The sequence below is a fragment of the Rhodococcus sp. 05-340-2 genome (assembly GCF_002258915.1).
In the GTDB taxonomy this organism is placed as follows: Bacteria; Actinomycetota; Actinomycetes; order Mycobacteriales; family Mycobacteriaceae; genus Rhodococcoides.
This window is the reverse complement of sequence record NZ_NOYU01000010.1, coordinates 401,938-631,244: the sequence shown is the minus strand read 5'-3', so window position 1 is coordinate 631,244 and position 229,307 is coordinate 401,938. Positions and strand designations below refer to the sequence as shown.

Annotated in this window: 226 protein-coding genes, 6 tRNA genes and 2 riboswitches (2 of these 234 only partly in view); of the genes, 114 read left to right on the top strand and 118 right to left on the bottom strand. The window is 65.1% G+C overall.

The window, feature by feature from the left end; all coding sequences use genetic code 11:
- The 7 genes from CH271_RS07285 to CH271_RS07255 form a co-directional block, all read right to left on the bottom strand.
- Window positions 1–606, bottom strand: the 5' portion of a protein-coding gene (locus CH271_RS07285; protein ID WP_256986298.1) for an acyltransferase. It extends 39 nt beyond the left edge of the window; 606 of the gene's 645 nt are visible here — the first part of the coding sequence; the start codon lies at window positions 604–606; its stop codon lies beyond the left edge, outside the window.
- Window positions 603–1,445, bottom strand: coding sequence for a glycosyltransferase family 2 protein (locus CH271_RS07280; RefSeq protein WP_052047768.1), 843 nt, complete (start codon window positions 1,443–1,445; stop codon window positions 603–605). The genes CH271_RS07285 and CH271_RS07280 overlap by 4 nt, the downstream gene beginning before the upstream one ends.
- 351 nt (window positions 1,446–1,796) lie before the next feature.
- Window positions 1,797–1,869: transfer RNA gene (locus CH271_RS07275), tRNA-Ala, on the bottom strand.
- Between the two features lie 55 nt (window positions 1,870–1,924).
- Window positions 1,925–2,794 carry a divisome protein SepX/GlpR gene (gene sepX / locus CH271_RS07270; protein WP_037191973.1) on the bottom strand — a complete coding sequence of 290 codons (870 nt, stop codon included), beginning with the start codon at window positions 2,792–2,794 and terminating at the stop codon, window positions 1,925–1,927.
- A 150-nt stretch (window positions 2,795–2,944) separates the two neighbouring features.
- Complete coding sequence (locus CH271_RS07265; protein ID WP_037191969.1) at window positions 2,945–3,592, bottom strand: GNAT family N-acetyltransferase; 648 nt, start codon at window positions 3,590–3,592, stop codon at window positions 2,945–2,947.
- A 72-nt stretch (window positions 3,593–3,664) separates the two neighbouring features.
- Window positions 3,665–4,924, bottom strand: coding sequence for a molybdotransferase-like divisome protein Glp (glp, locus tag CH271_RS07260; RefSeq protein WP_032395737.1), 1,260 nt, complete (start codon window positions 4,922–4,924; stop codon window positions 3,665–3,667).
- Window positions 4,925–4,957: 33 nt separating this feature from the next.
- On the bottom strand, window positions 4,958–5,911 hold the full coding sequence (locus CH271_RS07255) for a UTP--glucose-1-phosphate uridylyltransferase (RefSeq protein WP_094633121.1): 954 nt from the start codon (window positions 5,909–5,911) through the stop codon (window positions 4,958–4,960).
- Window positions 5,912–6,018: 107 nt separating this feature from the next.
- Here CH271_RS07255 and CH271_RS07250 point away from each other — a divergent pair, with 107 nt between their 5' ends.
- The 4 genes from CH271_RS07250 (at window position 6,019) to mscL (ending at window position 8,382) form a co-directional block, all read left to right on the top strand.
- Window positions 6,019–6,615 carry a 5-formyltetrahydrofolate cyclo-ligase gene (locus CH271_RS07250; RefSeq protein WP_094633120.1) on the top strand — a complete coding sequence of 199 codons (597 nt, stop codon included), beginning with the start codon at window positions 6,019–6,021 and terminating at the stop codon, window positions 6,613–6,615.
- Window positions 6,616–6,768: 153 nt separating this feature from the next.
- On the top strand, window positions 6,769–7,113 hold the full coding sequence (locus tag CH271_RS07245; RefSeq protein ID WP_037192233.1) for an FmdB family zinc ribbon protein: 345 nt from the start codon (window positions 6,769–6,771) through the stop codon (window positions 7,111–7,113).
- A gap of 89 nt (window positions 7,114–7,202) precedes the next feature.
- On the top strand, window positions 7,203–7,865 hold the full coding sequence (locus CH271_RS07240; RefSeq protein ID WP_094633119.1) for an SAF domain-containing protein: 663 nt from the start codon (window positions 7,203–7,205) through the stop codon (window positions 7,863–7,865).
- Window positions 7,866–7,908: 43 nt separating this feature from the next.
- Window positions 7,909–8,382 (top strand): large conductance mechanosensitive channel protein MscL, encoded by a 474-nt coding sequence (gene mscL, locus CH271_RS07235; protein ID WP_037191966.1) that lies wholly within the window; start codon window positions 7,909–7,911, stop codon window positions 8,380–8,382.
- A gap of 99 nt (window positions 8,383–8,481) precedes the next feature.
- On the opposite strand, the gene CH271_RS07230 is transcribed toward mscL, so the two are convergent.
- From CH271_RS07230 to CH271_RS07185, 10 genes are all read right to left on the bottom strand, one after another.
- On the bottom strand, window positions 8,482–9,213 hold the full coding sequence (locus tag CH271_RS07230) for an MspA family porin (RefSeq protein WP_252341884.1): 732 nt from the start codon (window positions 9,211–9,213) through the stop codon (window positions 8,482–8,484).
- 62 nt (window positions 9,214–9,275) lie between these two features.
- The gene (locus tag CH271_RS07225) at window positions 9,276–9,944 is read right to left on the bottom strand and encodes an MspA family porin (protein ID WP_094633220.1); all 669 of its coding nucleotides are present in this window, start codon (window positions 9,942–9,944) and stop codon (window positions 9,276–9,278) included.
- Window positions 9,945–10,342: 398 nt separating this feature from the next.
- A complete protein-coding gene (locus CH271_RS07220; RefSeq protein WP_094633219.1) occupies window positions 10,343–10,771 on the bottom strand; it encodes a hypothetical protein in 429 nt (142 codons plus the stop codon).
- Between the two features lie 172 nt (window positions 10,772–10,943).
- Entirely contained in the window at window positions 10,944–11,618 is a 675-nt protein-coding gene (locus CH271_RS07215) for an MspA family porin (protein ID WP_094633118.1), read from the bottom strand.
- A gap of 560 nt (window positions 11,619–12,178) precedes the next feature.
- Entirely contained in the window at window positions 12,179–12,382 is a 204-nt protein-coding gene (locus CH271_RS07210; RefSeq protein WP_037191960.1) for a hypothetical protein, read from the bottom strand.
- Between the two features lie 8 nt (window positions 12,383–12,390).
- Window positions 12,391–12,888, bottom strand: coding sequence for a MogA/MoaB family molybdenum cofactor biosynthesis protein (locus tag CH271_RS07205; RefSeq protein ID WP_037191958.1), 498 nt, complete (start codon window positions 12,886–12,888; stop codon window positions 12,391–12,393).
- An 89-nt stretch (window positions 12,889–12,977) separates the two neighbouring features.
- Window positions 12,978–14,522: a S1C family serine protease gene (locus tag CH271_RS07200; protein ID WP_094633117.1), complete on the bottom strand. Its 1,545-nt coding sequence runs from the start codon at window positions 14,520–14,522 to the stop codon at window positions 12,978–12,980.
- A 101-nt stretch (window positions 14,523–14,623) separates the two neighbouring features.
- Window positions 14,624–16,075 (bottom strand): HAMP domain-containing sensor histidine kinase, encoded by a 1,452-nt coding sequence (locus CH271_RS07195; protein ID WP_094633116.1) that lies wholly within the window; start codon window positions 16,073–16,075, stop codon window positions 14,624–14,626.
- A complete protein-coding gene (locus tag CH271_RS07190; protein ID WP_032395747.1) occupies window positions 16,075–16,761 on the bottom strand; it encodes a response regulator transcription factor in 687 nt (228 codons plus the stop codon). Before CH271_RS07190 ends, CH271_RS07195 begins: the two co-directional genes overlap by 1 nt.
- A gap of 65 nt (window positions 16,762–16,826) precedes the next feature.
- Window positions 16,827–17,441: a trimeric intracellular cation channel family protein gene (locus tag CH271_RS07185; RefSeq protein ID WP_094633115.1), complete on the bottom strand. Its 615-nt coding sequence runs from the start codon at window positions 17,439–17,441 to the stop codon at window positions 16,827–16,829.
- 31 nt (window positions 17,442–17,472) lie between these two features.
- Between CH271_RS07185 and CH271_RS07180 the strand changes: the two genes are divergently transcribed.
- The gene (locus tag CH271_RS07180) at window positions 17,473–17,844 is read left to right on the top strand and encodes a PASTA domain-containing protein (protein ID WP_170945720.1); all 372 of its coding nucleotides are present in this window, start codon (window positions 17,473–17,475) and stop codon (window positions 17,842–17,844) included.
- A gap of 112 nt (window positions 17,845–17,956) precedes the next feature.
- Entirely contained in the window at window positions 17,957–18,973 is a 1,017-nt protein-coding gene (locus CH271_RS07175; protein ID WP_037192223.1) for a magnesium and cobalt transport protein CorA, read from the top strand.
- 17 nt (window positions 18,974–18,990) lie between these two features.
- Here the strand turns inward: CH271_RS07175 and CH271_RS07170 are convergent, their stop codons facing one another.
- The 6 genes from CH271_RS07170 to mrf form a co-directional block, all read right to left on the bottom strand.
- Window positions 18,991–20,709 (bottom strand): metallophosphoesterase, encoded by a 1,719-nt coding sequence (locus CH271_RS07170; protein WP_094633113.1) that lies wholly within the window; start codon window positions 20,707–20,709, stop codon window positions 18,991–18,993.
- A 163-nt stretch (window positions 20,710–20,872) separates the two neighbouring features.
- Complete coding sequence (locus CH271_RS07165) at window positions 20,873–22,054, bottom strand: RtcB family protein (protein ID WP_094633218.1); 1,182 nt, start codon at window positions 22,052–22,054, stop codon at window positions 20,873–20,875.
- A 320-nt stretch (window positions 22,055–22,374) separates the two neighbouring features.
- The gene (locus CH271_RS07160; protein WP_037191946.1) at window positions 22,375–23,436 is read right to left on the bottom strand and encodes a VIT1/CCC1 transporter family protein; all 1,062 of its coding nucleotides are present in this window, start codon (window positions 23,434–23,436) and stop codon (window positions 22,375–22,377) included.
- A gap of 25 nt (window positions 23,437–23,461) precedes the next feature.
- Entirely contained in the window at window positions 23,462–23,629 is a 168-nt protein-coding gene (gene rpmF, locus CH271_RS07155; RefSeq protein ID WP_032388658.1) for a 50S ribosomal protein L32, read from the bottom strand.
- Window positions 23,630–23,632: 3 nt separating this feature from the next.
- Window positions 23,633–23,893, bottom strand: coding sequence for a type B 50S ribosomal protein L31 (locus CH271_RS07150; protein ID WP_037191944.1), 261 nt, complete (start codon window positions 23,891–23,893; stop codon window positions 23,633–23,635).
- Window positions 23,890–25,122, bottom strand: a complete 1,233-nt coding sequence (gene mrf, locus CH271_RS07145; protein ID WP_094633217.1) for a ribosome hibernation factor-recruiting GTPase MRF — start codon at window positions 25,120–25,122, stop codon at window positions 23,890–23,892. The genes CH271_RS07150 and mrf overlap by 4 nt, the downstream gene beginning before the upstream one ends.
- 138 nt (window positions 25,123–25,260) lie before the next feature.
- On the opposite strand from mrf, the gene rpmB reads away from it, so the two are divergent.
- From rpmB to CH271_RS07110, 7 genes are all read left to right on the top strand, one after another.
- Complete coding sequence (gene rpmB, locus CH271_RS07140; RefSeq protein ID WP_032404320.1) at window positions 25,261–25,497, top strand: 50S ribosomal protein L28; 237 nt, start codon at window positions 25,261–25,263, stop codon at window positions 25,495–25,497.
- Complete coding sequence (gene rpmG / locus CH271_RS07135) at window positions 25,494–25,664, top strand: 50S ribosomal protein L33 (protein WP_170944568.1); 171 nt, start codon at window positions 25,494–25,496, stop codon at window positions 25,662–25,664. The genes rpmB and rpmG overlap by 4 nt, the downstream gene beginning before the upstream one ends.
- Before the next feature lie 2 nt (window positions 25,665–25,666).
- Complete coding sequence (gene rpsN / locus CH271_RS07130) at window positions 25,667–25,972, top strand: 30S ribosomal protein S14 (protein WP_037191942.1); 306 nt, start codon at window positions 25,667–25,669, stop codon at window positions 25,970–25,972.
- Between the two features lie 14 nt (window positions 25,973–25,986).
- Window positions 25,987–26,241 carry a 30S ribosomal protein S18 gene (gene rpsR / locus CH271_RS07125; protein WP_008719028.1) on the top strand — a complete coding sequence of 85 codons (255 nt, stop codon included), beginning with the start codon at window positions 25,987–25,989 and terminating at the stop codon, window positions 26,239–26,241.
- Window positions 26,242–26,327: 86 nt separating this feature from the next.
- Complete coding sequence (locus CH271_RS07120) at window positions 26,328–27,254, top strand: AEC family transporter (protein ID WP_037191940.1); 927 nt, start codon at window positions 26,328–26,330, stop codon at window positions 27,252–27,254.
- A gap of 46 nt (window positions 27,255–27,300) precedes the next feature.
- Window positions 27,301–27,765, top strand: a complete 465-nt coding sequence (locus CH271_RS07115) for a hypothetical protein (RefSeq protein WP_037191938.1) — start codon at window positions 27,301–27,303, stop codon at window positions 27,763–27,765.
- A 25-nt stretch (window positions 27,766–27,790) separates the two neighbouring features.
- Window positions 27,791–28,363 (top strand): DUF1707 SHOCT-like domain-containing protein, encoded by a 573-nt coding sequence (locus CH271_RS07110; protein WP_037191936.1) that lies wholly within the window; start codon window positions 27,791–27,793, stop codon window positions 28,361–28,363.
- A gap of 1 nt (window position 28,364) precedes the next feature.
- Here the strand turns inward: CH271_RS07110 and CH271_RS07105 are convergent, their stop codons facing one another.
- The 9 genes from CH271_RS07105 to CH271_RS07065 form a co-directional block, all read right to left on the bottom strand.
- Window positions 28,365–30,311: a vWA domain-containing protein gene (locus tag CH271_RS07105; RefSeq protein WP_094633112.1), complete on the bottom strand. Its 1,947-nt coding sequence runs from the start codon at window positions 30,309–30,311 to the stop codon at window positions 28,365–28,367.
- Window positions 30,311–31,696, bottom strand: a complete 1,386-nt coding sequence (locus CH271_RS07100) for a sigma 54-interacting transcriptional regulator (RefSeq protein ID WP_094633111.1) — start codon at window positions 31,694–31,696, stop codon at window positions 30,311–30,313. The genes CH271_RS07105 and CH271_RS07100 overlap by 1 nt, the downstream gene beginning before the upstream one ends.
- 116 nt (window positions 31,697–31,812) lie before the next feature.
- A complete protein-coding gene (locus tag CH271_RS28715; RefSeq protein WP_094633110.1) occupies window positions 31,813–32,682 on the bottom strand; it encodes an endonuclease domain-containing protein in 870 nt (289 codons plus the stop codon).
- Window positions 32,683–32,832: 150 nt separating this feature from the next.
- Window positions 32,833–34,389, bottom strand: a complete 1,557-nt coding sequence (gene purH, locus CH271_RS07090) for a bifunctional phosphoribosylaminoimidazolecarboxamide formyltransferase/IMP cyclohydrolase (protein ID WP_037191926.1) — start codon at window positions 34,387–34,389, stop codon at window positions 32,833–32,835.
- Entirely contained in the window at window positions 34,386–35,000 is a 615-nt protein-coding gene (gene purN, locus CH271_RS07085; RefSeq protein WP_094633109.1) for a phosphoribosylglycinamide formyltransferase, read from the bottom strand. The genes purH and purN overlap by 4 nt, the downstream gene beginning before the upstream one ends.
- 80 nt (window positions 35,001–35,080) lie before the next feature.
- Window positions 35,081–36,526, bottom strand: a complete 1,446-nt coding sequence (locus CH271_RS07080) for a cell division protein PerM (RefSeq protein ID WP_094633108.1) — start codon at window positions 36,524–36,526, stop codon at window positions 35,081–35,083.
- 75 nt (window positions 36,527–36,601) lie between these two features.
- Window positions 36,602–37,783, bottom strand: a complete 1,182-nt coding sequence (locus CH271_RS07075; RefSeq protein WP_141216941.1) for a DUF5336 domain-containing protein — start codon at window positions 37,781–37,783, stop codon at window positions 36,602–36,604.
- A 95-nt stretch (window positions 37,784–37,878) separates the two neighbouring features.
- Window positions 37,879–39,003 (bottom strand): dimethylsulfone monooxygenase SfnG, encoded by a 1,125-nt coding sequence (gene sfnG / locus CH271_RS07070; protein ID WP_094633106.1) that lies wholly within the window; start codon window positions 39,001–39,003, stop codon window positions 37,879–37,881.
- A 23-nt stretch (window positions 39,004–39,026) separates the two neighbouring features.
- The gene (locus CH271_RS07065; protein WP_170945721.1) at window positions 39,027–40,250 is read right to left on the bottom strand and encodes an acyl-CoA dehydrogenase family protein; all 1,224 of its coding nucleotides are present in this window, start codon (window positions 40,248–40,250) and stop codon (window positions 39,027–39,029) included.
- Between the two features lie 210 nt (window positions 40,251–40,460).
- On the opposite strand from CH271_RS07065, the gene CH271_RS07060 reads away from it, so the two are divergent.
- Window positions 40,461–40,979 carry a hypothetical protein gene (locus tag CH271_RS07060; RefSeq protein WP_094633105.1) on the top strand — a complete coding sequence of 173 codons (519 nt, stop codon included), beginning with the start codon at window positions 40,461–40,463 and terminating at the stop codon, window positions 40,977–40,979.
- Between the two features lie 7 nt (window positions 40,980–40,986).
- Entirely contained in the window at window positions 40,987–41,997 is a 1,011-nt protein-coding gene (locus tag CH271_RS07055; protein ID WP_094633104.1) for a hypothetical protein, read from the top strand.
- A gap of 72 nt (window positions 41,998–42,069) precedes the next feature.
- Here CH271_RS07055 and CH271_RS07050 read toward each other — a convergent pair whose 3' ends face one another.
- Complete coding sequence (locus CH271_RS07050) at window positions 42,070–42,543, bottom strand: hypothetical protein (protein ID WP_094633103.1); 474 nt, start codon at window positions 42,541–42,543, stop codon at window positions 42,070–42,072.
- A 73-nt stretch (window positions 42,544–42,616) separates the two neighbouring features.
- On the opposite strand from CH271_RS07050, the gene CH271_RS07045 reads away from it, so the two are divergent.
- Complete coding sequence (locus CH271_RS07045) at window positions 42,617–42,931, top strand: hypothetical protein (RefSeq protein ID WP_094633102.1); 315 nt, start codon at window positions 42,617–42,619, stop codon at window positions 42,929–42,931.
- A 7-nt stretch (window positions 42,932–42,938) separates the two neighbouring features.
- Here the strand turns inward: CH271_RS07045 and CH271_RS07040 are convergent, their stop codons facing one another.
- The 4 genes from CH271_RS07040 to CH271_RS07025 form a co-directional block, all read right to left on the bottom strand.
- Window positions 42,939–43,286 (bottom strand): DUF2200 domain-containing protein, encoded by a 348-nt coding sequence (locus tag CH271_RS07040; protein ID WP_170945729.1) that lies wholly within the window; start codon window positions 43,284–43,286, stop codon window positions 42,939–42,941.
- 130 nt (window positions 43,287–43,416) lie between these two features.
- Window positions 43,417–44,328: a succinate--CoA ligase subunit alpha gene (gene sucD / locus CH271_RS07035; RefSeq protein ID WP_027496015.1), complete on the bottom strand. Its 912-nt coding sequence runs from the start codon at window positions 44,326–44,328 to the stop codon at window positions 43,417–43,419.
- Between the two features lie 8 nt (window positions 44,329–44,336).
- Window positions 44,337–45,500, bottom strand: a complete 1,164-nt coding sequence (sucC, locus tag CH271_RS07030) for an ADP-forming succinate--CoA ligase subunit beta (RefSeq protein ID WP_032377331.1) — start codon at window positions 45,498–45,500, stop codon at window positions 44,337–44,339.
- A gap of 146 nt (window positions 45,501–45,646) precedes the next feature.
- A complete protein-coding gene (locus CH271_RS07025; protein WP_094633101.1) occupies window positions 45,647–47,512 on the bottom strand; it encodes a hypothetical protein in 1,866 nt (621 codons plus the stop codon).
- Window positions 47,513–47,751: 239 nt separating this feature from the next.
- On the opposite strand from CH271_RS07025, the gene CH271_RS07020 reads away from it, so the two are divergent.
- On the top strand, window positions 47,752–48,786 hold the full coding sequence (locus CH271_RS07020; RefSeq protein WP_094633100.1) for a M23 family metallopeptidase: 1,035 nt from the start codon (window positions 47,752–47,754) through the stop codon (window positions 48,784–48,786).
- Between the two features lie 69 nt (window positions 48,787–48,855).
- On the opposite strand, the gene CH271_RS07015 is transcribed toward CH271_RS07020, so the two are convergent.
- Window positions 48,856–51,336: a UvrD-helicase domain-containing protein gene (locus CH271_RS07015; protein WP_094633099.1), complete on the bottom strand. Its 2,481-nt coding sequence runs from the start codon at window positions 51,334–51,336 to the stop codon at window positions 48,856–48,858.
- A 296-nt stretch (window positions 51,337–51,632) separates the two neighbouring features.
- On the opposite strand from CH271_RS07015, the gene CH271_RS07010 reads away from it, so the two are divergent.
- Entirely contained in the window at window positions 51,633–51,923 is a 291-nt protein-coding gene (locus CH271_RS07010; RefSeq protein WP_037192205.1) for a chorismate mutase, read from the top strand.
- Between the two features lie 45 nt (window positions 51,924–51,968).
- Here CH271_RS07010 and CH271_RS07005 read toward each other — a convergent pair whose 3' ends face one another.
- On the bottom strand, window positions 51,969–53,420 hold the full coding sequence (locus tag CH271_RS07005) for an NAD-dependent succinate-semialdehyde dehydrogenase (protein WP_094633215.1): 1,452 nt from the start codon (window positions 53,418–53,420) through the stop codon (window positions 51,969–51,971).
- An 82-nt stretch (window positions 53,421–53,502) separates the two neighbouring features.
- On the opposite strand from CH271_RS07005, the gene pgi reads away from it, so the two are divergent.
- Both pgi and CH271_RS06995 read left to right on the top strand, forming a co-directional pair.
- The gene (gene pgi / locus CH271_RS07000) at window positions 53,503–55,152 is read left to right on the top strand and encodes a glucose-6-phosphate isomerase (protein ID WP_094633214.1); all 1,650 of its coding nucleotides are present in this window, start codon (window positions 53,503–53,505) and stop codon (window positions 55,150–55,152) included.
- A 129-nt stretch (window positions 55,153–55,281) separates the two neighbouring features.
- On the top strand, window positions 55,282–56,250 hold the full coding sequence (locus tag CH271_RS06995; RefSeq protein WP_094633098.1) for a type IV toxin-antitoxin system AbiEi family antitoxin domain-containing protein: 969 nt from the start codon (window positions 55,282–55,284) through the stop codon (window positions 56,248–56,250).
- A gap of 72 nt (window positions 56,251–56,322) precedes the next feature.
- Here CH271_RS06995 and CH271_RS06990 read toward each other — a convergent pair whose 3' ends face one another.
- A complete protein-coding gene (locus CH271_RS06990; RefSeq protein ID WP_094633097.1) occupies window positions 56,323–57,939 on the bottom strand; it encodes an acyl-CoA dehydrogenase family protein in 1,617 nt (538 codons plus the stop codon).
- A complete protein-coding gene (locus CH271_RS06985; protein WP_032404341.1) occupies window positions 57,926–58,528 on the bottom strand; it encodes a TetR/AcrR family transcriptional regulator in 603 nt (200 codons plus the stop codon). The genes CH271_RS06990 and CH271_RS06985 overlap by 14 nt, the downstream gene beginning before the upstream one ends.
- 62 nt (window positions 58,529–58,590) lie before the next feature.
- Here CH271_RS06985 and CH271_RS06980 point away from each other — a divergent pair, with 62 nt between their 5' ends.
- From CH271_RS06980 to CH271_RS06970, 3 genes are read left to right on the top strand one after another with little or no spacing between them, the layout of a single operon-like run.
- Window positions 58,591–59,355, top strand: coding sequence for a crotonase/enoyl-CoA hydratase family protein (locus tag CH271_RS06980; protein WP_037191901.1), 765 nt, complete (start codon window positions 58,591–58,593; stop codon window positions 59,353–59,355).
- Window positions 59,352–60,599 (top strand): hypothetical protein, encoded by a 1,248-nt coding sequence (locus CH271_RS06975; RefSeq protein ID WP_094633096.1) that lies wholly within the window; start codon window positions 59,352–59,354, stop codon window positions 60,597–60,599. Before CH271_RS06980 ends, CH271_RS06975 begins: the two co-directional genes overlap by 4 nt.
- 16 nt (window positions 60,600–60,615) lie before the next feature.
- A complete protein-coding gene (locus CH271_RS06970) occupies window positions 60,616–60,861 on the top strand; it encodes a DUF2630 family protein (protein ID WP_037191897.1) in 246 nt (81 codons plus the stop codon).
- 14 nt (window positions 60,862–60,875) lie between these two features.
- Here CH271_RS06970 and CH271_RS06965 read toward each other — a convergent pair whose 3' ends face one another.
- Window positions 60,876–61,634 (bottom strand): SDR family oxidoreductase, encoded by a 759-nt coding sequence (locus CH271_RS06965; protein ID WP_094633095.1) that lies wholly within the window; start codon window positions 61,632–61,634, stop codon window positions 60,876–60,878.
- Window positions 61,635–61,663: 29 nt separating this feature from the next.
- Here CH271_RS06965 and CH271_RS06960 point away from each other — a divergent pair, with 29 nt between their 5' ends.
- Window positions 61,664–63,106 (top strand): dihydrolipoyl dehydrogenase family protein, encoded by a 1,443-nt coding sequence (locus CH271_RS06960; protein ID WP_094633094.1) that lies wholly within the window; start codon window positions 61,664–61,666, stop codon window positions 63,104–63,106.
- Here CH271_RS06960 and CH271_RS06955 read toward each other — a convergent pair.
- Window positions 63,100–64,506, bottom strand: coding sequence for an APC family permease (locus CH271_RS06955; RefSeq protein WP_094633093.1), 1,407 nt, complete (start codon window positions 64,504–64,506; stop codon window positions 63,100–63,102). The genes CH271_RS06960 and CH271_RS06955 overlap by 7 nt on opposite strands.
- 38 nt (window positions 64,507–64,544) lie before the next feature.
- Between CH271_RS06955 and CH271_RS06950 the strand changes: the two genes are divergently transcribed.
- Both CH271_RS06950 and CH271_RS06945 read left to right on the top strand, forming a co-directional pair.
- Window positions 64,545–65,138, top strand: coding sequence for a TMEM175 family protein (locus CH271_RS06950; protein WP_094633092.1), 594 nt, complete (start codon window positions 64,545–64,547; stop codon window positions 65,136–65,138).
- A gap of 9 nt (window positions 65,139–65,147) precedes the next feature.
- Complete coding sequence (locus tag CH271_RS06945) at window positions 65,148–65,924, top strand: IclR family transcriptional regulator (RefSeq protein ID WP_037191884.1); 777 nt, start codon at window positions 65,148–65,150, stop codon at window positions 65,922–65,924.
- Here the strand turns inward: CH271_RS06945 and CH271_RS06940 are convergent.
- The 5 genes from CH271_RS06940 to CH271_RS06920 all read right to left on the bottom strand — a co-directional run bounded on the left by CH271_RS06940 (window position 65,912) and on the right by CH271_RS06920 (window position 71,179).
- Complete coding sequence (locus CH271_RS06940; protein WP_094633091.1) at window positions 65,912–66,901, bottom strand: 2-hydroxyacid dehydrogenase; 990 nt, start codon at window positions 66,899–66,901, stop codon at window positions 65,912–65,914. The two genes, CH271_RS06945 and CH271_RS06940, sit on opposite strands and share 13 nt — an antisense overlap.
- Window positions 66,898–67,821, bottom strand: coding sequence for a hydroxymethylglutaryl-CoA lyase (locus CH271_RS06935; protein ID WP_094633090.1), 924 nt, complete (start codon window positions 67,819–67,821; stop codon window positions 66,898–66,900). Before CH271_RS06935 ends, CH271_RS06940 begins: the two co-directional genes overlap by 4 nt.
- Window positions 67,822–69,042 carry a CaiB/BaiF CoA transferase family protein gene (locus CH271_RS06930; protein ID WP_256986297.1) on the bottom strand — a complete coding sequence of 407 codons (1,221 nt, stop codon included), beginning with the start codon at window positions 69,040–69,042 and terminating at the stop codon, window positions 67,822–67,824. It lies immediately after the preceding gene.
- Between the two features lie 32 nt (window positions 69,043–69,074).
- On the bottom strand, window positions 69,075–70,466 hold the full coding sequence (locus CH271_RS06925) for a GntP family permease (protein WP_094633213.1): 1,392 nt from the start codon (window positions 70,464–70,466) through the stop codon (window positions 69,075–69,077).
- 152 nt (window positions 70,467–70,618) lie between these two features.
- Window positions 70,619–71,179 (bottom strand): molybdenum cofactor biosysynthesis protein, encoded by a 561-nt coding sequence (locus tag CH271_RS06920; RefSeq protein ID WP_094633088.1) that lies wholly within the window; start codon window positions 71,177–71,179, stop codon window positions 70,619–70,621.
- 74 nt (window positions 71,180–71,253) lie between these two features.
- Here CH271_RS06920 and CH271_RS06915 point away from each other — a divergent pair, with 74 nt between their 5' ends.
- The gene (locus tag CH271_RS06915; RefSeq protein WP_094633087.1) at window positions 71,254–72,798 is read left to right on the top strand and encodes a carboxylesterase/lipase family protein; all 1,545 of its coding nucleotides are present in this window, start codon (window positions 71,254–71,256) and stop codon (window positions 72,796–72,798) included.
- Here CH271_RS06915 and CH271_RS06910 read toward each other — a convergent pair.
- Window positions 72,791–73,657 (bottom strand): DNA-formamidopyrimidine glycosylase family protein, encoded by an 867-nt coding sequence (locus CH271_RS06910; RefSeq protein ID WP_094633086.1) that lies wholly within the window; start codon window positions 73,655–73,657, stop codon window positions 72,791–72,793. The genes CH271_RS06915 and CH271_RS06910 overlap by 8 nt on opposite strands.
- 29 nt (window positions 73,658–73,686) lie before the next feature.
- Here CH271_RS06910 and CH271_RS06905 point away from each other — a divergent pair, with 29 nt between their 5' ends.
- The 3 genes from CH271_RS06905 to CH271_RS06895 are packed head-to-tail and all read left to right on the top strand — an operon-like array spanning window position 73,687 to window position 75,374.
- The gene (locus CH271_RS06905) at window positions 73,687–74,487 is read left to right on the top strand and encodes a thymidylate synthase (RefSeq protein ID WP_094633212.1); all 801 of its coding nucleotides are present in this window, start codon (window positions 73,687–73,689) and stop codon (window positions 74,485–74,487) included.
- Window positions 74,484–74,993 (top strand): dihydrofolate reductase, encoded by a 510-nt coding sequence (locus CH271_RS06900; protein WP_094633085.1) that lies wholly within the window; start codon window positions 74,484–74,486, stop codon window positions 74,991–74,993. Before CH271_RS06905 ends, CH271_RS06900 begins: the two co-directional genes overlap by 4 nt.
- A 54-nt stretch (window positions 74,994–75,047) precedes the next feature.
- Window positions 75,048–75,374 (top strand): cupin domain-containing protein, encoded by a 327-nt coding sequence (locus CH271_RS06895; RefSeq protein WP_068050089.1) that lies wholly within the window; start codon window positions 75,048–75,050, stop codon window positions 75,372–75,374.
- Here CH271_RS06895 and CH271_RS06890 read toward each other — a convergent pair.
- Both CH271_RS06890 and CH271_RS06885 read right to left on the bottom strand, forming a co-directional pair.
- The gene (locus tag CH271_RS06890) at window positions 75,367–76,227 is read right to left on the bottom strand and encodes a universal stress protein (RefSeq protein WP_094633084.1); all 861 of its coding nucleotides are present in this window, start codon (window positions 76,225–76,227) and stop codon (window positions 75,367–75,369) included. The genes CH271_RS06895 and CH271_RS06890 overlap by 8 nt on opposite strands.
- Window positions 76,228–76,382: 155 nt before the next feature.
- Window positions 76,383–77,288, bottom strand: coding sequence for an acyl-ACP desaturase (locus CH271_RS06885; RefSeq protein WP_094633083.1), 906 nt, complete (start codon window positions 77,286–77,288; stop codon window positions 76,383–76,385).
- Window positions 77,289–77,623: 335 nt separating this feature from the next.
- On the opposite strand from CH271_RS06885, the gene CH271_RS06880 reads away from it, so the two are divergent.
- From CH271_RS06880 to CH271_RS06840, 9 genes are all read left to right on the top strand, one after another.
- Window positions 77,624–78,856, top strand: coding sequence for a PucR family transcriptional regulator (locus CH271_RS06880; RefSeq protein WP_094633082.1), 1,233 nt, complete (start codon window positions 77,624–77,626; stop codon window positions 78,854–78,856).
- A gap of 75 nt (window positions 78,857–78,931) precedes the next feature.
- Window positions 78,932–79,642: an ABC transporter ATP-binding protein gene (locus CH271_RS06875; RefSeq protein ID WP_170945723.1), complete on the top strand. Its 711-nt coding sequence runs from the start codon at window positions 78,932–78,934 to the stop codon at window positions 79,640–79,642.
- A 50-nt stretch (window positions 79,643–79,692) separates the two neighbouring features.
- Window positions 79,693–82,110, top strand: a complete 2,418-nt coding sequence (locus CH271_RS06870) for an ABC transporter permease (RefSeq protein WP_143546012.1) — start codon at window positions 79,693–79,695, stop codon at window positions 82,108–82,110.
- A gap of 158 nt (window positions 82,111–82,268) precedes the next feature.
- Window positions 82,269–82,895, top strand: a complete 627-nt coding sequence (locus tag CH271_RS06865) for an isochorismatase family protein (protein WP_179274595.1) — start codon at window positions 82,269–82,271, stop codon at window positions 82,893–82,895.
- Window positions 82,896–83,010: 115 nt separating this feature from the next.
- Window positions 83,011–83,086, top strand: a tRNA-Arg gene (locus CH271_RS06860).
- A gap of 102 nt (window positions 83,087–83,188) precedes the next feature.
- Window positions 83,189–84,532, top strand: coding sequence for an HNH endonuclease (locus CH271_RS06855; protein ID WP_256986295.1), 1,344 nt, complete (start codon window positions 83,189–83,191; stop codon window positions 84,530–84,532).
- Window positions 84,533–84,776: 244 nt separating this feature from the next.
- Window positions 84,777–86,180: a DEAD/DEAH box helicase gene (locus CH271_RS06850; protein WP_094633078.1), complete on the top strand. Its 1,404-nt coding sequence runs from the start codon at window positions 84,777–84,779 to the stop codon at window positions 86,178–86,180.
- A gap of 23 nt (window positions 86,181–86,203) precedes the next feature.
- A complete protein-coding gene (locus CH271_RS06845) occupies window positions 86,204–88,234 on the top strand; it encodes a DUF2232 domain-containing protein (protein WP_218828498.1) in 2,031 nt (676 codons plus the stop codon).
- Window positions 88,231–88,968 carry an energy-coupling factor transporter transmembrane component T family protein gene (locus tag CH271_RS06840; protein ID WP_094633077.1) on the top strand — a complete coding sequence of 246 codons (738 nt, stop codon included), beginning with the start codon at window positions 88,231–88,233 and terminating at the stop codon, window positions 88,966–88,968. Before CH271_RS06845 ends, CH271_RS06840 begins: the two co-directional genes overlap by 4 nt.
- 1 nt (window position 88,969) lies before the next feature.
- On the opposite strand, the gene CH271_RS06835 is transcribed toward CH271_RS06840, so the two are convergent.
- The 6 genes from CH271_RS06835 to CH271_RS06810 all read right to left on the bottom strand — a co-directional run bounded on the left by CH271_RS06835 (window position 88,970) and on the right by CH271_RS06810 (window position 96,784).
- Entirely contained in the window at window positions 88,970–90,622 is a 1,653-nt protein-coding gene (locus CH271_RS06835) for a VWA domain-containing protein (RefSeq protein WP_094633076.1), read from the bottom strand.
- Window positions 90,623–90,719: 97 nt separating this feature from the next.
- Window positions 90,720–92,351, bottom strand: coding sequence for a VWA domain-containing protein (locus CH271_RS06830; protein ID WP_037191824.1), 1,632 nt, complete (start codon window positions 92,349–92,351; stop codon window positions 90,720–90,722).
- Window positions 92,352–92,371: 20 nt separating this feature from the next.
- Window positions 92,372–92,803 carry a type II toxin-antitoxin system Rv0910 family toxin gene (locus CH271_RS06825; RefSeq protein WP_094633075.1) on the bottom strand — a complete coding sequence of 144 codons (432 nt, stop codon included), beginning with the start codon at window positions 92,801–92,803 and terminating at the stop codon, window positions 92,372–92,374.
- Window positions 92,804–92,884: 81 nt separating this feature from the next.
- The gene (locus CH271_RS06820; protein ID WP_094633074.1) at window positions 92,885–94,516 is read right to left on the bottom strand and encodes a solute symporter family protein; all 1,632 of its coding nucleotides are present in this window, start codon (window positions 94,514–94,516) and stop codon (window positions 92,885–92,887) included.
- Complete coding sequence (locus CH271_RS06815) at window positions 94,513–94,812, bottom strand: DUF485 domain-containing protein (RefSeq protein ID WP_037192167.1); 300 nt, start codon at window positions 94,810–94,812, stop codon at window positions 94,513–94,515. The genes CH271_RS06820 and CH271_RS06815 overlap by 4 nt, the downstream gene beginning before the upstream one ends.
- A gap of 229 nt (window positions 94,813–95,041) precedes the next feature.
- A complete protein-coding gene (locus CH271_RS06810; RefSeq protein WP_037191818.1) occupies window positions 95,042–96,784 on the bottom strand; it encodes a sodium/solute symporter in 1,743 nt (580 codons plus the stop codon).
- Between the two features lie 74 nt (window positions 96,785–96,858).
- On the opposite strand from CH271_RS06810, the gene CH271_RS06805 reads away from it, so the two are divergent.
- Window positions 96,859–97,461 carry a GAP family protein gene (locus tag CH271_RS06805; RefSeq protein WP_094633073.1) on the top strand — a complete coding sequence of 201 codons (603 nt, stop codon included), beginning with the start codon at window positions 96,859–96,861 and terminating at the stop codon, window positions 97,459–97,461.
- A gap of 12 nt (window positions 97,462–97,473) precedes the next feature.
- On the opposite strand, the gene CH271_RS06800 is transcribed toward CH271_RS06805, so the two are convergent.
- The 8 genes from CH271_RS06800 to CH271_RS06765 form a co-directional block, all read right to left on the bottom strand.
- Window positions 97,474–97,779: a hypothetical protein gene (locus CH271_RS06800; RefSeq protein ID WP_371828448.1), complete on the bottom strand. Its 306-nt coding sequence runs from the start codon at window positions 97,777–97,779 to the stop codon at window positions 97,474–97,476.
- Between the two features lie 67 nt (window positions 97,780–97,846).
- Entirely contained in the window at window positions 97,847–98,641 is a 795-nt protein-coding gene (locus CH271_RS06795) for a LytR/AlgR family response regulator transcription factor (protein ID WP_037191809.1), read from the bottom strand.
- The gene (locus CH271_RS06790; RefSeq protein WP_037192165.1) at window positions 98,638–99,810 is read right to left on the bottom strand and encodes a sensor histidine kinase; all 1,173 of its coding nucleotides are present in this window, start codon (window positions 99,808–99,810) and stop codon (window positions 98,638–98,640) included. The genes CH271_RS06795 and CH271_RS06790 overlap by 4 nt, the downstream gene beginning before the upstream one ends.
- Complete coding sequence (locus CH271_RS06785) at window positions 99,807–100,988, bottom strand: alpha/beta hydrolase family protein (RefSeq protein WP_094633072.1); 1,182 nt, start codon at window positions 100,986–100,988, stop codon at window positions 99,807–99,809. Before CH271_RS06785 ends, CH271_RS06790 begins: the two co-directional genes overlap by 4 nt.
- A 13-nt stretch (window positions 100,989–101,001) precedes the next feature.
- On the bottom strand, window positions 101,002–102,630 hold the full coding sequence (locus tag CH271_RS06780; RefSeq protein WP_037191805.1) for a Na+/H+ antiporter: 1,629 nt from the start codon (window positions 102,628–102,630) through the stop codon (window positions 101,002–101,004).
- A gap of 77 nt (window positions 102,631–102,707) precedes the next feature.
- Window positions 102,708–102,896: an antitoxin gene (locus CH271_RS06775; RefSeq protein ID WP_037191803.1), complete on the bottom strand. Its 189-nt coding sequence runs from the start codon at window positions 102,894–102,896 to the stop codon at window positions 102,708–102,710.
- A gap of 42 nt (window positions 102,897–102,938) precedes the next feature.
- A complete protein-coding gene (locus CH271_RS06770; protein ID WP_094633071.1) occupies window positions 102,939–105,335 on the bottom strand; it encodes an HAD-IC family P-type ATPase in 2,397 nt (798 codons plus the stop codon).
- Between the two features lie 24 nt (window positions 105,336–105,359).
- Window positions 105,360–106,475, bottom strand: coding sequence for an MBL fold metallo-hydrolase (locus CH271_RS06765; protein WP_082323719.1), 1,116 nt, complete (start codon window positions 106,473–106,475; stop codon window positions 105,360–105,362).
- Between the two features lie 94 nt (window positions 106,476–106,569).
- Here CH271_RS06765 and htpG point away from each other — a divergent pair, with 94 nt between their 5' ends.
- Window positions 106,570–108,507 carry a molecular chaperone HtpG gene (gene htpG, locus CH271_RS06760; protein ID WP_037191799.1) on the top strand — a complete coding sequence of 646 codons (1,938 nt, stop codon included), beginning with the start codon at window positions 106,570–106,572 and terminating at the stop codon, window positions 108,505–108,507.
- Window positions 108,508–108,600: 93 nt separating this feature from the next.
- Entirely contained in the window at window positions 108,601–109,404 is an 804-nt protein-coding gene (locus tag CH271_RS06755; RefSeq protein ID WP_094633210.1) for a crotonase/enoyl-CoA hydratase family protein, read from the top strand.
- Between the two features lie 63 nt (window positions 109,405–109,467).
- Here CH271_RS06755 and CH271_RS06750 read toward each other — a convergent pair whose 3' ends face one another.
- Together CH271_RS06750 and shbA are read right to left on the bottom strand one after the other, a co-directional pair.
- A complete protein-coding gene (locus CH271_RS06750; RefSeq protein ID WP_037191797.1) occupies window positions 109,468–111,114 on the bottom strand; it encodes a purine-cytosine permease family protein in 1,647 nt (548 codons plus the stop codon).
- A gap of 115 nt (window positions 111,115–111,229) precedes the next feature.
- Window positions 111,230–111,811 (bottom strand): RNA polymerase sigma factor ShbA, encoded by a 582-nt coding sequence (gene shbA, locus CH271_RS06745; RefSeq protein WP_037191795.1) that lies wholly within the window; start codon window positions 111,809–111,811, stop codon window positions 111,230–111,232.
- A 201-nt stretch (window positions 111,812–112,012) separates the two neighbouring features.
- Here shbA and CH271_RS06740 point away from each other — a divergent pair, with 201 nt between their 5' ends.
- Entirely contained in the window at window positions 112,013–112,972 is a 960-nt protein-coding gene (locus tag CH271_RS06740; RefSeq protein ID WP_094633070.1) for an alpha/beta fold hydrolase, read from the top strand.
- A 69-nt stretch (window positions 112,973–113,041) separates the two neighbouring features.
- Here the strand turns inward: CH271_RS06740 and CH271_RS06735 are convergent, their stop codons facing one another.
- The 3 genes from CH271_RS06735 to CH271_RS06725 all read right to left on the bottom strand — a co-directional run bounded on the left by CH271_RS06735 (window position 113,042) and on the right by CH271_RS06725 (window position 115,971).
- Entirely contained in the window at window positions 113,042–113,716 is a 675-nt protein-coding gene (locus CH271_RS06735; protein ID WP_037191791.1) for a hypothetical protein, read from the bottom strand.
- 192 nt (window positions 113,717–113,908) lie between these two features.
- The gene (locus CH271_RS06730; protein WP_094633069.1) at window positions 113,909–115,243 is read right to left on the bottom strand and encodes an ammonium transporter; all 1,335 of its coding nucleotides are present in this window, start codon (window positions 115,241–115,243) and stop codon (window positions 113,909–113,911) included.
- A complete protein-coding gene (locus CH271_RS06725; protein ID WP_037191787.1) occupies window positions 115,240–115,971 on the bottom strand; it encodes an enoyl-CoA hydratase in 732 nt (243 codons plus the stop codon). The genes CH271_RS06730 and CH271_RS06725 overlap by 4 nt, the downstream gene beginning before the upstream one ends.
- 62 nt (window positions 115,972–116,033) lie before the next feature.
- Between CH271_RS06725 and CH271_RS06720 the strand changes: the two genes are divergently transcribed.
- Complete coding sequence (locus CH271_RS06720; protein ID WP_094633068.1) at window positions 116,034–117,101, top strand: flavin-containing monooxygenase; 1,068 nt, start codon at window positions 116,034–116,036, stop codon at window positions 117,099–117,101.
- Here the strand turns inward: CH271_RS06720 and CH271_RS06715 are convergent.
- Together CH271_RS06715 and CH271_RS06710 are read right to left on the bottom strand one after the other, a co-directional pair.
- Entirely contained in the window at window positions 117,098–117,919 is an 822-nt protein-coding gene (locus CH271_RS06715; protein WP_094633067.1) for a uroporphyrinogen-III synthase, read from the bottom strand. The two genes, CH271_RS06720 and CH271_RS06715, sit on opposite strands and share 4 nt — an antisense overlap.
- Before the next feature lie 41 nt (window positions 117,920–117,960).
- Entirely contained in the window at window positions 117,961–118,809 is an 849-nt protein-coding gene (locus tag CH271_RS06710) for an aldo/keto reductase (RefSeq protein ID WP_037191781.1), read from the bottom strand.
- Window positions 118,810–118,863: 54 nt separating this feature from the next.
- On the opposite strand from CH271_RS06710, the gene CH271_RS06705 reads away from it, so the two are divergent.
- Window positions 118,864–120,495 carry an ABC-F family ATP-binding cassette domain-containing protein gene (locus CH271_RS06705; protein ID WP_094633066.1) on the top strand — a complete coding sequence of 544 codons (1,632 nt, stop codon included), beginning with the start codon at window positions 118,864–118,866 and terminating at the stop codon, window positions 120,493–120,495.
- A gap of 58 nt (window positions 120,496–120,553) precedes the next feature.
- On the opposite strand, the gene CH271_RS06700 is transcribed toward CH271_RS06705, so the two are convergent.
- Window positions 120,554–121,384, bottom strand: coding sequence for an alpha/beta fold hydrolase (locus CH271_RS06700; RefSeq protein ID WP_094633065.1), 831 nt, complete (start codon window positions 121,382–121,384; stop codon window positions 120,554–120,556).
- A gap of 81 nt (window positions 121,385–121,465) precedes the next feature.
- Here CH271_RS06700 and CH271_RS06695 point away from each other — a divergent pair, with 81 nt between their 5' ends.
- The 6 genes from CH271_RS06695 to CH271_RS06670 all read left to right on the top strand — a co-directional run bounded on the left by CH271_RS06695 (window position 121,466) and on the right by CH271_RS06670 (window position 126,406).
- Complete coding sequence (locus tag CH271_RS06695) at window positions 121,466–121,921, top strand: MarR family winged helix-turn-helix transcriptional regulator (RefSeq protein WP_094633209.1); 456 nt, start codon at window positions 121,466–121,468, stop codon at window positions 121,919–121,921.
- A 64-nt stretch (window positions 121,922–121,985) separates the two neighbouring features.
- Window positions 121,986–122,258, top strand: coding sequence for a helix-turn-helix transcriptional regulator (locus tag CH271_RS06690; RefSeq protein WP_008719231.1), 273 nt, complete (start codon window positions 121,986–121,988; stop codon window positions 122,256–122,258).
- Window positions 122,255–122,806: a hypothetical protein gene (locus tag CH271_RS06685; RefSeq protein WP_037191775.1), complete on the top strand. Its 552-nt coding sequence runs from the start codon at window positions 122,255–122,257 to the stop codon at window positions 122,804–122,806. The genes CH271_RS06690 and CH271_RS06685 overlap by 4 nt, the downstream gene beginning before the upstream one ends.
- Before the next feature lie 16 nt (window positions 122,807–122,822).
- Window positions 122,823–123,716, top strand: coding sequence for an ABC transporter ATP-binding protein (locus tag CH271_RS06680; RefSeq protein ID WP_094633064.1), 894 nt, complete (start codon window positions 122,823–122,825; stop codon window positions 123,714–123,716).
- A complete protein-coding gene (locus CH271_RS06675; RefSeq protein WP_094633063.1) occupies window positions 123,713–124,912 on the top strand; it encodes an ABC transporter permease in 1,200 nt (399 codons plus the stop codon). The genes CH271_RS06680 and CH271_RS06675 overlap by 4 nt, the downstream gene beginning before the upstream one ends.
- Before the next feature lie 9 nt (window positions 124,913–124,921).
- Complete coding sequence (locus tag CH271_RS06670; protein WP_094633062.1) at window positions 124,922–126,406, top strand: carboxyl transferase domain-containing protein; 1,485 nt, start codon at window positions 124,922–124,924, stop codon at window positions 126,404–126,406.
- Between the two features lie 70 nt (window positions 126,407–126,476).
- Here the strand turns inward: CH271_RS06670 and CH271_RS28710 are convergent, their stop codons facing one another.
- Complete coding sequence (locus CH271_RS28710) at window positions 126,477–126,875, bottom strand: hypothetical protein (RefSeq protein ID WP_179274594.1); 399 nt, start codon at window positions 126,873–126,875, stop codon at window positions 126,477–126,479.
- A 130-nt stretch (window positions 126,876–127,005) separates the two neighbouring features.
- On the opposite strand from CH271_RS28710, the gene CH271_RS06660 reads away from it, so the two are divergent.
- The 6 genes from CH271_RS06660 (at window position 127,006) to CH271_RS06635 (ending at window position 133,032) form a co-directional block, all read left to right on the top strand.
- Window positions 127,006–127,677, top strand: coding sequence for a methyltransferase domain-containing protein (locus tag CH271_RS06660; protein ID WP_252341889.1), 672 nt, complete (start codon window positions 127,006–127,008; stop codon window positions 127,675–127,677).
- On the top strand, window positions 127,674–128,276 hold the full coding sequence (locus tag CH271_RS06655; RefSeq protein ID WP_256986294.1) for a TetR/AcrR family transcriptional regulator: 603 nt from the start codon (window positions 127,674–127,676) through the stop codon (window positions 128,274–128,276). Before CH271_RS06660 ends, CH271_RS06655 begins: the two co-directional genes overlap by 4 nt.
- 101 nt (window positions 128,277–128,377) lie before the next feature.
- The gene (locus CH271_RS06650) at window positions 128,378–129,625 is read left to right on the top strand and encodes a molybdopterin-dependent oxidoreductase (protein ID WP_094633207.1); all 1,248 of its coding nucleotides are present in this window, start codon (window positions 128,378–128,380) and stop codon (window positions 129,623–129,625) included.
- Window positions 129,622–130,074 (top strand): hypothetical protein, encoded by a 453-nt coding sequence (locus CH271_RS06645; RefSeq protein ID WP_094633061.1) that lies wholly within the window; start codon window positions 129,622–129,624, stop codon window positions 130,072–130,074. Before CH271_RS06650 ends, CH271_RS06645 begins: the two co-directional genes overlap by 4 nt.
- 125 nt (window positions 130,075–130,199) lie before the next feature.
- Window positions 130,200–132,056: a propionyl-CoA synthetase gene (locus tag CH271_RS06640; RefSeq protein WP_094633060.1), complete on the top strand. Its 1,857-nt coding sequence runs from the start codon at window positions 130,200–130,202 to the stop codon at window positions 132,054–132,056.
- 73 nt (window positions 132,057–132,129) lie between these two features.
- Window positions 132,130–133,032 carry a DMT family transporter gene (locus tag CH271_RS06635; RefSeq protein ID WP_094633059.1) on the top strand — a complete coding sequence of 301 codons (903 nt, stop codon included), beginning with the start codon at window positions 132,130–132,132 and terminating at the stop codon, window positions 133,030–133,032.
- A gap of 19 nt (window positions 133,033–133,051) precedes the next feature.
- Here the strand turns inward: CH271_RS06635 and CH271_RS06630 are convergent, their stop codons facing one another.
- Window positions 133,052–134,380, bottom strand: a complete 1,329-nt coding sequence (locus tag CH271_RS06630) for a cryptochrome/photolyase family protein (protein ID WP_094633206.1) — start codon at window positions 134,378–134,380, stop codon at window positions 133,052–133,054.
- A 139-nt stretch (window positions 134,381–134,519) separates the two neighbouring features.
- On the opposite strand from CH271_RS06630, the gene CH271_RS06625 reads away from it, so the two are divergent.
- From CH271_RS06625 to CH271_RS06610, 4 genes are all read left to right on the top strand, one after another.
- On the top strand, window positions 134,520–134,726 hold the full coding sequence (locus CH271_RS06625) for a hypothetical protein (protein WP_037191758.1): 207 nt from the start codon (window positions 134,520–134,522) through the stop codon (window positions 134,724–134,726).
- Window positions 134,727–134,736: 10 nt separating this feature from the next.
- On the top strand, window positions 134,737–135,465 hold the full coding sequence (locus CH271_RS06620; RefSeq protein ID WP_094633058.1) for a response regulator transcription factor: 729 nt from the start codon (window positions 134,737–134,739) through the stop codon (window positions 135,463–135,465).
- A complete protein-coding gene (locus tag CH271_RS06615; RefSeq protein WP_170945727.1) occupies window positions 135,462–136,763 on the top strand; it encodes a sensor histidine kinase in 1,302 nt (433 codons plus the stop codon). Before CH271_RS06620 ends, CH271_RS06615 begins: the two co-directional genes overlap by 4 nt.
- Before the next feature lie 62 nt (window positions 136,764–136,825).
- Window positions 136,826–137,863, top strand: coding sequence for an isopenicillin N synthase family dioxygenase (locus tag CH271_RS06610; protein WP_037191754.1), 1,038 nt, complete (start codon window positions 136,826–136,828; stop codon window positions 137,861–137,863).
- Here CH271_RS06610 and CH271_RS06605 read toward each other — a convergent pair.
- Window positions 137,856–138,215 (bottom strand): FKBP-type peptidyl-prolyl cis-trans isomerase, encoded by a 360-nt coding sequence (locus tag CH271_RS06605; protein ID WP_032377394.1) that lies wholly within the window; start codon window positions 138,213–138,215, stop codon window positions 137,856–137,858. The genes CH271_RS06610 and CH271_RS06605 overlap by 8 nt on opposite strands.
- Before the next feature lie 85 nt (window positions 138,216–138,300).
- Window positions 138,301–138,975 carry a DUF2848 domain-containing protein gene (locus CH271_RS06600; RefSeq protein WP_037191752.1) on the bottom strand — a complete coding sequence of 225 codons (675 nt, stop codon included), beginning with the start codon at window positions 138,973–138,975 and terminating at the stop codon, window positions 138,301–138,303.
- A 130-nt stretch (window positions 138,976–139,105) separates the two neighbouring features.
- Between CH271_RS06600 and CH271_RS06595 the strand changes: the two genes are divergently transcribed.
- Complete coding sequence (locus CH271_RS06595; protein ID WP_094633057.1) at window positions 139,106–140,455, top strand: MFS transporter; 1,350 nt, start codon at window positions 139,106–139,108, stop codon at window positions 140,453–140,455.
- Here CH271_RS06595 and CH271_RS06590 read toward each other — a convergent pair.
- A complete protein-coding gene (locus CH271_RS06590) occupies window positions 140,427–141,068 on the bottom strand; it encodes a GntR family transcriptional regulator (protein WP_094633056.1) in 642 nt (213 codons plus the stop codon). The genes CH271_RS06595 and CH271_RS06590 overlap by 29 nt on opposite strands.
- A 46-nt stretch (window positions 141,069–141,114) precedes the next feature.
- Here CH271_RS06590 and CH271_RS06585 point away from each other — a divergent pair, with 46 nt between their 5' ends.
- The 4 genes from CH271_RS06585 (at window position 141,115) to CH271_RS06570 (ending at window position 145,642) form a co-directional block, all read left to right on the top strand.
- On the top strand, window positions 141,115–141,912 hold the full coding sequence (locus tag CH271_RS06585; protein WP_094633055.1) for a carbon-nitrogen hydrolase family protein: 798 nt from the start codon (window positions 141,115–141,117) through the stop codon (window positions 141,910–141,912).
- Between the two features lie 150 nt (window positions 141,913–142,062).
- Window positions 142,063–143,544 carry a flavin monoamine oxidase family protein gene (locus tag CH271_RS06580; RefSeq protein WP_094633054.1) on the top strand — a complete coding sequence of 494 codons (1,482 nt, stop codon included), beginning with the start codon at window positions 142,063–142,065 and terminating at the stop codon, window positions 143,542–143,544.
- Window positions 143,545–143,681: 137 nt separating this feature from the next.
- Entirely contained in the window at window positions 143,682–144,221 is a 540-nt protein-coding gene (locus tag CH271_RS06575; RefSeq protein WP_141216947.1) for a hypothetical protein, read from the top strand.
- Between the two features lie 23 nt (window positions 144,222–144,244).
- Complete coding sequence (locus CH271_RS06570) at window positions 144,245–145,642, top strand: hypothetical protein (protein ID WP_094633052.1); 1,398 nt, start codon at window positions 144,245–144,247, stop codon at window positions 145,640–145,642.
- Window positions 145,643–145,813: 171 nt separating this feature from the next.
- Here CH271_RS06570 and CH271_RS06565 read toward each other — a convergent pair whose 3' ends face one another.
- The 5 genes from CH271_RS06565 to pdxH all read right to left on the bottom strand — a co-directional run bounded on the left by CH271_RS06565 (window position 145,814) and on the right by pdxH (window position 150,970).
- Window positions 145,814–147,112: a citrate synthase gene (locus CH271_RS06565; protein ID WP_094633051.1), complete on the bottom strand. Its 1,299-nt coding sequence runs from the start codon at window positions 147,110–147,112 to the stop codon at window positions 145,814–145,816.
- A gap of 70 nt (window positions 147,113–147,182) precedes the next feature.
- A complete protein-coding gene (locus tag CH271_RS06560; protein WP_037191725.1) occupies window positions 147,183–148,154 on the bottom strand; it encodes a carbohydrate kinase family protein in 972 nt (323 codons plus the stop codon).
- Entirely contained in the window at window positions 148,151–149,080 is a 930-nt protein-coding gene (locus CH271_RS06555) for an aldose 1-epimerase family protein (protein WP_094633050.1), read from the bottom strand. Before CH271_RS06555 ends, CH271_RS06560 begins: the two co-directional genes overlap by 4 nt.
- Window positions 149,064–150,356, bottom strand: a complete 1,293-nt coding sequence (locus tag CH271_RS06550; protein ID WP_082323705.1) for an MFS transporter — start codon at window positions 150,354–150,356, stop codon at window positions 149,064–149,066. Before CH271_RS06550 ends, CH271_RS06555 begins: the two co-directional genes overlap by 17 nt.
- A complete protein-coding gene (pdxH, locus tag CH271_RS06545; protein ID WP_037192139.1) occupies window positions 150,353–150,970 on the bottom strand; it encodes a pyridoxamine 5'-phosphate oxidase in 618 nt (205 codons plus the stop codon). Before pdxH ends, CH271_RS06550 begins: the two co-directional genes overlap by 4 nt.
- A gap of 135 nt (window positions 150,971–151,105) precedes the next feature.
- Between pdxH and CH271_RS06540 the strand changes: the two genes are divergently transcribed.
- The 5 genes from CH271_RS06540 (at window position 151,106) to CH271_RS06520 (ending at window position 156,047) form a co-directional block, all read left to right on the top strand.
- Window positions 151,106–152,224: a citrate synthase 2 gene (locus tag CH271_RS06540; protein WP_094633049.1), complete on the top strand. Its 1,119-nt coding sequence runs from the start codon at window positions 151,106–151,108 to the stop codon at window positions 152,222–152,224.
- A gap of 69 nt (window positions 152,225–152,293) precedes the next feature.
- Window positions 152,294–153,415: a phosphoserine transaminase gene (serC, locus tag CH271_RS06535; RefSeq protein WP_094633048.1), complete on the top strand. Its 1,122-nt coding sequence runs from the start codon at window positions 152,294–152,296 to the stop codon at window positions 153,413–153,415.
- 91 nt (window positions 153,416–153,506) lie between these two features.
- Window positions 153,507–154,178 carry a rhomboid-like protein gene (locus CH271_RS06530; RefSeq protein ID WP_094633047.1) on the top strand — a complete coding sequence of 224 codons (672 nt, stop codon included), beginning with the start codon at window positions 153,507–153,509 and terminating at the stop codon, window positions 154,176–154,178.
- 112 nt (window positions 154,179–154,290) lie between these two features.
- Window positions 154,291–155,193 carry a septation protein SepH gene (gene sepH / locus CH271_RS06525; RefSeq protein ID WP_094633046.1) on the top strand — a complete coding sequence of 301 codons (903 nt, stop codon included), beginning with the start codon at window positions 154,291–154,293 and terminating at the stop codon, window positions 155,191–155,193.
- 83 nt (window positions 155,194–155,276) lie between these two features.
- A complete protein-coding gene (locus tag CH271_RS06520) occupies window positions 155,277–156,047 on the top strand; it encodes a DUF6928 family protein (protein ID WP_441347076.1) in 771 nt (256 codons plus the stop codon).
- Window positions 156,048–156,161: 114 nt separating this feature from the next.
- Here the strand turns inward: CH271_RS06520 and CH271_RS06515 are convergent, their stop codons facing one another.
- Window positions 156,162–156,431, bottom strand: a complete 270-nt coding sequence (locus tag CH271_RS06515; RefSeq protein ID WP_094633045.1) for a DUF2537 domain-containing protein — start codon at window positions 156,429–156,431, stop codon at window positions 156,162–156,164.
- Window positions 156,428–157,231, bottom strand: a complete 804-nt coding sequence (locus CH271_RS06510) for a TrmH family RNA methyltransferase (protein WP_037187398.1) — start codon at window positions 157,229–157,231, stop codon at window positions 156,428–156,430. Before CH271_RS06510 ends, CH271_RS06515 begins: the two co-directional genes overlap by 4 nt.
- Window positions 157,232–157,348: 117 nt before the next feature.
- On the opposite strand from CH271_RS06510, the gene CH271_RS06505 reads away from it, so the two are divergent.
- Complete coding sequence (locus CH271_RS06505) at window positions 157,349–158,548, top strand: GNAT family N-acetyltransferase (RefSeq protein ID WP_037187401.1); 1,200 nt, start codon at window positions 157,349–157,351, stop codon at window positions 158,546–158,548.
- On the opposite strand, the gene CH271_RS06500 is transcribed toward CH271_RS06505, so the two are convergent.
- The gene (locus CH271_RS06500; protein WP_179274800.1) at window positions 158,545–159,858 is read right to left on the bottom strand and encodes an MFS transporter; all 1,314 of its coding nucleotides are present in this window, start codon (window positions 159,856–159,858) and stop codon (window positions 158,545–158,547) included. The two genes, CH271_RS06505 and CH271_RS06500, sit on opposite strands and share 4 nt — an antisense overlap.
- Window positions 159,859–160,002: 144 nt before the next feature.
- Between CH271_RS06500 and CH271_RS06495 the strand changes: the two genes are divergently transcribed.
- The 5 genes from CH271_RS06495 to CH271_RS06475 are packed head-to-tail and all read left to right on the top strand — an operon-like array spanning window position 160,003 to window position 163,737.
- Complete coding sequence (locus CH271_RS06495; protein ID WP_176460708.1) at window positions 160,003–160,230, top strand: hypothetical protein; 228 nt, start codon at window positions 160,003–160,005, stop codon at window positions 160,228–160,230.
- Entirely contained in the window at window positions 160,227–161,162 is a 936-nt protein-coding gene (locus CH271_RS06490) for an ABC transporter ATP-binding protein (RefSeq protein WP_094633043.1), read from the top strand. Before CH271_RS06495 ends, CH271_RS06490 begins: the two co-directional genes overlap by 4 nt.
- On the top strand, window positions 161,159–161,932 hold the full coding sequence (locus CH271_RS06485; protein ID WP_094633042.1) for an ABC transporter permease: 774 nt from the start codon (window positions 161,159–161,161) through the stop codon (window positions 161,930–161,932). The genes CH271_RS06490 and CH271_RS06485 overlap by 4 nt, the downstream gene beginning before the upstream one ends.
- A 39-nt stretch (window positions 161,933–161,971) precedes the next feature.
- Entirely contained in the window at window positions 161,972–163,135 is a 1,164-nt protein-coding gene (locus tag CH271_RS06480) for a sensor histidine kinase (protein WP_094633041.1), read from the top strand.
- The gene (locus CH271_RS06475; protein ID WP_037187407.1) at window positions 163,132–163,737 is read left to right on the top strand and encodes a response regulator transcription factor; all 606 of its coding nucleotides are present in this window, start codon (window positions 163,132–163,134) and stop codon (window positions 163,735–163,737) included. Before CH271_RS06480 ends, CH271_RS06475 begins: the two co-directional genes overlap by 4 nt.
- A 7-nt stretch (window positions 163,738–163,744) precedes the next feature.
- Here CH271_RS06475 and CH271_RS06470 read toward each other — a convergent pair whose 3' ends face one another.
- From CH271_RS06470 to CH271_RS06460, 3 genes are read right to left on the bottom strand one after another with little or no spacing between them, the layout of a single operon-like run.
- Entirely contained in the window at window positions 163,745–165,016 is a 1,272-nt protein-coding gene (locus CH271_RS06470) for an MFS transporter (RefSeq protein ID WP_037187409.1), read from the bottom strand.
- 57 nt (window positions 165,017–165,073) lie between these two features.
- Window positions 165,074–165,520, bottom strand: coding sequence for a MarR family winged helix-turn-helix transcriptional regulator (locus CH271_RS06465; protein ID WP_094633040.1), 447 nt, complete (start codon window positions 165,518–165,520; stop codon window positions 165,074–165,076).
- Window positions 165,521–165,554: 34 nt separating this feature from the next.
- Window positions 165,555–167,006: an NCS2 family permease gene (locus CH271_RS06460; RefSeq protein WP_037187411.1), complete on the bottom strand. Its 1,452-nt coding sequence runs from the start codon at window positions 167,004–167,006 to the stop codon at window positions 165,555–165,557.
- 59 nt (window positions 167,007–167,065) lie between these two features.
- Between CH271_RS06460 and CH271_RS06455 the strand changes: the two genes are divergently transcribed.
- Window positions 167,066–167,305, top strand: a complete 240-nt coding sequence (locus CH271_RS06455) for a DUF2530 domain-containing protein (RefSeq protein WP_037187412.1) — start codon at window positions 167,066–167,068, stop codon at window positions 167,303–167,305.
- 141 nt (window positions 167,306–167,446) lie between these two features.
- Window positions 167,447–167,590: a hypothetical protein gene (locus tag CH271_RS28705; RefSeq protein ID WP_155289340.1), complete on the top strand. Its 144-nt coding sequence runs from the start codon at window positions 167,447–167,449 to the stop codon at window positions 167,588–167,590.
- Here CH271_RS28705 and CH271_RS06450 read toward each other — a convergent pair.
- From CH271_RS06450 to CH271_RS06440, 3 genes are read right to left on the bottom strand one after another with little or no spacing between them, the layout of a single operon-like run.
- Complete coding sequence (locus tag CH271_RS06450) at window positions 167,559–168,110, bottom strand: phosphatase PAP2 family protein (RefSeq protein WP_179274801.1); 552 nt, start codon at window positions 168,108–168,110, stop codon at window positions 167,559–167,561. The genes CH271_RS28705 and CH271_RS06450 overlap by 32 nt on opposite strands.
- Window positions 168,100–170,820, bottom strand: a complete 2,721-nt coding sequence (locus CH271_RS06445) for a sacsin N-terminal ATP-binding-like domain-containing protein (RefSeq protein WP_256986293.1) — start codon at window positions 170,818–170,820, stop codon at window positions 168,100–168,102. The genes CH271_RS06450 and CH271_RS06445 overlap by 11 nt, the downstream gene beginning before the upstream one ends.
- A 23-nt stretch (window positions 170,821–170,843) precedes the next feature.
- Complete coding sequence (locus CH271_RS06440) at window positions 170,844–171,824, bottom strand: DUF3027 domain-containing protein (protein WP_441347148.1); 981 nt, start codon at window positions 171,822–171,824, stop codon at window positions 170,844–170,846.
- Window positions 171,825–171,883: 59 nt separating this feature from the next.
- Between CH271_RS06440 and CH271_RS06435 the strand changes: the two genes are divergently transcribed.
- From CH271_RS06435 to CH271_RS06425, 3 genes are read left to right on the top strand one after another with little or no spacing between them, the layout of a single operon-like run.
- Window positions 171,884–172,714, top strand: coding sequence for a glutaminyl-peptide cyclotransferase (locus CH271_RS06435; RefSeq protein WP_373453599.1), 831 nt, complete (start codon window positions 171,884–171,886; stop codon window positions 172,712–172,714).
- Window positions 172,715–172,718: 4 nt separating this feature from the next.
- Window positions 172,719–174,479 carry an MFS transporter gene (locus tag CH271_RS06430; protein ID WP_179274802.1) on the top strand — a complete coding sequence of 587 codons (1,761 nt, stop codon included), beginning with the start codon at window positions 172,719–172,721 and terminating at the stop codon, window positions 174,477–174,479.
- Window positions 174,476–174,988: a DUF2771 domain-containing protein gene (locus CH271_RS06425; RefSeq protein ID WP_094633036.1), complete on the top strand. Its 513-nt coding sequence runs from the start codon at window positions 174,476–174,478 to the stop codon at window positions 174,986–174,988. Before CH271_RS06430 ends, CH271_RS06425 begins: the two co-directional genes overlap by 4 nt.
- 12 nt (window positions 174,989–175,000) lie before the next feature.
- On the opposite strand, the gene CH271_RS06420 is transcribed toward CH271_RS06425, so the two are convergent.
- A complete protein-coding gene (locus tag CH271_RS06420) occupies window positions 175,001–175,417 on the bottom strand; it encodes a cold-shock protein (protein WP_170945744.1) in 417 nt (138 codons plus the stop codon).
- 198 nt (window positions 175,418–175,615) lie between these two features.
- Here CH271_RS06420 and CH271_RS06415 point away from each other — a divergent pair, with 198 nt between their 5' ends.
- The 3 genes from CH271_RS06415 to CH271_RS06405 all read left to right on the top strand — a co-directional run bounded on the left by CH271_RS06415 (window position 175,616) and on the right by CH271_RS06405 (window position 177,308).
- Window positions 175,616–175,834: a hypothetical protein gene (locus tag CH271_RS06415; RefSeq protein ID WP_094633202.1), complete on the top strand. Its 219-nt coding sequence runs from the start codon at window positions 175,616–175,618 to the stop codon at window positions 175,832–175,834.
- 2 nt (window positions 175,835–175,836) lie between these two features.
- Window positions 175,837–176,211 (top strand): YccF domain-containing protein, encoded by a 375-nt coding sequence (locus tag CH271_RS06410; protein WP_037187421.1) that lies wholly within the window; start codon window positions 175,837–175,839, stop codon window positions 176,209–176,211.
- Window positions 176,212–176,487: 276 nt separating this feature from the next.
- Window positions 176,488–176,688, top strand: a riboswitch (cyclic di-AMP (ydaO/yuaA leader).
- An 8-nt stretch (window positions 176,689–176,696) separates the two neighbouring features.
- Window positions 176,697–177,308 carry a transglycosylase family protein gene (locus CH271_RS06405; RefSeq protein WP_037187423.1) on the top strand — a complete coding sequence of 204 codons (612 nt, stop codon included), beginning with the start codon at window positions 176,697–176,699 and terminating at the stop codon, window positions 177,306–177,308.
- A 77-nt stretch (window positions 177,309–177,385) separates the two neighbouring features.
- Here the strand turns inward: CH271_RS06405 and CH271_RS06400 are convergent, their stop codons facing one another.
- Window positions 177,386–177,574: a hypothetical protein gene (locus CH271_RS06400; RefSeq protein WP_008719333.1), complete on the bottom strand. Its 189-nt coding sequence runs from the start codon at window positions 177,572–177,574 to the stop codon at window positions 177,386–177,388.
- A 61-nt stretch (window positions 177,575–177,635) separates the two neighbouring features.
- Here CH271_RS06400 and CH271_RS06395 point away from each other — a divergent pair, with 61 nt between their 5' ends.
- The 3 genes from CH271_RS06395 to CH271_RS06385 all read left to right on the top strand — a co-directional run bounded on the left by CH271_RS06395 (window position 177,636) and on the right by CH271_RS06385 (window position 182,380).
- Window positions 177,636–179,927, top strand: a complete 2,292-nt coding sequence (locus CH271_RS06395; protein ID WP_094633035.1) for a helicase-associated domain-containing protein — start codon at window positions 177,636–177,638, stop codon at window positions 179,925–179,927.
- Between the two features lie 89 nt (window positions 179,928–180,016).
- On the top strand, window positions 180,017–181,672 hold the full coding sequence (locus CH271_RS06390) for a DNA repair helicase XPB (RefSeq protein WP_037187427.1): 1,656 nt from the start codon (window positions 180,017–180,019) through the stop codon (window positions 181,670–181,672).
- 39 nt (window positions 181,673–181,711) lie between these two features.
- Window positions 181,712–182,380 (top strand): DUF3239 domain-containing protein, encoded by a 669-nt coding sequence (locus CH271_RS06385; protein ID WP_094633034.1) that lies wholly within the window; start codon window positions 181,712–181,714, stop codon window positions 182,378–182,380.
- Between the two features lie 16 nt (window positions 182,381–182,396).
- On the opposite strand, the gene CH271_RS06380 is transcribed toward CH271_RS06385, so the two are convergent.
- Window positions 182,397–183,383 (bottom strand): LLM class F420-dependent oxidoreductase, encoded by a 987-nt coding sequence (locus tag CH271_RS06380; protein ID WP_094633033.1) that lies wholly within the window; start codon window positions 183,381–183,383, stop codon window positions 182,397–182,399.
- A gap of 62 nt (window positions 183,384–183,445) precedes the next feature.
- Here CH271_RS06380 and CH271_RS06375 point away from each other — a divergent pair, with 62 nt between their 5' ends.
- On the top strand, window positions 183,446–184,618 hold the full coding sequence (locus CH271_RS06375) for a pyridoxal phosphate-dependent aminotransferase (RefSeq protein WP_094633201.1): 1,173 nt from the start codon (window positions 183,446–183,448) through the stop codon (window positions 184,616–184,618).
- Complete coding sequence (locus tag CH271_RS06370; protein WP_037187437.1) at window positions 184,615–185,640, top strand: AraC family transcriptional regulator; 1,026 nt, start codon at window positions 184,615–184,617, stop codon at window positions 185,638–185,640. Before CH271_RS06375 ends, CH271_RS06370 begins: the two co-directional genes overlap by 4 nt.
- Here CH271_RS06370 and CH271_RS06365 read toward each other — a convergent pair.
- Complete coding sequence (locus CH271_RS06365; protein WP_037187439.1) at window positions 185,633–186,058, bottom strand: VOC family protein; 426 nt, start codon at window positions 186,056–186,058, stop codon at window positions 185,633–185,635. The genes CH271_RS06370 and CH271_RS06365 overlap by 8 nt on opposite strands.
- A 59-nt stretch (window positions 186,059–186,117) precedes the next feature.
- On the opposite strand from CH271_RS06365, the gene CH271_RS06360 reads away from it, so the two are divergent.
- Complete coding sequence (locus CH271_RS06360) at window positions 186,118–186,738, top strand: alpha-ketoglutarate-dependent dioxygenase AlkB (protein ID WP_094633200.1); 621 nt, start codon at window positions 186,118–186,120, stop codon at window positions 186,736–186,738.
- 11 nt (window positions 186,739–186,749) lie between these two features.
- Here CH271_RS06360 and CH271_RS06355 read toward each other — a convergent pair whose 3' ends face one another.
- Window positions 186,750–187,838 carry a 3-deoxy-7-phosphoheptulonate synthase gene (locus CH271_RS06355; RefSeq protein ID WP_094633199.1) on the bottom strand — a complete coding sequence of 363 codons (1,089 nt, stop codon included), beginning with the start codon at window positions 187,836–187,838 and terminating at the stop codon, window positions 186,750–186,752.
- Between the two features lie 257 nt (window positions 187,839–188,095).
- Window positions 188,096–188,291, top strand: a riboswitch (cobalamin riboswitch).
- 130 nt (window positions 188,292–188,421) lie between these two features.
- On the opposite strand from CH271_RS06355, the gene metE reads away from it, so the two are divergent.
- The 6 genes from metE to CH271_RS06325 all read left to right on the top strand — a co-directional run bounded on the left by metE (window position 188,422) and on the right by CH271_RS06325 (window position 194,819).
- Entirely contained in the window at window positions 188,422–190,677 is a 2,256-nt protein-coding gene (gene metE, locus CH271_RS06350) for a 5-methyltetrahydropteroyltriglutamate--homocysteine S-methyltransferase (protein ID WP_094633032.1), read from the top strand.
- Between the two features lie 107 nt (window positions 190,678–190,784).
- Complete coding sequence (locus CH271_RS06345) at window positions 190,785–191,828, top strand: ABC transporter substrate-binding protein (RefSeq protein ID WP_094633031.1); 1,044 nt, start codon at window positions 190,785–190,787, stop codon at window positions 191,826–191,828.
- 96 nt (window positions 191,829–191,924) lie between these two features.
- Window positions 191,925–192,383, top strand: coding sequence for a MarR family winged helix-turn-helix transcriptional regulator (locus tag CH271_RS06340; RefSeq protein ID WP_037187447.1), 459 nt, complete (start codon window positions 191,925–191,927; stop codon window positions 192,381–192,383).
- On the top strand, window positions 192,380–192,805 hold the full coding sequence (locus tag CH271_RS06335) for an organic hydroperoxide resistance protein (protein ID WP_094633030.1): 426 nt from the start codon (window positions 192,380–192,382) through the stop codon (window positions 192,803–192,805). The genes CH271_RS06340 and CH271_RS06335 overlap by 4 nt, the downstream gene beginning before the upstream one ends.
- 11 nt (window positions 192,806–192,816) lie before the next feature.
- Entirely contained in the window at window positions 192,817–193,812 is a 996-nt protein-coding gene (locus tag CH271_RS06330) for an NADP-dependent oxidoreductase (RefSeq protein WP_094633029.1), read from the top strand.
- 89 nt (window positions 193,813–193,901) lie between these two features.
- Window positions 193,902–194,819, top strand: a complete 918-nt coding sequence (locus CH271_RS06325; protein WP_094633028.1) for a pseudouridine synthase — start codon at window positions 193,902–193,904, stop codon at window positions 194,817–194,819.
- Here the strand turns inward: CH271_RS06325 and CH271_RS06320 are convergent.
- Window positions 194,746–195,873, bottom strand: a complete 1,128-nt coding sequence (locus CH271_RS06320; protein WP_256986292.1) for a hypothetical protein — start codon at window positions 195,871–195,873, stop codon at window positions 194,746–194,748. The two genes, CH271_RS06325 and CH271_RS06320, sit on opposite strands and share 74 nt — an antisense overlap.
- Window positions 195,874–195,971: 98 nt before the next feature.
- Between CH271_RS06320 and CH271_RS06315 the strand changes: the two genes are divergently transcribed.
- On the top strand, window positions 195,972–196,556 hold the full coding sequence (locus CH271_RS06315; RefSeq protein WP_094633027.1) for a helix-turn-helix domain-containing protein: 585 nt from the start codon (window positions 195,972–195,974) through the stop codon (window positions 196,554–196,556).
- Window positions 196,557–196,646: 90 nt separating this feature from the next.
- The gene (locus CH271_RS06310) at window positions 196,647–196,946 is read left to right on the top strand and encodes an ANTAR domain-containing protein (RefSeq protein WP_037187457.1); all 300 of its coding nucleotides are present in this window, start codon (window positions 196,647–196,649) and stop codon (window positions 196,944–196,946) included.
- A gap of 12 nt (window positions 196,947–196,958) precedes the next feature.
- Here CH271_RS06310 and CH271_RS29090 read toward each other — a convergent pair whose 3' ends face one another.
- From CH271_RS29090 to CH271_RS06280, 6 genes are all read right to left on the bottom strand, one after another.
- Window positions 196,959–197,261 carry a hypothetical protein gene (locus CH271_RS29090; RefSeq protein ID WP_037187459.1) on the bottom strand — a complete coding sequence of 101 codons (303 nt, stop codon included), beginning with the start codon at window positions 197,259–197,261 and terminating at the stop codon, window positions 196,959–196,961.
- An 84-nt stretch (window positions 197,262–197,345) separates the two neighbouring features.
- Window positions 197,346–197,921 carry a DUF6584 family protein gene (locus CH271_RS06300; RefSeq protein WP_094633026.1) on the bottom strand — a complete coding sequence of 192 codons (576 nt, stop codon included), beginning with the start codon at window positions 197,919–197,921 and terminating at the stop codon, window positions 197,346–197,348.
- An 84-nt stretch (window positions 197,922–198,005) separates the two neighbouring features.
- Window positions 198,006–198,082 (bottom strand) — tRNA-Phe (locus CH271_RS06295).
- A gap of 56 nt (window positions 198,083–198,138) precedes the next feature.
- Window positions 198,139–198,212: transfer RNA gene (locus tag CH271_RS06290), tRNA-Asp, on the bottom strand.
- Window positions 198,213–198,337: 125 nt separating this feature from the next.
- Window positions 198,338–198,410: transfer RNA gene (locus CH271_RS06285), tRNA-Glu, on the bottom strand.
- A gap of 79 nt (window positions 198,411–198,489) precedes the next feature.
- Entirely contained in the window at window positions 198,490–199,158 is a 669-nt protein-coding gene (locus CH271_RS06280; RefSeq protein WP_037187463.1) for a TetR/AcrR family transcriptional regulator, read from the bottom strand.
- 652 nt (window positions 199,159–199,810) lie between these two features.
- Between CH271_RS06280 and CH271_RS06275 the strand changes: the two genes are divergently transcribed.
- From CH271_RS06275 to phoU, 6 genes are all read left to right on the top strand, one after another.
- Window positions 199,811–201,064 (top strand): lipase family protein, encoded by a 1,254-nt coding sequence (locus CH271_RS06275; protein ID WP_094633025.1) that lies wholly within the window; start codon window positions 199,811–199,813, stop codon window positions 201,062–201,064.
- A 67-nt stretch (window positions 201,065–201,131) separates the two neighbouring features.
- Window positions 201,132–201,207, top strand: a tRNA-Lys gene (locus CH271_RS06270).
- A gap of 272 nt (window positions 201,208–201,479) precedes the next feature.
- Entirely contained in the window at window positions 201,480–202,436 is a 957-nt protein-coding gene (locus CH271_RS06265) for an acyl-ACP desaturase (RefSeq protein WP_094633024.1), read from the top strand.
- A gap of 124 nt (window positions 202,437–202,560) precedes the next feature.
- Window positions 202,561–203,700, top strand: a complete 1,140-nt coding sequence (dusB, locus tag CH271_RS06260; RefSeq protein WP_037194624.1) for a tRNA dihydrouridine synthase DusB — start codon at window positions 202,561–202,563, stop codon at window positions 203,698–203,700.
- A 118-nt stretch (window positions 203,701–203,818) separates the two neighbouring features.
- On the top strand, window positions 203,819–205,759 hold the full coding sequence (locus CH271_RS06255; RefSeq protein WP_037194622.1) for an LCP family protein: 1,941 nt from the start codon (window positions 203,819–203,821) through the stop codon (window positions 205,757–205,759).
- A gap of 66 nt (window positions 205,760–205,825) precedes the next feature.
- The gene (gene phoU, locus CH271_RS06250) at window positions 205,826–206,500 is read left to right on the top strand and encodes a phosphate signaling complex protein PhoU (RefSeq protein ID WP_037194620.1); all 675 of its coding nucleotides are present in this window, start codon (window positions 205,826–205,828) and stop codon (window positions 206,498–206,500) included.
- Window positions 206,501–206,624: 124 nt separating this feature from the next.
- Here phoU and pstB read toward each other — a convergent pair whose 3' ends face one another.
- From pstB to CH271_RS06220, 6 genes are all read right to left on the bottom strand, one after another.
- Window positions 206,625–207,401, bottom strand: coding sequence for a phosphate ABC transporter ATP-binding protein PstB (pstB, locus tag CH271_RS06245; protein ID WP_037194618.1), 777 nt, complete (start codon window positions 207,399–207,401; stop codon window positions 206,625–206,627).
- Window positions 207,402–207,438: 37 nt separating this feature from the next.
- The gene (gene pstA / locus CH271_RS06240) at window positions 207,439–208,347 is read right to left on the bottom strand and encodes a phosphate ABC transporter permease PstA (RefSeq protein WP_037194616.1); all 909 of its coding nucleotides are present in this window, start codon (window positions 208,345–208,347) and stop codon (window positions 207,439–207,441) included.
- 3 nt (window positions 208,348–208,350) lie between these two features.
- Window positions 208,351–209,388 (bottom strand): phosphate ABC transporter permease subunit PstC, encoded by a 1,038-nt coding sequence (gene pstC / locus CH271_RS06235; RefSeq protein WP_094633023.1) that lies wholly within the window; start codon window positions 209,386–209,388, stop codon window positions 208,351–208,353.
- Window positions 209,389–209,475: 87 nt separating this feature from the next.
- Complete coding sequence (pstS, locus tag CH271_RS06230; RefSeq protein WP_037194613.1) at window positions 209,476–210,576, bottom strand: phosphate ABC transporter substrate-binding protein PstS; 1,101 nt, start codon at window positions 210,574–210,576, stop codon at window positions 209,476–209,478.
- 203 nt (window positions 210,577–210,779) lie between these two features.
- Window positions 210,780–211,685, bottom strand: a complete 906-nt coding sequence (mshD, locus tag CH271_RS06225) for a mycothiol synthase (RefSeq protein WP_094633022.1) — start codon at window positions 211,683–211,685, stop codon at window positions 210,780–210,782.
- Window positions 211,686–212,447, bottom strand: coding sequence for a winged helix-turn-helix transcriptional regulator (locus CH271_RS06220; RefSeq protein ID WP_037194609.1), 762 nt, complete (start codon window positions 212,445–212,447; stop codon window positions 211,686–211,688).
- Window positions 212,448–212,577: 130 nt separating this feature from the next.
- On the opposite strand from CH271_RS06220, the gene CH271_RS06215 reads away from it, so the two are divergent.
- From CH271_RS06215 to CH271_RS06195, 5 genes are all read left to right on the top strand, one after another.
- The gene (locus tag CH271_RS06215; RefSeq protein WP_037194774.1) at window positions 212,578–213,357 is read left to right on the top strand and encodes an LmeA family phospholipid-binding protein; all 780 of its coding nucleotides are present in this window, start codon (window positions 212,578–212,580) and stop codon (window positions 213,355–213,357) included.
- Window positions 213,354–213,773 carry a thioredoxin family protein gene (locus CH271_RS06210; protein WP_037194605.1) on the top strand — a complete coding sequence of 140 codons (420 nt, stop codon included), beginning with the start codon at window positions 213,354–213,356 and terminating at the stop codon, window positions 213,771–213,773. Before CH271_RS06215 ends, CH271_RS06210 begins: the two co-directional genes overlap by 4 nt.
- A gap of 253 nt (window positions 213,774–214,026) precedes the next feature.
- On the top strand, window positions 214,027–214,503 hold the full coding sequence (locus CH271_RS06205; protein ID WP_094633021.1) for a DUF4395 domain-containing protein: 477 nt from the start codon (window positions 214,027–214,029) through the stop codon (window positions 214,501–214,503).
- Between the two features lie 38 nt (window positions 214,504–214,541).
- Window positions 214,542–215,378: a sulfurtransferase gene (locus CH271_RS06200; protein ID WP_037194603.1), complete on the top strand. Its 837-nt coding sequence runs from the start codon at window positions 214,542–214,544 to the stop codon at window positions 215,376–215,378.
- A 1-nt stretch (window position 215,379) separates the two neighbouring features.
- A complete protein-coding gene (locus CH271_RS06195; protein WP_037194601.1) occupies window positions 215,380–215,685 on the top strand; it encodes a DUF1416 domain-containing protein in 306 nt (101 codons plus the stop codon).
- 80 nt (window positions 215,686–215,765) lie between these two features.
- Here the strand turns inward: CH271_RS06195 and CH271_RS06190 are convergent, their stop codons facing one another.
- On the bottom strand, window positions 215,766–217,283 hold the full coding sequence (locus CH271_RS06190) for a cutinase family protein (protein WP_094633020.1): 1,518 nt from the start codon (window positions 217,281–217,283) through the stop codon (window positions 215,766–215,768).
- 405 nt (window positions 217,284–217,688) lie between these two features.
- On the opposite strand from CH271_RS06190, the gene CH271_RS06185 reads away from it, so the two are divergent.
- Complete coding sequence (locus CH271_RS06185) at window positions 217,689–218,309, top strand: FABP family protein (protein WP_170945745.1); 621 nt, start codon at window positions 217,689–217,691, stop codon at window positions 218,307–218,309.
- A gap of 195 nt (window positions 218,310–218,504) precedes the next feature.
- Here CH271_RS06185 and CH271_RS06180 read toward each other — a convergent pair whose 3' ends face one another.
- The 6 genes from CH271_RS06180 to CH271_RS06155 form a co-directional block, all read right to left on the bottom strand.
- Window positions 218,505–220,091: an ATP-binding cassette domain-containing protein gene (locus CH271_RS06180; RefSeq protein WP_094633019.1), complete on the bottom strand. Its 1,587-nt coding sequence runs from the start codon at window positions 220,089–220,091 to the stop codon at window positions 218,505–218,507.
- The gene (cydD, locus tag CH271_RS06175; protein ID WP_094633018.1) at window positions 220,084–221,772 is read right to left on the bottom strand and encodes a thiol reductant ABC exporter subunit CydD; all 1,689 of its coding nucleotides are present in this window, start codon (window positions 221,770–221,772) and stop codon (window positions 220,084–220,086) included. Before cydD ends, CH271_RS06180 begins: the two co-directional genes overlap by 8 nt.
- Window positions 221,769–222,806: a cytochrome d ubiquinol oxidase subunit II gene (cydB, locus tag CH271_RS06170; protein ID WP_094633017.1), complete on the bottom strand. Its 1,038-nt coding sequence runs from the start codon at window positions 222,804–222,806 to the stop codon at window positions 221,769–221,771. The genes cydD and cydB overlap by 4 nt, the downstream gene beginning before the upstream one ends.
- Before the next feature lie 10 nt (window positions 222,807–222,816).
- Window positions 222,817–224,304 (bottom strand): cytochrome ubiquinol oxidase subunit I, encoded by a 1,488-nt coding sequence (locus tag CH271_RS06165; RefSeq protein ID WP_037194591.1) that lies wholly within the window; start codon window positions 224,302–224,304, stop codon window positions 222,817–222,819.
- 131 nt (window positions 224,305–224,435) lie between these two features.
- On the bottom strand, window positions 224,436–225,302 hold the full coding sequence (locus CH271_RS06160) for an aminodeoxychorismate lyase (RefSeq protein ID WP_037194589.1): 867 nt from the start codon (window positions 225,300–225,302) through the stop codon (window positions 224,436–224,438).
- 34 nt (window positions 225,303–225,336) lie between these two features.
- Entirely contained in the window at window positions 225,337–226,635 is a 1,299-nt protein-coding gene (locus CH271_RS06155) for a dicarboxylate/amino acid:cation symporter (RefSeq protein ID WP_037194587.1), read from the bottom strand.
- A gap of 110 nt (window positions 226,636–226,745) precedes the next feature.
- Here CH271_RS06155 and ygfZ point away from each other — a divergent pair, with 110 nt between their 5' ends.
- From ygfZ to CH271_RS06140, 3 genes are all read left to right on the top strand, one after another.
- Window positions 226,746–227,867 (top strand): CAF17-like 4Fe-4S cluster assembly/insertion protein YgfZ, encoded by a 1,122-nt coding sequence (ygfZ, locus tag CH271_RS06150; RefSeq protein ID WP_094633198.1) that lies wholly within the window; start codon window positions 226,746–226,748, stop codon window positions 227,865–227,867.
- Window positions 227,864–228,499, top strand: a complete 636-nt coding sequence (locus tag CH271_RS06145) for an MOSC domain-containing protein (RefSeq protein WP_094633016.1) — start codon at window positions 227,864–227,866, stop codon at window positions 228,497–228,499. Before ygfZ ends, CH271_RS06145 begins: the two co-directional genes overlap by 4 nt.
- A gap of 283 nt (window positions 228,500–228,782) precedes the next feature.
- A complete protein-coding gene (locus CH271_RS06140; RefSeq protein ID WP_008719426.1) occupies window positions 228,783–228,977 on the top strand; it encodes a DUF3073 domain-containing protein in 195 nt (64 codons plus the stop codon).
- A gap of 73 nt (window positions 228,978–229,050) precedes the next feature.
- Here CH271_RS06140 and purM read toward each other — a convergent pair whose 3' ends face one another.
- Window positions 229,051–229,307: the 3' portion of a phosphoribosylformylglycinamidine cyclo-ligase gene (gene purM, locus CH271_RS06135; protein WP_032376541.1), read on the bottom strand. It continues 844 nt past the right edge of the window; the window shows 257 of its 1,101 coding nt (coding positions 845–1,101); the start codon falls outside the window, past its right edge; its stop codon occupies window positions 229,051–229,053.

Sequence of the window (229,307 nt, the reverse complement as noted above, 5' to 3'; positions counted from 1 at the left end):
TGCCTCCCGGTCACGAAAATCGGCGTTGTCCCCGATCCATTGCTCCGCTGCGGGAAGGTCGTTCAACTCTCGGCGACGACGCGCCGGAGAGCCGACGTACACACCGTCCGGTTCACAATCTCGCGTCACCAGCGAGTTCGCTCCGATGATGCATCCGGCACCGATGTGTACGCCCGGCATCACGACGACGCCGGACCCGATCCACGCCCCCGGACCGATCACCACCGACTCTCCCCGCAATGCGCCTGCGCGGTGACCCGACGGGCCGGTCTCGTGAGTACTGGTGAGAATGCGAACGTGATCCGCGATGAAGACATGATCCCCGATCACGATGTCGGCAACGGTGTCGAAGTAGCAGCCGAAGTTCACGAACACGCCGGTGCCCAACCGAACCGATGCCTGTCCTTGAATCATCGAACCGCCGTACATCAGGCACGGACCGGTTGTCCGCAGCCCCGCGGGCCGCATGACCGATGCGCGCAGCACAGCAGGCAGGAACGGCACATTCGCCAACGAGACGAAGGTCGCCTGACGCATCTGAGCCAGGGCCCAGCGGACGTCCGACGGGCTACGCATCCAGTCGCGGACACGCGCGCCGGCCGTCACGCGGCGGCTCGCATCCGTTCGTCGGACTCGGCACGATCGTCGACCGGCAATGCCCGGCACGGTACGGCTGCGAACAGTCGTGAGATCGGCCACCGCAGTGTGTGCATCAGCCAGTCCATGGCCACGATGCGACCGAGCTTGCGCGACGCGAGACCGTGCGCCTGGTACGAGCGGTAGCCCGCCAACGCATAGTGGACGTACTTCGCCGGCGATGTCGTCGCGCGCCGACCGGACACCGCGGCCTTCATCCACCCGTTCTGAGCAACAGGCAGACGCTCGGCGGCCAGGCACAGGCACAGGTCGATGTCTTCGTGCACGCAGGTTCGCTCACTGACCGCACCGCGAACCGCACGCCAGGCGGATGCGCGGATCGCGAAGTTGTTGCCCGATACCGCGAGGGCCGAGCGCACCGACGGCTCACGTCGTTCGGCGCGCGAGTGCATCCACGCCAGCGGTCGAGCCCAGGGAGATTCGTACAGAAACGTTCGGCCGCCGGTAGCGGCGACGGAGGAATGCTCGTCGAAGAAATCGACGATCGAGCGCGCCCACCCGGGTCGAACACGGGTATCGGCGTCGATTCGACCGATGATCGACGAGTCCACCAGGTCGAATCCGGTGTTGCGAGCATGGACCACGCCGCGATTGGGCTCGTGCACCAACACGACCTTGTTCGTCACCGCGCGAATGTTGTTCACCAGCTCGAGCGTGCCGTCGGTCGACCCGTTGTCCACGACGACGATGCTGTCGATAGCGTCGCCCTGATCGAGCAGCAGCGTCAAGCATTCGCCCAGATGGTCGACCTCATCGAGTACCGGAATTACCACACTGAGAGTGTTCATTTCGATCCCCTGACAAATTTCGACATTTCAATTCTGCACAGCAACGGCTTCGAACCTACGACATGTTCCGGTAATTGCCTAAAGATGTCCCCATTGCATATCCGCAGCTCACCGCCCTGAAAGATTCTGCAAGTCGGGTCGCGCCGCCCCAAGCAATCGAATCGAAGGTTTCGCGCGGCAATTCTGCAATCGGGGTTTATCGAGTCGCATCTTCTGGAATCGAATCCCGAACCGACCACCTAGTTCGGTCGATACAAATGCATTCAGAATTCACTTCGCGGTCACACTCGTCCCGCCGTTGCCGGACAACGAAAAAACCGCCACTCGGGTGAGTGACGGTCTTCGTGTGGGTGGAGCTGAGGGGAATCGAACCCCTGACCTTCTCGATGCGAACGAGACGCGCTACCAACTGCGCCACAGCCCCTTTGCCGTCGTGCCGACCGGCTGGGTAACTCTAGCAAAGCCGTTTCCGGCGTTGCCTACGCGCCCTGGGCTCTGCGCATGTCCCGGTCCTCGTCACGACGAGCCTGGAACGGCTCCTCGTAGTGATCGAGATGCTCGAATTCGGGATCCTCGTCGTCGATCTCGAGTACCACCGCGCCGGGGCGACGCAGACGTTGCGGGACGAGCTCGAGCTCGTCGTCGGTTTCCGACTCCACGCCGAGACGGGATCGACCCATCCGGGTGAGCCGACGCCTGCGCACCTCTTCCTCGATCTGCACCTGACGACGCAGGTAGTACAGGTAACCGGCCAGGACGGCGACGGACAGTCCACACAGCCACCAGATCGTCGGGGAGACGATGAAGGCCAGGGCCGCGGTGGTGATCGCCGCGAACACGAGCCCGAGAACTGCGCGCTGCCGAAATGCGTAGCGCGCGGCCCGGGCAATTGCGTCGGCCTCGGGATCGAAGCCGCCGCGACCGCGTCGGCGAGGAACGAAATCGTCGTCGACGACACCGGGTTCGTGCGCGGGCGAACTTCCACGCGGTGCATCCGTGTCCGGTGCCTCGCGATCGAGGTCGCTGTCTGCTGCGTGAGTGTCCATCGGGTCCTCCGCGGTACCGGGTAGATCGGGTGAGTCTGGACGAACAGTCGCAATCGTGGGGCCGAAGATCTCGCGGGCCGGCGCGGAGACTCGCAGGTCGTCCTCCGGTCGCCAGTCGGGATCACTGCGGTGGCCGGTCGCGGGGCCGCGCTGCTTTCGCTTCGTGCCACCCCGATGCAGCACGCGTGTGGCGAGCGCAGCGTCCGTCGTCTGCATGATCTGCGGACGCTTGGTCATCAGCATGGGCAGAAGAACGAAGAGCCAGACGGCCACGAGACCGATCCAGATGATCGAGTTCGGCATCGGCGTTGTTCTCCTCCCTTTCGGCGACGGCGACAGTGAAAGACGTTCTCAGGCTATGCGGAAGACGAACGAGAACCATGCAGACGCGCCGACCTGAATTACACTCCTGTCACTTTGACAACACGAGTGCCCGTGCCGCAGCAGCGGAAATCACGCCCACGCAGCCCGACCCGCGCGAACCAACCGATCGACGACGGTTCCCTGCACCTCACCCGAGGTGATCGCGACGAGCTTGTGATCACGCCATTCGCCGTCGACGTCGAGGTACTTGTAGAGCAGTCCTTCTTCGCGAAAACCGACGTTGCGCAGAACTGCCTGACTGGCAAGGTTCTCCGGTCGCACCGTCGCTTCGACACGATGGAGTCCGACGGGACCGAAGCAGTGATCGAGCCCGAGTGCCAGAGCCGCGGTCGCCACACCCTTGCCGTTGACCTCCTTGGACACCCAGTACCCGATCCACGCCGATCGGAGTGCTCCCCGCACGATGTTGCCGGTGGTGATCTGACCACAGAATTCGCCGTCGACCTCGATCACCAACGGCAGCATGTGTCCCTTGCGGGCCTCGGACTTGAGTCCCGAACACAGGCTGGGCCACGAGGAGATGTGATGGCGTGAGTTCCAGCTGCCTTCCCCGCTGGGTTCCCACGGTTCGAGGTGGGCGCGATCCGCTGTGCGGATCCGACTCCAGGCGGCCGCGTCGCGCATCCGTACCGGCCGCACGGTGACGGTTCCGCCGGCCACTCTCACTGGACCCAATTTCGCCGGCCAACCTGGGTGGCTCGACCACGTTCGCGGCATCCGTCGATGTTATGCGCTACGCGCAGTGGCGTGTTTATGCGCCCTCCGCGGCACTCGAACATGCCACTGGTGTCAGCCTCGTTGAGCGAGGAACGAGACCTTCACTTCTTCGCCGGTTCGGATTTCGGTGACCTCGGGATCGATGACGACCAGGCAGTTCGCCTCGGCGAGTGTCGCGAGCAGATGCGAGGACGATCCGGGTGCGCCGCCCAGTGCCTGAACCAGGTATTCGCCGGTTCCCTCGTCGCGCATGAGCTGGCCGCGAAGGAATCCCTTACGGTCCTCGATCGAGGTGATCGGCGCGACGGTTCGTGCGGTGACGGTCCGACGCATCGGCTGCCGTCGGCCCAGAGCGATACGAATCAGCGGACGCACCATGACCTCGAACACCACGAGCGCGCTGACGGGGTTGGCCGGCAACAGAAAGGTGGGTACTTCGTCGCGTCCGAGTTGACCGAAGCCCTGGACGGATCCGGGGTGCATGGCAACTCGCTCCACTTCCATGTCACCGAGCTCGCCGAGCGCCTCACGCACACCGTCCGATGCGCCGCCGCCCACTGCTCCGGCGATGACCACGATCTCGGATCGAATCAGCTGACCCTCGACCACCTCGCGCAGTCGCTTGGGATCGGTGCTGACGATCCCGACGCGGTTGACGTCGGCTCCGGCGTCGCGTGCTGCGGCGGCCAGCGCATAGGAGTTGACGTCGTACACCTGACCGGGCCCCGGGGTCCGGTCGGTGTCGACCAATTCGCCGCCCACGGAGATCACCGACAGCCGCGGCCGCGGATGCACCAGCACCTTGTCGCGCCCGACGGCTGCGAGCAGTCCGACCTGAGCTGCGCCGATGATCGTGCCTGCGCGAACCGCCACGTCACCGGGCTGCACGTCGTCGCCGATCTTTCGGACGTAGTCGCCCGAGCGCACCGGACGGAACACCTTGACGCGGGCGCGACCGCTGTCCGTTCGATCCAGCGGCAACACCGCGTCGGCCAGCGTGGGCAGCGGCGCGCCGGTGTCGACTCGCACTGCCTGACGCGGTTGCAGCCGGATGGGTTGACGCGACCCGGCGGACACCTCGCCGACGACGGGAAGCGTCAGATCGATGCGTTCGTCGTCCTCGTTGCGCAGGTCGGTGCCCGCGGCCGCCACATCGACGCTCCGTACCGCGTAGCCGTCGATCGCTGCCTGGTCGAAACCGGGAAGGGGACGCTCGGTGACCACTTCCTCTGCACACAGCAGGCCCTGTGCTTCCGAGATGGCGACCCGAACAGGCCGTGGAGCCACCGCCGCGGCGGTCACCCTGGTCTGCTGATCTTCGACCGAGCGCATCTGGCCCTTCCTCTATGGCATCGACCCGCGATGCTATTCGTACGTGGTCAGTTCCGGCGCCCAGCTGTCGCTCAAGCGTTCGTTCAGCCATTCGCGCAGCGCTGGGCCGTAGTCGTCACGTTGTAGAGCAAAGTCAACCGCAGCGCGCAGGTATCCCCCGGGATTTCCGAGGTCGTGTCTCGATCCGCGGTGCACCACCACGTGCACGGGATGGCCTTCTTCGATGAGCAACGCAATGGCGTCGGTGAGCTGAAGCTCACCGCCCGCACCGGGCTCGATCCGTCGCAGAGCGTCGAATATCGCGCGGTCGAGCAGGTAGCGGCCCGCCGCAGCAAGGTTGGACGGGGCGTCCTCCTGCTTGGGCTTTTCGACCATACCGGTGACCTTGAGGACGTTCGGGTTGACCGCGTCGGGCACGATCTCGACGGAGAAGACGCCGTAGGAGGAGACTTTGTCGTCGGGGACCTCGATGGCGCACAGCACCGAGCCACCGCGCTTGGCGCGCACGCGGGCCATGACGTCGAGCACACCGCGGGGCATCACCAGATCGTCGGGAAGCAGAACGGCAACGGAATCCTCGTCGTCGTCGAGGACTTCCTCGGCGCAGGCGACGGCATGCCCGAGTCCGAGCGGCTCGTGCTGAATGACCGACTGGACGTCGAGCAGACCGGGGGCGACCCGAACCTTCTCGAGCATCTCCAGCTTGCCGCTGGCTTCGAGCTTGTTCTCGAGGACGAGGTCCTCGACGAAGTGGGCGACGACGCCGTCCTTGCCCGGGGACGTGACGATCACGAGTCGCTGCGCGCCGGAATCTGCGGCTTCGCCTGCGACGAGCTCGATACCGGGAGTGTCGACCACCGGAAGCAGTTCTTTCGGAACGGTTTTCGTGGCCGGCAGGAACCGGGTACCCATGCCCGCTGCGGGAACGATGGCCGTGCGGAAGTGCACGGGCGTGGCGGCGGTCGTCGCTGTAACGGCTTCTGTCATGGTGCTCACCCTATCCATGGTTTCTGGTGATCTGCTCGCCGTGTGCTGCGTTTTACCCCCGAGTGCATATCGTTGAACGACGGCACAGGAAGGGAGGACGAATCGTTGTGAGCGTTCCCGAATTCACGGAGAACACGTCCAAGGATCGATGGCGGAAGCATGTTCTCGCCGAACGCCGACTGCTCGACGGTGCGCAACGCGCAATGGAATCCTCTGCACTCTGTCACGTCCTCGGCGAATTGGCGGCCGAACACCCGGTCGTGGCGGCATACGTTCCCGTCGGCCGGGAGCCCGGTTCCATCGAGATGCTCGACGCGATGGCCGCGGCCGGGTCGACCGTGCTGCTTCCGAGTGCGCACGAGCCCGGGCCGTTGCGCTGGGCTCGGTACGACGGACGCGAATCGTTGGTGACGGCCCCGTTCGGTTTGTTGGAACCATCGGGACCGACGCTCGATCCCGAGGCAGTGTCGGCGTGCACTCTGGTGCTGATCCCGGCGCTGGCCGTGGACCGGAGCGGAACCAGGTTGGGCCGAGGCGCGGGCTTCTACGACCGCACCCTCGACCTGTGCAGACCCGACGCCGTGCTGGTCGCGGTGGTGCGCGAGAGCGAAGTGGTCGATCGTCTACCCGCCGAGCCGCACGACCGACGGGTGACGCACGTGCTCACCGCGGGCGGCGGGCTCGTACGCTTGGGTACGGAATAACGCTAGGATTCGATTCGTTGGCACTCCTGACTGTAGAGTGCTAATGCTCTCCCCAGTTTCGACAGTTTCGACGAACAGACAAGACACCGGCGGTGTTCGGCCTCGGCCAGCAGAGTGGCGAATTTCCTCGGTGACCAGCGCGGAGGAAACACGATGCCCACTTACTCATACGCATGCACCGAGTGCGACAACCGCTTCGACATCGTTCAGTCCTTCACCGACGACACACTGACGGTGTGCCCCGCGTGCTCGGGCAAGCTTCGCAAGCTGTTCAACTCCGTCGGCATCGTCTTCAAGGGCAGTGGCTTCTACCGCACCGACAGCCGGGGTGGCTCGGGTACCGCCAGCGAAGGCGCGAGCGAGAAGAAGTCCGATGCTGCGGCCGCGAAATCGGACAGCAAGACCGACTCGAAGCCCGCCGAGAAGAAATCCTCGGATTCGTCGTCGTCGAGCAGCACCTCGTCGTCGTCGACCACGAAAGCTGCTGCCAGCCAGTAGCTTTCAGCTTCATCCACAGGCCGGGCCGTTATCCACAGCCCGGCCTTTTCGGTGCCCGAACCGGCACGGCCGCCGATAGCGTTTTCGCCATGGCTGCCGGCAAGAATCGACTCGACTCGACGCTGCTCGATCGCATCACCCTGCGTCCGGCGTGGGTCGGATCCACCACATTCAGACGGATCGCGGCCGGCGTGCTGGTCGCGGTCGCACTGGTGCTGTTCCTCGACGACGCTGCCGGCGACGACCGAGTCCGGGTGATCACCGCCGGACGCGACCTGACACCCGGCACCGTACTGACGCCGGCCGACGTCGTGGTTGCCGAGTGGGACCGGGCGAACGTCCCCGAGGGCGCACTCACCGAATCCGAAGCCGTGGAGGGCCAGACACTCACCGGACCCGTCCGAGCGGGCGAATTGCTCACCGACGTACGGCTACTCGGATCTCGGACCGCCACGACGGCTCTGGGGACCGAGGCCCGCGTCGTACCGGTGCATCTCGCCGACGCCGCGGTGACCGACCTGCTGCGGGAAGGCGACCGCGTCGACGTGTTGACGGTCGAGTCCCAGGAGGACCCGAACGCGGTGCCCGCAGCGCGGGTGCTGGCGTCGGGAGCGATGGTCGTGCTCGTGTCCGCCGACGCCGGTCGCAATCGGCAGCGCGACCGCGTCGTACTACTGGCTCTACCGACGAACGACGCGACGACAGTGGCAGCTGCCTCGTTGGTCAGCGCGCTCACGGTCACCCTGCACTAACGTTTCTCGAGACAGAACAAACCGAACGTTGGGAGAAGGGCTCATGCTGAAGGGCTTCAAGGACTTTCTACTGCGCGGCAATGTCGTGGACCTCGCAGTTGCCGTGGTCGTCGGCGCGGCATTCACGGCGATCGTCACCGCATTCACGACGAACGTCATCAATCCCCTCGTCGCTGCCCTCGGTGGCAGCAACGAATACGGATTCGGGTTTCAGATCACGTCGTCGCCGGAATCGTTCGTCAACGTCGGCGCAGTCATCACCGCGATCATCAATTTCGTCATCATCGCGGCGGTCGTCTACTTCGTACTCATTCTCCCGGTGAACACCGCGAAGAAGCGCTTCGTCAGCCAGCCGGAGAAGGAACTGAGCGACGTCGACGTGCTGGTACAGATTCGCGACATCCTCGCAGGGGGAACCGCGGCCGGACAGAAGCTTTCGACCGCAGCCGACACCACGGGCGGTAGCGGCGAGGCAATGGACGCAGCCCCGGATCTCGGTAAGCATTCCAAGGACTGACACCGGCCTGCCTTCGACGAATGAATGCGCCATTCACGCTGTCTGACAGCGTGAATGGCGCATTCATTCGTTACGGGGTGCCGAATTTCGGCGGTGGCATCAACCGATGCTGAACGGCTGTCCCCACAGGGTGGTGGACGCCGTGACGGCATCGTTCTCGATGGTGACCTTCACGTACGAACGGGCCTCTGCGTAACCGGCGCATCCAGCGACGCTCAGGGTTTCGTCGGCGTAGGTGTAGCCGCCGCCGTTACCGTCGAACGAGAAGTCGTTCGATACCTCGGTCGCGACCGTGACGCCGTCGATCTCGGCGGACTTCTCGTCGGCCACGAGCTTGACGTCGTTGAACTGGCCGGGGGCGAGATTCAGCTCGACGCCTGCACCGATGTCGTAGGTGTTCGGCTGAGTGCGGTTGATCGTCAGTGAGCTCAGGTCGCCCGGCTCCAGGCCGATGGTGTTGCCCTGGCCGAAGGACGCGTTTCCGTCGGCACCGATCGCGGCGCTGAAATCCACCTGGCAGCCGACCAGGAAGCCCGGCTCGATGGATCCGCCACTGGCATTGGACGTCTCGACGGTGTAGTTACCGGTGACCCACACGTTGCGCTGGGTGGGCGTGGCACCCATCGACGGCGAGATCAGCGCACTCTGGCCGAATCCCTTGACGGTGACGGTGGTTCCGTCGATCAACGTCTTGCTGATCTCGTTGTCCTGCAGTGGAACGAAGGTGTCGGCGTTGGCCGCTCCGGCGGACAGGAACCCGATGGCGACGGCGCCGACGGCTCCCGCTGCAGCGATCTGGAATCCACGCCGCATGGTGGTGGTGTTCTGCATAGATACCCCTTTTGGGAAAGTGAAACGCGCTCTAGGCGAGGGTGAGTGAAGTGGTGGGATGTTCAGCCGAGGCTGAACGGCTGGCCGTAGAGCGTGCCCTTGTAGCGGTAGTTGCCGGTGAGTTCGAGTGTGGTGTACGAGCGAGCCTGCGCGTAGCCGCCGCAGTTCTCGACGGAGATTCCGACGTCCTGGTACTGGATTGCGGTGAACGGGCCCTTGACGTCCTTGCTGCCGAGCTCGACCTGCGCCACTTCCTTGTCCTTGATGGGGACGTTGACTCCGACGCCGCCCTCGAACTTGTTGGTGGTCTCGCCTTCTCCGCCGATGAGGAACGGGATGGGGAACAGCGTGATGATGTTGGTGTTGCCACCTTCGATACCGAAGCCCGCGTTCATGTCCAGGCTCAGATCGTCCATGTCGAGCTGGCAACCGACGAGGTAGCCGGTCTTCAGAGTTCCGGTCACGCCCTCGGGAACGTCGGCGGTAGCGGTGCCGGTGACCCAGCCGTTTCGGTTGAGAGGATTGTTCGCGATCGCGGGCGAGATGACAGCCGATTCGTCGACGTGCGAGATCTTGTACGGCCCCGCAACCTTCTCACCGTTCGGCAATGGAACGAACGTATCGGCGTTGGCTGCGCCGACCGAGAGCATTCCGATGGCAACGGCCGACGCCGCGCTCACTGCTGCGATTCGACTTACCTTGCGCAGCACGGAGTGACGAATATTGTTCATGATTCCCCTCATATGACCGGCCGATGCCCCGTCCGACGGCCGGACCGATCGGGAGACATCTTTTCTCGCAGAAGAATACTGTACAAATCGGCACGAAGCATCCACAACGGACGCAATACCGATGCATGTTTCGGCAGCTCACAGATACTTTCCCTGCTTGCGCTACCCAAACAGCGCCTGCGCTCGCAACCTGGCGTCCGTACTCGAATCGATCGCTCGAATTGTGCTGACACAAAGCAAGGAAAAGACACCCGAAATGCACAATGCATGCAACAAAACGAATCGAGTACCGACGTCGGCATGATCCGACGATCTTTTCCACACACCATTCGTTCGACCGACACGACGATGCCCTGCAATCCGTGGATTGCAGGGCATCGTCGACTATTTTCCTCGAACTAGAACTTCAACAGCGGAAACTCGTCGAGCGTGACGACGGTGCCATCCGCTTCACACGCCGAGGCAACGGCATTCGAATTGTCGACGAATTTCTGGCCGGATTCACTGTCCGGCTCGGACAGCTCGAGCGAATCGCTGGGCAGATCGGCCACCAGGGTCGTCAGAGCATTCTTGACCTCGCCTGTCGCCTGCTCCGACTGAGTGGCGAATTCACTCAGCGACGCGGCCTTGTCCGCGGTCCACTTCTCGACACCGGCTTGATCGGTGGGAACGGCTTCGACGGTGGCGACAAAGGCATTGTGCGACGTCGCAAAGGCCGTGCAGGTATCGGCATTCTCCCCCGATGCTGCATCCGAGGATTCGCTACTGCAGCCGGCCAGAAGTAGAAATGCCGCGCAGGCGGCGGCAGAGAGGGCTTTCGTTTTCATTGTCGGTCCCCCGGACCCCTTCTCGCAGGCAGTACCGAGGCACTGTCCTGCGGTGTCGATTCGTTCGGTTCTGCTGGTACACAGCAATCAGGCCCGCCCGGGATACCCGGGCGGGCCCAATCGATTTCGGCTAGGTCAGCCGAAGGTGCTGCTGTTGATCAACCGATCGAGATCAGTTGAAGGTCCACGGGACGCCGTACGTGACAGCAACGTCACCGGTGGAGCTGGTGACGGAGACGTACGGACGAACGCGGACGTTACCGAGGATGCCGGTAGCGGTGCCGTGAGCGTTCGCGATCTGGATGGTGCCCGAAGCACCTTCGGCGTCGCCCTCGGTGCCCTGGACGTTGCCCGAAGCAGCAGTCGCGTCGACGATGCCGGGTCCGGGAGCGATCTCGGTCTCGAAGCCGAGCGACGGAACGATGCTTCCGATGTCGGCACTGACCGAGCCATCCGAGCTGATGCTCGGCTCGATGGTAGGTGTGGAGTACGAGAACGTGATCTTGCCACCGAGGCTGGCCGGGTAGCCGACCTGGTAGCCGATGGCGACGGTGCCCTCGAAGTCGTCGGCGTCGGGACCGGTGACGGTCCAGCCTGCGACACCGTTGGCGAACCACTCACGGGTGAGCGGGTTGCCGTCGAGCGGCGAGACGCTGTTGATGAAGGTGTCGGACAGCGAGACGGTGATGACGTTGCCGTTGGCATCGACGACCGTGTTGGTGCTGTCCACTGCAGCGGACGCGGTTCCGGTACCGAGTACCAGACCGACGACCGACGCGCCGGCGACAACCGCAGCGCTCATGGACTTGAGTCCCCGGCTACGCCGCGACTTCTGGATCTCCGTCATTTATTCCTCATCATGTTCAGTCCCAGCACGGTGTCGCACAGGGAAGCTTGTGGCTTTCACCCTCGAACTGGATCGCCTGCATCAGTGCAGACGGGCCCGAGCCGGATGCGACCGTTTCGGCCTCATCCTGTTGTTCAGTTCCGAGATGAAGGGCGCGGTACCGGTTGGTCCCACGCCCTCCCTTGGAAGCTGAGGGGAACATTAGAGGAGATGCCGGATCGTGACAATCCCTACGTTTGCGACCGGAATGTTGCCGCGGCGTGATGTGTTTCCGCCGCGTGAACAAGTTTCACATCGATGTTAGCGATAACCCGCGTCACAGCATCTCTCGCGAGGGCCGAACCGTTACAGATGCCGCACACGCGTACACCGCCCTTGATGTGGGACAACTCCGCGCCGGGCATGCCCCGATCGACCGGTTCGCCCGTTCTGCACCACACTCGACTCGGCCCGTTTCGGGCGTCACGGGTGGGTCTACTGCCGAGTAGCTCGCTAACGGCAGGTAAACGAGTAACTAACAGACCTGTCATTCCGGCCCGATAAATGTGTCGTGGATCACATCAGAAGTAATGAGGTGGTCGCTGTTGCTTCAACCATTCGTCCGAGGATGGGCCGCCGGATTCGGTGCCTGCACCGTCTCCTCGCTCGTCTCCGGTCGTCTCCGGCAGAACCTCGCCGAAGATGCGAGCGAGCCGGGCCCGTTCTGCTCGGGCCCGGCTCGCATCGTCTTCGGCCGATCGATCGTCGTTCGGCTCGTTGCTCATCGGTATCGCTATGCGTCCAATCCGGACAGCTCGGCGATGACCTGACTCGCCAGTGGCGTCAGCGTTGCCATCCCGTCGCGAATCGCAGCCCGCGACGAGGCCAGATTCACCACCAGGGTGCTTCCGGACACCCCGACCAGCCCACGGGACAGACCTGCGTCCAGCGAACCGGCCGCGAGTCCCGACGATCGCAGAGCCTCGCTGATACCCGGAATCTCGCGGTCGAGCACCTCCGCGGTGACGTCCGGGGTGACGTCGCGCGGCGAGACGCCGGTGCCACCGATGGAGACCACCAGATCGACACCGCCGATCACCGCAGTGTTGAGTGCGTTCCGCACGTCCACTTCGTCCGCCGTCACGGCGACGACGCCATCGACGAGGAAACCTGCCTCGGTCAGCAGTTCCGTGACGAGCGGGCCCTTCGAGTCCTTCTCGGTACTGTGCGCTGTTCGGTCGTCCACGATGACGACCAACGCGCGCCCTGCCAGTGGTGCGTCGAGTTCCATACCGCTCACCGTAGTAGTAAGGCCTCCACCCGGCTCACGCTGTGCATAAATCGTTGCAACCGTCCCGTGCCTGCCCGCTTCCCGCAACATCAGCGACCGCCCGGGAACGACGGGACCTGGAACGGCAGTTGCTGTTCCTGCTGTTGCGTCTGAGTCTGCTGCTGGGCCGCAGCAGGCTCGGCGGTACCGAGCGTCACAGTCGCCGTCTTCTCGCTGCCGCCGTCGGTGTAGGTGACGGTGACGGAATCACCCGGAGCGTGCGAGCGCACTGCCGCGATCAACGCGTCGCCGCTCGCGACGATGCGATCGTCGAGCTTGGTGATCACCGCGCCTTTGGGGATGCCTGCCGATGCCGCCGGGCCTCCCTCGGTGACCTCGACGACGGTTGCGCCGTTGGCGTCGTCCTGCGACGGCACCTGCACCCCGATCATGGCCTGGGTGGCCTTGCCGGTGGTGGTCAGCTCGTCGGCGATGCGTTTCGCCTGATCCACCGGGATGGCGAACCCGAGCCCGATCGATCCGCTCTGGGCTCCGGATCCCTCGCTGCCGCCGAGAGTGGCGATCGCGGTGTTGATTCCGATCAGCTGTCCGTCGGTGTTGACGAGCGCACCTCCGGAGTTGCCCGGGTTGATCGCAGCGTCGGTCTGGATGGCGTCGATCACCGAGTTCTGATTGCCGGACTCACCCGACGTGGAGACCGGCCGGTTGAGCGAGGACACGATGCCGGTGGTGACGGTGCCCGCCAAGCCGAGCGGGGAGCCGATCGCGACAACCTGCTGACCCACTTCGAGGTTCGACGACGATCCGAGTTCGATCGGCGTGAGGTTCGTCTTGCCCTCGGCCTTGATGACGGCCATGTCCGAGACCGAGTCGGCACCGACGATCGTCGCGTCGGCGACCGAGCCGTCGGCGAATGCGACGGTGAGTTTGCCGTTGGCACCCGCGCCCGTCGCGACGTGGTTGTTGGTGAGGATCAAGCCGTCGCTGCTGAGAATGACGCCCGAGCCCTCACCTTCCTCCTGCGAACCCTTCACCTGAATCTGCACGACGCTCGGCAGCACCTTGTTCGCCACCGCCTGAACCGAGCCGTCGGGGAAGTTGGCGGCAGGCTGAGCAGCGGTGACCGTGGAGTTCAACGAGTTGGTCACTCCTCCACCGTTGCCGTTGGCGTTGTTGGTGGCGATGGCACCGACTGCGCCGCCGATTCCGCCACCGACCAGAACGAGTGCGATGGCACCGGCCACCAGCGCCGAACGACCCGGGCGGGTCTTGACCGCACCCGGAGCAGAGTTCGATTGCGGCGCAACGTGTTGCGGCTGGGCGTGGGTGTGCTGGGCGGTCTGCGGGTCGCCCTGCTGACCGTACGGCCCGTAGCCGGGCTGATACGGCCCCTGCCCGTAGCCGGCGTACTGCTGCGGGTACCCCTGCTGCGGGGGCTGCGCCCCTGCGTTGTGGGGTGGAGTCTGCTGGGACAGGAACTGCTGCGTCGGGTGCTGGTGAGTGGAATCCTGCTGAGGCGAATGCTGCTGGGCCGAGTAGTTCTGTTCGTCGCCGCGCGAAGCCCGGTCCGACGGATGCTGCTCGCCGCCGGCACCCTGTCCGGTCTGTTCGGATTCGTTACGGTCGTCGCTCATCGTTGCTGCTTCCTTCAGTAGAGACCTCGTCGTAGAGGTCCGCCCGCCTTCTTGCTACTCACTGTGCAGGGCGGTACTGAGAGAGCGCTGAGATCCGGCTATCAGTTTGCCGAGAGTGTCCCGGGATCGGGAGCACCTTCGCCGGGCAACACGATTCGTATCAGCGCGCCGCCCCGCTCGGACACCTCGACCCCGATGGTCCCGCCGTGCTTGACGACCACCTGTCGCACGATGGCAAGTCCCAGACCGGATCCGGGCATCGAACGCGACGCCGTCGAGCGATAGAAGCGCTCGAACACCAGCTCGCGATCCTCCTCGGGAATACCGGGCCCAGCGTCGTCCACCGTCAGCTCCAGCAGACCATCGCCGATCTGCCGCATCGCGATTCGAACCTCACCACCGCTCGGACTCCATTTGGCCGCGTTGTCGAGCACATTCAGCACGGCCCGCGAGAGTCCCGCTTGATCGCCGTAGACGAACCACGGCATCAACGTCGCATCGAAGTCGATTTCGTTGCGACGGCGGCGTGCTCGCTCGAGACTGCGTTCGACTGCGTCGGCCAGGTCGACTCGCTCGAACACCGTCTCCGGTGCATCCTCTCGCGCGAGATCGACCAAATCGCCCACCAGAGTGGACAATTCCTGAATCTGCGCCACCACGTCGGTCCGCAGCTCGGCCATGTCCTCGTCCGGGATGGACGGCGCTCCGGGGCGTCCCGCCGCGATCAGCAACTCCATGTTGGTCCGCAGCGAGGTCAACGGGGTCCGAAGCTCGTGGCCCGCATCGGCGACCAATCTGCTCTGCCTGCCACGAGATTCGGCCAGTGCGCGGAGCATGGTGTTGAAACTCTCGGTCAGACGTGCCAATTCGTCGTCACCGGTCACCGGGATCGGCGTCAGGTCATCGGTGCGTGCCACCCGTTCCGCTGCTGCCGTCAGTCGGGCGATCGGGCGTAAACCGGTGCGTCCCACGGCCATACCTGCTCCGGCCGCCAGTAGCACTCCGCAGGCACCGACGATCAACAGCACCCACGCCAGACGGTCGAGCACTTCCCCGGTCGGCAGCAGTCTCTGTGCGACGACGAGGGTGCTGCCGTCCTCGGTGCGCAGTGCGAGCACCCGCTGATCGTCGAGCGTGCGCAGCGACGATTCCTGTTCCCCTCTCACGACAGCGAGTTCGGCATCGCCGATCGGCACCTTGGGCCCGGGAGGGTTGTAGCTGGACATGTCCGGATAGATCAGCGCCACGCTCACATCGGTGCTGTACAGCGTGGCTCCGGCCACGAAGCGTGGGTCATAGGACACCAGACTGGACTCAGCCAAAGCCGAGGCACGAGAACGCAATTGAGTGTCCACATCGCCGTACAGTGCTCGCGAGACCACCGTGTACGCGGCAATGGCCATGACCGCCACCGCAATTGCGACCACGGAGGCCGCGAGCAACGTCACCCGCCACCGCAGCGACACCGACCGGGTCAGGGGCATCGGTGGTCGCATCGCCGTCGGCGAGGAGCCGACACCGTCGGCCGACTTGCGCCCGAACGACGCGACCATCACGGGGGCGTCTCGCGCAGGACGTACCCCACACCGCGAACGGTGTGGATCAGCCGCGACTCCCCCTCCGCCTCGGTCTTGCGCCGCAGGTACCCGACGTACACCTCGAGCGCGTTGCCCGACGTCGGGAAGTCGTAACCCCAGACCTCCTCGAGGATGCGACTTCTGGTGAGCACTCGGCGCGGATTGGTCATCAGCATCTCGAGCAACGAGAATTCGGTCCGGGTGAGGCTGATCGAGCGTTCGGCGCGCGAGACCTCACGGGTGACCGGGTCCAACGAGAGGTCCGCGAACGTCATGGTCTCCGAGTCGATGCCCGCTTCCATCGCGGTACGACGAAGCAACGCGCGCAAGCGAGCCAGCAGCTCCTCGAGCGCGAACGGCTTGGGCAGATAATCGTCGGCACCGGCATCGAGGCCGGCGACGCGCTCGGACACCGAGTCCCGTGCCGTCAACACCAGAATCGGCAGGTCGTCACCGACACTGCGCAATCGACGACACACTTCGAGGCCGTCGAGGCGAGGCATCATCACGTCGAGAACCAGGGCGTCGGGACGCGCCGCAGCCACCTGCTCGAGCGCGTCGAGCCCGTCGACCGCCAGGTCCACGGTGTACCCGTTGAACGTCAGCGACCTGCGCAGCGACTCACGCACCGCTCGATCGTCGTCGACCACCAATATCCGCATCCGTACAGTTTGTCCTGGTCGACTGAGATATGTCTGAGAGGGGTACCTACTCCACCTGCGGCGGGCTAATGCGTCGGCAGATTGCGGGCCAGCGGCAGATTCCATTTCCGCCACAGCGCGAGCAGACGCAACCCCGTCGCGAGCACTGTTCCGACCACCAGACCCACGTTCTCCGGCAGCATCAGAGAATCGGCCAACACGACGGCCGTCGCACCGAGCAACGCGGGGAGGGCATACAGGTCCCGGTGCAGCAGCAGAGGGACCTCATTGACCAGCACGTCCCGAATAACACCGCCGGCCACCGCCGTCGTCGTTCCGATCAGAGCTCCCGCCAACGCGCTACCACCGGAAGCCAGAGCGATCGTCGCACCGGTCGAGGCGAACAGTCCCATCCCGAACGCGTCGAGCACCAGCACTCCGCGTCGCACCTTGCCCATCTGTCGGTGCGCAACGAACACCACCAGCGAGGCGAGAAAGCCGACGGTGAGATTCGGCCACGTGTCCAGAGACGTCGGCGGGTGGATGCCGAGCAGCAGATCACGAATGATGCCGCCGCCGATGCCCGTCGTGATTCCGACGACGCACACCCCGAACAGATCCAGCCGGCGGTGCACTCCGACCAACGCGCCCGAGGCCGCGAAGACCGCGATACCGATGAGTCCGAGCACGTCGAGAAGCATCGGAACAGCATGTCACGGGGCTGACAGGGGTTTGACAGCAACATCCGACCGCTGCCACAGCATCGGCGAGCAACCTCGAGACATCACCGATCACGACACCGAGGAGCACATCATGCGCAGTGGATTCAAGAAGTCGATCGCAGCCGTCGCAGCTGCCGCCGCACTCACGCTGGGCGGTGGAGCCGTCGCCAACGCGTCGACCACCGACAACCTGATCAAGATCCCGGACGTGTACGACATGACAGCGACCGCTGCCGAACAGACCCTGGAGGATCTGGGATTCACGACCGTCAACATCAAGGGATCCGACACCGACGGAACCGCAATCGGAACCAATTACCAGAAGGGCGTCGAGGTCGACAAGAACGCCGCAATTCTCGTGATCACCGGGACCGTTCGTTAGCTCGGCCCCACGGCCCCGTCGTCGTCGACGGCGGCTGGGCTGTCGGCGTTGTCGTCACAGGCGATAGTCTCGGTGCGCAGCAGAATTTCGCAGAACCGAGGTGAACGAACAAGTGCCGATCATCGACAATGCCGTCTACGTCGACGGGAAACGTACTGCCAATCCCGAGAGTCTCGATATCACCTTCGAGGTCATGCGTGAGCGGCACGGAATGGCGTGGATCGGGCTGTACCGACCTGAGGTCGCCGAAATCATGGCTGTGGCAGACGAGTTCGGTCTACACCGCCTCGCCGTCGAGGATGCCATCGCAGCCCACCAGCGGCCGAAACTGGAACGGTATTCCGAGCAGTTGTTCGTCGTTCTCCGACCCGCTCGATACGTCGACGAGACCGAAAAGGTCGAATTCGGCGAGCTGCACATCTTTCTCGGTCCGGATTTCGTCGTCACCATCCGCCATGCCGAATCACCCGACCTGGCGATGGTGCGAAAGCGCCTAGAAGGATCTCCCGAACTGATCGAACTCGGTCCCGAGGCGATTCTCTACGGCATCCTCGATCAAGTGGTCGACGAGTACGTCCCGGTGGTGACCGGACTGCAGAACGACATCGACGAGATCGAGGATCAGCTGTTCACCGGCGATCCGTCGGTCTCGCGTCGTATCTATTCACTTCTGCGTGAAGTGTCCGAATTCGATCGTGCTGCAAAGCCACTCGTCGAGATGATCGAATCGCTCAAGCGAGGGTCGGACAAGTACAACGTCGACGTGGAATTGCAGCGATACCTGCGCGACGTGCACGATCACGCGATCCGCGTCTCCGACCGCATCGAGTCCTTCCGGGCCAACCTGCAGAATGCGTTGACCGTGCACTCGACAATCGTCGCGCAGCAGCAGAACGAGGAAATGCGCAACATGACCGAGGCCAGCCTGGAGCAGAACGAACAGGTCAAGCGCATCTCGTCATGGGGTGCAATTCTTTTCGCACCCTCCCTGATCGCCGCCATCTACGGCATGAACTTCGACGACATGCCGGAATTGAAGTGGCAACTCGGCTATCCGATGGCACTGATCGCCATGTTGATCTGCTCGACCGCACTGTTCGTGGTGTTCAAGCGTCAGAAGTGGTTGTAGTGCGCTCCGCGCAGTGACTAGGACGAACCGAACCTCGGACCGATCGGGATGTCGCGGGTGAAGGTCAACCTGTCGAACTCGTTGCCGTATTCGTCGATGGCGCCGATCGTCATTCGACTGGCGGTGATGCCCGGAATGCCCGGCACCACATCGACTCTGACGAACGAGTAGTTCAAGAATCGCACTCTCGACCAGGCGATGGACTCGGCCGACTTGGTGCCGTCCGGTGCCCACACGTAGCTGTTGGGAACTGCCGTGTCGGGCAACTCGTTGCCGCGGTAGCTCACGCCCTCGCCGTCCTGGAACGTGTATCGCGGACGACCACCACCGCCGACGGTGTAATACACGGTGCCGTCGGTCTTTCCGTCGACCGTGGCGTTGTCACCGGCGACCCGCGTCGCGCGATTGCCACGGATCGGATCGGTGCGCTCGAAGACGTGATTGTGGGCCTGGAGCACTACATCCACCTCGTACTTGTCGAACAGCGCAACCCAGGCGTCGCGCACGCCCCCGTCGCTCGCATGCGTGGACGTCGTCGAGTACGCGCAGTGATGGAAGAAGCAGACGATGAAGTCGATGTTCGGATCGGCACGGTACCTCGCCAATGTCTGCTCCACCCAGGTGTTCTGGGCTCCACCGCTGTACCCGGTATTGGCCTTGATCTCGTAGCTGACGTCGTTCGCGTCGAGCGAGAGAACGGCCGTGTTGCCGTACACGAACGAATACGCCGACGGGCAGCCCTTCGGCCCGTTGCTCGGCTGATCGAGACGCGCCGCGTGGCCACCGTATCCGTTGGGGCTGTACAGCGCTTCCATGTCGTGGTTGCCGGTGGCGAACAACCACGGCGCGGTCGATGCGCTGGCTTCGATCGCCTGAAAATAGCCGTCCCAGACGAACGGGTTGAACTTGTCGAACCCCTTCGGCGGCGTCTGGCCGTGCTTGGCGAACTGCGGCGGCAGACCGGCACCGGACGGGTCGGCGTACGCGATATCACCGGCGAGGATGTGGAAGTCCGGGTGCGAGGCCTCGATCTGCCGATTGATGTTGCGCGCATGCTTGACCGACGGTTCGTTGTCCGCCTTGTAGTACTGGTCGTCGTAGTCGCCGGCGACCAGACCCGCTGGCTGCGAGGGGGTTTCGTCGACACCCTGATCGCCCATCATCGTGAACCGAAACGGTGCGATGCGGCCGGACGGTAGCGCCGGAGACGCGCTGCGGATATCGCTCACGAAGCCGTCGGCGGTGCGCCAGCGGTAGTAGTGCGGCAACTTCGGCGTCAGATTGTCGACGGGCACATGCACGTAGTACTGCTCCGCCGACAGAATCCCGCCGTCGGTCTGCGGTACCTGACTGATCAGATTGCGTACCTCGGCCGACGTCGTCGCACCGAGGGCGGGCGTGGGGCCGTGGTCGAGAAAGACGCCGGTCAGCCCGGGGTTCCGAGAGAGCTGAGCCGAGAACCGCAGCTGCGTCGCCGGATCGTTTCCGAACCCCATATGCCTACCGGCCACCGCCAGCGGAGCGTCCTGCGCATAGGCGGTGCGCGCGAACACCGAATTCCCGACGCCTACCGCGGCTGCCGTCGCGGCGGCTCCCACCAGGAAGTTTCGACGACTGACCGGGTGCCGCCGCAGAAACGAACGATGCCAATCATGCTGCTCGGCCATTGTCATGTTCTCGGCGAGCGTGCCCGGGATTCCGGTCGCGACGGTCTCGCCTGCGGGATTGAGCGTCATCAGTCGATCGTGGCGGTGACGCCCGCTCTATCCGTTAACCAAGCGAAGCAGTTGAGTGAACAGCACGAGAACACCGATGCACAACGGGACGAACGCGGACAATCCCGTCGTGCACGGAATTTCGTCGCCCACTACGAAATTCCACGCACGACGGGAGGTGAACTCAGGTCCCCTTGACGTTGAGGATCTGCCGCAACTCGTGCTCGATGCTCACCAGGTCTCGTGCGTCCTCCATCACGACATCGATCGGCTTGTAGGCGTCGGGAATCTCGTCGATGAAGTCTGCACTGTCGCGAAACTCGATCCCCTTCATCCGCTCCTGCAGGTTCTCGTGGGTGAACCGCTTCCTGGCCTCGGTCCGAGAGAACTGCCGACCGGCACCGTGAGGAGCCGAGCACAGGCCGGCCTTGGAACCCTTGCCGACGACCACGTACGAGCGCGTTCCCATCGAGCCCGGAATGATCGCCTTGACACCCTCGTGTGCGTCCACTGCACCTTTACGGGTAAGCCACACGTCCTTGTGCGCGTGCGTTTCCTTCACCGTGTAGTTGTGATGGCAATTGATCCGCTCGACCTCGCGATGGTCGTCGGTTCCCATCCACTCGGCGAACACCGCACCGAACCGGTCCATCATCTCGGCACGGTTCAGGTACGCGAACCGCTGTGCCCACTTCAGGTCTCGGATGTACTTCCCGAATTCGGGTGAGCTCTCGGGCAGGTACGCCAAGTCCTTGTTGGGCAACGCGATCCACCACTGCGCACACAGACGCTGTGCGACCGCGATGTGCTTCTTGGCGATCTTGTTGCCGACGCCCCTCGACCCACTGTGCAGAAACAGCCACACCCGATCGGTTTCGTCGAGGCACAGCTCGATGAAGTGGTTGCCGCCGCCCAACGAACCGAGCTGCTCACGCCACTGTGGTGAGTGGTTCAGCTCGACACCGTCCTTGGCCGCCAACTCCTCGAGTTCGAGCAACTTGGGCGCAGTGAAATCCCACCGGTCGACGCCGACGTTGTAGTTGCCGGGCGAGAGAGGGATGCTTGCCTCGATGGCGAGTCGCAGGTTCGTCAGATTACGGCCGTCGACGTCGTCGAGGGTGAATTCCGTTCGGACGCCGATCATTCCGCAACCGATATCGACTCCGACGGCGGCCGGGATGACAGCGCCCAGTGTGGGAATCACTGTTCCTACTGCGCTTCCCATACCGCTGTGAGCGTCGGGCATCAGGGCGACGTGCGGATGCACGAACGGCATCGACGCTGTTTCACGGGCCTGCTCGAGAGTCTTGTCCTCGAGCTGTGACGCCCAATTGAGCAAACGCAAGCCCACCTTGTTCGGGGGCATGATGTTCCTTCCTGCCCCCTTGCACAAGAGGGCGCTATTCGATGGGTCGATTCACGAGCGGAGCTTGTTTGCCGCAGAGAGCGGCGCATCGCTCCGGTGAATACGCGCGCAGCACAAGGCTCGTACCGGCTCTCGTGTCGAGAGCGGCACCAGACAGAACGGTTGCACGCATGATGAGAACCCTATCGATCGATGCATCGCCCACGCGAGCGAATTTCGCGGAACGTCGGGGATGGGACCGAATGCACGGAAATGGGATGTTCGGACGGGATTCCGGCAATGAGGCCCGATAGTGTGCAATCTCGCCCACCAGCCGGAACCTAGACTCCCCCACCGAATGCGAGTCCGAGTAGATACGTCGCCCCGGCCGCGCCGTAGCCGATGGCCAGTTGTCGCAGAGCACGTTTGACCGGCGGTCCACCGCTGAGCAGTCCCACCACCAGTCCGGTGCAGATCAAGGCGATTCCGACGAGGACTGCCGCAACGATGAGCGCAACGAAGCCTTCGAGGCCGAAGAGATAGGGCAACACCGGGATGACGGCACCGGAGGCGAAGAAGCAGAAGCTGGCACCGGCCGCGCCCAGTCCGGTTCCGATGGACTCGTGCTCGTCCACGTCGGGTGCCATCTCGTCGTCGGTGGGCAACAGCCGCAACACTTCCGACGCTTTGGCGTCGGCCTCCTCGTGTGTCATTCCCCGGGCCCGGTACACCAGCGCCAGTTCGTTGGCGTCGACGTCCAGGTGCTGGACGGCATCGCTTGCCGCGCTGTCCGGGGACGACGCCTCGAGCAACTCGCGTTGCGAACGGACCGAGACGTATTCGCCCGCACCCATGGACAGCGCGCCGGCGAGCAGGCCCGCGAGTCCGGTGACCAGGACGATCTGATTGGACACCCCGGAGCCGCTGATGCCGAGTACGAGCGCCAGGTTGCTCACCAGTCCGTCGTTGGCACCGAACACCGCGGCCCGGAACGTTCCGGACAGTCGATTGCGACCGCGAGCCGCCAGCGCCCTGATGACCTCGGCGTGGATCTGTTCGTCGGCCGTCATCGCTTCGGTGGCATCGTCGTCGGTGGCGTACGGCGAGCGGGTCTCGGCTCGTTGGGCCAACGCGAGTACGAACACCGAACCGAAGCGACGTGCCAACACCCCGAGGATGCGGGTGCGGATGTCACCCTTGAGCGGCATCCCGACGCGGTCACCCAGCAGATTTCGCCAATGCTGCTCGTGTCGGCCCTCCGCATCGGCGAGGGCGAGCAGAATCTCGCGCTCCTCGCCGCTGCGTCGGCCTGCCAGATCGCGATAGACGGCGGCCTCGGCTCGCTCGTCGGCGAGGTACTGCCGCCACCGCTTCACATCTCGCGCACTGGGCCCATCGTTCATGAAGTGAAGATAGACCCGTCGGCGGTCAGCTCGGGTCGTACACCCCGGTCTGCACTGCTTTGACCAATCTCCGTGGCACTCGGAACTCTCGCCCCTGGAAACGCACGGTCACCAGATCAGGAGCAACGGCTTTCCATTGCGCACGACGGCTCCGAGTGTTGGAGCGCGACATCTTTCTCTTCGGAACAGCCATGGTTCAGGAGTCCTTTCGGCTTCGGCGGCCGTATCGCTTCTCGAACTTCTCGACGCGTCCCTGGGTGTCCATCACGCGGGCGGCTCCGGTCCAGAAGGGGTGCGATTCGGACGAGACGTCGACGACGACCAGTGGGTAGGTGTTGCCGTCGTCCCATTCGGTCTCGCGCGCGGATGTGACGGTGGATCTGGTGAGGAACTTGTTGCCGGTACTCGAGTCCTGGAACACGACCGGGTGGTAGTCGGGGTGGATGCCTGGTTTCATTCTTGTGCCTCTCGTGCTTGTTCTGCGTACGGGGATTCGCTGCTCTCGCAGGGGTCTTCGTGCCACTGGCCGAACGGGTCGGTCCAGGTGGACCACAGAGCGGGGTCGGTCATCTCGTCGTCGGATACCAACGCCCACTGCAGTGTTCGGTCGATCTCGGTGGGGTCGGCCTCGTGGACGAGGATCACCAGGGAGGTGTCTCGATCACCGAACTGCTCGTCCCATCGCAGTGCCGCCATTGCACGTCGGGTGGTATCGATACGCTCCTGTTGCACGGGAGTCATTGCGGCAAGCCACTTTCCGGCGCTGGCAACACGAAGGCCGCCGCCGGCCGATTCGATCCACAGCGCTTCGTCGGGCTGCGTGGCGACCCACGCCCGCCCCCGCGCGGTGACGACGCCGTCGAGCAGCACGTCGATCGCCTCGTGCAACCGCTCGGGATGGAACGGCCGGGTTGCGGTGAATTCGACGAGCGTGACTCCGCAGTCGACGCTCAACGGCGGCTGGCCTCGCAGCAACGGCGAGTGTGCGTCGGTGATCGCACCGCGTCGCGCATCGGTCGGCACGGACGCGAGAAGCGCTGGGGCGTCGACCAGTGCATCCTGGGAGACCCAGACGACGGGAGCGTTCGGCGCCAGACGCGCCAGCACCGCTGCGAGCCTTGCCCGCTCCCACGCGTCGACCTCGGGACCGGCGGTGACGACGAGCGCGTCCGCGTAATCGACCTGCCCGACCACCAATTGCGCGACGGTTCGATCGTCGTCACCACTGGCGACGATGCCGCGGTCGGCCATGGCGTCGTCGCCGGTGGCGTCGGCCAACCAGGTTGCGGCGTCGAGGCAGTCGATCACTGCCTCGATGCGGACGTCACGCGAGGCCGGGCCGTCGATCTGCCCGACGATGCCGGCCACGACGACGTTCTCGACGGCCCAGCACAGCGCCTCGGGTTCGAGAGCGGGGTCCATGGCGAGCACGATGCGATCGACGTTGCTGCGGGCGGACAGCGCACGTAGCAGCGGCAGCAGGTCCTCGCGGAGCGTGCAGGAGACACAGCCGTGCGCCAGTTCCAGGATGGTCTCGCGGGGATTCTCGCCCAGCACACAGAGCGTGCGACGCACGACTCCTTCGGCGACGCGACTCAGGTCGTGGCGAACCGCGACGGTCCCCGGCGCGAGCAGAGATGTCACGACCGCATCCATGGCTCCGGTCCAGCCGGAGACGAGGACCATCGGGGTTCGATCGTCCGGTGAGTAGTTCACGGGCACCCTTCTTCTCGACAACGATTGTCATTACCTGTGGATGCACGCTACATTCGTGGACACGCTTTGTCGAAAACGATTGTCATAACGGCAAGAAAAGGAGTGATCGTGTCAGCGCACTGCCAAGTCACCGGCCGCACCCCCGGATTCGGAAAATCGGTCTCGCACTCTCACGTGCGCACCAGCCGAAGATGGGATCCCAACATCCAGCGCAAGACGTACTACGCACCGAGCCTCGGCCGCCGCGTCACTCTCACGCTCTCGGCCAAGGGCATCAAGACCATCGACCGCGACGGCATCGACGCCGTGGTGGCCAAGATCCGCGCACGTGGGGAGAAGATCTGATGGGCAAGAGCACCGACGTACGTCCGATCGTCAAACTGAAGTCGACGGCCGGCACCGGATACACCTACGTCACCCGCAAGAACCGCCGCAACGATCCCGACCGACTGGTGATGAAGAAGTACGACCCGGTCGTGCGCAAGCACGTCGATTTCCGAGAGGAGCGATAACCGTGGCGAAGAAATCGAAGATCGCGAAGAACGAGCAGCGCAAGATCGTCGTCGCCCGGTGGTCGTCGCGTCGAGCAGAGCTCAAAGAGACAATCCGTAGGCCCTCGAGCAGCGATTCCGAGCGCGCACAGGCCCAAGCAGCACTGCAGCGTCTGCCACGCGATTCGAGTCCGGTACGATTGCGCAATCGTGACGCTGCGGATGGACGTCCGCGCGGTTACCTACGGAAATTCGGGCTGTCCCGCGTGAAAATGCGCGAGATGGCACACCGTGGGGAGCTGCCAGGCGTCCACAAGTCGAGCTGGTAAGGGAAAAGGTAGAGATGGCAGTCAAGAGAGCACCGTCGAAGAAGGTCCGCGCAGAGGCGGGTCGTCGACCGAAGAAGAACCCGTTGAACGCCGCCAAGGTGACCACGGTGGACTACAAGGACATCAACCTCCTTCGTCAGTTCATCTCGGACCGCGGCAAGATCCGCAGCCGTCGGGTCACCGGGCTCACCCCGCAGCAGCAGCGCCAGGTCGCTGTCGCAGTGAAGAACGCTCGTGAAATGGCGTTGCTGCCGTTCACCAGCCGCTGATCCAGACTTTTCGTTCAGAGAGGCCACGTAGCCATCGGCTACGTGGCCTCTCTGTCGTTCCCGATCCAGAGATGAGCAGTCCGTAGATGTCCGGCGTCCTCGAGGGCTTCACCGTCATCTTCGTCGTCATCGCACTGGGATACCTGCTCGCCCATCTGAAGGTGCTCGGCGATCACGGCCAGTTCGTACTGAGCAGGCTCGTGTTCTTCGTCGCGACGCCTGCCTTGCTGTTCGTCACGTTGGCCAACTCGGATCTGTCGGTCATCCTCTCGCCCACGCTGGCCGTGGCCGGTGCCACCGCCTTGCTCGTCGGTGCCATCTATTTCGTCATCGCCAAGCTCGCGCTGAAACGAACCGTGCCCGACGCGACCATCGGCGCACTCGCGAGTTCGTACGTCAATGCCGCCAATCTGGGCATCCCGATCGCCGTGTTCGTACTCGGCGACGCGAACTTCGTCGCTCCTCTACTGCTGTTCCAGATCATGATCTACACCCCGATCGCGGTGACCATCCTCGACGTGTCGACCGAGATCGAGAAGGTCTCTCTCTTCAAGACCGTCACCACGCCGTTCCGCAACCCGATCGTGGTGGCCGGAGCGGCAGGGCTCGTTCTGTCCATCACGGGCTTCGAACTGCCCGAGGCGTTGATGCAGCCGTTCCAGCTGGTCGGAAATGCGTCGGTCCCCGGCGCATTGCTCGCATTCGGCCTGTCCCTCTACGGCGCCCGGGTACTGCAGAAAGGCATCAGTCCGCGTCGCGACGTAGCCCTGGCAACGGTGTTCAAGATGGCGCTTCAGCCGGTGCTCGGCTACCTGATGGCTCGGTTCGTCTTCGGTCTGGACGGGCACGATCTGTTCGCCATCGTCGTGATCTCGGCGCTGCCGACGGCGCAGAACGTGTTCGTTTTCGCCAGCCGTTACCAGCGTGGCGTGGTACTCGCCCGAGACACCGCCTTCGTGACCACACTCGTCTCGATCCCCGTCATAGCGCTCGTGACGGTCTTCCTCGCATGAGCCGAACACAAAGGTTCTCCTCAGCTCCCAGCGCTACGTTGGATTCATGAGGTTTCTCGCTGCAGGTGTCATGTTGTGCCTGCTGCTGGTCGGCTGCAGCACCGCCTCCGGTGGCGACGAGGACACAACCCCGACAGTTGGTTCCACCACCCCTGTGGGGCTCGCCCAGCAACCCAGCGCCCCTCCGGTTCCGCACGAGGTGCCCGTCGGCGACGTCGGCACGATGTTCGAGCCGACCGCCGATCTACTCCGCGCCACCACCACTCCGTTCGAGTCGTGGAGCCAGATCTCCCCCAACACCATTGCGGTCCACTTCGTCACCGGCACTCCCGAGTGCTACGGAGCCGACGCGTCGGTCACCGAGACCGACACCACGGTCACCATCGAACTGCGCACCGGAACCCGGCCCGACGCCGCAGACAAGTCCTGCATCATGGTTGCCGTCTACGCCACCATGCAGATGACTCTCGCTTCACCACTGGGGAGCCGCACCATCCTGAATGCGGCCTGACCGCGGCACCGGTAGTGTCCGGGCAGTGAGCGATCATCTGCCCGACCGAGATCGAAGCCAGGTTCGCGCCGCCGACGCGGACAGGACCCTCGTCGCGCAGCTGCTGAGCGACGCCTTCGCGAACGGCCAACTCACCGTCGATGAATACGACGAGCGCACCGCTGCGGTGTACCGGGCGAAGACCTACGGCGAACTCGACCTGTTGACCGGCGACCTGGTGCTGTCCCCTCCCCCTGCACATGCACCGTCCGGTGGCCCCACGAACGACCGCGTCATCGCGATCATGAGTGGTGCCGTGCGCAAAGGCGAATGGACCCCCGCCACGCGCATCGACGCGTTCGCATTCTGGGGTGGCATCGAACTCGACCTACGCCGCGCAACGTTCACCACCGAGGAAACCACCATCAACTGCGTCGCCATCATGGGCGGCATCGAGGTCACCGTGCCGCCCGGTGTGAGCGTCGAAGTCCGCGGCATGGGCATCATGGGCGGATTCGAGCACGTCAGCGCGACGCACCCCGGCGCGCCCCGCGTGATCATCACCGGTTTCGCCTTCTGGGGCGGAGTATCGGTGGAGATCAAACCCGCCGACAAGTGATTCAGGATCGCCGACGCTTCAGGTAGTCGGTCACCACCGCGGCACCGAGTCCGTCGAGATCGGGCGCGATGACGCGTCCGCCCACGCGCTCGGCCATCTTGTCGACCACCCGCGCGAGGCCCGGATCGTCGCCGAGCCGGAAGATCGTCACCTGCGCACCGAGTTTCGCGACGGTATCGAGCTCGCGCACCGTCAGCCCCAACGTCTTCGACGACGGCGGGTAGTCGAAATACGCGTGACCGTCCGGTTCCAGATGGGCCGTCGGCTCACCGTCGGTCACGATCAACACCACCGGCTGCGCATTGGGATGACGCCGCAGATGCCGCACCGCAAGCATCAGCGCGTGGTGCAGATTGGTGCCCTGATCGTAGGCACCGTCCAAGCCGGCCAGCTCCGACGCCGTCAATGTCTGCGCGTGCCTACCGAATCCGATGAGTTGCAGGTCGTCCCCGCGAAAGCGGGTGCTCACCAGGTGATTGAGAGCCAGCGCTGTGCGTTTCATGGGCACCCACCGGCCGTCCATCACCATCGAGAACGACGTGTCGACCAGCAGGGCCACGGCAGCCTGCGTTCGCGTCTCGGTCTCGCTGATCTCCACATCGGTCACCTGCAGCTGCACCGGAAAGCCCGATCCTGTTGCCGCTGAACGCAGTACCGCATTGTTGACCGTGCGGGTCACGTCCCACGGCTCGGTGTCACCGAACTCCCACGCTCGCGACGCTCCGGTGGGCTCCCCCATCGCACCTGCCTTGCGAGTGTCTCGCTCCCCGCCGCGTCGGGACAGCTTTCCCGCGACGTCCTTCAGCGCCGACTGCCCCAGCTGCCGCATCGCCTTCGGCGACAGTCGCCACTGACCGTCGGCACCCTTGTCCATGAAACCCTGCTGCTGCAGCGCCTTTTCGAGCTCCGCGAGCATCCTGGCGTCGGCCGCGGCCTCGGGCCCGAGTTGCTTCAGCAACGCGTCGGCGTCGATGTCGTCCAGCGCAGCTCCGTTGTACTGCTGTGAGAGTTGGTTTCCCAGGTTCTCGAGGTCGGCGATGTCCTGGAGCGCACCGGTGCCGTCGCCGAGTCCCATACCGTTCTCACCGCGGAAGTTCTGCGAGCCGTCCCAGTCCTCACCGGGCCGGGCCTGCTGCAGATTCTGATCGAGCTGATCCAGCTGACTCAGCAGGTTCGAATCGCCGAAGGCCTGCTGCGCCAACGCATCGAGCTCCGCCCGCTGTTCGGGACTCAGCGAATTGCGAAGCCGTTGCGCCGCTGCCGCTCGCTGCGCAAGCGAATCCAACAGCTCGTCGACATTCTTCGGGTTCTCCGGGAAGTGCTGACCGTGCTTGTCCATGAACTGCTCGAACTGCTCGTCGGTGTCCTCACCCTTGTTGTGGGCGTCGAGCAATTCGTTGAGGTCCTTCAGCATCTCGCTGATGGCCTGACGGTCCTCATCGGTGGCACCTTCGAGGGCCTGCTTCATGCCCGTAAAACGCTGATCGAGCATTTCGCGTCCGAGCAGGTCCTTGATCTTCTCGTAGTTCTCGCGTGCCTCCGACGAACGCCAGTCGTAGTCCGAAAGCTCCTGCACCGCTTGCGCAGTGGACGGTGAGAGATCGCCGATCTGCATCTCCTGGAACCGCGCATCGTCGTCGAGGGCACGTGCCAACGCCTTGCGTTCCTCGAGCACCGCCTTGTCCAGCAGCTCGCGCACTTCCTGCAGCGTGCCGTCGAGATTGTTCTTCTTCAACAGATCTCGACGACGCTTGGCGGCCTGCGCGGCCAGGTCGTCGAGCCCACGCATGTTCTTCGTCCCGCGCCGCAGCATCTCCTGCAACGCCCGACGCGGCGACGCGCCCTCGAGCACGTCCTCGCCGATGGCGTCGAGCGCATCGCGCAGATCAACCGGTGGCGCAAGAGGATCCGGCCCGTCGTGATACCGCCCGTACCTGGAACGACGCATCAGCTGTACACCGTCTGGCCGTCGTCGTCGGGGTCCTTGGAGATCCGACGCGCCAGGTAGAGACCCTCGAGCGCAAGTTCGACGGCGGCCGCTTTCTCGCCGTCCGAGGTGGCGTTCAGACGCTCGTGGATGTCGCCGATGACCTCGACGTCGGGCAGCTCGTCGAGCAACGCCTTGGCGGTGATCCGATCGCCGGTGACGATCGGCTCACCCGTCTCGATTGCTGTCACCAGAGCCGCGAGGTTGATGCCGCCGAGGTGGGCTCGAACGGTATCGGCAGTCGCCCGGCGCAACATGTGCTCGAGCACCTCGATTTCGCGTCCCTCCTCACCCGACTCGAATTCGACCTTGCCGCGCAGCACCTCGATGATGGTGCCGAGATCCACCGGCCGGGCCACGGGCTCGGCCTCACCGAGTATCGCGGCCCGGTGAACGGCTGCGGCAGCGATGGTTTCGGCTGCTGCGATCGCAAATCGAGCAGAAACACCGGAACGCTGATCGACCGACGGCGACTCGCGAAGCAGTCGGGTGAATCGGGCCAGTACCTCGAGCAGATAGGTGGGGACGGTTGCCTGCAGTTCCGCCTCCTGATCGATGACGGCCACCTCGGCGTCGAGTTCGAGGGGGTAGTGCGTCCTGATCTCCGCGCCGAAACGATCCTTGAGCGGAGTGATGATGCGCCCGCGATTGGTGTAGTCCTCGGGGTTCGCGCTCGCCACGAGCATGACGTCGAGCGGTAGCCGCAGCGTGTAACCGCGGACCTGGATGTCACGCTCCTCCATGACGTTGAGCAGCGAGACCTGGATCCGCTCGGCAAGGTCGGGGAGCTCGTTGATCGCCACGATGCCGCGGTGGCTACGCGGGACGAGTCCGAAGTGAATGGTCTCCGGGTCGCCGAGGCTGCGACCCTCGGCGACCTTGACGGGGTCGACGTCGCCGACGAGGTCCGCCACCGACGTATCCGGGGTCGCGAGCTTCTCGGCATACCGCTCAGTGCGATGTCGCCACTCGACGGGCAGGTCGTCGCCGAGTTCCTGGGCTTTGCGGATGCTGGCCGGGGTGATCGGCTCGTACGGGTGCTCGCCCAGTTCGGCTCCGGCGATCACCGGCACCCACTCGTCGAGCAACAGATTCAGGGTGCGCAGCAGCCGCGTCTTGCCCTGCCCGCGCTCGCCGAGCAGAACCACGTCGTGACCGGCCAGAATCGCGCGCTCGAACTGCGGCAACACCGTCGAGCCGAATCCGACGATCCCCGGCCACGGATCCGTGCCGTCACGCAATGCCGTCAGAAGATTGTCCCGCAACTCTTCCTTGATCGACCGCTGCCGATGTCCGGATGCCTTGAGTTCGCCGAGAGTCGAAATGCCAGGTTTGGTAGAGGTCACTTCTCCACGCTACGAGCGTTTGGCCGATGCTGCCATCGAGAGGGAAAGAGCGCTGCCGCCGAGTTCGCACCTACGCCACTTGAACAGGACAAATCGCCCGAGTAAGTGCGACCTCGCTACACCGGGGCACCCGCGGCGCGGAGCTTTGCCCGCACGCGTGCCACCACCTCGTGCGGTCGCAGCCGCATCTGCTCGGAATTGACGCGGACGATCTGCCACTCGGCACGATCGAGATCCTCGAACCGCTCGATGTCACGGGTCCGCTGACGCTCGTCGAGCCAGTGGTGAACGCCTTCGTATTCCACCCCCACCCGCCAACGACGCCACCCCATGTCGATGCGTGCCACGAATCTGTTCGAACTGTCACGAATTTCGATTTGAGTCTCGGGCTTCGGGAGCCCCGCCTCGACCAGAAGCAATCTGGTGCGCGTCTCTTGTGGCGACTCTGCACCGCAGTCGACGACATCGAGCGCACCGAACAGGCACCGGATGCCTCGGGTGCCCGGTCGCTGCAGCGCATACGCACGTATGGCTTCCCCGTCGACGCAGGTTGCGGCGAGTAGTGAGTCGAGAAAGACCACCGACAGCGGCGACGGCACCCAGCGACCGATATCGAATCCGGTGCGCACGGGTGTGGACACCGCGAATCCCTGAGCGATCATGACGTCGTCGGTATGCAACGCGTCGTGGTGGATTCGGAGCCCGGGCAACTGGTGCGATCTCCCGGTCGCCAACACACTCGGAGGAGTGCTCGGGTCGATCCACTTCGCGCCGTGGACTGCCGCCGCGGAGACCCCTGCAATCACGGCACCATCGCCGACGCAGATCGATGCGGCGATAGCCATCGTTCGCGCATCGACAATGGTCCCGTCGCAGACATACGTGTCGCGAAAGACCCTGACGTAGTTGCGGCTCAGCTCGTACCTGCTGAGAGCGCCCGAGCGTATCGCCTGCGAACCCCGAAACGGCCCGATCTGCATCCCCATGGCTTCAACCTTGGCAGGGTCGCCACCAGGGAAAGGGCCTGCTCAGCGATCTGTGGATAACTTTTTGCCTATCCACAGATCGCCGAGTTCGCAGTTATGCGGCCACAAATGGGGTATGGGCCTGCATAACTGCGACTTCGGCGTCATTCATCAGTGAGCGAAGTGCCGCGAACCCGTCAGATACAGCGTCACTCCCGCGTCCTGAGCCGCGGCGATCACCTCGTTGTCGCGGACCGAACCACCGGGCTGCACAACGGCTTTGACGCCTGCGCTCATGAGAACCTGCAGACCGTCGGGGAACGGGAAGAACGCATCGGAGGACGCGACCGAGCCGACGACGCGATCCCCGGCCCGCTGCACGGCGAGGTGGGCGGCGTCGACGCGGTTGACCTGGCCCATTCCGACGCCGACGGACGCACCGTCGTGGGCCAGCAGGATTGCGTTGGACTTCACGGCCCGGCCTGCGCGCCAAGCGAATTCGAGGTCCTTCAACGTCTGTTCGTCGGCCGGTTCGCCGGCTGCGAGGGTCCAGTTGGCCGGGTTGTCTCCGTCCGCGTCGAGCACGTCCCGTTGCTGCAGCAGTGCGCCGCCGGAGATCGGCTTGAGTTCGACGCCGGAGGTGGGCGGTGCGACCGCGAGCAGCACGCGAATGTTCTTCTTGCGCTGCAACACTCCGAGCGCACCGTCCGCGTAGGACGGCGCGATGATGACCTCGGTGAAGATCTCGGCTACCTGCTCGGCCATCTCGACGGTGACCTCACGGTTGGCCGCGATGACGCCGCCGTACGCGCTCACCGGATCGCAGGCGTGAGCCTTGCGGTGCGCCTCGGCGATGTCCTTGCCTACCGCGATACCACAGGGATTGGCGTGCTTGATGATGGCGACGGTGGGCTCGGCGTGATCGAACGCCGCACGCCAGGCTGCATCGGAATCGGTGAAGTTGTTGTACGACATCTCTTTACCGTGCAACTGCTCGGCCTGCGCGATGCCTGCGGCAGCGGACGAGTCGACGTACAGGGCCGCCTTCTGGTGCGGGTTCTCGCCGTAGCGGAGCACGGCCGAACGGTCCCAGGTGCCGCCGATCCACTCCGGGAACACCGTCTCGGTGTCGGGGGTCAGCACATTGCTCATCCACGATGCCACCGCGACGTCGTAGGCGGCAGTGTGCTGGAAGGCCTGCGCGGCGAGCGACGTGCGCTCGGCGAGGGTGAATCCGCCACCGGAGACGGCGGTGAGCACGTCCTCGTAGCGGGCCGGGTCGACGACGACGGCCACCGACGGATGGTTCTTGGCCGCGGCGCGCACCATCGACGGTCCGCCGATGTCGATCTGCTCGACGCATTCGTCCGGCGTCGCGCCACTGGCGACGGTCTCGGTGAACGGGTAGAGGTTGACCACGACGAGCTCGAACGCCTCGATGCCCAATTCCTCGAGCTGCGAAAGATGTTCGGGCTTACGGGTGTCGGCGAGTACGCCGGCATGCACGCGAGGATGCAGCGTCTTGACGCGCCCCTCGAGGGTCTCGGGGAATCCGGTGAGGTCCTCGACCTTGGTGACCGGGATTCCGGCGTCGGCGATCTTGCTCGCCGTCGATCCGGTGGACACCAGAGCGACGCCTGCGCTGTGCAAGCCGGTCGCCAGTTCGATCAGTCCGGTCTTGTCGTAGACGCTGACCAGCGCGCGGCGCACTGCTTTACGTTCACTCATCGGATTATCTGAGCCTTTCGTCCATCGGAGGTGACACCTTTGGCGGCCACGGCTGCGATCACGTCGACCAGCAACCGTCGCTCCACAGTCTTGATGCGTTCGTGCAACGCGGATTCGTCGTCGCCGTCGAGAACCGGTACGGCTTCCTGCGCGAGGATCGGCCCGGTGTCGACGCCGGAATCGACCAGATGAACCGTCGAACCGGTCAGTTTGACGCCGTGGTCGAGTGCGTCCCGCACGGCATGTGCACCGGGGAACGACGGCAGGAGCGCGGGGTGGGTGTTGACGATGCGTCCGGTGAAGGCACCCAGGAACTGCGGGCCGAGGATCTTCATGAAACCGGCGGTGACGACCAGATCGGGCTCGAAGCTCGACGTGGCATCGGTGAGCGCCTGGTCCCAACCCGATCGATCCGTGAAGTCCCGCAGGGCGATACGAAAGTGCGGGATAGCGGCATCGTCGGCACGGCGGACGGCATCGCAGTCGCGGTCGACTCCCACGGCGACGATGCGGGCGGGATAGTTCTCGGTGGCAGTCGCGGCTATGAGCGACTGCAGCAGCGAGCCGGTCCCCGACGCGAGGACGACGACCCGCGCGGGTGTCTCACGCAAGGCAGTCAGCGCACTACTCCTGAATCATCGAGGCGGATCGTTCGAGCCAGCGGAAAGCCTAGTCGCTGCGCCCTCGAGCCCTACCGGGCAGGTCCGTCCTGGTCTCCGGGAGGAGCGACGATCTCGGCGTCCAACGGTTCGTCGGTAGCGCCCTCGACGGTCGCATCCGGTTCTTCGGCCGGGGGCATCTCGGCCGGGACGTCGTCCACGACCTCCGCCTCGACGACCTCCTCGGCCTTGTCGGCCTCCTGGAGCTGTTCGTTGTCCTCCGGCTCGGATGGGGCGGCCTCGATTGCCAACTCGGCCGCAGGCACGGGCATCGGAACGGGCTCGTCGAGCGTCGGCTCGGGTTCTGCTCGACGCCACACGACGAGGGCCGCGGTCATCGAACCGGCGACGGCCAGCCACGCGAATGTCAGCAGTCCGAAGCTCCACACGGTGACTTCGACGGTGCCGAAGGTGCCGAGGTTTCCGCCTGCGGCGTAGCCGAACAACGCTGCGAGCACGCCGGTTGCAGCCGCCACGACCCACACGGACGACACTGCGACCTGGATGTCGGCGCTGCGGATCGCGCAGTCGCGGCCGAGCAACAGCCCGGCACCGATCGGAACGGCGAGCATGACGACCCAGATCGTCTGGGCCGATCCTTCGGGCAGAACAGCCAGGATCGGCAGCGGCGGGAGCGGTCCTCCCGTGGTGGAGAACAGACTGACCGACGCGTCGCCGAACCCGGCAGTGGAACCGGTGGCCACCGCGAGAGCACCGATGACGACGTTGGGGAGGTAGAGCACCGACACCACGGTCAGTCCGAGCATGCCGACGACATCGCGTCCGCTCTCGAGCAGCGCGCCCGCGGTCTCCCAGGAGGCGAGCAGGGCGAGCAGTACGACGGCCGCGCCGCCTGCAGCAAGAATCGATATCGTGCGTACGAAGGGCGCAACGAGCGCGCGCACCCAGTCCGGGAGTCCGCCGCGGATCAAGGGTGAGTCCCAGCGGGCGAGCAGCAGACCGGTTCCGGACGCGGCCGCATGCACGCCTGCGACCCAGGAGAAGGCAACGAGGGCGTTCGGGCTGGACAGCCCGATGACGGTCGACGCGTCCTTGGCGACGGCCAGGGCGATGGCGGTGACGGCGAGCGGGCCCGCCATCGACGCCGCGAACACCCACCGAACCACTCGGCGATCGGTGCCGGAGTCCACCGCGTGGTGGACGGTACGGGCGACGGACCAACCGATGATCAGTGTCGGCAGAAGCGGTGCGACGCCGAGGGACGTACCGCCGATGCTCAGGGGTACCAGGTGCACGGCGAACCACGACCCGGCGATCGCCCCGAGGGTTCCGGTGAGGTCGCTGTTGACCGAGACCAGGGTGATCAGAGCAAGGGTCGTCGCAATCACCACGACCAGACCGGAGGTCTTGAAGGCCACTGCGGCGAGCATGCGCGACTGATCGGGCGTCGGGCCGGTGCTCGCGCGGGGAGCCCGGGCGGCCGCGCGTCGCGTCTCTCGGTTCAATAGATCGCTCATCGCAACGAGAGTCGCATCATCTTCGCGGCGCGCCGGTCAGGCGCGCCGCGAAGCGAGCTGTGATGAAGCAATGAATCAGTCGCGCTTGTTCTCGTCCTCGGCGGGAGTGGCACCGAACGACTGCGTCGGCGCGCCGTACGGCGTCGACTGGTCGCCCGATTCGGGCTCGTCCGACTTCGCCGGGGGCTGGCCGTATCCGGACGGCTGGCCGTACTGGTACTGATTCGGTGGGTAGGCCTGCCCGGCGGCCGGAGCACTCGGACCGGTGTACGGCGGCGGTGCGTAGCCGCCCTGCGGCGACGGGGTGTTGGGAGCGGACTGTCCGTACGACGGCTGTCCGCCCGGGTTGTAGGAATGCTGCCCCGACGACTGCCCGCTCGGTGCTTGACCGAAGTTCGACGACGTTCCCTGAGGCTGACCGTACGACGGCGGATTGCCGTAGGCCTGCGGCTGCGACGGTCCACCGAACGATGTGGTCGGCGCGTTGTACGGGTTCTGCTGGCCGTATCCGGCCTGCTGGTTCTGATTGCCGTAGCCCGCAGGCTTGGGAGCCGGAGCCTTGACGATGCCCGCGTCGAACAGCAGTGCAGCCACCGCGGCGGCAGCCTGGACGAAGCCGAGGACGAGCACCAGGATCGCACCGATACCGAGCGAGCTGGTGGTGCTGGCGAACTCGTTGCCCTCTGCGCTGGGCAGACTGAACGACTGGAAGACCAGCACCAGCCAACCGGCGATCGCCAGGGCGGCCACCACGGCTTGATTCCTGGCGTCTTTCTGCAGCAGCGAGGCACCGGCGATCAAGCCCGCTGCCAGCAGCAGAGCAACCGACACCGCGCTACCGCCGGACGCGAAGAACGTGGTGCTGAACGACGTCTGGATGCTGCTGGGCAGTTCCTGGGACGAGGTGACCTCGGCGGTCACGAGGTCGAGCAGTCCGAGCAGGAAAGTGACGACGCCGAGCCCGAGGATCACGAACGTGAGAATTCTCGGCAGGCTCGACAGAGCCGACCCAGGCGACTTCGACTGCGGTGCAGCGGAAGCCGGGCCGGTCGAGCCCGGTGCCGAGGTGCCGGGTACCGGAGGGCCGAAGGGATTGGACACCGACGGCTGGTGAAACGGCTGGTTCTGGCCTGGATGACCTTGCGGGTTGGACGACGGCTGATTCGGCGAGGACGACGGGCCGTAGGACGGTCCACCTCCGCCGTAGCCACCAGAGTTGGAGCCCCCTGTTTCAGGGCCGCCGGGCGAGTAGGTCATCGCGTCTCCTCATCTGAGATTGTCCGTACCCCAGGTCGGTCGGGTCCGAGAACTCACGCTACTGCACGGACCCGACCGATCACGGAACCGAAAGGTCAGCGGGCTGCCACCAACTCCTGGTCGTGCGCCTCAGCGGCCTCGAGTTCCCGAACCAGCGGCAGGACCTTCGCCCCGAAGTACTCGATCTCCTCCTGGAAGTGCAGGAATCCGCCGAGAATCAGGTCGACGCCGCGGCGACGGTAGGCGACGATGCGCTCGGCCACCTGTTCCGGGGTGCCGATCAATTGGGTCTTGAAGCCGTCGTTGTACTGAACGAGGTCCTCGAACGTCGAGTCCGCCCACATTCCCTTCTTGTCGCCCGTCGAATTGCCTGCCTGTTGCACCGCTCCTTTGAAACCTTCGACGGCAGGCTTGTTGGCCTTCTCGATGATCTCGCGCAATGTGTCTCGCGCTTCCTTCTCGCTGTCTCGCGCGATGATGAAGCCGTTGAGCCCGAACTTGACCTCACGCCGGTGATCACGCGCGACGCGTCGGAGGTTGTCGAGTTGCTCGGTGACGCCGTCGAAATCTTTGCCGTTGCTGAAGTACCAGTCCGAGTACCGACCGGCATTCTCCTGCGCTGCAGACGAATTGCCGCCCTGGAACAGTTCGGGGTTGGGACGATCTGGACTGTTCAGCGGTTTGGGCTTGAGTGTGAAGTCGTGGATCCGATAGAAGTCGCCTCGGAAGTCCACGTCGTCCTCGGTCCAGATCTTGCGCAGTACCTGCAGGAATTCTGCACTGCGACGGTACCTCTCGTCGTGTTCGAGCCAGGGCTCACCGAGGTGGGTGAACTCGTCCTTGAACCAACCACTGACTACGTTGACCGCGAATCGGCCGTTCGACAGGTGATCGGCAGTGGCACCGAGCTTGGCGAGGACCGCCGGCTGCCACAGCCCGGGATGCACTGCTGCAATGACTTTGAGTCGTTCGGTGGCCAGCAGCAGCGCGAGCGAGAAGCTGGTCGACTCGTGCTGAAACTCTGCCCCGTAGCTGGCTTCGTAGCGAACCTGACTCAAGGCGTACTCGAATCCGTTGTTCTCGGCCGTCTGCGCCAGCTTCTTGTTGTACTCGTAATCCCAGCTGGTGCGTTGCTCGATGGTGCTGGTGACCAGACCACCCGAGACGTTGGGTACCCAGTACGCGAATTTGATTGCGTCGGCGATTTTTTCGGTGCTCATCGTTGTTCTCCTACCAGTGCGTTCTACGAGTACCAGGTCGGCTCGGGCAGTTCGCCCGTGAGAACCCAGCGCCCGACCTCGCGTCGCTTGTATGCGACCGGATCGTGCAGGGTGTGCGTACGCACATTGCGCCAGAAACGGTCGAAGCCGTACTTGCTGGCCGTCGCCCGCGCGCCGAGGGCCTCGAACACCGTGGACGTGATCTCGAGCGACACCTCCGTGGCGCGAGCCTTCACTGCGGCGACGCGTACCTCGTGCTCACCGCGCTCCTCCGCGGTGACGCTCCAGGCGTTGTCGTGGATCTTCTTTCCTTCCAACGCAACTGCGTCGGCGAGCGCTTCGACGGCCCACAACTTGGACGTCAGATCGCCGTAGATGTCGATGATGTACGGCTCGTCGACGGCCTTGTCCACGGTGCTGTGCAGCCACGCCCGGGTCTTGTCCTTGGTGTACGACGCGGCTTCCTCGAGTGCGCCCCTCGCGATTCCGAGGTAGAAGTTGACGAACACCAGCTGGATGGTCGGAACGTTGAGGGTGTTGTAGACGCGCGGCTGAAAAGCTTTGTCCACGAACCCTGCTGCGCTGGCCCAATCGACGCGAACCTTGTCGATGGTGACACTGCCACTCTCCGTCTGACGCTGACCGATGTTGTCCCAGTCGTCATGAAAGGACAGCCCCTCGATGTTCGACGGCACGATCGCGAACACGTGATCGGTGCTGCCTTCGAGTGCTCCTTCGAGCACGGTGACGTCGGAGATGCGGCTGCCGGTGGAGAAGGTCTTGGAACCGTCGAAGACGATGGTGTCGCCCTCGTCGGTGACGGCGACGTCGTTGTCCCGAGGGTTGACGGCACCGCCGAAGAACCATTTGTTCTTCGTAGCGTCTGCTTCGACGGCCTCGATCTGTTCGGGGGTGCCGACGAGTCGAGCGGCCCAGAACCACAGCAGGTGGTAGCCGAGCAATTGACCGATCGAGCCGTCGGCCTTCGAGACGGTGCGGATCACCTGATACGCCGTCGGCCAGTCCTGGCCCGCGCCGCCGTGTTCGACGGGGCCGAGCAGAGTGACGAGGCCGGCGTCCTTGAGCAACTGGACCTCGGCGGCGGGGGCCTCGCGCCCCTTGTCGCGAGCGACAGCGTCGACTGCGAGAAGTTGAGCCACCTCACCGGCGCGGGAGATCCATCCGGCAGCAGTGGTGGGGGCGTCGGGCCAGGACTTGGTGAGAGCACGGTTCTCGGTGGTTGTCATGACGATCAGTGAAGTCCGGCAACGAATCGATGACCACACTTCGATTCAGCATGATTTTAAGAATTATGTGCCAGGTCCGTTTCTGCCTCTCAAAAATACCCCGTGACAGTTATCCACAATTTGTAACGCATCACTAACGGGGGCGATTAATGTTGTGCACATCACAAACCGGCGAGTCCCTGGGGCTCGCACTCCCCTAGGACGCCCCTCATGCGCAAGTCACTCTTCGCCACCGTCGCCGCCGCCGGTGCCCTCGTTGCTGCCGTCATCTCGCCTGCCGTCTCCAACGCCGTCCCCACCAACGTGACCTTCACCGTTGCGGGCGGTGCACTGACCATCACCGCGCCGACAGACTCACCCCTGACCGTCACCGGGAATACTGCCAGCGGAGACATCACCCCGGTCGTCGTGTCCGATCAACGACTCGGACTCAACGGCTGGACTGCGAAGGCTGTCAGCACCGCATTCGACAAGCCCTCACCGGATCCCGCATCGATTCCCGCGACTGCCGTGTCCTACTCGGCACCGCTCGCTCCGGGGCGCACGGGCATCTCGACGGTGCTCGGAATACTGGTTCCTCAGGTCATCGACACCAACAAGACCGTCGTAACCGCGACGGCTGTCGTGGGAGCGAACACCGCCACCTGGGCCGGTACTGTCTCCGTCGCGCTGCCGAGCAACGTCGTCGCCGGTACCTACACGGGCGTCGTCACGCATTCGGTCGCCTGATCTGTACATGTCACTTCATCGGGGATTGGCTGCCGGAGTCCTGACCGTGCTGATGTTCGCTTCGGCGTTCGTCACGCAGGCTCCGGCGGCCGCTCAGCAACCAACCGAATCGGCACCGGTGGGCAGCGTGGGTATACGACTGCTCGAAGCGTCGGTATCCCTCCAGGACGACCCGCGGGCGCTGGCATACATCATCGACAACCTGCCGCCCGGCACCACCATCACCAGACGCATCGAGGTCAGCAACAGCACCGATCAACAGCAGCCGGTCACGCTGTACCCGGCAGCTGCATCGATCGGAGCCGACAACTCCGGCTTCGAGGTGGGTGACGACCGTGCCGTCAACGAGCTCACGACGTGGATGTCGGTGACGCCGACAGACCTCACGCTCGCTCCTAACTCGGCGGCCGAAGCGGTGGTGACCATCGCGGTTCCACCCGACGCCCCCGAGGGTGAGCAGTACGCCGTCGTCTGGGCGCAAACTGCTGGTGCCCCATCAGGAACCGGCATCCAGAACGTCAGCCGCGTCGGTATTCGCACCTACCTCTCGGTCGGTCCAGGAAACGGTCCCGCAGCCGACCTGTCCATCGATGGAGTCACCGCTGCTCGCAGCGACGACGGTGCCCCACAGGTCGTCGCGAACATCACCAACACCGGCGGCCGAGCTCTCGATCCGAGCGGGACGGTCGAACTCTCCGGTGGCCCAGGCGGTATTTCCGGTACACCGGTGAAGGGCTCGGGCGGGTCCATCGCGCCTGGGCAATCAGGAAGCGTCACGTTCACGCTCGACCCCGCTCTTCCCGCAGGGCCGTGGCAGGCCGCAGTCACCGTCACGAGCGGGTTGGTGAACAAGACGTCGAACGTCGAACTCACCTTCCCCGACCAGGGCTCGGTCGCCGCACAAGACTCTTCGTCCGAGTCGGGTACTCCGGTGTGGGTCTGGGCGGTCGTTGCGTTGGGAATCATCGCCGTCGCGGCGGCGGTACTCATTGTGATTCGGCGACGAAAGACCAGCTGACATGCGACGTCTGACATTGGCAGTCGGATTGGCGGTGGTCCTTGCGGCCACCGTCGATCCGGCGGTGTCGGCTCAGCCCTTCCCCGAAATACCCACCGCCACAACGGCGTGCGCGGCGGACTCGACGCCGACGACTACCCCCGTTCCAGTGGACACGATCGCACCGACCACCACGCCGATGCCGACGGCCGAGTGCATACCCTCTGCACCGATCGTCACAACCTCACCGACGGCATCCACCGAGGCTCCGACGGTGTCGACCGTGCCGACGACGACTTCCCCCACCGTCACGGCAACGGCTCTGCCGACGATGGAACCGACCCCCACCACCACAGTCCCGACGACCACAGCAGTCCCCGAGACCACAGCAATTCCCACGACCACGGCAGTCCCGACGACCACAGTGACTGCTGAGCCGACGGGCGCGTCATCGACAACTGCGACGCCGACGTCGGATCCGATAGCGACCACCTCGACAAGCGCCGTCTCGTCGCCTGAGCCTGCCGCTCGCGCGGCGGCCGCACCCGCCGCGAGCCTGCTGGACATTCAGGCGAACACCGGACTGGTCGCACAAGCGGGACAGGGTGCGTTGACTCCTGGAGTGCCGTGGACCGGGAACATGAGTCTCAGCGTGGTCAACGTGCTCGGCAACTGGACTTCGACGGTGAGTCTGTCGCCGTTCCGAGGCCAGAACACCGGTAGGACGGTCACGCCCGTCGCGTCCTATTCCGCTCCCGAGACCAACTGCTTGCTTCTGTTGGTGAAATCCCCTGGCGTCAGCAACGTGCCGCTCTCGGCTACGGCTGTCAACGCGAAAACCGGTGGGGGCGTGGCATGCCTGACCAGTTGGACGGCCACGGTGAACATCTTGGTACCGAACAGCGATCTGCTCGCCGACACCTACACCGCCACTCTCACTCATTCGATCTACTGAGCAACGGTCATCCGCGCAGGATTTTCTCCATTTTCTTGCCCTTGGCGAGTTCGTCGATCAGCTTGTCCAGATAGCGGATCTTCTGCATCAGGGGGTCTTCGACGTTCTCGACGCGTATGCCGCACACGACTCCGGTGATCAGGGTTGCGTTCGCGTTGAGGTCCGCTGCGGCGAAGAACTCGTCGAACGTCGTTTCGGCTTCGAGATGCCGGTCGAGGGCCGACTGATCGAATCCGGTGAGCCACCGGATGATCTCGTCGACCTCAGCTTTCGTCCGACCTTTGCGCTCGGCCTTGTTCACGTAGTGCGGATAGACCGAGCTGAAGGCGGTGGTGAAGATCCTGTGCACGCGCATCAATCTAGACCCCTTCGCGTGAATGTGACATTGCCGCGTCCAGACGCATGCAGTGGTCCATTCACGCGGACCGGGGCGCACGAAAAAGCCCGCCACCGGATTCGGTGGCGGGCTTCTTACGATGTGAAACTTACTTCACGGACAGCGATTCCAGGATTTCGCGCGCGAGGGCAGCGGTCTCGGACGGCGTCTTGCCGACCTTGACGCCTGCGGCCTCGAGTGCGTCCTTCTTCGCCTGCGCCGTTCCCAGCGAGCCGGAGACGATGGCGCCTGCGTGGCCCATGGTCTTGCCCTCGGGAGCGGTGAAGCCTGCGACGTAGCCGACGACCGGCTTGGTCACGTTGGCCTTGATGTAATCGGCTGCGCGCTCTTCTGCGTCGCCACCGATCTCACCGATCATGACGATGATCTTGGTGTCGGGATCCGCCTCGAACGCCTCGATGGCGTCGATGTGGGTGGTTCCGATGACGGGGTCGCCGCCGATGCCGATGGCCGTCGAGAATCCGAAGTCACGGAGCTCGAACATCATCTGGTAGGTCAGCGTGCCGCTCTTGGAGACCAGGCCGATGGGGCCGGTTCCCGAGATGTTCGCGGGCGTGATGCCGACGAGAGCCTCACCGGGGGTGATGATTCCGGGGCAGTTCGGGCCGATGATGCGGGTCTTCTTGCCCTTCTCCACGTTGTAGGCCCACGCGTACGCGGAGTCCTGCACGGGGATGCCCTCGGTGATGACGACGAGCAGCGGGATCTCGGCGTCGATGGCCTCGACGATGGCGTCCTTGGAGAATGCCGGCGGCACGAACGCGATGGACACGTCGGCTCCGGTCTTCTCCATGGCCTCGGAAACCGAAGCGAACACCGGCAATTCGATGTCGTTGCCCTGAGCGTCGACGTGCTTGACCGTGGTTCCGGCCTTACGTGCGTTGACGCCACCGACGACCTGGGTTCCGGCCTTGAGCATCAGGGCGGTGTGCTTGGTGCCTTCGCCGCCGGTGATGCCCTGGACGATGACCTTGTTGTCCTTGTTCAGAAAGATAGACATTGTTTCCTCTACTTCGCTGCCAGCTCGGCGGCCTTGTCGGCGCCCTCGTCCATGGTTCCGGCGAGCGTCACCAGCGGGTGCGCGGCGTCGGCGAGAATCTTGCGGCCCTCTTCGACCTTGTTGCCGTCGAGACGGACGACCAGCGGCTTGTTGGCGTCGTCGCCCAGCTTCTTCAGTGCGCCGACGATGCCGTTGGCAACTGCGTCACACGCGGTGATGCCGCCGAAGACGTTGACGAACACGCTCTTGACCTGCTCGTCACCGAGGATGACGTCGAGGCCTGCGGCCATGACCTCGGCCGAGGCGCCGCCGCCGATGTCGAGGAAGTTGGCGGGCTTGACGCCGCCGTGTGCCTCGCCCGCGTATGCGACGACGTCGAGGGTCGACATGACCAGTCCGGCACCGTTTCCGATGATGCCGACCTGTCCGTCGAGCTTGACGTAGTTGAGGTCGTTCTCCTTGGCCTTGGCCTCGAGGGGATCGGCTGCGTCCTTGTCCTCGAACTCGGCGTGGCCGGCCTGGCGGAAGTCCGCGTTGGCGTCGAGCGTGACCTTGCCGTCGAGGGCGAGGATCTGATCGTCCGGGGTGCGAACCAGCGGGTTGACCTCGACCAGGAGAGCGTCTTCGTTGATGAAGACCTCCCACAGCTTCTGGATGGTCACCGCAGCGGCGTCGAGCACCTCGGCGGGAAGCTTGCCCTTTTCGGCGATTTCACGAGCAAAAGCAAGGTCGACACCCTTGACGGCGTCGACCGGGATACGTGCGAGTGCGTCGGGGTTCTCCTCCGCCGTCACCTCGATTTCGACTCCACCCTCGACCGAACACATCGCGAGGTAGGTGCGGTTGGTGCGATCGAGCAGGAAGGAGATGTAGTACTCCTCGGCGATGTCGGAGGCTTCTGCAACGAGAAGCTTCTTGACGACATGGCCCTTGATGTCGAGTCCGAGAATCGCTTCTGCGTTCTCGGTGGCTGCTGCGACGTCCTTGGAGTACTTGACGCCACCGGCCTTGCCGCGGCCGCCGACCTTGACCTGTGCCTTGACCATTACTGGCTTGCCGATTTCTTCGGCAATCTGTGTTGCTCCGGCGACCGTGTCGGTGACACGACCGGCGGAGGTGGGTACGCCATGCTTGGCGAACAATTCCTTCGCCTGGTATTCGAAGAGATCCATCAGCTCACCGTCTCGTCTACGTTGACGCCCGCTCCAGGGGTGTGAGCGGGTCTGAGCATGGACTTTATCCAGGTGGCCCGACAGCGCATCGGGCGCATGCATGCTATGTGGCCTATCTCACCGCTTCCGGGTCGATGAAACGGCCGTCACCGACCGACTCGTCGGGCCGAAAGTGCCGCGGCGACACCGAGAACGACGATTCCGATCACCGACGGCACGACGCCGGGGCCCATCTCCGGATCGGTGGCACGTGCAGATGTCGGCGGCCACGACGACAGATGAACGATCCCGGCGACGGCTGCTGCGCCGAGCAGAACGCTCCCGCGAGCGGGCCGAGCTCGCGCCGCGACGACCGCAGCAACGACGACTCCGGCGGCGAGCAGCATCTGACCCCAGGTGTCCCAGCCCCACGGGAATTCGGTGACTGTCGCGGAGGTAAGGTCGATACCGCGATACAAGGGCAGTGCCAACCCGATGGCGAGGAGACCGGAGCCGAGCAGCGCGGTACCCAGCAGCGGGCCGTCGGTTCCGGCGTCGGCCGAGGTGTCGACGTCGTCGCGTTCGGCCGATCCGGCGAACAGGGCCAGCAGTCCGGTGGCCACCGCCGCGACGACGCCCGCCATGATCGCCAGAGCGCCGACGCCGGTGCTCACCCCCTCCACGTCCTCGGCGAGCACCACCGACTGCAGTACCGCGGCTGCAGCCGCCACCGCGCCGAGCCAGAACATCGACACGAACGGCCGCGCAGCCGAGGCGAACTCGGAGAACAACAGCGGCACCGAACCCAGAATCATCACGAACCCGGCAACCAGCACCACCCTGGTGGCCAATATCTGCGGCACGGCGATCCCCGAGTCGGTCTCCAGAATCGGCAACAACGATCCGACGACGAACAGCACGCCGGACAGCACGCCTGCACTCCCCGCTGCCGCGTGCCACCTCGTCGTTCCTGGACCGGCGACACCACGGACACCTCGCGCCCCCGTCTCGCGCTGCTGCGCCCGCTCCAGTGCTCGACGGTCACGCGCCGCGGCAACGGGTGCGAGTACTGCGCCACAGATCAGCAGCCCGAGCCCTGCGACCGTTCCCAGGTAGGCACCGAGGCCGGCATCGACCCGGTCGCCGGTTCCGAGTCCCGCGAGAAGAGCCACCCCGGCGAAGCCGAGCACGCCGAGGCCGGCTCCGACGGACGCACCCGATGCCACCTGCGGCGAGAGTGCGGCCAGCGCAGCTGCGGCCACCACGAGCGCCGCGACACCGACGACTCCGGAGCCCACCGCAACGAACACCGGCGACTCCACCACGGCCGTCACGATCACCACCGGATCCGACGAGCGGTACAGCGAGGCGAACGCCGCAACGGCAGCCAGCACACCGAACGCGCCGAGCAGCGACGCGAGCAACGGCCCGACACGCCCCGCTGCCGCCCGCCCCACGTGCTCGGAATACACCGACTGGCCGTACCCGTCACCGAGTCCGGCGCGGTGCACCGCAGACCACCCCGCAACACCCGCCAGAACCGACACAGCGTGACCGACGAGCAGAACGTAGGCCCCAGCGGTGGCGTCGAGCGTCGCGGCGCTCAGCGGGCGGAAGAGCTCGAGTCGATTGGCATCGATGGGGTCGGACAACAGGGCGACGTCGAGGAGTGTGAATCCGAGTGCCACGGCGCCGTACCCGGCCAGCAGTGCCGCCGCCAGTTCGACGCGTCTACCGGCCACACCCACCGCGGCTCCGATGACAACGACAACGGGCACGGCACCGGCCAGGATCGCGGCCATCGCGGCCCCGTCACCCACCGGCGAACCGTCGGCGCTGCGGACGACGCCGATCAGCTGGGCCGACACTGCGGCAACCGCAGCGATCAGCGCGAGTGCGACGGCGAGTGCGACGCGGGGGGTGGGCGACGGATCGTCCGCTCGACCGAACTCTCCGTCCTGAGGTCGGATCCGTTGTGGTTCCGCTCGCTCGGAGCCGCGGGCGGACGAGTCGTCGAAGGTGGGAGTCGGCACTCGGATCACGGTATCGGCTCGATCGGTGCGAGAACCGTTACTGTCACCGTGTGCCGTCCACGTGTTCGCGTGTCCGATTACGAATGTGGCTCGTCACGACATAACCGCTGGTCGCCTTGTGAGCCATCTCACATATGACGCCGGTTTGGGCTGTTAACTTGCGCGCCCCGCAATCATTTCGTTACCGTCTGCCGAGTCTTTCAGTAACGGCCAGGTCACGAAAACGGAGGTTGTAGGTCTTGCAGCAACACCGTGCGTCCTTCACCTCCAGCCGGTTCTCTCGACCTTCGGCCGAAGACGCGACCACGGTCTACAGCTACGAGCCCGCCGCCGGAGCAGCCGCAGAGCCCGCCTACGAGACCAGCGCTTACGACGCGTACGCCTACCCGGCGTACCGATACGTCGAAGCCGACTTCGCAGAGACCCCGCACATCGCAGCCGACGAGTCGCCGACCGTCGTCAACTCGTTCGCCACCACCGCAGACGCCACCCCCGTGGCCCGTCGCGGCGGCGCACACCGCATTCCCCTTCCCCCTACTGCGCTCAAGGGCCGAGCCGCAGTTCTCGCTGTCGCCGCAGGCGCGGTTGTCGCGGCAGGCCAGGCCGTCGTCAACGACGACTCACCCGCCGCAGTCGCCACCTCCGAGTACGCGCTCGCCGCAGGTGAAGCACCCGCCGCCGCAGCAGTCGCGGCCACCACCACTCCGCAGACCACCGAGATCGACGCCGACTCGTCCAGCGCGACGCCGTCGGAAGCACCGCAGATCCTCAGCATCGCTGCACCGGTGGATCTGAGCCAGTTCAACGACCTGCTCGCCAAGGGCCAGCGCTTCAGCGAAGAGCGCGCCGCACGCGAAGCCGCTGCTCGCAGGCCGCTGTTCGCACTTCCGGCACAGGGCACCTACACCTCCAACTTCGGCACCCGCTGGGGCGTTCTCCACGCCGGCGTCGACGTTGCCAATGCCATCGGAACTCCGATCTACGCCGTCGCCGACGGCAAGGTGATCGACTCCGGTCCGGCTGCCGGCTTCGGTATGTGGGTTCGCGTGCAGCACGCAGACGGCACGATCACCGTCTACGGCCACATCGACACCACCCTCGTCGCCGTCGGTCAGGACGTCATGGCCGGCGATCAGATCGCAACGATGGGCAACCGCGGCTTCTCCACCGGCCCGCACCTGCACTTCGAGGTTCACCTTCCGGGCGAGGTCAAGATCGACCCGCTACCGTGGCTCGCTTCCCGAGGAATCTCCCTCGGACCAGAGATGGACTGAATCCACCGACTTTCCACACGAAGCCGGACCCCGCTTTCGCAGGGTCCGGCTTTCGCGTTCTCGGCCCTCTTACAGCTTGGTCATCGGGACGCCGCCGATGAGCATCATCTTCACGCGGCCTGCCGAACCGAAGTCGATCAACACCATCGCCTTGACGCCGGCTCCGGTCGATTCCAACACCGTACCCAGGCCGTACTTGTCGTGGCTGACTCGATCACCCACGGCGAGAACGAGGTTCGAGTTGCGCCCCTTGGCTGCACCGAAACTCGGAGTCGAACTCTGGCCGCGACTCGAGGACCCGCCGTAGCCGCCCGAGCCGTAACTGTTCGAGCCGTATCCGCCACCACCCGATCCGTAGCTGCCGGATCTTCCGCCGCCGATGGATCGGCCTCCCCCGGTGCCCGGATCCTCGCGTCGCCAGTCGATCAGGTGCTGCGGAACCTCTTGCAGAAAGCGCGATTCCGGGTTGGCGATGGGCTGACCCCAGGCCGAGCGCATGATCGCGCGCGTGAGATAGAGCCGCTGCCGCGCACGGGTGATGCCCACGTACGCAAGACGTCGCTCCTCGGACAGTTCGTTCGGGTCGCCGAGCGCCCGCATGTGCGGGAATTGGCCGTCCTCCCAACCCGTCACGAAGACAACCGGGAACTCCAGGCCCTTCGCGGTGTGCAGCGTCATCAGGGTGACGACGCCGGTACCCGAATCCGGGATCTGATCGGTGTCGGCCACCAGCGAGACCCGTTCGAGGAACGCCGCGAGCGACCCCGGCTCGGCCAACCCGTCGACGCCACCGTCCTCCTCGCCGTTCTCGTCGTCCCCGGTTTCGAGAGCTTCCGCCGCCACTGCAGCCTGATTGCGCGCCTCGGAGGTGAATTCCCGTGCGACGCTGACGAGTTCGTTGAGGTTGTCGAGTCGAGCACCGTCCTGCGGATCACTGCTGGCCTCGAGTTCGGCGCGGTAGCCGGTGCGGTCGAGAACGGCTTCGACGACATCGCCGATGTCTGCGATGTCGTTGCCGTCCCCGTCGGTCGCAGTGAGCACTGCACGTAATTCGTCGAGCAACTCCATGAACTGCGCGATCAACTTCTGCTGCCGCGAGTTGAGCAACGCCACCTTGCCCGCGGCCGCGTCGTGCAGTGCGCGCGAGAAGCTGATGTCGCGCTGCTCGGCGTGGACGGCGACACAGGCCTCGGCACGATCGCCGATCCCCCGGCGCGGAGTGTTGAGGATGCGTCGCATGCTGACGGTGTCGTCCTCGTTGGACAACACGCGTAGGTACGCGACGAGGTCTCGCACCTCCTTGCGCTCGTAGAAGCGGACACCGCCGACGACCTTGTACGGCAGACCGAGTCGGATGAAGATCTCTTCGAGCGCACGCGAGGAGTTGTTGGTTCGGTAGAAGACGGCCACCTCGTCGAAGCGCACGTCTCCGCCGTCGACGAGTCGGTCGATCTCCGAGGCCACGAACGATGCCTCGTCGTGCTCGTTGTCGGCGACGTAACCGACGATCAACTCGCCCTCGCCGGTGTCGGTCCACAGCTTCTTCTCGCGTCGGCCGATGTTGCGAGAGATGACCGCATTGGCGGCCGAGAGGATGTTCTGCGTCGATCGGTAGTTCTGCTCGAGCAGGATGGTGCGCGCGTCCGGATAGTCGCGCTCGAATTCCTCGATGTTGCGGATGGTCGCGCCGCGGAAGGCGTAGATGGACTGATCCGCGTCGCCCACCACACACAGCTCGCCCGGCGCGACGGTGCCCTCGAGTGCACCGTCGGCGTCGGGGGTACCGACCAATTCGCGGACCAACATGTACTGGGCGTGGTTGGTGTCCTGGTACTCGTCGACCAGAACGTGCCGGAACCGGCGTCGGTAGTACTGCGCCAACTGGGGGAACGCCTGCAGAATGCCCACCGTCTCGCCGATGAGGTCGTCGAAGTCCATCGCATTGGCCGCGCGCAGCCGCTGCTGGTAGACGCTGTAGACCTTGGCCACCAGTCGCGGCAGCTCGGCGGGATCGCCGTCGGCGTCCACCGCCGCCTTGTCGGGGCCGATCAGCTCGTTCTTCAGGTTCGAGATCGCCGTCGAGAGCAGCCGCGCCGAGAACTTCTTGGTGTCGATCTGCAGATCCTTGGAGATCATCGTCAGCAGTCGCCGAGAGTCGTCCGCGTCGTAGATGGAGAAGTTCGAGTTCAGACCGGGCAGCAGCGCAGCCTGCGCGCGCAGAATCCGCACGCAACTCGAGTGGAAGGTGGACACCCACATGGCGTTCGCTCGCGGTCCGACGAGTCCGGCGACTCGCTCGCGCATCTCGGCAGCGGCCTTGTTGGTGAACGTGATGGCCAGAACCTGGCCGGGTGACACTCCTCGCTCGGCCAGCAGATACGCGATGCGGCGCGTCAGCACTGCCGTCTTGCCCGACCCGGCTCCGGCCACGATGAGCAGCGGAGATCCGGTATGTACGACGGCCTCGCGCTGCTGAGGATTGAGGCCTTCCAGCAGTGCGTCGGACGAGGTGTTCTGTCGGGACTGAAGGCCCTGGAGGAATGTGTTCATCGTCTGGTCAGGTTACCGGCGCGTACCGACAAACCCACATCGCGTGGTCGTCGGCCGAACCGACGACTTTTCAGGAGGGGGGACCCGTGGCACACTGGATCGGTGATCGAAAAAACCGTACGTCATCGCCTGCATCGGATCGGCCGCTGTTCGGCCGAGCGTGCAGGAGCCTGTCGATAGACGCAACGCCCTGGTTCCGGACGGGAACCGAACCGACCGGCGATGCAGTTCCGAATACGAAAGGCGTAACGGTGACGGACGACGCAACGATCCAAGATGTGACCCGAGGAGAGACGATGGCCATGACGACGAAGATCGACTCAGACATTGCAGTGCCTTCCAGTGAGGCCGAGATCAACGACCTGCGCCAGGAAATCGACCGCCTCGATGCCGAGATCCTGACGGCCATCAAGCGTCGCTCCGAGGTCTCGCAGATCATCGGACGCACCCGCATGGCCTCCGGCGGTCCGCGTCTGGTGCACAGCCGCGAGATGAAGGTTCTCGAGCGTTTCAGCAGCCTCGGCCAGGAAGGCCACACGCTGGCCATGCTCCTGCTCCGCCTCGGTCGCGGTCGCCTCGGACACTGATCGACCTCCGGTTGGGCGCGCAGTGTGCACGCCCAACCGTCAGCTCTACTTCAATGCGATGTACTTGGTCTCGAGGTATTCCTCGATTCCCTCGGATCCGCCCTCACGGCCGAATCCGGATTCCTTCACTCCACCGAACGGCGCGGCCGCGTCCGAGATGACTCCGCGGTTGACGCCCACCATGCCACTGTCGATGGCGTCGGCCACCCGTAGCGCGCGGTCCAGGTTCTCGGTGTAGATGTACGACGCCAGGCCGTACTCGGTGTCGTTGGCCGCGTCGATTCCCTCCTGCTCGGTGTCGAAGCCGACGACCGGAGCCACCGGCCCGAACACCTCCTCCTTCAGAATCCGTGCATCGGCAGGCATGTCGGTGAGCACGGTTGCCGGGTAGAAGTAACCGTCCCCGCCCGGTGCCTTCCCACCGAGTGCCACCGTCGCGCCCTTGGCCACCGCGTCGTCGACCAGTTCCTGCACGGTCTCGAGCTGATCGGCATTGATCAGCGGTCCCAGCTTGGTATCGGGGTCGACGCCGGGGCCGAGCTTCATCTCGGACATCTTCGCCACGAGCTTGGTGGTGAACTCCTCGCGCACGCTGTTGTGCACGTGCAATCGGTTCGCGGCGGTGCAGGCCTCGCCGCCGTTGCGCATCTTGGCGAGCATCGCGCCGTCCACCGCGTCGTCGATGTTCGCGTCGTCGAACACCACGAACGGTGCGTTGCCGCCGAGCTCCATCGACGTGCGCAGCAACCTCGTCGCGGACTTCTCGACGAGCGACTTGCCGACGCCCGTCGAGCCGGTGAAGGTGAGTTTGCGCATCCGCGGATCCTCGATGAGGGGTCCGGTGACGTCACCGGACTTCGACGTCGTCAGTACCGAGAGCACACCTTCGGGCAGGCCGACCTCGTCGAAGATCTGAGCGAGCAGCAGCATCGTCAGCGGGGTCTCGCGAGCGGGCTTGACGACGATGGTGCAGCCGGCGGCCAGAGCCGGCCCGATCTTTCTGGTGCCCATCGCCAACGGGAAGTTCCACGGGGTGATCGCCAGGACGGGCCCGACCGGAGCCTTGGTGACGAGGATTCGTCCGTTGCCCGCCGGGGCCGGGGTGTAGCGGCCGCCGATGCGTACCGCTTCCTCGGCGAACCAGCGGAAGAACTCGGCACCGTACTTCACCTCGGCCTTGGATTCGGCGAGCGCCTTGCCCATCTCCAGGGTCATCAGCAGCGCGATGTCGTCGGCGCGTTCGGTGACCTTCTCGAATGCCGCTCGAAGGATTTCACTGCGTTCGCGGGCAGGTGTTGCCGCCCAGCTCTTCTGCGCCGCAGCGGCGGCGTCGAGCGCCTTCATCGCGTCGGCGGGCGATGCGTCGGCCACCTCGGTCAGGGGCTTGCCGGTGGCCGGATCGTTCACCGCGAACGTCTTGCCTCCCTCGGCGTCGACGGCCTTACCGCCGATCCACAGTTTTGCCGGAATCGAATCGATCAATGCACGTTGGTCCATACCGTCCATGATGCCTCCGCAGCGCCCGAAGCAAACGAGAACGACGCGCGCGTGACTGTGCACGGGATTACTGTTGGTTCGTATGAGCGTCGATATCACCGGCACGGATGCCTGGCAGAAGCTGACCGATCACCACTCCACGATCGCCGATACTCATCTTCGGACACTGTTCGCCGAGGACGCCGACCGAACACGCACGTTCACTCTCGACGCCGCCGATCTGCACATCGACTACAGCAAGCACCGCATCACCCGCGAGACCGTCGAGTTGCTCGTCGAACTCGCCCGTACCGCCGATGTCGAAGGCAAACGCGACGCGATGTTCGCGGGCGAGCACATCAACACCTCCGAGGACCGCGCCGTTCTGCACACCGCGCTGCGTCTACCGGCCGACGCCTCGTTGACCGTCGACGGCCAGAACGTCGTCGCCGATGTGCACGAAGTCCTCACGGCAATGGGCGAATTCACCGATCGGGTGCGGTCGGGTGAATGGGTCGGCGCCACCGGCGCGAAGATCTCCACCGTCGTCAACATCGGCATCGGCGGATCCGACCTCGGACCGGTCATGGTCTACAACGCACTCCGGCACTACGCCGACGCCGGGATCTCTGCGAAATTCGTCTCGAACGTCGACCCCGCGGATCTGGTCGGTGCGCTCGACGGACTCGACCCCGCGTCGACGCTGTTCATCATCGCGTCCAAGACGTTCTCCACCCTCGAAACGCTGACGAACGCAACCGCGGCCCGGCGCTGGCTCGTCGACGCGCTCGGTGAAGATGCCGTCGCCAAGCACTTCGTCGCCGTGTCCACCAACGCCGAGAGGGTTGCGGACTTCGGTATCGACACCGACAACATGTTCGGCTTCTGGGATTGGGTCGGCGGACGCTACTCCGTCGATTCGGCAATCGGGTTGTCGGTCATGACCGTTGTGGGTAAGAAAGCGTTCGGCGAATTCCTCGACGGCTTCCACCGCATCGACGAGCACTTCCGCACCACACCCCTGGCCGAGAACGCTCCGGTTCTGCTCGGCCTCGTCGGCCTGTGGTACAGCTCCTTCTTCGGCGCGGAAACCCGTGCCGTGCTGCCGTATTCGAATGATCTCTCCCGTTTCGCGGCGTACCTGCAGCAGTTGACGATGGAGTCCAACGGCAAGTCCGTCAAGGCCGACGGCTCCCCCGTCACCACGCCGACCGGTGAGATCTTCTGGGGCGAGCCTGGCACCAACGGGCAGCACGCCTTCTACCAATTGCTGCACCAGGGAACACGTTTGGTACCTGCGGACTTCATCGGATTCGCCGAACCGACCGACGACCTACCGACCCGCGACGGCACCGGCTCGATGCACGATCTGCTGATGAGCAACTTCTTCGCGCAGACCAAGGTGCTCGCCTTCGGCAAGACCGCCGAGGAGATCGCCGCCGAGGACACTCCGGCAGATGTGGTGCCGCACAAGGTGATGCCCGGCAACCGCCCGTCCACCTCGATCCTCGCCCCCAAGCTCACGCCGTCGGTGGTCGGACAATTGATCGCCCTGTACGAGCACCAGGTCTTCGTCGAAGGCGTCATCTGGGGAGTCGACTCGTACGACCAGTGGGGCGTCGAACTGGGCAAGACCCAGGCACTCGAACTGACACCGGTGCTCACCGATTCCGAAGCTCCTGCCGCACAGTCGGATTCATCCACCGACGCACTGGTGCGCTGGTACCGGGCGCAGCGGGGTCGTTCGGCCTGAGGTCCCCACTGAGGCAAATCGGCTCCCCAGTTTTGGATTTCTGCCTCCGATCGGCGTCGGAAATCCAAAACTGGGGAGCTTTTTCTCTGCACAAGGATCCGTTTCGGCACCCGGCGCGTCCAAGCAGTCATGGACTTACCCCAGACGGATCTGTTCACCCGGGCCGACGCGCTCGCATTCGGATTGACTGACGACGACCTGCGACGACTGCGCCGCACCGGTGAACTGTCGGTTCTGAGGCCAGGGTTCTACGTGCCGCATGCGGTGATCCAATCCGCGAGTCCGATCGAACGACATTCTTTGCTCGCGCGGTCCTATCTGATGTCAGCTCCCCCGGATCACGTGCTCAGCCACGTCTCGGCCGCCATCGCCTGGGGCTTCGACATCTGGCAGCTACCGCTGGACAAGGTGCACATGACGCACGGACTCGACTACGCCAGCAAACGCCGTCCGCTGCGAATTCTCCACGGCACCACGCTGGATCCCACCGAACGGACCTCCGTCAACGGGTGCGCGGTCACCTCGGCAGCCCGCACCATCGTCGACATCGCACGCACCACGACCGTCGAGCGGTCCGTGTGCGTAGGCGACAGCGCACTCAGATCGGGTCACACCGACACCGACGCTCTGTCGACTGCAGTGGAGTCGGCGCGGTTCCGCACCGGTATCTCCGCCGCCCGGCGATCTGTGTCGCTGATGAACGGGCGCAGCGAGAGCGTCGGCGAATCTCGGAGTCGGGTGCTCTTCGAGACGCTTCCTCTGCCGACTCCGCTGCTCAATCAATGGGTGTACGACAGCGCGGGCCGCTTCGTCGGGCGGGTCGACTTTCTGTTCCGGGAGTTCGAAGTGATCGGCGAGTTCGACGGCGAATCGAAGTACGACTCCAAGCGTGTACTGCTCGACGAAAAGTATCGCGAGGACCGACTACGTGAGTTGGGATGGGTGATCGTGCGGTGGAATTGGCGGGACCTGGACGATCCTCGCGCACTACTTCGCCGTTTCGAGCAGGCCTTCGCCCGCGCGGCAGGCCTTCCTACGCCGGCCGGGTGGTTCGGAGACCAGCGCATTTCGTCGGATCAGCTCCCCAGTTTTGGATAACCGACTCCGATCGGCGTCACAAATCCAAATATGGGGAGCCGATCCCCCGCTCCGTAGATCCGCGGACGGGCATCACACCCGCGCCAACACCGCCGCCGTATCGACTCCCGTCGGCAGGGTGCCGAAGGCGATGCCCCAGTCTCGGTCGAGTCGACTGGCGCAGAAGGCATCGGCAACAGCGGCGTCCCCGTGCATCACCAACTGTGCGCCCTGGAAGGTCAGCGCCATCAGTTCGACGACTCGCCTGGCCCGGTATTCCATGTCGGAGGTGTCGGAGAGTTCCTTGCCGACGCGGGCGATGGCGTCGTCGAGGCGAGAATCCACGCCCGACGCCTGGCCGATCTCACCGAAGAAGGCCTCGACACTGTCGGGCTGACGGGCCAGTGCGCGCAGGGAATCGAGTGCGGCGACGTTGCCGGAGCCTTCCCAGATCGACATCAACGGCGACTCGCGGAACAACCGGGGCATACCCGATTCCTCGACATAGCCGTTGCCACCGAGACATTCGAGCGCCTCGGCGGCGTGGGCCGGCGCTCGTTTGCACACCCAGTACTTGGTCACTGCCAAGGCGATTCGGCGCAGCGCGCTCTCCTGTTCGTCACCGCGCGCGGAGCCGTCGGTGGCCTGCGCCAGGCGGATCATGGCGGCGGTGGCGGCCTCGGATTCGATGGTCAAGTCTGCCAGCACGTTTCGCATCAGAGGCTGATCGATCAGCTCAGCACCGAACGCAGCTCGATGACGCGCATGATGGACCGCGCGCACTGTGGCGTTGCGAATTCCGGCCGCGGACCCGATGACGCAGTCCAACCGGGTCATGTTGACCATCTCGATGATGGTGCGCACGCCGCGTCCCTCTTCACCCACGAGCCAGCCGGTGGCCCCGTGATATTCGAGCTCGCCCGATGCATTCGACTTGTTGCCGAGCTTGTCCTTCAAGCGCTGCAGCATCATTCGGTTGCGGGTACCGTCGGGCAGCACGCGCGGCAGCATGAAACACGACAGCCCGCCGGGGGCCTGCGCCAAGGTGAGGAACATGTCCGACATCGGCGCAGACGTGAACCACTTGTGGCCGACGATCGAGTACGTACCGTCCGACGACGGAGTGGCCGTGGTGGTGTTGGCACGGACGTCGGAGCCGCCCTGCTTCTCGGTCATGGACATGCCTGCGATCAGTCCGCGTTTGCTCGACGGGGTCCGCAGACCGAAATCGTATTCCCTCGACGCCAGTAGTGGCTCGTACTGCGCAGCCAGAGATGGATTGTGCCGCAACGCCGGAACGACGGCGTAGGTCATCGAAATGGGGCACATGTGTCCGGCCTCGGCCTGCCCCCAGACGTAGAACTTCGCAGCGCGGGCGACGTGTGCACCGACGCGGTCGTCGGTCCAGGGGCTGGCGTGCAGTCCGTGCTCGACAGCAACGGTCATCAAATCGTGCCAGTGCGGGTGGAATTCGACCTCGTCGATGCGATGACCGTAGCGATCGTGAGTCTTCAACACGGGTGGGTTCTCGTTGGCGAGCCGTCCCCACTCCTGAGCCTCGACTCCGCCGGCGAGGGCTCCCAACTGCCGAACCTCGTCGAGCGCCCAGCCGCCACCGGCCCGCGCAAGGCCGTCGAGCAACGACGGGTCCGCGGAGGTGTCGTAGGGCGTCAGGTCGATTGCCTGGTTGAATACCTCATGCGTGTCCATCTCGAACTCCTAACGCGCGCAACGACAATGCGACCAGACCCGGGACCGGATCCTTGGATTCATGGGAAGACAACGGACCGACCAGAACTTCGCCGACGGCCCCGACCAGACCTGCTGCCGAGATCGCTGCGTCCTGCTCGGGAATCTCTCCGGCTGCGATGCCTGCCGCGATCGCGTCGGCGAATGCCTCGGTGAATTTTCGCCGGAAGACCAACCGCTCGGCGTCGACGGCCGGATCCACCGGCTCGGCGAGCAGCGCGTAGGCCATCGTTCGGTTCTTCAAGGCCCGTCCGGCGAAGGTCTCCACCACTGCCGTCACCCGCTCGGCAGTGCTTCCATGCCCGGCGACGGCCACTACTGCCGCGACCTCGCGGCCGCAGACCTCGCGGAAGATGGCGACCACCAGGTCCGCCTTGCCCTCGAAGTGGGTGTAGACGCTGCCTGCGGATACTCCCGCGGCCGCGGCGACCGACGCGATCGAAAGCCCTGCGTAACCGTGCGTCGAGAGCACCTCGATGGCGGCAGCGAACAGCTTCTCGCGGCCGGCGTCGAGCCTGGCCTGCACCGCGGGGGTTCGTCGATAGGGCATGCCAAGGATTGAAGCACTGATTCATTGCTTCACGCAAGAGAACTCGAGTAGGGTTCACAGACATGCCGGTACGGATCGAACGATCAGGCCCCGTCACCACCATCGTCCTGTCGCGTCCGGAGGCCCGCAATGCCGTCGACGGCCCCACCGCTCAGGAGTTGATCCAGGCGTTCGAGGAGTTCGACGCCGACGAATCCGCCTCGGTGGCGGTCCTGTGGGGCGAGGGCGGCACGTTCTGCTCGGGAGCCGACCTCAAGGCACTGGGCACACCGCGCTCGAATCACGCGACCGAACACGGGGACGGACCGATGGGCCCGACGCGAATGCGGTTGTCCAAGCCCGTCATCGCGGCCGTGTCGGGATACGCCGTCGCGGGCGGACTGGAACTCGCTCTGTGGTGCGACCTCCGCATCGCCGAGGACGACGCCACGTTCGGCGTCTTCTGCAGGCGCTGGGGAGTTCCGTTGATAGACGGCGGCACAGTGCGATTGCCGCGCATCGTCGGTACGGGCCGGGCGATGGACATGATCCTCACCGGTCGCGCCGTCGACGCCGAAGAGGCGTTGAACATGGGACTGATCACCAGAGTGGTTCCGGTGGGCCGAGCCCGGTCGGAAGCAGAGGCATTGGCCGCCGAACTCGCGCTGCTACCGCAGACCTGCATGCGTGAGGATCGGTTGTCCCTGCTGGAACAGGACGGCCTCGACGAAGAGTCCGCCCTGAAGAACGAATTCCGACACGGTGCCATCTCGATCAACGCCGATGCGCTCAGTGGCGCGAGCCGGTTCGCATCGGGGGCGGGACGACACGGCACCGCGAGCCCGTGAAATCCACGCGTCTGTCGGTGATCGACGAGATATTTCTCCGGACCCACCGCGGCTATGGAATTCCGATTGCGCTGCAAGGCATCTGGCGCACCACCGAGACGGTGAGCGCAGAAGAACTACACCGGGTCCACGACCAGCTGGCCATCGGACAGCTCGGCCGTCGAGTCGGCAAGCCCCGCACACCCGGGGCCCGACTTCGATGGGACATCTCGTCCGAATCGCTCCCACTCGACTACGGCACCGACGCGGTCGACGACATCATCGGATGGGCCGACGCGCAGGCAGACGTTCGACTCGACCCGCAGTACGGACCCGGCTGGCGGTTGACGGCCGCGCCCATTCCACACGGCGGCACCGTGCTGTCTCTGGTGTGTTCGCACGCACTGGCCGACGCTCGTGAGCTCATCGACGCTGCGGCCCGAGCATTCTCCGGATCGACACCCGTACCGGCGCTGCACCCGGGATCGGATGTGAAGGACGCGCTCTCGATGATCTTCACCGTTCTCCTACGATCCATCGCAGCGACGGCGAGGTTGTGGGTCAGTAAGAAGGCCCGAGCCGAACTGCGAGCATTCACCACCGCCGACAGCGGCGGCGTCACCCCGCACCGGGCGCGGGCAATGCAGTCGGTGATCGTCGATATCGATGCCGCAGAGTGGGATTCGGCGGCAGAAAGTGTCGGCGGATCGGCCAATTCGTTGTTCGTCTCGGTCGTCGCCGCCACGATGAGAGAACTCGGGTCACCCGCGGTGACCGTCGACATTCCTTTTCGCACCGGGTCCGGTGACGCCAATGCGATCGGCATGGCCACCGTCGCCGTCCGCGGAGACGACTCGCCCGCGGCCATCCGAGCAGCGTGCAAGGAGGCGTTCGGCAAGCCGGTGGGAGCACCCGCAGGCTATCCACCCGAGATCGTCCAGCTGCTCCCCCATCGCGTCGCCGCCAAGCTGACGTCGACCCCGGGGCGCGGAGAAGTGTTGTGCTCCAACATCGGCGACATTCCCGACGGCATCACCGCACTCGGCACCCACCGATCGTGCGGACTCGCAACCCGCGCGATCCATCCGAATCCGTCGGGCGCGCTGTCGACGATCAGAATGTCGACCTATCTCTCCCGCCTGGACGGCAGCTACACACTCTCGCTCGTGTGCACCGACGACGCGTTGGCCGGATCGACCGCCGAGCTCACCGCGGCCGTGCAGCGAGCCCTGGCAACGCGGAACCTGGCCGCCAAACCCTGGTAGGTCTACCGTTGTCGCCATGAACGAGCACGATATCCACACCAAGATCCAGCAGCTCATCGCCACCGAGCACAAGCTTCGCACCGAGGCCCAGTCGGGCGACATCGACCCGGACACCGAGAAGGCCCAACTGGCGTCCCTCGAGCACGCCCTCGATCAGTGCTGGGACCTGCTCCGCCAGCGTCGGGCGCGCATCGATGCGGGCAAGAACCCCGACACCGCAACGGCCAACAGCGTCGACCGGGTCGAGGGGTACCTGCAGTAACCCCCGCCCGACTCCTAGACCATCCGATCCGTCAGCACGTTCGGCAGGAACCGCAGCGCCGCGTCGATGCCACGCCACTTGAGTCCGGGTAGCGCGGCGCGGCGGGTCTCGCTCTCGATCGCGTCGACCATCGCGGTGACACCCTGGTCGAGAGTGGCTGTGAGAGCGGCACTGTCGCCCGCTTTGGCGGACATGTCGGTGGCGATGAAGCCGGGTAGCAGGGTGGTGACGGCGATGTCCGTTCTCGACAGTTCCGTGGACAGCGATTCACCCAGCGAGGCCACTGCGGCCTTGCTGGCCGAGTAGGCCGCTTTGGCTCCCGGCAGTCCCCGGTCGGCGCTGATGGACGAGACGAACACCAGGTGCCCGCGCTTCTGCTCTCTGAAGATCGACAGTGCAGCTTCCGCCTGCGACAGGGCTCCGACGAAGTTGGTGCGTGCGGTCTGCAGATTGGCCTCGGCCCGGCCGGTGCCGATCTTCGCGCCCTTGCCGAGCCCGGCATTGACGATCACTCGATCGAGGCCGCCCAATTCGTCTCGCAATCTTCCGAACACCTCACCGACCGCGTCATGATCGGTGACGTCGAGGGCTCGAACCACCACGGTGATGTTCGGGTTGTGATGCATCAACTCGGCGCGAAGATCGTCCAACCGCTCGACGCGCCGGGCGCAGAGCGCAAGGTCCCGGCCCATGCCTGCGAACCGTCGCGCCATTTCCTCACCGAGCCCCGAGCTCGCTCCGGTGATCAGAATCTTGTTCCGAGTGGTCGCCATAAGCGGCGAGCCTATGTCACTGTGGAGCAATGGCCTCAGAAAGCTCGGAATTCGATGTCATCGTCATCGGCGGTGGACCGGTCGGCGAAAATGCCGCGCAGTACGCAATACGGGGCAGCGATCGCACCGCAGTGATCGTCGAACACGAACTACTCGGCGGTGAATGCTCGTACTGGGCCTGCATGCCGAGCAAGGCACTGCTGCGTCCGAGCGAGGTTCTCGACACCGCGCGAAACATGCCGGGAGTCAAAGAGTTGGTCGGCGATCAACCCCTCGACGCCGACGCCGTCCTGGCCCGACGCGAATCCTTCACCCACAGCCTCGACGACTCCTCGCAGGTGACGTGGGCCGAGTCGGCCGGCATCTCGGTGGTCCGTGGCCACGGGCGACTCACTGGGGCCAGGACCGTCGAGGTCGACGGCCGCACACTCACCGCCCGTCACGCTGTTGTCCTCGCCACCGGAACCACCGCATCGGTGCCGAACACCCCCGGCCTGCGCGACGCCCGGCCGTGGATCTCCCGCGATGCCACCAACATTCACGAGACCCCGGGGCACATCGCCATCATCGGCGGTGGCGTCGTCGCGACGGAGGCGGCCACCTGGTTGCTCTCGCTCGGAGCGAAGGTCACGATGATCGTGCGCGGATCGTCGCTGCTGGCCGGTTCCGAACCGTTCGCCGGTGAACTGGTCGCCGAGGCGCTGAGGAAGCGCGGCGGGGCGATCATGCTCGACGCCTCCCTCGAGTCGGTGTCACGAGAGAACCCTGCCGACACCGGCATCGGCCGAATCCACGGCGGCCCGGTCGGTCTCGTGGTCGACGGTACCGAGATCGTCGCCGATGAGATTCTGGTTGCGGCAGGCCGCACCCCGGCGAGTGCGGACCTCGGATTGTCGAGCCTCGGACTCGACGAGGGCCACTACATCGACGTCGACGATCATCTGAACGTTGCCGGTCACGACTGGCTCTACGCGGTGGGCGACGTCAACGGCCGCGCGCCACTGACGCACATGGGCAAGTACCAGGGCCGGGTGGCCGGCGACGTCATTGCCGCCAGAGCCGAGGGAAAGCCGCTGGACAGCAAGCGATTCCGCGCATCAGCGGATCACGGTCAGATCCCCCAGGTGGTGTTCACTCCGGTCGAGGTGGCGTCCGTCGGACTGACCGAGGCAAAGGCCCGAAAGGAAGGCATCGACGTCGAGATCGTGGCGCAGGACATCGCCGTCGCGGGTTCGTCTCTGCAGCAGGACGACTACTCGGGCCGTGCGCAGCTGGTGATCGACCGCGCCACGGACACGATAGTGGGCGCGACGTTCGTCGGCCCGGGCGTCGCCGAGCTCGTTCATGCCGCCACCGTCGCAGTGGTCGGCAAGGTCTCGCTCGACGACCTGTGGCATGCGGTGCCGTCGTATCCGACGGTCAGCGAGATCTGGCTCCGGCTACTCGAGGCGCGTCGAACACCCGATCACTGACGCATGTAGGCCGCGGCAATGCCCTCGTAGGTTGTCGGGTCGGCACGTTTGATGCGCAGCGCCACCAGTACCCCCAGGATCGCGGCGAGGATCAGCACCACAGGGATTGCATTGACGACCGCAGAATCGGAACCGGTCAGGATGCTGTAATGCGTTCCGGCGAGCACCAATCCGGTCATGAAACCGGCGAAGCCGATGCCGGGGGCAATCCCGGTGCGCCACAGTGAGCGATCCGGATGGCCGATGAAGAACACCACCACCGACAGCGCTGCCGCAGCCTGCAGGGCGATCACCCCCAGAGTTCCGAGGCCGATGGCACCGGCAGCGTAGATCAGGTACGGGTCGGCACCGGTCACCGCGAACACCGCCAGCGCCACTGCAGCCACGATCGAGGCGGTGATACTGCCGATGTGGGGGCTCGAGTGCTTCGGGTGAATTCGGCCCAGCCGCACCGGAAGTACGCGCTCACGCCCGAGAGCGAACAGATATCGACTGGCTGCGTTGTGCACGGCGAGATACGACGCGAGCACACTGGTGCACAGCAGCACCGCGGTACCGTCGTACAGCACTGTTCCTCCGTACTGCTGCGCCAGCGTGAACAGAAGATTGCCCAGTTCGGTCTGGGCCAGCACCGGTGCGTCGACTCCACCCGCAGCCCCGACGATGATCCAACTCGTCAGCACGTAGAAGACCGCGATGAGCGTGACCGCGATGAATGTCGCGCGCGGGATGCTGCGTCTGGGGTCCTTGGTTTCCTCACCGTACAGAGCTGCGGACTCGAAACCGATGAAGCTCGAAAAGGCGAACATCATCGCTATCCCCAGCGACCCGGAGAACACCTGCGTCGGAGTGAACGACTCCAGTGGCAGTGCCGCGGTCCCCTTGTCATCCACCACCAGGACGTTGAACACCGTCAGAAACGCAAATTCGAGCACCATCAGAGTTCCGAGAACCTTGGCCGAGAGGTCGGCGTTTCGGAAACCCAGGAATGCGACAATCACGACAGCGGCTGCCGTGAAGATGTACCACGGAATATCGATACCCGAGTCGGCGAATACCACATGCGTGAAATATCCGAATGCGCCGGAAAGTCCGCACGCCAGCGACGTATACGCGACAACTGCGACATACGCGGCAGCGACACCGGGCGGCTTACCCAACGCCAGACCGATGTAGGTGTAGAACGCTCCGGTGCTGTACACCTGCTGGCCGATCGCCGCGAAACCTACCGAGAAGCAGAGCAGCACAACAGCACTGATCGCGTACGCCGCGGGCAGACCGGCACCGTTGCCGCGGATCAGGGCCAGCGGTACATTGCCGATCATCGCCGCCATCGGTGCCGCGGCAGCCACCACAAGAAATACCACTCGTCCGGTGGTCAGAGTACGTCGCTCGGACATCGTTCGGACGCTACTCGCAGAGGGAGCAGAATGCTGACATGGAATACGAACGCGGTTTCGAGAGACTGGTCAACTTCAGTGACGCTGTGGTCGCGATCGCTGCAACGTTGCTCATTCTTCCGTTGGTGGAACTTGCCGAACCGAACGACAGTGCACAATTCGTCGATATTCTGCGTGACCACGGGGTCGAGCTGTTCGCATTCGTCCTCAGCTTTCTGGTCATCTTCTCGCAGTGGCTGAGCCATCATCGGGTCTTCCGGAACCTGGTCGGGTACACCCGGGGTCTGATGTGGGTGAATTTCGTCTGGTTGTTGTCCATAGTGTTTCTGCCGTTCCCCACCAAGCTGATCGCCGAGAAGAGCGGTTACGACGCGAGTGCCTCTCCGCTCTACGTCGCGACCATCGCGGTGTCCGTCATCGCGATGTTCGTGGCCGACATGATCGTGTCTCGGCACCCGAACATCGTCGCGCGCGACACCCCGACGTCCGGGAGCACACGCAACGGAGCCATCACGTCGGTACTGATGCTGGTCGCTCTCGGGCTGTCGTTCACCCCGCTCGGCCTGTGGTCGTTGCTGATTCTGTTGCTCACCGCGCCGATCAACCGTCTCGATGAGCGGGTGGCCAAGTAGATTGGTCGTGTGAGCACCGAGAGCGCGTCGAAGCAGCAACCGCTTCTCGTGCTGGGCAAGATCACCGAGATTCTCGACGCCTTCTCGTTCGACCGCCCGTCCATGACCCTCGGTGAGATCCAACAGACCACTGGCCTGCCGACCTCGACGGTGCAGCGCCTCGTCACCAACCTTGTGCAGCAGGGATTTCTGGACCGCCGCGGCGATCGCATTCGCATCGGGGTCCGCATGGCCTATTGGGCCGCGACCGCGACCAAGGACCTCGACGTGCTGTCGGTCGTCAACCCTGTTCTCAAGGACATGCGAGACCTGACGACCGAGACCGCGTGCTTCTTCAGGCCCGAACAGAACTACCGCGTGTGCGTCGCCATCGCCGAGACGCGGCATGCCTTGCGCCGAGACATGTACGTCGGCAAGGTCATCCCACTCAGCGCAGGATCGGCCAGCCGCGTCCTGCTGGCCTGGGACGACGAGCTCGCCGAGCGTGTCCTCTCTCGCGAACTCGAATCGATGACCGAGCAGACGGTGACCGAAGCCGAGACGATGCGGACCCTGTTGGCGCAGACCAGGTCCGACGGCTACGCGATCACCACCGGCGAGCGCGAGACCGGCGCGTCGGGACTGTCAGCGCCGGTCTTCGACTCGGCCGCGGACATCGTCGGTGCCGTCACCATCAGTGGACCGACACTGCGGATGCCGCAGTCGCAGTGCGAGGACTGGGTGGATCTGTTGATCTCCCATGCCGAGCGGATCACGAGGACCCTCGGCGGCCGCTACCCCGCGTGAGACCAGGCGTCGGGATTGACCGGATGCGGTGGCATCGAACCACCGACCATCGCGGCGGCATTGGTTGCACACAGCCGCGCCATCTCCGACCGTACCGATACCGTCGCACTCCCCACGTGCGGGAGCAACACCGTGTTGGGCAGATCCGCCAGACCGGGTTCGAGGGCCGGCTCGCGTTCGTAGACGTCCAAACCTGCTGCAGCAACGGTGCCCTCGCGCAGCGCGGTCACCAGAGCGGCCTCGTCGATCACCGGTCCGCGCGCGGTGTTGATCACGATCGCCGACGGCTTCATCGCTCCGAGTACGGCTGCGTCCACCAGATGGTGAGTGGAATCCGACAACGGCACATGCAGGGACAGGAAGTCGCTGGTCGTGACGATCTCGTCCCACGACGCATGCTCGACGCGACCCGCGAACTCACCGAGCTCATCATCGGAGACCTCTCGGTCGCCGGGCGGACGCGGGCAGAACTTGACCGTCATGCCGAAACCCAGTGCGCGGCGCGCGGTGGCGCGGGCAATGCGGCCGAAGCCGGCCAGCCCCAGCACCCGACCCGAGACATCGCTGCCGAGAAGCAGTTCCGGCTCCCAGCCGGTGAACGAGCCGGAACGGACGAACGCATCGGCCTCGACGGCCCGGCGGGCCGTGGACAGGATGAGCAGCATCGCGATGTCCGCGGTCGAATCCGTCAGCACCCCAGGGGTGTTGGCAACCGTGATGCCGTTGGCGGTTGCGGCTGCGATGTCGATGTTGTCGAATCCGACGGCGTAGTTGGAGATCCCGATGATCGACGCCGAGGCCAATAACTCCGCGTCGAACCGATCTCGCAGCTGAGAGACGACCACGGAGTAGTCCCCCGAGGCGCAGGCGTCGAGCAACTGCTCGTGATCGACCTCCCGCAGGTCCACGTCTCCGGCGGCGCGCAGGATGTCCATGCCCGGCGCGGGGATCTCGGTGGTGACGAGGATGCGGCTCATACGACCCACTCGAAGACATGGGCCTCGGATCGTGCACCTTGAACGGTTTTCGATCGCATGGGCTCGCCCAGTTCGGTGAGCAACTCCTCCGACAGAGTCACCATGGCGGCCAGGGTTTTCGGCTCGAACCAGTCCGGACGCGTCGCGAACAGAATGTCCTCCGACGAGGTGTTGCCGCTGGCCCCGGGGGCGAACGGGCACCCACCCAGTCCGCCGAGCGAACCGTCGACCATCGTTGCTCCGGCCGAGATCGCGGCGAGAGTGTTCGCAACGCCGAGACCCCAGGTGTCGTGACCGTGGAACACCACTCTGCGGTCGGGAGTTTCAACGCGGACCCGTGAGATCAGCGATTGCACCTGCACCGGAACCGCCTGACCCAGGGTGTCACAGATGACGATATCCGTTGCGCCGGTTGCACGTTCGTCGTTGGCTATCTCGATGACACGGTCCGGCGGGACCTGGCCCTCGAACGGGCAGGTGAAGGACGTCGCGATACACAGCTCGATCTCACCGCCCACCGATCGTGCGATGTCGACGGCATCGGGCATCGCCGCCAGGGACACCTCGGTGGTCCTACCGATGTTGGCCTGGTTGTGCGAGTCCGAAGCCGAGAAGCAGTACTGGAAGTTGCGAGCCCCAGCGGCGGCTGCCTTCTCGACGTGGCGTGGAGTGGCGACCCACACCCAGCATCGCGCGAGTTCGTCGGCGGTGAGCTCGCCGATCACCTCGAGGGTGTTGGCCATCGGTGGCACCTTGTCGCCCCGCGCCATCGATCCGATTTCGAGCGACGGCACGCCGAGTTCGATGAGGGCCCTGATGATCTCGAGCTTGCGTTCGGTGGCGAGCATCTTGCCGGTGAGCTGCAGACCGTCGCGCATCGTGACGTCGCGCAGCTCCGCAGCGGGGGTGAATCGGTACATCTACAGGCCCATCTCTTCGTCGGTGCGGCCGAGCAGAGTCGACAGTACTTCTCGGGTGTGTTCACCCAGATCCGGTCCGACCGAACGAATCGGCAGAGACGCGTCACCGATCACCGGGACGACGCCGACGAATCCGACGTCGGCGGGCTTTTCGCCTCCGGTATCGACCGGAAAGTGCTGAATCATGTTGCGGGCGGCGTACTGCTCGTCGGCGACGATATCGGCCGCGGTGTAGATCGGACCCGACGGCACCCCGGCGGCGTCGAGAATCTTCAGAGCCTGCTCGCGCGAATGCAATCCGGTCCAGGCCGAGATGGCTGCGTCCAACTCGTCGCGTCGACGCCACCGGCCGGCGTTGGACGCCAGGTCCGGATCTGCTCCCAGATCGGGACGGTCGATGGTCTCCATGTATCGCTGGAAGATGGCGTCACCGTTGCCTGCGATGATGATCGAGTGACCGTCGTTGCACGGGTACGCATTCGACGGGGCGATGCCCTCCATCCGGCCGCCCGTTCGCTCGCGTTCGACACCGTAGGCCAGGTAGTCCGGGATCAACGATTCCATCATCGACAGAATCGATTCGTTCAGCGCCACATCGATGGAACGCTGCGCCAGCGACAGCGGGGACTGCTCGTCCGGTGCCTGCGCCGCGCGCTGGGTCTGCCGTTGAAACAGGGCCATGACGCAGCCGAATGCCGCGTACAGGCCGGCGATCGAGTCACCGATCGAGACCCCCACTCGAACCGGTGGCCGGTCCGGGTCACCCACGAGATTTCGGAAGCCGCCGTATGCCTCTGCGACAGCCGCGAATCCGGGTCGCTGCGACATGGGACCGGTCTGCCCGAAGGCCGAGATGCGCGTGATGATCAACTCGGGGTTGGCCGCAGAGAGCACCTCCGGCGAGATACCCCACTTCTCCAGAGTGCCGGGGCGAAAGTTCTCGAGCACGATGTCGCACTTCGCCGCGAGATCGACGACGTCCTTGCGCCCCTGTTCGGTACGCAGGTCGAGCACGATCGACTTCTTGTTCCGGTTGATCGTGCGGTAGAGCATCGACGTCGTGCCGGAGTACAGCCGCCAGTTGCGTAGTTCGTCGCCGGTTCCTGGCCGCTCGACCTTGATGACCTCGGCACCGAAGTCGGCGAGCATGCGCGCCGCAGTAGGGGCGGCTATGTAGTTGCCGAGTTCGAGGACTCGAACTCCGCTGAGCGGCAATGCCATCGTGTTCCTTTCGATACTCACAGGAGACGAGCTCACAGGATCCAGCTCATCGGCACGATCAACGCGATGGCGATGACCGATGCCACCGAGACGCCCACCGAGCATGTCTTGAGTGTGCCCCTGGTCGACTGGCCCATCAAGGACTGCAGCAGCCAGAAGGTGTTACTGGTGACGTGGACGGCGAACAGCGATCCGGCACCCGCGGCGAGCGCGATGAACACCGGGTCGAGACCGATCAGCGGAGCGACCGGGGCGAGGATGCCGGCCGAGGTGATGGCGGAGATCGTCACCGATCCGACGGCGATGTGCAACGCCGCAGCGATGACCCACACCATCAACAGAGGAGCAGCGGTGCTGGCCGTGAAGTACTGGCCGAGAATATCGCCGAGCCCTGCCTCGTTGATGACGGCCGCGAGCGAACCACCGACGCCGGTGAGGATGAGGATCTGACCACTCTCGGCGAAACCACGAGCCAACGCCTTCTCCACCCGTGCCTGACCGACGTGGTACCGGCCGATGAGGCACGTCCCCACCAGTCCGATGAGGAGCGCGATGACCGGGCTGGCGATGAATTCGACTACCGGGACGGAGATTTCGGCGACTTCGAGAACGGCACCGATGGCAATGAGGACGAGCGCGAGCAGCAGCGGCGAGAGCAACACCAGCAGCGACGTCTGCTTCTCGGTGCGGACCTTCTGGGCCACGCCACCTCCGGATTCGAGGGGCTCGTCCTCGGAATCGGCCGCGTCGGGAACCACAGGCTCTGGGACCACGACGATCTGCTGCTCGTCCTTCTCCTCGTTCCACCAACCGTGCCGGAAGACGAACGACATGATGGCCACCGACAGCACCACCACCGGCACGATCAGGATCAGTCCGTAGATCATCATCTTGCCCAGCGGCACTCCGAGCAGTCCGGCCAAGGCGAGCGTCGCGACACCGGGGACCATGAAGACGATGCCGCATTCGAGGGCGATGGCCAGGGCTGTGGCCATCCTCGCTGTGCCGTATTTGCCGATCTTGGGGGCGAGATTCCGAGCGAGTGGAGCGGAGATCACCAGCAGCACGTCGAGGAAGATGGACTGCAGCAGAGTCGCGATGGTCAGAGACAGCGCGTACGGCAGACGCTTGGGACCGAACGTTCGCAGCAGCGTTCCGACGAGTCGCTGGATGGCACTCATCTCCTGCAGTACCGAACCCATCAGAACGCCGAACGCGATGAGCAGGCCGACTTCGGCCATGATCTCGCCGAATCCGCCGGTGATCGTGTCGACAGTGGTCGACACTCCGAGCTTCGTCGCCAGTCCCAGGTACGCAGCCCCGAGTACCAGCGAGATCACCGGGTTGAAGTGAAAACGAACGATGAAGACCACCACCGCCAGAACGGCGACGACGGTGTTGATCACGATCCACATATCGGACATCGGCGATTCTTCCCGCTGGGTGAGAGTGACCGCTGCCATGGCACGCGGTTCGGTGTGATCCACCACACTGATACCCACATTATGGGCATAGATTTACTTCGTGAGCAAGAGCCCGAGCAGCATCGAGCCACGAGGGTCCACCGAGAGCCAGGTCAGATCGGCTGCGCGCGCCTGACCGACAACGCCGCGCGGGAGGCGTCGAGTTCGACAGGTGAGCGCACCGCCACCTCCCCGACCCGCAGGATGCCGTCGGACAGCGGTTCCACCCGCAGCCCGCCACGACCGATCAGTGCCTTGCGTGCGCCGTCGACCACCATGCGGTCCATCCACGCGCAGGGATGGGCCGGTCGCCCGCCCCGGAACCGAATCCAGCCGTCACCGGAATCGAGCTCGAATTCCAGACCGCGCAGTGGGTCGAGCTCGAGACCGCGCACGACGACATTTCGTCGGGCCACCGAGGGATCGGGCATCTCGACACCGAGCACATCCCCCACGGCCTCCCATGCCTCGAGCGACAGAAAGCTCACCGCCGCCTCGGTATGCGCTTTGACACCGAAGAATCGATCGCCGCGGATGCCCTTGTGGGCCACGATCTCGACACTGTCGGGCAGTTCGGTCGGCACATCGGCCGGGCCGTCCTTGGATCTCCCGAAGTACGCGTGCGAGGGCGCCCGCAGCAGCTCCACTATCTGGGCTCGATACTCGAAAGGCATGCTCTCGAGTCTGCCCGGTACCGAACCCAGCCGGTTCTTACCCGCGGGTAAGGACGGATCAGTACACTCGCGACATGGCTGTGACGACACGCGTGACCACCACCGACGGCATCATCGAGGGCAAGCCGGTGGGCGACCTCACCACCTGGCGCGGCATCCCCTATGCCGCCCCACCCGTCGGCCCGCTTCGGTTCCGCGCGCCGCAACCGACGCAGCCGTGGACGGGCGTGCGCGACGCCACCGAGTGGGGCAACGCCTCGATTCAGCACAAGCGCGGGACGATGCTCGCGGTCGGCAAGTACCAGCCGTCGAGCGAGGATTGCCTGACGCTCAACGTGCTGGCCCCGAGCGCACCGAGCGCGAGCCCGCGTCCGGTCATGGTGTTCATCCACGGCGGTGCCTACACGCTCGGCACGTCGGCCACCCCGCTGTACGGCGGCGGTTCTCTGGTGCGACGCTCGCTGAAGGACGGCGACGGCATCATCTACGTGTCGGTCAACTACCGACTCGGCGCACTGGGCTACCTCGACATGTCGCAGTTCTCCACTCCCGAGCGGCCGTTCGACTCCAATCTCGGCCTGCGCGATCAGGTTGCGGCGCTCGAGTGGGTGCAGCGCAACATCGCGAACTTCGGCGGCGATCCGAACAACGTGACCATCTTCGGGGAGTCGGCCGGCGGAAACGCCGTCACCACACTGCTGACGGTCCCCGCTGCGAAAGGGTTGTTCGCCCAAGCCATTTCCGAGAGCTCGGCTCCCGGCATGACGGCCACCAAGGAACGCGCCGATCAATGGGCGCGCGAGTACGTCGGCTATCTCGGCGGCACGGTCGACAACGCTGCCGAGACGCTGGAGAACGCCGAGGTGCTGCGGCTCGGGCGGGCAGGCACCAAACTCGGCCTCACCACCCTGCACCGCACTCCGGGTCTGCTTCCGTTCGGCCCGGTGATCGACGGCGACTTCCTCCCGGTCAGCCCGGTCGAGGCCTACGCGAACGGAACCGCGCACCGCGTCCCACTGATCATCGGCACCAATGCCCGTGAGGGAACTCTGTTTCCGAAGTTCCTCGACGCGCTGCCCACCAACCCCGAGCGCATCACCAAGCTGTTCTCACTGACCGATCCCGACGCCGAAGCCGTGGTCACTTCGGGCTACCGGGGCTACCCCAACGAGCGGGCAGCCATCGACTTCGGTGGAGACTTCACCTTCTGGAAGCCGTCTCTCGAAGTGGCCGAGGGGCATTCGCGTCACGCACCGACGTACTTCTACCGGTTCGACTTCGCCCCCAGGTCGATGAAGCTGCTCGGTTTCGACGCCACCCACGGCTTCGAGTTGTTCGCGGTGTTCGGCATCAGCAAGACCTTGTTCGGCAAGGCGCTGACGTTGGCGGGCGGGCGCAAGGCCTTCGCCGACGTCACAGAGGCCGTGCAGTCTCAGTGGATTACGTTCGCCACCAACGGAAAGCCGCTCGACTCGTGGCCGGCGTACGACGAATCCGACCGCAAGACATTGATATTCGACACCCGCACGCGGGTACAGAAGGATCCACGGAGCGACCGTCGCAAGGCGTGGGAAGGCTACCGGGGCTACGACAGCCAGAAGCTCGAACCCGTCACTTGAGCAGGCGGGACATGCGACGGTCGGCGAGAATCTTGCCGGCCGTCTGGCACGTCGCGCAGTACTGAAACGAGCGATCTACGTAGGCGACCTCGCGTACCGGATCGCCGCACACCGGGCAGGGAAGTCCGGTTCTGGCGTGCACCCGCATCCCCGATCGCTTCTCCCCCTTCAGACGCGCCGCATCCTGCCCGGCGGAGCGGGCCACCGCGTCGGACAGGACAGAGCGCATCGCCGCATAGAGCGCCCCGACGGACTCCGCATCGAGCTTGCTCGACGATGCGAACGGCGACAGCTTGGCGACGTGCAGGATTTCGTCCGAATACGCATTGCCGATGCCGGCCAGCAGGGACTGATCCACCAACGAGGTCTTCAGTCGTGCGGTGGTGCTGCCGAGGATCTCGGCGAATTCGAGCTCGGTGACCGCCAGCGCGTCGGGTCCGAGCCGCGCGATACTCGCGACCTGCTGTGGGTCGCGCACCACCCACACCGCCAATCGCTTCTTGGTACCGGCTTCGGTGAGATCGATGGCGGGCGTCGCCCCCTCGGGGGTGAAGAAGTGGATCCGCAGCGCCAGGGGGCCTTTGCCCGGCTTCGGCGGTGCAACGCTGGGGTTGTCCACCCACCGCAGCCATCCTCCGCGAGAGAGATGGGTGATCAGCCAGAGGTCACCGGCTCGGAGGGCCAGATGTTTCCCGAAGCGGGCGGCATCGGTGACGTCCTTGCCCTGCAGCTCGGTGATCGGCGGATCGAACGTCTTGAGAACGCTCAGCGCGGCGATGTCGATGCGACCGATCACGGCACCGACGGCATGCTCGCGCAGAAAGCCGGCAAGGGCTTCCACCTCGGGTAATTCCGGCATGTGTCCAGTATGCAGCTACGATGACCGTCGTGATGGTTCCGACTCCGTACGAAGATCTGCTGCGCCGCATCCTCGATACCGGTACGGCGAAATCCGACCGCACGGGAACCGGCACCACCAGCGTGTTCGGGCATCAGATGCGCTTCGACCTTGCAGCGGGCTTTCCGCTGATCACCACCAAGAAGGTCCACCTGAAGTCGATCGTCTACGAACTGTTGTGGTTCTTGCGCGGAGACTCGAACGCCACGTGGCTGCAGGAACGCGGCGTGAGCATCTGGGACGAGTGGGCAGCGCCGGACGGTGAACTCGGCCCCGTCTACGGCGTGCAGTGGCGGTCGTGGCCCACCCCGTCGGGCGAGCACATCGACCAGATCAGCCAGGTCATCGAGACCCTGAAGACCGATCCGGATTCGCGGCGAATGATCGTCTCGGCCTGGAACGTCGGCGAGATCCCGCGGATGGCGCTCCCGCCCTGCCACGCGTTCTTCCAGTTCTACGTGGCCGACGGCAAGCTTTCCTGCCAGCTCTACCAGCGCAGTGCAGACATGTTTCTCGGTGTGCCGTTCAACATCGCCAGCTACGCACTGCTCACGCACATGGTGGCGGCGCAGACCGGCCTCGAGGTCGGCGAGTTCGTGTGGACCGGCGGCGATTGCCACATCTACGACAACCACCGCGATCAGGTCACCGAGCAGCTCTCACGCGAGCCGTATCCGTACCCCACTCTGAAACTGGCGCAACGCAATTCGATCTTCGACTACACCTACGAGGACATCGAGATAGTGGACTACCGGCATCACCCGGCGATCAAGGCCCCGGTAGCGGTGTGAGTGCACCGCACTTCGTCGGTCTGATCTGGGCCCAGACCACCGCGGGCGTCATCGGGGACGCGGGATCCATCCCCTGGCATGTCCCCGAGGACATGGCTCACTTCAAATCGAAGACGGCCGAGCATCCGGTGATCATGGGCCGTAAGACCTGGGACTCACTGCCCGCGAAGTTCCGTCCACTGCCCGGCCGGCGCAACATCGTGGTCACCCGCAACTCCTCGTGGACCGCCGACGGTGCCGAGAACGCATCGAGTGTCGCCGACGCCGTGGCCCTGGTAGGCGAGAGCCCGGTCTGGGTCATGGGCGGCGGCGAAATCTATCGCAGTGCAATGGATATCGCGACCCACCTGGAGGTGACCGAGGTCGATCTCGACGTCGAGGGCGACACGAGGGCTCCCGAGATTCCGGCCGGCTGGGTTGCGACGGCGGGCGAGTGGCAGAACAGCCGGGTCGACGGGACCCGATTCCGCTTCGTGGAGTACGGAAAGCCTACCCAACCTTCTTGAGCGCGTTCAGGATTCCCCCGTCGCGACTGCGAGCGGTGCGTCATACTGACGATCATGGACAAGAAGTCACTCACCGCCCTTGCCCGCCAACAGCTCAAACTTGCAGTCGGCGCGTCGAGTGGCCGCAGTTCGCAGACGGTGTACGGCGGTCACCAGCGCCACCTGCGGCAGACGGTCGTGGCTCTGGCCGCAGGCAACAAGCTGGCCGAACACGACCTCTCCGGCGAGTCGACCGTCCTGGTACTCAGTGGCAAGCTCGAACTGATCTCCGGTGAGCGCTCCTGGAAGGGCTCGACCGGCGACCTTCTCGTCATCCCCGACGCCCGCCACAGCGTCGAGGCCCTCGAAGACGTGAGCTTCCTGCTGACCGTCGCTATGTGAGCGCTTTCCGCACCACCAGCACGGGGCAGTCCGCGGTGTTGACGAGCGCGAAACTCGTGGAGCCCAACAGCATTCCACCGAATCCGCCGCGCCCCCGGTTGCCCACCACGATCAACGCTCCGGTTTCGGACAATCCACTCAGAATCCGCACCGGACGGTCCTGAGCGACGACGCGCTGTACCTCGACGTCGGGGAACCTCTCCTGCCAGCCGGCGAGGCTCTCTGCCAGCAGGGCCTCCTCACCGTCGGCGATGGCCTGCCAGTCCTTGGGCGCACGGCCGAACGACTGGGTCAGATCGACATCGGACCACACGTGCACCGCGATCAACACGGCGTCCCGGGCCGATGCTTCGACGAACGCCCACTCGACCGCAGCCTGGTTGACGTCGGAGCCGTCGATACCGACGACGACCGGCCCCTCGGCAACCGGGCGACCGTCGATGTCACGGCCTCGCACCACCGCGACCGGAGAGACGCTGTGCGCAGCCAACGAGAGTGTGACAGCGCCGGTTTCGCTGGCCCCGATCACCAGGAGCTCGGCCTGTGCCGAGACGCCGATGAGAACGTCCATCACACCGCCCTCGACGGCGCTCGAGGTCACCTCGAAAGTGGGATCGTCGACGACCAGAGCCGCCAGAGTTTCTGCCGCCACCAGTCTGGACTTGGCCGTGGCCACGAATTCGGTTGCTTCTCCGGCGAATTCGCTCAGGTCGACCACTCCTGGCATGTCGACGGCCGTGACGATGTGCAATCGCCGATCGCGTCTGCGCGCACAGAGAGCCGCCCAGATCACCGCCTTGTCCGCTGCCGCGGAACCGTCGATACCGACGATGATCGGTCGAGAGCCTGTCACGTTTCGGGCCTCCGGTCGTTGCCCCGCGCACGAGGTCTTCGAGCGTCTGACGAATAGGACTTCAGGCTAGTCGATGGACCCCCGCCGAAGCGCCTCTTCGATTCGGATCGAACCGAAGAGGCGCCGGTCCCACGGACCCCCCGGGGTATATGGCGTCAGCTGGCGCGCAATGCGTTTGCGTACTCCTGGCTTCGCGTGCGGCCGAGCTCGGTAGCGGCGTTCTGGGCGTCGAGATGATCGAGATAGTCGGCCAGCTGATCGCGGCTGCGTGCTCCGACGCCGAGATCCGTGCGCTCGAAGATGCGCCACTGCGCCAACAAGGGACGCAGGACTTCGTCGAGATGGCGGGGTAGATCGTAGATTCCGTCACGCGAGATGAGCATCGCGCTCCGCGCGAACCCCGGCAGGTTGCTGCCCGGGAGCTGGAAGTTCATGACGACCTCGGTGATCGCCGTGACGGTCAGCGACGGTGCAACGTCGAGCGCCGCGGAGACCAGGTCGGAGAAGAAGCGGACGTGCAGGTCCTGATCGGCGACGATGCGTCCGAGCAGGCGGTCGGCCACCGGATCGTGGCACTGAGTGGCGGTGTTGCGATGACAGATACTCGAGACCGACTCGTCCAGGGCGACCTGAGCCAGCGATCGGAGCAGGTGCGCGCCGTTCATCAGGGCGTCGAAACCCACCGTCATGCACTGCGCTCGGGCTCGACCGAGGGCGATCGGATCGACGCTGCGGGTGGCCACCAGGTAGTCGGTGACGGCCACTGCGTGCCGGGTCCGTTCGTCGCTCCACTCCGTGAGCCACGACGGCCAGACCCCGACCTCGGAGGCAGCGGTATCTCGCCGGTACAGCGGAATGTTCTGTTCGACCAACAGAGTGGTCACCAGTGCCGCTTTGGCGGCCTCGGTCAAGGTCGAGGGCCGCGAACCCCAGTACATCTCGGCCCGAACGAAGTCGGCCGGTTCCCACTGCACGGCTTCGGCGCGATGGCGAGCGAGATTCACCTCGATGGTCGGCAACAGTTCTCGCAGAACCGCGAACTGCCCGATGTCACTGCGCATACCCGCCCCTTCGCCGCCCGCCTACCCACTCCGAACGACATCAACGTAGGGCCGCCGAACCCGTGTCGTGGACCCCTTGACGATTGTTTAGGGCAAGTCGCAAGCGGCCGGGGCGCGCGCTCGAGATAGGTCACAACGAGTTTTTCCGAAATGGTGGATAACGCGTTGATAACAACCTATGATCGACCCTGTTAGAGGCCAGGAAACAAACTTGAAGTACGAAAACGCCGCGGTTTCGTCGGGGATTACATACATTGAGCCGTGGAAGCGCATCGATACGCGCCGGTAAGTTTGCTCTCTGATGACCTGAAGAATTCAACACGAAGGGTTGATCTGTGACCGTTCACAACTCGACTAGCCTCGGAATCATGGTCGCGGGTCAGCCTGCGTCGGCTCCTCTTCGCGACTTCCGCGCAGTCGCTCGGCTCCTCGTGGGGCACTTCGCCGCCAACACCCCCTGCGGGTCGTTGCCGGGCGAACAGCTCCACGGCGACGTCACCGAATTCACCGTCAAGTGCATCAGTATCGCCGTGCAGATGCTCGACGAACGGCGTGCTCCGGCGGAGTCCGACCTGGCCGAACTCCGCGTCAAGGCCAGCCAGTGGGCCCGCGAGGGTGTGCCCCTCGAGTCCGTGCTCAGCGTCTACCACGAGGGCATCCAGATCGGCTGGAATCTGGTGTCCAAGAGGGCAGGCGAGGGTGATGCCGCTCAACTGATCGAGGCCGCCCGGATGTTCGTGCTGCTGTCGGAGAAGGTGTCCATCGCCGCCAGCAAGAGCTACGTCGAGGAGCTCCAGGCGGTCGCCAGCGAGCACCACACGGCAGCACACACCCTGGTGACCTCGCTGCTCAGCGGACACAACGCGGTCTCGATGGCCCGTCAGTCCGGCATCGAACTCGCCGACAGTTACCTCGTGCTCGCCATCTCGGTGCCGCCGCACCCCGACGAGAACGACCCCAACATCCAGAAGACCGTCGCCGCCCGCAGAAAGCTGCGCCGCGTCCAGGCCGAGCTGGCCACGATCTGCGGTCGCACTCCCCTCTCTCTGCTCAGCACCGAGGGTGGCACCGTACTCATTCCCGGCACACACGACGACGAGTGGGTCGAGGCGCTGGTGCATCGCATCGGCACGGCCGCCGAGGTTCCCGTCACCGTCACGGCCGAGCAGGCCGCTACCGCGGACATCCCCACCGCGGCCGATCAGGTACACGAACTACTGTCCTTGGCGCACCAGCTGCACCGCCCGTCCGGCCTGTACCGCATGGACGACCTGGTGCTCGAGTACCAGCTCACCCGTCCCGGCCCCGGCCGTCGCCACCTGACCCAGATCCTCGAGCCACTCGACTCGTCACCAGAGCTGCTCGAGACCCTCGAGATCCACATCTCGCACGATCTGAACCGTCAGCGGTCCGCTCGCCAGCTCCATCTGCACACCAACACCGTCGATTACCGACTCAAGCGGATCGCCCAACTGACCGGGTTCGACCCGACCCGTCCCTCGGGGATCCGACACCTGCAGGCCGCCCTGGTGGCCCGACGGCTCGAATCCTCGCGCGGCGCAGCGTGATCTGAGAACTCCGACCGGTTTCTCGACCCGACGGCAGGTAGCGTCGGAAGTATTCGAGGAGCAGGGGATCGTTGCATGACGAAGTTGAAGCTCGTGCTGGCCGGTGTGGTCAAGGAGTACCCCACCGGCGAGCAACCGGTACGCGCGTTGGACGGTATCGATCTCACGATCGAGGGTGGCCAGTTCGTTTCGCTCGTCGCGCCGTCCGGTGCGGGTAAGTCGACGCTGCTGCACATGCTCGGCGCACTCGACACGCCGACGTCGGGTTCCATTCGGTTCGACGACGTCGAGGTCACCACCCTCGACGACAACGCCCAATCCGATTTTCGACGCCACCAGGTGGGGTTCGTCTTCCAGTTCTTCAACCTGCTGCCGACGATGTCCGCGTGGGAGAACGTCGCGGTGCCCAAGCTGCTCGACGGCACCCCCATCAAGAAGGCCAAGTCCGACGCGATGCGTCTGCTCGACATGGTCGGACTCTCGAACCGATCCGAGCACCGTCCGGCACAGTTGTCCGGCGGTCAGATCCAGCGCATCGCGATCGCCCGCGCGTTGATGATGGATCCGGCGCTGCTGATCGCCGACGAACCGACCGGCAATCTCGACTCGAAGACCTCCCACAACGTCCTCGAGATCCTCGCCGACGTGGCGCACGCCAGCGACGGGCGTCGAGCAGTGGTGATGGCGACCCACGACCTCGAGGCGGCACGGTCGACCGATCGCATCGTCAGCATGATCGACGGTCGCGTCGAGACCGACACCCCGACCGCGGGCCTCGATCGGTGATAGGCACCGCGCTCAGCAGATTTCGAGTCATCAGCCTTCGCGACCTCCGCATGCACTGGGTGCGTTCGTTGGTCTCGGCCGGCGTCGTCGCCGTCGCGGCCGGGTTGCTCATCGCCGTCCTCGGCACGTACGGATCCTTGACCGGATCCGTCGAGCGTCTCGCCGTGTCGATCGCCGGTAACGCGAACTACGAGATCGTCGGTGTGACCGACTCGGGCTTCGATCAGAGCGAACTCGACGCCGTCCGTGCTGTTCCCGGCGTCGAGACAGCGGTTCCATTGCTGCGCAGCACCGTTCGGTCAGACGTCGGGGACCTGACGATCCTCGGTGTCGACTCATCCATCACGGCACTGCAATCCGATCTGGAAGGCGCAGTCGGCAACGCGGCAGGGTTGCTCACCGATCCGGCCGGTGTATTGGTCGGAGCCGCAACGGGTCTGACACAGGGCGACACCGTCACCATCGACGATGTTCCGACGGCGGTGGTCGGCGTGGTCGACGGCCCGGGAACGCAGCGCATCGGTGGGGGCATGTTCGCCGTCGCGCTCATCCCGACGGCTCAGATGCTCACCGACCGCGCAGGTCAGCTCGATTCGATCTTCGTCCTCGGCAGCGGCGACACTCTGCGCGCCGACCTGGACACCGCATTGGCGGGCCGGGTGTCGGTGATGAATCCGGACTTCCGGGCCGACCGCGCGAACCAGGCCATGAGCCTGACTCGCAATGCGACACTGATGGTCTCGCTCATCGCGTTCGTCGTCGCGGCGTTCCTCGTCTTCAACGTCATGAACATGGCCATCGCGAAGCGTCGACCCACCATCTCGTTGCTCCGAGCAGTCGGTGGCCGCCGCGGCGATATCGTCCGAGACCTTCTGTTCGAGTCCGTTCTGGTCGGTCTCGTGGGCGGTGCCGTCGGAGTTCCGCTGGGAATCGCGATGGGCCGCATCGCGATCGAAAGTCTGCCGCCGTTCCTCTCGCAGGCGTTCGATGCGCGGATCGAATACGTGCTGCCCGGCTTCGCGATTCCGGTGGCGATCGTCGCATGCGTGCTGGCCTGCGTCGGGGCCTCGGCAGTCGCCGCCGTGCAGGTGTATCGCATCTCGCCGATCGAAGCACTCGCCGTCGGCGGCGGGGAAACCTCGGGTGGCCCAGGTCTGCGATTCACCCTGGCTGCGACCGTGTTCGGCGTGCTCGCCGTGGCCGGATCCTTTCTGTTCGCCGTCAACGTCGACGGGCAGTTGACCCTCGGGGCCGGTGCACTGTTCATGTTCGGCGTCGTCGCACTGTGTGTCGGCGCGACCGGACCGATCGTGTCGATCACCGCAGCGGTCCCCCGCCGCTGGGGTGGAGCGGGGCGCCTCGCGACCGCCACCATCGAACGCGCCCCTCGCCGCATCTGGGCAACCGTGATGACGATCGTGATCGCGGTAGGAGTCAGTGTGGGAGTGTCGGGTTCGCTGACCAACATGACCGACTCGGCAGCCGAATCGTTGTCGTCGTTGGCCGATACCGACCTGTACGTGTCGATGACCTCGCCCGACGCCATACCGTCGGGCCCGATCGTTCCCGCCGAGGTGGAAGACGCCGTCGCCGCGACTCCCAGTGTGTCTCGCGTCGTCGAGGGGCAGTGGGCATACGCGACGATCGACGGCGAGACGGTATCCATCCAGGGCGTCGCCGACGGTAGCAATGCGGTCACGCTCGCGTCGCTCAGCGACGACGTGCGTTCCCAGGTGCTCGCCGGTGACGGGGTGGTGCTGTCGCAGGGGTTCGGCAGAACGTTGGGTGTCACGGTGGGCGACTACATCGACCTCCCGACGCCGACCGGCGTGCAGAACGTGAGAGTGCTGGATCTGGTCGACTACATCAACGCCGCCGGCGGCACGATGGCGATCTCGTTGGATTCGATGCAGCGTTGGTACGACCGGCCCGGAGCCACCTACCTGGAGATCGGCGTCGACGGAGACGTTGCGGCCGTGGAGGATTCACTGCGCGCTACGCTGCCCCCCGAGGCCTTCGTCTACACCGGCGCTGCAGCTCTCGAGGGCACGAGCGCGGCCATCCGACAGTCCGGTGCACTGGCCATCGCGTTGCAGTGGATCGTTGCGCTCGTCGCTGCCGTTGCGTTGCTCAACACGTTGACGCTGTCGGTACTCGAGCGTCGCCGCGAACTCGGCGTACTGCGCGCCATGGGCGGCGGACGGGGAACTCTGGCGCGAATGGTGCTCGCCGAGGCATTGTCGGTCGGCATCGTCGGTGGTGTGCTCGGCCTGATCATCGGCGCCGGTCTGCAATACCTGAGCACACTGATCCTCGGAGCCAGCATCGGAATTCCGGTCGCCTACACCGCGAGCTGGTCGGTGCTGCTGTACGGACTCGTCGCTCTCGGCCTGTCGCTGCTGGGTTCGGCTCCACCTGCTGTGCATGCCTCTCGACTGAACATCGTCGACGCCATCGCGGCGGATTAGGTGGTGCGGGGCCTCGGGATTCGTCGGGGCCTCGGGATCCGGCTAGGGATCCGCAAAGGCGCGCGCGTTCGTCAGGTGCGTGCGGAATAGACAGCCCGTGGCCGGCTAATCTGCGCGCGTTTGGCAGATGCGCGCGCGTTTGTACGAGGATGACCGATGTGGCCACATTCAGCGTCGAAGTCGAGGAGTACAACGTCGAAAGTCTGCGCGACTGCGCGGGTGGTCCCGAATGGGAACTGCGGCCGGAGCGTGCCGCCGTGCTGGTCCACGATATGCAGCCGTATTACCTGAACGTGCTGCACCACTCGGTGCGTTCGCGGGTTGCTGCGGAGGTGTCGACGGTGGTCTCGAGCGCCCGGGCAGTGGGGATGCCCATCTTGGCGAGTGGTCCGCGGGCAGCGAGTGCCATCGCGCAGCGTGGACTGCTGGGACCGATGTGGGGCTTGGGTCCGTCCGCCGAGGAGGTTGCGATTTCCGAGCCGGACTTCGTTCCGATCGCGAAACGCAGCTACAGCGCCTTCTATGCCACCGATCTGGAGGTCGAACTGCGCCGACGCGGCCGTGACCAGCTCATTATCGTGGGAGTGTTCGCCTCGGCGGGAATTCTCGCGACGACGTTCGACGCTTTCGCCCGCGACATCCAGTGCTTCGTCGGAATCGAATCGACTGCCGACTACACCGCTCAGCAGCACCGCACCGCCCTGAACCTGATCACGTCACTGACCGGCGCGGTGACCAGCAGCGGCAACCTGCTTCACGATCGACACGGTGGGCCGCTAGACTAGCGAGCGCGATGTGGGCCAGCTGTGCACCGTGGCAGCGAACCCATCCGCAACCGATTGTTCGATGGATCGAAAGTCGTTGCTGGACAATGGCTTCGGATCAGCAGAACGATCACCAGCCTTCGTAGCTCAGGGGATAGAGCAACCCTCTCCTAAAGGGTAGGTCGCAGGTTCGAATCCTGCCGAGGGCACCACGAGTCGACTCCGTGCTCCACGCTCACCCAATTGCCGCACTATTGCGCTGCCAAGAAATCACCGTACTATCGAACATGCATTCGAGTACTGGGGAGGAACTCGTGGTCACAGCTGTACAAGATTCACCACTCACGTCCGATGAAGTGTTGCGTTTCGTCGCGCGTCTTCAGGCGTCCGATGTCCATGTCGACGCAGCAGCCGGCATCGATTTGATCTCCGCTCTCGAGACCGTCAAGTGCGCCAGCGTGGCAACCCAAGCCGTGGTGACCGACGCCGTCGCAACCGCCATCAGCAACGAACGCAAAGAGCGCGGAAAGCCGAAAGCACAGTGGCGCAATGGCATTGCGTCGCAAATCGGTCTGGCTCGGCGCGAATCACCGAACCGTGGGGGCACGCACCTCGGTCTCGCTCGCGCGCTCGTGCACGAAATGCCGCACACTCTCGCGCGCCTGAAAGCCGGGGAACTCAACGAGTGGCGCGCCATGATCCTCGCTCGCGAAACTGCATGTCTCACTGTCGAGGACCGCCGCACCATCGACGAACGACTCTGCGCAGACCCCGCCACACTGGCCGGTGCCGGCGACCGCACCATCGAAGGCCGCGCCCGCGCACTCGCCAACGAACTCGACGCCGCCTCCCAGGTGAAACGACGCGCCAAGGCTTACGCAGCCAGGCGCACCAGCACCCGTCCAGCACCCGAATCGATGGGCTTCTTCACGGTCCTCACCTCGATGGAGAAGATGGTCTGCATGTGGGCGACACTGCGACGAGACGCCGACACCATCATCAACTCCGGCGGTGACGTACGCACCCGCGACCAGATCATGGCCGACCTCGTATTCGAGCGCATCACCGGCGCATCCGCAGCACAGGGCCCACCGGTGACCGTCGACATCGTGATCGCGGACTCCACCCTCCTCGCCGGCGGTGACACGTCCGCACACATGCACGGCTACGGCGACATTCCGTCCGACGTCGCCCGGCAACTCATCCGAGACACACTCGACAGTGAGACGCACGTCGCATTGCGACGCCTCTACGCACACCCGACGTCCGGTGCGTTGACGGCGGTCGAGTCCACATCACGCGCATTCCCGACCGCGCTGGGACGCCTCATCGATCTCCGCGACCGCACCTGCCGAACCCCGTGGTGCGACGCACCGATACGTCACCACGATCACATCAGACCCCACTCCGCGGGCGGCAGAACGAGTGCCGAGAACGGTGCAGGTCTTTGTGCCGCATGCAATTACGCGAAAGAGGGCGACGGCTGGACGGCCGAGGCGAGACGTGACAAACGGGGCGCTCGACACCGATACACACTCATCTCACCCACCGGGCACACCTATGACTCGAGTGCGCCGCCGATGCCGGTGGTGGAGCTGTACAACTCGCGGATCGAGAACGTGATCATCACCGGTCTCTTCGACGACGATGCCGCGTGACAGGTCGCCGCGGGAAGAGACCGAGCACCAACTCGGTTACACTCGGTAACGACGCGCGTAGCTGCACGTCAGACGTCGTGGAATGCTTTTACTTCCGCCCGGCTCCGGCCGCGCAGTCCATGTGCACCCTGCACAGGCTTCTCTTACGGCGATCGAAACTGCCCACCGGCAGTCTCGCCACCTTGCATCTCGGCCCGAAGGCCCGCAGGTGCAACACCCTGCCCGAAAGGCACTTTTCATCACTATGACGACCCCACAGACTTTTTCTGCACTCGGCGTACCCCAGGCCATCGCGGATGTACTCGCGAGCCAGGGCAAGACCGAGGCATTCCCCATCCAGGCCGACACCCTCCCCGACACACTGCAGGGACGCGACGTGCTCGGACGCGGAAAGACCGGCAGCGGTAAGACACTCGCATTCGCCATCCCGATGGTCGCTCGCCTCGCAGGCCAGCTTCCCGGCAACCGCAAGCCCGGCCGCCCGCGCGGCCTGATCCTCGCGCCGACGCGTGAGCTCGCCACCCAGATCGCCGTCGCGATCGAGCCGCTTGCTTCCGCATACTCGCTGAAGGTCACCACCATCTTCGGCGGTGTCTCACAGGTCCGCCAGGTCTCCGCGCTCAAGGGTGGAGTCGACATCGTCGTCGCCTGCCCCGGTCGCCTCGAAGACCTGATGAAGCAGCGCCACCTCACCCTCGACGGCGTTCAGATCACCGTCCTCGACGAGGCAGACCACATGGCCGACCTCGGGTTCCTGCCCGTCGTCACCCGCATCCTCGCCGCCACTCCGGACAAGGGCCAGCGCATGCTGTTCTCCGCGACCCTGGACAACGGCGTCGACAAGCTGGTCAAGCGCTTCCTGCACAACCAGATCACGCACTCCGTCGACGAGGCCACCTCACACGTCGAGGCCATGACACACAGCGTCTTCGAGGTCGACGGCGTCGAAGCCAAGAAGAAGCTCGTCCACCAGCTCGCATCGGGCACCGGACGACGCATCCTGTTCATGCGCACCAAGCACCAGGCCCGCAAGCTCGCCAAGCAGCTCACCGACGCCGGAATCCCGTCCGTCGACCTGCACGGCAACCTCTCGCAGGCCGCGCGTGACCGCAACCTCGCCGCGTTCTCCTCCGGCCAGGCCCGTGTTCTCGTCGCCACCGACGTCGCAGCCCGCGGCGTCCACGTCGACGACGTCCAGCTCGTCGTCCACGTCGACCCGCCGGCCGAGCACAAGGCGTACCTGCACCGTTCCGGCCGCACCGCACGCGCGGGAAGCGCCGGAGACGTCGTGACCGTCGTGCTGCCCGAGCAGCGCAAGGACACCGCAGTTCTGCTGCGCAAGGCCGACATCAAGGTCACCCCGGTCCGCGTCACCGCCGACTCGCCCGCAGTGGCGAACCTCGTCGGCGAGCAGGCTCGCTACGTCCAGCCCGCGCCGAAGGCCGAGCCGGAAGTTCGGGCCGCGAACCCTCGTAACAGCAACAACGCGCGACGCGGCGGCCCGGCCCGTTCCGGCGGACAGCCGCGTAGCGGTGGCGGTCAGCCGCGCAGTGGAGGACAGCCCCGCAGTGGCGGTCAGCCGCGCAGCGGTGGCGGCGGCCACAGCCGTCGTGCAGCAGGGCCTGCCACGAGCCAGCGCAGCCGCTGATCTCAGGCTGGCACACTGGAGCGGTGACCGTCAGCTCTTCCCACACGCCGAAGTCAGGGCCCCTCGGTCCGCAGGAAATGGCGACCGCTGCCGTCATGAGCAGCTTCACCGTTGCCCTGACGGTGATCGGCGTGCTGGTACCGATGGCGGCGATCCTTCAGGTCGTCGCGGCGATTCCCATGTCGGTGGTCGCGCTCCGGTATCGGACTCGCGCACTGGTCACCTCCGCGGTCGCGGGCACCCTCGTCGGATTCGTCGCCGCCGGAACCCAGACGGCCATCACCGTGGCCAGCGCCGCCCTACTGGGCGGCCTGGTCGGGCGGGCGAAGCGCAAGAAGCAAGGACTGTTCGGCGTTCTCGTCACCTCGATGGTCGTCGGGCCGGCACTCGGGGCGTTGACCGTGCTGATGCTGCTCATCCTCGTTCCGTTGCGCGAGCTGTTCCTCGAAACGCTCCGCAACACGATGGAGGGCATTTCTCGATTGCTCGAGCGAACGTCGGCGCTGCAAGGTGCCGCGGATGTGCTCCGCAGCAGTAGCACCGCCGTGCTCGACAACTGGTGGTGGTGGGTCGGAGGATCGATCGCCTTCGGCATCGTCACCGGAACGCTGTTCGCGTGGCTCATCCTCACCGCGATCCTCGACCGTCTCTCCACCATCCCCACCCCCGAGCCTCTGGTCTCGAACACCGACGACGAAATCGGGCCGCTACCGGTCACGCTCACCGCCGTCGGATTCCGATACCCGGAAAGCACGACGTCCGCGCTGACCGGCGTCGACCTCCGCATCGACATCGGTGAGTTCGTGGCGATCGTCGGCCACAACGGTTCCGGTAAATCGACACTGACGCGGATCCTCGCCGGCCTCGAACCGTCGGAGGGCACAGTGGACAGGCCCGGCTCGACCGGCCTCGGACGATACGGCGGCACCGCGGTGGTGCTGCAGCGTCCCGAAAGCCAGATCCTCGGCACCCGCGTCGCCGACGACGTGGTGTGGGGACTGCCGCCCGGCGATTCACGCCCCGACGTCGAAGCCCTGCTCGACGAGGTCGGACTCGGCGGCATGGGAGCGCGCGACACTGCCTCCCTGTCCGGCGGCGAGATGCAGCGGCTCGCTGTCGCCGCAGCACTTGCTCGCCGTCCTGCACTTCTCATCGCCGACGAGGCAACCGCGATGATCGACGCCTCAGGGCGCGAACATCTGGTCTCGCTCCTCGCCGAACTGCCCCGCAGGCACCGGATGTCGGTCGTGCTCGTCACGCACCATGTCTCGGAAACCGTCGCCGCAGATCGCGTCGTGCATCTGCACGAGGGTTATCAGGTGCAGCACGACTCCACGTGGATGCAGGCTCGAACGGAGAATTCCGCTGCACTGCACGACAATTCGAGTGAACGCCTCCTCGAACTGAGCGGCGTCGAGCACACGTACAACCGGCGCACACCGTGGGCGCAGGTAGCACTGAACGGCATCGACATCACTGTCAAACGCGGTGAGGGTGTACTCGTTCTCGGTGGAAACGGTTCGGGCAAATCCACTCTCGCCTGGATCATGGCCGGCCTCACCGGCCCGACCAAGGGCACCGCCCAGCTCGGCGGCAAGGCGATGACTGCACGGGTGGGCGACGTCGGGCTAGCGTTTCAGCACTCGCGCCTGCAGCTGCAGCGGCGCACCGTCTCCGAGGACATCGCTGCCGCTGCCGGTCCCGAAACAGGCTCTGCCACAGTATCGGCCGCGATGGACGCCGTCGGCCTGGACAGGTCGTTGGCCGCTCGCGACATCGATTCGCTCAGCGGTGGTCAGATGCGACGCGTGGTGCTCGCCGGGCTGATCGCGCGTCGGCCTCGCATGCTGGTTCTCGACGAACCACTGGCCGGGCTCGACCCGCCCGGCCGCGACGACATCATCGGCGTTCTCGCCGGACTGCGCGATCGCGGCGTCGCCATCGTCGTCATTTCCCACGACGTGGATGGCATGGACACCGTCTGCAGCCGCACCATCACGATGGCCGACGGCCACATCGTCTCCGATTCGATCCTGGGGAGCGTGCACTCGTGACCACCGTCGTACTGCGTCAGGTCCCGCGATTCTCACCGATCCATCGCCTGTGGGCCGGCACCAAACTCGTCGTCGTACTACTGCTGAGCATCACTCTTGTCGTCGCACCGACGTGGCCTGCCCTCGGAATCGTGTTCGCACTGTTGGTCATCGCCGCGATGATCGCGCACGTCCCGATCACCGCAATTCCGCGTCCACCGTGGTGGATCTGGGCATTGTTCGGCGTCGGAGCTCTCATCAATCTGCCGATCGGCGGCGCGGCAGTGCTGGTGTATCTACGCGCGACGCTGTTCATCTTCGTCCTGCTCGGCGCATCGATGATGATCGGCTGGACCACATCGATGAGCGACATCGCACCTGCGGTCTCCAAACTGGGCACACCGCTGAAGAAGCTGAAATTGCCGGTCGACGAGTGGGCGATCGCCGTGGCCCTGAGCCTGCGTTCGCTTCCGCTGCTCATCGAGGAGATGCGCACCCTCAATGCTGCCCGACGCCTGCGCCCCAAACCGGTCGTCAACAGCGCGTCGGACAATTCCCTGGTCGACATCGTCACGACGGTGATGTCGGTTGCCATCCGACGGGCCGACGAGATGGGTGGGGCCATCACGGCCCGCGGGGGCACCGGAATGATCACTGCAACCGACGCGCGTTTCAAGGCCTCCGACGCGGTGACGCTGACCGTGGTGACGCTCGCGTGCACTGCGGCCATCGCGATCAGCTTCCTGTGGAGCTGAGCTACTCGCCCGCGAGACGTTCGGTGCGCGAGTTCAAGGCCTTGACGAACACGTCCGGGATGTCTCGCGGATCCTCGGCGACATAGCTCGTTCCACCGGTGACTGCCGAAATCTGCTGCAGTGCAACCGGATCTGCATCACTGGTGACGCCGACCGTGATGATCACGATGGGTCGCACCGGATCCTGTTCCTTCTGCAGCGACGCCAGAAGCTGGTCGAGGGAGATACTGCCCTCGTCTTCGTTGGCTCCGTCGGTCAGGATGATGACGCTGTTGACGTAATCGGGGTCGTAGCCCTCCTTCACCCGCCGGAACGCAGCCAACGTGGTGTCGTAAAGCCCTGTTCCGCCTCCGACGAGAGCAGGAAGGCCTCGGATCGAATCGAGAATCGCCTGGCGCTGCGGCTTGCCGTCGACCCTGTTGCTCACCGGGCCGAGCGGTACCAGTTCTCGATAGTCCTGTTTTCCACCACCGAGTCCGATGGAGAATGCCCACAGACCCATCTGGGTCTGGTCGCTGAACAGATCGTTGGCACCGACAGACGCGTCCACGGTCAGCGCGATACGCGTGGAGTCGCCCGATCTCGCGGCCATCGAACCCGACACGTCCTCGACGACGAGGGTCCGCAGCGGTAGCGCGAGCACCGCCCAATCCCGCAGCGTCGTCTCGATCGACAACGGGTTCTTGATCTCGAGCGACGCCACGGACCCGACGCCTCGGCCGTCGGGAAGTGGTGTGCCACTCGATGTTCGGAAGCCTGCTGCGACCATGGTGTCGGCGGCCGACGCGGTGGCGAGAACCGAGGCCAGTGCCGCTCCGGCCTGCTTGACGCGGTCGTATTCGGGGCCGACAGGCGCGGTCACGGCCAGCGGGTAGTTGAGGAAATAGCTGCCGGTCGGCGGAACCGACTCGGTCAGTCCCGATCCCGGGTTGTCGGCCTCGTACGCAAGCAATGCCTGTTCGGTGGCCACGCTGGTGCTACCCTCGGCAGCCGCCAGGGCCACCAGATCCGGAGTGTCGTGTGGAGTGTTCGCTATCCGTCCGAAGTCCTGCGCCATCGGGACCAGGGCAGCGGACACGGCCTTGGCGTCGGAGATGGCCACCTCGGATTCGGCCAGCGCACCGAGGATCGCGGCATTCGAGGCGCTACTGGTCAAGGGGTCACCGATGCGTTGACCGGGAAGCTGGAGCACGCTGAGCCAGGTATCGGTCACCGGCACTGCGTCGGACTTCGATACCAGCACCGGCAACGTGTTCGCGACGGACGTCTTGGCCAGCTCGGGCAGGGCACCGGTCGAGCGAAGCGTCTTGAGCAGCCACAGCGTCGAATCCGGAATCCACAGGTCCGGGCGATTTTCGGTTCCCGCGATCTCGGTGGCGGTGTCGGCTGGACGTTCGGGGCGAACCTCGAAGTTCACGCAGCCGCGGTCGAACTCGCCGGCCTGCGCCAGAATCTGTTGAACCGGTTCGGCGATGGAGGTGTCCACCGCGAGCGACACCGTGTCGAGGGAATCGCAGGAATCCGCACCGGACGCGCGCACTGCCTGCACTCCGAACCATCCACCGACCACGACGATGACCGCAGTCAGAGCAAGAACCGCCCAGGTCCACACGCGGCCGAACCTGGAACTACTACCGCTGTGACGTCCCGACATCGATGCAACCCCCTGCTCGGCCCCCCGTTGCACTCACCGGGCGAGTGCAACAGCACGCGCGCTCAGAAGTGACACGACGCACAGCATAGTAGCCCCCTCACCGACCGGAGCGACTTCTGAGTGCATTGACGAACACATTCGGGATCTCCGCCGGATTTCGTGCGACGAAGCTCGTACCGCCTGTGGCAGCCGATATCTGTTGCAGCACACCGGCATCTGCATCATCGGTGATGCCGATGGTCACGATGACGACCGGCTTGGACGGGTCCTGCTCGGCTCGCAGAGTGGACAGCAGCTCGTCGAGCGAGATGCTGGCAGGGTCCTCGTTGGTGCCGTCGGTGAGGATGATGACGCTGTTGACGGCATCGGGGTCGTAGCCCTGCTGCACGGTGCGGAACGCCGCCAGCGTGGTGTCGTAGAGACCGGTACCACCTCCGACCAGGGTCGGAAGCGTCCGAGTCTGCTGCAACAGCACCTCACGCTGCGTGGTGTTGCCGACTTGCTCGTCCATTCGCCGGATCGGTGCGAGCTCACGGTAGTCCTGCGATTCGCCGCCGAGTCCGATCGAGAACGCCCACAACCCCATCGACGCGTTGTCGGGGAACAGCCGATTTCCGGTCTCACTGGCCTGCACCGTCATGGCGATGCGTGTGTTCGCCCCGGCGCTGTAGTTCATCGACCCGGAGACGTCCTCCATCACCAACGCGCGAGAGGGCAGAGCCAAGACCTGGTACTGACGCAACGTCGACTCGGCGGCCTGCTGGTCGGCCACGGTCAGTGATGTCACGTCACCGATCCCACGACCGGCATCGAGGGGTGCGTTGTCCGCCGATCTGAAGCCGGCGTCGGACAGCGCCTGCTGCCCCAGCTCGGATTCGATGGCCGTGGCCAGTGCCGTCCCGACGGACTTCGCGGCCTCGTGTCGATCGCCTGCGGGTTCGGTCACCGCCAGCGGAAAGTTCAGGAAGATGGTGCCCGTCGGCGGCACCGTCGCGCCCAGTTCGACGCTGTTGTCCTGCTGGTAGGCCAGGAAAGCCTGCTCGGAGACCACCGCGACGCCTCCGTCGGCGACCAGATCGTCGAGCCGTACCGTCGGATCGGCCTCACCACGAGTGGCGGCCTGAGCCTGAGCGATGGGGACGAGCGCCGTCCCGACCGAGTCGAGGGCGGTCTCGTCCGATCCGGCCTCGGCCACCGCGCCCAGGATGGCCGCGTCGGACGTGGTGTTGGCCAACGGGTTACCGATACGCAGACCTTCGAGCTTCAGGGCAGTGAGCCAGGTGTCGAAGAACGGCACCTCGTCCTTGCGTGCCGCGAGCACGGCCGGGGTGGCGGCCACCGACTGACTCGCGAGGTCGATCAGAGTCGCGGTCGACCGTACGGTCTTGCCGACCCACAGCGATGAATCCGGAATCCAGAGTGAGGGGACATCGTCGCCCTTGGCAACAGCCGCCGAGACCTGACCGGACTCGGTCGCCGTGACCTCGATCTCGGCGCAACCGAGACTTTCCGCTGATGTGTCGTCGACGATCTTCTGCAGCACAGGTGCGATCGCCGGGTCCGCGGCCAGAGAGTACGACGCGGGGTCGCCGCATTCCGACCCGAAGGCCTTCTGCGCGACGACCACGCCGCCGCCGACCACGAGCAGGACGGAAACGGCCACGACACCGTACTTGGCGAGTCCTCTGCTGCTCGTCGCGGACGACGGCGCACTGTGCCTACCGGGCATGCATCTCCACTCCTACACAGTCAGGCGTAGATCTTGACGAACGTCTTCAACGAGTTCTCGATGTCGCCTTTGAGCGCGCGGGCGACGCCGGAACCGATCGGACCGAACAGCGGCGCACCGCCGAGGTTGATGTCGATGGTGATCTCGGAACCGTCACCTTTGGATTTCACGGACATGTTCAGGCCGATCTTGACGCCGCCCTTGCCGTTGCCCTTCAGCTCGAGCTTCTTGGGCGGATCGTAGGACTCGATCTTCCAGGACACCCGGTTGCGCATGCCCTTCACGCTGGCGATGGAGTCGAGGGTGGTGCCGACGGCCAGCTGCTCGGGCAGCTCACCGCGCCACGCTTCGTGGATGGAGAGCCACCGCTCGTATCCGGACAGATCGGACGCGTGCGCCCACGTCTGCTCGGGGGTCAGCGGGACGTCGAGGGAAACCTTCAGCTTGGCCACAGCAGGGATGGTAACCGCTGAAACGAAAATGCCCGCGTGAGGCCTTGCTCACACGGGCATTTTCGATGGTGCTGCGATCGATCAGTGGGCGCTGGCCTTCTCCGCACCGATACCGGTGAGGGAGCGAACCTCCATCTCGGCCTGCTTGTCGGTGCTCTCGGTGTCCTTCGAGATCAGAGTTCCGACGATGCCGAGGATGAATGCGAGCGGAATCGACACGATGCCCGGGTTGGAGAGCGGGAACCACGCGAAGTCCGAGCCGGGGATCATCGACGTCGGCGATCCGGAGACGGCCGGGGAGAAGATGATCAGCACGATCGTCGAGATCAGGCCGCCGTACATGCTGAACAGTGCGCCGGTGGTGGTGAAGCGACGCCAGAACAGCGAGTACAGGATGGTCGGCAGGTTCGCGGCCGCAGCGACGGCGAACGCGAGTGCCACCAGGAAGGCGATGTTCTGCCCGTTGGCGAGGATGCCGAGGCCGATGGCCAGCAGGCCGATGACGACGGCGGTGATGCGCGAGACCTTGACCTGCTTCTTGTCGTCGACCTTGCCCTTCTTGATGACGCTCGCATAGATGTCGTGAGCGAACGACGCCGACGCGGTGATCGTCAATCCGGCGACCACGGCCAGGATGGTCGCGAAGGCGACCGCCGAGATGACACCGAGCAGAATGACGCCGCCGAGCTCGAAGGCCAACAGCGGGGCCGCGGAGTTCTGACCGCCGGCCGAGGCCAGGATGCGGTCGGGTCCGACGATCGCTGCGGCACCGTAGCCGAGCACCAGGGTGAACAGGTAGAACGCACCGATGAGCGCGATGGCCCACACGACGCTGCGACGAGCTTCCTTGGCGGTGGGCACCGTGTAGAAGCGCATCAGCACGTGCGGCAGACCCGCGGTGCCGAGCACGAGTGCGATACCGAGCGAGAGGAAGTTGATCTTCGAGGTGACACTGCCGCCGTACTGAGCGCCTGGCTCGATGACGTCACGTGCCGCCACGGCCTCGTTGGCCGATCCGGCCACCATGGCCTGTGCGCTGCCGAGCAGCTCGGAGAAGTTCAGGCCGAACTTCGCGAGAACCAGAACGGTCATGAACGCCGCACCTGCGATCAGCAGAACAGCCTTGATGATCTGCACCCAGGTGGTGCCCTTCATGCCGCCGATGAGCACGTACGCGATCATCAGCACACCGACGATGGCGATGACGATGGACTGCCCGGTGCGGTCGGAGATGTCGAGCAGCAGTGCGACGAGTCCGCCTGCACCTGCCATCTGTGCGAGCAGGTAGAACAGTGACACCGTCAGCGTGGACAGAGCAGCTGCGGTACGAACCGGTCCTTGCTTGAGCCGGAAGCTCAGCACGTCCGCCATCGTGAATTTGCCGGTGTTCCTGAGCAATTCGGCGACGAGGAGCAGTGCAACGAGCCAGGCGACGAGGAAGCCGATGGAGTACAGGAAGCCGTCGTAACCGTAGACGGCGATGGCACCGGCGATGCCGAGAAAGCTTGCGGCCGAGAGGTAGTCACCGGCGATGGCGACGCCGTTCTGCGGTCCGGAGAATCCGCCGCCTGCGGTGAAGAACTCCGCAGAGGTCGCATTCTTCTTCGATGCGCGGATGACGACGGCCATCGTGATGATGACGAACGCGCCGAAGATCGCGATGTTGACGAGTGGTTCGCCGACGGTGGTGCTTGCTGCTTGCGCGAGATTCATCGCTTGGCTCCCTGGGAGGCTTCCATCTCGGCCCGCAAGGCTGCGGCGCGAGGATCGAGTTCACGGTTGGCGAACTTCACGTAGATGCCGGTGATGGCGAACGTGGTGACGAACTGGCCGAGGCCGAGCAGCAGGCCGATGTTGATGTTGCCCCACACCTTGGTCGACATGAAGTCGACCGCGTAGGTACTCAGCAGCACGTACAGGACGTACCAGACCAGGAAGAACCCGGCCATCGGGAACACGAAGCTACGCAGGCGTCGTCGGAGTTCCTGGAACTCGGGACTGGCCTGCATGTCGACGAACGCTTGCGCGTCCGGTGGCGAATTGGTTTCCGATGCGGTCACCTTGGACTCCTGAAGTAGATGTGAGCTGTAGCTGACTCGGAACAGTAATGAGAGTCAGGTCACAAAATCAGGAGGTGGTGTCGATCACACGATGGGCTGCGGGAGTGTGCGACGAGCGGTCGAGAATGGCAGTTGAGCGGCTCTGCGGGAGTGGAGCCTGCGGAATGACCCAGTGGTCTCAGAGCTCGCGCTCTCGGTCTTTGCCCATGTCGAGGCCTTCCGGCAGGTGCAGTCGCGCGAAGATGCGGGAGATGTCCGACGGGATCGTTCTTCGGGTGGCGAGGCTGACGGCGATCATCGAGGCGAAGGCGACGGGGACGCTGACGGCGGCGGGATAGCCGAGGATCGCTGCCGCCCAGCCGCCGAGGACGCCGTCGGAGATGGGGGTGACGACGGAGATCGACGCGGCGACGAGTGAGATGCCGCCACCGAGGAGCAGTCCGGTCGCGGCTCCGGCTGCGGTGAGGCCGCGCCACCAGATGCCCAGTACCAGCAGCGGGCACAGGGTGGATGCGGCGACGGCGAACACGAGCCCGACGGTGCGCGAAAGATCGAGTGAGACAACGCCGATCGACAGTGCCAGCGGCACGGCACCGGCCAGAACGGCAGCGACGCGGAAATCTCGGACCTTGCCCGAGAGGACGTCGGTACTGAGCACACCGGCGATGCTGACCAGCAGGCCCGACGACGTGGACAGGAAGGCGGCGATGGCACCGGCGGCCACGAGTGCGGCGAGCAGTTGGCCCGGTATTCCGGACAGCACCGAGCCGGGCAGCAGCAGCACCGCTGCGTCGGATGCCCCGGTGATCAGCAGTTGTGGCACGTACAGCCGGGCGAACACTCCGAGCACCGTCGGGAACAGATAGAACATGCCGAGCAGCGCGAGGACGGTGAGCGAGGTCAGTCGCGCCGCTCGGCCGTCGGGGTTGGTGTAGAAGCGCACCAGCACGTGCGGCAGGCCGAGGGTTCCGAGGAACGTGGCCAGAATCAGCGAGTACACCTGATACAGCGGGTGCGCTCCGCCCAGTCCCCCGCCGGGCATAGCCCACGCCCGGTCGGTGGTCGGCGCTCCCGCGACGACGGGGACGGGCGATCCGGCGTCGAGTGTCAGCAACGTACCCGAGCCCAGCCGGTGTTCACCTGCGTCCAGCAGGACTCGCCCGTCGACGCTCTCGTCGTCGAGAGTCCCCGTCACGGCGACGACGATCGGCGAATCCACCTGTACGAGAACATCGATGGTGATGTCGACGGCGGTCTGTTCGGTCACCGTGGGTGGGGCCGGACTGCCGACGTCGCGGTCGTCGGAATAGAAATGCACGGCCAGCACCAGTGCCGGGATCGCGATAGCGGTGAGCTTGAGCCAGTACTGGAACGCCTGGACGAAGGTGATGGAGCGCATGCCACCGCCGACGACGTTCGCAATGACGATCAGCCCCACCGCCAGGGCACCGACCCAGCCGGGCACTCCGAGCAGAATGTTCAGGGTCAGGCCTGCGCCCTGGAACTGCGGCACCAGGTACAGCGCGCAGATGACCACGACCACCAGCATCGCCACGGTCCGCAACCACGGTGCGCCGAGCCGGAATTCGACGAAATCGGGCACCGTGTACGCGCCGCTCCTGCGCAGCGGTGCCGCGACGAACAACAGCAGACCCAGGTAGCCGGCGGTGAAGCCGACCGGGTACCACAGCGCATCGGCTCCGTACTTCGCGATCAGACCCGCGACCCCGAGAAACGATGCAGCGGAGAGGTATTCACCACTGATGGCGGCAGCGTTCCAGCGTGGTCCGACGGTACGCGAGGCCACCAGGAAGTCGGAGGTGGTGCGAGCCAGCCGAACTCCGTAGATACCGATGCCCACCGTGGCCACGGCGGCCACCAGCAGCGCGATCACCGTCGCGATCGGAATGGATTGGTTCACTGGACGGCGATTCCCTGATCGTGGATCCCAGCACCGAAACTCATGTGGTGATCGGTTTCGCGGTGGGACACTGAGTGTGTGCACGTGCCGAGCGCGACCCGATGACGGTATCGGCGGCCGTCGCTGCGTGTCTGCCGTTCGCAGCAGGTGCTGTGTTCGCGCATCTGCCCACGGCCGCTGTCGCGGCCGGTCTCGGCTCTCTGAACACCGGTTCCGTGCTCGCTCGGTTCACTGCCGGATGGCTGGCAGGCGTCGCGGCCGTCACCGCCGCAGGGCTGGTGATCGTGGACACCGCAGTCCTGGCGTCGGACTCGTCCGGCTGGGTGCGGTGGCTGAGGGTGGCTCTCGGTCTCGCTCTGCTCGTTCTCGGCGTCCGCAAGCTGGTCGGGCGGGTGCGGAACGGCCCGGCGCAGGAAGAACCGGGGTGGGTCGGGACGGCCCGAAACCTCACCGGAGGCAAGGCTTTCGCCACTGCGTTCCTGCTCGGATCGGTGAATCCGAAGAGTGCCGTCATCGCGCTCTCCGCCGTCGCGGTGATCGTCGACGCGTCCTCGGTTGTGGCCGTCCAGATCACGGCCGCGGTGGTGTTCGTGGTGGTGTCCAGCCTGGGCGTCGCTGCACCTGCCGTCGCGATACTCCTGGCCCTTGGCCTGTACATGACAGTGAACGCTATCTGATCATCGATCGAGTCAATCGTCCATCAAGACGGTGAAGTCGTGTTCGTTGCGTTCGGCTCTACGCACGTACATCCAGCCCACACCGAACAGCATCGGATAGATCGCTGCTCCCAGCACCACCCACGACAGCCCGATTCCCAGCAGTGGAACGTCGGTGACACGTGCGAGGAGCAGCCCCAGCAACGGGATTGCGAACAGAATCGACAGCGTCATGACCGCCAGGCGCACCGACAGCAACAGCTGCGCGCGAACCAGGCTACGGACCAGGGCGTCGCCGACCTCGGTTTGCTCCTGCACTTCGACACGAGTGCGCACCATCCGTGCGCCGCGACGTTGCGAGAGCACCACCCGCTGTCGGTGCGGCTGGCTCACTGCGTACTCCTCGTCACCGGGACGACCACGATTGCAGCGGCCCGCGGACCAGTCTGTCCTTGAGTTCTCTGGCGTGCCGTCGGCTCACCGGCAGTTCGCAGGCAGCGAGGTTTCCGCTGGCCCGCAGACACACCACCAGACCCGAACCGACGCTGCGGATCCCCGTGACCAATCGCAGCGAGACCAGGTACGAGCGGTGCACGCGGAGGAATCCGGCATCGGCCCAGCGACTTTCGAGGGCCGAGATCGGTATACGCACCAGGTGCGAGCCGTTGGAGGTGTGCAACCTCGCGTAGTCGCCGTCGGCCTCCACCCACGCGACCGACGATCGGTGCACCAAGGTGGTGGTCCCGCCGAGTTCGACGGGGATGACCTCGTCGGCCGACGTGTCCGTCGACTCCGCGGGTCGACGCCGCGCCAGCAACACCCGGCGCAGTGCCTCGGTGAGCCGATCCTCTCGCAACGGCTTGAGCAGGTAGTCGACGGCACCGAGATCGAAGGCGGCCAGGGCCCGGTCGTCGTGGGCGGTGACGAACACGACGGCGGGTGGCCGCGCGAATGCCGACAGGATGCCGGCCAGTTCGAGGCCGTCGAGCCCGGGCATGTTGATGTCGAGAAACACTGCGTCGATCGGTTGCGCGGAGGTCTGCTGCAGCTGCCGCAGTGCGGTGGTGGCGTCCTGCGCGGTGAACACCTCGGCGACGGTGTCCTGCTGGCGCAGCAGAAAGGCGAGTTCGTCCAGTGCCGGGCGCTCGTCGTCGACGGCGAGGACGATCAACCCACGGCCGGGGGTGGCAGCCTGCGTCATGCCCGCACACCCGGCCTGAATTTGGGCACCCGCATGCTCACTTTGGTGCCTGCGCCCGGTGCGGTGTCCACCACGAGACCGTAATCGTTCCCGAAGGCTGCCCGCAGCCGATCGTCCACGTTCGCCAATCCGACATGGGCCGCGTCCTCGGTGTGCAGACTTCCCGAGCGCAACACTTCGGGATCCATCCCCACACCGTCGTCCTCGATACTGATCACCGCGTCGGTGCCCTCGTCGGCGGCGATGATCGTCACTCGGCCGCCGTCGGCCTTACCGGACAGGCCGTGCCGGACGGCGTTCTCGACGAGCGGCTGCAGCGCGAGAAACGGCAGTGCTACGCCCAACACCTCGGGAGCGACCTGCAACGTGACCTGCAGGGAATCGCCGAAGCGGGCGCGTTCGAGCGTCAGGTACCGATCGATGTTGCGTAGCTCGTCCGCGAGCACCGTGAATTCGCCCGCGTTGCGGAACGAGTATCGGGTGAAGTCGGCGAACTCGAGCACCAGCTCCCGCGCCCGATCCGGGTCGGTGCGCACGAACGACGCGATCGTGCCGAGTGCGTTGTAGATGAAGTGCGGGCTGATCTGTGCGCGCAGGGCCCGCACCTCGGCGCGGTCCAACCGCGCCCTCGACGCGTCGAGTTCGGCGAGCTCGATCTGACCGCAGGCGTAGCGCGCGACCTCGGCGATGGCCCCGAGCATGCCCGGTCCGGGCTCGGCGACGACAGCGGCGCCCAACACCCCGACCACCGGAGACTCGTCGACGACCAACGGCTGCACCACCAGCGCTCTGACCTCGTGGATCGAACCGAGCGGCAGACGCACCAGGACGCGACGCTGCCCGTCCACGGCCCGTTTCGCCGCCTCGACGAAGGCCGGCGTCAGCTCGTCCCACGGGCCGTCCCAGGCCAGCAGCGAACCGTCGGGATCGCAGATGCCCAGTGCGTCCGCACCCGTCAGCACCCGCAGATGCGGCGCGGCCGCGGCGGCCGAACGAGCGTCGAGGCCGTCGCGCAGCGGCTTGGCCGCCAGCGAGGCGGTATGCAGAGTGGCGTGGACGGCGCGCTCGGCAGGTGTGGTCAGGTCCCGTCGCCCGCGCAGACTGATCACGGCGATCACCGAGACGATCACGGCCACGATCACCGCCATCGTTGCCAGTGCCGCGGTCATCGCGCGCACGTGGTCGAGGTGGGCACGTTCAGGAAGCGTTCGACGAGCCAGTCGACTCCGGTGCCGTTGGCGGCCAGTTCGGCATGGCCCTGCTCCGGTTCGGAGAGAAACTCGACGTCGTCGCCCAGTGCGCAGGCCTCGGCCACCGCGTCGCGGGTCCACTGGGGATCGATGAGGTCGTCGCGTTCGCCGACCAGGACCAACAGCGGTACCCCGGTGCGGGAAGTCGGAACCGCAACCGATTCGAGCCACTGCGTCATCCGATCCGATGCCTCCTCGGAGTCCGGGAGAGCATCGGCCGGATCGAGGACGGCTCCGGCGTCGGCCTTGGAGAAGCCGAGGAGGTCACTGCAGGCGGTCAGTGCGGTCACGTTGTCGGCGAACGTGCCGCGGATGTAATCCGAACGTTCGGCAGTCGGATCCACGGCGTGCAGACCCTCGTAGAGATACGGCACCAGCAGTTGACGCGGCACGGTCTGCTCGGTCTCGGGTGCGAAGAAGCGAGTGGCATCGGCCACCGGAGAGAGCGCCGCGGCACCGACCAGTTGCAGACCGTCGCCGTAGTCCTCACTGCGTTCTGCGGCGGCCCAGACTGCTTGTCCACCTTGAGAAGTGCCTACTGCGCCCCACCTGGTGCCGACGTCGGGAACCACGTTGCGGGCCGCACGCACCGCGTCGATGACGTCGTACGCTGCGGCGTCGCGGTCGAGGTAGGCGGGATCTCCCGGCGTCCCGAGGCCCTGGTAGTCCGTCACCACGACCACCGTGCCGCGTTCGAGGAACGGCGTCACCAGGCCGATGGTGCCCAACAGGTTGGGGTACAGCGACGGCGCACACTCGTCGGTGACACCGGTGGTTCCGTGCCCGACGGAAACGATCGGCCAACCTCCCGGTGGCGCAGACCCCTTGGGCACGAACACCGTTCCCGAGGTTTCCGTGCCGCCTCCGGTGACCCCGTCGGTGGTGCGGTAGACGATTTTCGTGGCGGTCCCGCCGAGGTAGGCGACACCGATGTCGACCTGCCCCAGCAGCATCGACGACACGATCTCACCGCGTTCGAGGCCTTCGGGTGCCGCGACCGCAGTGGGGGCGGGGTCGACGGGTTCGGCGGTGGGACTGCTGCACGCGGCAAGGGCGAACACCAGTGCCGCGGCGACCACCGGTCCGGTCGACCTCACTGTCTCTGCGCTCCTACGGTGTACGTCGTGCGATGCGAGCCTCCGCCGCAATTTCTTCCACGTCCAAGCCATTCAACACTGCCCGCAGAGCTTCGTCTTCCAACTCCCCCGAGTCGCGGGCCGCGATGAGCGCCGCCCGCTGCGCGACCAGCACGTTGTGCCGCAGCGAATCGAACAACGCCCCTGCCGCCGCGATCCGCTTCTCGCGATCCTCGGTCTCGTCGGCATCCAACCGAGCGCGCACCGAGCGTCGGACGCGCTCGATCACCTCGTCGACGCGCTCGGCGTCCACTCCGGCAATTCCGTCCTTCGCCGCGCGCTGGAGGTAGTCCTCTGCCGCCGTACGGGCAATGGCCTGCGAGAGCAGCCGCTGATTGTCGTTGCGCTGCTGCTCGAGTGGATCTGCGACGTCGAGTCGGCGGATCAACAGCGGAAGCGTGAGACCCTGCAGCAGCAACGTACCGACGGCAACGACGAAGGCCACGGCCTGAATCACTGCACGCCCGGGGAATTCGTCACCGAGCACCGTGGTCAGCGGCACACCGGCCGCTGCAGCGAGCGTGACCACCCCACGCATGCCCGCCCACGAAAGCACCAGGTTCTGCTGCCACGTCAGACCGGCCTCACCCGGCGACGATCGCCGAAACAGCTTGCGGAGCACTGTGTTTCGACCGGAATTGACGAAGATCCACGCCGGCCGGACGGCCATCACCACCACGAGCACCAGCAACGCATAGGCGAACACGTGGTGCACCGGCAGCCCTTCACGCTGGACTTCCTCGATAACGAACTTCAGCTGTAAACCCATGTAGGCGAACACGAATGCTTCGAGCAGAAGATCCAGCGTCGGCCACACCTGGCGTTCCTGCACCCGAGTGGAGACCGACACGTCGGCGGTGACGCGGCCCAACACGAAACCGGCGGTGACGACGGCCAGCACACCGGAGGCATGCAACTCCTCGGCCGCCAGGTACGCCGTGAACGGCAGCACCAGACCGAGCACGGTCTCCAGCGCCGAGTCCGCGATGCGATTGCGGACGAACCGCACGATGCGAGCCAGGACCAGCCCCACGAGCACGCCGCCCGCGATCTCGTACAGGAAGAACAGTACCGGTGAACCCAGTTCGATCCGACTGCCCGTCACCGACGCCACGGCCAGGGTGAACAGAGTCAACGCGGCCGCGTCGTTCACCAGAGACTCGCCGGTGAGGATGGCCATCATCCGAGCAGGCAGGCCGAGCTTGCGGCCGACGGAGACCGCGGACACCGCGTCGGGCGGGGCAACGACGGCACCGAGCACCAGCGCCGCGCCCAGGGTCAGTTCCGGGATCAACAGATTTGCGAACCAGCCGACCACGAACGTCGTCACGATCACCATGACCAAACCGAGCCGGAGAATCTGGCCGAGGTTGCGCCGAAAGGTGACGAACGAGAAATCCAACGCGGCGGAGTACAGCAGCGGCGGAAGCACCACGCCGAGGATCAGCTGGGGCGAAAGACTGACGTGTGGTACTCCGGGAACGAACGAGGCAATGGATCCGACGGTGACCAGGACGAGCGGGACCTGCAGATCGATGCGCCTGGCGAAACCGGCGACCGCGATCGCGAAGATGACTACGAGAAGAAGAATCGGTCCGTCCACCCCGACGATTGTGCCGTCAGCCGCACCCTGGGGTACGACCGACGGCCACGATCACCGATGCGGGAGACCGAAAGGTCCTACTTGTCCGGAATCGCCTTCTTGACTGCGTCCTGAACCTTGTCGACCTTGTCTGCGTACTTGCCGCCGGTCTTGTTGTCGATGAAGTCCCCCGCCTTCTCCACGACGTCGTCGATCTTGTCCGAGTTCTCGGCCGCAAGGTCCTTGCCCTTGTCGACCATGCCCTTCAAATTGTCTGCGAAGCCCATGAAACTCTCCTGCCGGTCGGGTGCAACGGAACACCCGAAAGCCTACGTTTTGTTCTGCCGATTGCGTAGCGCAGTGCCGATCCTGTTCGACACCTCGACGAGCGCGATACCGACGCCACCGATGATCAACGCACTGGTGGTGGCTCCGACGTTCGACGGATCGAGCTTGAAGAAGGTGCGGCAGAACGGGATCGCGAACAACAGCAGGTAGCCACCGACCGATCCACCGAGAAGAAGGATCTTCCACCAGTTGTAGGGCCGCGCGACGACGGCCAACACCCACAGCGCGATCATGATCAAGGTGATCAGCGCGGTGGTACTGGCCTGCGTCACCTGAGTCTCGGTGGCGTTCGGGCCTGCATAGACCAGCAGGTAGGACACGAACGTGCACGAGCCGACGATCAAACCGGACGGAACCGCCAGTCGCATCACCCGCGAGACGAATCCACTGCGGGCCCGCTCGTTGTTGGGTGCGAGCGAGAGAACGAAGGCGGGGATTCCGATGGTGAACCACGCCGCGATCGTCACGTGCCGGGGCAGGAACGGATACGGAATCGGCTCGAAGTGGAAGATCTGCGACAGCACACCCGAGAGTCCGATGAGAAACGCCAACAGCACCGAGTACACCGTCTTGGTGAGGAACAGATTGGAGACGCGTTCGATGTTGCCGATGACGCGTCGCCCCTCCCCCACGACGTAGGGAAGCGTGGCGAACTTGTTGTCCAACAACACGATCTGCGCGACGGCTCGAGTGGCTGCGCTCCCCGAACCCATCGACACACCGATGTCGGCGTCCTTGAGCGCGAGCACGTCGTTGACGCCGTCGCCGGTCATCGCGACCGTGTGGCCGCGAGATTGCAACGCGCCCACCATCGCCCGCTTCTGATCGGGCCGGACGCGGCCGAACGTGGTGGAGGTCGCCAGAGTGTCGGCCAGCTTCTCGGAGTCCTCGGGCAGCTCACGCGCATCGATCGGGGCGTCGCCGCCGGGCAGGCCGAGCGATCCCGCGACTGCGCCGACCGAGACGGCATTGTCGCCGGAGATGACCTTGACCTGCACGTGCTGGCTTGCGAAGTACTCCAGCGTGTCTCGGGCATCCTCGCGTACCTTCTGCTCGAGAACCACCAGCGCTCGCGGGGTGACGACACCGGGCGCATCCGGATCGTCGACGGAGATGTCAGTGCTGGCAAGCAGCAATACCCGCAGCCCTTTCGAACCCGTGGATTCGGCGCGACGTGCGATGTCGGAGGAGGCGTCGAGCAACACGTCCGGGGCACCGAGGAGCCAGTTTCCCTGCTCGCCGTACGACAGTCCGCTCCACTTCTTGGCCGAGGAGAACGGGGCCACGGCCGTCTGCACCCACCCCGGCGCGTCCGGATACGCCTCGCCGACGGCCTGCACACTCGCGTTCGGCCGCGGATCGTCGTGGGCCAGGGACGCGAGAGCCGCTGTGACGGAATCGGAATCATGCTCGTCCATCAGCACCAACTCGGACAGCCGCATGCCGTTCTCGGTGAGGGTGCCGGTCTTGTCGGCGCACACCACGTCGACGCGGGCGAGGCCTTCGATCGCAGGCAGCTCCTGCACCAGGCACTGCCGTTGACCGAGCCTGATGACGCCCACCGCGAACGCGATGGAGGTCATCAACACCAAACCCTCGGGGACCATCGGCACCAGGGCCGCGACCATGCCGTTGAGAGCCGGCTTCAAAGCCTGACCGCTGGAGAACAATTGGTTGTAGATGATCAGTGCGCCGGCCGGAATCATCAGGTAAGTGATGAATTTGAGGATCTTGTCGATACCGCTACGCAGTTCGGACTTGACCAGCGTAAACTTGCTGGCCTCCTCGGCAAGCTTGGCGGCATAGGCGTCGCGCCCGACCTTCGTCGCGCGATACGCACCGCTGCCCGAGACGACAAAACTGCCCGAAAGTACCTGCGCTGCCAGAAGTTTGTGCACCGTGTCGGCCTCACCGGTGAGCAACGACTCGTCGATCTCGAGGCTTGCGGTCTCGATCACTTCACCGTCGACGACGATCTGATCGCCTGGGCCCAGTTCGACGATGTCACCGAGCACGACCTCGTCGGGTGGGATCTGCTTCGAGGTGCCCTCGCGTCGCACCTGGGGCTTGTTCTGCCCGACGATGGCGAGTCGATCCAGCGTGCGCTTCGCGCGGATCTCCTGCACGATGCCGATGCCGCTGTTCGCGACGATCAGCAGCCCGAACATGCCGTCGATCACCGAGCCTGTGGAGAGCACGATGATCAACAACACACCGAGAATGGCGTTGATTCGGGTGAACACGTTGCCGCGGACGATGTCGCGAACCGACCGAGAAGCGCGGGCCGGAACGTCGTTCGACTTTCCCTCGGCCCTGAGCCTGGCGACATCCGCCTCGGTCAGCCCGGTATCCCGCTGCGCATCGGCCTCGATAGACATGCGTGCAGCTTAAACCCGGTCCGGTCAGCCCAGCCGAGCCCACCAACGATCGTCGTGCAGCGTTCGCGTGCCGTCTATTCGCTGCCCCGGCATCGGCACCGCCACCTGAACTCCGACGTCCTGGGCGGCGGCATGCAGTCGCACTATCGGCTCGGACCAGGGGTGGAAGGCGAGATTGAACGTGGCCCAATGAATCGGGACGAAGATGCCCGACGCCGTCAGATCGATGTGCGCCGTGACCGCTTCCTCGGGATTCATGTGGATGTCCGGCCACCGGACGTCGTAGGCCCCGACGGGCAGCAGCGTCAGGTCGAAGGGGCCGTAGTTGCTGCCGATCTCGGCGAACTTCGGTGTGTAGCCGGTGTCGCCGCCGAAGAAGACGCGTCGAACCGGACCGGCGAACGCCCAGGATGCCCACTGCGTCGAGTCCCGGGTCAGGCCGCGACCGGAGAAGTGCCGAGCCTCGGTGCAGGTGACGGTGAGGCCGCCGAGGTTCGTCTGCTCGTCCCAGTCCAGCTCGATGATGCGATCGTCGGGCACCCGCCACTTGCGCAGGTGCGCACCGATGCCGAGCGGCACGACGAACGGGGCCGACTGTGTGCTCGCCAGCTTCTGCACCGTCGCCTTGTCCAGGTGGTCGTAATGGTCGTGGGAGATGACGATGGCGTCGACCTTCGGCAGATCGGTCAGCTCGACCGGCGTCGGATGCAGGCGCGCGGGCCCCACCACCGACGACGGCGAGACGCGATTGCTCCACACCGGATCGGCGAGGACGCGATAGCCGTCGACCTCGATGAGCACACTCGAATGGCCGTACCAGGTGACGGCCAGCTCGCCCGCGTCCACCGGCGCGATCGGCGGTGCCAACGGAATCGGACGCTGCGGCCTGCCCTTGCCGCGTTCGGTGACGAGCGAGACGAACATGTTCTGCTGTCCCTTCTCGCCCCGCCCCGGTACGTAGCTGGAACTGGGGTCGGAGTTGTGGAACCGGCGATCGCGGTAGCGCGGAGACGCGGCGGCGTAGGGGGTGATGTGCACGCGTCTGGCACCGATGGCCGACGGCAGACCCCACAGCGCACGCGCCAACCATGCCCCGCTCAGTGCTGCCGTGGCTCCCAGAACGAACTTCGTCTTCGTCACGGCCACCACAGTAGGCGGCGCCGACGTCTTCGCAGCTCACCCGTAGCCTTGCCGTAGAATATTCGCGTCGGTTTTGCTGCTAGAAGGGGAGACATTGAGTACCGAACAGCTCGAATTCCAGGCGGAGACGCGTCAGCTCCTGGATCTGATGGTGCACTCCATCTACTCCAACAAGGACAGCTTTCTCCGTGAACTGATCTCCAACTCCTCGGACGCGCTGGACAAGCTGCGCCTGGAGTCGTACCGCAACAAGGACCTGGACGTCGACGTCTCGGATCTGCACATCGAGATCGACATCGACGCTGCGGCCCGCACGCTGACCATCCGCGACAACGGCATCGGCATGTCGCGCGCCGAGGTCATCGACCTGATCGGCACGCTGGCCAAGTCCGGCACCGCGGAGGTTCGCAAGAAACTCAAGGAGGCCAAGGACGCAGCGGCTTCCGAGGAGCTGATCGGCCAGTTCGGCATCGGCTTCTACTCCACGTTCATGGTGGCCGAGAAGGTCACGCTGCTCACCCGTAAGGCCGGCGAGAGCACGGCCACCAAGTGGGAGTCCACCGGCGAGGGCACCTACGAGATCACCGACGTCGAGGACGCCCCGCAGGGCTCCTCGGTGACGCTGGCTCTCAAGCCCGCCGACGAGGAGGATCACCTCCACGACTACGCGTCCGAGCGCAAGATCAAGGAACTGGTCAAGAAGTACTCCGACTTCATCGCCTGGCCCATTCGCATCGACGTCGAGAAGCGCGTCAAGAGCCCAGCTGATGAGAATGGCGATGTCGGCGAGGACACGGTCACGATCGAGACGGAAACGATCAACTCGCAGAAGGCGCTCTGGACCCGCTCCAAGGACGAGGTGTCCGAGGAGGAGTACAAGGAGTTCTACAAGCACGTCAGCCACGCCTGGGACGAGCCGCTCGAGGTCATCCCGTTCAAGGCCGAGGGCACCTTCGAATACCAAGCGCTGCTGTTCATTCCGTCGCAGGCACCGTTCGACCTGTTCATGCGCGAGAGCAAGGCCGGCGTGCACCTGTACGTCAAGCGCGTGTTCATCATGGACGACTCGCAGGAACTGCTGCCCGAGTACCTGCGCTTCGTCAAGGGTGTCGTCGACGCAGCGGACCTCTCGCTCAACGTCTCTCGCGAGATCCTGCAGCAGGACCGGCAGATCCGCGCGATCCGTCGACGCCTGACCAAGAAGGTGCTCTCGACGGTCAAGGAACTGCAGAGCGAGCAGCCCGACAAGTACAAGACACTGTGGTCGCAGTTCGGCACGGTCCTCAAGGAGGGCCTGATCTCCGACAGCGACAACCGCGAAACCCTGCTGGGCATCGCATCGTTCGCGTCCACCGACTCCGAGGAGGGCGTGACCACCCTCGCCGAGTACGTGGACCGGATGAAGGACGGCCAGCAGCAGATCTACTACATGACGGGCGAATCCCGTCAGCAGATCGAGAGCTCGCCGCACATGGAGGCCTTCAAGGCTCGCGGGCTCGAGGTGCTGCTGCTCACCGACTCGGTCGACGAGGTGTGGGTCGGCAACGTCACCGAATTCGACGGAAAGTCGTTCCAGTCCATCGCCAAGGGCGAGGTGGACCTCGACACCGAAGAGGAGAAGAAGGAGTCGGAGGCCAAGCGCGAAGAGCAGGACAAGGAGTTCGCCGACCTGCTCACGTGGCTGACCGAGACCCTCGGTGAGGACGTCAAGGAGGTGCGCCTGTCGACGCGCCTGACGACATCACCGGCCTGCGTCGTCGGCGACGAGTTCAGCTTCTCCCCGCAGCTCGAGAAGATGTACAAGGCGTCGGGACAGTTCGTGCCGACCTCCAAGCGCATCCTCGAACTCAACCCCACCCACGATCTGGTGACGGGATTGAAGAAGGCCCGCGAGGATCGCAGCGACGATCCGCACCTCGCCGAGACCGCCGAATTGCTCTACGCGACGGCACTTCTCGCCGAAGGTACGGAACTGAAGGATCCGGCGAAGTTCTCCCGATTGCTGGCGGATCGGTTGACGCGCACCATCTGAGCGGCTTCGCCGTATGTGAGTGGAACCTCGTAGCCTGCTACGAGGTTCCACTCACGACCCGAGCTGCACGAGAAGATGGAGGACCCTCCCGCCATGACCGACGCACCACTGCTGATCGAGCGAACCGGGGACATCGTCGCCTGGACGTTGAACAACCCCCAGGCCCGTAATCCCATCTCCGAGATGGAGACCATCGACGCTCTCGAGGCCGCGATCGCCGACGCGAACGGGGATCCATCGATCAGGGTTGCCATCCTGACCGGTGCCGGTTCGGCATTCTCGTCGGGCGGGAACGTCAAGCACATGCGGGACAAGCAGGGAATGTTCGGTGGTAGCCCGGCCGAGTTGCGGCAGGGCTACCGCCACGGCATTCAACGAATCCCGAAGGCGTTGTATCACTGCGAGATTCCCACGATCGCCGCGGTCAACGGCCCAGCTATCGGAGCCGGCTGCGATCTGGCATTGATGTGCGATCTTCGAATCGCCTCGACCACTGCGACATTCTCCGAGAGTTTCGCCAAGGTGGGCATCATTCCCGGAGACGGTGGGGCCTGGCTGCTCCCCCGGGCCATCGGCATGGCACGGGCGAGCGAGATGGCGTTCACCGGCGAGGCCATCGACGCCGCTACGGCATTGGAATGGGGCTTGGTCTCTCGGGTCGTCGAGCCCGAAAACCTGCTCGACGCTGCCCACACACTGGCTCGGCGTGTGGCGGCCAACCCACCGCAGGTACTGCGTATGACGAAGAAGTTGTTGCGCGAGGGCCAGCAGCAGAGTCTGGAATCCTTGCTCGAACTCTCCGCTGCCTATCAGGCCATCGCACACCACACCGAGGATCATTCCGAGGCTGTCAACGCGATGCTCGAGCGTCGCGATCCCGAGTTCCGAGGACGCTGACTCGCCAGGTGAGTGGAAACTCGCGCCCCACTACGAGTTTCCACTCACCTGCGACGAAGTCGCCTACTGCTCGGGCAGGATGTGCTCCCCCGTCTTGTCGGTACTCAGCGACAGTGAACTGATGTACTGCTTCTCCCCGTTCGGCCCGGGCACGTTGGACGCGATCATGTCGGGTCGCTCGAATTCCATTCCGCTGACGTGGCACATGACGAGCGCGTCGGACGGGTTTCCGTGCTCGTCGAACATCGGCAGATCGATGCCGTCGTCGGTGCGTCGCAGGTAGTACCTACCCTTGGTCGCCACCGCCAGGATGGGCGGAAGAACAAGTGCGAGAACGAGAGCCACGATCGGCGAGTACGGCTTGATCGTCGATCCGAATGCCCCGAAGAAGACCAGAATCGACAGGATCGCCGACGCCGCCATGGATCCGAAGCCCACCGGATTGATGTTGTAGAGCATGCCGCGTCGGAACTCGGGAACCTTGGGCGAGAGCTTGAGGATGTACTTGTTGAAGACGATGTCCGACGCCACCACGGCGATCCACGCGATACCGCAGTTGGCGTAGAAACCGAGGATGCTGTTGAGGAAGCTGAACATGTTGGCTTCCATCAGGATCAGCGCGATCGCGAGGTTGAACAGCACGAAGACCATGCGGCCCGGGTACGTCTTGGTGAGACGGGTGTAGGAGTTGGTCCACGCCAGCGATCCGGAATAGGCGTTGGTGACGTTGATCTTGATCTGGCTGATGACGACCAGGATCACCGCGAGGGTCATGGCGAGCCAGCCCGGCATGAAGTTCTCGTAGATCTCCAGGAACTGGTGCACCGGCTCGTTGGCGATGGTGGATCCGTCGACGACGTTGGCAATGAGGTAGACGGCGAGGAACAGGCCGACGACCTGCTTGAGCGCGCCGAAGATGACCCAGCCCGGCCCGGCGAGAAGCACTGCCGTCCACCAGCGTCGGGAGTTCTCGGGTGTCTTGGGTGGCATGAAGCGCAGGTAGTCGATCTGCTCGGCGATCTGCGCGATGAGCGACAGACACACGCCGGCTGCGAGCATCACCGACCCGATGTTGACGCCCTTGCCGTCGGCACCGTCCTGGCCGCCGTAGGCGAAGAACTCCCCGACCGAATCGGGATTGCTGATCACCAGATAGACGAACGGCAGCACCATCAGCACCAGCCACAGCGGCGTGGTCCAGACCTGCAGCTTGGCAAGGGCTTTCATGCCGTAGATGACCAGCGGGATCACCATGATCGTGGACACCGCGTACCCGATGGGCAACGGGATACCCAGTCCGAGTTCGAGTCCCTGCGCCATGATCGAACCCTCGAGCGCGAAGAAGATGAATGTGAACGTCGCGAAGATGACGTTGGTGACCACCGACCCGTAGTAGCCGAATCCGCTTCCGCGCGTGATCAGGTCGAGATCGATGTTGTAGCGGGCGGCGTAGTAGGCGAGCGGGAGTCCCGTCAGGAAGATCACCACGGCGAACACCAGGATGCCCCAGAGTGCGTTGCCGGTTCCGTAGGAGATTCCGATGTTGGCACCGATCGCGAAGTCCGCGAGGTACGCGATGCCGCCGAGCGCGGACGTCGCGACGACACCGGTTCCCCACTTGCGGTAGCTACGCGGCGCGAAGCGCAGCGTGTAGTCCTCTAGCGTCTCTTTGAGCGCGGTGTCTGTCGGCGCTGGTTGTACGGCGGTCATGGGTCAGTAACGTAGAACCGTCACGTTGCCGGGGTGTCTTGGAAAGATGTAGCTACTGTTACTCACTCCGACGATCAGGACATTACGGACCGAATGTCCCGCTTCTGCGGCTACATCACGCGGCTGCGCGCGCCGCCAGCAGCGAGAAGTTCGACAGTTCCGCACGAAGCATGTTCATCGCCCGGTGCTGGGCGACTCTCACGGCTCCTGCCGTCATTCCGAGCGCTTCGCCGGTTTGCGGTGCCGTCAGACCCCACACGACTCGCATCAGGATGATCTTGCGGTACTTCGTCGGCAGGGTGTCCATCAAGGCCTGGGTGTGGCTGCGCAGTTCGTCGCCGAGCGCGAGCTGCTCCGGCCCGGCATCGGTGGATTGCTCCTCGGGCATCTCGTCTATCGAGAACGTCTGTCGCAGAACCGATTTGCGACCGGCGTCGGCCAGCTTGTGCGCGGCGATCCCGTACACGAACGCCATGAAGGGCTTGCCCATGTCGCGGTACTTGGGGATGGCGGTGACCAGTGCGAGGCAGACCTCCTGCACCACATCGTCCGCGGCGACGTCGAGATTTCCGATCCGGGAGGCGCAGTATCGACGAACCGGTGGCTGGATCAGCACCAGCACCTGCTCGAGAGCGAGTCGATCTCCCGCTACGGCTCGGGGCACAACATCCTCGAGCCTGTCCATGCCGAAGCTCATGGTCGATCTCCTCACTGGCAACGCGCGTCCTCTCCTGAACGCTCACCAGTACTTCGGTGCCGATTCCCAACCGGCTTGGTCCGAGCAGCTACCACACCGACCGAATTGTGTGATTCAGGTAACACGGCGTGTCGACGGAGCGAAGTACCCGACAACACCGTCGTCGCAGCACGTGACCCTCACACCCGCGGAGCGCCGCCCATGAGTACCAACGAGATCACCAGCGAGCAGACCCATCAGGTCGGTCGCCGCAGCACCGTCGCTGCCGGCGACGGCACCGCGCTGGCGGTTCGCGAGTTCGGGCATCCGAATGCGCCGCTGACCGCGGTGTTCGTGCACGGACACTGCCTGCGCATGCAGTCGTGGACCGAACTGCGTCGACAGGTGGAGCACGCCTGGGGAGACGATGTGCGGATCGTGATGTACGACCAGCGCGGACACGGTGAGTCGAGCGCGGCCGCCCCGGAGAGTTGCACCATCGACCGACTCGGCGAGGACCTGGCCGACGTCATCCGCGCGGTGGTCCCGTCCGGACCGTTCGTCGTCGTCGGCCATTCGATGGGGGGAATGACGGCGCTGTCCTACGCCCGTCAGAACCCGGAGGCCATCGGCACGCGCCTGATCGGAGTCGGTTTGATCGCGACGTCGGCGGGTGGGATAACCGACGACGGACTCGGTAGTTGTCTCGCGCATCCCGCGGTGTCGGTATTCCAGGCCGCTGTGCGACGAGCCCCTCGCCTGATGTCGGGTGCCAAGAGACTCAGTCGTGGCGTGTGTGGACCCATCGTCAGGACAGCGGGATGCGGATCCCGAAAAGTCGATCCGAGGGTGGTGACGCTGGCGACGGCGATGCTGGGCGAGACGTCCATCGTGACGATGGCCGGCTTCCTCGGGGCGTTCCGAGGACTCGACGAGGTGGCCGGCCTGGCCGCTCTCGCCTCGATTCCCACCCTCGTGCTCTGCGGATCCGACGACGTGATGACACCGATGCGACACTCGGAAACCCTTGCCGCACACCTACCCGACGCTCACCTGGTGCGCGTCGCGCAGGCCGGGCACATGGTGATTCTGGAACGGGCCCACGAGGTGGCCGAGGCCATCGTAGAACTCGTGACGGCCGCTCGACGTGCTCACGTGGGAGATCTTGCGCTGGCTCGCTAGCCACGAGAACCTGCCGACGACTGTGGCCCGCAACGGAAATCCGATGCGGGCCACAGCACTGAAAGAGAATTACTTCTTGACGGCGGGGGGAGCATTGAGGAGCTGAATGAACTGCCCTGCGTTGCCGGCAATGGCACCGAGACCGCCGATGGCGGTACCGGCGAGCGAAGCACCCGAGCCGAGAAGCAGTGCGCCGCCGACGCATCCGGCAACCGGTGCGGCACCGAAGAGCAGCAGTGCAGGCGCGGAGACGGTGCCGGCAGCGATGGCTCCGAGGAAGCAGCCGGTGACCAGACCGGTTGCGGCTCCGAGGAATCCACCGATCGATGCGGAGAGGCTGATGTTGTCCTTGACGCCGGAGACTGCGGCGGGCAGGTCGACCTGCTGCAGACCCGGGAGTGAGGCGGAGACCGGCGTTGCCGCGGCAGGCGAGACATCGGCGGTCAGGGTGGCGTGGTTACCGTCGATCACGGCGGCGACGGGGTGCGAGAATCCGTCGGCGGCAATGGCCAGCGGAACCGAGTCGACCAGTGCGCCAGTGGCGTCACGAACCACGAGGTGGTTGTCTTCGTTGCTCAGGGTGCCGGCCGTCGTGTCGACGAGGACCTGGTTGCCGGCCTGGGTGACGTTCCACCCGACGGCAGCGGCGGGAGCCGGTGCCGGATCCGCATAGGCGGTGCCCATGGCGGTCGTCATCGCTGCAATGACCAATGCGGACGTTGCCGCGAATCGAGTCAGCTTCATGTTCCTCAGTCTTTCGTCGTGTCCATCACTCGATGCCGAGCAGCGAAAAACTATGGGTGGAACACGCGAGTGAGGCGAACCCGAGATGAACGAACGGGGTCGATCCGAACAACGATCGATCATATCGACTCGAAAGGGACAGAACGACTTTCAGCGACCGATCGGTTTCCAAAGGGCGCGTACGGGTTGCCCCTACTTACCGAAAAGACCAGGCTTGTTGCTGCCTCCGTGGCCCACTCCGAAGTCGTAGGCGGACTCGGCGTGCTCGTGCTCGTCGAGGCCGTCGGCTTCGTGCTGAGCGTCGGCGCGCACTCCCATGACCGCCTTGATCGCGAATGCGATGCCGGTGGTGACGACGGCGCAGTAGGCGAACACCGCCACCACCGCGATCGCCTGCACCCACAGCTGATGCAGCCCGCCGCCGTACAACAGACCGTCGACGCCTGCCGGCATCTCGGCGCTGGCCACGAGTCCGATCATCAGTGTGCCGACGATGCCACCGACGAGGTGCACACCGACGACGTCGAGCGAATCGTCGTACCCGAAGCGGTATTTGAGGCCGATGGCCAGAGCACACAGGGCACCCGACGCGATGCCGATCGCCGCGGCACCGATAGGGGTGACCGCCGCGCACGACGGTGTGATGGCCACCAGTCCGGCCACGACGCCCGAGGCCGCGCCGAACGACGTCGCATGGCCGTCCCGCCACTTCTCGACGACGAGCCACGCCGCCATGGACATCGCTCCGGCACCCATCGTGTTCACCAACGCCACCGCGGCGACACCGTCCGCGGCCAACGACGATCCCGCGTTGAAACCGAACCAGCCGAACCACAGCAACCCGGCTCCGAGCATGACGGCCGGAAGGTTGTGTGGGCGCATGGGATCTCGCGGCCAGCCCCGACGTTTGCCGACGACCAGAGCCAACACCAGCCCGGCGACGCCTGCGTTGATCTCCACCGCGGTGCCACCGGCGAAGTCGACGGCACCGATCCGGTTGGTGATCCACCCACCGAACTCACTGGTGAGGCCGTCGAGCGAGAACACCCAGTGCGCCACCGGGAAATACACGAGAGTGGACCACAGTGCCGCGAACAGCACCCAGGGTACGAACCGCATGCGGTCTGCGACGGCCCCGGAGATCAACGCCACCGTCACCATCGCGAAGCCCGCCTGGAAAGCCGCGAACACCAGCGCCGGAACGGTGCCCACCAACGGGATCGACACCGTCCCTGCGGCCGAGGTGTACACCCCACCCAACAATCCCTCGAACCCGGCGTACTGCAACGGGTTCCCGATCCACCCGCCGATCACGTTGTCGCCGAACACCATCGAAAAACCGAACGCCAACCACAGCAACCACACCACTGCGATCGCCGACAAGCTCATCATCATCATGTTCAGCACACTCTTCGAGCGCACCATGCCGCCGTAGAAGAACGCGAGGCCGGGAGTCATGAGCAACACCAGCGCGGTGCTGGCCATCAGCCACGCGGTGTCGCCCGCATCGGGCGCTCCGGTGATCACTTGCCCACGAACTTCGGCTTGCGCTTCTCTGCTCGTGCGCGGCGCGCTTCCTTCATGTCCTCGCTGCTCCACGCGGCCTCGAACGCTGCGGCCTGCTCCGGCGTCGGATGATCGTGAATCCTGTCGTCGTTGAACACGAGCTTGAGGTGCTTCAGCGCCAACGGAGCGAGCTCGCAGATCGATTTCGCCCACTGCGTCGCGACATCGCGATCACCGAGCTTGTTGGCCAGCCCGCACGTGTACGCCTGATCTGCGTGCACCCGCTCCCCGCCCAGCAGGATGGTGCGCGCCACTCCCCCGCCCGCGAGCGCAGCCAATCGCCGGATGGTCCAGTTGCTCACCGCGATACCGAGGCGCGTCGACGGAATCTCGAAGAAGCTGCCCGGCGCAACGACCCGCAGATCGCAGGCGATCGCCAACTGCGTGCCGGCCCCTACGGCCGGGCCGTTGACCGCCGCGACCACAGGAATCGAGGCCGCCTCCACCGCGGTCAGCATGTCCTCGAGGATCTGTCCGAAATGCTCGGGGAACGCGTCCCCCGTCAGATCCGCGCCCGCGCAGAAGCTGGTGCCCTGGCCGGTGATGACCACGACCCGCGCGCCGTCACGCTCGGCCTGTTCGACTCCGCGATGCACCGCGAGGCACAACTCGGAGTTCAACGCGTTCCGTCGATCCGGGCGCTGCAGTTCGATGGTGACGACGTCGCCGTCACGAGAGAGTCCGATCACGAGAGCAGAGGTTACCCACCAGTACAGGAATTGACAGTGCGGGGCCTGATCTACTGGTCTGCATGATCGACACTCGGGTCGCCGTCATCGGTGCCGGCCAAGCCGGACTCTCGGCCGGCTATCACCTCCATCGTGCGGGCCTGACCGCCGGTGAGGGGTTCGTGATGCTGGACCGATCGCCAGGACCGGGTGGTGCGTGGCAGTTCCGCTGGCCCTCGCTGACGCTGAGCACCGTCAACGGCGTGCACGACCTGCCAGGAATGGCGTTCACCGACACCCTCGGCGACGAGCCTGCCGAGACCATCGCAGCCGCCGACGCCGTCCCCCGCTACTACCGCGCCTACGAGGACCGCTTCGAACTGCATGTTCGACGCCCCGTCACGGTGACCGTCGTGTGCGATCGTGAACCCCGGTTCCGGGTCGAGGCAGGCGAGACCGTCGTCATGGCCGAGGGGCTGATCAATGCGACCGGGACGTGGGAGAAGCCGTTCGTTCCGCACTACGACGGTGCCGAGACGTTCACCGGCAGGCAAGTGCACACCAAGGACTATCGAACCGCCGACGAGTTCGCCGGCAAGCACGTCGTCGTGGTGGGCGGCGGCATCTCGGCCGTCCAGCTGCTCGACGAGATCTCGCAGGTCACGTCCACGACCTGGGTGACGCGCCGACCACCGGTGTTCCGGGACAGCGAGTTCGACCACGATGCCGGCCGCGAGGCCGTCGCGATGGTCGAAGAACGTGTGCGGGCCGGCCTGCCACCCGGTTCGGTCGTCTCGGTGACCGGGCTGCTGCTGACGCCGTCGTTGGCTGCCGCCCGGAAACGCGGTGCGCTCGACCGGAAGCCGATGTTCTCGTCGATAACGGAAGATTCGGTGGTGTGGGAGGACGGGTCGAGTCAGCACGCCGACGTGATCCTGTGGGCCACCGGTTTTCGCAGCGCCCTCGACCACCTCGCGCCGCTGCGCCTGCGGGGACACGGAGGCGGAATCGTGATGGACGGCAGGCTGACCACCCGAGTCGCCGCGAACCATCGCGTCCACCTGCTCGGCTACGGGCCGTCCGCCAGCACGATCGGGGCGAACCGAGCCGGGCGAGCCGCGGTGACCGAACTACTCGAAACTCTGGATTAACCGAGCTCCTCGGCCACGAACTTCGCCAGCGCGCCCAATCGCGCCCGGCCCGGCATCGAGGTCGGAACACCCAACGCATCCAACGGCGCCGACGTCACCGGCCCGACGCAGATCGCGGCGACAGGGCCGCGAAGTGCGTCGAGGAAGGCGTCGAGCAGGCCGTTGTCCTTTGCGGTCGAGAGCAGGGACGCGACCGCGGGGGCGCTGGTGAACGTGACCGCGTCGACCCGATGCTCGATGATCTGCGACAGCAGGTCGATGAGCGGAGCCTGATCCACGGGGCGGATCCACCGATACACCGGAACCGGCCGCACGTGTGCCCCGAGTTCGATCAGTGCATCGCTCAAGTGGATCGTCGGTTCCCATTCGGTGATCACCCCGTGCAGCTGAACCGCGATGTCCGCGCCGGCAACACCTTCGGCCTCGAGATGATCGGAGACTTCCTGCGAAGCCTCGGTGGCCGGAGACCACTCGTCTCGTAACCCTGCACCACGAATGGCACCGCGCGCCTTGGGCCCTCGGGCAATGATCCGCGAGTGCGCAAGAGCCTCAACGAGGTCATCACGGATGCCCCAGTCGGCGGCCGCGTCGAGCCAGCCCCGAAAACCGATGCCGGTGCTGATCACCACGATCTGCGGCGGGCGTTCGACGATGCCCTCGGTGGCGGACTTCAACTCCGAGTCGTCGATCAGGGGCAGAACGTGAATCGCCGCGGCGTGAACGATGTTCGCGCCGCGGCGTTCGAGCATGGTGGCCAATTCGTCTGCACGTCGCTCGGCGGTGAGGGCAACGGTCTTGCCTGCGAGCGAATCGGACATGAGTACAGACTAGGCCCCCGACGTGCCTGGAACGTGACAGGTCAGCTGCTGAACTTGTCCGGGTCCGGGCCGGTGCGGCCGTCTGCGGAATCCAGCGCGTTGATCTGCTGAATCTCGTCGTTGCTGAGCTCGAATCCGAACACGTCGAAGTTGCTGGCGATGCGCTTCGGGGTCACCGACTTGGGGATCACCACGTTGCCGAGCTGGATGTGCCAGCGCAGGATCACCTGGGCCGGGGTGACTCCGTGCGCCTCGGCAATGGGCGCGAAAGCCGGCTCGTCCAGAACGGTGCCCGAGCCCAGCGGGCTCCAGGCCTCGGTGGCGATGCCCTTCGAGGTGTGGAAGGCGCGCAGCTCTTCCTGGATGAAGCGCGGATGCAGTTCGATTTGATTGACCGACGGCACCTCACCGACGGCGTCCATCAGCTTCTCGAGGGTGGGGATGGTGAAGTTGGAGACACCGATGGAGCCGATGCGGCCGTCCGCCTTGAGCTTCTGGAAAGCCTTGAACGTGTCGATGTACTTGTCGCGGTCGAGCTGCTGCCAGTGAATGAGGTACAGGTCGAGGTACTCGAGTCCGAGGCGATCCATGCTCGCGTCGAACGCCGTCAACGTGGAGTCGTAGCCCTGGTCGTCGTTCCACAGCTTGGTGGTGACGAACAGCTCGTCACGGGCAATGCCGGAGTCTGCGATGGCCCGGCCGGTGCCGGTTTCGTTCTCGTACACCTTGGCGGTGTCGATGCTGCGGTAGCCGACCTTCAATGCCTCGGTCACGGCGGCCTGGGCACCGTCGTCGGGCACCTGCCACACTCCGAACCCCAGCTGGGGAATGGACGTGCCGTCGTTGAGCACGATGGTCGGGACAGTACTGGTCTCGGCTGAATACGTCATACGAATGGCAACGGTGGGTGGGGTGGTGTTGTTCCCGGGCCATAGAGTTTCGGTGTGACCGCAACGCTTCGTATCGATGATCTCGCCGCTTTTCACGGCGATCGAACCCTGTTCTCCGGCCTGGATCTGACGGTGACCGAGGGTGATGTGATCGGGCTCGTCGGGGCCAACGGTGCAGGTAAGTCGACGTTGTTGACGCTGCTCGCGGGGGTGGGGACGGCCGATCACGAGGGTGAGATCTACACCAGCCCGCCCGACGCCACGGTCGGCTACCTGGCACAGGAACCCGAGCGCATTGCCGGGGAGACGGTGCTGGACTTTCTCGGTCGACGGACCGGGGTGACCGATGCCGAAGCCTCCATGAACGCAGCCGCCGAGGCGTTGGGCTCGAGTGACGAGGACCTCTACACCCCGGCACTGGAGAAGTGGCTTGCGCTCGGCGGCGCGGATCTGGCGGAGCGCACGGCGAAGGTGCTGGCGGATCTCGGTCTGGATGTCGACGGATCTGCGCTGATGACGGCGCTGTCCGGTGGGCAGGCTGCCCGCGCAGGGCTCGCCGCGATTCTGCTCGCTCGCTACGACATCCTGCTGCTCGACGAGCCGACCAACGATCTCGATCTGGCGGGCCTCGAGCAACTGGAGCAGTTCGTCGTCGCGACGCGGGCGGCAATCGTCGTCGTCAGTCACGATCGAGAGTTTCTGGCGCGGACGGTGACGGGAGTCGTCGAGCTCGATCGGGCGCAGCGTCGCATCGATGTGTACGACGGCAGCTATCAGTCGTATCTGGCGGAGCGAGAAATCGCACGTCAGCACGCCAGGGAGAAGTACGACGAGTTCGCAGACACCAAGTCAGCGTTGGAGTCTCGCGCGCAGATGCAGCGGAATTGGATGGAGTCCGGGGTACGCAATGCGCGACGCAAGGCCACCGACAACGACAAGATCGCCCGCAAGACGCGCGCCGAGTCGACCGAGAAACAAGCCGCGAAAGCTCGTCAGACCCAGCGCCGTATCGAGCGGCTCGAGGTGGTGGAGGAACCCCGCAAGGAATGGGAGCTGCGGATGGAGATTGCGGCAGCTCCTCGCAGCGGCACCGTCGTCGCAGTTCTGGGCGGAGCCGTCGTGCGGCGATCCGGGTTCACCTTCGGCCCGGTCACGACGCAGATCGACTGGGGCGATCGAATTCTGATCACGGGGCCCAACGGTTCCGGCAAGACGACGTTGCTGTCGGTACTACTGGGCCGGTTGGACCCGGACGAGGGCACGGCCTCGCTGGGTTCGGGCGTGGCGATCGGTGAAATCGATCAGGCACGAGCATATTTCGTCGGCGAGGGCACAGTGTCCGACGCCCTGAGCGCAGCGGTTCCCGAGTGGCCCGACGCCGAGGTCCGCACCCTGCTGGCCAAGTTCGGCCTGCGCGGCGACGACGCACTGCGGCCGGCGTCGTCCCTCTCGCCCGGTGAGCGAACCCGCGCGGCACTCGCCCTGCTGCAGGCCCGCGGAGTCAACCTGCTGGTACTCGACGAGCCGACCAACCACCTCGATCTGCCTGCCATCGAACAACTCGAACGGGCCATGGAGAACTTCGAGGGCACGCTGCTGCTGGTGACACACGACCGCAGAATGCTCGACACGGTCCGCAGCACTCGACACTGGACGATGACCGACGGGCAGTTGTCGGAACTGTAGTCACGCGAATCGGGTGCAGCTGACCGCGGTGAGCGCGGTCAGCTGCACCCGATTCACGTCAGCTCAGCAGTATTTCGTTCACCTCGGCGGCCGGATGCATCGGCAGCGTGTGGTGCGTGGCTCCGTCGAGTATTGCGATTCGCGCGTCAGGTAACACGGCTCGGACTGCCGGTTCGATCTTGGATGCATTGTGTACCTTCCCTTTCCCCGCCAGGACCACGGTTGTGCGCACATTGAAGCCCTCGAACGCAGCAGGCCTCGGCCGTTTCGGGACGATGGTCTTCGCCGTCGGGAAATGTGCGGCTCCGAGCGCGAGGACGTCGAGCCAGTCGGAATCCAGTTCCAGGCCATCTGTCTCCCACCCTACGAAGCTTCGCTGCCGTGTCTCGTTGGGAGACAGCAGTATCGGAAGGGCATGAAGCAGGTATCGCGGACTCATGGAACCGAAGCAAGCATTGGGGTCGAGTAGCGTGAGTGCATCGACTCGGGTCGCGTTCCGCAGGGCGTACGCCAGGGCGATCATCGCGCCGTAGGAATGTCCGCAGAGTGCCGCGGTGGGCAGCTTCAGCTCGTCCAGCACCGCCGTCGCCCAGTTCAGCAGCTCGTCCACCGAGTCGATGGACTGCTGTCCGGGGACGCTGCGCCCGACGTCGCCCATGAGGTCGACCGCGTACACCCGATATCGCTGCGAGAGCGCCTCGACGTTGGCGAACCACACGGCGGACGTGGCACCCGCCCCAGGGAGCAGCACCAGCGCCGGGCCGTCGACGGGTCCGCAGGCGTTGATTCGCGTGGTGCCGTGCACCGTGTTCACGTCGATGGCTTGGGTATCCGCCGGCCACTTCCGCAGCACCCGGTCGTAGGCGGAGAAGAACTCGTCCAGCGACATTGCAACCCTCACTTCTCTCGATGATCGAGATAGTAGACAATGGAGAGACCACTCGTCCAGCATCTCCCGAGGGATCAGCACATGACCGAACCTGTCGCCGCCGTGCATCAGTTGCGAGCACTGACCGTCGAGCTCGATCTCCTCGGCGCAGACTTCGCCCAGAAGCACTCACTTCACCCGACAGACATCCGCGCGCTGATCTGCCTACTGGATGCGGACCGAGCCGGAACGCGTGCCACACCCGGCTGGCTCGGCGGACAGCTGAGCCTGGAATCCGCGTCGGTCACGGCTCTGATCGATCGAATGGCCAAGCGCGAGTTGGTATCACGCGAACCCGACCCAGCCGATCGCCGGCGGGTACTCCTACGGGTCACCACACATGCAGCCGAACTCGGCACGACGTTCTTCGGCCCCGTCATCGGTCGGGCCGTCGACGAGCTCGCCCGCTTCACACCAGAGCAGCGGGCAACGATCGACGAATTTCTGACGACCATGCATGCGGTTGTCGTGGCAGCTAGGGAACAACAAAGCCTGTAAGCGCATCAACAAAATCGTTATTAACGGTTGACACATCGTTGGGTTTATACAACACTTCATTGTCATGAGCCCCATCAAGCGCGGTACCGCGCTCCCGATCTACAACAGGGTGGGTGTTCTGCGGGCAGAACGGAAGATGAGCCGCGCGCAACTGGCCGAACTCGTCGAAGTGAATCCCCAGACAGTGGGCGCCCTCGAGCGGGGCGACCACTACCCGAGCCTCGACCTCGCGATGCGCATCTGCGACGTCTTCGATCTGCCGATCGAAGCAGTGTTCTCGCGTACCGAACTCGGACCACTCTCGGCCGAACTCTTCCGAAGGGAGAAGGATCGATGACCACACCCAGCTCCGACCTCCTCACCCGCTACCAGGCGTATCGAACTCGACGATTCCTGGAACACGACGCGAAAACCCGTCACTGGCTTCCGAACTGGCGCACCCAAGAGCGTCGTCGCATTCTCGCCGTCTTCGTGATGGCGTCCTTGCTCACTTTGCTGGTGATCGCCGTGTGGTCACTGTTCTCCCGGTGGGCACCGATCGCATGGGTCCCTGCCACCGTGATGTTTCTCGTCACGTGGACGATGTTGCAGACAGTGTCACGTCGCCACAGCGATGCACCGGTGGGCGCACTCGACGAGTGGGAAGTACAGCAGCGCAACGAAGCCCGCTCGATCGGCCTCACCGTCACTCAGGCCCTGGTGATGGTGGCAGTTCTGGTCCTGATCGTGCTGTCGGGAACGTACGACAACGAGAACCTGGCGTACGCCGGAGCGTTGTGGACGCTCGCTGCTCTGCTGGCCGGCGGATGCGCACCGGCCGTCGTTCTCGCGTGGATCACCCCCGACCCCGAACTCGAAGACACCGAAGATTTCGACCCGAAGTAACGACCGAAAGGGCACCATGAGCACCCTCACGATCGACTCAGTCTCCAAGAGATACGGCGACAAGATCGCCCTGGACAACCTCAGCTTCGACGTCCGGCCGGGCGAGCTGTTCGGCTTCGTCGGCAGCAACGGCGCGGGCAAGACCACCACGATGCGCATCGCGCTGGGAGTTCTGTCGGCAGATTCCGGCCAGGTTCTGTTGGGCGGCAAGCCCGTCGACCTCGACGTCCGCCGCACCATCGGCTACATGCCCGAGGAGCGCGGACTGTATCCGAAGATGAAGGTCGGTCCGCAACTTGCGTACATGGCGGAGCTGCACGGACTGTTGTCCAAGGACGCCAAGGCAGCGGTGATTCGCTGGACCGAACGTCTGGGAATCGATCAGCGCGTCAACGACACTGTCGACGCATTAAGCCTGGGTAACCAGCAGCGCGTGCAGTTGGCGGCCGCGCTGGTGCACGATCCCGCAGTGCTGGTCTTGGACGAGCCGTTCTCGGGACTCGACCCCATCGCCGTCGACGTGATGAGCGAGGTTCTGCGCGAAAAGGCCGCTGCCGGAGTGCCGGTGGTGTTCTCGAGCCACCAACTCGATCTGGTGCAGCGCCTGTGCGACCGTGTCGGCATCATCGCTGCCGGCTCGATGAAAGCCGTCGGAACCGTCGACGAGCTACGCGGATCGGGAGATGCGCAACTGCGCGTCCATGCACCGAACGCTGCCCCCGGATGGGCGTCGGGCATCGCCGGGGTGAGCACCCTCGGCCACAGTGACGGCGTCACCGTCCTGGGCCTGGCACCCGGGGCCGACGATCAAGAAGTCCTCCGAGCCGCATTGGCGACCGGTCCGGTACACGACTTCTCCATCCAGAAACCTTCCCTGAGCGACCTGTTCCGAGAGGCGGTAGTGGCATGAGCTCCCAACTGAACTCCTTCAGCGCAGTGTCCTTGATAGCCAAGCGCGAGTTCACCGTTCAGGTGATGAAGAAGAGCTTCGTCATCAGCAACGTGATCATCCTGGCCGTCATCGTCGGCGGCATCATCGCGTTCTCGATCTTCTCCGGCAGCGGTGACGAAGAACGTGACGTCGTCGGCATCGCCGGAGACCAGTCCATCGCGGCCGTGGTGGAAGCAACCGGCGACGCCGTCGGATCTCCGGTCGAGGTGCGCGAGGTAGCCGACGCGGCGGCCGCACGCAGCGGCGTCGAATCGGGAGATCTCGACGTGGCGTTGGTTCCGGACGGAACTGCGGGTGCGTACACCGCTGTCACCGAGTCCGATCTGACCGGCACGTTGCGCGCCGTCGTCGAAGGCAGTGTCGCAACGCAGGCCACCAATACTGCACTGGCGCAACAGGGTGTGGACCAGAACGAGCTCGGGGCAGCGACAAGTGCCGCAACGGTCACCGTCGACGCGATCGATCCGCCGGACCCCGAGGCCGGTCAGCGGACTGCTCTTGCCCTGTCCGCAGTGTTCCTGCTGTACGCACAGATCATCGGCTTCGGCATGTACGTCGCGATGGGCGTCGTCGAGGAAAAGTCCTCGCGTGTGGTCGAACTGCTGCTCTCCACCGTCCGCCCCCTGCAGTTGCTGTGGGGGAAGATCCTGGGTATCGGTGCGGTCGGCATCCTGCAGCTCGCCCTGTACGGAATCGCCGGTGTGGGAGCAGGATTGGGCACAGGGGTACTCACGGTCACCGGTGCCGCGGTGAGCGTCTTCGCGGCAACGCTGGCGTGGTTCATCCTGGGGTTCGCCTTCTTCGCGGTGCTCTACGCGGCCGGCGGCTCGATGGTCTCGCGCCAGGAGGACGTCAACTCGACGACCATGCCGCTACTCATCCTGATCATGGCGATGTTCTTCGCGGCTTTCTATTCCGTCAGCGATCCGGAGAGCACCCTGGCCAACACATTGAGCTGGATCCCCCCGTTCTCCGCGATCATGATGCCGCTGCGCATCGCTGCCGGGGTGACCTCGCCGGTACAGATCGTCGGTTCGGCAGTCCTGATGGTGATCACCACCGCCATCCTGGCGATGGGCGCAGCGAAGATCTACCAGCGTTCCATTCTTCGGATCGGCAAGACCGTCTCGTGGAAGGAAGCGTTTTCTCGCTAGGGTTCTTCCATGAGCCCACGGACATCCGCCGCCGAGATTCTCGACTCCGTTCTCGACGGCGGATCGTTCGTGTCCTGGGACTCCGAGCCGGTCGACGTTCGCCCCAACGACTCCTATCAGCGCGACCTGGCGAAAGCTCGCGAGAAGAGCGGGGTCGACGAGTCGGTGTTGACGGGCGAGGGCACCATCGACGGCCGACGCGTGGTGATCATCGCCTGCGAGTTCGCCTTTCTCGCCGGTTCGATCGGCGTCGCGGCGGCCGAACGCATCACCTCCGCGATCGAGCGCGCCACCGCAGAGGGCCTACCGCTCATCGCCTCCCCCACCTCCGGCGGCACTCGTATGCAGGAGGGGACGTTGGCTTTCGTGCAGATGGTCAAGATCGCCTCCGCCGTCACCGCACACAAGGCGGCGCACCTGCCGTACCTGGTGTACCTGCGCAATCCCACGACCGGCGGCGTGTTCGCGTCCTGGGGATCGTTGGCGCACGTCACCGTCGCCGAACCCGGCGCGCTCATCGGATTTCTCGGCCCGCGGGTCTATCAGGCGTTGTACGACAAACCATTTCCCGACGGTGTCCAGACCGCCGAGAACCTCTACCAGCACGGCGTCATCGATGGCGTGGTGCCGCTGGATCACCTGCGTCACCTACTGATTCGCGCACTTCGAGTAATTCTCGACGCCACCGTGTCGCCCGATCTCACCGGCGATGAGCCGGCCGAGATACCGGAGCAGTCAGCCTGGCATTCGGTGCAGTCGTCGCGTCGCGCAGATCGGCCAGGCATTCGACAACTCATCGAACACGCAGCCAGCGAACACGTTCCGCTCAGCGGCACCGGTCAGGGCGAGGCCGACACGTCGATCCTGCTGTCGCTGTGTCGAATTCGAGGGATCTCCTGCGTGCTGTTCGGAAACGACCGCAGCAGCAGCTCCGCCACCGCCACGATGGGTCCGGCGGCATTGCGAGAGGCGCGACGCGGCATGCGCCTCGCCGAGGAACTACGCCTACCGCTGGTGCTGGTGATCGACACCTTCGGCGCTGCACTGTCGAAGGAAGCCGAAGAAGGTGGCCTGGCACCGGAAATCGCGCGATCGATCTCCGATCTCGTCACCGTCGACACCCCGACCGTCTCGATTCTGCTCGGCCAGGGAACCGGCGGTGGAGCGCTCGCGCTTCTTCCCGCCGACCGGGTGCTGTGCGCCCAGAACGCCTGGCTCGCACCACTTCCGCCGGAGGGTGCCAGTGCCATCGTGCACCGCGACACCGTGCACGCCCCGGACATGGCCGAGGCCCAAGGCATTCGATCCATCGATCTCCTGCGCGACGGCATCGTCGACGCCGTCGTCCCCGAACTCCCCGACGCCGCCGATGAACCGGCTGCGTTCTCCGCCCGAGTCGCCGATGCCATCGCCCGAGAACTCCGCCACTTGTCGACCGTCGACGCCGCCACCCGGACTCGGAACAGACTCGGCCGCTACCGCACGCTGGGCTGAGCGGCTCCGCCGCATGTGAGCGAGGTGCCTTCAGGTCGTTCCGCAGGCTCCACTCCCGCCTCGCCCCCTGCTACGAGTTTTCGTGCACCTGCGAGGTCACGAGCGCTACCACGTCACCTGCGCGAAGATCGGCGGGCAACTCCACCGGACTGACGCAGCGTCGACCCGGGCCGTGCACATCGACCTTGACCACCGGGCCCACCGAATGCCGATTGACCACGACGGCCTGCAGCAGATCCCCGAAGTCGGCATCGACGCCCACTTCGCCTGCGATGACCGAGCGCACCCGAGTCACCAGAATCGAGCCCCACTGCACCGGAGTGCCCTGCGCATCGGCCAGATCCTCCAGCGCAACGCCGTCGACCGTGATGCGGCCACAGACGCAGTGTGTATCTGCAGGCCAGAGCGCTGGATCGCACCGCGCAACGTACGCGGCACCGAGGGACGGAAGCATGTCGAGAAGTGTCATGAGAAGAAGTCTTGCGCCGCGCGGTGGCGTCGAACAGAGGTGTTGACGCAATCTTGACGGCACCGGCAGAAAATTTGATGGACTTCGTCTCGCGACGCCTCCCACTGTACCCGCTGGTACATTCAATCGGGTGATTGCAGACGACGTCTATCGCCGCGGCCGAGCCGGCCTGCCCTCGTGGATCACCGATTACGACGGCCGCCGCACCGAACTTCCGATCGCGCGCTGGATGGGCGGGACCCATTCGACGATCGAAGACATCAGGGCGGACGAAGCCTCGATCGCTTTCTGCACCGGCCCCACCCTCGATCTCGGCTGCGGACCAGGACGTTTGACCGAAGCGCTCACCCGAGCCGGCGTTCCCGCTCTGGGAGTCGATACGTCCTCGGTCGCTGTGGAGATCACGAATCAACGGGGCGGATTCGCCGTCGAACAGGACATCTTCTCGGCACTCCCCCGCGCCGGCCATTGGTCACACGTACTACTCGCGGACGGCAACATCGGCATCGGTGGTGATCCCGCAGCACTACTGGCGACGGTTCGTGCGCTGCTGCACCAGAGTGGGACGGCCATCGTCGAAGTCGAGTCCACGCCCGATGTCGACGATCGGAACCGAATGGTCCGATGGGAAACCGGTGACTCGGTGGGCGAGTGGTTCACTTGGGCCAGCGTCGGCGTGAGCTCGCTGCGCGCGCTGGCGGTGACCGCGGGCCTTCGAGCCCGTCGAACCATCGAATCGAACGGACGAGTGTTCGTGGAACTCGCTGTTCACAGCATCGACCGAGGAGCCGAGCACCCGTGAGCAAGGAGCTGCCGAGAACGGCCAAGGGCAGACGAACCAGAGCTGCGATCGTCGACGCCGCAGCGTCGATGATGTACGACCACGGTGTCGCGGGAACCACTCTCGACGACGTACTTGCTGCCTCCGAGACCGGAAAGTCGCAGCTCTACCACTACTTTTCCGACAAGTCGGACCTGGTCGAGGCCGTTATCGCACGTCAGCTCGAGCGCGTCCTCGCCGCCCAGCCACGCCTGGCCCACATCGACAGCCTCGAGGACATCGACGCATGGGCCGCCGAGATCGTGCGAAATCACGAACAACCAGGTGGCCCGTTCTCGTGCCCTCTCGGTTCTCTCGCTGCAGAACTGAAGAACGACGCGGCCTTCGTTCCCACCCTGAACGCCGCGTTCCGACGCTGGGAGCAACCTCTCGAGCAGGGACTTCGTCGCATGATCGACCGAGGCGAACTCGACGTCGCGACCGATCCCGCCGCCGCGGCCGCTACCTTGATCGCCTCACTGCAAGGCGGAATGCTGATCGCTCGCATCGCGGGCGATGTGCAACCGCTGCGCGACACGCTGGACGCAGCAGTTGCCGCGTTGCGGCGGCGCGCGACCTGACATCCGACGCCGAGACCAGCCCTGGCGAAAGGACCCCGAGTGCGCTAATCTCGACCTCACAGTTTGTACTATTGGGTACAAAATTGGAGACGGGAACCAGAATGCAGCGACTTCCCACGTTCCGTAGCCCGATCCGCGGTGTCTGGTTCACGTCGGTCCTGGCGTCCGTCCTGCTCGTCGCCCTGCCGATCGTGACGATCACCGGATTCATCTCCTGGGCCGCATACGGCCCACAGTTCGGCCAGGCCATGCCAGGCGACGTCGGGTGGCTACGAATTCCGTCGTTCGACTGGCCGACCGAGCCCGCCTGGCTCTATCGGCTCACCCAGGGCCTGCATGTGGGACTGGGACTGGTCATGGTGCCGATCGTGCTGGCCAAGCTGTGGTCGGTGATCCCGAAACTGATCGAGATGCCCCCGGTTCGCAGTGTCGCGCACCTTCTCGAGCGAATCTCGTTGCTGGCGTTGGTCGGTGGCATCCTCTTCGAGATCATCACCGGCGTCCTGAACATTCAGTACGACTACATCTTCGGTTTCAGTTTCTACACCGCGCACTACTGGGGCGCCTGGGTGTTCGTCGCCGGCTTTCTCGCCCACGTGGCGCTCAAGCTTCCGACCATGGTGACGGCGTTGAGAACCCGACCGTTCCTGGAGTTGATGCGCATTCGCGTCGCCGATACGGTGCCCGATGCCGACGACGAATCCGGTCTTGCTGCAACCGATCCCGCTCCGGCGACGATCAGCAGACGCGGAGCTCTCACCCTCGTGGGCGGCAGCGCACTGTTCGTCGCGGTCCTCAGCGTTGGGCAGACAACGGGCGGACCACTGCGCTCAGCGGCGATACTGCTGCCTCGCGGACGCTCGTACGGCGACGGCCCCAACGACTTCCAGATCAACCGCACCGCGCAGTCCGCAGGCGTCACCGATGCGCAGACAGGCGATGCGTGGCGGCTGACCGTACTGGCCGGCGGTACCGAGGTAGTACTCACCCGAGCTCAACTCGAGCAGATGGACCTGCACACCGTCGAACTCCCGATCTCCTGCGTCGAGGGCTGGTCGACGGTTCAGACGTGGACCGGAGTTCCGCTCCGAGATCTGGCGGCACTCGTGGGTGTCGATGCCGTCGATACCGGTGAGGTGCGGTCGCTCGAACCCGTCGGGTCGTTCAACCGCGTCACCTTCGGAGGACACCAGATGATGCATCCGGATTCACTTCTCGCACTGAAAGTGAACGGGGCCGACCTGTCACTCGATCACGGCTACCCCGCTCGAATCATGATGCCGGCGATACCCGGAGTGCACGCCACCAAGTGGATCGAGTCCGTCGAATTCTTCGAGGAGCGAGCATGACAACGTTTCGAGCCAGGTACGGCGCAGGACCGATGCATCTCGCGGTCACGGCCTGCTGCCTCGCCCTGGCCGGCGCGGTCGTCCTGACGATCGGCTTCCCTGCCCTGTGGAACACCGATACGTGGTGGCAGTCCATCGGTCTCTGGTTCGTCGGGGCAGCGGTGGTGCACGATGCGATCCTCTTTCCGCTGTACGCCGCGCTGGACCGGACGCTGGTCAGTCGTCTGGGCAGGTTCGTCAACGCGGTGCGCATCCCCGCGCTCGGGGCGGGTTTGAGCCTGCTGCTCTTCGCACCGGGGATCTTCGCCCACGGGAGTGAGACCTACGAGGCCGCCACGGGTCAGACACAGGAGCCGTACGCGATGCGATGGCTGCTGTTGGTAGCGGGGATGTTCGCGGCCAGCGCAGCGTTCTACGGCGGCCGCGAAATGCTCAGACAGAGGCGTTGACGCAATCTTGACGTACACCGGGCACGGTTGCACGCAACGACCGCCGGTCGACGGGATTCCGCCGGTCGTCGCCGGTAGTGCGCAACCCGGCCCGCACCACGCGGCCCCGAACTACGCTCCACAACATGAGTGGCGAGTATCGGCAGGCGTTCGACGACAGCATCGACAACCGCGAGCAATTCTGGCTCGACGCTGCGGCGGGAGTCGACTGGGACACCCCTCCCACCACTGCGTTCGACGGCTCGCACTGGTTTCCCGGAGCCCGCCTGAACACCTGCTTCAACGCGCTCGATCGGCACGTCGACGCGGGGCACGGCGACCGGACCGCGTTGATCTACGACTCGGCGATGCTCGGACTCACCCGCAGCTACACCTACTCCGAACTACTCGATCAGGTTGCCCGTTTCGCCGGAGTGCTCAGCAACAACGGCGTCTCCCGAGGCGACCGCGTGGTGATCTATCTGCCGATGATTCCCGAGGCAGTTGTCGCCATGCTCGCGTGCGCCAGGCTCGGCGCAGTGCACTCGGTGGTGTTCGGCGGCTTCGCAGCCAAGGAGCTGGCAGCGAGAATCGACGACGCAGAGCCGGTCCTGCTGATCACCGCCAACGGCGGGTTCGAGCCGGGCCGCGTCATCGAATACCTCCCGCTGGTGCAACGCGCCCTGACTCTCACGACCGCGGCCGTCCCCGCGGTGATCGTCAAGGCCCGCGACGGTATCCCCGGCGGCCACGATTGGCTGGACTGGGACACCCTCATCGCCGACGCCACCGCCGCCCAACCGGTTTCGGTGCAGGCGACGGATCCGCTGTACATCCTCTACACCTCGGGCACGACCGGAAAGCCCAAGGGTGTGGTGCGCGACAACGGCGGTCATGCCGTCGCGTTGACGTGGTCGATGCGCAACATCTACGACGTGGGTGCCGGTCAGGTGATGTGGACGGCGTCCGACGTCGGCTGGGTCGTCGGACACTCGTACATCGTCTACGGGCCGCTGTTCGCCGGTGCCACAACGGTTCTCTACGAGGGCAAGCCCGTCGGCACTCCCGATGCGGGCGCATTCTGGCGAGTGATTCAGGATCACGGCGTCCGAGCCTTGTTCACCGCGCCGACGGCACTACGGGCCATTCGTAAGGTGGACCCGCACGCCGCCGAGCTCGAGAAGTACGACATCTCGTCGCTCGAGACCCTGTTCGTCGCCGGTGAACGCCTCGATCCCGATACGTACGAGTGGATTTCGCGAACCCTGAACCGCCCCGTGGTCGACCACTGGTGGCAGACCGAAACCGGCTGGGCGATCTGCGCCAATCTTCGCGGACTCGAACCACTTCCGATCAAGTCGGGCTCACCGACGGTGCCGGTGCCGGGATTCCAGGTCGGTATCCTCGACGCGACCGGAGCACCGGTGGACGCAGGCACCGAGGGCAACATCGTCGTGAAGCTGCCGTTGCCACCGGGCGCTCTGGTGGGGCTGTGGAACGACGAATCGCGTTTTCAGCGTTCGTATCTGGACACGTTCCCGGGGTACTACCTCACCGGCGATTCCGGGTACATCGACGCCGACGGGTACGTCTACGTGCTCGGCCGCAGCGACGACGTCATCAACGTGGCCGGACACCGCCTGTCCACCGGATCGATGGAGGCGGTACTGGCCGGTCACCCGGCGGTTGCCGAGTGCGCCGTCATCGGTATCCACGACGACCTCAAGGGCCAGCGCCCCAGCGGCTACGTGGTGCTCAAGGCCGGGGAGACCATCACCGAGGATCAACTGCGTACCGAACTGGTGGCCATGGTGCGCGATCAGATCGGCGCACTCGCGACCTTCCGCGACGTGACGATCGTCGGCGCACTGCCGAAGACCCGCTCCGGCAAGATCCTGCGGAAGACGATGCGGCAGATCGTCGCCGGTGAGGAGTACGGCGTGCCGTCGACCATCGAGGATCCGGCAGTACTCGATGCGTTGGAGAAGTTGCTCGGCAGATAGGCGGCGGGAATACGAGCAACCATGGCCGAAACCCGCGCGCCACAGGGATGTCCCGCGCGATAGCGTCGTGCTCATGACAGATCTCGACACCCGCCCTGCCGTCGACTGGCTCGCCCTCGGTGCGGTCACCATCACGGTGGTCTCGTGGGCCTCGGCATTCGTGGCGATTCGCGGCGTCGGCGAATCCTTCGGGGCAGGCCCGCTCGCATTGGGGCGATTGCTCATCGGATCGTTCGCGCTCGGCGCGATAGTTCTGGTCAGAAAACAGTGGGTCAAGCCCAACCGCACGCAGTGGCTGCAGATCGTCAGTATCGGTGTCTTCTGGTTCGGCATCTACAACGTCGCCCTCAATGCCGCCGAGCAACGCGTCGACGCCGGAACGACGTCGATGATCATTCAGATCGGTCCGATTCTGGTTGCCCTGTTCGCAGGTCTGCTTCTGGGCGAGGGCTTTCCGAGGTGGCTGGTGATCGGTGCGGGCATCGCGTTCGCAGGCGCAGTCATGGTCGGTGTCGTCACGGCGGTGACCACCACGTCCACCACCAAGACGGACGCCGACTTCCTCGGCATCGCGCTGTGTCTGGTGTCCGCGGTGACCTATGCCATCGGAGTGCTCAGCCAGAAGCCGGTGCTGCGCACCGTCCCCGGACTTCAGGTCACGTGGATGGCATGCACCATCGGTATGGTCTGCACGCTGCCGTTCGCACCGGCTCTGCTCGACGACCTCGGGTCCGCGTCGGCCGGTGCCACCGGCGGCTTGATCTACCTCGGACTCGTCCCGACTGCACTCGCGTTCAGCACCTGGGCCTACGCGTTGACGCGAATGAACGCAGGCAAGCTCGGTATCACCACGTACGCGGTCCCGCCGATCACGATCGTTCTGGCCTGGCTGCTGCGGGGCGAGGTTCCGCATGTCCTCGCCGTGGTCGGCGGAGTGATCTGCCTGGTGGGAGTCGGGTTGTCCCGCAGAAGATAGGGGTCACGGCGGTGAGGTGTTACAGCGCCTTGAAGCGTGCGATCGCCACTTCCCGCTCGTGCTTGTGGTCGACAATCGGATCCACGTATTCCTTGGGTCGGCCGAACTTCAACGTGTGCACGGCTTTTCCTTCTTCACCGCGCAACTCCGGCACCCAGCGTCGTACGTATTCGCCGGTGGGATCGAACTTCTCGCCCTGGGTGATGGGATTGAACACTCGGAAGTACGGCGAGGCGTCGGTACCGGTTCCTGCCGTCCACTGCCAGCCGTGCTGATTGCTGGCCAGATCTCCGTCGACGAGATGCTGCATGAAGTACCGGGCTCCCCGCCACCACGGCAGGTGCAGATCCTTGACCAGGAACGACGCGACGATCATGCGAACTCGATTGTGCATCCACTTCTCCGAGTTCAACTGCCGCATACCGGCATCGACGATCGGGAAGCCGGTCTCGCCCTTGCACCAGGCCTCGAACAGCTCGTCGGCGTGCTTGCCCGAGTCCAGTTCGATCGCATCGAACTTCTTGACGTAGTTCTCACGCGCACTGTCGGGACGCTGAAAGAGGATGTCGCCGTAGAAGTCTCGCCAGCAGATCTGTCGACGATACGACGCCGCGCCCTCGTTGCGGAGCTTGCCCAGGTCGGCGAGCATCGTTCGCGGGTGAATGGTTCCGTACTTCAAGTGCACCGACATCCGACTCGTCGAGTCGAGATCGGGACGGTTGCGCTCGTCGTCGTACGCCGAGACCTCGTGGAGAAATTCCTTCCACTGCTTCGAAGCCGCTGCCTCACCGGCTGCCGCATCGGAGGCCTCCTTCTCGGAGGGAATCTTCACGCGTCGAACACCTTTGACCTCGTCCGGGTCGATCCACTCGGCGGAGTCGGCCGAGGTGTCCGCCGGACCGCGCCAACCGTGGTCCATCCACTGCCGTGAGTACGGCGTGAACACCTTGTACGGCTCCCCGTCGTTCTTGAGGATCCGCCCGGGGGCAACTGCATACGGAGACCCGGTCTCGACCAGGGTCACCTTCTCGCCGACCCGTGCGTCGCGCTCGCGCCCATAGGGGCCGTAATCGGCACTGATGTGCACGTCCTCGCTGCCGATCGCCTTCGCCACCTTCGGGACCACCGTCTCGGGGTCACCGTGCACCACCATCAGCCGACCGCCGAGTTGCTCGTCGAGTGCTTCGAGCGAGCGGAACAGGAAATCCTTGCGCGGCCCGCCGGAGGGCTTCAGCAGACGATCGTCGAGCACGAAGAGTCCGAGCACCGGATCTCCCGACTCGGCAGCGGCGGTGAGGGTGGGCAGATCCCCCAGACGGAGATCACGGCGAAACCAGACGATCGACATGCTGTCAGTCTTACCCACCCCCGCCCCGAGCAATCCCTCCCTCGCTCGTTCGATTCTCAGAGAACCGCCAACGACGACTCACCATGGCCGCAACATGGGGCTCTACCTTGGGAAACACAGAAGAGAAAAGGAGAACACCATGACGAACACACGCCCCTTCCCCGGCGCTCTTTCCCTGGTGGACAGCACCTGCACCTTCGAGAAGTACTACGAGCAGCTCTACGCCAAGGCACCCGCGCTGGCGTGGTCACTCGATGCCGACACCGGCCGCCGCAGTGCCCTCGAGGACTTCTTCGCCAAGACACCCGAGGAACGCCGCACCACCGTCGACAGCTGGGTTGCATAGCATTGGCCCGGTGACCGAATCGCCGAGCACCCCCGCCACCGTCCTCGTCGTCGACGACGACGCAGACGTGTTGTCGTCGCTGCAACGCGGACTGCGCCTGTCCGGGTTCACCGTCATCACCGCCTCGGACGGCGCGGAGGCGCTCGGCGTGGTGTCGCGCTACACCCCCGACGCCATCGTGCTCGACATCAACATGCCGGTGCTCGACGGTGCCAGCGTGGTGACCGCGCTGCGTGCCATGGGAAACGACATTCCCATCTGCGTGCTCAGCGCTCGCAGCTCGGTGGACGATCGGATCGCCGGACTCGAATCCGGTGCCGACGACTACCTCACCAAGCCGTTCGTGTTGGCCGAACTCGTCGCTCGGATCCGGGCCATGCTGCGTCGCCGCGGCACCGGTCCGGTTGTGCCGGTGGCAGATTCGGGTGCACCGAACTCGGCCGTCGCCGTCGGAACCCTGGTGGTCGACATCCCCGGCTATCGTGTCCACCGCGGCGGAGCCGACATCGACCTGACCAAGCGAGAGTTCGAGTTGCTGGCCATCCTGGCCCGCAACAAGGGCGTCGTTCTCACGCGAGAACGACTGCTCGAACTGGTCTGGGGCTACGACTTCGTCGCCGACACCAATGTCGTCGACGTGTTCGTCGGATATCTGCGACGCAAACTCGAGGCAGACGGCTCGCCGCGAATCCTGCACACGGTCCGCGGAGTCGGCTTCGTCGTCCGGGACACCGCATGAGCTTCTCGCTGCGCGCCCGCGTGGCCGCCGCCACGACCCTCGGCGCCACCCTCGTGGTCGCGGCCCTCTCCGTGGTCACCTCGGTCGCCATCTCACGCAACAACGTCAATCAACTCGACGAGCGACTGACGACGGCATCTCAGGTGCTGGTGCCGACCTCGACGACGCTGGAAGCCTTCCTCGATCAGCTCTCCGGAGCGTTCGCCGTCACCATCCGAAGTGGCGACATCGTCGTCGCGTCCACACCGACGCGGCTACCCGCGCTCGATACCGGGTCGCAGACCGTGGACGTCGACGGGCAACGCTTCCGGGTCTACACCGCCGTATCGACCGCGGTCTCGTCCATCTCGATTTCCATCGGCGTGCCGGCCATCGAAGCGCAACAGGTCACCGACGAGCAACAGAAGCAGGTGCTCCTGCTTGGACTCGCCGCGATCGCGGTGTCCACCGGCCTGGGCTGGCTCTTCGGTGGCAGGGCCGTCAGACCGTTGGTGACGTTGACCCGGCAGGTCAGCGCCCAACCACCGACCGCGCCCGAAACCCGCACCGGTGTCACCGAAGCCGATGCGCTCGCCGTTGCGATCGGCGGCATGCTGACCAGACTGAACGAGGCACAGGACCGCACCAATGCCGCGCTCGACACCGCACGCGACTTCGCGGCCGTCTCCGCACACGAGCTTCGGACCCCACTGACTGCGATGCGCACCGACATCGAGGTGCTCAGAACCCTCGACCTCGAGCCGGCGCAGCAGCAGGAGATCCTGGGCGATCTCGAGCGCACGCAGGGCCGAGTGGAGACGACGCTGACCGCCCTGGAACGACTGGCATCGGGCGAATTGTCCAGTGAGGGCGACAGAGTCGAGACCGACATCATCGACATCTGCGACGTCGCAGCCCAGGACGCGCAGCGGCTGCATCCCGGACTCGACATACGCGTCGAATACGCGGCCGACTCCGAGATCACCATGCGCGCTCTGCCGACCGGCCTTCGACTGGCCGTCGACAACGTGATCGGCAACGCCGTTCGGCACGGCAACGCGACGTCGATCGTCATCACCGCCGAACGCGAGGGCGCGACAGTACGTGTCCTGATCGACGACAACGGATCCGGCGTTCCCCTCGACGAACGAGAGACGGTGTTCGGCCGGTTCGAGCGTGGCACCCGAGCAGCCAAGGGCGGCTCGGGACTCGGCCTCGCCCTGGTGGCGCAGCAAGCCCAATTGCACGGTGGGCGGGCCTGGTTCACCGACAGTCCGCTGGGCGGTGCCCGGTTGGTGCTGGAGCTGCAGGACAGCTGACGTACGGCAGTCTTTACGCGGGAGAAACCTACGGGGCCATCCGAGCCGAGGATCATGTACCCATGCACACGTCGTCGGATTTCTTCGTCCCCACCATCGACATCTCCCCGTACGTTCTGGGTGATCCCACCGCGACGGCCGATGGAACCGCCCGCCGCAGCGTCGCCGAGGACGTCGATTACGCCTGCAGCACAGTCGGTTTCATGCAGATTCTCGGACACGGCATTCCTGAGGACACCGTGGCCGGACTCGCGTCGGCGATGGATTCGTTCTTCGGACTCGACTCGGCGACGAAGCGGGCCTACATCTGCCCGCCCGAACGCAATCGGGGCTACACCGCTCCGAAGAGCGAATCGCTCAGCCTGAGTCTGGGAGTCGAATCGGCGTCGGGCATGAACGATTACTTCGAGGCCTTCAACGTCGGCACCGGCGAACCGAACACCTGGCCCGACACTGCGGGGTTCCAGCGCGCCGTAGACGAGTATTTCGCGGAGGCAGCACGCGTGGCCCGGACGCTGACCACGGTATTCGCCGACGCACTCGGCGTCTCACCGAATACGTTCTCCGACATCACCGATCGATCGCTGGACACCCTGCGGATGAACAACTACGCGCTCGAACCCGGAATGCAGGTGCCGGACGCCGAACTCACCGGCATGAGTGAACACACCGACTACGGATTGGTGACGGTGCTGTGGGCCGATCGAGTGCCCGGTCTTCAGGTTCTCGGGACCGATCGACGGTGGCACGACGTGCAACCCGCGGACGGAGCGATGTTGGTGAACCTGGGAGATCTGACAGCCAGACTGACCAACGATCGCTGGATGTCGACGCTGCATCGGGTGCGTCCGCCGATCACCGACGCGACGATCCAGCGCAGGCGTTCTGCCGCGTTCTTCCACGACGGCAACCTCGACGCGGTGATCGCGCCACTGCCGTCGTGCATCGAGTCGGGCGACGTGGCCCGATACGAACCGGTGACGGTAGCCGAGCACATTCACGCCAAGCTTGCGGGTTCCCGAGGGGGAACTGCCAACTCCTCGGCCACCCGCGAAGCCGAGCGGGTACGCAATGCCGTTGCCGGACCTGCAGTTATTTGACGTCGAGCAGGTCGATGACGAACACGAGCGTCTTGCCGGACAGGCGATGGCCCGCGCCTGCGGGGCCGTAGGCGAGCTCCGGCGGAATGGTGAGCTGACGGCGTCCGCCGACCTTCATTCCGGGAATGCCGTCCTGCCAACCCTGGATCAGCCCGCGCAACGGGAACTGAATGGATTCGCCGCGGTTCCAGGACGAGTCGAACTCCTCGCCCGAATCGAACTCGACTCCGACGTAGTGCACCTCGACGGTGCCGCCTGCAACTGCCTCTGCGCCGTCACCCTCGACGAGGTCGACCGTCACCAAGTCCAAGGGTGCCGGTCCGGCCTGAAATTCGATCACTGGCTTCGTCACTGAAGTCTCCTGCGGTTGATGCCGGCCCGCCGACGCCGGCTGTGAAGCTCTGGGCATATTCCGCTTCGACTTTACGTCGTGACGGTCAACCGATCGGAGCTGGCATCAAATTCGTCTTGTATTCGCAGGTCAACGTGTTGTCGTTTGCAGGGTCGGTCATCTCCACTTTCCAGGCGTCGGAGAACTGATTCACCCCGTGGTGCATCGAGATGGTGCCCGAAATCAATACCGTTCCACGCGAGAACAGTCCACGTTCGGTGAGCACGTCCAGCCAGTACTGCGGAGCGAGAAGATCACCGAGCGTTCCCGACTGGATGAGCACTCCGTCGGCCCACGCGGTCAGGGTGATCTCGTCCAGTCGGTCGGCCACCTCGCTCAACCGCCACGCACCGGTGCCGAGCACGTCGGGAGCCGCGTTCTTGCTCCACGCGACGCTGTGAACTTCCAGGTCACGGTCGGTATGGTCGCAGGCAACCGTGAGCAGCACGTCGTCGATCGTGTCGCCCAAGATCACCAGAGCCCATTCCGCCTCACCCGAGGTACGACCGTGTTGAACGGCGACGGCATCGGTCTGCTGGGCCAGATACGGCGAGATGGGATACAGCGCCGGGGTCACCGTCGGAGCCGGTACGCCCAGTTCGGCCAGCTCGGCGATGTGCGACGCCACCTCTTCCTGGTTGCGACCGGCATAGCCCGCATTGAGCAGCGCGGTCACTTCTACCGACTCGGTCGTGCCGTCGGGCAACGTGAATGTGAGCATCAGTAAGGACCCTCTCCTCGTAAATTTTCTGTTTCCGATACGCCGAAAGCCTTGCGCATACGTCTTGTATACAGCAAGTATGGAGCACGTACAACGGATAGAGTGATCCCAGGCACACGAAGGAGTCGTCATGACCGAACCAGTTTCGGTGGATAGAAAGGGCCTGGCCAAGGCCTTTGCCGCCAGCCTGACCGGAACGGCATTGGAGTGGTACGACTTCGCCGTCTACTCGGCCGCCGCAGCGCTGGTGTTCCCGCTGGTCTTCTTCCCGGACAGCGACCCACTGACCGGAACATTGCTGGCCTTCTCGACCTACGCCGTCGGGTACATCGCCCGTCCGGTCGGTGGATTCGTCTTCGGGCGACTCGGCGACGTCATCGGCCGAAAACAGCTGCTCGTCATCACCCTGATGCTGATCGGCGTCACGACGTTCGCCATCGGATTGATCCCCGGCTACGACACCATCGGCATTGCCGCCCCGATCATTCTCGTCACCATGCGGTTCTGCCAGGGCGTGGCCGTCGGCGGCGAGTGGGGCGGAGCCGTTCTGCTCTCCAGTGAATACGGTGATCCCCGTAAGCGCGGCTTCTGGTCCTCCGCAGCGCAGATCGGACCACCGGCGGGCAACCTGCTCGCCAACGGCGCACTCGCAATCCTGACGCTGTCGTTGACCGACCAGCAGTTCGAGTCCTGGGGATGGCGTGTTGCATTCCTCTTCTCGGCCGTACTCGTCGCGTTCGGTCTGTGGATTCGACTGAAGCTCGAGGACACCCCGGTGTTCAAAGCACTTCAGGAAAGCGGCGATCGCTCCGAAGCTCCGATCAGCGAAGTGTTCAAGACCGAACTGCGACCACTGGTGGCAGGCATCATGTCTCGTGTCGCACCCGACGTCATCTACGCACTGTTCACGGTCTTCTCCATCACCTACGGAACCCAGAAGCTGGGCTTCGAGCGCAGCGAAGTGCTCACGGCCATTCTGATCGGATCGGCGTGCCAGCTCGGCCTGATCCCGCTGGCCGGAGCCGTCTCCGACCGCATCAACCGGCGTCTGGTGTACGGCGTCGCAGCCGTGGGCGGCGTTGCCTGGAGCGCGATCTTCTTCCTCGTCATCGGCGGCGGATCTCTGCCACTGCTGATCCTCGGAGTCGTTGTGGGCCTGGCGTTCCACTCGTTCATGTACGGGCCACAGGCAGCGTTCGTCACCGAGCAGTTCAGCGTGCGACTGCGCTCCACCGGCAGCTCGTTGGCGTACACGATCGCCGGTGTGTTCGGCGGGGCGATGGCACCGCTGATCTTCGTGTACCTGCTCGACAAGACCGACAGTTGGGTACCGATCGCCGGATACATCGTGATCGTCGGCGCGGTGACGCTCGTCGGCCTGGCGCTGGGACGCAATCCCGACCCCACCGAGGACGAGCACTACGTGCTACTGAATCAGGAACACGAAAAGGCTACGCGCGCAGCAGAGTCTGAAGTGTGACCTCGAGGTGAGCGTCGATCTTCTCGTGCACCAGGCCCTCGTCGCCGACACTCAGTGCGTCGATGATGGCCTGGTGCTCGGCGCACACCCGATGCTGACGGTTGGCTGCGGTGAACAGGGCACTCAGACCCACCCGCAGCTGCCGAGCGCGCAGCCCGGCGTACGTGCGGGAGAGAAGATCGCTCCCCGCCGAATCGATCAAACTCTGATGGAACGTGCCGTCCCAGTCGATGAACTCCTTCGGCGCATCCGCACTGTCGGAGTTCATCAGCAATTCCTGCTGCACGAGCGCATGCTGCATCGCCGCGATCGGAGCGTCCCCGGCGCGCAGAGCACGGGTGGCCGCGTGCCGTTCGAGGACGCCGCGCAGATCCATCAGTTCGGCGATCTGCCGTCCGGACATCGCAGGCACGTGCGCACCGCGCTTGGGGACCATCTCGACCAGGCCCTCGGACTGCAACATCAGCAGAGCCTCACGCACCGGCGTGCGCGACACTCCGATTCGAGTCGCGAGTTCTTGTTCGTTCAGAAATGTGCCGGTGGCGGCCGGTGACGACAGCACCTGATCGCGTACGAACAGATACGCCTTCTCCCTCCCCGACAGCGGCTGCATACGATATGTATACCTGTCTTCACCCGACGAAACCAGGAGTCACACCGTGAGCTCGACCATTCGCATCAGCCTCGCCCAGATCACCAGTGGCGAACACCCCATCGAGAACCTCGAACTCGTCGACACCCACGCCCGCGCAGCCGCGCACGCCGGGTCGGACCTCGTGGTGTTTCCGGAGGCGACGATGCGCTGCTTCGGCGGACCCATCCGCAAGTTCGCACAGCCTCTCGACGGCGAATGGGCCGACGCGGTGCGCTCCATCGCGTCGGACGCAGGGATCACCGTCGTCGCCGGGATGTTCACCCCCGCCGAGGACGACCGAGTGACCAACACTCTGCTCGTCACCGGCCCTGGCATCGACGCGAGCTACGACAAGATTCACCTGTTCGACGCCTTCGGATTCGCCGAATCCGACACCGTCGCACCGGGTTCGGACCCTCTGGTGGTCGATATCGCCGGAGTTCGGGTTGGCTTCGCCACCTGCTACGACATCCGATTCCCCTCGCTGTTCCAGAAACTCGGCGACCTCGGCGCGGAACTCGTCGTCGTTCCGGCGTCGTGGGGATCGGGTGAGGGCAAAGTGGATCAGTGGACCTTGCTCGCCCGCGCACGCGCGTTGGATTCGACGACCTTCATCGCAGCCTGCGACCAAGCCGAACCCGCTGCCGCCGAAGGCAATGCACCATTGGGCGTTGGCCACAGCATCGTCTGCTCCCCCACCGGTGAGATTCTCGGTCAACTGGACGCGACTCCCGGAATGCTGACCATCGACATCCACACCGAACTGGTCGACGCCGTGCGTGCAAACCTGCCGGTATTGAAAAATCGCGTCGCCTTCGCGTGACGAATCCTGCTCGGTGCAGGTTCGGCCTTTCGTGAGACCTGGCGCGGGAACGCGGTTTCGAGTCACCTCCGTCGTGAAAACGTGGTGTGATGTCGCTTGTCGAATCGGAGAAGTGGCGGGGCACTTCCATCGTTTCAGAAGGAGACGACGATGGTGCAGGTCAACCGACGGGATGCGTTACGACTCGGGTCGATCGCGGCGATGCTGGGCGGGTTGACGTCAGCGACGGCGTGCTCGAGCAACGACGCCGCGAGCGGCGCCACCGGTACCGATGGATCATCTTCCCCGAAACGCGTACTCGTTCTCGGTGCAGGCATGTCGGGTCTGACTGCCGCACTTGCATTGCACCGGCGCGGTCACGAGGTAACGGTTCTCGAGGCTCAGGACCGAATCGGTGGTCGCCTCATCTCCGTCGAATACGAGAACGGCCAGTTCACCGAGGGCGGTGGAGGGCATTTCCGGCTGAACATGCCGTTGGTCACCGGCTACGTGAGCACTCTGAAGCTCCCGATCGTCGCGATGAACGACGGCGCTCCCGAATATCTGATAGATGGCCTGCGCGGCAACAACACTCAGCTCGGTCGTCGACCCTGGGATCTACTCGAGTCCGAACGCACCGTCGAACTGAGTTCCATGCTCACGAGCTATTTCGTGCCGCTCGGCGCAGACTTCACCACCGTCATCGACCCGGAGTGGCCCGATGCGGCTGCCGCCGACAAGTTCGACGGATTCACCGTTCGTGAATTGCTCGCCGACGCCGGTGCATCGGACGATTTCGCCAAACTCGTCGCAGCCCAGGCCGGCGGTTTCACACTGGAAGTCAGCGTTCTCGGTTTGCTTCCCGACTTCGCCTACCATTTCGGCGACCGCAACTTGTACCGCGTGCAGGGTGGAAACGAGCGGATACCGCGCGCCCTCGCCGAAAGGCTCCCCCAGGACCGCATCCACATGGGCTCTCGAGTGGTGGTCATCGACCAGAGCGGTTCGGACGTCGAGGTGACCACAGCGGACGGTCGCGAATGGACTGGGGACGAAGTCATTTCGACGATCCCCTTCACCGTCCTGAAGGACGTCGACATCCGCCCGGCGTTACCCGATCGAGCACGGCAGGTGGTCGACGGCATGGTGTGGAGCGACATCGTCAAGGTGTATCTGCAGACCTCGAAACCGACGTGGCTGGATTCCGGTGTGCGGGGTTGGCCCGTGGCGGCTTCCGACCGGCCATGGGAAAGACTCATCGACATCACCGGCAACGAGCCGGGCGGGCGCGGGAACGCGTTCTTCTACCTTTCCGGTGCCAACGCAACTGCCTATCTCGCCCAGCCGAAAGAAACCCGGGCACGAGATCTCGTGAACACCTTCAACGCCGACATGTCCGGAATGATCGAGGACGTCGTGGAAATCGGCGAGTTCTCCTGGCCCGATCAATCCTGGATCAAGGCCGCCTTCGGCGATACACCTCTGGACGGCGGCTGGATGTTGGACGAGATGAAGAAGCCCGTGGACCGGCTGCACTGGGCCGGCGACTTCACCACGTTCAAGTCGGGCTGGGTCGAGGGTGCGATCGAGGCGGGCCTTCGCGCCGCACGCCACATCGACCCCATGGCACCGGCCGAACACGAGGTCGTCTGAACGAGAACACGAGCCCCCATCCGCGATGACGCACACACTCCTTCTCTCGAACAAGGACTTTCGACGATGAAAAGAACACCACTTCCGGTGGGCCTCGATGGATCCACGCCGAAGCACGCAGTCTTCGGCGAGCAGTCATGACCGGACGCGCGCTACCCGATACAGGCCACAACGCCTGGAGACGAGGCCGATCGACGTGGGCGATGCTGGACGCGGAACCGTTGATCTACGGCACCGTGATCATCATGACCGTGATGGTGGTCGGAGCGGACGATACGGACGTCGATTTCGGTGACGCGACAGGAATGGTCCTCGGGCCGATGGTCGCGACTGCCGTCGCGCACCTCTTCTCGTCGTGGTTGGGGTACGTGAACAGCCACCACCACATGCCCGACGGTGCAGACAGGCGTCATTTGCTCTGGCACTCAGCACATTTCCTGCTGCTGACAGTGGTGCCGCTCATCATCATCGGGCTCGGACGTGTGAGCGGTCTGTGGTCCGCCTACGGCGCACTCGACACCATTTCCGATCTCGCATTCTTGTTCCTGCTCGTCCTCGGAGCCGCCAGCGGCTGGCACTCGAGCAAGAGGAAATGGCGTGGGGCAATTCTCGGAGGCCTGGTTGCCATCGTCGTCGGTTTGATCGTCACAGTTCTCAAGGTCGTACTCGAGCATTGACAACCGAAAAAGAGGAGTCGACCATGGTTCTCCGCTCCGCCACCCCGTCCCGCCGACGCTGGGCCACAGTGGCTTTCGCCGTCGCAGTCATGCTGTCGGCATGTTCTTCACCTCAGGAAGGGTTCACCGAGATGGACCCCGGTTCGGGCACGCTCGTGGCCTCGTCCGGCTTCGACGTTCGGCGGGACGGCTTCTCCTTCCCCAACTGGGGACCGCCGACAGCGGAGCATGGCCAAGGGCTCACACCGGCCTCGATGCAATCGCTGTTCGGGGATGCCGTGTGCACTCCAGGAACCGAGAGCGACCGATGCGTTCTCTCGCCGATGGGACGGGTCACCTCGGAGGTGTTCGAGAACGGAATGAACGGTGGTCACTGCTTCGGAATGGCCGCGGTGGCAGGGTTGGCCTACCGCAACGCGATCGACACCTCGTCTTTCGTCGCCCCCGGAGCAACACTGTTCGATGCACGTCCCTCCCCCGCGACCGATGCCGTGATCGCGCGATACTTCAACACCCAGGAGGTCGAACCGACAGCCGACTCCGAGATGTCCGAACCTGTGGACGAGGTGATCGATCGACTCACGTCCGCGTGGGCCGAAGGGCAGGACTATCTACTCGCCTTCTACACCGAGGACGGAACGTCCGGCCATGCCGTGACACCGATCGCGATACGCGATCTGGGCGACAGCAAACGCGGAATTGTCATCTACGACAACAACTATCCCGGCGTCGAGAAGATGATCGTCACCGATACGGTCGCCGATACGTGGTACTACACCACCTCGGCGGACCCCGCCGACGACAGCTACCTGTTCTCCGGGACCCCGGACAATCGGTTGAAGTTGTTTCCGCTGGCCGAGATGACCGGCGTTCATCAGTGCCCCTCCTGCTCCGAAGTCGGTGCGCAGGACCAGGACTACTTGGTGCTGGTCACCGACAACATGAACGATCCGGTCGATCTGACCGATGTCGAATGGAGCTTGTCGGTGTCCGACAGTGACCGGGTGCGACGGTCAGCGTTCATCAACAACGACAACACAGCGTTGCTGGAGGCCTCGATCGACACACCGATGCGGCTCACGCTCTCCGACGTCGCGGACAACGATCGCGACGCGTCGATCGACATCTCCATCCTGTCCGACGGTTGGGTGGTTCGATCGACCTCTCTTCGCCTGCCGGCGGGCGCGTCGATCGTCGCCGAGATCAGCCCAACCGAGCGATCGATGACGCTCACGACCGACGCCCCCACCACGAGTGACTACACCGTCGCCACCGACGATGCTCGGGGATCGCGGTCTGCATTCGTCAGCACCATCGACCTACCCGTCGGCGGCAACCTGGTGGTCGGCCCGACGGATACGGATACGTTGCGCCTGAGCGACGGTGCAGGACAGGTGCTGCGCGAGGTAGCGATGACCTGACCGCGAACTCGAAGTTATGGACGAAATTCGACCGAAAAGCATCCATAACTTCGAGTTCGCGGTTACGCCGAACAGAGTGGACATATTGCCTGCGTAACTGCGAACTCGGGGCACCCACGACAACGCCGCCGACTCCCGATGGGAGCCGGCGGCGTTGTTGTGCAGCGGGAGCTAGCGGGAGCTGACGTCCTGGTAGTCGCGCTCGGTGTAGCCGGTGTAGATCTGGCGCGGACGGCCGATCTTGCCGGTCGTGTCCTCGTTCTGCTCGCGCCAGTGCGCGATCCAGCCCGGGAGACGGCCCATCGCGAACAGCACCGTGAACATGCGCGGCGGGAAGCCCATCGCGCGGTAGATCAGGCCGGTGTAGAAGTCGACGTTGGGGTAGAGCTTGCGCTCGACGAAGTAATCGTCGGTCAGCGCGGTCTCTTCGAGCTTGAGCGCGATCTCGAGCAGTTCGTCGCCGTTGCCCAGCTTGCCGAGGATCGTGTGCGCGGTTTCCTTGACCAGCGTCGCGCGCGGGTCGAAGTTCTTGTACACACGGTGTCCGAAGCCCATGAGCTTGACGCCGTCTTCCTTGTTCTTGACGCGACGCAGGAAGTCCGTGGCGTCGCCGCCCTCGGCCTTGATCTTGTCGAGCATCTCGAGCACCGCCTGGTTGGCACCGCCGTGCAGCGGGCCCCACAGCGCATTGATGCCGCCGGAGATCGAGGTGAACAGGTTGGCCTGCGAGGATCCGACGAGGCGGACCGTCGACGTCGAGCAGTTCTGCTCGTGGTCGGCATGCAGGATGAGCAGCATGTCGAGTGCCTTGACGATCTCGGGATCGACCTCGTACGGCTCGGCCGGGAAGCCGAACGTCAGGCGCAGGAAGTTCTCGACCAGGCTCTTGGAGTTGTCCGGGTACAGGAACGGCTGGCCGACGGACTTCTTGTAGGCGTACGCCGCGATGGTGGGCAGCTTGGCCAGCAAGCGGATGGTCGAGAGTTCGACCTGCTCCGGATCGTTGGGGTCCAGCGAATCCTGGTAGTACGCCGACAGCGCGTTGACGGCGCTCGACAGCACCGGCATGGGGTGCGCGTTGCGCGGGAAGCCGTCGAAGAACCGCTTGAGGTCCTCGTGCAGCAGAGTGTGTCGACGGATCTTGTCGGTGAACTTCTCGAGCTGATCCTCGGACGGCAGCTCACCGTAGATCAGCAGGTAGCTGACCTCGATGAACGACGACTTGCCCGCGAGCTGTTCGATCGGGTAACCGCGGTAGCGCAGGATGCCTGCGTCGCCGTCGATGTAGGTGATGGCCGACTTGGTCGACGCGGTGTTGACGAACCCGCCGTCCAACGTCGTGTAGCCGGTGGTGGCCAGCAACTTTCCCAGCTCGATGCCGTTGTTGCCCTCGGAGGCCTCGGCAATCGACATGGAGTACTCGCCACCGGGATAGGTGAGGGTGGCTTTGGCATCATTCTCAGCGGGCACGAATGGTCCCTCTCGAACTCGTGTAACGGACACGTACTTGAAGCGGACAGTTCTAACGTCGATAGTGAAACTAGTCTCTCGACGCCTCGGACGCCCAGGGAGGGTCGGCACCGGGTCGAGAAACCGTGATTGCCGCTGCTTTTGCGGCGAACTCGAGCGCTTCTTGCCAATCTTGCTTGCTCATCTCTTTCACCGCGTTCGATGTGACAATGCTCTCCTTCTGCAAAAAGCTGAGCAGAGCGCCGTGCACGGTGTCACCAGCGCCGATCGTATCGACGACGTCGACCGCGACACCCGGCACCGAGATCTCCTCGGCCACGGCAACTCCGGTGCTCGACGTCTCCCCTGGCGCCGTGAACACCGAGATTCCGTCGCCGCCGCGCGTCATGACCACCGCGGTGACCCCGGCCGCGAGCCAGTCGTCGACCGTTGTGCCCTGGGTTCCGAGCCCCAACCAATGCGAGTCGTCCTCGGACACCTTGAGGATGTCGATGCTGGGCAACCACGAACGGAACCGGTCGCGAAAGCCGTCGGCGGTGATGTCTCCGCTGGTGCTGTCGATGGCAGCGGGCCGAATGTTCGGGTCGAGCATCGTCAGCTTGCCTGCCGCCCGGGCCCGGTGCAGCAGGCCGGCGTACATCGAGGCACCGGGCTCGTAGAGCAGTGACAGTGTGCCGAACGAGAGCACGCTGATCTCGTCGGGCAGATCGCCGGGATCGGCGACGAGGCGGTCGGCCGTGCCGTCGGCGTAGAACGAATACTCGGCGCTGCCGTCCTCGGCGAGCGTGGTCATCGCCAACGTCGTCGGCTCGTCGCCGCGCTGCACCCACGTCGTGTCCACTCCCGCGTCGCGCAGGCTCGCCAGGATCTGCTCACCGAACGGGTCGCGGGAGATCCGCGAGAGATACGCCACGGGCGAGCCCAGTCGACCTATCGCGACGGCGACATTGAACGGGCCGCCACCGAGCTTGGGCGAGAGCAGCGGCCCCTCGTGCACCGGAACCAGATCGACCAACGCCTCGCCGCACACCAGAATGGTCACTTCTCGTACCTCATTCCCCAGGTGCCGGACCAGGATTGCCCCGGATCCAGCACGATCAGATCGATTTCGGAGTTCAACGCATCGGGCGGGCACGTCATCGGCTCGATCGCCAACGCCCGTCCTCGACCGGGATAGGCCTGATCGTTGGCGGGATCGGCAGTGAACACCTGGACCCAACCGAAGCTGCTGTCGGTCCACAGCACGGTCGCGGTGCCGTCGGGGCCACGAAGAACATGGTTCGCTCGGCCGTCGGCCTCGGGCAGCGACGCGCTGAACGGAGTGTCCAGCTGCACGCCCTGCAGAGTTCGCGGCTGACGGAAGTCGTACTCGGTATCGGCCGTCGGGACCGAATTGCCCACGGGGAGATTGCGAACCGGGTCGAGCGGCAGCCGCGTCCCGGCCGAGAGCTCGAGCGTGCACTCGTCGAGCGGCGCGTCTCCCACCCTGACGAACGTGTGAAAACCCATCCCGTACGGCGCGGGTGAATCACCGGTGTTCTTCGCCGACGCGGTGACGGTGAGGCCGTCGGCCGACAGCTCGTGCACCACGGTCACCGTCACCGAGAACGGCCAACCCTCATGCGTTCCGATGTCCACACTCTGCTCGACGCGACTGTCGGTGTGTTCCACGAGAGTCCACGCCACACGTCGGACGAATCCGTGACTGGCGTTGCCCCGCGAAGGCTCGGTGATCTCCAACCGATGCTCGACGCCTTCGAACGTGAACGTGCCGTCGGCCGTTCGATTGGGCCACGGGGCCAACACCAGTCCCGCCGACAACGGCGGCTTCGAACCCGCCTCCCACGTCTCGGTCAGCGGGGCGCCGTCGTACTCGAGCACCCGAAGGCCCGCTCCGACGGCAGCGATGTCTGCCCGATACTTGCCACTCGTCAACGAATACGTCTGCGCGTCAGCCATGGGTGCCATTCTTTACCACCGCACCCACGCGATACCGGATGAATGCAGGAAGAGCCAGCGCGGCGATCGACACCCCGATGACGACCAGCACTCCACCGCCTGCCGCTGCGGCCGCGGTACCGACGGACGCGGCCGCCGCGCCGTGCAGCACGTCGCCGACGCGCGGACCACCGGCGACCACGACGATGAAGACACCCTGCAGGCGACCACGCATCTCGTCGGTGGCGACCTGCTGCAACATCGTGCTGCGGAAGGCTGCGGAGATCATGTCGGCTCCGCCGCCGAGGGCGAGGAACGCCAGTGCGAACCACAGGGCGACGGTGGTGGCCCCGTCGGTCGCCGCGCCTACGGCCAGACCGAAGCCGATCATCGCCGCGCCCCACACGACGATGCAGATCAGCACCGCCAGACCCTGCCGTCGTACTCGGGGCAGCCAGCCGGAGAACACGCCACCGACCACCGCGCCCGCGGACATCGCGGCGAACAGCATGCCCAACACCGGACCGCCCGACGCCGGATCGCCGAAGCTCTCGTGCGCGATCTGCGGGAAGAGCGCACGGGGCATACCGAACACCATCGCGATGATGTCGACGACGAACGAGGCCAGCAACACCTTCTGCGTCGCGAGGTAGGCGAAACCGTCGAACACCGAACGCAACCCGGCTCGCTGACCCGACTTCGCCGGCGGAATTCCCGGTAGCCGAATCACGGCCCACAGTGTGGCGAACAGCGCGATGGTGTCGATCAGATAGAGGGTCTCGAGCCCGATGTAGTAGATGAGGATGCCGGCACTGAGCGGACCGGCGATAGCGCCGAAGTTCATCACCGTCATGTTCAGCGAGTTCGCGGCAGGCAACTGCTCGGCAGGCAGGATTCGCGGGAGAATCGCGCTGCGCGTCGGCTGATTCACCGCGAAGAATGCCTGCTGAACGGCCAACAGCACCAGGATGATCCACACGTTGTTCAGGTCGAGGAACGCCTGCAGCCAGAACAGCGCCGACGTTCCGATCAGACCGCAGGTGGTGATCATCAACAGAGTGCGGCGATCCATCACATCGGCCAGCGCCCCGCCCCACAGACCGAACACGATGAGCGGCACCAGCGCGAACACGCCGGTGAGGCCCACGTAGGCCGAGCTCAGCGTGATCTGGAAAACCTGTTGCGGCACAGCGACGATGGACAGCTGCGCCCCGATGACGGTGACGATGTTCGCCAACCACAACCGCTTGTAGGCCGGGGTCTTCAGCGGAGTGGTATCGGCGAGAATGCCGCGCAATCCGCTCACGGCTGCAGACGCTCGATCACACCGCTTGCCACCGTCAGACGAATTCGGTTGTGCATGCGGCTCGTTCGGCCCTGCCAGAATTCGACGGTCTCCGGTCGGACACGGAAACCGCCCCAGTTCGGCGGAACCGGCACCTCGATTCCGTCGAACGTCGCGGTCACCTCGGCCAGTCGCGCCGCCAGATCCTGCCGCGAGCCGACGGGACGCGACTGCTCGGACGCCCATGCTCCCAACTGGGAGCCGCGGGGCCGCGTGCGCCAATACGCCTCGGTGGTCTCGGCGTCGACCTTAACCACCGGGCCGCGAACAGTGAGCTGGCGGGCAATTCCGATCCACGGGAAGGTGATCGACGCATACGGTGTCGCGGTGAGCGCACGGCCCTTGTCCGAGTCGTAGTTGGTGTAGAACACCACCCCGTCTGCGTCGAAGTCCTTGCACAACACGGTGCGGGTGGCGGGTCTACCGGCCTCGTCGACCGTCCCCAACACGATGGCGTTGGGCTCGGGCAGATTCGCGGCCATCGCGTCGGACAACCACTGCTCCGCCAGCGCACACCACCCGCCCGCCAGAGCATCGACGTCGAGGTCCTCGGGCTCTCCGTAGTCCACCCGCATGTTCGCCAGGCGCTGTTCATCTGCAGACACAAGCCCAGACGCTACTCCCGCGTAGAACCCGGCTATGGTTCTGACGAAGTACGCCCGGATGCGGCGCAGAGCCGGGTGCAGTTGCGACGAGGGAGTCCACAGGCCATGGCTGTTCAACGAGTTCCCGAGGATTTCGTCTCCGGTCTCGAAGGTGTCGTCGCGTTCACCTCCGACATCGCCGAACCCGACAAGGACGGTGGCGCACTGCGCTACCGCGGCGTCGACATCGAAGAACTCGTCGCACAGAACGTCACGTTCGGTGACGTCTGGGCCCTGCTCGTCGACGGCGCATTCGGCCGTGGCCTCCCCCCGGCCGAACCCTTCCCGCTGCCGATCCACACCGGCGACGTCCGCGTCGACGTCCAAGCCGGCCTGGCGATGCTCGCACCCATCTGGGGCTACCAACCCCTGCTCGACATCGACGACACCACCGCCCGCGACAACCTCGCCCGCGCCTCGGTGATGGCCCTGTCCTACGTCGCCCAATCCGCGCGCGGTATCTACCAGCCCGCCGTCCCGCAGACCCGCATCGACCAAGCCGCGACCGTCACCGAACGATTCATGGTGCGCTGGAAAGGCGAACCCGACCCCGCTCACGTCGCTGCCATCGACGCCTACTGGGTCTCGGCCGCCGAACACGGCATGAACGCCTCAACCTTCACCGCCCGCGTCATCGCCTCCACCGGAGCCGACGTCGCCGCGTGCCTGTCCGGTGCCATCGGCGCGATGTCCGGGCCCCTGCACGGCGGCGCACCCGCCCGCGTCCTGCCGATGATCGAACAGGTCGAGAGAACTGGTGACGCGCGCGCGTTGATCACCGGCATCCTGGACCGCAAAGAAAAGCTCATGGGCTTCGGGCACCGCGTCTACCGCGCCGAGGACCCCCGCGCCCGCGTGCTGCGCGCCACCGCCAAGAGACTGAACGCACCGCGCTACGAGGTCGCCGCCGCACTCGAACAAGCCGCGTTGACCGAACTGCGCGAACGCCGCCCCGATCGCGCCATCGAGACCAACGTCGAATTCTGGGCCGCGGTGATCCTCGACTTCGCCGAGGTGCCCGCGCACATGATGCCCGCGATGTTCACCTGTGGACGTACCGCGGGCTGGTGCGCACACATCCTGGAACAGAAGCGCCTGGGCAAGCTCGTCCGACCGGCCGCCCTCTACACCGGCCCCGAACCCCGCACCCCCGAGTCCGTCGACGGCTGGGACCTGATCCGGTAGTCGACGGTGTCATGACACCCGACTAGCCTGTGGAGGCCATATTCCATCGACGCTAGGACGCGCTACTCCATGGCCGATTTGCCGATCATTCCCGCCGATCTCCTGCCCGCCGACGGACGCTTCGGTTGCGGCCCGTCCAAGGTTCGCCCCGAGCAGCTGCAGTCCCTGGTCGACGTCGGCGCTTCCGTGTTCGGCACCAGCCACCGTCAGAAGCCCGTCAAGGACGTCGTCGGACGCGTGCGCAGTGGCCTGAAGGATCTGTTCTCGCTGCCCGAGGGCTACGAGGTCGTCCTCGGCAACGGTGGCACCACCGCGTTCTGGGACGCTGCTGCCTTCGGCCTCATTCGCGAGAAGTCGCTGCACCTGACCAACGGCGAGTTCAGCTCGAAGTTCGCCTCGGTGGCCAAGAACAACCCGTTCATCGGTGATCCGATCGTCGTCAAGGCCGAGCCGGGCAGTGCGCCCGAGCCCACCTCCGATCCCTCCGTCGACCTCATCGGTTGGGCGCACAACGAGACCTCGACGGGCGTGGCCATCCCGGTCAGCCGTCCGGCCGGCTCCGAGAACGCCCTCATCGCGATCGACGCCACCTCCGGTGCAGGCGGTCTGCCGGTGAACGTCGCCGACTCGGACGTCTACTACTTCGCTCCGCAGAAGTGCTTCGCCGCCGACGGTGGCCTGTGGATCGCGCTGATGAGCCCGGCCGCGCTCGAGCGCGTCAGCGAGATCGCTGCCACGGATCGGTGGGTCCCGGACTTCCTGTCGCTGCCGATCGCCGTCGACAACAGCAGCAAGAACCAGACGTACAACACCCCGGCCGTGGCTACCCTGCTGCTCTTCGCCGACCAGATCGAATGGCTCAACTCGCAGGGCGGCCTCGATTGGGCCACCAAGCGCACCGCCGATTCGTCCTCACGCCTGTACGACTGGGCCGAGAAGAGCGAATTCGCGACGCCGTTCGTGACGAACCCGGATCACCGCAGCCAGGTCGTCGGCACCATCGACTTCGACGAGAAGGTCGACGCAGCTCAGGTCGCCAAGATCCTGCGCGCCAACGGCGTCGTCGACACCGAGCCGTACCGTAAGCTCGGCCGCAACCAGCTGCGTGTCGGTATGTTCCCCGCAATCGAGCCGGACGACATCACCGCACTGACCACGAGCATCGACTGGGTCGTGTCCACGCTGAGCTGATTACCAGCAAGCTCACAGCTACAGCGCTCCCTTCGCGGCATACACTTGCTATCAAGTAAGCAAGCGTAACGACCGCGGAGGGAGTGCTCGTGTGTACAGGCTCCTGACATTCGCGCTACGGATTCGGGTGACTCTGGTGTACTGCGCGCTCGCGGCAGCGGGAATTATCGCGCTGGGCCAGATCGGCCCGCACGATCGCTGGCACGTACTGCACGCGGCGAGCACCAATCTGCACAATCTGACCGACGGCCACCTCGCCACCCTCGTCACGAGCGTCTTTCTCACCGAAGGACGGGTGAACTGGTTGTGGTTGGCCGCGGTCGCCCTGTTGTTCGCCGTCGCCGAGTGGGTCTCCGGTTGGCGACGCTTTCTGCTGACCTTCAGCGCCGGACACCTCGGTGCGACGGCATTGGTGGCCACGGGCCTGCTCATCGGCATTCACAACGACTGGCTCGCGGACTCGTTGGCGATGGCCGTCGACGTCGGCGTCAGCTACGCAGCAGCCGCGGTCGGAGGATCGATGATCAGGTATCTGCCGATGCCGTGGCGTGCGGGCTGGGCCGCCCTGTGGATCGGCGTCGTCGCCTTCAGTGGAGTGTCGGACCCGTCCTTCACCGCCGTCGGCCACGCGATTGCCCTGACCATCGGCCTCGGCCTGGGTGCCCTCTACCTTCGCAGGGACGCATCGACGTTGTCGCACAAAGCAATTGATGGAACATCGACCGAATGGGTGCGGCCGAGCCCGCAGCTGTCTACCCTCTGATAGGGAAACGATCGTCGGCAGAAGCGATGCGTGTCGAACACCCGCCGAATACGGCAGGTGAACTAGGCTCGAATTCGACGGTATCGCGAGCCGGCGCGATGAGGAGGTCAAGGTGCGAGACTTACGTGTGGTGGGTCTCGAGGCCGACGGAAAGTTCGTCGTGTGCGCAGATCCCAAGACCGGCGACAGATTCCGGCTTCCAGCCGACGACAAACTCCGCGCGGCCTCACGCGGCGACATCGCTCGACTAGGACAGATTGAGATCGAAATGGACAGCTTGCTTCGGCCGAAGGAAATTCAGGCCCGTATTCGCAGCGGAGCGACCATCGAACAGGTTGCCGCCGACTCCGGAATGGCCATCAGCCGCGTCGAGGTGTTCGCTCACCCGGTGTTGCTCGAACGCTCGCAGGCCGCGTCGATGGCCCAGTCCGGTCATCCACTGCGCCACGACGGTCCGGCCGTGCAGACCCTGCTCGAGATCGTCACCCTCGCTTTCCGCGCTCGCGGCCACAACCTCGACGACGCGACGTGGGACGCCTGGCGCGACGAGGACAACAAGTGGGTCGCACAGCTGAAGTGGCAGGCCGGCCGCACCACCAACAAGGCGCACTGGCAGTTCCTGCCCGACGGCCACGGCGGCACCATCGCGCCGCTCGACGACACCGCACACGAACTGATCGATCCAGACTTCGGACGTCAGCTGCGCGGTCTGGCACCGGTCCGCGCACTCACGTCCTCCGAGGACCTCGGCGACGACGAGGCCTCGCAGCAGAGCTTCGACGAGTACTACGGCACCACCGCCGACAGCGAGATCGACGCCGAGACCATCGAGGTCGAGGTGGACGATGCGCCTGCTCCCGAGCCCGAGCAGCCGCGCGAACCGGTGGCCAGGGAGCCCAGGCCCGCACCCAAGCCTGCCGCCGGTCACACCAGTGGCAAGGACAAGCGCGGCAAGCCGGCCATGCCGTCGTGGGAGGACGTCCTGCTCGGAGTTCGCAGCAGCGGCCACAACTGAGTTCCGATGTGACCGATGTGCCGCGCGGTGCAGAACCGCCGACGCTCACACCGTAGGCTTCCCAGGAAGTAACGGAGAGAGAGGTGCCGGTAGTGGGGGCCAAAGCATCAACGATCTGGTACGTGGACGCACCGGATCCCATTTCTGTACTCCGAGAGGCCAACACCTCGGACTGGAATGCTGCGACCGCACTCGTCGGACGTCTGTACCCCCACCTGACGGCAGTGCCCCTCGGACAGGGCCCGATATCGACCTCGGCAGGCGTGGACGACGATCACGTCTTCATCGGTTGCTACCCGGGCGTCACCGTGGTCTGCGGATCCAATCTCGCGGTGCCCACACCGTCGACGCTTCCCGAATCCTTCACTCGCCCTCTGGCGTCCGAGCACACCTACCTCGTCGCCTCGGATCCCCAACACGCCTGGGGTGCGTTCGCGTACTGGGAGCGCGGTGAATTCCGCCGATCCTTCAGCGCCACTCCGGTGTACATCTACGAGGACGCGGGCCTGCCACTGGTGTGGGAGCGGTCGTTCTGGGCCGGTGAGCACCCGCTGATCTATCCACCCGGAGTGATGCCGGATCCGCAATCGCTGCCGTTCCACCCGCAGGAATTCGCCGAGGCCGCCAACGCCGAGTGGCTCGGATTCCGCTACACCGGCGCACCGCACGCGGACGAATTCGATCCGAACACCCTGCCGGTCTGCGGCTTCACGATGTACGTTCCGGGGCAGGAGCCACCGCCACCGAACCAGCAGAGCCGAAGCTCGAACGGCCGTGGCGCACAGGAACCGATGCCCGACGCCCCCGAGGAACAGGCACCGCGACCGAAGAAGCGTTGGTTCTCGCGCAAATAGTGGCTCGGGTGGGCACAGTTGCACGCAACCACCGCTGATCGCCGGGTTTCCGCCGATCGTCGACGGTAGTGCGCAACTCTGCCCGCTGTCGGAGACCGACGAAGAAGACGACTGTCAGAACGCCAGCGCCGCCAGTGCCACGAAGCTCAGAATGGAACCGATTCCGGCTCCGTACACGGCCCAGCGCCACACCGGTATCGCGAGCCACCGCATGACCGTCGGTGCCGCACCCGCGACGACGATCATGTTCAGACCGATCGCCAGCAGCGGGTGAATTCTGGCCAGTTCCAGACCGAAAGCCGTCAGTGCCACACTCACCAGCGCCGCCGAGATCACGGCGATCGGGATTCCGGTCCAGCGGACGCCCGGGTCGTGGTCGTTCACGTCAGGCGCACACGTTCGTAGAACCCCATCGCAGCGGCCGTCGCCACATTGAGTGAATCGGTGCCGGGTGCCATCGGGATACGAGCGCGAATGTCCGTGGCACGCATGGCATGTTCGGTCAGACCCGGTCCCTCCGCGCCGAGCAACAACGCCACCTTCTCCCCCGTCATCGCCGCCGCAAGCGACACCGCCGACGGATTGGGTGTCAGCGAGATCAGCTGAAAACCGTGCGCGCGAACGCGATCGAGACCGCGCGGCCACTCGGGCACCTTGGCGAACGGCACCCGCAGCACATGCCCCATCGATACCCGCACCGACCGTCGATAGAGCGGATCAGCGCACGCGGCCCCGAACAGCACTGCATCCACCCCGAGACCGGCCGCGTTGCGGAACATCGACCCGAGATTCTCGTGGTCGTTGACGCCCTCGAGGATCGCCACCGTCTTCGCGTCGGCCAACACCTCGTCCAGATCGAGAGCCGGTGGCCTGTTCGCCGCTGCCAGCACGCCGCGATTGAGATGGAATCCGACGACCTCGGCCATCACCTCCGCCGATGTCCGATAGAACGGGACGTCGGAATCTGCCAGATCGTCGCGCAAGGTGTCGAGCCGTCGATCCACGCCCAGCAGGCTGATCATCGGGAAGCGCGAGGTCAGCAGGCGCTGCGCGACCAACACTCCCTCGGCGATCACCAATCCCTTGCCCTCGGGTAGGTCGGGTCGCCGATCCGAGGAGTTGAGATCGCGAAAATCGTCCAGTCGCGGGTCCGATGGGTCGTCGATATCGATTACATGCACCACGCGCTCATCTTGTCACCCGGCCGATTTCGAGAGTCCGTCGGCGAAGGCCTACTTCTGTATGGCAGATTCTTCGGGTCGTTCCGCGGGCTCCACTCCTGTATGGAAAAGTAAAGAGCGATGACTACCGACGAATCGATCACCATCCGCACAGCCACCGACGACGACTGGGATGCCGTCGCGCTGCTCGACGCCCACGCATTCGGCGAGCACCAGAACGCCGAGGACCTGGCCGAGACACAGATCCTGACCCAGTCCGAGCACGTGTACCTGGCGTGGGACGGCGAGACCCCGGTGGGTGTGGCCATGCACTTCCCGATGTCGGTCACCGTTCCCGGTGGTGCGCAGGTCGAGGCGTCCGGAGTCTCCTGGGTGTCGGTCGCACCGACGCATCGTCGACGCGGCATCCTGCGATCGATGTTCACCCAGCAGCACCGCGCACTGAACGACGCCGGCGCACCCCTCTCCCTGCTCACGGCCAGCGAGGCGACGATCTACGGACGCTTCGGGTACGGGCCGGTGACCGAGGAGATCAGCGTCTCGATCGACCGACGATTCGCGCAGTTCCGCAAGGACGCTCCCCCGGCAACCGGTGTGCGGCTGATCGAGTCGGCCGAGGCCGCCGGACTGCTCCCCGACATCTACCACCGGTGGCAGCAGCAGACCGCAGGCGCGCAGCCCAAGCCGCCGATCCGCTGGGAGCGGTTCTTCGCCGACCGCGAGAACCGACGCGGCGGACTGACGGCTCTGTTCTTCATCGTCCACCCCGACGGCTATGTCGCCTACCGACGCGGACGCAACCCGAGCCGAGTGGTGGTGGAGGAATTCATCGCGGTGACCGACGACGCGTACGCCGCGTTGTGGCAGATACTCGTCGGAGTGGACCTGGTCGACACCATCGAGGTACGGCAGGCCCGAGACGAAGTACTGCCGTTCCTGCTGACCAACAATCGGCTACCGAAAGTCACGGCTCACCACGACGCACTGTGGGGCCGCATCATGCACGTCGAGGCAGCGCTCGAGGCGCGTACCTACGCGCTCGACACCTCGCTGGTCATCGCGGTGCGGGATCCCTTCCTCGATGCGGGCGGCACCTACTCACTGACCGTGACCGACGGTCGTGCGACCTGCACCCGGGTGGAGTCCGAACCGGACATCGAACTCGACATCGACGTGCTCGCGAGCATCTACTTCGGCACCCATCGAGCCCGCTTGTTCGCCGCGGCCAACCGCCTCACCGCACGCAACGAGGAATCTCTGCATGCGCTGGATCTGACGTTCGGAACAGCGCGCCCGGCCGTCATGGGTTGGGGTTTCTAGAGCCGGCTGTTCGGCGCATCCAGCGCGGTGGCCGAGCCACCTCGCATCCGGAGGGCGGCACCCAGCGTCACCGCGAGCAGCACCGTCAGGTAGACGATGAAGTCGACACTGCCGTGGCTGCTGGTGGCGTGGTAGATCAACGGTGCCGTGCCTCCGAAGAGGGAGTTCGCCACGGCATACCCGAAGCCGACGCCCAACGCACGAATGTGCGCGGGGAACACTTCGGTTTTGGCAATGCCGTTCACCGACAGGTAGCACGTGAGGACGAGGAACGCGCACACCAGGATGGCGAAGACCGCAGGCGGAGACGTCACCCGGGTGGTCGCCAGCACCAGTGCTCCGGTCGCCGGTATCCCCAGCGCCCCGAACGCGACGAGAAGGGGCTTTCTTCCGATGCGGTCGCTCAGTGCGCCGGCGACCGGCTGCAGCACCATCAACACCACGAAGGCCGCGAGCACGAGCCCGGTCGCGACGAGCTCTCCCCTGGTGCCGTCCGCAGCGAAGAACGTCTCGCGAACGATCGAGGGAACCGTGACCGTGTAGGTGTAGAACGCCGCACTCCCTCCCGCGGTCAGCAAGAACACCCACACCAAAGGACGCCGGTGATCGCGAAACAACGCCCCCATCGTGGCGTCTCGGTCCGCCCGGGGCGCTCCCGGTTCACGGGGCGCGCGATCGAGTCCACGCGCCCACCACAGCGATGCGAGGCCCGCCGCACCTCCCGCGGCGAACGCGAGGCGAAAACCCCATTCGGAGATTGCCGCGCGGTCCGTGCTCGCGAGGAGCACGAGTAGACACGTCTGTGCGAGCACGAGGCCGCCGACGATGGTCGCGGCCTGGAACGAGGCGAAGAATCCGCGATGCCCTCGCGTGCCCGATTCGGAGAGCAGCACCGTCGCCGCCGCGTACTCGCCGCCGGTGGCGATGCCTTGGACGATGCTCACGACCGCGAGGATCACCGCGGCCCAGGCGCCGATGTCGTGGACGGTGGGAGTGACCGCCAGAGCGACCGATCCGGCCGACATCAGCGTGACCGCAGCGACGAGCGCGAACTGTCGGCCTCGCACGTCCGCGAGCCTGCCGAACAGCCACGAACCGAGCGGTCGGACGACGAAGGTCAGTGCGAAGAGTCCGTAGACGTACACGAGCGAATTGGTCGAGGCCGGATCGAAGAACTCGGTCCGAAAATACGGCGCGAAGGTCGCGTAGAGGTAGAGGTTGAACCACTGCACGAGGTTCGGCACCGAACCCGCCAGAATGACGCGGACCTGCCTACGACGGTCGGAGCTCGCCGACTCGGTGCGATTCACGTGCTGAAAGTACCCGAATACCTGGCACACAGGGAGCAGTCGGAAAGCACATGACTTTTGTCATGGCTACACCGTGACGGTGTCACCTCAGGTCATGATGCGCTGCACTGTTTTCGGTGGTTCGGGCGCAGCAGACTCGTAGTCATGAAGCAACCAGACGAAGGAAACCTGTTCACCGATCTGATGGAGCTCGGACCGGCTCCGACGATGGCGCGTGAGATCGTCGTCATCGTCATCAGTCTCGCGATCATCGCCGTGCTGTTCGCGATCGTCGGCGCATCACTTCCGGCGTTCGTCGCACTCGGCGTCATCGTCGCGTTCATGGGCGTGCGGTTCGTCATCGGACTCCGCCACTGGGAGAAGCAATCATGACCATCATCGAAGTCGATGGCATGACTCGCCGCTACGGCTCGGGCAAGAACGCTTTCGAGGCCGTCAAGGCGCTCGATCTGAAGGTCGCCGAGGGTGAGCTGTTCGGCCTGCTCGGCACCAACGGTGCCGGCAAGACGTCCACTCTCGAAGTCATTCAAGGACTTTCACGGCCGAGTGAAGGCACGGTGCGGATTCTGGGAATGGATCCGGTGTCCGATCGCCGCAAAGTTCGACCGTCTCTTGGCATCATGCTGCAGAAAGGCGGCCTGCCCCAGGATCTGACCACCGCGGAGAGCCTGCGGATGTGGGCGGGCACGTGCAGCAATCCACTGCCGGTGGACGAGGTGCTGGGGCGAGTCGACTTGGCCGACCGCGCCGATACCCGGGTGAAGCTTCTCTCGGGCGGCGAGCAACGCAGACTGGATCTGGCGTGCGCCATCATCAGCCGTCCTCGAGTGCTGTTCCTGGACGAGCCCACCACCGGTCTCGATCCCGAAAGTCGCCGCAACACATGGCGGCTGATTCAAGAGCTGAAGAATTCCGGCGTGACGATCATGTTGACGACGCACTACCTGGACGAGGCCGAGTCGCTGTGCGATCGACTCGCGATCATGCACCGCGGCAGGGTCGTTCGCAGTGGAACGGTCGACGAGGTGGTCGCGGACCATCCGGCGAAGATCGAACTGCAGGCCCCCGGTACCGCGCTGCCGACACTGCCCGGTACCGCCATCGACGTCTCGGGAGACACCATCTCGATCCAGACGTCCTCGGTACAGGACACGCTCACCGACCTGCTCGTGTGGGCCCGCACCAACGGGGTCACCCTGCACGGACTCGACGCCCGAGCGGCATCACTCGAAACCGTATTCCTCTCCATCGCAGACGAATTCGACAATCCAGACTTCACAGACCAGAAGGTGATGAGCGCATGAGCACGATGACCGCACTGTCACGAGCAGAGTTCACCCTCCTCGGACGCAACCGAGTACTGCTGTTCAACGCGATCGTCATGCCGTTGATCGTCCCCATCGCGCTGCTGATCGTCGGCAGCCGGGGTGACGCCGGGCTGCAAGACGCAGGCGTCGCCAGTGCGTTGGAGATCTTCGCACTGTTCCTGCTGGTTCTCTTGGTCTTCTACAACATGCTCTCGGTCTACGCCACGCGTCGAGACGAGTTGGTACTCAAGCGGCTTCGCACCGGAGAGAGCTCGGACCTACAGATTCTGATGGGACCGGCGATACCTTCACTGGTGCTCACCGTCGCACTGGGTCTGATCGTCGGAGCTGTGGTGGTGGCCTTCGGTGGGCCGGTTCCCATCAACGTACTGCTCGTCGCCGTGGCCCTACTCGGAGGTGCTGCGCTGTTCGCCGCACTGGCGCTGATCACCTCGGCCTTCACTCGCAACGCGGAAGCGGCACAGATCACCAGCCTGCCGGTCATCCTGATCGCCATGGTCGGCTCGTCCGCGCTGCGCGGCGTTCTCCCGGATTCGTTCAGCAGGGTGATCGAGCTGACCCCGATGGCCGCGGTCTCGGACCTGCTGAACCTGGGCTGGTTCGGCACCACCACGCCCGGCGACGCGTCCATCGGCTTCGCTGCCACCTTCACCGAAGCCGGAATGCCGCTGCTGGTGATGCTCGCGTGGATCGTCGGCAGCCTCCTGATCGCCCGCACGCACTTCCGTTGGGAACCGCGGTCCTAGATCACACCCTTTCGTCGACCGTCTGCAAGGCTGGAGATCATGAAGTTGCACCAGTACCTCAATCCACTGCACGGCTGGAACGACAGCAGTGCAGTGGACAAGGTGCGCGTCTACACCCGCCAGTCCTTCCTGCTCATCACCGTCGGTGTTGCCGTCGGAGCGATGCTGACATCTCTGCAGTACGACGACTATCTGTCGATGGCAGCGACTGCTGTCTGCGCCGCCGCCGCTTTTGTGGTGGTGCAGCGCACCCCCGCGCTCGGCGGTGAGTCGACGGCCAGCCCACGAATTCCGTTGGCGATCACGGCAGTCGCCGCCGTGGTGCTGGTTGCCGGCGGGACCACGAGCAACGCACTGTGGGCCGCCGTACTCGTCACCACTGCGGTCGCGACCCTGATTCCGTTGCGATGGTCCCTGGCGGCGGCTGTGGCCGCTGCTGCGATCGCGGCGGCTGTGGGAACCCCGGCAGTGGAAACTCTGATACTCGGCATCTTCATCGCCTTCATGGCGTTCACCGTGCAACTGTCGGCGTGGTTGCTGCGCATCGTCACCGAACTCGACGCCACTCGCGACGCTGCTGCCGCACTCTCGGTTGCCGAGGAGCGTCTGCGATTCTCGCGAGATCTGCACGACGTCGTCGGGCGCGCACTCTCGGCAATAGCCGTCAAGAGCGAACTCGCCGCGACGCTGGCTCGCCGGGGTGACGATCGAGCGGCGGGCCAGATGGACGAGGTTCGCCTGCTGGCCCAGGAATCCATGGCCGACGCCCGAAAGCTGGTTCGCGGCTATCGATCGGTCGATGTGGCATCGGAACTCGACGGAGCTCGATCGCTGCTGTCCGCCGCAGGTATCTCCACCGAACTGGTCGGCGAGACATCGGTTCTGTCCGAGCGCGCGGCCGAGGCGGCCGCCTGGGTGGTCCGCGAGGGAGTGACGAACATTCTGCGCCACTCCGCTGCCACTTATTGCCGGATCGAGCTGACCGACAACAGCATTCGCCTGACCAACGACCATCCCAGTGCTTCGTCCGGCCGCGACGACGGCACGGGACTGAGCGGGTTGCGGGAACGATTGGTCGCGGTCGGAGGCACCCTGAACACGGAGAAGACCTCCGAGGAATTCACCCTCACCGCGGCGCTACCGATCGAGAACCCAAGGCAGGAGTCGAGCCTGCGGAACGACCCGACAAGGACAACATCATGATTCGAGTTCTACTGGCCGACGACGAGAATCTCATTCGTTCGGCGCTTGCGACCATGCTCGATCTGGAGGACGACATCGAGATCGTCGGGCAGGCCGACTCCGGCGAAAAGGCGTTGACCGTCTCGGCCTCTCTCGCCCCCGATGTCGCCGTGTTGGACCTGCAGATGGGCGGGATCGACGGTATCGAGACGGCCCAGAAGATCGCCGAGATGCTGCCCACCTGCGCGTCGATCATCGTCACCAGTCACGGCAGGCCGGGCTATCTGAAGAAGGCGCTCGAAGCGGGTGTGCGCGGATTTCTGCCGAAGACGACCTCGGCGGCGACCCTGGCCGAGGTGGTGCGCACCGTGCACGGCGGCGGGCGCTACGTCGACCCCACGCTGGCCGCGGAAGCCATCGGAGCCGGAGACTCGCCGCTCACTCCGCGCGAGGCCGATGTGCTCGAGTTCGCCGCCGACGGCGCGTCGATCGCGGAGATCGCACGGCGGGCCCATCTTTCGCCCGGCACCACCCGCAACTACCTGTCCGCTGCCGCGGCGAAACTGGGTGCAGCGAACCGACACGAGGCCTGCGCTCTCGCTCGACGCCACGGCTGGATCTGACCCACCGTCACACCTTTGTGCTCACGGCGACGGTATCGAGGGTGGGGAGCCGGTGACCGTCGGCGGGCGGTACCACGGTGATCCGCAAATTGTTGTGCCGCAGTAGATACACCGCCGCGAAGAGGCCGGTCGCCAGAGAGATGGCCCCACCGAACAGCAACGGTGCCCGCGGATCCAAGGCGTCGGCGAGCCAACCGAGAACCGGACTGCCCAGCGGAGTACCGCCGAGGAAGCACAGCATGTAGATGCCCATCACGCGTCCGCGCATGTCGGACGGCACCGACATCTGCAGAATGTTCATCGCCGACGTCGTGAACGTCAGTGTCAGGGCACCGGTGGGAATCAGCAACAGTGCCACGAGCAGATAGTTGGGCATCAATCCGACGATCAGCTCGAAGGCTCCGAATGCGATGACGGCACCGATGAACAGCCGCAGGCGCGGCGCGCTCGCCCGCCGCGCAGCCAGAGTCGCTCCGGCCAGCGTGCCCACTGCCAGGGTTGTCGAGAGCAGACCGTAGGCGTCTGCTCCGCTCCCGAACGTGTTGCGCGCCAACACCGACAGACTCAGCGGAAAGTTGAGGCCGAACGTCGAGACCATGAAGACCGTGGCCAGCAGGACTCGTAGGTCACCGCGCCCCCAGACGTACCGAAATCCCTCCCGCACCTGCCCTTTGGCGCGTGGGGCCGGTTCGACGCGGAAGAGCTGACCGACGTTCATCGCCACGAGTGCACCGAACACCGCCGCGAACGACACGGCATTGATGAGAAACACCCAGCCGGTGCCGACGAGGGTGATGAGCACTCCGGACACGGCAGGCCCGACGATGCGCGCCATGTTGAAGGTCATCGAGTTCAGCGCGATCGCATTGGCGAGGGTCTCTTTGCCGACCATCTCGATGGTGAACGATTGTCGCACCGGAGCATCGATCGCGGACGAGCAGCCGAGGATGAATGCGATGACGTAGACGTGCCACAGCTCGACCATCCCTCCGACGTCGAGCACGCCGAGCACCAGACCGCACACCGCGGCGAAGACCTGGGTGATCATGAGTAGCTTGCGCTTGTCGTAGCGGTCTGCCAGGACCCCACCCCAGACCGAGAGGAACAGTGTCGGCCCGAACTGCAGGGCCATGACGATGCCGACGGCGAAGCCGTTGCCGCCGGACAGCGTCAGAACGAGCCAGTCCTGGGCAACCCGCTGCATCCACGTGCCGACCAACGAAACGATCTGCCCCGACGCCCACAATCGGTAGTTGTGAGTCTTCAGGGCGGCGAACATCGTCGAGCTGGAGGTACGGGAAGCAGGGGCCACCATTCAGATAATAACCCTAGGTAACTACTCGGAGTCGCTCACGAGGGCCCCGATGATCGTCACCGCATCACGGAGTGTGTCGAGCTGCTCGGGTCCGAGGCCTGCGAGCTGCGCGGTCATCCACGCTTCGCGGGCACTGGCCTCGTCGGCGATCAGCTCTCGACCGGCCGGTGAGAGCGAGACGATCACCTGCCGCCCGTCGGTGGGATGTGGGGTGCGCGCCACCAGACCGAGTTCGGCCAACGATGCGATCACCCGCGTCATCGACGGCGGCTGGACCTTCTCTCGCGCGGCCAATGCACCCGGCGTCATATCGCCCTCCCGACTCAGCGTGGCCAGAGCCGACAGCTGAGTGAGCGAGACTTGCGAGTCCACTCGCCTACCCCGAAGGTGGCGAGTCAGCCTCACCACCGCAAGCGACAGATCGCTTGCCAATTCGCGATTATCTTTAACTACGTTTCCCGACGTCACAGCGCTGAGAATACGCCCTGGTACCGACCCCGCATCATGTAACCGCCTCGGTGATGGGTCCGACTGCGAAATATGCAACAAACAGCAGTGCAACGATCCACAACAGGGGGTGTACCGACTTCGCGCGGCCGGACCCGACCGCGAGTATCACCCAGGTGATGAAACCGACGCCGATCCCGTTGGCGATGGAGTAGGTGAAGGGCATCACCACGATGGTCAGGAACGCGGGAAGCGCGTAATCGAAGCGGCGGAAGTCGATGTCGAGAACCTGCCCGATCATCAGCGCACCCACCACGACCAGTGCCGGAGCAGCCGCTTCGATCGGAACGACGGCCGTGAGCGGGGTGAAGAACATGGCCAACAGGAAGAGCAATCCGGTCACGACGTTGGCCAGCCCGGTACGCGCACCCTCGGCGATTCCGGAAGCCGACTCGACGAACACGGTGTTCGACGACGCCGACGCGCCGCCTCCGACGATTGCTCCGGCCCCCTCGACGACCAGAGCCTTACCGATGTTCGGCAGCTTTCCGTCCTTGTCCAGTTTCGCTTCCTTGCCCAGCCCCGTCATCGTGCCCATCGCGTCGAAGAAGTTCGCGAGGACGAGCGTGAACACCAGCAGACTCGCAGCCAACACACCGATGCGGGTGAACGCTCCGAAGAGATCGACGTTGCCCACCAGAGACAGATCGGGCGACTGCACCAGCTGTGCAGGCAACTGCGGCACCGACAGATTCCACCCCTTGGGGTCGACACCGTTGGACGGACCCACATCGGTGACGGCCTCGACGATCGCCGCCAGCACCGTCGTGACCACGATGCCGATCAGCAGACCGCCGCGCACCTTGCGCACCACCAGCACGCCCATCAGCAACAACCCGAACACGAAGATCACCGTCGGCCACGACGCGATGGACCCGTCGATGCCGAGCCCGACGGGAACCGTCGTGCCCGCGGCGTCGGGGATCCGTCGCACGAAGCCGGAATCGACCAGACCGATGAAGGCGATGAACGCGCCGATGCCGGCGGCGATCGCCGCCTTGAGCTCGGCCGGGATCGCGTTGAACACCGCCGTGCGGAACCCGGTCACCGCCAGCAGCACGATGATGATGCCGTCGATGACGACGAGCCCCATCGCCTCCGGCCACGTCACCTGCGGTGCGATCGTCACGGCGAGCAGGGTGTTGATGCCCAGGCCCGCCGCGATGCCGAACGGGTAGTTGGCGATGATGCCGAAGGCGATGCTCATGAATCCGGCCACCAGCGCGGTCACGGCGGCAACCTGGGCGACCGGCAGGATGTTGCCGAGCACATCGGTCTTGGCGGCCGCGTCGTCGGCGGAGAAGCTGCCCAGAATCAGCGGATTGAGGACGACGATGTAGGCCATGGCCACGAAGGTGACCACGCCTCCTCGGACCTCGGATCCCACCGTCGAGCCTCGTTCGGTGATCTTGAAGTAGTTGTCGAGTAGCCGCGACGACAATTGCATGAGCGAACGATAAAGCACACCGCGAGACTTGGGGAAATATGGTGGCGTAGCGTGATTTTGTGACCGACCTCCCGCAGATCCCGCGCAGCCTCACCGATCCGGTGCCGGTGTTGGCCATCGGCATCCTCGGCTGGATCATCGCGCTCGTGGTGTTCACAGCGACCGGGGACCGCACCGACGATGCGCTCGCCACGTGTTGGTCCGGCATCGCGGTCGGTGCCGTAGGGTTCGGAATCTTCCTGATGCAGAGAGCGGCGTCACGTCGCGGAAGCAAAACCGCCCAACGCGGCCTCGATTGAGATCAGGATCACGTAAGCCCGGTCACCACACCGCCCCTGAGGTGGGCAAACTAACCCCTCAGCCGGTTGAGTAACACAAAGTTAACGTGGACCATGGGTTATGTCAGATAAAACAACCTCTTGATCCACGAAAGCCAGGCCATGAAGCTCGTCTCTCAGTACCGCAATCGCCGTAACCACGTCCGCTCGCTCCGCGCCCTCTACGCACGCGCCAACGCTGTCTCCAGCCCGGCCATGCGCGACGAGCTGCTCGTCATCGCCCAGCGCTCGGACTTCTCTCGCTGATCAGCCTGACGGCATAGATCCACCCCAGCCCCCACAGGGCACCGAACACCCAGCCGGCCAGCACGTCCGTGGTCCAGTGCGCACCCAGGTAGATCCGAGAGAATCCGATCAGCAGGGACGCGACCACAGGTAACACGAGCAGTACCGGCCGATGCAGCCACGGCGTGGACGATCGCAGCATCACAGCGATCGCCACCGTGGCAAGCACCATCGACATCATCGCGTGGCCGGACGGAAACGAATGGCTCGCAATATCCACCAGCCGCTCCGGAATCGGTGGCCGCTCCCGCGCGAACGCAAACTTGAGCGCATTCATCAGCCCCCACCCGGTGAGCATCGCTCCCGCGACCACCACGGCATCCGATCTGCGTCCGACGCGAAGCAACGCCACGACGACCACCGCGGACAGCAGAAACATCGATACCGTGTTTCCCACCGTGGTGATGATCCAGAACATCGTCGTGACCCACCCGACTCGATGCTCCACCATCCAGTCCAGGATCACACCGTCAAACCCCACGAGGTCGCTCCCAACTCTGCGAACAATGCACCGTTCCGTCGGCGGTCACCCACCACGGGACTGTTCGATCTCCACTGACAGCTCGCTCGCCGCTCACGTCGCCGGACAGCCGCACCACGAGTTCGCGATGCACCACCACCCCACCGGACGGCAGCGGCAATCCCATGACCGCACAGGCCGATACAGCCCCCGGTTCCCGGTCCCAGGAGCTGACCCGCCCGGTTCCGAGTACCTCGCCGCTGATCGCCTCCGACGCCGACCTGATGTCGAGCACGTCGGCCAGTACCGCGGCGGTGGCCATGTCCGAGAGCACTGCCACCTCCGGTGGTACGACGCTCGCCAGCCACGGGGCATCGATCACCAACGCATCCGACGCGTCCACGACTGCGCCGCCGAGGGTGCGGACACGATCCGGTGGGTCGATGTCCGACACGTCGATACGCCGCTCCGCCACAGCGGTGGCGATGAGTGTGTGGGTTCGCGCGATCACCGCAGGGGTCGGATTCCGTTGTGGATCCGACAGCGCTCGCAACAGAATTCGAGCAGTGTCGACGCTGTCACAGAACGACGCGCTCAGCACGGCGTGCAGCTCGTCGGCACGCGGATGATCCAGCGGATCGAGCAATCCGGCAAACGTCTCGTCGGACGGCGCTCGAAAACTGACCGGACGCCAATCATGCAGTCGCGCATGGTGCCCGATCCACCACGCGGTGTAGCCGTCACGATCGACCAGTGCCGCGTTGGTACTGGGATCGTCGAGCAACACGGTCAGCGCCTCGGACCAGGCATCCGATCGAACGAGGTCGAGATCTCGGACCGCGAGGAGCGTCTCCGGCTCCTCGGACAGACTCGACCACCACGCCGACTCGTCGTCGAGATCATGATCCGGCCCGGTCGGCAGTTCGTCACGCACCACCGAAAATCCCCACCCGACGCCCACTGCTCGCAGCGCCCGCTCACCGAACCTGTCCACCACCGCAGGCGCGAGCACACCGAACGGTGAATCCTGTATCAGCAGATCTGCCAACGGCGCTCCGGGAAGCAACAATTCGTCGGCGCTGCGCAATTCGCCCCCGTCGTCTTCGAGGGGCAGACCGCCGAGCCAACCGGGTAGTTCGCCCGCCTCTCCTGCCAACGCGAGCACGGCGGAGACCAGCCCGTCGACCTCCTCGCTCTCGTCCCAGTCGAGATCGTCCAGAGCCGCCTCGAGTGCCGGGTCGGTGAGCAGCTCGGTCGCAGTCGCCTCGCGGGCACCCAGCCGAGTCAGCAGCGGACTCACCGCATCCGGGTGCACCAGCCGGACCCAGGTGACCGCAGCCGAGGAATCGGAGCCGATCACCGTCGTCCGCGGGCCGGTCACCGTACGACCGTCTGCGAGCGGAACAGGCAGTGCAGCAAGCTCTTCCGCAGCCACACCGTCGACCACGAGTGGGGTCAACGCGTCGAACAGTCGCCGCCACCAACTCGGCTCGCGATCGAGCCCACCGACCATTTCCGCCAGCCTCGCCAACCCGATGCGGTGCACACCCACTGCCGCGAGCGCCGAGGCATACCGCGCACCCGACAGTGATGCGTCGACCGGATTCGGTACGACATCGACCAGCGCCGAGACGAGTTCCTCGGAGGTATCCGCGACGACGTTCGCTCGCTCGGGCACGAGGTCGCGTCCGTCCGCACCGGGAAGCCATGGCGCGCAGGACAATCGACGAAACACGAGTTCACGCAGTGCGCCGTCGACCTCACTGCGAGCGAATCCGACCTCGGGCACGAACGACACCCTGGATGCGGCAGGCAGCGAGGCCACGAAGTCCCCGTACCCGTGCGCTACCGCGTCGAACGAGACACCCGGTAACACGCGTCGCCGATCGGGTTGCATCGGCACATCGGCAATGACCAACGCGGGCAACGACAGTAGCTCGTCCGACCGAGTCGGAGCGCGCAGTACATCGGGCGGAGCGGGAACGGGCAGACCGTCGACAATCGGAGCGAGCCAGCGGGCAGCCGGGGTGGTGAACTGCCGCCAGGTTCGCGCACCGATCGTGATCTCGGAGGAATGGTCGTCCAATTCAGTTCTGCTGCAGTCGATCACGACGCCGTCGATCTCGATGGAGTTCAACGCGTCCAGTTCGAGCAGCAGGTCGACGGCCTCGTCCACAAAGCCTGCTGCGACAGAATCCGCCGCTACCTCGGCTCGCAATGTCAACACGATCTCGGTGTCGAAGCCGTCGGCGGGCGAATCTGCGACCGGCCATGCGAGCCGCAGCACCGGCACGCCGGTGTCGGGCAAAAGCAATCCTCGCTCGTCCAGCGCCTCGAGCGTGCGCCGTGCGCTGAACGCCACGCCACCGTTGCGCGAGCGCACCTCGATCTCGTCGGACACCGATCGCACGGCGGTGAACCCGACCCCGAATTGTCCGACGCCAGGATCCGTCGCCCCCTTGGCCGAAGCCCGCAGCGCGGTGAGGGCATGTACGCCCGAGACATCGAGCGCCGCACCGGAATTGGCGACATGCAGAGCGCCGAACCTATCGGTCCACACGGCCAGCCGGCCCGGGACGCCGGCGCGTTGCGCAGCATCCGCCGCATTCTGTGCCAGCTCGGTGAGCAGACGATCGCGGTAACCCCCGCGCACCAGATCGGACTCGGACGCCGAGTCCTCCCGAAGCCGGGTGGGAGAAGAGCCCCACGCCGCGAGAATAGACTCCCGCAACGACCCGGTGTCGAACGGGTCTATCAGCTCGGAGATGCCGAAGCTTCTTCCTGCGCAGCAACATCGGTGGTGCTCGACGCATCATCGGCGACGGGTTCGGCGTGGTCGGCCGCCACGACCTCGGCGGCCGCCGACTCTTCGGAGGCAGCCGACTCTTCCGGGGCAGCCGAAGCCTCTTCCGTCGTCTCGGCGGTGTCGGTGTTCTCGGCGGTGTCGCTTGTCTCGGTGACAGCAGCAGGCTCGACCGGAGCGACCGGCGAGGCGATGACGTCGAGTGCAGCGTCGTCGTACGGCTCGAATTGCGGCGATCCGGCTCCGGTGGGGAGTTCGGTGTCGGAGTGCGCTCCGCAGCCGTACTCGGCATGCACCACGTGTCCGTCGGCCGCGAACTCGTTGCCGCACACACCGAAAGCGGCGGACAGCGAGCCGGCGATGGGGAGGTAGAAGCCACACAGCCCGCAGGTCGACGGCGCGGCCTTGGCCATCTCGGTATCGGGACCGAAGTCGCCGTCGTGCCAACGCTGGGCGGCGTCGAGGCGTCCTTCGAGGCTGATGACCTTGGTTCGGCCGAGACCGATCTCGCCCGCCACCTCGTCGACGGCAGGGTCTCCGGATTCGACGTACCCGGGTACGAGCCGGGGATCGTCCTGGCGCGGAGACAGTAGATCACCGGGGCCCAGATCACCGGGACGGATGCGCTCGTCCCAGGGCACCCAGGACGGAGCCACGAGGGCATCGGGTCCCGGCAGCAGAACCAGCTCGCTGACCGTGGCGTGATCCGCGTCCTCCGGGGCGGCGACCACAACGGCCCACTGCCATCCGCGATACCCCTCGAGATCGCTGGCGAACCGGTGAGTGGCCGCACTGGCGTCTTCGGCGGTGACCCCGAGGTACTCGCCGATACCGCCCTCTCCCAGGTCGAGCAGAGCCTGCCGCGCGAGGTCCGCGGCATCGGCCAAGACGGGGCGGATGGAATCGAGCTCTGGAGAAGATACGAAACTCACACATTCAGTTTGCCGCATCGACTCGGTGACGCCCAGTTCGGGCTGCCATCATGGGTGCAATGACCGCCCGCGCCCGCACCTTCGCCGCCGCCCTCACCTCGGTACTGGCAGTCACTGCCTGCTCGTCGACGACGCAGCCGACCCCGGTGACGTCGGACTCGGTTCCGACACTGACCACCGAGGTCGTGCGCGAATACGACCGCGGCAAGGACGCCTTCACCCAGGGCTTCGAGATCGACGGCGACGTGCTCTACGAGGGCACCGGACTGGAAGGATCGTCGTTCGTCAGGCGGACATCGCTCGACACGATGACCGAACTCGACCGCGTCGACCTGCCGTCCGACCTGTTCGGCGAAGGCATCACCGTCGACGGCGACACCCTGTGGCAGATCACCTGGCAGGACGGCGTCGCGATCGCCCGCGACCGAGACACCCTCGCCGAGCAACGTCGAGTGAACTACGACGGCGAAGGCTGGGGGCTGTGCACGCAGGCATCGGCCGACCGCCTCGTGATGAGCGACGGTTCGTCCACCCTCACCTTCCGCGACCCCACGTCGTTCGACGCCCAGGGCACCGTGAACGTCACTCTCGACGGCAATCCAGTGGAGCGGCTCAACGAACTCGAATGCGCCGACGACGGATCGGTGTACGCCAACGTGTGGCAGACGTTCGACATCATGCGCATCGACCCCGAGACCGGCGCGGTGACGGCCGTCATCGACGGCACCCCCCTGTGGAATTCGATGTCGGCCTCTCAACGAGGCGGTGCCGACGTGTTCAACGGCATCGCGCAGATTCCCGGCACCGACCGATTCCTCGTCACCGGCAAATACTGGCCCACGATCTTCGAGGTGCGATTCACCGATACCGCTCCGGTAGGACAGAATTGACACCGTGACCGATCCACGTCTCCCCCACACCCCACCGGGTGCGGACGATTCAGAACAGGATCACTCCGCAGGCTCCGCTCACGCCCCCGAGCAGAACGGTGCTCCTGACCGACCCGGTCACTCCGCAGGCTCCGCTCCTGACCCCCTCGAGCACCCCGGTCTGGCGAACTACCCGCCCGCTGTTCCTCTCACGCCCACCCATGTTCCGAGTCGACGTCAGCCGCTGCCGCCGTTGCACCCGCCGCGTACCGAGCAGATCACTGCGGTGCGCGGCAAAGCCGGTGCACGCAAGCCACCGCCGATGCCCAAGAAGCTGACCGTCACCCGCGTCGCAGCCATGCGCGGACGCGAACTGACCGGTAAGGGAATCGCGTCGTTCCAGCGAGCCGCGAAGGCCGACGGTGCCGACAAGTCCGGTCTCACTGCACTGACCTACGCGACCATGGCCAACTTCGCATCGGATGCAGCGCTGGCGATCGCTTTGGCCAACACTCTCTTCTTCTCCGCGGCCACCGGTGAAGACAAGACCAAGGTCGCGCTGTATCTCGTCATCACCATCGCGCCGTTCGCGTTGATCGCGCCGCTCATCGGACCGCTGCTCGACCGATTGCAGCAGGGCCGACGCATCGCGCTCGCCACGTCCTTCGGGCTGCGCACCGTGCTGGCGGTGGTGCTGGTGTTCAACTTCGACAGCTGGGTGCTGTATCCGGCCGCGCTCGGCATGCTCGTCCTCAGCAAGTCCTTTGCGGTGCTCAAGAGCGCGGTGACGCCGCGAGTACTGCCACCGGAGATAGACCTCGTTCGCGTCAACTCCCGTCTGACGGTGTTCGGACTGCTCGGCGGCACCATCGCGGCCGGTGCCGTCGCAGGCGGCATCGCGTTCGTCGCAGGCTCGCCGGGAGCCCTGTGGTTCGTCGCGGCGATCACCGTGCTCGGGGCCTACCTGAGCATGCGCATCCCGTCCTGGGTGGAGATCACCGAGGGCGAGGTGCCCGCAACCCTGAGCTACCACGCAGAGCAGCACGGTGGACACGATTACGCCGGAAGCGGTGCTCCGACCGAGAACCTCCGCCGCACGACCTCGTCCCCGCCGACGTCGAGCAGCACCAAGAACCGCAGACAGCCCCTGGGCCGGGCCGTCATCGTCGGTCTGTGGGGTAACGGCACCATCCGGATTCTCACCGGCTTCCTGACGCTCTACATCGCGTTCGTCGCCAAATCCCGTACCGAACACGAGCCGCTTCAGCAGGCCGCGATGCTCGGACTCGTCGGAGCCGCCGCCGGTCTCGGCAACTTCTCGGGCAACGCGCTCGGTGCCAGGATCAAGCTCGGCCGGCCATCCCTTGTGGTTCTTCGGTGCACGCTCGCCGTCACGGTGGTGGCCGTCGTCGCCGCGGTCACCGACAGCTTGCTCACCGCAGCGGTGGCCGCGCTCGTTGCGTCGAGCGCCAGCGCACTCGCCAAGGTCTCCCTCGACGCATCCCTGCAGGCCGACCTGCCGCCGGAGTCGATCGCGTCGGGATTCGGCCGATCGGAAACCGTCATGCAGCTGTGCTGGGTCCTGGGCGGCACGCTCGGCGTGCTGCTCCCCACCGAGTACTGGCTCGGTTTCACCGTGGTCTCGGTGTTGCTTACGATCGGGCTCGTGCAGACATTCCTCACCTACCGCGGCAGATCACTTCTGCCCGGCTTCGGCGGCAACCGCCCCGACCACGTCGAACAAGAAGTGTCCGACGGTTCCTTCGGCGAAAACGTGACCAAGTGAATCTCGCTCCCCGCACCAAGAAGATCGCCGCCCTGACCGCAGCGGGTCTGCTCGTCGTCGCCGTCGCGTTCGTCGCGGTGCTCGCCCTGCTGATCGGGAACGCGCCGGAGAAGGAACCGGTCGTCTCCGCATACGCCAACGGCCGGGCCGTCGACGTGGAGCCGTACCTGTACTGCGCCGTCAGCGACCCGCTGTGCACCAATGTCGGAGAGACCACCGAGATTCAGGTCGGCAAGGCCCCTGCGGTGCAGCTCTCGCTCCCCGAGGCCGTCTACTCGGCACCGTGGGTACTCGCCCTGGTCTACGGCGACGACAGCGGAAATGTCGTCGAGGACAGTGCGTTCAACGAACCCGGAACCAGGCTCAGTGTCACGGTGCCCACCACGGACGACAGCGACCGAACCCTGCTCGGAATCGAAATTCGTCTGCCCACCGGCATCATCGACACCGACACAAATCAGGAGGGCTTCGTCAGCCACGCCATCTGGTCGATCGGCACGCGCCCGTAGTCGGTCCCGAGATCAGCTGTCGAGCTCGCGGGCGACGGCCCGGACCACCTCGGAGATGCGCTGAGCGATCTTGCGGTCCGGGTACTTGCCCTTGCGGAGCTCGGGCTGCACGGTCGCTTCGAGCAACGTGATCATGTCCTCGACCATCCCGTGCAGCTCGTCGGGGGTGTGCTTGCGCTCGACGGGTTCGCGGCGGGGGCTGCCGGTGTTCTGACGCACCGACGGTGCCGGCTCGAGCACCTTCAGGCTCAGCGCCTGCGGTCCGCGACGTCCCGCGGCCATACCGAACTCGACTCGCTGACCGGCTTTGAGGCCCTCGACGCCCTCGGGCAGCGCCGAGGAACGCACGTAGACGTCCTCGCCTTCCTCCTGCGAGAGGAATCCGAATCCCTTGTCGACGTCGTACCACTTCACCTTGCCGGTCGGCACTGAGCTCACCCGTTCATCTGTTGCTGTAGAAAGTTGCGTTGTTCGTGGGACCGATGTTCGGCCCGCACGAGTTTCGCGCCCCACGAGAACGTAGGACGCGAATACGTCAGTCTAGCGCGGTGATCCCGGATAGAGCATTCGAGTTGTTCCCTGCACCGCGCTCTTCACAGTGCCCCGTTTCGCACTACCGTGGTGTACGTGGACACAACGACCCGTAAGAGCAGCACCACTCTGCTGCGCATCGCGCTGGCCCTGTTCGCGATCGGCCTCGTCGCCATCGTCGCGATCCTCATGTTTCCGATCTTCTCCGACGCCAAGCCACCACTGGGGCTGTACCTGACGGCCATGTTCTCCGCGCCGACCGGCTTCGTGTTGGCCCTGGTGTACGCGCTGGCATCCGGACGAAGGGCGCGCTGACCATGCGGTTGATACTGAACGTCATCTGGCTGGTGTTCGGCGGCCTGTGGCTGGCGCTGGGCTACTTCCTCGCCGGACTGCTGCTGTGCATCCTGATCGTGACCATTCCGTTCGGCATCGCGTCGTTCCGCATCGGCGTCTACGCGCTGTGGCCGTTCGGGTCGACGATCGTGGACAAGCCGGGATCCGGGTCCGGCGCGCTCGTCGGGAACGTGCTCTGGTTGATCCTCGCCGGGTGGTGGTTGGCGCTGACTCATGTGGTCACCGCCGTCGCGATGGCGATCACCATCATCGGCATCCCGTTGGCGATCGCGAACCTGAAGATGATTCCCGTATCCCTGATGCCCCTCGGCAAGGACATCGTTGCCGTTCGGTGACCTTCCGAACCGCTTCCGGTCGATGTGACTTCCATCACATCACGCTCCGGTAACGGGTAGGCAACGGACAGGGGTTCAATGCCCGGCACGTCCACTAGCTGGGCCGACTCGAGAGACCCGAAAGGGGTACGAAATGCGCTCTCGACGACACCTCGAAATCGACAGTTACCAAATAGTGACGTAAGGCGGGAATTTCAGTACGGTCAGCAGCGGCCGGAAAGTTCGGCCGAATTCCGACCCGCAGCGCCAAACCTCGTCCCGCGGGAACCGGAACACCCTCGACGATCACCCAGGGGACGAGGACGGGGGACCCACGTCCTCCACGGACAACCGGGAAGTTGTAGCGACTCACGAAGTCGCACCGACTTCCCTTGGGGTGAAGCCCAATTGCCCACTCGCAGGAGTGAGCGAAAAGGCCGGGCTACCTCTCAGCCCGAACCCGACAGCTGACCTCGCAGGCGCGTGTGGAGAGGATTTCAACTCGTATGAGCGGACGTCATCGCAAGCCGAGCACCACTGGCAAGACCGTCGCAAAGGTCGCTGTCACCGGAGCCATCATGGGCACCGCAAGCATCGCCTTCACCGGCACCGCCAACGCGGCACCGGATTCCGACTGGGACCGACTGGCACAGTGTGAAGCCGGCGGCAACTGGGGCATCAACACCGGCAACGGATTCCAGGGCGGGTTGCAGTTCTCCCCCAGCACCTGGAACGCACACGGCGGCCAGCAGTACGCGGCCACGGCCAACCAGGCCAGCCGCGAAGAGCAGATCGCAGTCGCAGAGAAGGTCCTCGACTCGCAGGGCTGGGGCGCATGGCCGTCCTGCTCCTCGAGCCTCGGACTGAGCAGCGCGCCCACCGAGCGCAGCGTTCCGGTCACCCCCAAGGCACCGGAAGTTCCCGCACTGCCCGACCTGACGTCCATCCCGGCAGTCGACAACTCGGCCGAGGTCGTCGAGGGCATCGTCACCGCCGTCCAGAACATCACCAACGATCCGCAGATCGCCTCGTTCGTGCAGAACGCGGCCCAGGGCATCCAGCTCGATCCGCAGATCGTGAACTTCTACCAGGCCAACAAGGCATTCCTGCCTCAGTAAGCGCCCGCGACGGTTCAGCTCGTACGAAAAAAGCCCCCGACGGATGTCGGGGGCTTTTTCGTGCTCGAGTGCCGCAGCTAGCGATTGACCACGGTCACCGGATGGGCATAGGGGAGGTCTTCGACGGGCAGCGGGAACTCCGTGTCTTCGCCGAAGGGTGACAAGCCACCCGAGCGAGCGGACGAGAGTTCGGTCACCGCGTGGTCACCGCGAGCGGTTTCCGGCCAGCCTGGATCGACATAGGGCTTCTTCGACTTGTTCACCATGCGCCTATTTTGACACCTGCCCTGCGGCAAGCACCAGCCCAGGTCTCTAATCTGATAGACGATGACCGACACGACTGCGCACCGACACACCGACACGCCCCCGGATCTGCCTCAGTGGATCGCAGCTCGCAGCGACGCCGAGCTGATCAGGGCCATGTCGCTGCGTCCGGATCTGACCGCGCCGCCGCCCGCATCCCTGGCCGTGCTGGCCGGTCGGGCCGAGCAGCGCCGGTCGATCCTGCACACCGCCGACACCCTCGACACCCTGGCCCTGACGGTGCTCGAGATCCTCGCCATCGAAGAGGCGTACGAGCGGCCCGTCACCCGCGCCGCGCTGCTGGCCGTGGTCGCCAAACGCGCACCGGCCAAGAGCGTGGACAAGGCACTGGCCCAGCTGCGCGAACGCCTGCTGGTGTGGGGCGACGCAGCCGGTTTCCGGATCGGCGCCACAGCGGCGGACGCGGTGCCGTGGCGCATCGGCCGCGCTCTCGACCCGGTGGACAACCTCACCGAATCACACATCACCGCGGCCCTCGCCGAACTCGGTGACGGCGAACGCAGTCTTCTCGAGACCCTCGCCAGATCGTCCCCGACCGGCCGTACCCGCGACGCCGCACCGGGCACGCCGCCGGATCGACCCGTCCAGAAGCTGCTCGCCGCAGGCCTGCTGATCTGGTTGGACGAGCAAACCGTCGAGCTTCCCGTCCAGGTCGGGCAGATCCTGCGCGGCGAACCGATGTCGGACCCACGCTCGCTCGCCGAACCCAAGCTCGCCACCGGCACGTATTCGCTCGCCGATGTCGACGCCGCTGCCGCAGGAGAGGCACTCGAGCTGGGTCGGCACTGCGTCGCAGTGATCGAGGCACTGTCCGCTTCTCCTGCACCCGCTCTCAAGGCCGGCGGCCTCGGAGTGCGCGAGCTCCGCAAGATCAGCAAGGCAACCGGCCTCGACGACGACCGAGTGAGTGTCCTCGTCGAGTTGCTGTCGGCCGCCCATCTCATCTCGAGCGGAACACCGGACCCGGTTCCTGCGTCCGACAACGGCGACGACTACTGGGCGCCGACCCCTGCCGTCGACGCATGGCTCACCGCAGCCCCGGCGGCCCGCTGGCACACCCTCGCCTCCGCTTGGCTCGAAGTGCCGCGGGCACCGTGGGTCATCGGGATGCGTGACCCCAACGACAAGCCCATCGCCGCCCTGTCCGAGGAAGTCCGCTCTCCTGCCGCACCGCGGGATCGACGCATGATCCTGGAATTGCTCGCCGAACTCGGCAGTGGGCACGCAGCGCAGCCCGCCGACCTCGCCCGCACCCTGGCGTGGCGTCGACCCCGGTGGTCGGGGCGCTTCGGCGTCACGCCCGTCGGACATGTCCTCGCCGAGGCAACGGCTCTCGGCATCGTCGCCCGTGGGGCGATCTCGACCCCGGGCCGCTCCCTGCTGCACGACGGCAATGCCGAGGCCGACATGCGTGCGGCCCTGCCCGAGCCCATCGACTACGTCCTGGTGCAAGCCGATCTCACGCTGGTGGCACCCGGCCCGCTCGAGCCGGACCTGCAGGATCGAATCGAACTGGTCGCCGATGTGGAATCCGCGGGCGCAGCCACGATGTACCGGATCAGCGACACCAGCCTGCGCCGCGCTCTCGATGTGGGACTGAGCGCCTCCGAGCTGCACACGTTGTTCGCCACCCACTCGCGCACGCCGGTGCCCCAGGCCTTGACCTATCTGATCGACGACGTGGCTCGTCGGCACGGCCGGCTACGAGCAGGCGTCGCCGCGTCGTTCGTTCGATGCGAGGATCCGGCATTGCTGGCCGAGGTGATGGCGTCCCCGGCGGCCGAATCGCTGGCCCTGAGAGCGCTGGCTCCGACCGTCGCGATCTCCCAGGCCCCGCTCGCCGAGGTGCTCACGGTCCTGGCCGGAGCCGGGTTTGCGCCTGCGGGCGAGGACTCGTCCGGCACCATCGTCGATCTGCGATCCCGCGGGTCGCGGGTATCGGCGAGGCGGCCACGCCAGGCGTTCCGCACTCCGGCCGTCCCCACCGAGGAACAGCTGGGTTCGTTGGTGCGCGGGATGCGCGCTGCCGACAGAGCAGCAGGCAACGGCGGCGCAGTGGTGCGGGCCGACGGATCTCGGGCCAGCAGCACCGCGACGATGACGCTGCTGCAGACCGCGGCGAAGGTCAAACGGAGCGTGAGCATCGGCTACGTCGATGCCCAGGGCGTGGCGACCCATCGCATCGTCGATCCGATCAGCATCGGCGGCGGCCAACTCGACGCGTTCGACCCCGCCACCGGTGGGGTTCGGCGCTTCACGCTGCACCGGATCACCTCGGTCGCGTTGGTCGAGTAGACCGGGCTCACGTGCACGCACGCCCCTACCTGTGGACAATGGAGAAGTTGCGCTCTTTCGGGCGCAGCAGATGTCTCTAGGAGGAACCCGTGACCGACGGCCCGCTGATCGTCCAGTCCGACAAAACGCTGTTGCTCGAGGTCGATCACGAACTCGCGGGTGCAGCGCGGGCGGCCATCGCACCGTTCGCGGAGCTCGAACGTGCCCCCGAGCACGTGCACACCTATCGCATCACCCCGCTGGCACTGTGGAACGCACGTGCCGCAGGCCACGACGCCGAGCAGGTGGTCGACGCGCTGGTGAACTTCTCGCGTTACGCGGTACCGCAACCGTTGCTGGTCGACATCGTCGACACCATGGCGCGCTACGGCCGGTTGCAGTTGGTCAAGAGCCCGATACACGGTCTGGTCCTGATCAGCCTCGACCGCGCAGTGCTCACAGAGGTGATGCGCCACAAGAAGATTGCGCCCATGCTCGGCGCGATGGTCGACGAGGACACGGTGATCGTGCATCCGAGCGAACGCGGCCACGTGAAGCAGATGTTGCTCAAGATCGGCTGGCCTGCCGAGGACCTCGCCGGCTACGTCGACGGAGAAGCCCACCCCATCGAGCTCGACACCGAGGGCGGCAACTGGACGCTGCGCGACTACCAGGAGATGGCGGCCGATTCGTTCTGGGCCGGCGGCTCGGGCGTCGTCGTACTGCCCTGTGGCGCGGGCAAGACGATGGTCGGCGCAGCAGCGATGGCCAGAGCCAAGGCGACCACGCTGATTCTGGTCACCAACACCGTCGCCGGTCGGCAGTGGAAACGCGAACTCATCGCACGCACCTCGCTCACCGAGGAGGAGATCGGCGAGTATTCGGGAGAGCGCAAAGAGATTCGCCCTGTGACAATTGCCACGTATCAGGTGATCACGCGTCGTACCAAGGGTGAGTACAAGCACCTCGAGCTCTTCGATTCCCGCGACTGGGGATTGGTGATCTACGACGAGGTGCATCTACTCCCCGCGCCGGTGTTCCGTATGACGGCCGATCTGCAGTCGCGTCGACGCCTCGGCCTCACCGCGACGCTCGTCCGCGAGGACGGCCGCGAGGGCGACGTCTTCTCGCTGATCGGGCCCAAGCGCTACGACGCGCCGTGGAAGGACATCGAGGCGCAGGGCTGGATCGCACCGGCCGAGTGCATCGAGGTTCGCGTCACCCTCACCGATGCCGAGCGCATGTCGTACGCGGTCGCCGAGCCCGAGGAGCGCTACAAGCTGTGTTCGACGGCGCACACGAAGATCGCCGTCGTGAAATCGATCCTCGCCAAACACCAGGACGCTCCGACGTTGGTCATCGGTGCGTACCTCGACCAGCTGAACGAGCTCGGTGAAGCGCTGAACGCTCCGGTCATTCAGGGCTCGACCAAGAACAAGGAACGTGAAGTGCTGTTCGACGCGTTCCGCAAGGGCGAGATCCAGACGCTCGTGGTGAGCAAGGTCGCGAACTTCTCGATCGACCTTCCGGAAGCCTCCGTGGCGGTGCAGGTTTCGGGAACGTTCGGCTCCAGGCAGGAAGAGGCTCAGCGCCTCGGCCGACTGCTCCGACCGAAACACGACGGCGGTCAGGCACACTTCTACTCGGTGGTCTCCCGCGACACCCTCGATGCCGAGTACGCAGCCCACCGTCAGCGTTTCCTCGCCGAACAGGGCTACGCCTACCGCATCACCGACGCGGACGATCTGCTCGGTCCGGCGATCTGAGACTTCGGGTCGGCTCGGTGCCGTGCTAGGAATACCTGTGTGCGCAAGTTCGAGTTCCCTGTAGACGTAGCCCACGCGAAGTCGGTCAACGAGACGTTCACCGAGCTTCGCCGGTTGCGGGCATCCGCAGCGCTCACCGCGGTGTTCCTGATCGCGCTGGGAGCGTGGTTCATCTGGATCGCGGCCCCGTGGTCGTACATCCTCGGCGTGGTGTTCCTGATCGGCGCGGCCACCTCGCTCTGGGTGATGCTGTGGGCGCCCCGAAAGATGGGTTCCATCGAATCGCAATATGCTGCAGGCGATCTGGTGCCGGCGGTGGTGACCGAGAAGCTACCGAGTGGAGCAATACTGCTGGCCCTGGTCGATATCGCGAAGCCGGAGGTCGACGAGCCGCACTTCGTGTTGATCACCCGCGTCGTGCGGTCGCTTCCCGGACACGCCGTCGAGCGGGGCGCACAGGTGCCCGCGGTGTCGGTTCTCGCGGACCGTGGCCGAAACACCGGCGGTCGAACGTGGCAGTTGGCCTCGGCGATGCCCATCGCATGGGGAACCACCGATCCGGCAGTCATCACACGCGCCGTCGAGGAGATCACCGAGGGTGAGTGGGCGTTGCTGCACGCCAACATCGGCCTGTCGGAGAAGGTCCGCACGGCCAAGAACCAACAGTTGCTCATCGATCCTGCGGATCTTCCCGACGACCTGCGCTAGAGCCTGCAGCAACGACCTAAGCCAGTGCGGCGATCACTTCCCGCTCGAAGAGTTCGATGCCGGAGCGGTCGTAGGCCGCTTCGGGGAAATAGAAGATGCCGTACGTCATCCCTTGGTCCTGCAGCGCCGTCAGGTTTTCGACGATCTGCTCAGGAGTTCCCACTGCGGGCATGCCGCGGTACGCATCGAGTGCGCTGTGCGCCTTCTCGGCGCCCACGTACTCGGTCAGGCGAGCTTCGAGGGCGCGCAGTCTGTCTTCCACCTCGGCCTCGGTCGCGCCGATGGCGACGTTGTAGTTCGCCGAACGGACGATGGCATCGAAATCGGTACCCACGGTCGCGCAATGCTCGCGCAGCAGAGCAGATTTCGTGGCGAATCCGGTGGGGGTTCCGTCGAAGTTGGTGTAGTTCGCGTACTTCGCGGCGATCTTCAGAGTCACCTTCTCGCCGCCGCCCGCGATCCACAGCGGAATGCCTCCCTCCTGCAACGGTAGGGGTCGCACCACGGCACCGTCGATCTCGTAGTACTTGCCGTCGAGGAACACCTCTCCGGCCGTCCATGCCTGCTTGAAGATCTGCACACCCTCGTCGAGCCTGCCCAATCGTTCTCCGGCAGAGGGGAACCCGTAGCCGTAGGCGCGGAACTCGTGCTCGTGCCAGCCGCCTCCGATGCCCATCTCGACGCGGCCGCCGGAGATGATGTCGACGGTGGCAGCAACTTTGGCGAGGTAGGCCGGGTTGCGGTACGCCATCGCCGTGCACATCTGTCCCAGCCTGATGCGTGACGTGGATGCGGCCAAGGCGGACATCAGCGACCAGGCCTCGTGCGTCGCCTCGTCGGTCGCGGTCGGAACGGTGTGGAAGTGGTCGTAGACCCACAGAGATTCCCACGGACCGGCCTCGGCGGCGAGCGCGTGATCGCGCATCGCACTCCAGTGCCGGGCAGGGTCGATACCGACGAGATCGAGACGCCACCCCTGTGGCACGAACAATCCGAATCGCATGACAGGCACAGTACAGACGCAGGGCGAAGGACCGGTTCCGGTCTGTGAACTACGCTGCAGGAATGTCCGAGTTGTTCCCCTCGCGCACAGTGGCACGGTTGCGCCCGTTCGCATCGACGATCTTCGCCGAGATGACCGCTCTCGCCGTCGAGAAGAATGCCGTCAACCTCGGGCAGGGCTTCCCCGACACCGACGGCCCACCGGCCATGCTCGAGGCCGCGCGTGAGGCCATCGCCAGCGGCCTCAACCAGTACTCCCCCGGCCCCGGCATGCCGGTGCTGCGCGCTGCCATCGCCGACGACAGGGCGGCCAGATTCGGTCAGAGCTACGACCCCGATTCTCAGATACTCGTTACCGTCGGTGCCACCGAGGCGATCTCGGCGTCCCTCCTCGGTCTGATCGAGCCAGGCGACGACGTCCTGTTGATCGAGCCGTTCTACGACTCCTACGCGGCCGCCATCGCTCTGGCCGGTGCCACCAGGACCGCCGTGTCGCTCGTCGCCGACGGCAACGGGTGGACCGTCGACACCGACGCCCTCGAACGCGCCGTCGGGCCCCGAACACGCATGCTGATCGTCAATTCCCCGCACAACCCCACCGGCACGGTCTTCGACCGCGACACCATGATCCGCATCGCCGACATCGCGGTGGCACACGATCTGTTGGTCCTCACCGACGAGGTCTACGAGCACCTCGTCTTCGACGGCCGCGTGCACACCCCGATCGCGACACTGCCCGGAATGTTCGAGCGCACCGTCACCGTGTCGAGTGCCGCGAAGACCTTCAATGCCACCGGATGGAAGACGGGCTGGGCGCTCGGCCCTTCCCGATTGATCGACGCCGTCCGCGCCGCCAAACAGTTCATGAGCTTCGTGGGCGGCACTCCGTTCCAGCCGGCCGTGGCCTACGCACTGGAGCACGAGCAGGCGTGGATATCGGCGATGCGCGACGGCCTGCAACGCAAACGAGACACGCTCTCGGACGCTCTCGCCGCCGCGGGATCGGATGTGAAGTACAGCGCGGGAACGTATTTCGTCTGTGCCGACATCGCACCGATCGGGCGCGGTGACGCCTACGAGTTCTGCCGTGCCCTACCGGATCTGGTGGGCGTCGCCGCCGTTCCGGTCACGGCGTTCGTGGACGAGCCAGCTCCCTGGAAATCGTTGGTGCGCTTCGCTTTCTGCAAACAGGACGAGGTACTCGCCGACGCGGCCGAGAGGCTACGGAAGTTGTGACTCCGCAACCGACGATCCCGGCGTACTTCGTGAGGCAGGCCGTCGACCTCGCGACGAAGAGCGGAGTGGACCTGACCTACCCACTGTCGATGGCCGGCATCGGAGCCACCATCCTCGACAATCCGACGGAGCGTCTGACCACTCGGCAGGTCACCGCGTTCACCCAGGCCGTCTGGACGATGACCGGCGACGAACTGTTCGGTCTCGCCGCAGTACCGGTGCGCCGCGGGAGCTTTCGCGTGGTGTGCCAGACACTCATACACACCGAGAACCTGTGGGCTGCACTGATTCGAATGTCCGAGACCATGCGGGTACTGATACCGGTGCGCCCCATGACGATCGATCGAACCGAAGAATCCACGGTCTTGACCGTGCACGTCACCCCCACCACCCATCTGAGCCCGGAAGGCAACCAACTCGCCGAGCGACTGCTGACCGACTTCCTGTTGATTCTGTTGCACCGATTCGCAGCGTGGCTCATCGGCAGCCGGGTCAAGCTTCTGTCGGTGCAACTGCCCTACGCGCTGCCGGGACCCGAGGCGGGAAAGATGTACGACGCCATCTTCGGAACCCACGTGGAGTTCGGAACCGAGCTCGCCACACTGGAATTCGACAGCGCGGTGATGCGGGCACCGATCGTGCAGACCGAGGCGAGTCTGGCGGAGTATCTCGCGGAGTCGCCCAATCTGCTGTTCTCGTCCCGGGATTACGACAGCACTGCGTCGAGCCAGGTTCGCCGCGCCCTGGAAACGGGATTCAAAGGTGGCGCACCGGGAACCGACGAGATCGCGGCAATGCTGAACATCAGCCCACCGCACCTGCGACGAATCCTTCGGCAGGAGGGCACCTCCATCAACCAACTGCGCGAAGAGGTGCTGCGCGACGCAGCGATCTCCGGGCTCAGCCGCGGAGACAGCGTCGACGACATCTCTGCCCGGTTGGGCTTCTCCGAGCCCAGCGCGTTCCGCCGAGCCTTCAAGCGTTGGACCGGTCAGACCCCCGGCGCATACCGTCTCAGCTGACGCAGAACTCGTTGCCCTCGGGATCGGTCATCGTGATCCAGACACTGGGGCCCTGATGTCCTCGATGCAACACCGACGCACCCCGTGCTTCCAGTTGCGTGACCACCGATTCACGCTCGTCGCCGACGCGGATGTCGAGGTGCAACCGATTCTTCACCGATTTCGGCTCGGCCACCGACTGGAACAGCACCCGTGGGCTGCCGGGTGACTCGGGATCGACGATCGCCGCGCCCGCCTGCCACACCAGAACGCCCTCGAACGTGATCGTGTCCTCTTCGCGGGCATGGCCGGCAGCGACCATCTCACGGATGAAGTCCTCGTTGCTGGGTTCGACCTGCCAGCCCAGAGTCTGCGCCCACCATTTCGCCAGCGCATGCGGGTTCGCACTGTCGACGACGACCTGAAATCGATATCCCATGACGGCACGCTACCGCCGTTCGCTGGAAATGGGAACACACGTTCGATACAGTGGCGGTCATGTCGCTCGCCATGCAGGGCTCGTTGTTCGGTGACGCCGACGGTGGCGTCGGGTCGCTCGAGTCCGTCACCCGTCGCGAACTGACACTCGGGGCGTGGGTGGACGTTCGCCCGGGCTGGTTGGCCGATACCCACCTGTTCCATTCGCTGGTGGACGCCGTCGACTGGCGGGCCGAGCGCAGGCAGATGTACGACCGCGTGGTCGACGTGCCGCGCCTGGTTCGGTTCTACGCCGAGCGCGAGCGGTGGCCCGACGCCGCACTCTACGACGCGCGCGACGCCCTCGACGAGCACTACCGCGCCGAACTCGGTGAATCGTTCGCCACCGCCGGATTGTGCTACTACCGCGACGGATCGGACAGCGTCGCCTGGCACGGCGACAACATCGGCCGCAGCGCCACCGAGGACACGATGGTGGCGATCGTGTCGCTCGGCGCCACACGACAACTCATGCTCCGACCGCGCGGCGGCGGAACCTCGCTGAAGTTCACGCTCGGGCACGGCGACCTGGTGGTGATGGGCGGCTCGTGTCAGCGGACCTGGGAGCATGCCGTACCCAAGTCCACCCGCGCGACCGGCCCACGCATCAGCGTGCAGTTCCGACCGCGCGGGGTTCGCTGACACACGACGCGTCAACGCGCGGTCGGGTTTCGACGCTCCTCGACCGCTGCCGCAAGTGCGTCCAATTGCGTTGCCGTGGTGTCCCAGTCGAGGCAGGCATCGGTGATCGACTGCCCGTACACCAGATCGTCACGGCGGCCGAGTTCGAGATCCTGACGCCCCGCGACCAGGAAGCTCTCGAGCATCAGACCGACGATGCCGTGTTCGCCTGCCGCGACCCGCGCTGCCACGTCGGTGACCACGTCGACCTGCTTGTTGTGGTCCTTGCGGCTGTTGCCGTGGCTGGCGTCGATGACGACTCTCTCCGGTAGGCCCGACTTTCGCAGTCGCGCAACGGTATCGGCGACCGATTCGGCGTCGTAGTTCGGACCGTCGACGCCGCCGCGCAGAATGACGTGGCAATCCGGGTTTCCGACGGTACGGATCAGAGCCGCCTGACCGTCGAGATCGGTGCCGGGGAAGACGTGGCTCGCGGCGGCAGCGCGGGTGCCGTCGACCGCGACCTGGATGTCGCCCTCGGTGGAGTTCTTGATCCCCACCGGCATCGACAACGCACTGCACAGCTGGCGGTGCACCTGACTCGCCGCCGTTCGCGCACCGATTGCGCCGTAGCTGACCAGGTCTGCGATGTACTGCGGGGTGATCGGGTCGAGGAACTCGCACCCGACCGGTAGACCGAGCGCGGAAATGTCGAGCAGCAGTTGACGTCCCACGCGCAGGCCCGAATTGATGTCGAAGCTGCCGTCGAGGTGCGGATCGTTGATCAAGCCCTTCCACCCGAGCGTCGTCCGCGGCTTCTCGAAGTAGACCCGCATGACGATGTGCAGTCGATCGCCCAGTTCGGACGCCTTGGCCGCGAGGCGTCGGGCGTAGTCGAGTGCAGCGTCGGTGTCGTGAACCGAGCACGGGCCGACCACGACGATCAGTCGATCGTCGCGACCGTCCAGCACGTCGACCACGCCGGCGCGTCCGGTTCTGACGGTGGCCGAGATCGCGTCGTCCACTGCATGGTCGCGGCGCAGCACCGACGGGGCAACCAGCGGACTGATGCTGATGGTCCGCTGATCGTCGAGAGGTGGGGTATCGAGAGAGAGTGTCATGAGAGGGCGTTCCTGTTCCCAGGCCGGCTCCTCATGCTCCACACGCACTTCGAGCCGGTCTGTATCCGGCTCGTGGGGTGGAGGGTCAGCGCATGGCGTCGCTGGCTGACCCACCCGGGGCCGGCCTGCTAAACCAGAAATACGTGCGCTGCATGAAAAGCACCGTAGCAGATTCGTCGCGGATGCATCTATGCTCGTTCCTGCAGTCGGTTCGCCAGGTGTCCATGAGGAGCCCCGAAGTTCGCCACGGCGTCGAAGCGATGCGCAGCAGTTCCGGCGCATCGCGAGAGGGAACCCGGTGAGAATCCGGGACTGTCCCGCAGCGGTATGCAGGAACGACCGCCGTCACCACAAGCACTGAAGAGGCCTCTTCGGGAAGCGACGGCCAGTAGGAGTGGGCTCTTCGTCCACGCGCCCGCGAGTCCGAATACCTGCCGTCTGTGCTGCGCACGCCGTGCGCAGCGGTTCACCGCCTCGTGGAATGGGCGCGTAACCCTGGTACGGCTGCTCGTGGGGCTCTCCGGGATGTGCGCGTCCGAGAAGGCGGTGCACCGTCGATGCAGCAGTCACCTGGAGACCAACCGTGAGTATCGAATTCACCGCCACCGTGCTCGGCTCGGCCCGTATCGGACCGAACCGAGAACTCAAGAAAGCCGTCGAATCCTATTGGGCCGGAAAGCTCGACGCCGTCGGACTCGAATCCGTGGCGCGGACGTTGCGCGAGAGCACCTGGCGAGAACTCGCAGCCGCCGGACTCGATTCCGTTCCGGTGAACACTTTTTCGTACTACGACCACATGCTCGACACAGCAGTGCTACTCGGAGCGCTGCCACCGCGAGTGATGGGCCTGGGCACCGAACTGGACCGGTATTTCGCGGCAGCACGCGGGACCGACGCCGTCGCACCGCTCGAAATGACCAAGTGGTTCGACACCAACTACCACTATCTCGTCCCGGAGATCTCCCCCGACACCACCTTCTCCCTGCACTCGGAGAAAGTAGTGGACGATCTCAAGCAGGCTGTTGCGCTGGGCATTTCGGCGCGACCGGTGATCATCGGACCGATCACGTTCCTGCTCCTGTCCAAGGCAGTCGGCGGCAACGCACCTCTGCTGGACCGCCTCGACGAGATTCTGCCGCTGTACGGCGAGCTGCTGACGACACTCGCCCATGCCGGGGCCGAGTGGGTCCAGATCGACGAACCTGCGCTCGTGGCCGATCGCACTCGGAGCGAGATCGACGCCGCGAAGAAGGCCTACGACTTTCTGAGTGCAGTGTCGACGAGGCCTGCCATATTGCTGGCGTCGTACTTCGGTGACCTCGGCGCTGCGCTACCCGTGCTCGCATCGACCGGAGTGGAGGGATTCTCGATCGACCTGACGGTGCCGGGCACCGTCGAGCAGGTTGCCGTGGTACCTGCGCTGGCGGGCAAGCACATCGTCGCGGGCATCATCGACGGTCGCAACATCTGGCGGACGGATCTCGACCGGGCACTTGCAACGTCGGCGAGCCTGCTGGGCAGCGCGAAGAGCCTGGCAGTGTCGAGTTCGTGCTCGCTGCTGCATGTTCCGTACACCCTCGACGGAGAGACCGACATCGTCGATCCGCTCCGGTCGTGGTTGGCGTTCGGCGCCGAGAAGGTTGCCGAGGTGACACTCCTCGCCCGGGCGCTTCGAGACGGGACCGAATCGGTCTCATCCGAGCTCGAGCGGGCCCGCACCGCGCTCGAGAGCAGTCGCACCGATCCGCGCCTGCACGACTCGGTCATCCGAGAACGCATGGAGGCGGGTGTCTCCGTCGACCGAACCCCGGCCGAGGAGCGTCGTCGAGCACAGGCCGAGCGGCTGGACCTGCCGTCGTTGCCGACGACCACCATCGGTTCGTATCCGCAGACCACGCAGATACGACTCGCTCGGGCAGCCCTGCGCACAGGTGAGATCGACGACGCCGAATACGCATCCCGAATGCAGTCCGAGATTGCCGATGTCGTTGCACTGCAGGAGAAGATCGGACTCGACGTGCTGGTGCACGGTGAGCCCGAGCGAAACGACATGGTGCAGTACTTCGCCGAACAGCTCGGCGGCTTCGCAGCGACGTCCAACGGCTGGGTCCAGTCGTACGGAACTCGGTGTGTTCGGCCGCCGATTCTGTACGGCGACGTCTCGCGTCCCGAACCCATGACCGTGAAGTGGTCGGAGTATGCGCAGTCGCTCACCGACAAGCCTGTCAAGGGAATGCTGACCGGCCCGGTGACGATTCTGGCGTGGTCGTTCGTCCGAGACGATCGACCGCTGGCCGAGTCCGCGGCCCAGATCGCCCTGGCGATCCGGGACGAGACGATCGATCTGGAGGCAGCGGGCATTCGCATCGTCCAGGTGGACGAACCTGCCCTACGCGAGCTGCTACCGCTGCGTGCGAAAGATACAGCGGCGTATCTGGAATGGGCGGTGCGATCGTTCAAGATCTCGACGTCCGGTGTCGCCGACGACACGCAGATTCACACGCATCTGTGCTACTCGGAGTTCGGTGAGATCATCGACGCGATCGTCGCCCTGGACGCAGACGTGACGTCCATCGAGGCGGCTCGCTCGCACATGGAGGTGCTCGACGACCTGAACTCCGTCGGCTTCGACCTCGGCGTCGGCCCCGGTGTGTACGACATCCACTCACCGCGGGTACCGAGTGTCGAGGAGATCACCGAGTCTCTGCGCGCGGCACTGAAAGCCGTTCCCGCCGAACGACTCTGGGTCAATCCCGACTGCGGACTCAAGACCCGCGGGCCGGCCGAGGTGGAACGGTCACTGACGAACATGGTGCAGGCGGCGGCCGCGCTGCGCTGACCCCGGGTGAGCGGAACTTCGGCCCCTGCTACGAAGTTCCGCTCACTTCGTTCGCGAGGTACAGGCTAGGCTTACCTGCCTACGCCCGCCCTGTGAAAGAGAACGAAGTGAAACGTCTACTGCTGGCCACCACGATCGCCGCGGTCACCGCACTGACCACCGTTGCCTGTGGCGGCACCGCCGAGCAGACGGCCACGCCTTCCACCAGCACCGAAGCGACCACCGGCGACGCCGTGACGGACGCACCAGGACCGACCGGCATCCCCGACGGTATGGGTTCGGGTGCCGCGGACGGAGTGTTCCCCCGCACGGTCGGCCACTTCGGCGGCTCCACCGAGATCCCCGCCGAACCGAAGAAGATCGTCGTGATCGCCACCGGCCAGCTCGACGCGGCCCTCACTCTGGGCGTTGTACCCACCGGAGTCGCCTACGGCGACGGAGCCGCACTGGTCCCGGACTACATCAGCTTCTCGTTCCCGCAGTACGCGGATCGGATGGACCGGTTCGTCGACGTCGGCAACCGGCAGGAAGTCGACATCGAGGCCATCGCCGCCATCGAACCCGACCTGATCCTGGCGAACAAGGCGGGCTCCGAGGACATCTACTCGACGCTGTCGACCATCGCGCCGACCGTACTGACCGAGGGCACCGGAGTGAACTGGAAGCAGGACTTCCTGCTTCTCGCCGACGCGTTGGGCCGTACCGAGCAGGCACAGACCTTCGTCGACACCTTCACGTCCGACGCTGCGGCACTGGGTGATTCGGTTGCCGGCGGCGGCACACCCACGGTCTCCTTCGTCCGCTTCACCGCCGATCGGGCACGCGTGTTCGGCATCCCGTCGTTCGCGGGATACATCGCCTGGGACACCGGACTGGCCCGACCGGAAAGCCAGCAGTTCGACAAGACCTCGCAGGACTTCAGCGAGGAGGAGATCCAGCTCGCGAACGCCGATTGGGTGTTCGTCTCCAGCCAGGATGCCGAAGCCGATTCGAGCGCCGCGTCGTACACCACCAATCCGCTGTGGACCGGAATGAGCGCGGCCACCGAGAACCACATCGTTCGAGTCGACGACGACCCGTGGTACCTCAACGCAGGCCCGACGGCGGCAACCATCGTGCTCGACGGCCTGAAGGACGCCCTGCAGGGCTGACGCCAGGCGAGTGGAACCTCGAAGCAGACCACGAGGTTCCGCTCACGCCGGACAGATAGGTTGCGCACAACTTAACCGTGTACTACTGTTCTCGAGGTGACCAACGAACTCGCACTCGACCGTCAGGTGTGCTTCGCGCTGTACTCCGCATCGCGGGCTACCACCGCGGTGTATCGCCCGATGCTCGAGGAGCTCGGGGTCACGTACCCGCAGTACCTCGTACTGCTGGTGCTGTGGGAACAGGACGGGCGCGGCGTCAAGGACATCTGCGCCGAACTCGACCTGGACACCGGCACTCTGTCGCCGATGCTCAAGCGGCTCGAAGGCCTCGGTTTCATCGAGCGCCGACGGCTGAGCACGGACGAACGCCGCGTCGAAATCCACCTCACCGAGACCGGTAGCGCCATGCGCGCGAAGGCACTCGACCTCCCGCGCAAGCTGGCCGAGAAGACCGGCATGGGAATCGACGATCTCGTCAAGCTCAAGGAATCGCTCGACGCATTGACGAGCGCTCTGCATCACACCGATTCGCGCACGACAGAAGGAGAATCATGAAGACCATCTACACCGCCGAAGCTCTCGCGACCGGAGAGGGCCGCAACGGCCACGCCCGCACCTCCGACGGACGTCTCGATCTCGACCTCGCCATCCCGGAGGCCATGGGCGGCAGCGGCAACGGCACCAACCCCGAGCAGCTCTTCGCCGCCGGCTATGCCGCCTGCTTCCACTCCGCACTGCAGATGGTGGCGCGCCAGGACAAGGCCGACGTCACCGATTCGGCCGTCGGCGCTCGCGTCGACATCGGACCCAACGACGCTGGCGGCTTCCAGCTCGCCGTCACCCTCGAAGTGACGCTGCCGAACCTGAGCCGCGAGGACGCCCAGACCCTGGCCGACAAGGCCCACCAGGTCTGCCCGTACTCCAACGCCACCCGCGGCAACATCGACGTCACCGTCACCGTCACCGAAGACGAGTAAGAGGAAACACCATGAAGGCACACGAAATTCACCTCGCGTCCCGCCCAGAAGGCTGGCCGACCGAAGACAACTTTCGCGCGGAGGTCGTCGAACTCCCCGAACTCGCGGACGGGCAGATCCTCGTCCGCAACATCGTGATGTCGGTCGATCCGTACATGCGTGGTCGGATGAACGACGTGAAGTCGTACGTCCCGCCGTTCCAGATCGACGCCCCGCTCGACGGCGGTGCCGTCGGCGAGATCGTCGAGTCCAAGGCCGAGGGGTTCGCCGTCGGCGACGCCGTTCTGCACGGTAAGGGCTGGCGAGATCTCGCCGTCGTTCCGGCGAAGGGTGCGAGCAAGGTCGACCTGTCCGCCGCGAAGGCGTCCGCATACCTCAGTGCGCTCGGAATGACCGGCACGACGGCGTACGCAGGCCTCACCGAGGTCGCCTCGTTCAAGGAGGGCGACGTCGTGTTCGTGTCCGGCGCTGCCGGCGCAGTCGGGTCGCTCGTCGGACAGATCGCCAAGGCGCTCGGCGCATCTCGGGTCATCGGCAGTGCCGGATCTCCGGCGAAGGTCGCCCGCTTGCTCGAGCTCGGTTTCGACGCGGCATTCGATTACCACGACGGCCCGGTCGCCCAGCAGCTCCGCAAGGCGGCACCGGACGGCATCGACGTGTACTTCGACAACGTCGGCGGCGAGCATCTCGAAGCCGCCATCGGTTCGATGAACAAGTACGGCCGAATTGCCATGTGTGGAGCCATCGCTCAGTACAACTCCAGCGAGCCGACGCCCGCACCGCGCAATCTCGCTCTGGCCATCGGCAAGGAGCTGACGCTCAAGGGATTCATCGTCGGTTCGTACGCGCACCTCACCGAGGAATTCCGCTCGAAGATGACCCAGTGGTTGGACAGCGGCGCAATCGAATTCGACGAGACAGTCGTCGACGGTATCGACAACGCTCCCTCTGCGTTCATCGGACTCATGAAGGGCGAGAACACCGGCAAGATGGTCGTCACCATCTGAGTCGGACCCGAAAGGTTCTACCGCAGTCCACACCCCGGTCGGGAATTCCGACCGGGGTGTTTCCATGTTCCACCGATTAGAGTCGATGCATGCCCGCCGCTCCCCTGCCGTTGCGCGACGGCCTCGACCCCACACGGGTACGGATGCCCGACACGTCGAGCGGGATCACCGTGCTCGATTATCTGCGCGCCCGGTTCCCCCAGGACGCGGCCAGGCTGACCGAGAAGGTCGCCGGCGGCGAGATCGTCGACGCGGTAGGCGCACCCATCGATTCGACGACGGTCGCGAGACCGCGAGCGGACATCTACCTCTACCGAGACCCACCGGTGGAGCCGACGGTGCCGTTCTCCCTCGACGTCCTGCATCGCGACGAGAATCTACTGGTGGTCGACAAGCCGCACTTTCTGGCCACCACTCCGCGCGGTGCCTACGTCGCGCGGTCTGCCCTCGTCCTGCTCCGACGCCGGTTCGACCTGCCCGAGCTCAGCCCGGCGCACCGTCTGGACAGGCTCACCGCAGGGGTTCTGGTGTTCACCGTGCGACAGCAGGCCCGCCGGCCGTACCAGGAGCTGTTCGCTCAACGCACGATCACCAAGCAGTACGACGCGATCGCTCCACTCGCCCGGGACCTCGAACTCCCGTTGACGGTACGCAGCCGAATCATCAAGGAACGCGGCGTTCTCCAGGCCCGCGAGGTACCCGGCGAGCCCAACGCCGAGACACTCGTCGAGCTCGTGGACACGCTCGGAGCCCACGGCCTGTATCGATTGCATCCTCGAACCGGCAAGACTCATCAACTTCGAGTTCACCTGTGCTCGTTGGGGATTCCGATCGTCGGGGACAATTTCTACCCCGAGTTCCGAGATGTCGCCGACGACGACTACTCCGACCCGCTCCGCTTGCTGGCACGCTCGATCGAATTCGTCGATCCGATCAGCGGCCTGGTTCGACGGTTCGAGAGCAATCGGAGTCTGAATCCACCTGCTTCACAGCAGATTCGGCCGTGATATCGGCTATCTCGGCGGTACGGACCGTGATGCGATGCGAGATGACTGCGAGTGCGAACAGTCCGATCGCGACGTTCACCAGCGCGGCGAATCCCTCCTGAGCGAAGTCCACGAGCGCGTTGAGCAGAGTGAATATCAACGCGGACACGCGGAGTGTGCGCAGAGGCCAGAGCGGGCCCCGAGTGCGCAACCACAGCATCGCCGGTAGCGCCGTGGCGAAGGTGAGGCAGGCACTGACGAACAGGATCCCGCTTGCGATCCCCATTCCGTCGATGTCGATCGTCAGGTCGCGCCGATCGATGTGCAGCTCCCCGATGACGAGTTCGACGATCCCGAACACCACCCCGGCCCCGGAGATCAGAACCAACCCCCAGCCGACGACGGGAATCCACCGGGCGCTGGTGAAGAAGGCGGGAATCAGCCGGGGAACAGCGTTCCGCAGCGAGTGGGTACGCGACGTCGACAGACGACAGCGACCGAGCAACAGTCTGATTCCGGCCACGGTGTCCGCGTCGGCACCCTCCGCCTCGGCCCGCGTGACCATCCGTAGCGCCCAGTCGCGTCGATGCTCGGGGAGGCCGTGCGCGACGCCGTCTGCGGCGATGGCAGCCGCGTTGGCCAGCGATTCGTCGACCGAGGGGCGGCGGAACTCCCGGACGATCCTGCTGAACACCAACAGCAGGACCACCAGGACGTACATGATCTCCGACGAGGGTCCGTAGAAGTAGTCGTTGTCCTTGGTGACGAACTTGCCGACCTCGTCGAGGAACAGCCCGAATCCGATCCCACCGAGCAGCACGGTGAACACTCGAACGCCGAACCCGATGAACATCCACCCGATCAGCAGAGCGAACATCATCGCCGCTCCGCCGTACAGGGCGTGAGCGATGTGGAGCGACTTACCACCCACCTGGGGGTAGTGGGTCAACTCCAGGTACGCCCTGGTGATCAGAATCGTCGCAATGGCGACGACCATGAACGCCTCGGATGCGGGACTTCCGTAGGCATCGCGGATCACGCCTCGGCGATGTGTGGTCCCCGAACGACCGGTCATCGATCGAGTATGTGCCGTCTGCCGTCGTTCACGGGCGGTTTTCGCACGTCACTGTTTCCGGGGTTGACAAATTCGGTTGCCGAAACTGCAATAGGGGCATGGACGAATCGAACACGAGTCTGGACGAGGTGATCGCAGGCCTCGGTCCCCGCCTCAAGCGCATCAGGATGGAGAAGAACACCACCCTGGCATCGCTGTCCGACACCACCGGAATTTCGATCAGCACACTGTCGAGACTCGAGTCCGGTGACCGCAAGCCCAGCCTCGAGTTGCTCTGGCCCATCGCTCGCGCCCATCAGATGAAACTCGACGATCTGGTGACTGCGCCGCCCGTAGCGGACCCTCGGGTGCGCACCACGGCCACCGTTCGCGAGCACGTGACGATCCTTCCCCTGACGCTGCGTCCTGGCGGCCTGCAGGCGTACAAACTTCTGGTCCGACCCGAGGACTCCGAGCCTCGCCCCAGAACGCACGAAGGGTACGAGTGGCTCTACGTGCTGGACGGCACCCTTCGCCTCATTCTCGGCGAGCACGATCTGACGATGAAGGCCGGTGAGGCAGCCGAATTCGACACTCGTGTGCCGCACTGGTTCGGTGCCGTCGGAAACCGGCCCGTCGAGCTTCTGAGCCTGTTCGGACCCCAGGGCGAGCGTATGCACGTGCGGGCGCAACCGACGGTATGAAATGTCATGTCCGTGTGAGACAGTGAAGCCCGCTCGACGCCAGGATCCACTTCGGTCATCCGCACCGACCACAACATCTCGAGGAAAAAGATGACCGACAGACTGCCCGAATCGCCTGCATCTCGCACACACGTGGACATCGCAACCGGAGTGCTCATCGGGATCCACGGTGGATCCGTCGCCGACGCCATCGACGAGCTGTTCACGACCGCGCGAAATCACCGGGTCAGTCTGTTCGAGCTCTCACGCACGCTCATCACCGTCGCGGAGGGCCGCGACATCGAGCGATCGTCGGCCACCGATGCGGTGTACGAGGTGTGGGGCTCGGCGCTCGGCCGTCGGGGCGCAGAGGCGACCTTCGGCTTGGTCACCGATTCCGCAGCTGTCTGATCCAGCCGAGAGCTAGCCGCGAACGGATGGATCGCTGCGCAGCTCCGGAAAGCGCGCTGTCATCGCATCGACGTGTCGGTACATTTCGTAGAGCTCGGTTCGAAGCGTCGACGCCTCGGACTCGAACGCTCGGGCCTTGGATTCGGCGCGATCCGCGCGAGCTCGAAATGCCTTGGATTGGGCCCGCTCGATGGATGCCGAACATGTCTCGATGTGTTCGGCGAGTCCTCTCGCGAACACCCTCGCCTGCTCGAGGTTGACGGCATAGTTGTCGTCTCGCGGAGCCGGTGACGGCGCGCCGTTCGCTGTGCCCATGAAAACTCGTCACCCTCGATCGTCGGCCGGAATTTCTTTCGCGACTCTACGCTCGGCGTCGGACACTTCGTCCGTGAACCGGCGTCACCCGAAGACGAGTGCCAGGACCACCGATGCCGAGGTGGCAGCAATGGCGATGACGATGGTCGCCGCTATCGCGCGCTGCCGCACGGAGCGGTAGCTCGCGCCCGTCCGAGCACCGTCGACATCGGCATCGTCGGAATCGCCGTCCACGTCGTAGAAGTCGTCGGAATTCAGACCGTCCTCGTCGAAGTAGACGACGTCTCGCGGCGGCACCCATTGCTGGCCGTTGGCCTCGATCGCGGCTCCGAGCCGCGCCAGCCGTATCCGAGCGCGGGTGGGATACCAATCGGAGGGCGCGTGGATGGGCAGGGCCTGCGCCATCGTCAGGGGCGATCTGTACTGCTTTTCCAGGGCGGCGAACGCAGCGGACGCCGTGGGATCGTCGTCGGACTTGTCGGTGAGGAACCACGCCGCTCCGGCCGCCGCACGATCGCCGAGCACCAGATACGTGTACGCGAGCAATTCGAGGATGCCGGGCGACGTCGGGTTACGAACCAAGGCACCGACCAGCCGATCTCGAGCAGCGATGCTGTCTCCGCGCGCAAGATCCTCCTGCGCTCGATCGATCACGTCCACGCGTCGACAATAACTCGTGCACACGAAAAAGCCCCTGCCGGCCGACCGGAAGGGGCTTTCATCGTGCTTGTCGATCCAACACCGTGGTGGCCAGGGCCGGGATCGAACCGGCGACCTTCCGCTTTTCAGGCGGACGCTCGTACCAACTGAGCTACCTGGCCGGGCGGCACCGGTGAAACAATGCCATCGCAATGTCGGTACTTCCGTACCGATGTTGCGACCCTGACGGGACTCGAACCCGCGACCTCCGCCGTGACAGGGCGGCGCGCTAACCAACTGCGCCACAGGGCCTTGCTGTTGTTGCCGCGCTATTTCTAGCGCAGTAACTCTCCGAACTGCAAATCCGCATCTCGCCGTGAAGCGAGAAGAAGAATGCTGTACTGCCGACCGGATTGTCAATCCGATCTTTTCCTACGTACCCCCTACGGGATTCGAACCCGCGCTACCGCCTTGAAAGGGCGGCGTCCTAGGCCGCTAGACGAAGGGGGCCCGCCGAACTGCTTCGACGTTACCCTCAACGGCGTTCCGTTGGGAGCTGGGATAGCTTAGGACACTTTCGCTGTAAATCTCAAACCGGCAGGTCAGAGGCGGTTTTCGCACAGTTTTCGCCGTAGTGCTCCCACCCGTGCAGTTTGAATTCCGCGAGCCAACGCTCCGACGCCATGGCGAGCAGTACGACTTCCACGGACTCCTCGAAACGCTCGCGCAGATCCGCGTTGTCGGCCACCAGATCCGACATGTAGCGCTGACCCGCCATCGACGCGGCGAGCACTCGCACGAACTTGGCCGCATCGAACTCCGGCTTCAGGTCGCCCATCGCCAGCGCACGCTCGGCCTGAGCGAGCCCCTGAGCGCCCCAGACACGACCGCCACCCGAATGAACCTCCGCATAGAATTCCGGCTCGACGATCAGCCGGAACTCGGCGCGCACGATCACGTCGTTCTGGAAGTTCTGCGCGATGTCGTCCACGATCCCGCGTACGACGTAGAACGGATGTGCGGTGGTGTCCGCCCACTTCTCCGTGATGGCGACGTACCGATCCAGTCCCGCTCCGAGCACAGCTCGGGCCAGATCTTCCTTCGACTGGAAATGAAAGTACATCGCACCCTTGGTGGCATTGGAGCCCTCCAAGATGGTGTTGACGGATGCCGCTGCGTATCCACGCTTGGCGAACTCCGCCGCCGCCGCCTCTACGATGGCCGCCCGGGTCCGCCGTGCGCGCTCTTGTTGTGCCATTTACTCCGTGCCTCCGAGCCCCAAGCGCCCTGCGTATCCGCAGGTAGTACAGATAGAGAGTACTTCACCCGAACGACATACGAGTCGACTCACCTACGGTTCGCTTCGACACACACACCCGACCGAAAAATCGGTTAGGCAACCGAAACAAGCCGGATGGTATGATCTGCGCGGCTCGAGTGCGCTGCAGGGGGTGCGCACTCGAGCCGCTTTCTGTCGGGCCCGCAACCGCAGGCGAACCGACACTTCGTCGGACCTCCCTGGACCGAATCGCGCACCGATCGACTCACCTTCGGCGTTGCCCGAGCCGCAGACGAGTTCCCCGAACCGGACGGTCGACACACCGTCCACACCACCGCGGGAACCCGACCTGCATTCGGTTGAAAACCGAATTACATTTCGCGGTAACGCATCTCGAGTCCCGATTGTTTCGCTTTGCTCGTTAGCGTTTCAAATCTACTGCTCACCAACCGAATACACCGAGACGGTCGAGGATCATCGGCCAAATCCATTGCACGATAAACGATATGAGAAAGACCGGTCGGTAACGGTTTCGACACGTTCCCAGCCTTACCCCGAGATCGCGTCCGTCCTGAATTACTGTGAAATACATCACATCGGGAGTTCTGCCGATCGGAAGCGAGTGACTGCCATGAAGGTATCGATCCGCGCATGTCGTTCCATCACAACCTTGTTCGCGGTGGGCGTGCTCGCTCTGTCGACAACCGGCACCGCGGCCGCAGATCCCCTGGGCAACTTCGTGGCCCCCGTCGCCGATCCGGCTCTGTATCTACCCACCCCGCTGGGCGAGCCCTGGTTCGATCCACCCGCAGGCTACGAACAGCAACCTCCCGGAGCGGTGCTGGCGACCCGACGGGTGACCGTCGGACCTCTGTTCACGCCGGTCGCCTCGACCCAAATCCTGTTCCGTACCAACGATTCCAAGGATCGTCCGGTCGCGGGTGTCACTACGGTCATCGTGCCCTCGGCCCCATGGACGGGACCCGGGAGTCGGCCGGTGGTCGCGTACAACATGGCCATCGACTCACTCGGGAACACCTGCGCTCCGTCGTGGACCCTCCCCCGCGGCATTGCACCGGAGATCGTTCCGGTGCAGTCGTTCCTGGCGAAGAACTATGCCGTCGTCGTCACCGATCATCAGGGGCCGCGGCAGGGATACGCGGCCGGACCGATGGCGGGCCACGCCATCCTGGACGCCCTCCGCGCGATGGTGAAACTGCCCGAACTGGGCCTGCCTGCGGAGTCTCCGATCGCCGCGACGGGATATTCCGGCGGTGCCATCGCGTCCGGATGGGCCGCGCAGCTGGCTCCCACCTACGCCCCGGACGTGAATCTCGTCGGCGTGGCGTTCGGCGGTGCACCCACCGACTACCGCATTCTGCTGCGTTCTCTCAACGGAACGGTGGGGTCGACACTGTTCCTGTCGGCCACGCTCGGAGTCGCCCGAGAGTATCCCGAGATGTTCTCGTTGATGAACGCCAACGGTCTGCGCTTGGCCACCATCGGCAAGGACATGTGCATCTATCTGACCGCACCGGGCGGCCTGGTGGCACCCATCCCGGCACAGGCGCTGTCGGACATTCCGAATGTGGACCGGACACCGATCGCCGAACAGATCATCGCGTCGACCCGCATGGGTGGAGACAAGACACCGACCGTCCCCGTCTTCATCTATCACGGACAACAGGAGTTCTGGATTCCCAAGGAGGGAGCCGAGACCCTCTACGACGAATGGTGCGCTCAGGGTGCGAACGTGAGACTCGAGGAGTATCTCGGTGAGCACCTGATCGTCGCACTCAGCGGCATTCCGGGCGCGTACGCCTGGATCGACGACCGCCTGGCCGGTATTCCGGTACCGAGCGGGTGCAGCAGCTTCGGACGTTGACCGGTCTGCACCACTGCCGGGGGTACTGCCCGCCGGCGCTGCGCGGCCCATTACACTTTCGAGCCGCGCCCCTATAGCTCAGTTGGTAGAGCTACGGACTTTTAATCCGCAGGTCGTAGGTTCGAGTCCTACTGGGGGCACCACACACCGTCCTGGTAACAGTGATCACACCTGTCCGGAACGTACACTCGGAAGTAACGATCGGCCGAGACAGAGCGACGTGCAGGGGGAACTGCAGCGTTCGTGAACTCGCGAAGGCCGGCCGGAGGATCGGCGCTCCCGGGGGCACGTCGCGTCGATCGACACCGAACATCACGACCGCCGGAACAGCAAGTGAACAGGCGCAACGAGGTTCACACCGAACCTACGGTGCCGTAAGCTGGACCGGTCGTACGCAATCTATGGAGGCGATCTAATGGCGAGGGATCTGACACAGCTCGAGCTTCTGCAAGAGCTGGTGCCCACTGCCGAGGACAATGTGAACCGTCACATCACGATGGCGCGGGAGTGGCACCCTCACGACTACGTTCCGTGGGACGAAGGTCGCAACTTCGCCGCACTCGGCGGCCAGGACTACGACCCGGAGCAGTCCAAGCTCTCCGACGTCGCACAGGCCGCGATGATCACCAACCTGCTCACCGAGGACAACCTGCCGTCCTACCACCGTGAGATCGCCGAGAACTTCTCCCAGGACGGTGCCTGGGGAACCTGGGTCGGTCGCTGGACCGCCGAGGAGAACCGGCACGGCATCGTCATGCGCGACTACCTCGTCGTCACCCGCGGCGTCGATCCCGTCGCCCTCGAAGAGGCCCGGATGATCCACATGACCAACGGGTTCGCCTCACCGGCAGGGTCGCAGACCGGTTTGCTGCACTCCGTCGCGTACGTGACCTTCCAGGAACTCGCGACGCGCGTCTCGCACCGCAACACCGGCAAGGTCTGCGACGACCCGATCGCCGACCGCATGCTCCAGCGCATCGCCGCCGACGAGAACCTGCACATGATCTTCTACCGCAACATCACCGGCGCGGCGATGGACATCGCACCCGACCAGACCCTCGACGCGGTCTCCGACATCGTGACGAACTTCGTCATGCCGGGCGCGGGGATGCCGAACTTCCGCCGCAACGGTGTGTTGATGGCCAAGCACGGCATCTACGACCTGCGTCAGCACCTCGAGGACGTCGTCTGGCCGGTGCTGCGCAAGTGGAGCGTGTTCGAGCGCAACGACTTCACCGCACGCGGTGAGAACAAGCGCGAAGAACTCGCCGCGTTCCTCGAAGACCTCGAGCGGCAGGCCACCAAGTTCGAGGAGATGCGCGATCGCTCCCTCGCCCGCGAACGCGCGAAGGCCGAAGCACGCGCGTCGTAAGCTCAGATCGGCTGGTGTGCCCGGTACCGACTTCGGTGCCGGGCACCACTGTTTTCCGGCGTCACCGTTCTCGGCCCACCGTCATCACCACGATTACGTTCCCTCCGTTCCAAAGGCTTCCCTCATGACACTGCAGATCGGCTCGCTGGAGTTGCGCAGCCCCGTCGTCCTCGCACCGATGGCCGGCGTCACCAATGTGGCGTTCCGCACCCTGTGCAGGGAGCAGGAGTTGGAGAGGGCAGGCAGTACCTCGGGTCTGTACGTGTGCGAGATGGTCACGGCGCGCGCGCTCGTCGAACGGCAGCCGGCCACGATGCACATGACGACCTTCGGCCCCACCGAGACTCCTCGGTCGTTGCAGCTCTACACCGTCGATCCGGACACCACGTACGCCGCGGCGAAGATGATCGTCGACGACGATCTGGCCGACCACATCGACATGAACTTCGGCTGCCCGGTTCCGAAGGTCACCCGAAAGGGCGGCGGTGCTGCGCTGCCCTACAAGCGGAACCTGTTCGGCCGCATCGTCGCTGCTGCGGTCAAGGCGACCGAGGGCACCGACATTCCCGTCACCGTCAAGTTCCGCGTCGGCATCGACGAGAACCACCACACTCACCTCGACGCAGGTCGAATCGCCGCCGACGAGGGCGCGGCGGCAGTGGCACTGCACGCCAGAACGGCCTCACAGCGTTACTCCGGCACCGCCGACTGGAATGAGATCGCTCGACTCAAGGAACATGTCTCCGGCATCCCGGTACTGGGCAACGGTGACATCTTCTCGGCGTCCGACGCGGTCCGCATGATGGCGGAGACCGGGTGCGACGGCGTCGTCGTCGGGCGAGGTTGCCTCGGCAGGCCCTGGCTGTTCGCCGAACTCAGCGCTCGCCTGAACGGCCGCCCCGAGCCCGTTCCCCCCACCCTCGGCGAGGTGGCCACGATCATCGCTCGCCACGCCGAGTTGCTGGCGCAGCATCACGGGGAGAAGAAGGGCCTGCGCGAGTTGCGCAAGCACGTCTCCTGGTACCTGCGCGGGTTTCCTGCGGGGTCGGACCTCCGAGTCTCGATGGCGTTGGTGTCCACTCTCGGGGAACTGGACGACCTTCTGGCGCAACTCGATCCGACCGTTCCGTTTCCCAAGGACGCCGAAGGTCCCCGTGGTCGGCAGGGCTCGCCGGGCGCGGTGTCGCTGCCCGACGGTTGGCTCGACGATCCGGAGGACGTCTGTGTCCCCGCCGGTGCCGACCTGATGCATTCCGGCGGCTGATTCGCAGCTGACCAGCCGCCCACCTCGCACGAGTGGACCATGCCGCTCGAGTCAGTACTATGGCTGGGATTGCCGAGAAGGCAGCGCGTGCGTGTGATGGAAGGCCAGGTTCGAATTCGTGGGAGACGATCGAGAGTCGGGCCCGTCTGTGCCCGAGGGTCGCGCCCCATGGGAGCGCCCGCTGTCCTCAATCAGACAACCCGGCGCAATCGGACGATCCGGACAGCGCCCACCGCGATCCGAACGCCCCGCGACACCGGATCCGGAGCAGCCGCCGCAGCCCGGAGACAGCGGCAGGCTCGGTAAACGATCGCCGCGTAATGCCGACACCGTCTCGGTGGCCGAGTTGGTGGACAAGATGTCGCGCTCGGGATCGATGCGGCGGGTGCCGGCCGAGCGTCCCGACGCCGAAGAGCCGACCGAGATCATCGCCCCCATCACCGAGTCCACTCCCCCACCTGCCCGAACGGTGCCGCCGACCCCGGTGCCGCATGCGGCACCGGAACCGGTGGGTGCGCCCGCAACGGATCGACCCGCTCTGACGCGGTTGGCGATGAGCCGGGTGCGTCGACGCCGTCGGGTGCGGATGATCGGCCGCAGCCTGGTCTCTCTCGTCGCGATCCTGGCGGTGGCCTTGACCGGAGTGGTGTGGGGATACCTACGCAACACCGATCAGGGATTTCTGCAGGTCGCCGCTCTCGATCCCGACTCGACCGACGTCGTCGACGCCGAAGGCCAGTACGGCGACGAGACGTATCTGATCGTGGGCACCGACACCCGCACCGGGGCCAGCGGCGAGGTGGGTGCCGGAACCGTCGCCGACGCCGAGGGAGCCCGCTCGGACACGGTCATGCTGGTCAACATTCCGGCCGATCGCAGCCGCGTCGTCGCCGTCTCGTTCCCCCGCGACCTCGATGTCACGCGCCCCGAGTGCGAGCAGTTCGACAACGACACCAATACCTACACCGGGGAGATGTTCCCCGAGGCGTACGGCGACAAGCTCAACGCCACCTACGCCCTCGGCGGCCCGAAGTGCCTGGTCAAGACCATCCAGAAGATCTCGGGCCTGCGTATCGGACACTTCGTCGGGATGGACTTCGCCGGGTTCGAGTCCATGGTCGACGAGGTCGGAGGCGTAGAGGTCTGCACCGCGCAACCACTGGTGGACTACGAATTGGGAGACGTCCTCCCCAACGTCGGAACGCAGCGCATCGACGGCCGAACCGCACTGAACTACGTTCGGGCGCGCAACGTCGAGTCCGAGGGCAACGGCGACTACGGCCGGATCAAGCGACAGCAGCGTTTCCTGTCGTCCCTGCTGAGGTCTGCGCTCTCGAACAACGTGCTGCTCGATCCCGGCAAGCTCAACGGGTTCGTCAATGCGTTCACCTCGGACACCTTCGTGGAGAACGTCAAGACTCAAGACCTGGTGACGCTGGGACGCTCGCTGCAGAACGTGGACGCGGGTGCGGTCACCTTCCTGACCATCCCCACCACCGGCACCAACGATTACGGCAACGAGATCCCCAACGACGACGCAATCGGTGCGATCTTCCAGGCCATCATCGACGACGCTCCGTTGCCCGGTGAGGAACGCGCGGAGCCGGTAACACCCGACGTACCCGAACCTGCCGCCACACCCGACGCTCCGCTGTTGGCCGTCGATCCGGGAACCGTCTCCCTGCAGGTATCCAACGCATCCGACATCGCAGGCATGGCTCAGACGGCATCCGACGAACTTGCGACATACGGATTCCAGATCCTGACGGTCGGCAACTTCTCAGGTACCGCCGCCCAGACCGTGGTGCGCTACTCCCAGGATCAGGAGGCGGCTGCGGCGACGGTCGCGTCGGCGATCCCCGGCGCTGCCATCGAACTGGCACCGAGCCTGAACAATGTCGTCGAGGTCGTGCTGGGCTCGAACTATCCCGGATACACCCAGTTTCCGACGGCATTCGGTACCGAAATCGATCCCACCCAGGTGGAAGGAACCACCGAGAGCGCGCCCCTTCCGGAGGATCTCTCGTTCACCAACGCCGCCGACGACACGTGCGCCTGAGTTCATTCATGCTCCGTTAACCCTCGGGACAGGGAACTGGTCGGTGTGACCTACTAAACTTCGCTCATGCGCGTCGCCTACAACGAACAGATGAACGAGCTTGCCGATCTCCTCGGAGAGATGGCGAGCCTGGCTGGTGCGGCCATGGAAAAGGCCACTCAGTCCCTCCTTCAAGCAGACCTGGTGCTCGCCGAGCAGGTCATTTCCGAACACGACAGGATCACCGAGCTCAGCGCGGTGTGCGAGGAGAAGGCCTTCACGCTTCTCGCCCTGCAGGCTCCGGTCGCAGGCGATCTCCGTTCGGTGGTGGCCGGCATTCAGATCGTCGCCGACATCGACCGTATGGGCGCACTCGCACTGCACGTCGCCAAGATCACCCGTCGCAGGCACCCGAACCACGCCCTCCCCGAGGTCGTCAACGGGTACTTCGCCGAGATGGGTCGCCTCGCAGTTCAGATCGGTGCCTCGGCCCGTGAGGTCCTCGAGACCCGCGATCCCGAGCGCGCGGCGAAGCTGCAGGAGGAGGACGAGGCAATGGACGATCTGCACCGTCACCTCTTCACGGTGCTGATGGACCGCGAGTGGAGCCACGGAGTCGCTGCTGCAGTGGACGTGACCCTGCTCGGACGCTTCTACGAGCGGTTCGCCGATCATGCCGTCGAGGTCGGCCGTCGGGTGATCTTCCTGGTCACCGGCCAGCTACCGGTCGACCTGCACCAGAACAACATTCCCACCTCGTAGAACCGCTCTTCGTCGAGTAGCGCTGCCCAGCAGCGCTACTCGACGACCGAATCAGGGCAAGCGCACAACGAGAAGAACCCCCGTCGAGCTTTCGCTCGGCGGGGGTTCTCTTCGCGGTATGTGGTTATCCGAAGCGACCGGAGATGTAGTCCTCGGTGGCCTTCTGCGTCGGATTGGAGAAGATCTTCTCGGTGTCGTCGATCTCGATGAGCTTGCCGGGCTTGCCGGTGGCCTCGAGGTTGAAGAAGCCGGTCTGATCGCTCACACGTGCGGCCTGCTGCATGTTGTGCGTGACGATCACGATCGTGAAGTCCTGCTTGAGTTCCTGGATCAGGTCCTCGATGGCGAGAGTGGAGATGGGGTCGAGGGCCGAGCACGGCTCGTCCATCAGCAGCACGTCGGGCGAGACGGCGATCGCGCGAGCGATGCACAGACGCTGCTGCTGTCCGCCGGAGAGGCCGCCACCGGGCTTGTCGAGGCGGTCCTTGACCTCGTTCCAGAGGTTGGCACCCTTGAGCGAGCGCTCGGCGATCTCGTCGAGCTCCTTCTTGCCGCGGCCGCCCTGCAATTTCAGGCCGGCGACGACGTTGTCCCGGATCGACATCGTCGGGAACGGGTTGGGGCGCTGGAAGACCATGCCGATGGTGCGACGCACACCCACGGGGTCGACGCCGTTGCCGTAGATGTCCTCGCCGTCGAGCAGCACCGAACCTTCGACGCGCGCGCCGGGGGTGACCTCGTGCATGCGGTTGAGGGAACGCAGGACGGTCGACTTACCGCAGCCGGACGGTCCGATGAACGCGGTGACACTGCGCGGCGGGACGGCCAGAGTGACGTCGGAGACGGCATGGAACTTGCCGTAGTAGATGTTGACGTCTTTGAGATCGAGACGCTTTGCCATGTTCTTCGTTCCTTAGAATTCGCTGGAGTCGGGTGGGTCAGAAGTTCTTGGGCGAGAAGAACTTCGAGACCAACTTCGCGCCGATGTTGAGTATTGCGACGATCAGGATCAGCGTCAGGGCTGCTCCCCACATGCGCTCAGCGGTGAGCACGCCGGTTCCTGCTTTCTGCAGGTCGACCATCATGAGCGGCAGAGACGTCTGCGGCCCGGAGAAGATGTTGAAGTTGATGGCGGTGGCCGATCCCACCAGGATCAGCACCGGTGCCGTCTCACCCATCACGCGGGCCAGGGCGAGCATGATTCCGGTGACGATGCCGGACAGGGCCGTGGGGATGACGATCTTGGCGATGGTCTTCCACTTCGGCACACCGAGTGCGTAGGACGCCTCGCGCAGATCCTGGGGAACGATGCGCAGCATTTCCTCGGCCGAGCGCACGATCACGGGGATCATCAGGAGAACGAGAGCGAATGCGACGGCCACACCGGATCGCTGGAATCCGAAGGTGGCGATCCACAGCGCGTAGATGAACAGGGCCGCGACGATGGACGGCACACCGGTGAGGATGTCGACCATGAACGTGGTGACTCGGGCCAGTCGCGTGCCTACCCCGTACTCGACGAGGTAGATGGCGACGAAGATGCCGATCGGGATGGAGATGACGGCGCAGAACAGTCCTTGCAGGAGCGTTCCGACGATGGCGTGGTACGCACCGCCACCTGCGATGAACTGGGTGACGCCTGCTTGCGAGTTCTGCCACCAGGTGGGAGAGACCACTGCCGACAGGCCGCGGGAGACCACCGTGTACAGCACCCAGACGAGAGGCACGAGTGCGACGAGAACCGAGAGGCTCACGAGGATCGTCGCCGAGAGGTTGGACGCCTTACGCCGAGCGCTGACGCCCTGGAACGTGGGTTCCTTGACGGGCTTGTCCATCGTTGCGGTCATGGGTCAGTCCTTCTTTCCGGCGATGGCGGCGCGGGCACCGGCGTTGACGACGAAGGTGAGGATGAAGAGCACCAGACCTGCAGCGATGTAGGCGCCGGCTTGGAGCGGGTTGTTGAATTCGCCCGCGGCCAGCGCGATCTTCGTCGCAAACGTGGAACCGCCGTCGAACAGCGTTCCGCCGAAGGTTGCCTGAGTGCTGCGGATGATGATGTACAGCGCGATGGTCTCACCGAGTGCGCGACCGAGACCGAGCATGGAGCCACTGACGTAACCGGACTTGCCGAACGGAATGACCGTGGTGCGCACGACCTCCCAGCGGGTGGCTCCGAGGGCGAGAGCTGCTTCGATCTGCCCCTTCGGCGTCTGCATGAAGACCTCGCGGGTGACTGCGGCGATGATCGGCAGGATCATGACCGCGAGCACGATGCCGCCGGTGAAGATGGTGCCGCCGCCGGCGATGGAGACCGAGCCGGTGCTGAAGAGCGGGAACCAGCTCAAGGACGAGTTCAGCCATTCCGCGAATGGGCTGATGGCGGGCGCGAGGACGTACAGGCCCCAGAGACCGAAGACGATCGATGGGACCGCGGCCAGCAGGTCGATGACGTAACCGAGCGGTCCCGCTACTCGCTTGGGAGCGTAATTCGTCAGGTAGATGGCGATGCCGAGTGCAACAGGCATCGCGAGGACGAGCGCGAACAGAGACACCGTGACGGTGACCAGGAACAGATCGAGAACACCGAACGCCATGGCCGAGGTGTTGGACGTGTCCCAGGCACCGTTGTAGGTCAGGAAGTTGACCGTGTTGTTCGACAGCGAGGGAATGGCACGCCAGACCAGGAAGATACCCACGGCGGCGATCAGGGCGATGATGAAGATCCCCGAGCCCGTGGCGAGGCCGGAGAAGATCCGGTCACCGGGACGTGTCACGGTCCCCGATTTTTTCTTGTCTGACAATTGTGGTTCTTCCGGTTTGTGCGCGGAACCCGCGGAGGGCACGGTAGCCGCGGAGGGGACGCCGGTCATCGAGTGGGTGTCGCTCATACCGCTCACTGTCTCGTGTGGAGGTCGAGGACGGTCCTGCTTCGGCTCGCGTCACCACGAGCCGAAGCAGGATCACGTCTCATCTAATCAGGCGATTGCTTCGATGGCGGTGGTCAGACGTTCCTTGAAGGACTCGGGGAGCGGCACGTAGCCGGCTTCCTCGAGGCCCTGCTGACCTTCGTTGGCTGCGCTGAGCAGGAACGACTTGACTGCTGCCGAGGTCTCGGGGTCGTAGCCGGCCGAGCAGACGATCTCGTAGGTTGCGAGAACCAGCGGGTACGTCTCGGCTTCGTTGCTGGCGTACAGCGCATCGATGTCGATGACGAGGTCGTTGCCCTCACCGGAGAACGTTGCCGCGTCGATCGCTGCGGCAGCCGACTCGGTGGTGAGCTCGACCGGTCCGTTGCCGAAGTCGACTGCAGCCGTGCCCAGGTTCTCCTGGTCGGCGAAGCCCTTCTCGACGTAGGTGACCGAGCCGGGAGTAGCTGCCACGGCCTGGGCGACGCCCGAGGATCCGTTGGCACCTTCGCCGACGCCGCCTGCCCAGTCGGAGCTGTGGTCCAGGGTCCACGCCTCGGGAGCCGAAGCGGCCAGGAAGCGCTGGAAATTGTCGCTGGTGCCCGAGGAATCGGACCGGTAGACCGGGGTGACCGCGGTGGACGGCAGTTCGACGCCCTCGTTGAGTGCGGCGATGGCGGGATCGTTCCAGGTGGTGATCTGGCCGGTGAACATGCGCGCGATGACGTCCGGATTCAGCGCAACGCTGTCGACGCCGTCGAGGTTGTAGGCCACTGCGACCGGGCCGAAGACCAGCGGCAGGTTCCATGCCGGGTTGCTGGCGCAGCGGGTGGCTGCCTCGGTTGCCTGCTCGTCCTTGATCGCGGAGTCGGACCCTGCGAAGTCGACCAGTCCGGCGACGAACTGCGTGCGGCCGTTGCCCGAGCCGCTGGTGGTGTACTCGACGGCCTTGCCGGCGCACACGCCGGAGTAGATCGAGGTGAAGTTGGACATAGCGTTCTGCTGCGCAGAAGAGCCTTCGCCGGTCAGCGGAGACTTGCCCTCGCAGGTAGCCGAGGATTCGGATGCGCCGTCCGTGGTGGCGACGTTCGCGTCGCTACCGCATGCGGTCAGCAACATGGCACTGATGGCCACTGCACTCATGAGAGCACCGTTGCGCTTGAGGTTCACCTGTTTCCTCCGGGGAATCTGTAGGCCGTGTCCACGGCTCGGACCTGATCGGCCGCGCTGTGACTGTGTGGGTGCCGGCTCCTCGAGAGAACCTCGCACCAGGCGGCGTTGGTTGCCACCCATGGAGAAAGGTAAGGGCAGGTGGTAGACGTTTACCCCCGCGCGGGTGAACGGAAGATGAACACCCTGGCCGATATGTCCGTTCAGCTGCTGCGCGCGTATGCGGCGTCCACGTGGTAATTCTCGAAACCCAGCTTGGTGTACGTGTGCACGGCAGCGGTGTTGTCGGCCTCGACGTAGAGCATGATCTGGCCCAGTTCTCTACCGCGCAGGTAGTGCAGGCCGGCCAGCGTGAGCACTCGACCCAGACCACGCCCCTGCGACTGCGGGTCGATCCCGACCACGTACACCTCGCCGATGGCCGGTTCCGAACCCTCGGCCGGGTGGACCTTCGTCCAGTGAAAACCGAGGAGGCGGTCGCTGCCCTCCTCGAAGGCCAGGAACAGACCTGCCGGATCGAACCACGATTCGTCGCGGCGCGCGTCGATGTCGCGATCGGTCCAGCCACCCTGTTCGGGGTGCCAGGAGAAGGCCGCATTGTTGACCCGCAGCAGCTCGGCATCGTCCTGATGCCCACGGTACGTTCGAAGTGAAACACCTTCCGGCACAACGACATCCGGAAGCTCGGGATGCGCGGACGCGCGACGCATCTGCAGCAACTCGCGAACCACCTGCAACCCGAGGCGCGCCGCGACGGCCTGCGCAGCCGGCAGGTTGCCGTGCGCCCAGATTCGAGTTTCGGAGCCGATATCGAGTGCGCGAGAAACCAATTCACGTCCGACGCCGCGACCGCGGGCCGAAGGATCGACGACTGCCTCGGCCATCCCGTCGGCGATTCCGACGTAGCCCACGACACGATCACCCTCGGTCGCCACGAGACGAACGACCTCGTCACCGTCGTCGACGGCCTTCACGGCCTGCTCCGACAAAGGCGCGGTACCGTCGACTTCCGTTGCACGGGAGAGGATTTGATGAATCTCGTAGGACACACGGGAAGACGGTGCGCCGCCGTCGGTCGATTGGACGTCGAACGCAGGATCCGAACTCATCTACGAGAGAGTACTCTCTTGCTCGAACTCGAAATCCGCATCGTCGGAATCCCCACCGGCAGCGTCCGAGGCCACCGGTCCGCCCTTGGCGTTGCGCGCCGGCCGAACAGCCTTGTAGCCCACGTTGCGCACCGTCCCGATGAGCGACTCGTATTCGGTACCGAGCTTGGCGCGTAGGCGTCGAACATGGACGTCGACGGTGCGCGTTCCACCGAAGAAGTCGTAGCCCCAGACTTCCTGGAGGAGCTGGGCGCGAGTGAAGACGCGGCCCGCATGCTGAGCCAGATACTTCAGCAGCTCGAATTCCTTGTAGGTCAGATCGAGTGGACGACCTCGCAGCCGCGCGGTGTAGGTGCCCTCGTCGATGACCAGTTCGCCGAGCGTGATCTTGCCCGAGGTCTCCGGGCTGGCAACTCCCCCACTGCGGCCGACCAGCAACCGCAGTCGCGCGTCGAGCTCGGCGGGGCCGGTACCGGGGAGCAGGATGTCGTCGAGGCCCCAATCGGAATTCACCGCGACGAGCCCGCCCTCGGTGAGCACCGCGACGACCGGGATGGCCGAGCCGGTACTTCCCAACAGGCGACACAGACCACGGGCAGCAGCCAGGTCGGTGCGGGCGTCGACCAGTGCGATGTCTGCCGAACCGGCTTCGAGAAGCGAGGACACCTCGGTGGGTACCGGGCGTACGTGATGCGCCAGGAGAGCAAGGGACGGCAGAACGCCCTCCGGATTGGGATCGGAGGTCAGTAGTAGGAGCTCCACTGCGTCTCCATTCTTACTGCTGGCCGGTCCAGCCCAGGCTGGATTCGAGTGATCGTCAAGGACACAGACTAGCTTGTCCGTACAACCGGCCGAAGAGGGCAGTACGCGATCCGTCGGTCACAATGGACCGGTGCGCACACTTCTCATCGGACTCGCCAGCCTGCTGGCCCTCGCGCTCGTGGTGGATTTCGGCGCTGCGGCCTACTCGGAGTACCGAGTCTCCCGCGCGATCCGTGCCGGCGGCGAGCTCACCTCCGACCCTCAGGTGATCGTGCACGGCTTCCCGTTCCTCACCCAGGCGGCGGACGGCCGCTACCAGAACATCGAGATTCGAGCCCAGGACGTGCCGACCGAGTACGTCGGCTCGACGACGATCGAGGCCAATCTTCGCGGCGTGCACATCGAGCTGTCCGACCTGATCGACAACAACGTTCGGGCGATCCCGGTGGACGAACTCGACGGCCGCGTCCGTATCGAGGCGACGGACCTCGGCCGGTTCCTCGGCATCGTCGACCTGCAGGTTTCTGCTCCGCCGGCCGACAAGTCGGACGGTACCGGCGGTTCCGGTGGGTCGGGCAAGACCACGACCGGGGGCGTCGTGCTGACCGGAACGGTTCCGGTCGGCCCCCTCGAAACGACCGTGAGCGTCCAGGCCGACCTGTTGCTCGAAGGGGACGGCGTCGCCATCGTCGCGTCGGACTTCTATTTCGGCCCGGAGGGCCAAGCGGACTTCACGATTCCCGATTTCGCCAAGCCCACGGTGCTCGGTCTGTTCACCAGGACCATCGAGCGTCAGAGCCTGCCCTTCGGACTCCTGCCGACGGACGTCTACGCGGAGGGCTCGCAGATCGTCATCGAGGGGTCGGGCGAGAACGTGACCATCGACCTCAACGAGATCGAAAAGCCGTGACAGGGATCACAGTTCTTGTCGTCGTGGCGATCCTTGCCGTCGCTACCGGATTGTTCCTCCGCAGCCGATCCGGTGCCGTGCGGGCCGTACGGAACACCGACTCCGAGACCGACGCTCTGCACCCGCTCCTGCTCGACGCGGGTGCCACGACCGACGTCGCGACCGTCCTGCACTTCTCGGCGGACTGGTGCGGACCGTGTGCGGCCGTGCGACGCGTCGTCCAGCAGGTATTGAACGATCGAAGCGATGCCCGGGAGCTCGAACTCGACATCGACGCCCATCCGATCCTCGCCCGCGAACTGGGCGTGCTGTCACTGCCCACGACTTTTGTCCTCGACACCCGATTGCAACGGCGCTCCAGAATCGCGGGTGTGCCGTCCGCGGCGGCGCTACGGTCGGCGCTCGACGCTCTGTGACCTCGCCTCTTCGGACCGGCGGTAGGACGCGCCGCTGGTAGAGGGTACGATGCTCTTCGTGTTCTCCCGCCGCGAGCTGATGCTCACCAGTCGTCGCACAGTTGATCTGTGCCGACTGGGCGGTTGTTGCTGTCGCTGCTGCTGATTTCCTTCTGCCGCCACGCCCATGCGTGATGTACGGCCCGATGATCGAAATCCACGTCCGAGCACTGCCGATGCGGCGTGCCCCGGCCTCGCACAGGAGTACCTCTCGATGTCGACACCCGACACCCGGACCACCACCCCCACTGCCACGATCGACCAGGTGGACGTTCGTGGTCCGCGCTTCGCAGCGTGGATCACCACCGCCGTTCTGGTCGTCGTTCTCCTCTTGACCACGTTCTCTGTCCCCGCGGCGGCAATCCTGCTCGGGCTACAGGCGATCGTCTTCGGAATCGGAGCCGTCCGCGGACCCAAGCGCAGTCCGTACGGCACGATCTACGCGACATTCGTCGCACCGCGCCTCTCCCCCACCAGCGAACGTGAGCCGGTGGCACCGTTGAAATTCGCTCAACTGGTGGGCTTCGTGTTCGCCGCCGTAGGAGTTGTCGGCTTCGCGCTCGGCGCTCCGGTCGTCGGCACCGTGGCGGCAGGCTTCGCGTTGTTCGCGGCCTTCCTCAATGCCGCGTTCGCGGTCTGCCTCGGCTGCATGGTCTACCCCCTCGCCGCGCGACTGCGCACCACTGCTTGACCCTCACCGATCCGTAAAGAAAGACCGAAAGGAACACCATGGCTCGCTCCGACGTCCTGGTCTCTGCCGACTGGGCCGAGCAGAACCTGAACGCACCGAAGACCGTCTTCGTCGAGGTCGACGAAGACGCAAGCGCCTACGACGGCGGACACATCGAAGGTGCGGTCAAGCTCGACTGGCGCAAGGACCTGCAGGACGCGGTTCGCCGCGACTTCCTCAATCAGGAACAGTTCTCGGACCTGTTGTCGGCCAAGGGCATCAGCAACGACGACACCATCGTCCTGTACGGCGGGAACAACAACTGGTTCGCTGCCTACGCCTACTGGTACTTCAAGCTGTACGGACACAAGGACGTCAAGCTCATCGACGGTGGCCGCAAGAAGTGGGAACTCGACGGCCGCGCGCTGTCCAAGGACGTCGTCAGCCGTGAGACCACGCAGTACCGCGCCGAGGCACCCGACCTGTCGATCCGCGCGTTCCGCGACGAGGTCATCGACGCCATCGGCAACAAGAACCTGATCGACGTCCGTTCGCCCGACGAGTTCTCGGGCAAGATTCTCGCCCCCGCTCACCTGCCGCAGGAGCAGGCTCAGCAGCGTGGCCACGTGCCGTCCGCGATCAACATCCCGTGGAGCACCACCGCCAACGAGGACGGCACGTTCAAGTCCGACGAAGCGCTCGAAGAGCTGTACAAGACCAAGGGCTACGACGACAGCAAGGCCACCATCGCCTACTGCCGCATCGGTGAGCGTTCGAGCCACACCTGGTTCGTCCTCAAGGAGCTTCTGGGCAAGGAAGACGTCAAGAACTACGACGGCAGCTGGGTCGAATACGGCTCTCTCGTCGGAGCACCCATCGAGCTGGAGGTTCACTGATATGTGTGGAGCACCCGTACAAGGCCAGACCATCCCCGCAGGCGTCGACGTCGAGAAGGAAACGGTCATCACCGGCCGTGTCCTCGCCGGCGACGGTGAGCCGGTAGCAGGGGCTTTCGTGCGTCTGCTCGACGGCAGCGGCGAATTCACCGCAGAGGTCGTCGCGTCGGGCACCGGTGATTTCCGGTTCTTCGCCGCTCCCGGACAGTGGACGCTGCGCGCACTGTCGGCATCGGGCAACGGCGACACCGTCATCGCTCCCGAGGGCGCAGGCGTGCACTCGGCGAACGTCACCGTCGGAGTCTGATCCGACCCGCTCGCATCGAACGAGACAAGAACCCCGCACCTGCTCGCAGGTGCGGGGTTCTTTCGGTTCGGTGGAGGCTGCTAGTTCGGGACGGGCACCGAGGCGCCGGGGTCGGGAACCGTCGAATATTGCGGCGGGAACATCCCTTCCGGTACCGGAATGCCCTGCGACTCGAGGAACGCTCCGAGATCGCTGACCCGAGTGACCGTTCCGGGCTCCGGCAGCAGGCGAGGTTCCGGTGCGGTCTCGGTCTCGGGGGCGGGGGTTTCCGGCGTCGACGTCTGTGGCCCGGTCGCGTTCTTCTTGTCGCGTTCGGTGCGTGCGAGGTCGGTTATCCAAGCGACCATCTTCTCGCTCTCCCACTCGTACCCGTCGTTGGGGTCGTTGTACCAGTACGACAGGTGCTGCAGGAAGCCGAGCGCCAGGTAGGGCCCGAGTACGACATCGGCGATGCCCTTGTTGTTCTCCTCGAACCCGGTGGCCTCGGCACGGAGCTTGGCTTCCACGGTCTCGGCACCGGGCCCCATCGCCCAGTTGAGATCGGCGAGGAGCTGCTCCGGTGTCAATGCGTCCACCGCCTGCTGATCAGCGACGGTGTAATCCACATCCGCCACCCTCACCAAGACCTGCAGCAGAGTCTCGTCGGAGGTGAACCATGATTTGTCGGTGGCGATATCGACGATCGCGCGCGAAGCAATGGTCGTCACTGCGCGCGCGAAGTCGGACACGGTCTGTACCGGGTTCAGGACGGTCAGCCGCATCTGCGAGATGACCTCGAGGGCGAGCTGCAGAAGTTCGATGTCGTCCGGAGCGTCGCACGCCAGATCCCACGGTCGGCACGACCAGGTGACCTTGTCGGTCAGCGTTCCGTAATCCCGCGGTGACCGGTCCATGAAGCCACCGAGCGATTCACCCGGCTCGTCACCGAAATTCGGCACACCGGCCGGGCGGTAGGGCGAACCGACCATGATCACGCCCGCGATGTCGTCGCCGTTCACCAGGGCACTCGAGTCACGCGCGCCGATCTCGGTGGACAAACGATCGAGTACCTCGCCGCCGACGCTGTATCCGAGGAGTACGAACTTGGTTCGGTCTCCACATTTGACCTTGTACTCGTCCATCAGACGATTGGTCGTTGCGACACCTTCCACGATCGACTCGTGGTAGGTCGGCACGTTGTCCAGAACGTCGAAGCCGTACGTCGAGGCGTACGGGACGTAGAGCCAGCCGACGGTACCCGGGCTGTCGGCATTCGCCTCACCGACCGGGACCGTCACGTTCCCGACCCAGTTCGACGCGACCGTGGACGCCTGCTCGGCCAGAGGATTTCGGTCCGACGCCGAGTCGGTGGCACCGGACACCGCCAGCACCAGCACATCGGGGCAGTCCTGCGCGTAGTTGTTGGGGTCGATGTTCGGGCCCTGCGAAGACCCGAAGTCCGACGACCCCGAGTCGGAGGATCCCGAGTCCGCCGATCCCGAGTCCGGAGCGGCGAGCGCAGCTGCGGGAGCGGCGAGCGCCAACGCCAGAGTGACCACCCCGGACCTGAACAACACGGATCCGAACGACGATGTCAGAGCCCGTTTACGACGCAGCATTATTGCGGAGACCTCCCCAGCCTTCGTGACAGAACACAGTGAACAACGTCGGAAATTCACCCTCGAGCGCCCGACGCCCCCCGAAGAAGGTACCTGCTCGACGGGATTTTCCCACGAAGAAGAGTGATCCAGCGCACCCCCAGCCCTGAATTCGGTTACATGTCACCAAAGACACAGCCCGGATTCGGGCCGCTGTTCTCGACGACGATCGCAGCGGGTTAAACTCGCACTCGTGGTCATCTTCTTCGAGGTATTGCTGGCGCTTGCGGCAGTAGCCATCATCGCGTTCTCGCTGTATGTCGTCTACCGACTGGTCAACGACGAATCGTGACAGAACCGGTTGCGGGTCGACCCGGCAGTGCTGACGAGGGGCTCGACACCCCCGTCACCAGTGGCGACGAAGCAATAGCGGCTGCCGAGCAGAAGTTCGCCGACGCGTCGACGCGGAACGTTCCGGTCCTGCCGGACATCCCGCATCCCGACGACACGGCCAACCTCCGCCTCGGCCCCGATCTGCACCCGTCGATGCTCGCTCTGTTGCCGCTCGTCGGCGTGTGGCGCGGTGAAGGCGAAGGCCACGACCCCGAGTCCGGTACCGACTACCCCTTCGGTCAGCAGATCGTCGTCACCCACGACGGCGGTAGCTACCTGAGCTGGGAATCACGTTCGTGGCGACTCGATTCCGACGGTAACTTCGCACACCCCGATCTCCGCGAAACCGGATTCTGGCGCATGAGCGGTGGCAACGGGCTCAAGGGTTCCGAGGACGAAGAGGTCGTCGAGCTATTGCTGACACACAGCACCGGCGTCGTCGAACTGTATTACGGCCATGCACTCACCAAGTCGTCCTGGGAACTGGCCACCGATGTCGTCATCCGCAGCACATCGGGTGCGTTGGTCGGCGGGGCCAAGCGGCTCTACGGCATCGTCGAAGGCGGGGATCTCGCGTACGTCGAAGAACGCGTCGTCGCCGACGGCCCACTGGCACCGCGGTTGTCCGCGCGCCTGACTCGCTACATCGGCTGACTCTCTCTCACCACCCACTGCACGCGAACGGCCCCCGAGCCATACCTGATTTCAGGTCCCGACCGGACAGGTCGGGGGCTCGGGGGCCGGGTAGCTGCCTGGGATTCGCCTGCCGCTCGCGCGGTCTTCGCAGTGAATCCGTCAGCGATTGCGGCTAGCTGACAGCCACCTCACGCGTCCTAGAGTTCATCAACTTCAGACCACCTCCTCTCTCGTGTACTTCACAACGTACGCCCGAGTTTCCGAGTCGGCAAAGGGTTTTTTCTCACGGTCCGAGCCGAGGTCGATCACCTGGTCGGCGTCGGTGTTCTCCGGCAGTTGATGGGTGACGACCACCACGGTTCGGTCGGCTCCGAACAATCCTCCGTCGGTGGTGAGCAGCTCGCGCAGTATCGATTCGCCGGAGATTCGGTCCAGATGCTCGGTCGGCTCGTCCAGCAGCACGATCGGTGCCGTACTGACCAGAGCGCGCGCCAACAACAGTCTGCGGCGCTCTCCCCCCGAGACGGCCTGCGCGCCGCCGACCAGGGTGGTGTGAACGCCGAGAGGCAGGGTGTCGAGCCACGAGCCGAGGCCGACTTTCCGCAGCGCCTCCGCTGCTTCCTCCTCGTTCACGTCGCCGCGGACCACCCGCAGGTTCTCCAGAATCGAGGTGTCGAACAGATGCGCGTCCTCGGCGAACAGCGCTGCGTCCGAACCGCATTCCTCGGCGAACTCCCGCAGCATCGTGCTCTTCCCCGATCCGCTGGGCCCGATCAGTGCGCTTCGCGCAGTGGTGCGGTCGAGTGCCTCGGAGGGCACATGACCACGCCGCTGCGGCGGAGCCGCATCGAGCATCGCCATGATTCGGGTGGCCGCGATTCGGCCACGCATCAGGGCGATTGCCGCTCCGGGCAGTGCCGCGGTCGCCTCGAAGGCGGCCAGCGGAACCAACACGATGATCGCCAGGGCCATCGGTGTCATCCCGCCTACGGTGCCTCCGGTCGGTCCGTACAACCCGATGCCGACGAGCAAGGACCCGATCACCGATGCACCGATCGACAACGGACCGGCGGCATCGGCCAGCGCCGACGGCCGCGCCGCCCGGTCGCGGGCGACCACCGAATCCTGTGCTGCCCCGCGGGCTTCGGCGAGCGTCGCGTCGAGGCGTCCGGCGACCCGCAGTTCTGCGGCGTGGTCGAGTGCCCGGACGGCCGTCTCGGCGAACCGCGCGTCGGCGTCGGCTCCGGCCTCCTCGGCGATCCTTGCGGCCCGCGCCGCCAGAATCGGTGCGCCCACGCCGGCGATCAGCAACGACACCGCCAGGATCGACGCGGCAGCAGGCGCGATTCCTGCAAGCAGGCCCACGGCTGCGAGCATCATCACGACGCTCACGCAGATGGGCACGATCGCGCGTACGACGACGTCGCCGAGCACGTCGACGTCCGCTCCGGTGCGAGCCAGGACGTCCCCGCGCCGCAGAGCGAGCGCGCCGTGTCCGTTCGCCAGTTGCTCGTAGATCCGGGTTCGCGCTGCCGTCGTACCGCGCAGTGCCGCGTCGTGCGTGGTCAGTCGTTCGAGGTAGCGGAACACCCCGCGGGAAATGCCCAGCGCCCGAACGGCTACCACGGCGACGGTCAGGTCCATCACCGGAGGCATCTGCCAGGCTCTGGTGATCAGCCATGCCGACAGTGCGGCGAGGGCCAGTGCGCTGCCGAGGGTTGCCACGCCGGCCGCCACGGCCAGTGCCACCCGCCGCGGGGAGAGCTCGAACAGGCTCAGTGCGCGTCGTAGGTCAGACATGATCGAACTCCCGTACCACCGGTGAACTGCTTCGTACCTCGACGACGCGATCTGCGGCGTGCAGCACCGAGCGCCGATGACCGACCATCACCACGGTGACACCTCGGTCGGCTGCGTCTCGAACGGCCTGCAGCACAGTCTGTTCACTCGCCGCATCCAGGTGCGCCGTCGGCTCGTCCAGCACCATCACCGGAGCGTCGGAGACGAAGGTTCTGGTCAGGGCCAGGCGTTGCAGTTCGCCGAGGGACAGCCCCACTCCGCCCTGCCCGACGCGAGTGTTCCAGCCGTTCGGGTGATCTCGCAGTACGGCATCGAATCCCGAAGCGCGGCAGGCTGCGTCCAGTGCATCGGGGTCGGGCACCCCGTGAAGGGTGACGTTCTCGTAGAGCGTGCCGGGAAGCAGTACCGGCCGCTGCGGCAGCCAGGCGACCTGCGCCCACCAGCGGTCGAGATCGAGATCGGCCACGGGCACGCCACCGACGAGAACCGCACCGCTCGTCGGCGTCGTGAGTCCGAGAACCGCCTGCAGCGCAGTCGATTTCCCGGAGCCGTTGGGGCCGGTCAGTACCGTGATGGTGCCTGTTCGGCACAGCGCACTCAGTTCTGCCGGAGCGTGACCGTCCCGGCTCGCGACGGTGAGTCCGACGAGTTCGATGTCCGCGGTCGTAGCGTCGACGGTCCGGCCACCGGTCGGCTGTGTGGTGCGCCGATCCAGGACTCGGAATGCTCGGTCCGCGGCCTCGACGCCGTCCTCTGCTGCGTGGAACTGGGTCCCCACGGCGCGCAGCGGAAAATACACCTCGGGGGCGAGAATCAACGCGATGATGCCTGCTTCGAGCGTCATCTCCCCGAAGACCAAGCGCAATCCGATTCCGACGGCCACCAGCGCGACACACAGGGTCGCAAGCAGCTCGAGCACCATCGACGAGAGGAAGGCAACCTTCAACGCGCGCATCGTTGTTCGTCGATGTGCGTCGCCCAGTGCGCGGATGCGAGCAGCCGGTCCCTGTTCGCGGCGCAGCGCGCGCAAGGTCGGCAGACCGGCCAGCAGATCGAGCAACTGCGCAGACAACCGGGTCATCGTGGTGAGCGTCGCCGCGGCTCGCCCCTTGGTCAACAACCCGATCAGGATCATGAAGATGGGGATGAGCGGCAACGTCACCGCGATGATCACCGCCGAGGTCACGTCCTGGGTGACGATGACGACCAGAACGAGCGGAGTGACGATGACCGCGGACACCAGCGCCGGCAGGTAGCCGGTCAGGTACGCCCGCAGACCCCCGATGGCTCGGGTCACGACGACGGCCAACTCTTCCCGTTCGCTGTCGAGCTCCCGAGGCTCGAATCGTGTTGCTGCCGTGAGCACCTCGACCTCGAGCTCGGCAACCACCCGTGACGCCGACCGGTGCGCGTAGCGGGACTGGGCTCCGGTGGCGAGCACACGTACGGCCACCGCGCCCGCCAGCACGGCCAGTTCCGTCGTCCACGCGGACAGTGATCTGGCCGTCGGATCGGTGATGACGCCTGCCAGTACCCGGCCGATCGCAAGCGCGCCGACGATGATGCAGAGCGTGACGACGGTCGACAGAGCGACAGTGACGATCAGGTAGCCCCGCGCAGAGCTGGAGTATTTCCACAGGCGGGGATCGACCGGTCCCCGCGAACGAGCGGGCGCGGTCACGATTTCACCGTCAGTCCGATCGAGTCCGGGATCTGGGCACTCGAAATGCGCTGGCGGAAGACCCAGTACGTCCAGGCCTGGTATCCGAGGACAACAGGGGCGGCGAAGGCTGCAGCCCACGTCATCACCTTCAGCGTGTACGCACTGGACGACGCGTTCGCGATCGTGAGGTCGAAGGCGGCGTCGGTGCTCGACGGCATCACGTTGGGGAACAGGGAGGCGAACAGCAGCGCGACGATGGCCACGATGGCAATGCTGGTGAAGACGAATGCCCAGCCCTCGCGCACCTTCGCCGTCAGCGCGACGACGAGGAGCAGAGCGGCAGCGGCCACCCCGACGAGTAGCCACGTCCACGTCTTGCCGTGTGCGAGCTGGGTCCACAGGGCAAATGTGCCGCCGACGAGAACTGCCGGAACGGACAGTCGCGCTGCGATTTTCGCCGAATCCTCGTGCACGTCGCCGGAGGTCTTGAGCGCGATGAACACGGCGCCGTGCAGGGCGAACACCAGCGCCATGGTGGCACCGCCGAGCAGGGCGTATGGGTTGAGCAGGTCGAAGAAGCCTGCGGTGACCTTCTTGTTCTCGTCGATCGCGACGCCGCGCACGATGTTGGCGAACGCGACGCCCCACAGCACCGCTGGAACCCAGGACCCGATGCCGATGCCGATGTCGCAGCGTCGACGCCATACCGGGTCGTCGATCTTTCCGCGCCATTCGATGGCGCAGATACGCAGGATCAGGGCCACCAGGATCAGCAGCAGCGGGAGGTAGAAGCCGGAGAACAACGTGGCGTACCACTCCGGGAAGGCCGCGAACAGCGCGCCGCCCGCGGTGATGAGCCACACCTCGTTGCCGTCCCAGACCGGGCCGATCGTGTTCAGGACGGCACGCCTGCGCTTCTCCCCCGTGACAGCGTCGGGATGCCTACCCAGGATGGGCATGAGCATGCCGACGCCGAAGTCGAAGCCTTCGAGCACGAAGTAGCCGACGAAGAAGAAGGCGATGACGAAGAACCAGAATTCGGGCAGTGACATGGTTGTTCCCCTAGTACGCGAACGAGAGCTGTTTGGGCTCTTCGTCTTCCGATTCCGGTGGATCGACGTGCGGCTGCGCGTCGTGGTCGAGAGGTCCTTCGATGACGTAGCGGCGAAGGAGGAAGAACCAGACACCACCGAGGGCGGCGTACAGCAGTGTGAACGTCACCAGCGAGGCGAGGACGAGGCCGACGGGGTGGTCGGACACACCCTGGTCGACGGTGAGCCTGATCTGGTCGACGCCGGACAGGTTGGGTGCGACAACCCATGGCTGCCTGCCCATTTCGGTGAAGATCCAGCCGGCGCTGTTGGCCAGGAACGGAGTCGGGATGGCCGCGAGGCTCAGCCACGAGAACCACTTCTGGTCGGGTACTCGGCCGCCGCGGGTGACCCACAGGCCGGCCAGTGCCAGCAGAGCGGATCCGGCGGCCAGTCCGATCATCATTCGGAATGCCCAGTAGGTGACGAACAGGTTCGGCTTGTAGTTACCCGGCCCGAACTGCTGCTCGTACTGCTCCTGCAGTTGGTTGACGCCCTGCACGGTGGCACCGAAGTCGTTCTCCGCCAGGAACGAGGTGAGGCCGGGGATCGAGATGAGGTGCACCACGGACTCGCAGTTGTTGTGTGTTCCGACGGTCAGGAGCGAGAAACTGGCTCCGGTCTCGGTGTCGCACAGCGATTCCGCCGAGGCCATCTTCATCGGCTGCTGCTCGAACATGAGCTTGCCCTGGATGTCTCCGGTGATGGCCAGCGCGCCACCGGCGACGATCATGATGACAAAGGACATGCGGGCAGCAGGGCGAAACATGCTGCGCGAGTTGCTCTCCTGGAGTGGAGCCTGCGGATCGACCCCGGCCTTGTTCTTACGGGCCTCACGGACCATCCACCAACCGGAGATTCCGGCCACGAAGGTGGCAGCGGTGAGGAACGCTCCGGCCACGGCGTGGGGAAATGCCGCCAGCGCTGTGCTGTTGGTGAGCAGTGCCCAGATGTCGGTCAGCTCGGCGCGCCCGGTCTCCTCGTTGTAGATCGCGCCCACGGGATGCTGCATCCAGGAATTGGCCGCGATGATGAAGAAGGCCGAGGCATTGACGCCGATGGCGACGAGCCAGATCGTGGCCAGGTGAACCAGTTTCGGAAGTCTGCTCCACCCGAATATCCACAGTCCGAGGAACGTGGACTCGAGGAAGAAGGCAACGAGGCCTTCGAGTGCGAGAGGAGCGCCGAACACGTCACCGACGAAGCGGGAGTATTCGCTCCAGTTCATGCCGAACTGGAACTCCTGGACGATTCCGGTGGCGACGCCGAGGGCGAAGTTGATGAGGAACAGCTTGCCGAAGAACTTGGTCAGTCGATACCAGGAGTCCTTGCCGGTGATCACCCACATGGTCTGCATGGCGGCCACCATCGGCGCGAGGCCGATCGTGAGAGGTACGAGAATGAAGTGGTAAACGGTGGTGATACCGAACTGCCACCGCGAGACATCCAACGCGTCCATCGATACTCCGAACTCTCACACCCGAGCTGTGACGGGCAACACCGCAGGTCAGGGCGTTGGCCCGCGACAAACTCGAATGTACTACTACGACTAGTAGTAGGGAAGAGTCTTTCGGCAGGGTCGTTCGGCTCCTATCGAGTTTCGACCGTCTCCACGGCCGCATCGACCATCGATCGAACATCGTCGGCACGCCTCTGAGTGCCGAGGGGAACGCCGTTCATCTCCGTGACCCGAGCCGCGAGAGTGACGCTCGAGACCAGCCAAACACCATCTGCTGCAATGAGATCCGCCGGATACAGGTTCCCGTGCTCGCACGTCCAACCGGCGGACTCGGCCACGGAGAACAACCCGGCGACCGTGGTTCCGGCCAGGATGCCCTGTTCCACCGACGGTGTGACGAGAGTCTTACCGCGCGCGAGCACCACCGTCGAGCGCGGACCTTCGAGCACCCGACCCTCACTGCTGAGATAGATCACATCGTCGACGCCCTGAGCGGCGGCGTGCCGCAGCGCGGCCATGTTGGTCGCATACGACAACGTCTTGGCCCCCGCGAGCTGCCACGGCGCTCCCGACGAGAAGTCCACCGAGTAGCCGCGATCGAGCGTGATCACCGACACCCCGTCGGCGCGCGCGGCCCGCACCCGCTCGGGCAGCGGTCCCACCGTCACGTACGCGGTGGGGTCACCACCGCCCTCGCGTCCGCGACTGAGGACCAGCCGAAGCACACCCTCGTCCTCGGACTCTCGCGCCCACAGACCGACGGACTGTTCGATCACAGTGCGCCACTGCTCGAGATCGGGAACCGGCAGGTCCAGTGCCCTCGCCGACGCCACCAACCGGGCCAGGTGCAACTCGACCGCACAGGCCGCGCCGCCGCGCACGAGCAGCGTCTCGAACACCCCGTCCCCGCGCACCGCGGCCAGGTCGTCGGCGAACAGCAACGGCCGATTCGCGTCGTGCACTCGGCCGTCCAACGTCACCACTACCGACTCCGACATGCCCGCCACCCTAGATGGGGGCGGGCGCGTTCGATCAATCCGCTCGGTCGGCCGTCGCCATCGCGTCTGCGTACTCGTCGAGGTCGAGATCCTCCGCGACGACGACCTTGGTGCCGTTGTACACCTCGCGGTCGATCTCGTCGTCGGCGTTGGCGACGAGCATCGCGACGAACGTGTCTCCGTTGACGTTGAGGAAGGTGCGGAAGATTCCGGCGAACCAGTCCACGGCGATCAGCAGGCCGACGGCCTCGAAGGGAAGGTCGAGCGAGGTCGCGAGGAACATCGCGACGACGGGGAATCCGCCGGGCACGGTGATGGTGCCCATGTTGAGCAGAACCGCCAGGCCCATGCCCAACACGATCTGCCCGAGAGTGAGGTCGATGTCGCCCGCCTGCGCGAGGAACATCACCACGATCATGTAGTTGAGAACGGCACCGTAGGACCCCATCGTCAACCCGATCGACAGCGTGAAGTTGGCGACCTTCTGACTGACGCCCACCTTCTCGACCGTGTTGCGCAGCACCGTCGGGAACGTGACGGCCGAGCTCGTGGTCGTCACCGCGACGGCCGTCTGTTCGGTGAGCTTGCTGGGCAGCTTCCACGGGTTCAATCGGGTCCGCATCGTCACGACCACAACGAAGAGCGCGAACAGAATCAACACCCCGAGCAGCGTCGTCCCGAGGTAGCTCAGCGCGGTGGACACCACGGAGAAGCCGACGTCTCCGGCGAGCGCGGCGAGCAGGCAGAACACACCGACCGGGGCGATGACCATGACGAGCCGGATCATCGTCAGGACGATCTGCTGAATCTGGTCCATGAACGAGAGCACCTGGGTGTTGCCGGTCTTGGTGATGTGACTGCGCAGGGCGATGCCGAAGAGCAGCGAGAAGACGATGATCGGCACCATCGTCGCCGTGGACATGGCGTCGAACACGTTGGTGCTGACGAAGTTGAGCAGCGTGTCCTGCCAGCCGAGTGCCTCGCTCGCCGACTCCTCGAGCGACGGATCGAGCTGCTGGGTGAAGACCATGCCCGCGCCCGGCCGAATGATGCTGCTCAGTACCCAGGCCAGCACCGCAGCGACGATCGAGAACCCGATCATCCACTTGAAGGTGCGAAACGCGATCTTGCCGGTTCCCGCCCCTGCCATCGATCCGGTTGCGACGATGACCGAGGCCATCACCAGCGGAACGATCGACATCTGGATCAGTCGGATGAACAGATCGCCGATGAACTTCAGGTTCGCGGCCCACTCGCCGACCACCAACCCGAACACGATGCCGCCGATCGCCGCGAGGCCGATCTGCGCGGCCGGATGCGCCAGTTTCTTCATGGATCGAAACGCTAGGTCCGTGTCGTCGCAGCGCCGTGTCATCGTCGTTTCGAGGGTGTAAAAGGACCGGTCGCCGAGTTGCTGCGCCGACGGGCTCCTACTATGGGGTGGTGTCCGTTTCCGTGACGATCAGCCCGAGTCCTCTTCTCACTCTTCCCAACGCAGTACCGTCCCCGGACGACAGCATCGACGCCGGGGTGGCCTGGCACTACGGCAATCCGTTCGGCGAGCAGCGGGACGCCGCGAGCGCAGCTGCCGTCATCGATCGGTCGCACCGGTTCGTCCTGGCCATCAGCGGAGACGAACGCCTGAGCTGGCTGAACACGATCTCGAGCCAGCTCGTCTCGAACCTGCCCGACGGCAGCTCCGCCGAGAACCTGAGCCTGGACGTCAACGGCCGTATCGAGCATCACTTCGTGCAGACCGATATCGACGGCGTGACGTACATCGACACCGAACGTGCAGCCGGACCCGGTCTGCTGTCGTTCCTGCAGAAGATGGTGTTCTGGGCCAAGGCCGAACCCCGCCAGGCCGACGAACTCGCCGTGCTCACCGTGCTCGGATCCGACGCGGCGGCGGTGCTCGCGAAGGCCGGCCTGCCCGCTCCCGGCGAGATCTACGGGGCGTCGCCGATCGACGGCGGCGGTTTCGTTCGGCGGATGCCCTGGCCGGGCAAGAATTCGTACGACGTGATGATCCCCCGCGCGAACTCGACCGACTGGTTTCTCCGACTGCGTGACGCCGGTGCCACCCCGGCCGGAACCTGGGCGTTCGAAGCGTTGCGGGTGGAATCGCTGCGTCCGCGAGTGGGCGTGGACACCGATGAGAAGACCATTCCGCACGAGGTTCGCTGGATCGGCAGCGCCGCCGAGTTCGGCGCGGTGCATCTGGAGAAGGGCTGCTACCGCGGGCAGGAGACGGTCTCGCGCGTACACAATCTCGGTCGCCCGCCCCGGCATCTGGTGCTGCTGCATCTCGACGGTTCCGCGGACGGTCGACCCAACACGGGTGACGCGGTGACCGCGGGCGGACGGTCCGTGGGGCGTCTGGGCACCGTCATCGATCACTTCGAGCTCGGGCCAATCGCTCTGGCGCTGGTCAAGAGATCCATTCCGGTGGACACCGCCCTGGAGGCAGGTCCGTGTGCGGCGTCGATCGATCCTGATTCGATCCCGTCGTACGACGACGTCCAGGCCGGTCGCGCTGCGGTGGACCGCCTGCGCGGCCGGTGACCGGCACAGTTCTCGCTGTCTGCGTCGTGCACGCCGATGTTCCGTTCGGACGCCGCGCGGTGGTCGACAGCGGCATCGACAAGCGACCTGTCGACGGGCCGGTGGATGTCCACGAGCTCGGCGTCGGCGGCGATCACTGCCGGGACACGAAGTTCCACGGCGGACTCGATCAGGCCGTCTACGCCTACGACGAGAACGAAGCGCGGTACTGGGCCGATCAGCTGGGAACGCCTGTTCCTCCCGGACGGTTCGGCGAGAACCTCCGTACCACCGGCGTACCGGTGACCGACGCGGTGATCGGTTCGCGGTGGCGAGTGGGCAGTGTGGAGTTGGAGGTGACGATCGCCCGCAAGCCCTGCGGCACGTTCGCGCGGTGGATGGCCGAGCCCGGGTGGATCCGTCGATTCACCGCGCGCGGTGATGTGGGTGCGTACTTCCGTGTTCTCGAACCCGGGGTCTTCGGCGCCGGGGACGCCGTGACTGTGACGTCGGTCCCAGAGCACGGGGTGACGGTGCGGATGCTCTTCGAGGGGAGGGACACAGCTGCGATGCAGACTCTGCTGGACGCGCCGGGATTGGCGCCCAAGGTCTACCGCGATGCGGCAGCAGCGCTGAAATCCTCGCGCAACTGACCCTCCGGTCGCTTCTTCGAGCTCCGCTCCCCATGACGCGCAGCACGTAGTTCTCGTGTCGTGGAACGAAGATAGTTTGCCTGTGCACGGATATCTGCAGGTACAGGCAGCGCCGACCCCTACCCCGGGCGTGTCGCGCCGGTGCGCCCGCCACCGACACGTGGTGCCGTATGCGCATCGCGGCGATTCGCGCGCTAGAGTGTGTGCCAGGAAGAAATACCAACTCTAACGGGGCCGCCAAATTTCCCCAGGCCGCCCCGCAAGTCCGCGAGGGGGCACCGCCATGGGCCGAGGCAGGGCTAAGGCAAAGCAGACAAAGGTCGCTCGTGAGCTCAAGTACAGCTCGCCGACAACGGACTTGGAGAGTCTGCAGAAGGAACTCTCCGGTGGTTCGTCCAACTCCCATCGTGGCATCCACTCTGACTCGGATGTGCATTCCCGAGTCGAGGAAGACGAGTACGAGGACTGGCGACGCTAGTACTGTGCACTGAACGACTGAGGGGGAGCCGCGGTGCGGCTCCCCCTCACTTGTTTGCCCGGTGCTCGGGCGATCAGAACCTCGGGTGATTACCCAGCAACAGCGCACGCTCGTCGGCGACATCCTTACCGGTCGCCTTCTTCACCGTGCCCAGCGTCCAGCAGTCGATGTGGCGTGCGGTCAGCACAGCGAGTGCTCGGTCGACGTCCTCGGGTGCCACGATGGCGACCATGCCGACACCCATGTTGAACGTCTGCTCCATCTCGGCCCGCTCGACGCGTCCGCGCTGAGCGATCAGCGAGAAGATCGGAGCCGGGCTCCACGTGGTGC

What these genes read in the sequence shown, in the direction of transcription:
- CH271_RS06755 (WP_094633210.1), top strand. Translation starts at nt 108,601, where the DNA reads ATGACCGACGCACCACTGCTGATCGAGCGAACCGGGGACATCGTCGCC.
- CH271_RS06830 (WP_037191824.1), bottom strand. Translation starts at nt 92,351, where the DNA reads ATGCCCGGTAGGCACAGTGCGCCGTCGTCCGCGACGAGCAGCAGAGGA.
- CH271_RS06910 (WP_094633086.1), bottom strand. Translation starts at nt 73,657, where the DNA reads ATGCCGGAATTACCCGAGGTGGAAGCCCTTGCCGGCTTTCTGCGCGAG.
- pstA (WP_037194616.1), bottom strand. Translation starts at nt 208,347, where the DNA reads ATGACCGCAACGATGGACAAGCCCGTCAAGGAACCCACGTTCCAGGGC.
- CH271_RS06685 (WP_037191775.1), top strand. Translation starts at nt 122,255, where the DNA reads ATGACCACACCCAGCTCCGACCTCCTCACCCGCTACCAGGCGTATCGA.
- CH271_RS06360 (WP_094633200.1), top strand. Translation starts at nt 186,118, where the DNA reads ATGTCGCTCGCCATGCAGGGCTCGTTGTTCGGTGACGCCGACGGTGGC.
- CH271_RS06640 (WP_094633060.1), top strand. Translation starts at nt 130,200, where the DNA reads ATGAGTGGCGAGTATCGGCAGGCGTTCGACGACAGCATCGACAACCGC.
- mrf (WP_094633217.1), bottom strand. Translation starts at nt 25,122, where the DNA reads ATGGTCCTCGTCTCCGGCTGGACCGGAGCCATGGATGCGGTCGTGACA.
- CH271_RS07280 (WP_052047768.1), bottom strand. Translation starts at nt 1,445, where the DNA reads ATGAACACTCTCAGTGTGGTAATTCCGGTACTCGATGAGGTCGACCAT.
- CH271_RS06980 (WP_037191901.1), top strand. Translation starts at nt 58,591, where the DNA reads ATGCCGGTACGGATCGAACGATCAGGCCCCGTCACCACCATCGTCCTG.
- CH271_RS06275 (WP_094633025.1), top strand. Translation starts at nt 199,811, where the DNA reads ATGAAGGTATCGATCCGCGCATGTCGTTCCATCACAACCTTGTTCGCG.
- CH271_RS07055 (WP_094633104.1), top strand. Translation starts at nt 40,987, where the DNA reads ATGTCACTTCATCGGGGATTGGCTGCCGGAGTCCTGACCGTGCTGATG.
- CH271_RS06645 (WP_094633061.1), top strand. Translation starts at nt 129,622, where the DNA reads ATGACAACGTTTCGAGCCAGGTACGGCGCAGGACCGATGCATCTCGCG.
- CH271_RS06355 (WP_094633199.1), bottom strand. Translation starts at nt 187,838, where the DNA reads ATGACACTCTCTCTCGATACCCCACCTCTCGACGATCAGCGGACCATC.
- CH271_RS06800 (WP_371828448.1), bottom strand. Translation starts at nt 97,779, where the DNA reads ATGGTGCGCACTCGTGTCGAAGTGCAGGAGCAAACCGAGGTCGGCGAC.
- CH271_RS06200 (WP_037194603.1), top strand. Translation starts at nt 214,542, where the DNA reads ATGGCTCGCTCCGACGTCCTGGTCTCTGCCGACTGGGCCGAGCAGAAC.
- CH271_RS06310 (WP_037187457.1), top strand. Translation starts at nt 196,647, where the DNA reads ATGACCGACAGACTGCCCGAATCGCCTGCATCTCGCACACACGTGGAC.
- CH271_RS06950 (WP_094633092.1), top strand. Translation starts at nt 64,545, where the DNA reads ATGGAATACGAACGCGGTTTCGAGAGACTGGTCAACTTCAGTGACGCT.
- CH271_RS07170 (WP_094633113.1), bottom strand. Translation starts at nt 20,709, where the DNA reads ATGACGCTCAATCCCGCAGGCGAGACCGTCGCGACCGGAATCCCGGGC.
- CH271_RS06435 (WP_373453599.1), top strand. Translation starts at nt 171,884, where the DNA reads ATGACCGCCCGCGCCCGCACCTTCGCCGCCGCCCTCACCTCGGTACTG.
- CH271_RS06920 (WP_094633088.1), bottom strand. Translation starts at nt 71,179, where the DNA reads ATGCCTTTCGAGTATCGAGCCCAGATAGTGGAGCTGCTGCGGGCGCCC.
- CH271_RS07225 (WP_094633220.1), bottom strand. Translation starts at nt 9,944, where the DNA reads ATGAACAATATTCGTCACTCCGTGCTGCGCAAGGTAAGTCGAATCGCA.
- CH271_RS07240 (WP_094633119.1), top strand. Translation starts at nt 7,203, where the DNA reads ATGGCTGCCGGCAAGAATCGACTCGACTCGACGCTGCTCGATCGCATC.
- CH271_RS06615 (WP_170945727.1), top strand. Translation starts at nt 135,462, where the DNA reads ATGAGCTTCTCGCTGCGCGCCCGCGTGGCCGCCGCCACGACCCTCGGC.
- CH271_RS07190 (WP_032395747.1), bottom strand. Translation starts at nt 16,761, where the DNA reads ATGCGGATATTGGTGGTCGACGACGATCGAGCGGTGCGTGAGTCGCTG.
- CH271_RS07215 (WP_094633118.1), bottom strand. Translation starts at nt 11,618, where the DNA reads ATGACGGAGATCCAGAAGTCGCGGCGTAGCCGGGGACTCAAGTCCATG.
- rpmF (WP_032388658.1), bottom strand. Translation starts at nt 23,629, where the DNA reads ATGGCTGTTCCGAAGAGAAAGATGTCGCGCTCCAACACTCGGAGCCGT.
- mshD (WP_094633022.1), bottom strand. Translation starts at nt 211,685, where the DNA reads ATGAGTTCGGATCCTGCGTTCGACGTCCAATCGACCGACGGCGGCGCA.
- CH271_RS06710 (WP_037191781.1), bottom strand. Translation starts at nt 118,809, where the DNA reads ATGACGTATTCAGCCGAGACCAGTACTGTCCCGACCATCGTGCTCAAC.
- CH271_RS06935 (WP_094633090.1), bottom strand. Translation starts at nt 67,821, where the DNA reads ATGTACCGATTCACCCCCGCTGCGGAGCTGCGCGACGTCACGATGCGC.
- CH271_RS07075 (WP_141216941.1), bottom strand. Translation starts at nt 37,783, where the DNA reads ATGACCTACTCGCCCGGCGGCCCTGAAACAGGGGGCTCCAACTCTGGT.
- CH271_RS07255 (WP_094633121.1), bottom strand. Translation starts at nt 5,911, where the DNA reads ATGACAGAAGCCGTTACAGCGACGACCGCCGCCACGCCCGTGCACTTC.
- shbA (WP_037191795.1), bottom strand. Translation starts at nt 111,811, where the DNA reads ATGAGCTTCGGCATGGACAGGCTCGAGGATGTTGTGCCCCGAGCCGTA.
- CH271_RS06380 (WP_094633033.1), bottom strand. Translation starts at nt 183,383, where the DNA reads ATGCGATTCGGATTGTTCGTGCCACAGGGGTGGCGTCTCGATCTCGTC.
- CH271_RS06575 (WP_141216947.1), top strand. Translation starts at nt 143,682, where the DNA reads ATGACCGGACGCGCGCTACCCGATACAGGCCACAACGCCTGGAGACGA.
- CH271_RS06885 (WP_094633083.1), bottom strand. Translation starts at nt 77,288, where the DNA reads ATGCGCAGTGACATCGGGCAGTTCGCGGTTCTGCGAGAACTGTTGCCG.
- CH271_RS06505 (WP_037187401.1), top strand. Translation starts at nt 157,349, where the DNA reads ATGACTACCGACGAATCGATCACCATCCGCACAGCCACCGACGACGAC.
- CH271_RS07060 (WP_094633105.1), top strand. Translation starts at nt 40,461, where the DNA reads ATGCGCAAGTCACTCTTCGCCACCGTCGCCGCCGCCGGTGCCCTCGTT.
- CH271_RS06870 (WP_143546012.1), top strand. Translation starts at nt 79,693, where the DNA reads ATGCACTGGGTGCGTTCGTTGGTCTCGGCCGGCGTCGTCGCCGTCGCG.
- CH271_RS06635 (WP_094633059.1), top strand. Translation starts at nt 132,130, where the DNA reads ATGACAGATCTCGACACCCGCCCTGCCGTCGACTGGCTCGCCCTCGGT.
- CH271_RS06555 (WP_094633050.1), bottom strand. Translation starts at nt 149,080, where the DNA reads ATGGCACCCATGGCTGACGCGCAGACGTATTCGTTGACGAGTGGCAAG.
- CH271_RS28710 (WP_179274594.1), bottom strand. Translation starts at nt 126,875, where the DNA reads ATGACACTTCTCGACATGCTTCCGTCCCTCGGTGCCGCGTACGTTGCG.
- dusB (WP_037194624.1), top strand. Translation starts at nt 202,561, where the DNA reads ATGACACTGCAGATCGGCTCGCTGGAGTTGCGCAGCCCCGTCGTCCTC.
- CH271_RS06335 (WP_094633030.1), top strand. Translation starts at nt 192,380, where the DNA reads ATGAAGACCATCTACACCGCCGAAGCTCTCGCGACCGGAGAGGGCCGC.
- CH271_RS06165 (WP_037194591.1), bottom strand. Translation starts at nt 224,304, where the DNA reads ATGGACGCGTTGGATGTCTCGCGGTGGCAGTTCGGTATCACCACCGTT.
- CH271_RS06190 (WP_094633020.1), bottom strand. Translation starts at nt 217,283, where the DNA reads ATGCTGCGTCGTAAACGGGCTCTGACATCGTCGTTCGGATCCGTGTTG.
- CH271_RS06815 (WP_037192167.1), bottom strand. Translation starts at nt 94,812, where the DNA reads ATGCAGGCCAGTCCCGAGTTCCAGGAACTCCGACGACGCCTGCGTAGC.
- CH271_RS06690 (WP_008719231.1), top strand. Translation starts at nt 121,986, where the DNA reads ATGAGCCCCATCAAGCGCGGTACCGCGCTCCCGATCTACAACAGGGTG.
- CH271_RS06835 (WP_094633076.1), bottom strand. Translation starts at nt 90,622, where the DNA reads ATGTCGGGACGTCACAGCGGTAGTAGTTCCAGGTTCGGCCGCGTGTGG.
- CH271_RS07080 (WP_094633108.1), bottom strand. Translation starts at nt 36,526, where the DNA reads ATGAGCGATCTATTGAACCGAGAGACGCGACGCGCGGCCGCCCGGGCT.
- CH271_RS06675 (WP_094633063.1), top strand. Translation starts at nt 123,713, where the DNA reads ATGAGCTCCCAACTGAACTCCTTCAGCGCAGTGTCCTTGATAGCCAAG.
- CH271_RS06720 (WP_094633068.1), top strand. Translation starts at nt 116,034, where the DNA reads ATGATCGACACTCGGGTCGCCGTCATCGGTGCCGGCCAAGCCGGACTC.
- CH271_RS06775 (WP_037191803.1), bottom strand. Translation starts at nt 102,896, where the DNA reads ATGGGCTTCGCAGACAATTTGAAGGGCATGGTCGACAAGGGCAAGGAC.
- CH271_RS28715 (WP_094633110.1), bottom strand. Translation starts at nt 32,682, where the DNA reads ATGGGGATGCAGATCGGGCCGTTTCGGGGTTCGCAGGCGATACGCTCG.
- pdxH (WP_037192139.1), bottom strand. Translation starts at nt 150,970, where the DNA reads ATGCGGGTGGACTACGGAGAGCCCGAGGACCTCGACGTCGATGCTCTG.
- CH271_RS06570 (WP_094633052.1), top strand. Translation starts at nt 144,245, where the DNA reads ATGGTTCTCCGCTCCGCCACCCCGTCCCGCCGACGCTGGGCCACAGTG.
- CH271_RS06750 (WP_037191797.1), bottom strand. Translation starts at nt 111,114, where the DNA reads ATGACCGCCGTACAACCAGCGCCGACAGACACCGCGCTCAAAGAGACG.
- CH271_RS06915 (WP_094633087.1), top strand. Translation starts at nt 71,254, where the DNA reads ATGGCTGTGACGACACGCGTGACCACCACCGACGGCATCATCGAGGGC.
- CH271_RS07230 (WP_252341884.1), bottom strand. Translation starts at nt 9,213, where the DNA reads ATGCAGAACACCACCACCATGCGGCGTGGATTCCAGATCGCTGCAGCG.
- CH271_RS06625 (WP_037191758.1), top strand. Translation starts at nt 134,520, where the DNA reads ATGACGAACACACGCCCCTTCCCCGGCGCTCTTTCCCTGGTGGACAGC.
- CH271_RS06610 (WP_037191754.1), top strand. Translation starts at nt 136,826, where the DNA reads ATGCACACGTCGTCGGATTTCTTCGTCCCCACCATCGACATCTCCCCG.
- pstB (WP_037194618.1), bottom strand. Translation starts at nt 207,401, where the DNA reads ATGGCAAAGCGTCTCGATCTCAAAGACGTCAACATCTACTACGGCAAG.
- serC (WP_094633048.1), top strand. Translation starts at nt 152,294, where the DNA reads ATGGCCGATTTGCCGATCATTCCCGCCGATCTCCTGCCCGCCGACGGA.
- CH271_RS06795 (WP_037191809.1), bottom strand. Translation starts at nt 98,641, where the DNA reads ATGACGCAGGCTGCCACCCCCGGCCGTGGGTTGATCGTCCTCGCCGTC.
- CH271_RS06365 (WP_037187439.1), bottom strand. Translation starts at nt 186,058, where the DNA reads ATGGGATATCGATTTCAGGTCGTCGTCGACAGTGCGAACCCGCATGCG.
- CH271_RS29090 (WP_037187459.1), bottom strand. Translation starts at nt 197,261, where the DNA reads ATGGGCACAGCGAACGGCGCGCCGTCACCGGCTCCGCGAGACGACAAC.
- CH271_RS07195 (WP_094633116.1), bottom strand. Translation starts at nt 16,075, where the DNA reads ATGGTCGCGTCGTTCGGGCGCAAGTCGGCCGACGGTGTCGGCTCCTCG.
- CH271_RS06985 (WP_032404341.1), bottom strand. Translation starts at nt 58,528, where the DNA reads ATGCCCTATCGACGAACCCCCGCGGTGCAGGCCAGGCTCGACGCCGGC.
- CH271_RS06580 (WP_094633054.1), top strand. Translation starts at nt 142,063, where the DNA reads ATGGTGCAGGTCAACCGACGGGATGCGTTACGACTCGGGTCGATCGCG.
- CH271_RS07210 (WP_037191960.1), bottom strand. Translation starts at nt 12,382, where the DNA reads ATGAGCAACGAGCCGAACGACGATCGATCGGCCGAAGACGATGCGAGC.
- CH271_RS06590 (WP_094633056.1), bottom strand. Translation starts at nt 141,068, where the DNA reads ATGCAGCCGCTGTCGGGGAGGGAGAAGGCGTATCTGTTCGTACGCGAT.
- CH271_RS07205 (WP_037191958.1), bottom strand. Translation starts at nt 12,888, where the DNA reads ATGGAACTCGACGCACCACTGGCAGGGCGCGCGTTGGTCGTCATCGTG.
- CH271_RS06990 (WP_094633097.1), bottom strand. Translation starts at nt 57,939, where the DNA reads ATGGACACGCATGAGGTATTCAACCAGGCAATCGACCTGACGCCCTAC.
- CH271_RS07105 (WP_094633112.1), bottom strand. Translation starts at nt 30,311, where the DNA reads ATGCGTCGTTCCAGGTACGGGCGGTATCACGACGGGCCGGATCCTCTT.
- CH271_RS28705 (WP_155289340.1), top strand. Translation starts at nt 167,447, where the DNA reads ATGAAGCTCGTCTCTCAGTACCGCAATCGCCGTAACCACGTCCGCTCG.
- CH271_RS06925 (WP_094633213.1), bottom strand. Translation starts at nt 70,466, where the DNA reads ATGTCCGATATGTGGATCGTGATCAACACCGTCGTCGCCGTTCTGGCG.
- cydB (WP_094633017.1), bottom strand. Translation starts at nt 222,806, where the DNA reads ATGTCACTGCCCGAATTCTGGTTCTTCGTCATCGCCTTCTTCTTCGTC.
- sfnG (WP_094633106.1), bottom strand. Translation starts at nt 39,003, where the DNA reads ATGAGCACCGAAAAAATCGCCGACGCAATCAAATTCGCGTACTGGGTA.
- CH271_RS06970 (WP_037191897.1), top strand. Translation starts at nt 60,616, where the DNA reads ATGAACGAGCACGATATCCACACCAAGATCCAGCAGCTCATCGCCACC.
- CH271_RS06595 (WP_094633057.1), top strand. Translation starts at nt 139,106, where the DNA reads ATGACCGAACCAGTTTCGGTGGATAGAAAGGGCCTGGCCAAGGCCTTT.
- CH271_RS06495 (WP_176460708.1), top strand. Translation starts at nt 160,003, where the DNA reads ATGAAGCAACCAGACGAAGGAAACCTGTTCACCGATCTGATGGAGCTC.
- CH271_RS06155 (WP_037194587.1), bottom strand. Translation starts at nt 226,635, where the DNA reads ATGAAGAAACTGGCGCATCCGGCCGCGCAGATCGGCCTCGCGGCGATC.
- CH271_RS06480 (WP_094633041.1), top strand. Translation starts at nt 161,972, where the DNA reads ATGAAGTTGCACCAGTACCTCAATCCACTGCACGGCTGGAACGACAGC.
- CH271_RS06960 (WP_094633094.1), top strand. Translation starts at nt 61,664, where the DNA reads ATGGCCTCAGAAAGCTCGGAATTCGATGTCATCGTCATCGGCGGTGGA.
- CH271_RS07200 (WP_094633117.1), bottom strand. Translation starts at nt 14,522, where the DNA reads ATGAGCGACGACCGTAACGAATCCGAACAGACCGGACAGGGTGCCGGC.
- CH271_RS06965 (WP_094633095.1), bottom strand. Translation starts at nt 61,634, where the DNA reads ATGGCGACCACTCGGAACAAGATTCTGATCACCGGAGCGAGCTCGGGG.
- CH271_RS06650 (WP_094633207.1), top strand. Translation starts at nt 128,378, where the DNA reads ATGCAGCGACTTCCCACGTTCCGTAGCCCGATCCGCGGTGTCTGGTTC.
- CH271_RS06740 (WP_094633070.1), top strand. Translation starts at nt 112,013, where the DNA reads ATGAGTACCAACGAGATCACCAGCGAGCAGACCCATCAGGTCGGTCGC.
- CH271_RS06680 (WP_094633064.1), top strand. Translation starts at nt 122,823, where the DNA reads ATGAGCACCCTCACGATCGACTCAGTCTCCAAGAGATACGGCGACAAG.
- rpsR (WP_008719028.1), top strand. Translation starts at nt 25,987, where the DNA reads ATGGCAGTCAAGAGAGCACCGTCGAAGAAGGTCCGCGCAGAGGCGGGT.
- CH271_RS06460 (WP_037187411.1), bottom strand. Translation starts at nt 167,006, where the DNA reads ATGCAATTGTCGTCGCGGCTACTCGACAACTACTTCAAGATCACCGAA.
- CH271_RS06735 (WP_037191791.1), bottom strand. Translation starts at nt 113,716, where the DNA reads ATGAAGCTGACTCGATTCGCGGCAACGTCCGCATTGGTCATTGCAGCG.
- CH271_RS06820 (WP_094633074.1), bottom strand. Translation starts at nt 94,516, where the DNA reads ATGAATCTCGCGCAAGCAGCAAGCACCACCGTCGGCGAACCACTCGTC.
- CH271_RS06410 (WP_037187421.1), top strand. Translation starts at nt 175,837, where the DNA reads ATGCGGTTGATACTGAACGTCATCTGGCTGGTGTTCGGCGGCCTGTGG.
- CH271_RS07265 (WP_037191969.1), bottom strand. Translation starts at nt 3,592, where the DNA reads ATGCCGCGAACGTGGTCGAGCCACCCAGGTTGGCCGGCGAAATTGGGT.
- mscL (WP_037191966.1), top strand. Translation starts at nt 7,909, where the DNA reads ATGCTGAAGGGCTTCAAGGACTTTCTACTGCGCGGCAATGTCGTGGAC.
- CH271_RS06790 (WP_037192165.1), bottom strand. Translation starts at nt 99,810, where the DNA reads ATGACCGCGGCACTGGCAACGATGGCGGTGATCGTGGCCGTGATCGTC.
- CH271_RS06850 (WP_094633078.1), top strand. Translation starts at nt 84,777, where the DNA reads ATGACGACCCCACAGACTTTTTCTGCACTCGGCGTACCCCAGGCCATC.
- CH271_RS06695 (WP_094633209.1), top strand. Translation starts at nt 121,466, where the DNA reads ATGACCGAACCTGTCGCCGCCGTGCATCAGTTGCGAGCACTGACCGTC.
- CH271_RS06715 (WP_094633067.1), bottom strand. Translation starts at nt 117,919, where the DNA reads ATGTCCGATTCGCTCGCAGGCAAGACCGTTGCCCTCACCGCCGAGCGA.
- CH271_RS06940 (WP_094633091.1), bottom strand. Translation starts at nt 66,901, where the DNA reads ATGAGCCGCATCCTCGTCACCACCGAGATCCCCGCGCCGGGCATGGAC.
- CH271_RS06540 (WP_094633049.1), top strand. Translation starts at nt 151,106, where the DNA reads ATGGCTGTTCAACGAGTTCCCGAGGATTTCGTCTCCGGTCTCGAAGGT.
- pgi (WP_094633214.1), top strand. Translation starts at nt 53,503, where the DNA reads ATGAGCGTCGATATCACCGGCACGGATGCCTGGCAGAAGCTGACCGAT.
- CH271_RS06315 (WP_094633027.1), top strand. Translation starts at nt 195,972, where the DNA reads ATGGACGAATCGAACACGAGTCTGGACGAGGTGATCGCAGGCCTCGGT.
- CH271_RS06320 (WP_256986292.1), bottom strand. Translation starts at nt 195,873, where the DNA reads ATGACCGGTCGTTCGGGGACCACACATCGCCGAGGCGTGATCCGCGAT.
- purH (WP_037191926.1), bottom strand. Translation starts at nt 34,389, where the DNA reads ATGAGTGAACGTAAAGCAGTGCGCCGCGCGCTGGTCAGCGTCTACGAC.
- sepX (WP_037191973.1), bottom strand. Translation starts at nt 2,794, where the DNA reads ATGCCGAACTCGATCATCTGGATCGGTCTCGTGGCCGTCTGGCTCTTC.
- CH271_RS06955 (WP_094633093.1), bottom strand. Translation starts at nt 64,506, where the DNA reads ATGTCCGAGCGACGTACTCTGACCACCGGACGAGTGGTATTTCTTGTG.
- CH271_RS06600 (WP_037191752.1), bottom strand. Translation starts at nt 138,975, where the DNA reads ATGCTCACATTCACGTTGCCCGACGGCACGACCGAGTCGGTAGAAGTG.
- CH271_RS07115 (WP_037191938.1), top strand. Translation starts at nt 27,301, where the DNA reads ATGAGGTTTCTCGCTGCAGGTGTCATGTTGTGCCTGCTGCTGGTCGGC.
- CH271_RS07050 (WP_094633103.1), bottom strand. Translation starts at nt 42,543, where the DNA reads ATGTCCAGCAGGCTCGCGGCGGGTGCGGCCGCCGCGCGAGCGGCAGGC.
- CH271_RS06280 (WP_037187463.1), bottom strand. Translation starts at nt 199,158, where the DNA reads ATGGCACAACAAGAGCGCGCACGGCGGACCCGGGCGGCCATCGTAGAG.
- CH271_RS06400 (WP_008719333.1), bottom strand. Translation starts at nt 177,574, where the DNA reads ATGGTGAACAAGTCGAAGAAGCCCTATGTCGATCCAGGCTGGCCGGAA.
- CH271_RS06160 (WP_037194589.1), bottom strand. Translation starts at nt 225,302, where the DNA reads ATGTCGGAGTCGGTAGTGGTGACGTTGGACGGCCGAGTGCACGACGCG.
- CH271_RS06205 (WP_094633021.1), top strand. Translation starts at nt 214,027, where the DNA reads ATGTCGACACCCGACACCCGGACCACCACCCCCACTGCCACGATCGAC.
- glp (WP_032395737.1), bottom strand. Translation starts at nt 4,924, where the DNA reads ATGCGCTCGGTCGAAGATCAGCAGACCAGGGTGACCGCCGCGGCGGTG.
- CH271_RS06470 (WP_037187409.1), bottom strand. Translation starts at nt 165,016, where the DNA reads ATGTTCGCCGCCCTGAAGACTCACAACTACCGATTGTGGGCGTCGGGG.
- CH271_RS06875 (WP_170945723.1), top strand. Translation starts at nt 78,932, where the DNA reads ATGACGAAGTTGAAGCTCGTGCTGGCCGGTGTGGTCAAGGAGTACCCC.
- CH271_RS06375 (WP_094633201.1), top strand. Translation starts at nt 183,446, where the DNA reads ATGTCCGAGTTGTTCCCCTCGCGCACAGTGGCACGGTTGCGCCCGTTC.
- CH271_RS06485 (WP_094633042.1), top strand. Translation starts at nt 161,159, where the DNA reads ATGAGCACGATGACCGCACTGTCACGAGCAGAGTTCACCCTCCTCGGA.
- CH271_RS07010 (WP_037192205.1), top strand. Translation starts at nt 51,633, where the DNA reads ATGGCCATGACGACGAAGATCGACTCAGACATTGCAGTGCCTTCCAGT.
- CH271_RS07040 (WP_170945729.1), bottom strand. Translation starts at nt 43,286, where the DNA reads ATGCGCGTGCACAGGATCTTCACCACCGCCTTCAGCTCGGTCTATCCG.
- CH271_RS06395 (WP_094633035.1), top strand. Translation starts at nt 177,636, where the DNA reads ATGACCGACACGACTGCGCACCGACACACCGACACGCCCCCGGATCTG.
- pstC (WP_094633023.1), bottom strand. Translation starts at nt 209,388, where the DNA reads ATGAGCGACACCCACTCGATGACCGGCGTCCCCTCCGCGGCTACCGTG.
- CH271_RS07045 (WP_094633102.1), top strand. Translation starts at nt 42,617, where the DNA reads ATGAGTCTCAGCGTGGTCAACGTGCTCGGCAACTGGACTTCGACGGTG.
- CH271_RS07220 (WP_094633219.1), bottom strand. Translation starts at nt 10,771, where the DNA reads ATGAAAACGAAAGCCCTCTCTGCCGCCGCCTGCGCGGCATTTCTACTT.
- CH271_RS07245 (WP_037192233.1), top strand. Translation starts at nt 6,769, where the DNA reads ATGCCCACTTACTCATACGCATGCACCGAGTGCGACAACCGCTTCGAC.
- CH271_RS06670 (WP_094633062.1), top strand. Translation starts at nt 124,922, where the DNA reads ATGAGCCCACGGACATCCGCCGCCGAGATTCTCGACTCCGTTCTCGAC.
- CH271_RS06490 (WP_094633043.1), top strand. Translation starts at nt 160,227, where the DNA reads ATGACCATCATCGAAGTCGATGGCATGACTCGCCGCTACGGCTCGGGC.
- CH271_RS06330 (WP_094633029.1), top strand. Translation starts at nt 192,817, where the DNA reads ATGAAGGCACACGAAATTCACCTCGCGTCCCGCCCAGAAGGCTGGCCG.
- CH271_RS06930 (WP_256986297.1), bottom strand. Translation starts at nt 69,042, where the DNA reads ATGGCATTGCCGCTCAGCGGAGTTCGAGTCCTCGAACTCGGCAACTAC.
- CH271_RS07160 (WP_037191946.1), bottom strand. Translation starts at nt 23,436, where the DNA reads ATGAACGATGGGCCCAGTGCGCGAGATGTGAAGCGGTGGCGGCAGTAC.
- phoU (WP_037194620.1), top strand. Translation starts at nt 205,826, where the DNA reads ATGCGCGTCGCCTACAACGAACAGATGAACGAGCTTGCCGATCTCCTC.
- CH271_RS07120 (WP_037191940.1), top strand. Translation starts at nt 26,328, where the DNA reads ATGTCCGGCGTCCTCGAGGGCTTCACCGTCATCTTCGTCGTCATCGCA.
- CH271_RS07165 (WP_094633218.1), bottom strand. Translation starts at nt 22,054, where the DNA reads ATGCCCCCGAACAAGGTGGGCTTGCGTTTGCTCAATTGGGCGTCACAG.
- CH271_RS06995 (WP_094633098.1), top strand. Translation starts at nt 55,282, where the DNA reads ATGGACTTACCCCAGACGGATCTGTTCACCCGGGCCGACGCGCTCGCA.
- CH271_RS06180 (WP_094633019.1), bottom strand. Translation starts at nt 220,091, where the DNA reads ATGTCTGACCTACGACGCGCACTGAGCCTGTTCGAGCTCTCCCCGCGG.
- CH271_RS06405 (WP_037187423.1), top strand. Translation starts at nt 176,697, where the DNA reads ATGAGCGGACGTCATCGCAAGCCGAGCACCACTGGCAAGACCGTCGCA.
- sucC (WP_032377331.1), bottom strand. Translation starts at nt 45,500, where the DNA reads ATGGATCTCTTCGAATACCAGGCGAAGGAATTGTTCGCCAAGCATGGC.
- CH271_RS07015 (WP_094633099.1), bottom strand. Translation starts at nt 51,336, where the DNA reads ATGAACACATTCCTCCAGGGCCTTCAGTCCCGACAGAACACCTCGTCC.
- sucD (WP_027496015.1), bottom strand. Translation starts at nt 44,328, where the DNA reads ATGTCTATCTTTCTGAACAAGGACAACAAGGTCATCGTCCAGGGCATC.
- CH271_RS06325 (WP_094633028.1), top strand. Translation starts at nt 193,902, where the DNA reads ATGCCCGCCGCTCCCCTGCCGTTGCGCGACGGCCTCGACCCCACACGG.
- CH271_RS07150 (WP_037191944.1), bottom strand. Translation starts at nt 23,893, where the DNA reads ATGAAACCAGGCATCCACCCCGACTACCACCCGGTCGTGTTCCAGGAC.
- CH271_RS07005 (WP_094633215.1), bottom strand. Translation starts at nt 53,420, where the DNA reads ATGGACCAACGTGCATTGATCGATTCGATTCCGGCAAAACTGTGGATC.
- CH271_RS06770 (WP_094633071.1), bottom strand. Translation starts at nt 105,335, where the DNA reads ATGTCTATCGAGGCCGATGCGCAGCGGGATACCGGGCTGACCGAGGCG.
- CH271_RS07185 (WP_094633115.1), bottom strand. Translation starts at nt 17,441, where the DNA reads ATGCTTCTCGACGTGCTCGGACTCATCGGTATCGCGGTCTTCGCGGCC.
- CH271_RS06700 (WP_094633065.1), bottom strand. Translation starts at nt 121,384, where the DNA reads ATGTCGCTGGACGAGTTCTTCTCCGCCTACGACCGGGTGCTGCGGAAG.
- CH271_RS06140 (WP_008719426.1), top strand. Translation starts at nt 228,783, where the DNA reads ATGGGCCGAGGCAGGGCTAAGGCAAAGCAGACAAAGGTCGCTCGTGAG.
- CH271_RS06265 (WP_094633024.1), top strand. Translation starts at nt 201,480, where the DNA reads ATGGCGAGGGATCTGACACAGCTCGAGCTTCTGCAAGAGCTGGTGCCC.
- CH271_RS06195 (WP_037194601.1), top strand. Translation starts at nt 215,380, where the DNA reads ATGTGTGGAGCACCCGTACAAGGCCAGACCATCCCCGCAGGCGTCGAC.
- CH271_RS06895 (WP_068050089.1), top strand. Translation starts at nt 75,048, where the DNA reads ATGGACAAGAAGTCACTCACCGCCCTTGCCCGCCAACAGCTCAAACTT.
- CH271_RS06475 (WP_037187407.1), top strand. Translation starts at nt 163,132, where the DNA reads ATGATTCGAGTTCTACTGGCCGACGACGAGAATCTCATTCGTTCGGCG.
- CH271_RS06630 (WP_094633206.1), bottom strand. Translation starts at nt 134,380, where the DNA reads ATGTCGATCGTCTGGTTTCGCCGTGATCTCCGTCTGGGGGATCTGCCC.
- CH271_RS07065 (WP_170945721.1), bottom strand. Translation starts at nt 40,250, where the DNA reads ATGACAACCACCGAGAACCGTGCTCTCACCAAGTCCTGGCCCGACGCC.